This window comes from Bradyrhizobium glycinis, assembly GCF_016031655.1.
Classification (GTDB): domain Bacteria; phylum Pseudomonadota; class Alphaproteobacteria; order Rhizobiales; family Xanthobacteraceae; genus Bradyrhizobium; species Bradyrhizobium glycinis.
The window spans coordinates 54,459-275,103 of the sequence record NZ_JACCHQ010000003.1 but is presented as its reverse complement, the minus strand read 5'-3'; the positions used below and the strand labels follow the sequence as shown (position 1 = coordinate 275,103).

Below are 220,645 nucleotides of genomic sequence, written 5' to 3'. Positions count from 1 at the left end.
CTAGAGCCGCAACCTCGCTTCGGACGGTACGTGTTCCTGGCCGGCGGCATCGGCGTGACGCCGTTCTTGTCCATGGCTCGGCATCTGGAACGAACGAAGCAAGCTGACTTCACGCTGCATCTGATCGTTCGCGAGGAGGTGCCGCTTGCCGCGCACCTCGGCGTATTGGTCGAGGAGGGGCGCATCATTGTGCATCGGACGTCCCGCGCCGGGCGTCCCGATCTTGCCGCGCTCGTCGGAAAAGGCGGGCCCGGGACCCTGGTCGCCTGCTGCGGCCCGGAAAGCATGATCGAGGACTTCGAGCGGCTGACCGCAGTGTGGCCCGCGGCGAGTGTCCATATCGAGCGGTTCGTCGCGCCACCACCGGTCATCGATCCCGACGCCAAACCGTTCACATTGTCACTGGCGCGTTCGGGCGGCGAGATTCACGTGCGGGCCGGTCAGACCATGCTGGCCGCTTTGCAGGAGGGAGGCATCGACATTGCGACCTCTTGCTGCGGCGGCATCTGCGGCGCCTGCAAGGTCGGCTGGATCGAGGGCAAGCCGGTTCACCGCGACCGCATCCTGTCGTCCTATGAGCGCGAGCGCTATCTCATGGTGTGCGTGGCCGGCTCGGATTCCGACCGGCTGGTGCTGGACCTCTAATTACCAATGCACGCTCTGGCTCGGCACGATGAACGTCGTCGTGCTCGGCTGTGTCGCAAGGCTCCTCGCAAGATACCAGCCGGAGCCGAGGACGAGTGCGAGCAAAGCGATGATGGCGAGCAGGTCGATGGTTCTCGGATCGTGTGCCTTGTGATCCAGATGAGGACCAGGCTTGAAATGCGGGCTGATTTTCCAGCGCATTGTTGTTTCCTCCCGTGGGGAGCATCAAAACAACGCGGGCGGAAAGTCCAAGGTTCCGGTCAGGGCGGCGCTGCTCAGAGCACCGCGGCAAACGTCAGCATGCATTGACCCCACGCCAGCGGCCGTAGCGCCAGGGCAGATACCAACGTGCGCCTCGCGGAGCGGTGAGAGGCACGTTGTCGATGCCGGACGTGCCGAAGGGATTGCAGCGGAGCAGGCGCGCGAGCGTCATCCAGCCGCCGGCCCAGAGCCCGAATCGTTCGATCGCCTCATCGCCATAGACGGAGCAGGTCGGCAGGTGCCGGCAATTGTACCCGACCAGGGGCGACAGCGTGTGGCGATAGAGCCAGATCAGCCCACGGCCGAATCTGCGCGGCAGCCGGAGCACACCATCGACGGAACTGGAACAATGCTCGCAGGCTGAATGCTTCATGTGCGTTGTGCTGCGATGTTGAGCGAGGCTTTGCCTGGTTCCAGCGCAGGGAACCATAAGTTGTTGTTTCCGCGCCATATTTTGCGTGTTTTTTGGGAGCAGTGCAGCAAGTATCTGTGGACGATCTGTATTCGCCCGGATACCATTTTTATGACGGCCGTGTGTAGAAACATACGCCTGTATGATGGACTCAGATAGCGCTACCGGGGATTGTTTGGGGACCTTGGGGCTTTAGGGCTTGGGGAAGGAACCAGATTGAGACTTCTGAACTCCCTTAATCTTCGCGGCTGGTTGCTGGTGGGAACCGCCGTTTGTGGAGTCGCGCTGGCAGGTGCCGTCGCGACATTCGGATCGTCGGCCCGCGCCGGCGCTGTCCTCGAAGAGCGCAAGCTGCCGATGAAGTTCAGCTGGGTCGCCTGCGAGCCGAACTGCCGCGGCTGGATCAGCGCGGTCGGCATCATCACGGCCGATACGCCCAAAGACTTCGAAGAGTTTTCGCGCGGCCGGCAGCTCGGCGGCGCCACCGTGGTGCTCGATTCCAGCGGCGGTTCCGTCAATGACGCGATCACCCTCGGCCGGCGTTTTCGCAATCTCGGGCTTTTGACCACGGTCGGCGTAAGCCTCCGTGGCGGCCCATCGACGCGCCCGGCGGTCGCACCGGAAGCTTATTGCGAATCGATGTGCGTGTTCCTGCTGCTGGCCGGCAAGAAGCGCTACGTGCCGGAAGCCGCCCATGTCCGGGTTCACCAGATCTGGATGGGCGACCGCGCCGATGATGCCAAGGCGGCGAGCTACAGCGCGCAGGACCTGATGATCGTGGAGCGGGACATCGGCCGGCTCGCCAAGTACACCTTCGACATGGGTGGCGCCGGGGACCTGCTGTCGATCGCGCTCAGCGTCCCGCCCTGGGAGGACCTGCACGAGCTCGACGCCGGCGAACTCAAGCTCACCAATCTGGTCACGACGGATCTCGTGGCTGACGTGCTCCCGCATGTCGACATCTCGGGGCCGGCAATGGCGGAGCTTGCACCGAAGACGCAAGCCAGGTTTGGCGCGGAACCGGAGCAGGCGCAGTCTTCCAAGTCGACCAAGACGGCGGAAGCCGTGGTGCCGACCGGCAGCGTTGTCACGCCGGCTGTGACGGCGCAGCAGAAGTAAGATTCTCCACTGTCGTTCCGGGGCGCTGCAAAGCGACGGACCCGGAATTCAGATGTTAGAGCGCGAGATCCCCAGGTGCGCAATTGCGCACCCGAGGTGCGCGATTGCGCACTAAGGTTCGCGCTGCATCCGCGCCCGAATGACATCGAAAGGAAGGCTCAGCCTTGCGCTGCGGCCGGCTGCTTGGTTTTGGCCTCGATCTGGCCGATGGCATCAACCACGGCATCGAAGGTGAGAAGCGTCGAGGCATGGCGCGCTTTGTAGTCGCGGACCGGCTCGAGGAACTTGATCTCCTCCCATTTGCCTTGAGGAGGCGCACCATTCTCCTTCAGCATTTTGCGAACGGTTTCGCGTAACTCACGGAGTTCGCTCGCAGTCGAGCCGACCACGTGACTTGCCATGATGGATGAAGAAGCTTGGCCCAAGGCGCAGGCCTTCACGTCATGCGCGAAGTCGGTGACGGTGTCCCCGTTCATCTTGAGATCGACCTTCACGGTCGAGCCGCACAGCTTGGAATGGGCGGTGGCAGAGGCATCGGGGTCCGACAACCGTCCGAGGCGCGGAATATTCCCGGCCAGCTCGATGATCCGCTTGTTGTAAATGTCGTTCAGCATGTGATGGAGTCCAACACGTCCTACCCGCGTCCGGGCCGGATCGGCCTTGGCGGGCGCCGCCCACGGTCCTATATAGGGGCGGAACTGGTGGAAAAACAGTCCAGCGGTGCGGCGGCGGTGATCCAGATCTGCGCTGCCGGCGTTGTGACCTCGGGACTTTTGCACCGAAACTGTTCTGTTCAGGCGTCCGGCGGCTTGGCCGCCCCGTCTGCCGGTGACACTCCGGCCGTTAGGCCGTCGAACGGAGTCGATATGGACGCTGCAATCAAATCCATCCGCCCGGGCAAGCCCTCCGACCGGCAGCCCGAGAGCCGCCCGGCCGAGCTTGATCCTGCCGAATTCCTCGCGGCCGCCGTCCGCGCCGACCAGCCGCGCCCCGCGCGCGCCGAGGCGGAAGCGGCGGTGAAGACGCTGCTCGCCTATATCGGCGAGAACACCGAGCGCGAGGGCCTGCTCGACACGCCGCGCCGCGTCGTCGAGGCTTTTGACGAGCTCTATCAGGGCTACCACCAGTGCCCGGCCGAGGTGCTCGACCGCACCTTCGGCGAGACGGCGGGCTATGACGATTTCGTCCTGGTGCGCGACATCGAGTTCACCTCGCAATGCGAGCATCACATGATGCCGTTCTACGGCAAGGCGCACATCGCCTATACCCCGGTCGAGCGCGTCGTCGGCTTGTCCAAGCTTGCCCGTCTGACCGACATCTTCGCCCGCCGGCTCCAGACCCAGGAGCACCTGACCGCGCAGATCGCCGCCGCGATCGACGAGGTCCTCAAGCCTCGCGGTGTTGCCGTGCTGATCGAGGCCGAGCATACCTGCATGTCGGTGCGCGGCGTCGCCAAGCATGGCGCCTCCACCTTCACCAGCCGTTTCACCGGCATGTTCCGCGACAATCCGGCGGAGCAGGCCCGTTTCCTGTCCCTGGTGCGAGGCACGACGCGCTGACCTCGCGAAAACCGGCGAGAGTTATTGTGTCCGCTCATTCCCATGAGATCGAGGAAGGCCTCGCCTTCCTGCCCAAGTTCGATGCCGCTGGCCTCGTGACGGTCGTTGCCACCGACGTCGCTACCGGCGACGTGCTCATGGTCGCGCACATGAACGAAGAGGCGTTGCGCAAGACCATTGCGACCGGCGAAGCGTGGTACTTCAGCCGCTCGCGCAATGCCTTGTGGCGAAAAGGTGAGACGTCGGGTCAGACTCAGCGCGTCGTCGAGATACGCACCGATTGCGATCAGGATGCGGTCTGGATCCGCGTCGAGCAGATCGGTGCGGCCTGCCATACCGGCCGGCGGTCGTGCTTCTACCGCAAGGTCGAGGCCGAGGGCGGAGGAGCCAGGCTGGTCTTCACCGAGGCGGACCGGCTGTTCGATCCGAACGACGTTTACAAGAAGTAGCAACCTTGTCATTCCGGGGCGCGCGACAGCGCGAACCGGAATCTCAAGATTCCGGATTTGGCTGTTCGAGCCGCTCCGGAATGACCGGCAAACCTGAATTAACCCCGCCTTAACCATACCTGTCCCACGGTGAGACGACGGGCGCCGAATTGCCGGCGTCGTTCAGCGCCGCGCGGGGCGGGCACTCCATCATGTCGATCGACAATTTCAGTGCCACGCAGACGGCCGGCCTCGATCCGTCGCGGGCGCGTGTCGCCGGTGCGATCAAGCAGGCCTCGAACATCACGGGCGTCAGCTTCCAGTACATGCTGACCACCGCCAAGATGGAATCGGATTTCGATCCGACGGCGGGAGCCACCACCTCGTCGGCGCACGGGCTCTACCAGTTCATCGACCAGACCTGGCTCGGCACGGTGAAGGAGGCGGGCGCCCAGCTCGGCTATGGCAGCTACGCCGACGCCATCACCAGGACGTCATCGGGCACCTACACCGTCGACGATCCCGTCAAGAAGCGGTCGATCATGAAGTTACGCGACGACCCCGAAGCCGCTTCGGCCATGGCGGCGGCATTGACGCAGTCCAACGGCTTCAAGCTCACCGGTTTGCTCGGGCGCAGGCCGAGCGACAGCGAGCTCTACATGGCGCATTTCATGGGCGTCGGCGGCGCCGCAAAGCTCATCGCCAATGCCGAAGACAATCCGCAAGCCGTCGGCGCGCGGCTGTTTCCCAACGCGGCGGCCGCCAACCGCTCGATCTTCTATGCCAAGGACGGCCGCGCCCGCAGTGTCTCCGAGGTCTATTCGGTCCTGGACTCCCGCTATGCCAGCGCGGCGAATTCAAAGGTGACCCGCAGCGCGATGGCGATGTATGGCGGCACGCCCTCGACCACGCAGCTCGCGAGTGCCAACGCAGTGGTGCCCACGGCGCCCGTCGTGGACAACGCCGCCTATCTCCAGACCTTCCCGAATACCCGCACCGTGACGCCCGTCAGCGCGACGTCGACACATGTCGCGGACAATGCGCCGAGCACGCCGGTGTTTCGTTCAATCTATCAACCTGGCGATGCCACGCAGCCGGTCTCGACCACGGTGCAGAAACTATGGGGCAACAATGCCTCGCTCACCTCGGTCGCATCGGCAACGCCGGACGTGCGGCCGCCGCAACCGCTCGATCTCTTCAGTGATCGCAGCGGCACGTTCTCGAGCTAGCTTCACACTTGCCCCGGACGCCGCGTTACGTCCGTGTACAAGATCGAGATCGTGTGCGCAGCTGCGTCCACGGAGGGGCGGCGGGAGCTCTCGTCGTCGCGTGTGCCGCGCGCCGCGGCTTTGTTCCCTTAACAAATCGTCAATGAAACCAGCCAGTTATGGTGAACGCTTTGTTAAGCGTCGTGGTTTATTTTGTGTTGCAGGTGACGAGCCGTCATCGTTTTCGTTTGTTGTGTAAGCCGGAAGCAGCATGATTGTTCGGCAGTTCATTCATTGGATCAGGACGGCGCCCGCAGGCGAGCGGGCCGAGGCAACACGGGCGCTGGCCCGGGCTTGGCTGATCTCCGACCTTTCTGCAGACGACCGCATCGCCGCCGAAGGCGCGCTTCTGATGCTGCTCGACGATCCCTCGCCGCTGGTGCGCCAGGCGATGGCCGAAGCCTTTGCCCGCAGCCTTGACGCGCCGGCCTCAATCGTGCGGGCGCTGTCCGCCGATCAGCCGACGGTCGCGCTGCCGGTGCTCGAACATTCCCCGCTCTTGATCGACGCCGATCTCGTCGACATCGTCGCGACCGGCAGCGAGGAGGTGCAATGCGCGGTGGCCCGCCGCATCGCATTGCCGGTGTCGGTGTGCGCCGCGATCGCCGAAGTCGGCTGCGCCGCTGCCGCGCTGGAGCTGATCGAGAACCCCCACGCCGAGCTCGCCCCGTTCTCCTGGGACCGGATCGTCGAGCGTCACGGCCATCTCGCCGCGATCCGCGAGGCGATGCTGGTGCTGGAGGATCTGCCGGCCGCAACGCGTGCGGCGCTGGTGGCAAAGCTCTCCGAGACACTGGCGCAATTCGTCGTGGCGCGGAACTGGCTGAGCGCCGACCGCGCGGACCGCATCACCATCGAGGCGCGCGACCGCTCCACCATGAACATCGCGGCGCGCTCGCGTGGCGATGACATGCAGGGCCTGGTCCGGCATTTGCGCATCACCGGCCAGCTGACGGCGGGCCTGATCCTGCGCGCGCTGCTGTCGGGCAATCTCGACCTGTTCGACACGGCGCTCGCCGAGCTCGCCGATCTGCCGCTGGCGCGCGTCTCGGCGCTGCTGCACGAGCGCGGCGGCAACAGCATGCAGGCGCTGCTCCGTCGCGCTGGGCTTCCGGAGGCGACGTTTGCAGCGTTCCAGGTCGCGCTCGATGCCTGCCACGAGCAGGGCTTCGTCGACAGCGACGACGGCGCGGTGCGGCTGCGCCGGCGTATGGTCGAACGCGTGCTCACCCATTGCGAGTCCGATCGCGGCGCCACCGAGCCGCTGATGGTCCTGCTGCGCCGCTTCGCCACCGAATCCGCGCGCGAAGAGGCACGGCTGTTCTGTGACGAGCTGGTCGCGGATGATGCGGTCGATCCGGTCTATGACGATCTGATCGCGGCGTAGTTCGAATTTCGCGATAAGGCAGGCCGGAAGCGACAAACTCCGTCATTGCGAGCGCAGCGAAGCAATCCAGAATCCCTCCGCGGGGACAGTCTGGATTGCTTCGCTGCGCTCGCAATGACGAGAGGAGAGAGTGAAGCCTTATTCCGCCGGCGCGATGCTCGGCGCGAGGATCACCTCGAGATGCTCGGGGCGGTCGCGGTTGACATGGGCAAGATAATCGTCGGCGACCTTGCGCAGGCGGCGGCTGAGCTCGGCCGAGACGCTGATCCTGTCCAGCCTGGTGTTCTCGTGCACGATGGCGAGAATGGCGTTGATGTGGTGCGTGAACAGCTCGGCCGGCACCTTTTCCAGGTCAGGCGCGTGCTCGATGACGCGGCACAGGCTTTCGGCGATGCCTGCCGCTGAAGGAAATCCGAACGTCGCCGCATCGCCCTTGATGTCGTGCGCGGCGTGGAACAGCTCGTCGCGCAGTTTCTTCGTGAAGCCGTCCTTCTGCACGCCCGTCCAGGCAGCGGACAGTCGCTGGACCTCGATCGCCATCCAGTCCTTGAACTCGCCGGAGAGGCTCGCGAGCGCCTGCTCGGCGCGGCCGACCGGGTCGTCCAGGTCTTTTTCTTCGACACGGCGCAGGACCTTGCGCAGCGGATTGGGCTGCGTGATGACCTGGTGCGTGGCGAAGGCCTTGACCTCGATGTCCTTTGCGCTGTTCTTCGCCATGATGCCTGCCTCGTCTGAAGAGGTTGCGCTAGATGGAGGAACGGGCCTTGTCGAGCAGCGAGGGCTGCTGCAGCACCTCGTGCTTTTCGCCGACGCGGCGCTCCGGGCCCATATAGGCGGAGTTGGTGTTGCGGCGCCGGTCGGGGCCGAAATAGGTCTTGGTCTTGATGAAGGGGCGGGGATTGGCGACGACGTTGAGGATGCGCTGATAGAGCCCCTTGGCCGAGATCGGCTTGGCCAGAAATTCGGTAACGCCGGCATCGCGCGCGACCGTGACGCGACGTTTCTCCGAATGTCCGGTCAGCATGATGATCGGTGCGTAGGGATTGCCCTTGGATTCCGGCTGGCGGATCATCTGCGCGAGCTCGAGCCCGTCGAAGATCGGCATGGCCCAGTCGGTGATGACGATGTCGGGCACGTAATGGCTGTACATTTCGAGCGCCGTGGCGCCGTCCTCCGCCTCATAGACCTCGCGCGCGCCGAAGGAATGCAGCAGCGTCCGCAGGATACGGCGCATGTGCGGATTGTCGTCGCAGACGAGGAAGCGCAGCTTGTTGAAGTCGATACGGAACATGACGCCCGGGCCAAAAGCGGGTCAACCTTCGTTAACCATATCGTGTCGGGAGTTAACGAAGGGTTGCGGCCAGGCCCTGGGGCGGCGTCGCAGGACAGGCGGTTCAGTACCCGAACTGCTCGCGCAGGATGCGCTCTTCCAGGCTGTGGCCGGGGTCGAACAGCATCCGCATCGCGATGGTCTTGTCGGAGAGCACCTCGACGCGGCGGACGTCGCGCACCTCGTAGTGGTCGGCGACGGCGGCCACGGGCCGCTTCTCGCCCTCCAGCACCTCGATCACGACATAGGCCGTGTTGGGCAGCAGCGCGCCGCGCCAGCGGCGCGGACGGAAGGCGCTGATCGGGGTCAGCGCCAGCAGGGCGGCGTTGATCGGCAGGATCGGTCCCTGGGCGGAGAGATTATAGGCCGTTGAGCCGGCCGGCGTCGCCACCATGATGCCGTCCGCGATCAGCTCGGACATGCGCTCGCGCTCGTCGATCAAGATCCTCAAGCGGGCGGCCTGGTAGGTCTGCCGGAACAGGGCGACTTCGTTGATGGCGTGGTGCAGATGGACGTGGTCGTTGACGTCGGTCGCGCGCATCAGGAGGGGATTGATCTCGGATTCGTGGGCCGCCTCCAGCCGCGCGCGCAGATCGTGCGTCGAATATTCGTTCATCAGGAAGCCGACGGTGCCGCGATGCATGCCGTAGATCGGCTTTCCCGTGCGCATGTTCTGATGCAGCGTCTGCAACATCAGGCCGTCGCCGCCGAGTGCGACGACCACGTCGGCCTCGTCGGGATCGCAATTGCCATAGTCCCTGGTCAGCTGGCCAAAGGCAGCCTGCGCCTCGTTGCTCGGGCTGGCGACGAAGGCGATCTGGTCATATCGCGAAGGCTTGGTCATGGCGTCTCGGCAGGGCCGCTGGCTCGAGGAACGTTCCGCCGGGCTCGTCTATACGAGGTGAGCCCGTATTGTCGAGGAGGCCGCTCTGCAAAGCAAACGGGCGGCCGGTTGGGCGGCCGCCCGGTTCAATTCAGGGTAAAGATTGGATCGATTGCCGCGGATCAATATTTTGCGATGACGGCGCCCGGGGTGAAGCGATAGTTCACGCCGATCTTGACCTGGGACAGGCTGCCACTGTCGCGCATCGTGGTGACGCCATCGCTCATCAGCGACGTCCGGCTGCCGAGATCGATGTAATCGTACTCGGCCTTCGCCGACCAGTTCTTGCCGAGGTCGAACTCGGTGCCGTAGCCGATCAGCCAGCCGCTGCGATAGCCGCTGCTGCTGAAGCCGTTGGTGGCTCCACCGAACTGGTTGACGCAGGGACCGAGCGGGAAAATGCCGACTACGGTGCCATTGAGCGGGCCGAACACACAATTGACGTTGGTGCGGTCCTGGGCCCAGGCGCCGCCGGCCTTTGCGTAGATCAGGGTGCGGTTCCAGGAATAGCCGACGCGGCCGGAAAGGGTCGCGATCCAGTCCGACGAGTTCTGGCAATTGAGCAGCAGCGCGAGGTTCTGAACCGTGGTGCAGGTGCGCGATCCGCGCAAATTCGTCGCCGCGAAGTCGCCCTCGACGCCGAGCACCCAGTTGCTGGGCATCTGGTAATTATAGCCGACCTGGATGCCGCCGAGGCCACCGAACACGCGCGGATTGTTGCCGTCGATCGGATCGCCGACAAAGCGGATGTCCGTCTTGCCGTATTCGACACCGAGCGAGCCGCCGATATAGACGCCGGTCCAGTTGGTCGGCGCAATAACGGTGCCGGCGGCCTTGGCCGGCGCCTTCAGCGGCATGATCGAGGCGATCTGTTCCGGCGTGAACTGGTAGCGAAGACCGGCATTGGCGGTCCAGCCGTCGATGTTTTCGCCGTTGCGATAGTCACCGCGGACGAAGCCGAGCCAGCCGGTGTTGACGAGCTGGCCGGCAACACCGAGCGAGTACTGACCGTAGGTGCCGACCCGGCTCGTGCTGGTGTTCTGCGAGATCGCGATCGGGACGACGCCGAACACGCTGGCGTTCAGGCTATTGACCGACGAGGTCACGTCGCCGGCGAATTCGTGGAAGACGCTGACCGAGGCAAAGGGCTGCACGATCAGGTTGCCCGAGGTGATCGTCGTGCCGCCACGCACGGTGAAGCGCCCGATCTTGCTCTCGATCGGCGAGGTGGTCACGGTCGAGACGATGCCTTGCGAGACGGCGCCGCCGCTCAAGGTGTAGTCGTCGACATTGGTCCGCGACCAGGTGAAGCCCGCGGACGGCTCGATGAACCAATTGTTGGCCAAGGCGAAATTGTAGCCGACCGAGGCCGACACGGAGGTGCCGCGTGCGCCAATCTGCTGGTTGAACAGCCCGACGCCGACATTGGTCAGGTCGGCGCGGTAGAACTCTTCGCGCACCATGATGTCCGCGAAGAAGCGGCCGTAGGTTGCGACGACGTAGGCGCCGAGGAAGGGGACCTCGAAATTCGTGCTGCCACCCGCATTGTCGGTGGCCTTGGACGACAAATAGCCGGCGGTGGTGCCAACGTGAACGTTCCAGCCGCGCCAGTTCAGACGCGAGATGTCCTGCCCGACCTGAACACCCCCGAAGCTCTGATGAACCGAGTTGGCGCAATTGAAGTTCGATGCAGCACCAAGCACCGGATTGAGGACGCCGGCATTGACCGTGCCGGTCGAGGTCGAGGTGAACTTGTTGGTGACCTCGCCGCCGACGCCACGGATCCAGACGCCCCCACCGGGCTGCTCCGGCTTCGGATCGGCGGGCGCCGAGACGAATGCGCTGCCTTGCTGCGTGAGGAATGCGGTGTTGGTGGTGCCGAGAGCACCGGCGACTGACCCGGAGGCCGCGCCGGTCGACGCCGAGATCGCCGCCAATTGTGCGCCGAAGAATCCCGCGCCCGGTCCTGTGACGGCGCCGGTGCATTGCGCGAAGGCTGCGGACGAACTCAGCGAAAGCGCAACCACGGCAGCGGACAGGAGCTTCGTGCTGCTGATCCGCCCGGTCAGCCTGAGCACAAACTGCCTCATTCCCAGCCCCCAACAATCGAAAAATAAGGAATCAACAGACGCAGCAACACTCGGACACAAAGCTAAAGGAGCAACGCTTGCACCGGAAGCGTGGCGATGCGAGTTCGGTGTGATCCACGGCCGATTTCCAATCGGCTGTACCGGAGTCGCCACATGTGGCAGGATGTCGCATGCATGGCCCCACAGGCTGTGATGTGCATCACGCAGGGACCAGGATGCCCGGACTACCTTTTGTGAGCAGCCGCTCCGGCGCATTGATCGCGGCGGTCTGCGGCGATAAAACATGAATAGATTTAGCGAATTTCGGGCCAGCGCGTGAATGCCGAGTCCCTTGCAAGGGATCAGGATCGGCGCATTAGCGCACGCTCGGCATGGATTTTATGATGCTCCGGCGTCTGATCGCAGCGATGGCGATGATCGGCGGGACCCTCCTGGCCGTGGTCCTGTCGAGCGATTGCGCATTCGCCGAGCGGCGCGTGGCGCTGGTGGTCGGTAACTCGCTCTATCACTCCGTCCCGCAATTGCCCAATCCATCGCGCGACGCCACCTCGGTCGCGAAGATGTTCCGCGATGCCGGCTTTGACACCGTCGAGACGCTGAACGATGTCGGCAACCTCGAATTCAAGCGCGCGATCCGCAAGTTCGAGACCACGGCGGACCAGGCCGACATCGCGGTCGTTTATTATGCCGGACATGGGCTCGAGATCGGCGGCACCAATTATCTCATCCCGGTCGATGCGAGGCTGGCTTCCGACCGCGACGCCGACGACGAGGCCATCCCGCTTGAGCGGCTTGTCTCCTCGGCGGATGGCGCAAGGCGGCTTCGTCTGATCATTCTCGATGCTTGCCGCGACAATCCGTTCGTCGGCACGATGAAGCGCGAGCGGCGCAACCTTCCGACCCGCGCGGTCAGTGGCGGTCTCGGCAAGGTCGAGCCCACAATGACCGATACGCTGATCGCCTATGCGGCGAAGGCCGGCTCGACGGCGGATGATGGCGATGGCGATCACAGTCCGTTCACCACATCGATCCTCAAGAATCTTCCCGTCCCTGGTCTCGACATTCGCCTTGCCTTCGGCCGCGTCAGGGACGAAGTCTTGAAGGCGACGGCCAATCGCCAGGAGCCATATGTTTACGGTGCGCTCGGCGGCGGCACGATCTCGCTGGTGCCGGCGCCGGCCGTGCCGCGCGAGGCGCCCGTCAGTGACGTCAAGGCGGATTACGACCTGGTACAGAAGATCGGCACGCGGCGGGCATGGGAGGTCTTCCTCGCGACTCATCCGACCGGATTTTATGCCGAGCTGGCGCGGGCGCAGATCGAGGCACTGGCGAGCCAGCCGCAAGCGCCGTCGGCCAATATCCAGGTTGCCGCCTATCCACAATCGGCGCCGCCAAGCCGCGATGCGCCGCCCACCCGCGAACAGATCGAATGGGACAAGATCAAGGACAGCGTCGACATCCCCGTGCTGCAGCGTTTCATCAGGCGATTTCCCGACGCGCCGCTCGCGATCACCGCCCAGCAGCGCGTTGATCTTTTGAAACAGGCGATCCAGGAACGCGAGGACAAGGCGCGCGCCGAGCGCGAGGCGGCGCGCCAGGCTGCAGAGGAGGCCAAGCGCAAGGCGGACGCGGAGAAGGCCGAGCTTGCCGCACAGAAGAAGCGCGAGGACGACGAGCGCCGCGCCCGCGAAGCTGAGGCGGCCGAGAAGGCGAGGGCGGCTGCGGCCGCCGCTGCCGCAGAGAAGAAGCGCCAGGACGATGAACGCCGCGCCGCTGCAGCCGAAGCCGAGCGCCTTGCCAAAGCGGCCGAGGCGGAGCGCAAGGCGCAGGAAGCTAGGCAGAAGGCCGAGCAGGCCGAGCGCGACCGGATTGCGGCGGAGGCTGCTGCAGCAAAGGCCGCCGCGGAGAAGCAGGCACGCGATGCGGAGGATGCGCGCAAGAAGGCCGAGATCGCCGCCGCCAAGGAGGCCAGCGCAGCCGAGAAGAAGCGTCTGGAGGACGAACGCCGCGCCGCAGCCGCCGAAGCAGATCGCCTCGCCAAGGCGGCCGAGGCGGAGCGCAAGGCGCAGGAAGCCAGGCAGAAGGCCGAGCAGGCCGAGCGCGATCGTGCGGCAGCCGCGGCCGCTGCCGCGAAGGCGGCGGCCGAGAAGCAGGCGAAGGAGGCCGAGGAGGCGCGCAAGGCGGCCGAGCTCGCCGCGTCCAGGGAAGCCGCCTGCAAAGACCAGCAGGGCAAGCTCGACGCGATCGTCGCCAAGGGCAGCGAGGGCACGGGCATCGACGACCTCAAGGCATTCTCCAGAACGGTCACCTGCGACCGCCTCGGGCCGCTCGTCGTCGCCGCGATCGACCGTTTCAATGCAGAGGCCGCCAAGCGGGCTGCGACCCAGCCGAACTCGCCTCAGCTCGTCACTTCGGCGCAGACCGAACTGGTCCGACTGGGATGTCTGACCGGCAAGCCCGACGGCAAGCTGAGCGAGCCGACCAAAGCCGCGCTCGTCCGCTATCTGGCCATCGGCGGCCAGCCGGCAGAGGCCGACAAGATCAGCGTGACTCAGGATCTGGTCGGAGAGCTCGCCAAGCGCGCCACGCGCGTCTGCCCGATCCAGTGCAAGGGCGACGAAACGCTGAAGGGCGACCTCTGCGTCGCCAATGACAAACCGGCGCCGGCCGCAACCGCCTCGCGCAAGAACGAGGACGAGGACAAGCCGCGCCGCAAGCAGACGAGCCGCGAAGCTGACCGCGAGCCGGTCAGGCGTGCGAGGCCCGAGAATGATGCGCCGCGTGCCCGGCAGCAGGCTGTCGCACGTCCGAGCATCGTGAGTGGTGGCGGCGGTCATAGCACGATGATCGGCGTCGGGTTCTGAAACGATCGGCGGCCGGCGGCGTTAGCTGGCTGGTATCGGGGCGAGGGACGGAGCGGGACATGAATCGGTTTCATTCGCTAATGCTTGCTGCGGCCGCATCGGCGGCGGTCACGATTTCTGCGGCTGCGCCTGCTGCTGCCGAGCAAGGCGAGGGACGCATCGCGAGACCCTTCGCGTCGGGGCATCGGGCCTTGCATGCCGCCCGGTCGGCCATCGTGCGCGTCCGCCCGCCGACTCATGTTGCTTCGGTAACGACGGATACTTCCTGCCGCGGGTTCTGGTGTCGTCGCGATTTCGTGTTGATACTCGGCATCGGCTTTTAGGGCTCCGATTCCCAAAGCGTCGCAATTTCCGGCTAGGGTCTCCCGTGCGATCGGGGCCGCGGTCGAGCTCCGCCGAACACGGAGAGCTGTCATGGTCATGCGTCGATCGGCGCTGCGTCGCTTAGGTCTGGCACTCGCGTTGGTCGCGTTCGCTGGCTTTGCGCATGCGGATGAACCGCAGCCGCGCTCCGAGGCGGCCGCGCCGGCCGGACAGAAGGGGGGGCGCGGCGGTGGCGCGCAAGGCGCGCCGCAGACGTCGTCGTCCGCGGCCGAGCCGCACCGTCTGCCGCCGGATTCGACCACGAAGCAGACGCTCGATCTGCCCGGCCGGACCCTCAACTTCACAGCCACTGCCGGCTCGATCCGCGTGTTCGATGGCAAAGGCGAGCCGTTGGCCGACATCGCCTATACGTCCTACCAGCTCGACGGTGCCGAGCGCACCACGCGTCCGGTGACGTTCCTGTTCAACGGCGGGCCCGGCGCGTCCTCGGCCTGGCTTCAGTTCGGCGCCGCCGGGCCGTGGCGGTTGCCGCTCGATGGCGAGGCCCTGTCGCCGTCGGCCTCGCCCGAGGTGAAGCCCAACGCGGAGACCTGGCTCGACTTCACCGATCTCGTCTTCGTCGACCCCGTCAGCACCGGCTACAGCCGGTTCGTCGCAAGCGGCGAGGACGCGCGCAAATCGTTCTACTCCGTCGACGGCGACGCCAACTCGATCGCGCTCGTGATCCGACGTTGGCTCGAAAAGCACGAGCGGCTGACCTCGCCGAAATACGTCGCCGGCGAAAGCTATGGCGGCATTCGCGGCCCCAAGGTCGTGCGCCAGTTGCAGCTCCAGCACGGCGTCGGCGTCAGGGGATTGATCCTGGTCTCGCCGCTCTTGGATTTCCGCGAGTTCACCGGCACGAGCCTCCTGCAATATGTCGCGACGTTGCCGAGCTATGTGGCGGTGGCGCGCGAAGCCAAACGTCCGGTCAAGCGCACCGACCTCGCCGACGTCGAGGCTTACGCGCGCGGCGAATTCCTGACCGACCTCGTCAAGGGCGAGGCGGACAAGGAGGCAACGACGCGTCTGGCCGACAAGGTCGCCGAGCTCACCGGCATCGACCAGGCGGTGAGCCGCCGCCTCGCCGGCCGCTTCGACGTTGGTGAATTCCGTCGTGAATTCGACCGCAAGAACGGCAAGGTGACCGGACGCTACGATGCCTCGGTGCGCGGCTTCGATCCCTATCCCGATTCAAGCAGCTCGCGATTCGGCGATCCCTCCGGCGATGCGCTCCAGGCACCGCTGACGAGCGCCGCGGTCGACGTGCTCTCGCGCAAGCTCAACTGGCGGCCCGACGGCTCCTATGAAGTCCTGAACGGCGCCGTCGAAGGTCACTGGGATTTCGGCCGCGGCATCAACCCGCCGCAATCGGTCTCCGAGCTGCGCCAGATCCTCGCCACCGATGCGAAGCTGAACGTGCTGGTCACGCATGGCCTGTTCGACCTCGCCACGCCCTATTTCGGAACGAGGCGGGTGCTCGACCAGCTGCCGGCCTTCGTGACGCAGCGAGTGAAGTTCGTCGTCTATCCCGGCGGCCACATGTTCTATTCGCGCGACGGGTCGCGGCAGGCGTTCCGAAGCGAGGTCGAGGCGCTCATTCGGGAGTAGGCCGGCGCTTGCGCGGCGGATACCGGCGCGCGATCTCGCGTGCGACGACTTTTTCCGGCTTCACGTTCGCGCCGGCGATCCAGATGTCGCTGATCTTGCCGCGCTTGTCACGGATGCGGCGCACCGGCTCGCCGTGGCTGGAATAGCCGGCAGCCCAGGCGAGCTTGCCGGTGTCGCGGCCGGTCACTTCGATCTCGGCGGCATCCATGAACGGGTTGTTGAACTGCGGGTTGGCGACGAGCACGCGGTTGCCTGCGGGGACGAGATCGGTCGCGCCCCAGATCGTCCACCAGCGACCGGTCCAGTCGCGCACGCGCCGGTCGGGTGCGCCGCGGGTCTGGAAGACGCGCAGGATCTGCATCGCGCCGTCCATCCAGAACGGCGCCGCGCCGTCGATCGAGTTGCTGAGGATGCTGATTGCAAGCTCGCAAGCGGGAATGGAGCAGGTCCGCGAGATATAGCCCTGGAAACCGCCGCCATGGCCGAACCAGTCCCAGCCATCGGTCTTGCCGGCATTGACGCCCAAGCCATAATGGGCCTCGAAGCTCTGCGGGATGCGCCAATGGTTTCGCGTCATCTCGCGGCGGCTCGCGACTGACAGCACGCTCTTCTTCGCATTGGGCGCCAGCTGTGCGAAGAAGCGGGCGGTGTCGGCGGCGGTGGCGACGAAGCCTGCGGCAGATGCCATTGCGTGTGCGGGATTGTCACCCGGGATCACACAGCGCTCGCCAAACGGCACCTTTCGCGTGTGGCCGCGCGCGAACGCTGCGCCCTTGGGAAGCGGTGTGTCCGGCTCCGTCTCGCGCAGGCCGGCCGGTGCAATGATCTCGCGCTTGATCCAGACGGAGTAGGGCTCCTTCGCAACAGCCTCGATCACGAGGCCGAGCAGGCCAAAGCCGTGATTGGAATATTTGAAGCGTGTGCCGGGCTCGATCGCGGTCGGCAGCTTCAATTCCCCAAGCAGCTCCTTCGCGTCGAGATAGGGGCGGCTGTCGATGAACTGGCCGGAATCGGCGCCGTCGCGCGTCAGCCCCGCGCTGTGCGACAGCACTTGCGCGATGGTCGTCTCGGCCACGCGCCGATCGAGGCCGGCGACATATTGGCCGACACAGTCGTCGAGCCGGAGCTTGCCCTGCTCGCGCAGCTTCATGATGCCGGCCGAGGTAAAGCTCTTGGAGTGCGAGGCGATGCGGAAGCGATGACGCGGGGTGAGCTTCTCGCCGGTGTCGAGATTGGCGAGGCCGAACGCATGCTCGGCGACGACCTCGCCGCGATGGGCGAAAGCCACGATGACGCCCGGCTGCTGGATCGTCGTCAGTTGGTATTCGATCCAGGAGCCGATGTAGTCGATCGCGGATCGCAGCCACGTGTCCATTGCGCTACCGGTTTGCGAGGGAGGTCGGTGCGCGAGGCTAGCCGAGAAAGCAGAACGGGCACAACCTGAAAGGTCGTGCCCATTTCGCGTCGTTCGAAGATGCGATGCCTTCAGTAGACGAGCGCCGCACCGGTTGGCTTGTCGAGCGCTTCGGCCAGAGAGCGATATTCCGAGCTGCCGGTGCCGGCGAGCGAGGCGATCTTGTTCAGGTGATATTGCGCCTGCTCGCGGTTGCCCTGCTCGAGCTGCCAGAGGCCGTAATATTGCCAGGTGCGGATGTGGTTCGGATCATCCTTCAGCGCCAGCTCATAATAGACCTTCGACGATTGGTAGTCGCCGAGCTTGCGATAGGAGTAACCGATCAGGTTGGCGACGTCGGCGACGTCGTCGCGCTTGAGTGACTTCAGCTGGTCGATCGCGCCCGTGTAATCATGCTTGTCGTAGATCGCGGCATAGGCGGTGCGGTAGGCCGCGAGGAACTTGGGGTCGCTGACGGAAGAGCTCTTCTTCTTGCCCTTCTTGGTCGAGGTGTCCGATTTCGGCGGCGACGAAGGGTCGTCGCCGCCCGCGGCGTACGCGCTGGACAGCACCGGCGCGGCCGCCAGTGTCACGGCGACGAGTCCCGGCACAACGAGCATTGAGAGTTTGCGCATCTAAGTTCTCCGGTATGGAACGTGGCGATCCTACACGATTGCCCGAAGACCGGAACACCTCTCGGGCAAAAACATTCCGGCGCCGCACGACCTATTCGCCCAGCCGCGGATGACAAACTTGTCATCGAGATGAACGGAAGCCTGCAGAGGACTTCAGATTGGGTTCAGTGCCCCTCGCCTAGGCTCCTCCCCACGATCAACGGGTAGGCGAGAGGGCGCCGCCTAATGATCCTTCCAAGAGGAGACCACCATGTTGAAGACCATTTCTGCAGCCTTGCTCGCAACCTCCGTGATCGCAGCCCCGGCGTTGGCCGCCGAGGCCGGCAAGACCACCACGACCGCGCCGGTGATCAAGGCCGACCAGAGCCAGACCAAGGCGGCGACCACTCCCGCGAAACCGGAAGCCGGCGTCAAGGCCGACGCCAAGACCACGGACGTGAAGGCTCCCAACGTCAAGGCGGACGCCAAGGTGGATGGCAAGTCGAAGGCGATGGACGCGAACGCCGCGGTCAACACCGACCAGCACAAGACCGTGCGCAAGCATCGCCATCACGACAAGCAGGTCACGGCCAAGGAGTCGCAGAAGGCGCAGCCGGATGCGACCAAGCCCGCGACGTCTGATAAGCGCAACTGACGACTGATCCCGCGCGGCGGCATCCCTGGCATTGCCCCGCCGCCGCGCGCGGACGTCAGGCCTGGCCCGTTGCCGCGCCTCGTGCGGAAGCCCGAGGTGTCGGCGGCTGGCCGGTGCGCTGTTTTAAGCCTCTGCAAGCGAATTCCCTTCATCCAGGCTTGGGGCTACAACGTCTCCTGATCTGTTCGAGCGGAGAGCGGGGCCTGTGGGGCGATTGGTGAGATGTGCAATGATCCTGGCGGTGCCGCTGGTGCTTGCGGCATGTTTCGGCAGCGACAGTGACCGTCCGACTTTCATGGGCGGGACCCAGGCCGGCGGGCCGCAGCCGTTTCCCGACAACTTCCGAAGCGACACGCTGGCCTTGATGCGGGCCTATCTCAACAATCCGGTCGGCGTGCGCAATGCCGGCATGGCCGAGCCGGTGCAGCGCGAGGTCGGCGGCCGGCAGTTCTACGTCAGCTGCCTGCACTTCATCCCGCGCGAGACGGATGGGAGCTACAAGGGCATGCGCGAGCGGGCCGTCATCTTCGTCAACGGCCGGGCGGACCGCGTGGTCGATCAGACCAGCGATCTCTGCGCCGGTGCGGTTTACGCACCGTTTCCGGAACTGGAAAAGATGACGCGGTAGCGCAAAGGCAGCCTTCATCGCCCGGTGCTAGACAGAAGAGCCGGAGCCGCTGGATCACATTTCGGCGAGCTTTGAACGGGGTGGCTTCGACTTGCGACGAATCGTTACGGCGGGTCTTGCGCTCGCGACAAAGACGGTTGGGGCAGGGCGCGTGATGGAACAAAATCGCGTTGTTGCCACCCCGTCACAGTAACGAACGATCAACGTTCCGGCATCGCCGCGGAGCAACCCAATTCACGCCACGTTGTTTCCCGAGTGTCGTGATGAAAGAACGGGGATGATCATGAAGTCGATCTTGCTGGGTGCAGCAGCTCTGCTGGCGCTGGCCGCGCCGGCCGCAGCCGCCGACATGCAGCCGCGCACCTACACCAAGGCTCCGGCCACGCCGCCGCAGGTGATCTATAACTGGACCGGTTTCTATATCGGCGGCCATGTCGGCGGCGCGTTTGCCGGCGACAACAGCTTCCAGTCGAGCGACGCCCGTTTCCTCGGCGGCGTGCAAGGCGGCTTCGACTACCAGTTCGCGCCCAACTGGGTGGTGGGCATTGAGGCCCAGTATTCCTGGCTGCCGACCAACAACAACGGCGTCACCTTCCCGCTGGGTACGCAGGTGACCTCCAACACCGACCAGATCGGGTCGGTGACCGGTCGGATCGGCTACACCTGGGGACCGACGCTGCTTTACGCCAAGGGCGGTTATGCCTGGCGCAATAACGGCCTTGGCGTGAACATCGCCGGGGTGCCGCAGGCCTTCACCACCACCGGCAACAACAAGGACGGCTATACGGTCGGCGCCGGCCTCGAATACATGTTCGCGCCGAGCTGGTCGGCCAAGGCCGAGTACCAGTATTACAATTTCGGCAGCACCACCTTCACCTCCGGCCCGGCCGACATCGTCGGCGTTCGTGGCCGGGAGGACGACCATACCGTCAAGGTGGGGGTGAACTACCGCTTCGGCTGGGGCGGCCCGGCGGCCTCGCGGTACTGACGGTCAGCGCCGATCCAAGACCTGACAATCCAAGACCTGACAAAGGCCGGCTTCGCCGGCCTTTCGTCTGCCGGCTTCCCGCCTGCGGCGCTTTCTTCGCCTTCCGTGAACCATCTGGCGCGTCATTTGCTTGCAAACGATGCTGGCGCGCCTTCTCACGCGCGTCATGGGGCTGGCGTAAAGCAAAAATAATTTTTGCGGTTTACGGAACTCGCGCTCCGGAACGCGTTATATGACAATTACCGGGCAGGTGGGACGACGGACATGCGTATCTTGGTGTCGGCAGTGGTGCTCTCGTGCTTCGCCTGCCTGCCGTGCTCTGCACAGACAATCCTCAGATCCGAGCCTCTGATGTTGGCACCCTACGAGGTCGCCTTCGTCAAGGACGCCTCCTGTCCGTCGGGCAAGGTGCTGAAGGTCACCGGCGCCATCCGCGGGCTGCACCGCCGCAAGGCCTGCGTGGCAATGCCGGGCGAGCAGGCCTCGCTTGCGGCCGCCACCCCCTGAGCTTTCGGTTCCGGCTTTCGTGCCGGAACTCAGGAAATCAGCTCGAGCTCCATCCTCGACTGCCGATCGGCCTCCGCCTTGTTCTTGGCGGGGTCCTCGCCCTGGGCCGCCTGGCACGGCTCGATCTTGTAGTCGTTGTCGAGCACCCGGCGCGGTCCCGGTCGCTCGGCGTCCGTCGTGACGTCCACGACGAGACCACTTCGCTGGGCGAGCTTCCAGACGTCGGCCTCGCTCGGATAGGCCTTGCTGATCTGAGCGTCATTGCAGAAGAGGGCGTAGGGCATGTATCCCGACTCCAAGAATGCCCGTTAACGAGCTCACGGGGGGTAGGGTTCCGGCCACCGGGCCGATCACGGGGCCGTGATCGTGGCGATCGACCCTTGAGTCCTTAACGAGTCCTGAATCCCGAAAAAAAGAATCCCTGGGACTCTTCGGCCGGAATCAGCGGATGTTTTCCGCCATGACGAGCGACCTGAACACATCCTGCGGGCACATGCTCCTGCCGCTCACGCTGGCGCTGTTCGGCGCCTGCGCGGCCAATCTCTGGCTGGTCTGGTCCTGGCTGTAGGTCCCTGGCGGGACTTTATTTTTCGGCCGATGGGCCGGAGCCGTCGCGGATGGCGGCACGCAATTTGGTCAGGGTCGCCGCACAATATTCCTCACGTTCGCGCTCGAAGCGCTCCTGGTGCTTGCGGAAATTGGCGATGCGGGCCTGCATCTCGCTGCGGAAATCGCCGCTGGTCCGCGGCAGCAGAGGCGCGGGCCGCGGCGGAAGGGGGGCTTGCGGCGTTTCGATCTCGGCGGCGACCGCCTCCACGGTGTCGATCTCCATCTCGACGGCTGGGCCAAATGCGGGCGTCTCCGGCTGAAGGACGTCATCCTTCCTGCTGGTCACCGATTGGACGAAGGCCAGTGTCTGCGCGATCAGTTCGTCGCGCTCCCTGATCCATTTCATGATACACCTCAGCTGTGCGCATTCCAGCAAAGCGGCTGCTTCGAATCAAGGCTGTTTGCAAGGGATTGCATATTTTTCCCGGTGGTCCGACACTGGGCAGATGGATGCATCGAAAGAACGACCGAACGAGGCGGAGGGCCTGAGGCTCATCCGCGCGTTCCTGACGCTGCCGCCCGACAAGCGGGCGGAGGTGATCGCGTTGGTCGAGGAATTGGCGCGTGTGCACGGCCGGCCCGAAGAGGGCGCGAAGGCCTCGCCGAGGTGAGCGCTACCGCTCGCGCGGATTGACGTTGGGCTCGAACGGCGCGCCGACCACCCGAACCGGGATCTGAGCAGGCGTGCGCGGGGTGGGGTCGGCTCGATCCGCGACCAGCTTGTCGGGCGCCCGCCCCGGCGCCGGCTCGAGCAGCGCCAACGTGCCGGCCACTGCGCTACAGCACAGCGTCACCGTCGCCAGCAGAATCATGTTTCGATTTTCTTCCCGGATCCTCATGTGCCGACAACGGCTGACGGTAGGACCCGGTTCCGGACCGGCGATTGTGGATGCGAGAACAGGGCTTTGGATCGCGCCTAGAGCATGATCCGGAAAAGTGTGTAGCGGTTTTCCGAAAAGATCATGCTCAAACAACAACCTAAAGCGCGATGACGATTAATCCTAATCGCATCGCGCTTTAGTGCGACAGCACCAGGCCGAGCGCGAACACGAACAGCATGGCGGTCGTGACGACGGCCGTCACCGCGCCGGCGACGATCTTGGCCTTCTCTTTGGGCGTGGTGGAGCACATGGTCTCGACGAGACGAATGACGTACATAGGTTCGCTGCCAGACAATTTCGAACAGTTCGGCTGGGTTGTATAGTGTACCCGCGCCGGAAAGGCTCGTCCAATGAGCTCCGATCGTCCCCCGTGCTCGCGCACGAACGCTTCGTTGCCGACCGTGACAATCTTGTGGGCCTCGATCTCGCCGCGCGGTTCGCGCGGATCGAGCGCACCAACCTCTGGGGCGCGGCCACTTCGGTGTCCGGCCTCGGCTCCGAGGATGTCGCCACAGCCGCGATCCAGGAGGCGCTGCCTCCATTGCTGCAACGGCTCGGCGCGCGCTCGCTGCTCGATGCGCCCTGCGGCGACGCCGGATGGATCGGCCGGCTCAAGCTCGATATCCATTACACCGGCATCGACATCGTACCGTCGCTGATCGAGACAAACCGCCAGCGTGTCGCAGCCGACGGTTCGTCCGGTCGGTTTCTCGTCGCCGACATCACGCGCGATGCGTTGCCTCACGCCGACGTCATTCTCTGCCGGGACTGCCTGGTGCATCTCAGCCTTGCGAACATCTATCGCGCCCTCACGCAATTTCGGATCAGCGGCGCGCGCTTCCTGCTCGTCACGACTTTTCCGGAGTGGCAAGACAACCAAGATTGCGAGGATGGCGACTGGCGGGCGTTGAACATGGAGAAGGCGCCGTTCGGCTGGCCGGCACCGCAGGCGCTGATCGACGAGCGTTGCGCGGAAGGCGGTGGCGGCTGGCGCGACAAGAGCCTCGGGCTGTGGCGGCTGGATGATGTTCGATGATCAACGCCAGATGCAGTTGCGGTGCTGTTTCACTTTTGAGGCGCGATCATTGAGCCCCGGTGCGGTCGGTGTGTTCGGTCAGGGACGCTGCCTGGCATTAGACGGCGCCCCTGTCGTCGGTATCGGTTCACCGGGGGCACGGTCCAGCGGCGGGTGAGGCCTGGCGAGTCCTACCGTTCCGGGGGGTGCGTCGTTGCTGGCCGTACGGGTATTGACGCGCTCCAACGTGACCGTCGAAGCAACCACGATGGCGATCGCCAAGGCGACAGCGGATAGGGCTAAGGCTGCTCGATCATTCGGGTCCATCGCTAGGTCTCCGCGAGACAGCTCTGGGGTCCGATGATAACGCCGAACAGATGATTGCGTTCTTGCGGGTCGCCAATGGGAGCCGCTGCGAGCCGATTCCCAGTCAGCAAAAATAAAGACGATGTCGACGAGCTGACTGACCTCATGGTGCCGGCTGAGGGGATTGAACCCCCGACCTTCGGTTTACAAAACCGCTGCTCTACCGCTGAGCTAAGCCGGCGATGCCTAGGAGGAAGGGGCAGAGCTCGGCTCGCGCCGGGGCCGTCCACCCGTGCGCGCCGCAATACCAGACTTGATTGGAAAGTGCCAGAACCGAGAGGTCGCCTCGCAAGACGTGACTTGGGCGGCCGCGCGGGCCGCCCGATGTGTCGTGTTCAGTTCAAGCCGGCTTACTGGCAGAGGTGCCGGCGGCCGTCTGCGCCCTTGAACCAGGTGCCGGGCGTACACACGAAGCCGTTGCGCTGGGCATAGGTGCGAGTGTCCCAGCTACGATTGTCCCAGCCGCGATCGTAGGCGTAGGAATTGTCCCAGCCGCGGAACGGGGCGGTGGCAATCGCACCAGCCGTGCCGATCGCGGCGCCGGCGACACCGGCCGCGACGTCGGTCGGCCAGAAACCGGTGGGGCTCCTGTTCCGGTCGCTATTGGTCTGACGATAGGCCGCACGACGATGGCGGTAGCCGCTATCGGTGGAGGCGTTTGCCGGTCCGAAGGTCTGGCAGTTGGCGTCGGGGAATTGCGCCGAGCAGCGGCTCGGCTTGTTGACGACGGTCTGCGCCATGGCAGAGCCTGCCAGCATGGTCGCTGCGATCGCCGTGGCCCCGAGAAGCTTGATGGTCATGGTTCTTCGCTCCCATTTTGTTGACAGGTGCTAAACGTTGACGACGCAGGACGTTCCGATGCAACCGTGGGATTTTTCCGATGCGAACCGTCAAACCGATGTGAGCAGCGTACGCTGTTCCAGCCGCGCGGTTCCGCGCTGTTAACGCTTCGCTAGTCCGCCGTGCAGCATTTGAGCGGCGCGCAATCCTTGCACGTTAGGCTTACCGGAATTTGGTGAGCAGGCCTTAACCCTCTCTGCGTCGGGATCGGTTAGGTTGTCGCCCGGATAACCGGGGTCTCCTCATGCGTGCCGTGGCGCTCGCCGCCTTTCTGATCGGACTGCCTGCGACGGCGTTTGCAGCCGGCTTCGAGGTCGTCGTTCCCGGCCGTCCCGGCGTGCCGATCATCATCAACAACATCGACGCGTCCTACGCTGTCGTCGAGGGCACCTGGGGTCTTGGCAAGAACCAGCAGGTGCAGCCCACGATCTATGGCGGACGCTATATCGCCGAGCGGCAGCCCGACGACGTCGGCCATTATTATCCGACGCTGGGTCTGCGGCCCGGCTACGGCCGGCTCGAGGTCGAGCCGCCGGCGAACCGCAAATTGCCCAAGCCCGCCGAGAGCTACCACCAGAGCTGGGGCGCATCGTCCGCGCCGCTGCCGGCGCAGATGGATCCGCCCGTCGATCCGCCGCCGGTGATCTACGCGCCCGAGATCAATGAGCGTCCTCGGCCCCCTCGGCCACGACCGCGCACAGAGATACCCGGCAGGCCGCCGGGTTGAGGAACGTGAAAACCAAAAACGGAAATCAACAGGAGAAAGTAATGCGTCAAATGATTTCGGGACTGGTCGCGGCAACTGCCGTGATGTTCGCCGCCACCGCGCCGGCCGCGGCCTGCGGCTTCACCACGTGCGCGCCGGTGGCGCCAGTCTATACCGGCTGCAACACCGGCTGCGGCGGATACGGATATGGCTACGGCTACGCGGCCTATGAGCGTCTCGCCGAGCCGACCACGCAGTATTACTACGTCAACCAGGGTCCGACCTATACCGGTCCGGGCGCTTTCGCGCCGTATCCGACCTACCGCGAGGACGCCGTCGTCGCGCCCGCCAATTACGGCTATGGCTATCGTGCCGCCGCGGTCGCGCCGCCGGCCGCTTATCCCTATCGCCGCCCGTACTTCCGTCCCTATCGCTACGGCTACGGCCCCCGCTACGGCTATCTGCCCCGCGTGCACTATGGTCCGCGCTACGGCTACGCCCACCGCCGCGCGCCAGCGCCGTATTACTATGGCGGCCACCGCGTGCTGCGCCGCTATTACTGATCGCCGATCGGTCGAGATTTGCGAAGCGCCCGTTCGCGTGATGCGGACGGGCGTTTTGTTTTATGAGCGCTTCATCAACCCAAGCCGGCTCGCGCCGACATAGAGCGCGAGCACGGCCGCGTTCGAGACGTTGAGGCTCTTGATCTCGCCGGGCATATCGAGCCGCGCCACGACGCTGCAAGTTTCGCGGGTCAATTGCCTGAGGCCTTTGCCTTCGGCGCCGAGCACGAGAGCAAGCGGCTCGCGCAGCGCGACGTCGCCGATATCCTCACTGCCTTCGCTGTCGAGACCGACAGTCTGAAAGCCGCGCTCGTTCAGCGCCGTCAGCGCACGGGCGAGATTTTGCACGGTGACGACAGGCACCAGCTCGAGCGCGCCGGACGCGGCCTTCGCCAACACGCCGGTCGCTTCCGGGCTGTGGCGTGCCGTGGTGACGATCGCCTTCACCGCGAACGCGGCGGCCGAGCGCAGGATGGCGCCGACATTGTGCGGATCGGTGATCTGGTCGAGCACCAGCACCATGCCGTCCGGCGTTAAGGTCTCGATCTCGGACGAGGGCAGGGGATCGGCTTCGGCGAGAAGGCCCTGGTGCACGGCGTCGGGCGACAGCAGCCGGTCGATCTCCTGGGGCCGCACGATCTCGGGCGCCACCCGCGTCTCGATGTTTTCCTCAGCCAGCCGCCTTGCGGCGTTCTCCGTCAGCGTCAGCTTGCGGATCCGTCGTCGCGGGTTGGCGAGCGCCATGGTGACGGTGTGCCAGCCGTAGAGAATGACCGGGCCATCGCCTTGCGAATCGCGATCGCGCCAGGCCGGACGGCCGGCCGATTTTCCGGGTCTGTTGAAGGGCTTAGCCCCGCCGCGAGCCCCCTTGGGGCCGAATTTTCGATCCTTCATGGGCTCGCTTCTGTCATGGGTTCCGGAATATGGCAATTTCGGTGCCCGCGAGGGCGATTTTAGCTGCTTGCCTCGGTTGACTTTGCCCCACCGCTTCGCCCATAAACGCGCCCGGTCGCGCCCCGATCCGGGTTGTCGCGGCCTTCACGTTCCATGGCCGTCTTCGGTCCGCCGGCAAGGTCCGGCCCGATTGTGCTGCCGTCGAGCGGGGGAGTGTCCCGAGTGGCAAAGGGAGCTGACTGTAAATCAGCCGCCTCATGGCTTCGCAGGTTCGAGTCCTGCCTCCCCCACCATCCTGCTTCGCGCTGACGCGCTTCGCAGGATTGCAACCTTTCGCTGCGCGAAGCAGGATGCCCTCCGAAGCCTTGGGGAAGGAGGGCGGGCGTCGATGCTCTATGTCTATCTTCTGGAGAGCGAAGCCTTTGGAGGTCAGCGCTATATCGGCCTGACGACGAATCTCAAGCAACGCCTGGCAGACCACAACGCAGGCAAGTCACCCCACACGTCGAAATACGCTCCCTGGCGACTGGTGACTTACGTAGCCTTCTCTGACATCGCGAAGGCACGTGCGTTCGAGCGTTACTTGAAATCCGGTTCGGGCCACGCCTTCGCGAAGAAGAGACTCTGGTGAGCGAAGACGGACTGAGACTATCTCAAAAGCCCACTACCCCATCATCTCCCGCACCATCGGCACCACCTTGCGCCCGTAAAGCTCGATGCTCCGCATCAGCTTCTCGTGCGGCAATGGTCCCGCCGAATACTTCAACTGAAACCGCGAAAGCCCGAGCGCCTTGGCGGTCTTCGCGATCTTCCGCGCCACCGTTTCCGGCGCGCCGACATAGAGCGAGCCGTACTCGGCCTCGTGGACGAACTCGTCGCGTCCCATCGGCGGCCAGCCGCGCTCCTTGCCGATGCGGTGGCGCATCGCCTTGTAATCGGGCCACAGCTCCTCGCGTGCCTGCGCGTCCGTCTCGGCGACGTAGCCCGGCGAATGCACGCCGATCGGCTGGGCCGGGCGGCCGAACTCGCTGAAGGCGCGATGATAGAGCTCGACATAGGGCGCAAAGCGCGCGGGATCGCCGCCGATGATCGCGAGCATCAGGGGCAGATCGTAGTGCGCAGCGCGCACCACCGATTGCGGGCTGCCGCCGACGCCGATCCAGGTTTTCAGCGTGCCTTGCTCGACCGGCGGATAGACCAGCTGATCCCGCAGCGGCGGACGCAGCTTGCCTTGCCAGGTCACCGGCTGCTGCGACAGCAGGGCCGCGAACAGATCGAGCTTCTCCTCGAACAGCTCCTCATATTTGCGCAGGTCGAAGCCGAATAGCGGAAAGGACTCGGTGAACGAGCCGCGGCCGAGGATCACCTCCGCGCGCCCGTTCGAGACCGCATCCAGCGTGGCGAAGCGCTGGAACACGCGGATGGGATCGTCCGAAGACAACACCGTCACGGCCGAGCCGAGATGAATGCGTTTGGTGCGCGATGCGATGGCCGCGAGCACGGTTTCGGGCGAGGAGATCGCGAAATCCGCGCGGTGATGCTCGCCGAGCCCGATGAAATCGAGTCCGAGCTCGTCGGCCAGCACCGCTTCGTCGACGATATTGCGGATCACCTGCGCATGCGAAAGCATGGCGCCGGAGACGTCCTTGGTGACGTCGCCAAAGGTGTCCAGTCCGAATTCGAGCGGTGCGGTCATCGATCAAGGTCTCTATGGGAGGATGAACGACACTTAGTGGGCAGCCGCACCGTCACAAGGCAGCGTTTCGGAAATGCTCGGTTTCCGTTGGCTCCATCGCGGCAGCCCTACCGCCACATCCCGCGCATCCTTGCCCCGATGTCGATCTTCGGCCCCTGCGCCGCGTTGCGCGCGGCGCCCGCCGCCGCCTTCGGCCAAGCGGTGCGCTCGAACAGGTAGACCAATTGCTCCGGGATGAAGCGGGTGCGCGAGGCGTAGACGTGACGGTCGCCCCTGGCGGCCTGGCCGTGCACGAAGAAGCGCTGCGGCACGACGAGGTGGAGGTCGTCCTTGGCGCGGGTCATGGCGACATAGAGCAGGCGGCGCTCCTCCTCGAGTTCGGCGCTGGTGCCGGCGCCGAGATCGGAGGGCATGCAGCCGTCGACGACGTTGAGCACGAACACCGACTTCCACTCCTGTCCCTTGGCGGAGTGGATGGTGGAGAGGATCAGGTAATCCTCGTCGCGCAAGGGCGGGCCTGATTTGTCGCTGGTCGCATCCGGCGGATCGAGCGTGAGCTCGGTCAAAAATTTCTCGCGCGAGGCATAGCCGCTCGCGATCTGCTCGAGCTGCATCAGATCGGCGCGGCGCGTCTCGGCATCCTCGTGCATGCGATCGAGATGCGGCTCGTACCAGAGCCGCACCCGTTCGAGGTCGACGGGCCATTCCGAATAGCGCAAGTTTTCGACCGTGCGGACGAAACAGGTCCAGTCCTCACCGGTGCGCGCCGGCCCCGGCAGCCGGCCGAGCGCGGCAAGCGGGTCGGTGCTCTCCGCCATCTGGTCGAGCACGCGCTGCGCAGTCGCAGGCCCGATGCCCGGCAGCAGGTGCAGGATGCGAAAGCCGGCAACGCGGTCGCGCGGATTTTCGGCGAAGCGCAACAGGGCCAGCACGTCCTTGACATGCGCGGCATCGAGGAATTTCAGCCCGCCGAACTTGACGAAGGGGATGTTGCGGCGGGTCAGCTCGATCTCCAGCGGACCCGAATGCGAGGAGGTGCGGAACAGCACCGCCTGGTGCTTGAGCAGCGCGCCTTGCTCGCGGTTCGCCAGCACCGCCTCGACAATGTAGCGCGCCTGGTCGGCCTCGTCGTGCACGGTGACGAGCTGCGGTTTTTGCCCCGAGGTGCGGTCGGTCCAGAGGTTCTTGGTGAAGCGCTCGCGGGCGAGGCCGATCACGCCGTTCGCCGCCGACAGCACCGCCTGCGTCGAGCGGTAATTGCGGTCGAGCGTGATCATCTCCGCCCGCGGGAAGAAGCTCTGCGGAAAGTCCAGGATGTTGCGCACCGTGGCGGCGCGAAACGAATAGATCGACTGCGCGTCGTCGCCGACCACGGTGAGGCCGCGTCCGTCAGGCTTGAGCGCCAGCAGGATCGAGGATTGCAGGCGATTGGTGTCCTGATATTCGTCGACCAGCACGTGGTCGAAGCGGCCACCGATCTCCTCAGTGATCAGCGCATCGCTCATCATCTGCGACCAGTACAGCAGCAGGTCGTCGTAATCGAGCACGTGCTGGGCCTGCTTGGCCTCGACGTACGCGGCGAACAGACCCTTCAGCTCGGCGGCCCAGCCCGCGCACCAGGGATAATGCTGGGCGAGCACCTTCTCGATCTCCATCTCGGCATTGACGCAGCGGGAATAGATCGACAGGCAGGTGCCCTTGGCGGGAAAGCGGCTCTCGGTCTTCGACAGGCCGCGCTCGTGCCGGACCAGGTTCATCAGGTCGGCGGAATCCTCGCGGTCATGGATGGTGAAAGCGGGATCGACGCCGATCCGCTCGGCATATTCGCGCAGGAGCCGCGCGCCGATGCCATGGAAGGTGCCGGCCCAGGTCAGCGCATCGCGCATGATCGCGGCGTTGTTCTCGCCCAGCACCTTGCGCGCGATGCGCTCGACCCGGCCCGCCATCTCCGCGGCCGCGCGGCGGGAGAACGTCATCAGCAGGATGCGGCGGGGATCGCTGCCTGCGACGATCAGATGCGCGACGCGATGGGCCAGCGTGTTGGTCTTGCCGGAGCCGGCACCGGCGATGACGAGCAGGGGGGCGCCCATGGTCGAACCCTCGGTCACGCCATGCTCCACGGCGCGGCGCTGCTCCGCATTGAGCGTGTCCAGATATGAAGCCACGAATCGCCCCGGTGAAAGGGAGAGACTCGGCGATCCCGGCGCGAATCGCAATGCGTCTGGACGGAAATGGAATTAGGATTTAGGGGAAGACGGCCTTTTGGTTCCAGCACTCCACGGCGAAATGACCGAGCTCAAGCCCGACCAATTCGAGATGCGGCGTCTGGAGTCGCTCAGCAACACCATTTTCGGCGTCGCCATGACGCTGCTGGCCTACGATCTGCCGAGAGCGGCGGTGTTCACGAGCGCCCCTGGTTGGAGCGAGCTCGCCCAGGTCTATTCCGGCAAGCTGGCCGGGCTGGCGCTGAGCTTCATCATCGCCGGCGTGTTCTGGATCAGCCATCACCGGCGGCTGGCGCGCCAGCCGATCGGCAGCCGCGGCGACGTGATCCTCAACCTGTTCTTCCTGCTCTCGATCGTGCTGCTGCCAGTCACCAACGGCCTCTACACCAATTACGGCATGAGCAACGCCGTCGCCGTGCTCTACGGCTTGCATCTGACCGCGATCGCGGGCCTCAACGCCTGGCTGTGGTGGACGATCCTCGGCGGCTGGCGCACCGAAATCATGGCTTCGCTGTTTCCGCTGCTGGTTTTCATCCCGGGCACGATCGTTGCGGCGTTCGCGCCGCAGGTCGCACCCTTCCTCTGGTTCGTCGCTTTCGGCGGCATCGTGATCCGGCGCTTCCTTCCCAAGCGGACCGAGCCGGGCGCGTAGGACTTTAGCCGGATGTCGCGCCGAACCCATCGGCCGGCACGTAAAGCTTGACCGGGCGGATCTCGTACACCGCCGTCGGATTGACCGCCCGCAGCTTCCGCGCCGCTTCGATCGCCTCATCCTCGGTGGCGCATTGCATCAAATGGAAGCCGAGAAGCTGCTCCTTGGTCTCGGCAAACGGCCCGTCCAGCACCATTCCCGCGCCGGGGCCGCGCAAGGTGCGGGCCTTCCGGGTCTCATCCAGCCGGGCCGCCGGTCCAAACTGGCCGCTGGCCCGCAGCGGCGCCTGAACCTCGATGACTTTGGCGACGACGGCGGCGTCCTGCTCCGGCGTCCAGGACAAGACTTCGTCTTCCACGTGATAGGCCAGGATGGCGTACAGCATCGTCACCTCTCTCTTTTCTGCTTTCTTTTCTGCGCAAGTCCCAAGGACGCGGCACGGCACCCCCTGCCGACAATCCCGAAGCAAAATATTGCGTGGCCGGCAAGCGGCGAAACCGTCCGGAAACCCGATTGCGCCCTTGCCATATGAACGCCGCCGGAACACCTCGCGACTGATGAACCACGAACAACAAGCTTTTGCTGGAGGCGGCAATGTCGGGTCACACCACCAAGATCATCTGCGACGCGCGGCGGGCGGGACAGTCGGAGCCGGCCGATCTGCACGACCAGGCCGGCCATCATCGCTATTACGGCAGCTCGGCCGAGAACGGCGGCGAGCGGATCGTCGAGAGCCGGCGTGGCAAACGGCGGCGCGCGTTTAATATCTTCGGCTTCTGAAGCCGTGCCGCGAAACCGGCGTTCGAAATGGACGTCCTGCAGATATCGATCGCGGCGAGGCCGTTCCTGCTCGCGCTGATGAGCTGGACAGGCAAGGCCATTACGCCGTGCCTTCTGCCGAGCCTCAAAAAGCAAAGGCGCGGCGGGGAGTGCCCCGTCGCGCCCGATTTCTTGCTCGCTGGTCCAGGGCTGAGAGCGCCCCGATGCCAAGCTCTAATCAAAGCTCAGCGGGCGATCCCAGCGAGGTGACAGCGCTTGAGATAAGACACTGGATCACCTCCTTTCGTTGGTTTCGGGAAATTTCAATATAGGTTGCAATGCTGCCGCTGTTAAGGGCCGGTGGGTCCGGTGGGACCAGAGCCGGTTTCGCGAGAGTGGAAGACGCCGGAAAGCGACCTCCTGGGCAGTTGAGACCGCGGTCCGGCCGTGTTAGGGAGCCCGTAACGCGGGTGTAGCTCAATGGTAGAGCAGCAGCCTTCCAAGCTGAATACGAGGGTTCGATTCCCTTCACCCGCTCCAATTGGATGTATCCGCCCGAACAGTAAGTGCGGCCCTGTTCCATTTTCTTGAGGATCGGCCGCCGCTCGACGCCTTATGCTGCTGCGTCAGCATCGACGATCGGAACATTAAAAATGGCCGCCGTCCGGAACGTCCAGGGTACTCGTCGGTTGGTTATTCAGTGAGCGATCGATGAAATGGCGAAGCCAGAGCGAAAGCTGCGGATAAACCAGATCAAAGATTCGTTCACAAGCCCCGTCAGGTTACCTCGGTAACCGGCGGGGTCCTTGTTTGGGAGACCTTGAGGACGGGGCCATCCCACCCGAAGCCGGTGGCTCTCGGCAGGGGCTCACCGGCAACGTTCCAATCAGGCTGCAAGAGCGTCGAGATTGACTTCGCCCTTCGCGAGCGTCGTCAGCATAGCGTCGATCGCCTTCTCCTCCTCCAGGCTCTCGTGCAGCATATTCTGGTCCTCCCTGAGCTCGAGCTGCCCGGCAAGAGCGGCTGCGCTGCCATAAGCGGCAATCTCGTAATGTTCCAGCTTCTGGGCGGAGGCGATCATCGCGGCGTCGCGCAGGTCATCCTGCGTCACCATCTTCATCATCTTCGCGGTCTCTTCGATCAATGATTCCATGGCCTGATCGGTGTGCGCGCGAGCATCCGCGCCATGGCTGCGCAGGATTTGCTGAAGCCGTTGACCTTGTTGCACCGTTTCTTCCCGATGCTCGGCCAGGGCAATCTTCAGCGAGGGATGCACCGCCATCTCGGCCATTCGCTTGAGTGTGTCACTCAGCTGATCCTCCATGCTGACGAGTTCCTGCAGCTCGGCGATGTAAAGGTCTTTGAAGTTGTCGATCTTCATGATGTCCGTCCATGGCTTGGGTTTGGGATGACCCGAGTTCCGGATTTGGCGGTCAACCGCTGATCCGCGAGACTGTTCCTTGCCAGTCGGAGCGCAAAAGGCATTTGAGCTCGGAGCGGGGGAAACAGAGAAGGATTAGGAACAGGGAGACGGAGCCGTGCTTGCAGCATCAGGCAGGGCTCGCGAGCGATACCGCCATGAACCATCTCGAAAACGCTCCCTTCGACGAACACGTGCCCTTCGACAATGTCCAGGACCAACTCGGTGACCGTGGCTACTTCGTAGCCCCACTCGACGACCTCATCACATGGGCGCGATCGGGGTCTCTGATGTGGATGACCTTCGGCCTTGCGTGCTGTGCGATCGAGCAGATGCAGGTATCGATGCCGCGATACGACATCGAGCGGTTTGGCGCGGCTCCTCGCGCCTCGCCAAGACAGTCCGACGTCATGATTGTCTCGGGTACGCTCTGCAACAAAATGGCCCCAGCCCTGCGCAGGGTCTATGACCAGATGCCGGAGCCGCGCTACGTCATCTCGATGGGATCGTGCGCAAACGGGGGCGGCTACTATCACTATTCGTACTCGGTCGTGCGCGGCTGTGATCGCATCGTGCCCGTCGACATTTATGTGCCCGGCTGTCCTCCGACGGCTGAAGCCCTGCTTTACGGACTCGTGCTCCTTCAGAAGAAGATTCGACGAACCGGAACGATCGAGCGGTGACACGATGAATGTCCGCCCCGGGGCAGGCCTGATCGGGGTCAATCGCTGCGCAGAGGACCGTCTATACGTTGGTCTATGTGGGAAGGACGTGACCGAGACGTCGATCGACTGGAAGCCGATTGATGCCGCATCGTCGGCGAACGCAGACGGCCTGAGGAACCATCACCGCAAGTGCGAGTTGGCCGGTCGGGCGGGGCGAAAGCCACATGAGGCCAACCGTGCAAGACGACGCGCGCGTCCCTACCACCGCGCAGATCGCGGGTCATCCGATTCATCCCATGCTGGTGCCGATCCCGATCACGTGTTTTGTCGGGGCGCTGCTGACCGACATCGCCTATGTCGCCAGTGCCGAGATCATGTGGGCGGATTTTTCGGCCTGGCTGCTGCTCGCCGGAATCATCTTCGGCGTGCTGGCGGCGATCGCGGGCCTGACCGATTTCCTCGGCAATCGGCTGGTGCGGGCGCAGGCGCCGGCCTGGCCGCATCTGATCGGTAATGCCGTGGCGCTGATCGTCGCGATCATCAACACCATGATCCATATGCGCGATGCCTGGACCTCGGTGTGGCCGACCGGGCTGGTTCTGTCCGCGCTCACCGTGCTGATTCTGCCGATCACGGGGTGGCTCGGCTGGGCTCTGGTCTATCGCCATGGCGTGGGAGTTGCGCGATGACGTCTGCGATTGTCCGCGCGCTCTTGTGCGCATCGCTGCTGGGTCTGGCCGGCTGCAATGACGGCAGCGGCGATCCCAACGCGCAAGTCGGCGCCAACCCCGCGCTTCCCGAGATCCAGCAATATCTGCTGCCGCCCGTGCACATCGCGCGCATCGTCGGTTGGAAGAAGGACGAGACGCCGACGGTGGCTGATGGTCTGCAGGTCAAGGCCTTCGCGGCCGGCCTGCAGCATCCGCGTTTGCTCTACGTGCTGCCCAACGGTGACGTGCTGGTGGTGGAATCCAAGGCGCCGAAGGGGGCCGCGATCAAGCGGCCCAAGGAGATCGTCATGGGATATATCGAGTCCTGGGCGACATCAGGCGGCGACGACACCGGGCCGGGTAACCGCATCACGCTGCTGCGCGACAGCAATGGGGACGGCGTGCCGGAGACGCAAAGCGTCTTCCTCGACCACCTCAACTCGCCGTTCGGCGTCGCGCTGGTCGGCAACGATCTCTACGTCGCCAACACCGATGCGATCGTCAGATATCCCTACACGGAAGGGGACACGAAGATTACTGCGCCAGGCACGGTGCTGACGCCGCTGCCGGGCGGTCCGATCAACCATCACTGGACCAAGAGCCTGGTCGCCAGCCCCGACGGCGCGAAGCTCTATGCGGGCGTCGGCTCCAACAGCAACATCACCGAGAACGGCATGGAGGCCGAGCACAACCGCGCCGCGATCCTCGAGGTCGATCGCGCCAGCGGCCGCTGGCGCGTGTTCGCAAGCGGCCTGCGCAATCCCAACGGGCTCAGCTTCGAGCCGCAGACCGGCGCCTTGTGGACGGTGGTCAACGAGCGCGACGAGCTCGGTCCCGATCTCGTGCCCGACTACATGACCTCAGTGAAGGACGGCGGCTTCTACGGCTGGCCCTACAGCTATTTCGGCCAGCACGTCGATCCCCGCGTCAAGCCGGAGCGGCCGGATCTCGTCGCTAAGGCGATCGTGCCGGATTATGCGCTGAGCTCGCATGTCGCCCCGCTCGGGCTCGCCTTCAACACCGGCACCGGTCTGCCGGCCGCCTATCGCGGCGGCGCCTTCGTCGGCGAGCACGGCAGCTGGAACAGACAGGTGCTGAGCGGCTACAAGGTCGTGTTCGTGCCGTTCACGGACGGCAGACCGAGCGGCCCGCCGCAGGACGTCGTCACGGGGTTCCTCAACAGCGACAACCAGGCGCGCGGCCGCCCCGTCGGTGTCGCCATCGACAAGACCGGCGCGCTTCTGGTCGCGGACGACAGCGGCAACACGGTGTGGCGGGTGAGCGCGACCCATCCGCAGCTGACGCAACGTTAAGCCCGGTACCGCGTTGAGAGGTCGGACGATCTTTCGAACGCAAAGCCAGGAGTTGGACAATGGGTCTCGCGCAATACGCCATCGTGCCGGTGCAGGACGAATGGGGCGTGCTGCATGACGGCGACGTCAAGAGCCGGTACGCCACCAAGGAAGCCGCCTTCGAGTCCGCGGTCGCCGCGGCCTCCCTGGCGCTTCGCGAGGGACACGAAGTGCATGTCAGCGTGCCCGGCCGCGAACCCGGCGACAACGCGCTCGGTGTCTAAGACCGCGGAAGCAGCTTTCGAGAGAAGGAGGCCGCGATGACCAAGCCCCGTGAGCCCAACGGCATCGAGCCATCCCGCTCCGAGGACGACATCCAGCGCGAGCAGCTCGGCCCGCGCGGCGTGCCCGGCGCGCCTGATCCGGCCAAGATGACGCCGCAGCGCGAGAAGAAGACGCCGAAGCACATCGACCCTGGCCACACCGCGTGAGGCCGGCGTGGCGGTGGGCGTTACGGCCTGGTCGACCTAAGCGATTGCTGCGATATCGGTCTTTGCAAAGTCATCACCGACATAGAGCAGTGCGCAGCCATGCTCCCTGGCGATATCGTAGGCGAAACAGTCGCCAAAGTTGAGGCCGGCAGCATGATTGCCTTTGCCCCAAAGCGAGTAGATGTGCGCCACGCGTTCGGCGGATGCCTGGGTCACCGAGATCACGTTCAGGCCGAGATGCGCGATCAGACTCTTCATCTCTTCGTGCACGCCGCGCCGCGCAGCGACGATCAGGCTCTCTGCCGCGGTGGCGGCCGAGATCAGGATTTCGTCCGCGGTCTGAAGCGCAGCAATGCAGGCATCGGCTTGCGGCTCGTCGAGCACGATTGCCATGAGCGCGGACGTCTCGACTGCGATCATTCCGGCATTCCATCGTTGCCGAAGAGAAAGTCCTGACTGCGCGCCGCATCCGGGCCGGGAAGAGCTTTGGCCGCGCCGCTCTTGCGGGCGGCCTCAAGCACCGCGCGCCGGGTCGCAGCGTCGGCAGGACGCTTGATCGGAACGAGCCGCACCGCAGGATGTCCATGTCGCGTCAGGATCACCTCGTCGCCGGCTTCTGCACGACGGACAAGATCGGTCAATTGTCCCTTGGCCTCGGTGACGGAGACCCGCATCTCATTGTTCCTCTTCGCGTTTCCGTAAAATGGACCAGACAGTGGTCCATGTCAATCCGGACCCTGGCTTCCGCCGCTCTGCGAAGCGGGCTTCCATGGCATTCGGAACTGACATTCCTCGAGTCTGCGATCTCCCGCTAAGAGATGTGCGCCGGCGCAATCTGCGCCAGCCGGGCAGGCGACGTTTGGAATGCATTTCTTGAAATCTGACGGCAGGCTCATCGGGGTCCTGCTGGTGCTCGCGATCACGCAGCTGGTCGGATGGGGCACGATCGGGCTGCCCGCCATCGTCGGGCGCGATCTCGCCGCCGATCTCGGCATGAGCCTGCCGGCGGTGTTCGCCGGGACGTCCGTTCTCTACGTCTCGATGGGGCTGTGCGGTCCTCTGCTCGCCAAGTCGTTTGCGCGGCATGGCGCGCGGACGGTCATGATGATCGGCACGATCGTCACTGCGCCGGGCTTCGTGCTGCTGTCGCTGGCGCGCGGGCCGGTGTTGTATTTCGCCGCATGGATCGTCCTCGGCATCGCCGGCAGCGCCACGCTGTCGACCGGCGCCTATATCATGCTGAACGAGATCGCGGGGCGGCAGGCCAAGAACGCGATCGGCGCGCTGATGCTGGTGACGGGCCTGTCCAGCAGCATCTTCTGGCCGACGACCTCGTTCCTGAGTGGTCACCTCGGCTGGCGCGGGACGTGCCTGGTCTATGCGGCGATGATGCTTCTCGTCAGCTTCCCGCTCTATGCGTTCTGCGCGCCGCGCCGGAAGATCGCAAAGGACGTTGGCGCCGCGCCGGCCAAGCGGTCGCCGCCGCCCGCGATTGCACGGAGCACGTTCGGCCTCGTCGTCGCTGCAATTACGTTGAACGCCTTCGTTAATTTCGGCATCGGCGCGATCCTGATCGAGCTGTTGCGGGCGGAGGGGCTGGCGCCAGCTCAGGCGCTTTTGTTCGGCTCGATGCTGGGCGTGATTCAGGTCAGCGCCCGCGGGCTGGATTTTCTCGGCGGCGGCCGATGGGACGGCATCACCACCGGGCTCGTTGCGGGCAGCGCATTGCCGGTGGCCATGCTGCTGCTGATGACGAGCGAGGGCGCCACCTGGGCGGTCGCGGTCTTCATCCTGCTCTATGGCGCCGGCAGCGGCGCGATGGCGGTGGCGCGGGCAACCATCCCGCTCGTGTTCTACGACCAGGCCGAGTTCGCCAAGGCGATGTCGATGATCGCGCTGCCGCTCAATCTGGCCTCGGCGATCTCGCCGCCGCTCCTCGTCGGCCTGCTCACGGCCTTCGGCAGCCGCGGCGCGCTCGGCCTCACGCTGGTGTTCTCCTGCGCGACGGTGTTGATCCTGATGCTCCTGGCTCGGCGCCGGCCACGGATGCCGGCGGTTGCGACCTGAGCCCGGCAGAGGATAGCCGTATGCCGCCAGTGCAGTGCTCAGGGCCCGAGAATGGTGGTATCCGCAGGAAGCCCGGTCGCTTTCAGCCGCCGCGCCAACACCAGTTCCCCGGAGGAAATCGACATGTCGGCCCTGCCGCTCTCAGGCATCAAGATCCTTGACCTCACCCGCGTGCTGGCCGGGCCGCTGTCAGCCCAGATGCTGGGCGATCTCGGCGCGGAGGTGATCAAGATCGAGCGGCCGGGCACCGGCGACGACGCGCGCGCCTTCGGCCCGCCTTACCTGACCGACCCCGACGGCAAGGCCAACAACAACAATTCGTTCTATCTCTGCGCCAACCGCAACAAGAAGTCGGTCACCGTCAACATCGCCAAGCCCGAAGGGCAGGCGATCGTCCGCGAGCTCGCCAAGGACGCCGACGTCTTCATGGAGAATTACAAGGTCGGCGATCTCAAGCGCTATGGCCTCGACTACGAGACCATCAAGGCGATCAATCCCGGCATCATCTATTGCTCGGTGACCGGCTTCGGCCAGACCGGACCTTACGCGCCGCGCGCCGGCTATGATGCTATCCTGCAGGCGATGGGCGGCCTGATGAGCGTCACCGGCCATATCGACGGCGAGCCTGGCGAGGGCCCGATGAAGGTCGGCCCGTCGATCGTTGACTACATGACCGGCATGAACGCCTCGATCGGCATTCTCTCGGCGCTTTATCATCGCGACGCCAAGGGCGGGCAGGGACAGCACATCGACGTCTGCCTGTTCGACACTGTGATCGCATCCTTGTCGCATTGGCTGCAGATCTATCTCGTCAACGGCAAGATCCCGCCGCGTCGCGGCACCTGGGGCAATGGCGGCATGCCGGCCGGCGTGTTCCGCTGCACCGACGGCGAGCTGATGGTAGTGGTCGGCAATGACGGCCAGTTTCAGCGCACCTGCGCCGTGCTCGGCGCGCCCGAGCTCGCAAGCGATCCACGCTTCGTCAAGAACAACGACCGCGTCGTGCACGGCAAGGAGATCATGGCGATCTTCGCCGGCCTGTTCCTGAAGCAAAAGGTGTCCTACTGGCTGGAGAAGCTGGAGGAGGCCGGCGTGCCCTCGGGGCCGATCAACAATTTCGAGCAGGTGTTCTCCGACCCGCACGTCCAATCGCGCGGCATGCGGGTGAAGGTCAACCATCCCTTCGAGCCTGATCTGTCGCTGGTCCGCAACGCGCTCACCTTGTCGGAGACGCCGATCAAGGAGTACCGCGCCCCGCCGCTGCTCGGGGAGCACACAGAGGAGGTACTCGGCGGCAAGCTCGGCTATGATGGCGGCAAGATCGAGCAGCTGAAGGCGCAGGGCATCATCTGACGCAGTTACTCTCCCCTGGAGGAGGGCCCCCTCCAGGGGAGGGTGATTGGTCGCCCCTGCCGCAGTCTTTCTCAGGACTTCGCCGCGACTGTTGCGACTGAGGTGGACGCGCGCGCCATGCCGGGGCTGGCGTGAAACTTGCCCGCAATCCCCAAGTAATCCCGGTCCGTAGTCGCACAGGCTTCCGCTTTGCCTCCGACTCTGATTCGATCTCTCCACTTGAGTTCGGGGAGGGAAGTAAATGTCCTACACGATCGGGTTCCAGGCCAAGGACCAGAAGGCCATTCTGGCGACCGAGGCAGCCACCGCCAATCAGGCCGTCGCCATCATTGCCGCGCTGCGGCAGAGCGCTGACGAGATCAAGTTCATCCGCTCGCCGCAGGAAGGCGAGATGGGCATCGAGATGCTGCTGCTGCTCGCCAAGGAAGAGGCCGAGGAGATGCCGCAGCGGGCGTGATCCCGCCCAGCAATCGCTCTTCGATCAGATCGACTGCATCGCCTGATGTGAGGTGATCCTGCCTCTGCCTTAGCGCGCGTCGCGCGCCAATGCGCGCGCCGGTGCCTTCGGCTCCGTCCGCCCCGCCGTCAGCGCCATCGTCGCCACGCTGACGACCCGCGCGACCACGTCCTCGACGTCGTCGAGGTCGCATTTGCCCTCCGACAGCTTGGTCAGCCGTTCGCTCTCGCGGATGGTGTGATGCGCCATGGCGAGCGCGAAGTTGAGGCCCCAATAGATATCGACCTCGCTGCGGTCGGGCAGGGACCGGCGCATCGCGCCGACGAATTTGCGCAAGTGGTCGATCTCGCGGTTCTTGATGCGCCGGATCGGCGGCACGGATTCGATCGAGGCACGGATCATGAAGCGCGCGGCGGTCGAGCGCTGGTTCTCCGGCCCCAGGCAGCCGCGCAGCGTTGGCCCGACCAGCGCGCGCAGGATCACCTCGATCGGCGCGCGGCCGCCGCCTTCTTCCTCCGCCGCCTTCAATTCGCGCAGGCGCTCGCGGTTGGTCTGAACCGAGCGGGTGACGAATAATTCCGCGATCAGCTCGTCCTTCGAGCCGAAATGATAGTTCACCGCGGCGAGGTTGACGCCAGCCTCCGCGACGATGTCGCGCAGCGTCACGTCGCCGAAGCCGCGATCGGCATAGAGCCGTTCGGCGGCGGCGAGAATGGCAGACCTCGTATGATCGCTGGCCATGGATGCCCTCGGGGAGGGGAGTTGCAATTCAAACAGTTGTATGAAACTATCGTTTGAAGGCCCGGAAAAGTCAATCCGCAATCGGGACTCGTTCGCAAGTGCGGCCGGGTTCGACAGCTCCGCAAGGACGCGCATTCGCGCTTGCGGGCCGCGCACAGCGGGAGGACAGTCCGGCGCAAAAGGACCAGCGAGAGAGAGGAGCGTCCCATGGACTTCGATATGTCGCCCAAGCAGAAGGAATGGCTCGACCGCGTGCGGTCCTTCATGGCCAAGCACGTGCGCCCGGCGGTGCCGATCTACGATCAGCAGGACAAGAGCGGCGATCGCTGGAAGGTGATCCCGATCCTCGAGGACCTCAAGAAGAAGGCGAAGGCCGAAGGCCTCTGGAACATGTTCATGCCGCCGTCCGAACATGAAGACGACGAATTCCGCGGCGCGGGACTGACCAATCTCGAATACGCGCTGCTGTCGGAAGAGATGGGCCGCATCACCTGGGCCTCGGAAGTCTTCAACTGTTCCGCGCCCGACACCGGTAACATGGAAGTGTTCATCCGCTACGGCACCAAGGAGCAGAAGCGCAAATGGCTCCGCCCGCTGATGGACGGCGAGATCCGCTCCGCCTTCCTGATGACGGAACCGGCGGTTGCGTCCTCCGACGCCACCAACATCGAGACCCGCATCGAACGCGACGGTGACCATTACGTCATCAACGGCCGCAAATGGTGGTCGTCCGGCGTCGGCGATCCCCGCTGCAAGATCGCGATCCTGATGGGCAAGACCGACTTCAAGGCCGCCAAGCACCAGCAGCAGTCGCAGATTCTGGTTCCGCTCGACACGCCCGGCATCAAGGTCGAGAAGATGCTGCCGGTGTTCGGCTTCGACGATGCGCCGCACGGCCACGCCCAGGTGCTGCTCGAGAACGTGCGGGTGCCGAAGGAGAACATCCTGCTCGGCGAAGGCCGCGGCTTCGAGATCGCGCAGGGCCGTCTCGGTCCGGGCCGTATCCATCACTGCATGCGCACCATCGGCAAGGCCGAGGAGGCGCTGGAGAAGATGGTGAAGCGGCTCGCCTCGCGTACCGCGTTCGGCAAGAAGATCGTCGAGCACAGCGTGTGGGAGCAGCGCATCGGCGAGGCGCGCACCAACATCGAGATGACGCGTCTTTTGTGCCTCAAGGCGGCCGACATGATGGACAAGGTCGGTAACAAGACCGCGCAGGCCGAGATTGCCATGATCAAGGTCGCCGCGCCCAACATGGCGCTGAAGATCATCGACGAGGCGATCCAGGCCTTCGGCGGTGCCGGCGTGTCGGACGAAGCCGGCCTTGCCAAGGACTACGCCCACATCCGCACGCTCCGTCTCGCCGACGGCCCGGACGAGGTGCACAACCGCGCCATTGCCAGGCTCGAACTTCGGAAGTATGCAAACTCCCCAAGTCACTGAGAACGGGACGGAGCGCGTGCGCTCCAAACCGTCATTCCGGGGCGATGCGCAAGCATCGAACCCGGAATCTCGAGATTCCGGGTTCGCCTTTGGGCGCCCCGGAATGACGGGAAATGGAAAAAGAGGGAGCGTCATCGTGGCTGACGGCGTCAGAAAGGACGAAGAATTCTCGGGCACCAAGCCGGTCGAGGAGCGGCATCGTTTCGACGAGCTGCGGCTGGAAGCCTGGATGCGCGAGCACGTCGAAGGTTTCGAAGGACCGCTGGTCGTGCTGCAGTTCAAGGGCGGCCAGTCCAACCCGACCTATCGCCTCGACACGCCGAACCGTTCCTACGTGATGCGCCGCAAGCCGTTCGGCAAGCTGCTGCCCTCGGCGCATGCGGTCGACCGCGAATATCGCGTCATCGCGGCCCTTGGAAAGCAGGGCTTTCCGGTCGCGCGCGCTTATGCGCTGTGCCAGGACGACGGCGTCATCGGCGCGGCCTTCTACATCATGTCGATGGAAGAGGGCCGCGTGTTCTGGGATCCGACGCTGCCGAGCCAGGAGCCGGATGCGCGCCGAAAGATCTTCACCAGCAAGATCGAGACGCTGGCCAAGCTCCACATGTTCGATCCCGACGCCATCGGGCTCGGCGACTTCGGCAAGCCCGGCAACTATTTTGCCCGCCAGATCGATCGCTGGACCAAGCAATATCGCGCATCCGAGACCCAGCACATTCCGGAGTTCGAGAAGGTCGCCGAATGGCTGCCCAAGACGGTGCCGGAGCAGGCGCGCGTCTCCATCGTCCACGGCGACTATCGCCTCGACAACATGATTTTCCACGCGACGGAACCGCGCGTGCAGGCGGTGCTCGACTGGGAGCTGTCGACGCTCGGCGATCCCATGGCCGACTTCACTTATCTCTTGATGCAATGGATCATGCCGGGCCTCGAGGGTGCCGACCTCAAGGCGCTCAACATCCCGAGCCTCGAAGAGGCCGCGCAGATCTATTGCAACGTCACGCAGATGACGGTGCCCGATCTCAACTGGTACTTCGCCTACAATTTGTTCCGTCTCGCCGGCATCACCCAGGGCATCGCCGGCCGTGTCCGCGACGGCACCGCCGCCAACGCCAAGGCGCTGGAATCCGCCAAGCGCACCGTGCCGCTGTCGACGGCCTCATGGGAATACGCACAGAAGGCCGGCGCGGTGTAGGAATGACAAAGGCGCGGCTGGTGGCCGCGCCCTTTGCTTCACCGAAGCTCTTGTAGGGTGGGCAAAAGCATGCAGCGCTGTGCCCACCATTCTTCGGTGATCGCAGTGAAAGTGGTGGGCACGCTTCGCTTTGCCCACCCTACGGCAGCTACGCTCCTCGCAGGGACGGGGAGCGGGTCGCGAGCCCAGCATCTGTTCAGGTAGAGACGGACGCATGATCGACCAGACCACCCTCATCACCTACATCCTCATTGTCCTCGGCTTCGTCTTTATTCCCGGGCCAGCGACGCTGCTGACGATAGCGCGGGCGGCGAGCTCTGGCACAAAGATAGGCATCGCGACCGGAGCGGGAATTGCCGCGGGCGACATCATCCACACCTGCATGGCCATCGTCGGGCTGTCGGCGATCATCGCGACCTCGGCGCTGCTGTTCAGCATCGTCAAATATGCCGGCGCTGGCTTCCTGATTTATCTTGGCATTCGCGCCATGCTCGACAGGGCCCCGGTCGAGTTGAACGGCGCCGCGCCCGCGATCGGCGCGGGCCGTGCCTTCCGCCAGGCCGTGCTGACCGAAGTGCTCAATCCCAAGACCGCGCTGTTCTTCCTGGCGTTCCTGCCGCAATTCGTGAGGCCGGAGCACGGCGCGCCCGCACTTCAGCTTGCCATTCTCGGTGTCGTCTTTGTGCTGCTCGGTCTGCTCAGCACTGTCGTGTTCGCCGTCGGCGCCGGCCGTCTCGGCAACCTGCTGCGTCGCCGTCCGGCGGTGGTGAAGTGGCAGGGCAAAGTGGTCGGCGCCATCTACTGCTCTGTCGGCGTGCGGCTGGCCCTGCAGGAGCGGTGAGGCGGCCAGGCTGACTCTCGTAGGGTGGGCAAAGGCGCGCAGCGTCGTGCCCACCATCTCTCCGCGATCGGGGTAAAAGTGTGGTGGGCACGCTTCGCTTTGCCCACCCTACGGCAACGTCGCCTAAGACGCCGTCTTCGCACAATGCGCGATCAGCCTCTCCACGAACCCCGCGCATTTCTCAAGCTCGGCCATCTCCACGAATTCATCCGGCGTATGCGCCTGCGCGATCGCGCCGGGGCCGATCACCACCGAGGGGATATCGGCGATGCTGGCGAACAGGCTCGCCTCGGTGCCGAAGGCGACCTTGGCGTGGTCGTTGCGCCCTGCGAGGCTCTTGGCCAGCGTGACGATGGCGGCGTCGGCAGCGGTGTCGAGTGCAGGGTAGTCGAGGATCTCCTCGAAATCGATGCCGCAGTCCGGATGTCTCGTCTTCATCGCCGGCTCGATCTCGGCCTTGGCCCAAGCGACGATCGCATCGGTCACCTCCTTGGACTCGGTGATGCCGATGCCGCGGCATTCGAAGTCCACGGTGCAGGTATCAGGCACGATGTTCAGCGCCGCGCCGCCATGCACGATGCTGGTGAGCAGCGTGGAGTGCGGCACGTCGTAGAGGCTGTCCGTCGATCGCACCGCCGCGAGCGCCACGGCGCGGCGGCGGATCTCGACGATCAGCTCGGCGGCATATTCGATCGCATTGACGCCGTCGGGCGCGATCGAGGAATGACGCGCGAGCCCGTGGAACGTGGCGCGCACGCCGTGCTTGCCCTTGTGGCCGACGATGACCTGCATCTGGGTCGGCTCGCCGATGAAGGCGCCGAGCGGCCGGACTCTCTTCTTCGCGACCTCGCGCAGCATCGGCCGCACGCCGACGCAGCCGATCTCCTCGTCATAGGAGATCGCCAGATGAATCGGCGTCTTGAGTCTCGCCTCCACCATCTCCGGCACCATGGCGAGGCACACCGCCACATAGCCCTTCATGTCCGTGGTGCCGCGGCCGTACAGCTTGCCGTCGCGCTCCACCAGCTTGAACGGATCATGGCTCCAGTCCTGGCCCACGACAGGCACCACATCGGTATGACCCGACAGCACGAAGCCCGGCCGATCCTCCGGCCCGATCGTGACCCAGAGCGAAGCCTTCTCGCCGGTCTCGTCGAGGATGCGCTCGCCCTTGATCCCGAACGAAGCGAGATAGCTCTCGATATGGGCAATCAGGGGCAGGTTGGTGCGGTCGCTGACAGTGTCGAAGCTGACGAGGTCGGCGAGGAGCTTGCGGATGCGGTCGGGTCTTGTGCTCTGCATTGTCATGTTCTGTTGGGGAGAAGGCTGAGGCGCCTGCAGGAACCATACCAACATGGTCCCCGGTCGGGCAAATCAACATCGCAGCCGTCATTCCGGGGCGATGCGCAGCATCGAACCCGGAATCCATCGAGCCTCAGCACGCGCGGGACAATGGATTCCGGGTTCGCGCTTCGCGCGCCCGGAATGACGCAGAGGGTAGCCACGACATCTTGCGTGGCCAGTCGGGCAAAACACGCGATTCGTAGGTCAAGATCACCCGCGAAAATATTCCGCTTTACCGAAATTCGGAAATGACGTATGTGTCGCGCAACCCGGCCCAAGGAAGAGGGGCGTATCGCGATCGTCACGAACGCGGGCCGGACGGCGGTGGACGCGGACCACATCGGTGCGAAAAGCTTCGCAGGGCGGGTAACCGTGAGCGAAGACCTCGCGCCAACGACGGGTGTGGTTCGCGTACGGCAAAATCGTGTGGTCCTGGCGCCCGGGGTCTGTGCGCCAAGTCTTGCGGTGATGTGAGCGGCCCAACCGGGCCCACGCATCAGCCATCCGCAAGGCAACGGGGGCAATAGTGCATCGCTCCCCGGGGAGAGCACGACATAAGCCGTTCCAACCACTGCGCAGGGAAGGCCGGGATGTCTCCGGTTGCCCTGTTACCCGCTATGCGCAGCACACGCAGTCTGCTCTTGGCATAGCGGTCGATGGGAGCCAGCCGGCTCCCGGTCTTCCCTGCGCCTTCTTTCAATTGGGGGTGAGGCGACAAGCAAAGCTCGGGCGAGATGCGCCGCGAGGATGCGAAACTGTGTCTGCGATTGAGATGCGAGCAGAAGGAACGATGGTGCTAACCACACACTCAGTCATTGTGAGCGCAGCGAAGCAATCCAGGAATGCATCTGCGGAAAGATTCTGGATTGCTTCGCTGCGCTCGCAATGACGGTGTTGAGGCTCAGGCGCCAAAACTCCCTTCTCGTGCCCCGGACGCAGCGCAGCGTCTCCCGGCGATGCGAAGCATCGTCCGGTTCGGCGGTGCGCTGCAGAGCCGGGGCCCATGTCACAGCGAAGCGTGTGGCCTCCTGCGTCCCGGCTCTGCGCCGCACCGCTTACGCGCTGCGTCGCGTCCGGGACACGATTGCGAACTAAACCGGCTTGCCCGTATACGGCATCGATGCCGTCAAGCCGCCGTCGACCGGGAACGCCTGGCCGTTCACATACGAGGCCTCGTCGCTCGCCAGGAACAGTCCCATCGCCGCGAGCTCGTGCGGCTGTCCCGCCCGCTTGAGCGGGTTGAGCTGGCCGATCTTGTCGGCGGTGCCGCGCTCCTTAGCGCGGTCGAAGATCGGCTTGGTCATGCCGGTCTCAATCAGGCCAGGGCAGACCGCATTGATGCGCACACCGGTGCCGGTGAGCGAATAGGCAGTGGTCTGCACCAGGCTGATCACGCCGGCCTTGCTCGCGGCATAGGGATGCCCGCTCGCGCCGGCTTTGAGACCCGCGACGGAGGCGGTCAGCACGATCGCGCCGGACTGCTGCTTGACCATGTGCGGCATCGCGTATTTCACCGCGAGAAACGGCCCGATCAGGTTGACGCGCAAGATTTCCTGCCAATGCTCGACGGTCTGCTCGGCGAGCGGAACGAGTCCGCCGGAGAGGCCGGCGTTGGCCCAGATGACGTCGAGCCGGCCGTGCGTCTTCACCGCCTTGTCGATCATTGCGATGACGTCTTTTTCGGAGCCGGCATCGGCGACCATCGCTTGCGCGACACCGCCGGCCTTCTTGATCTCCTCGACCGTCTCCTTCACCGCCTCGGTGCGATCGACCGCAATCAGCTTGCCGCCCTCCTTGGTGAACAGCAGCGCAGCCGCGCGACCGATGCCGCTGCCGGCGCCGGTGATGATGACGGATTTGCCTTGCAGACGGCCCATGCGTTTCTCCCTTTTGCTCGCGCGCGACGCTTGCCGCGCGACGGAATTTCAAACAAGATTTCAAACGGTAAAGTGTCTTGAGACACGTTCGCTACTCACGTACAGCGACATCAGACGGGATGGAAGGGTTTCGATGGCAGGTGCAGACAAGCCGAACGTGGTCGTCACGCGGTGGTGGTGGGTCCGGCACGCGCCGGTGCGCAACGACGGCGGCAACATCTACGGGCAGAGCGACATCGCCTGTGACACCAGCGATACCTACGTGTTCAACGCTGTTGCCAAGGTGCTGCCACGCCAGGCGGTCTGGTATTCGAGCAATCTGACGCGCACCCATCAGACCGCCGAGGCGATCTGGGCCGCAGGTTTTCCAAGACCGGCATCGATGAAGCGGGAGGCGGATCTCGCCGAGCAGAACCTCGGCCGCTGGCAAGGCATGAACCGGGCCCAGTTCATTGCCAGCCGCCCCGTCGGCGCGAGCTGGTTCGCCGACATCAACGAGCCCGCGCCCGGCGGCGAAAGCTTCATGGATCTCTACAACCGCACGCGCCGCACCATCGAGCGGATCAACGCCGAGGCGGCCGGACAGGACATCATCGCAGTCGCACATGGCGGCACCATCAGGGCGGCGGTGGGGCTCGCGCTCGGTGGGCAGCCGGAGCGCGGCCTTTCGTTCGACATCGACAATTGCTCGGTGACGCGGCTGGATTATTTTGCGAGCCCCGATCGCACGGTCTGGCGGCTGCCGATGGTCAATCAGCAGCCGTGGATTGCGGATCCCGCGCACGCGGCGATGCATCAGCCGGCGGGACCGGAAGTCAAGAAGCTGGCCTGACACTGAATACGAAAATCAATCTGGGAGAGAAACATGACCTTGTTCGACATGAAGGGGAAAGTCGCCGTCATCACCGGCTCGACGCGCGGCATCGGGCTCGCAATCGCCGAGCGCATGGCCGAGCACGGCGCCAAGGTGGTGATCTCCTCGCGCAAGGCCGACGTCTGCGATCAGGTGGCGAAGAACATCAATGACAGGTTCGGCAAGGGCACCGCCGTTGCGATCGCCGCCAACATCTCGTCCAAAGAAAATCTTCAAAATCTCGTCGACGAGAGCAACCGTGCCTTCGGCAAGATCGACGTGCTGGTCTGCAATGCGGCCTCGAATCCGTATTACGGCCCGCTCGCCGGCATCTCCGACGATCAGTTCAGGAAGATCCTCGACAACAACATCGTCGCCAACAATTGGCTGATCTCGATGGTGGTGCCGCAGATGATCGAGCGCAAGGATGGCTCGATCATCATCGTCTCGTCGATCGGCGGCCTGAAGGGCTCGACCATCCTCGGCGCTTACGCGATCTCGAAAGCCGCCGACATGCAGCTCGCGCGCAATCTCGCCTGCGAGTACGGCAAGCACAACATTCGCGTGAACTGCATCGCGCCCGGCCTGATCAAGACTGATTTCGCCAAGGCACTGTGGGACAATCCGGAGAACCTGAAAGCCTCGACCTCGCGCTCGCCGCTCTTGCGCATCGGCATCCCCGACGAGATCGCCGGCGCGGCGGTGTTCTTGGGTTCGAAGGCCGGCGACTTCATGACCGGCCAGACCATGGTGATCGACGGCGGCGCGACGATCAGCTGACGCGATCTCATCCCGGGGCGCGCTTAGCGCGAACCCGGGATCTCGAGATTCTCAGGTGTGCAATTGCGCACCATAGTTCGCTCCTGCGGACCGCCCCGGAATGACCCTTCGGGTCACTCCACCGCCGCGTACACCAGATCCCGCACCAGGGTCCGCGTGTAGTCGCGCTGGCCGGGGCCCTGGCTCATGAACACTACGAACAGATCCTCCTTCGGATCGATCCAGAAGAACGTGCCGGCAATGCCGCTCCAGAAATACTGGCCGACGCTGCCGGGGAAGGGCGCGATGCCGGCCTCGCGGCGCACGGCAAAGCCGAGGCCGAAGCCATGGCCGGGCGACAGCAGCGTGCCGTTGGTGGGCACGCCCGGCCCGAGGTGATCTGAGGCCATCAGCTCCAGCGTCTTGCGGCCGATGATCCTGTTGCCGTCGAGCGTGCCGCCATTGCGCAGCATCAGGCAGAAGCGGGCATAGTCCATCGTGGTCGAGACCAGGCCGCCACCGCCGGACTCCATCACCGGCTGCTCGAGCATGTTGAACAGGGCGACCTTGTCGCCGGTCCACGGGTCGGCCGCGAACGGCTCGGCGAGGCGGCCGGCATTGGTCGCGGAGGTCGAGAAGCCGGTTTCGGCCATCTGCAGCGGCGCGAGCACGCGCTCAGTGAGGAACGTGCCGAGCGATTTGCCGCTCACCACTTCGATGATGCGGCCAAGGATGTCGGTGGAGCGGCTGTAGTTGAACTCCGCGCCGGGCTGGCAGACCAGCGGAAAGCTCGCCACCAGTGCGGCGTGCTCGGCATTGGTGATCTTGCGGCTGCGGACGCGGGACTCCTGGTAGAGCTTGTGCACGGGGCCGTCGCCTTGGTGCTCGTAGGTGAGGCCGGAGGTGTGGCGGAGCAGGTCCTGCACGGTCATGGGCCGCGTCGGCGGCACCAGCTCCAGCTTGCCGTCCTTGATGACGCCGACCTGCTGGCTCGCAAACTCCGGGATGAATTTTGCGACGGTATCGCTGAGCAGGAGTTGGCCATCCTCGACCAGCGCCATGATGCCTACCGAGACGATCGGCTTGGTCATCGAGAAGATGCGGAAGATCGAATCGCGCGCCATCGGCGCCGCGCCTGCCGGGCTCTGCTTGCCGAGCGCCTCGAACCAGCCGATTTGGCCGCCCCTCGCGACTAGCACCGTGACCCCGGGAACGGTTCCCTTGTCGATCTCGCGCTTGAAGGCGTCCGACATGGCCTGGAGCCGCGGCCGCGACAGCCCGAGCGTCTCCGGGCGCGCTTCCGGCAAAGCCGGGGTGTGGGGCGCGTTTGCGGCCTGTGGGGCGGCTGTGGCGGTCGCTGTAGCGGTCATGGGCACTCCCGATTGTTTTTCGTTATGGCCAATGGACTGTGGCCCAGAACCCCCGGCACAAACAAGCGAAGCCGGCGCGGTTCACCCTTGCAAACCGGCCGCTCTCTGTGCTTGAAAGCGCCCCTGATCCGCGGCGACGCGGGTTCGTAGGAGTGTAGCTCAATTGGTAGAGCACCGGTCTCCAAAACCGGGGGTCGCAGGTTCGAGCCCTGCCACTCCTGCCAGCAAATCAATCACTTAGACTAGATTTCGGCGGGAAGGCGTCCCGCGCCCGCCAGACTCTGCAGCCGCTGGCCTGGACGTCTCGTGGCGGGCCGGCGGCCTAGCGCGCGGGAGTGCGTTCCGCGTCGGCGGGAATCTGGCTGACGTTGCGGATGGGAACGCGGCGCAGCAGGGAAAGGATGGTCCCGCCGAGCTCGAGATAGGTGCGCAGCCGCAGCGCGCGCGACGAGCCCTTCAGCTCCGCGTTCAGGCTCACTGGAACCTGAACGTAGGTGAGGCCGAGCTGGAGCAGCGAGATCAGCGCACAGATCTGGTAGCCGTAGCCGTCGGCCTTGACCGCGATCTGGCGTAGCCATTTCACGGGATAGACGATCATGCTGTGATAGTCGGACAGCCAGAAGCCGAACAGGCAGTTCAGGATGAACCGCAGCGAATGCGACTGCAACGAGCGGTTGACCGAGCGGTCCGACTGGTTGTCGCGATAGGTAATGACGAGGTCGGCGGCGCCCACCGCCTTGAACATGCGGGCAATACCTTCGTTCTGGAAGGCGTGATCGCCGGGGATGAGCGTGATGGCATCGAATTTCGCGCGCGACAGCGCATATTCGAAGCCGGCACCGACACCCCGCCGTTCCGCATTGTGATGCACGATGACGCGCGGCTCGCCGGCTGCGAACTCATCCATGATCGCACCGGTGGCGTCGGTGCTGCCGTCGTCGATCAGGAAGATCTCAAAATCGTCGAGCAGATCGCGGGCGAGCGGCAGCACGCCGTCGATCGTGTCGGCGATCTTGTCCTGCTCGTTCAGAGCAGGAATGACGATCGTAAGCCTTTTTGCCGCCCTGGAAGGTGTCATTTGATGCCGCCGTTGCCGGCCACTCGTTACTGGTGGACCATCAGGGCGATTCTAGGTCATCTGCGCGGGGCGAACAATGCGGCTCGCCGATATGGTCCACACAACCGGCACGAAACCGACCATGTGTGTGTTCCGCGCAACTAGTTGGAAAAATCATAGAGGCTGGTGTCGCCGATGCCGAAGGCGCGGCGCAGTCGACCGACGCGGCCTGCCAGGTTCCGGCCCGCCGCGGTCGCTACGAAGCCTGAATTGGCCCGTTCGACCAGGCCGCGATCGACCAGAATGCTAATTCGTCCCTGGAACAAACCTGGAACCTGTCTTTCCATGATCTCGGAAAGCGGCGCCGTCCGACCGGTGCGCTCGACGATGCCGAGCAGGATCTCCAGGGACACAGATTTGTACACTGCTCCGAAGGCGAAAACGTACGCCATGACGCAAAATGCGAAAATCGATGCGGCGTCCCAATATCGAAATTGCGGTACCGAGACGATTCCGAGCGCCACGCCGAGACCATGCGAAACGAGCGCGGCGATCGCGAGCAGGGTGACGGGTCCGAGCGGCCATGCGCGAGCGCGGGCCATGATCTGCAAGGTGGGTGCGAGCAGGGCGAAAACGGCAACGGCGACGAGTCCGACGGCGAACGACATCGTGCCACTCACCCAAGGCCCGTCGACAAACGAATGAGCTTGGCGAGATGCGCGACCGCTACCCCCGTGGCCGTCGGGGCCAGCCTGCCGCCTGCCGTGATCACCATCCCGGTGCCGACCAGAAGCTTCAGGCGGTTGTGCGTGAACGTGCCGAGATCTCCGCCCTGCATGTACGCCTCGGCCCATTGCTCCAGGGTGAGGGGATGTTTGGCCTGCACCAGGGCCGTGAGCAGCGTCAGCGTAAAGCCCCAGGCCAGCAAGCTGAACAGGATGTAGCAAAACATCATCGCTGTCCCCAACAGCAGGAGACCGCCAAGCACGTCATCGAACTGCCGTTGTCCTGGAAGCGCGATACAGGCAACCGCGTAGAGCACGACGATGCTGATGCAGCCCAGCCGGAAGCGGCGGCCGGATCCGCCAGTGGCGGGGATGTGCGCGTAACACAGCAACAGCAATGGAAAGGCGATGCTGAGACCAATCGCAGCGGCTTGCGCTGGGCCCGGTAGCATGTTCATTGTGAAAAAGTCCCGGACGTTCTCAGGCCCAGCCAGAGTGGCAGTCTATAGGAGGTCGCATTTTTGCGGTCAAGGGAGCCCCGGCGCCCTGGCCTTGCGGTCGCCACGTGGGCGTGCGAATCCTCGCCGACGATGTCCTCTCTTTCCCCTCCGAGCTTGTCCCCGTCGCTGCGCGCCATAACCATCCTGATCGTCGTGCTGCTGTTTGCGCATGCGCCGATGCTCCTCAATGACGGCCTGTTCATGGACGACTGGCTGGTCCTCAAGCCGCGTCCGGACTATTTCGTCGACATCGATTTCCTGCTGAATGGCGCCGGCCATCCGATCTTCTACAGCTACGACACGTTCGCCAACTGGACCGGCGTCCCGGTCGTCGCGATGGTATCCCTGGCGCTGGCCGGAATCGTCTTCGGCGCAGTGTGTCTGATGTCGACGGCGACACGGCTTGATCTGCTCGACCGCGCCGAGGCGGTCGGCTTCGCCCTGATCGTCTGGACCTATCCCGGCTACCAGCTTTGGGCAGGCAAGGCCAACGCGGTTTACGTCTTCAGCTTCGGACTGTTGTTCGTCGGTGCATGGCTGTTGACGCTCGCCTTCAGCGCCGTCGGCCTGCGGCGCATGCTGCTTCGTGTGCTCGCGTCGCTGGTGTTCCTGCTGAGCTTCGCGCTCAACTCGACGATCGTGCTGTATGCCATCGTGATGTTCGGCCTGTTCGTTGCGATATGGCGGAGCGGAGACGCGGCGCATGGCTTCGTTCGCCGGACATGGTTCGCAGCCTGGCGCTGTGTCCTGCGCTATCCGGAATTGGTGGTGCTTCCGCTGGTCTATTGGGGCACGCTCAATATCGGGTTCAAGCGGATCGGTGTGTACGCACAGCACTATAACGCCCATTTCCCGACGCTCGGCGAGTTGGTACGGGGGTGGTCGGCGTTTTTCCTCACCGGCTACAGGGATGTCCTGGCCCACGCGATCCGCGCCGCGATTCAGGTCCCAGCGCTCTTCATCGCGGCCGCGGTCCTCGTCGGCATTGTATTGTTGCTGCTGCGTCCGGACACGAAGTCGACCGCGTCCAGAAGCGCGATCACCACGCCGCTCGCACTCGCCGTGGTCTTATTCCTCGCATTGTCGTCGCCCTATCTGATCGCCGGCCTGCGGCCGTCTTCCACGCATTTCTATGAAAGCCGTCACCTGCTGATGCTCGGCGTGCCGCTCGCGCTGACACTACTGGCCTTCAAGCGACTGGCCGAGCGCTGGACCCACCCCGGCGCCGCTTTTGCGGCGATATTCGGGGCAGGCCTGATCGTGTCGATCGGCATGCTGTGGAGCGACTACGTCTTCATGCAGGCGAGAACCCTGAAGCAGCAGGCGCTGGCACGGGACCTTGCCGGCCGGGTCCAGCCGGCGGCGACGGTTTACGCGCTCGATGACGGCTTTTTCGACTATCCGTCACGCCATGTACCGTTCGGTCTCGCCGAGGTCACCGGCGTGCTCCGCCTTGCCTGGGGCAATCAGCCATTCTTCGGATTTGCGCTGCGTGCCGAGCGGCCCGACGTCCTCCGAAGGATGGACGAGGCGCGGAGGGCTCCGGGAAGCGCGTTCCATCATTTCGATCCGACGGGGCCGCAGGCAACGATCTCGCTGCAGCCGGGGCCGGGGGCCGCGCCGAATCACGTTTTGGTGCGGAAGTACTACGCGTGTCGGTTGCTGGCGCGCTGCGATGTTGCCGAATTATTGGCCCAACTTGCAGAGGTCACGATCAAGCTCGGCCCGATCGCCGGCCTTCTGCCGCTGGACGGCGCAAGCAAGAGCGTCACGCCTGGCCGCTAGCCCGCCGCTTCCAGACCGCCTCTGCAAGCGCGATGTCGGTCATCGAGTCCTCGCCGGAGGCCAGGGGTGTGCGTCCGTCGGCGATATCGGAAACGAAGGCGTCGGCCTGGCGCCGAAATGCCCAGCTCTCTTCACCCGTCAGATGCGTGCTTTGACCATCGTGCTCGACGATGACCTCCGCCTCTTGCTCGGCAAAGGGCGGAGGCAATTTCAAGGTCACCGCCCCGCGCTCGAAATCGATCGTCAGTCCCTCGCGCCAGGCTCCGCCGGACCCGTTCACGAGATCCAGCGTACAAGCGATGCCATCGAAGTCGAGGGTGATGCGCGCGGCTCCCGAAGTTTCGACGGAGCTGTCGGCGACCGTTGGCGATGATCCGAGCAGGTAGCGCGCCAGGTTGATGATATGGCTGAAGACGTTCAGAAAGTTATCGTAGCCGGCCCGCATCGCGCTCGGCATCCAGTCGGGACCGTCGTGCCAGAGTTCGATCCCGTCCGGCCGTGGTTCGCCGGTCATGACGAAATTGTCGCGCGACCGGCCGGTGTCGCCGCCGAAGCACCAGGCCTTGGCGCGGACCACGCCTCCGAGCGATCGGTCGTTGCGCAAGCGCGTCAGCAGCTCGAGCGCGCGCGCCACACCGGCATCGTGACGCTTCATGTAGCCAATGCTGTAGACGAGGTTTCGCTGCCGCGCCGCTTCGACCAGAATCGTCGCCTGAGCCGTCGTGTAGGCCATCGGTTTCTCCGACAGCACGTGGCGACCGCTGTTCAGCGCGTCAAGGACGATCGGACCGGTGGCTCGCCGCTTCGTCACGACGACCACGGCGGAGACCGCAGCGTCCGCGAGCAGCTCCCGATGCGTGCTGTAGACCTGCGAGATGCCGAACTTCTGCGCTGCGGCGGCAGCGAGATCCGGCCGGAGATCGGCGATCGCGACGACGCGGCAGGCCGGATTGGCAGCGAAATTGGCGAGGTGGCACATCTGGCCGACCATGCCTGTCCCGATGATGCCAATGCCTGGCCTCACTGGCTATGATCCCTTGAAGCGCTTCCGGATGACGAGGAAATGCGCCGGCTGTCCCCAGGTGCTGATGAACGCCGGATCTGTCTGGGTCAGGGCCGTGACCGCGGACGCATCGCGTCGCCCGATCGCGCCAAAGATACGGTGGAAACTGTCGAGCGTCGCAACGATCGTTTCGATGTCGCAAGCATCGTCCGCGAGAATGTCCGTCGCTTGGATCGCCTCGCGTAAGGACGCAAGGCTCGCGATCACGCGCGGCAGGCTCTCGCCGTAGGGGGCGTCGATCATCGCGTCGACGTCGAGAACCAGCGTCTCGATCGATGCCGAAATCGCCGCCACGGCATCGGCCTTGCCGACCAGGTAGAGCTTGCGTCCGCCGAGGAAGCTGAGGCGGCTGCGGTCGAGATGGCGCGCCGCACGCCGCAGCTTCTCGTCGGCGGAGAGAACCTTCTTGTGCCAGTAGACGTCCAGGCTGTCGCGATAGGCTGGCCACGCCGAATGGATGTCGAATCCCTGTTCATGCGCTGCCGTGCACAATGCGGCTGCATCGAGGAAGTACCGATGCCGGACGAAGGGATTTTCGAGCACGTCCATCAGCCAGGATTCGAAGCTGCGGGTGTGCGGAATGCTGTTCCATTTTGCGTCGAAAAGCGTCTTCGCGGTTTCGAGTGCAGGACGGCCTGACAAGGCCTTGCCGGCTGCATGGATTGCCTTGAGCGCGAGCTCGAAGAAGCCGCCGTAGCGCTCGTAATAGGACACGACGGCGAAACCGTCCGGATTGAGCAGCCGGTGGAAGACGCCGAGCCAATTTTCAGTCGGCTGCACGGTGTAGATGAAACCTTCGGCATCAATGATGTCGTAGCGGCGATCGCTGCGAAATCCCTCCACATCGGCCAACGCGAGTTCGCGCAGGCGCTCGGTCAGGCTAAAATGAGCGAAATAGGCCTTAATTTTCGGATGCGCATGCCGGTTCGGTTCGGCGAGCGTCATATTGGCGCCCCAGCCGGCAAACACCAGCGCGTTTTCACCGGAATCAGGACCGAATTCGAGCACCTCCGCATCGCGGAATAGCCGCGGCGGCAGCACAAGCTTGTCTGAAAACAGCTCGCGCCGCTGGCTGGCATATGCATCGAGTTCGGCGGCCGATTTGAAATTCCCGAACGTTGGTAGGACGTCCTGACGTTCGTAGTAATTGAAGAGCTTCTCGTCAGCCATGCCACGTCCCTAACCCAAGGCCGCCTCGAGCCGGTCGAGCTCGCTCCAGATGTCGGAGGGCGCGAAAATCGAAACGATGTGCAGCGGCCGCTTCACGTTCTCGCGCAGCCGGATGCTGACCTTGACTTCGTTTTCCTGGTTCACGGCGAGAAGGCAGACGAGCGGCTCCGACTTGCCGGCGAGCTCGTCCGGCGAACGGATCGGTATGCCGGTGCCGGGCAGGAACAGCCCCTGACGCTCCTTCTGGTCGTCGACCGAAAGGTCGACGAGATCCGCCAGTTCATGCGCGTTGGTGAAGGTGCAGGCGCGGCAGCCCGCGCCGTAGATGGCGATCTCGGCGCCGCTCGCTCGGGCCTTGGCGAGGATCGGCCGCAGGCGCGCGCCGTACTCCCTTGCGCGCTGGCCGAATTTCTCACCGACGCCGGAGGGCGGAGGCGGCGGCGTCACGTCACGGGTTGCACGACGAGCGGCGATCGCGAGGCTGCCGCCGCTGAAATTGTATTTCTTCACCGAGACCGCCTCGAAGCCGTGGCGGGCCAAGAGCGCGAGCAGGGTCGGCTCGGTGAAGTAGCTGACGTGCTCCTCCCACAGCACGGAGAGGTCTCCGGCCGTCGAACCGGGATCAAAGTCGGGCACGTCGATGAACAGCAGCCCTTCGTCGCTGAGCGCGATCTTCACGCAGTCGAAGAAGTTCTCGAAATCCACGATGTGCTCCAGCACCTGACGCGAGACGACGAGGTCGAACTTGCCGGCCTGGGCGACGGCGTCGTGGCAGAGCGCCGGGCTGATCATGTCGGAATAGACCTTGATGCCGCGCTCGCGGGCGATCTTGCCCGACACGGGGTTGGGCTCCACGCCCACCAGGACCTTCGCGCCGCGCTCGCGCAGTCTGTCCATGAACAGGCCGTCGTTGCATCCGATCTCGAACACGGACTGATGCTTCGAGAATTTCGCGATGGTGTCGAGCTCGTCGACCTGGTGCGGCTCCGGCTTCCAGCTGCTGAAATTGTAGTTGAACTGGCGATACAGGATGTCTGGATCGATCGGCTTGACGATCTGCGGCAGGCCACATTCGCCGCACGCCAGCACCTCGAACGGATAGCGTTCCTCCTGCTCGTTTCGGCTGTGCCGAAGCCGATGCGCAATCGGCATCATCCCGAGGTCGATGACCGGTCGGAGGTTGGTCGAATGGCAAAGGCGGCAATGGTCGGTCACTGGTCTGGCTCTTTGCAGGACAACGTGGGGACACAGCCCCCGGATGAAAACTCAAGCTAGCTGAAGCCTATATAGTGGCTCAGCCCGCGCCACAATTCCTAAGTTGCCCTGTCCCAGTGCGACCAGCGGCCGGAACAACGTCGCGCCAAAGCGCGGTCGCCTTAGGTCAACGGCATCTGCCTCGTCCGGCTACCGCGGCAGTTCCGTACGGCGCACCTCATCCAGATTCGCGTAATGATGTTGATGGAGCGGTGCAGCAGCATCAGCCCTTTCGGCCCCGTAAGTCGCACGCTCGGGCGCAAGGAGCCACACAGCACCGCCGATGACGCCGACGACGAGATTGCCGAGTCCAAGCAAGATCGAGATCGCGAGCGCCTTGTCGGATGCGATGCCAACGAGCCCGAGCGCACCGACCATCGCTCCCTCGCGAATGCCCCATCCTCCGATGGAAAGCGGGACGGCGGCCGCCATAATCACCAGCGGCACGAGGACGAAGGCGTCAAGAGCGGACAACCCGGCTTCCAGCCCAAGCGCGAGGACGTAACAAGCCGTGACGGTGAGAAGATGAACGACAATAGCCGAACTGAACAATGCTTTACGTCCTGTTCGCGCGAGCAGAGGAGCCTCGAGAAGGGCCGCGAACTGCATGATCCTGACGGGAATAGCTGCAGTCATCCGGGCCGACAACCGATTCAACGTCACGAGGACAATTACGCCGAAATAAGCGGTAGCGACAATCGCTGCGACGGCGAACAGCAAGACATGGTCTTGGATACGCGAGACCAAGATCGGCATTCCCACCGAAATGAGGAAGCCTAGCGTCAGAAGGCCGATAAACCGATCTGCGACAATGCTGCTCAGGGTCTGCGACCACTTTATTCCCTGCCGCCGCAACATCCATATACGGACTGCTTCGCCGCCGGAGGGCAACACCTGGTTGAACCAGGCACTGGCAAGAACGATGCGCCACCCGGCCACCCAATCCAGACACACGCCGATTGCGCGGAGGATCAGAATCCAGCGGCTGCACAGGGCGAACGTCTGCGCGAATAGCAGCAACATCGCCAGTGCGAGCATGTGTAATTTGACGGCGAGCAGGTCGGCCTTGAGTGACGAAAGATCCAGGTCGCGTGCGATCAGAATGATGATGCCGGCGGAGACCATGAACTTGGTCAGGACAATGATCGTCTTCTTGCCAAGAAGCATCAGCCCGTTCCATGCGTCAGCAGCCAGTTCTCGCCGGCTCTGCGCATCGGCTGGATGCGGCTGGCCCGGTGAGGGCAATTGTGATCCGTGGCACCAGTTTTGGCGAGAATGGGCGGAATGGCTCGAATCCAATTGGTCCGTTTTCGGGGAAACCGGTGAGGACGATCAAGGGGGCCATAGTCTGAGCGACGCAATGGGCCTATCGCCCCCCTGAGGCCGAATCTTCGCAGGCTGGCGCGGGTAACGCCAGCAGCCAGGCGGCTCCACGTACTCCTGGCCGGCCGCAAGGTGGCCGGTATTCCGCTCTTGCCAAGGGAATCGGTAGATCGTCTTTCAGCTGCATCAGCTCGCCGCGACCTTGCGTGGCCGATGGCGCATCCTCAAGGACGGCCTTCATGAGTTCGAAGAATCTGAGGCGGTCGGGCGGCGGAATTCCTGGCGCAGCGCGATAGCGCCAGGTCTCTCGGCGCGGCGGGCAGGGAAAAAACTCGAGGTAGGACACCGTGCATTCGCCACGCTGGACAGCGCCAGAGCTGTCAAAATCTCCGCAGTAATCTGTGTACACGAAGGACCGCTGTCGACTTTCATCGCGTAGCGTCGTCTGAGCGACGTTCATGTCACTGGCGCCAAGGCAGCGGGAGCGATACGCGATCATGTGGCTGTTTTCTATCTGGAGCTTCACGACCTTTGGTTCCGGATCAGCAAGTAAAGCTGCCCGAACCTGCCGCTGAAGATCCGAGTTGATCAGCCCATCGTACAGAAGCCATTTGGAATCCTGAGCCATGGACAGCGCGAAGACGGTGAGCAGGCCGCCCGCCAAACCCGCGCGCAATCGCGCTCCCGGAATCGCCTGGATGACCGTTGCCATCAGCATCAAAATGCCGAACTGCGAGGGAAAGAGCAGTCTCGATTCCCCCCGCATCACGTCGCCATAAAGTCCGGCAACTGCGTAAGGCATTGCACCGAGGACGGCGATTGCGGTTCCCAAGACCAGCAGCAGCATCGCATTGATGGACGAGACAAAGCTCCTCAGCAGCCAGGGTGTCCACAATGCGCTCGTAGCGAGCAGAACGGAGCCGACCATGGCGGCCAATGTCAGTGCTGTGGAAATGGAACTTCCGAGAAGCGCGAAGCCGCGGGAATAGGCGTATGCGAGCCCGCTCCGGAAGGCCATGAAATGGGCTGCTAGCGCTTTGCGTATGACGATGAGGTCGGACACGAAACCATATTGTCCGGCATAATGACCGCTCTTTCCCAAAATCGTCAGCCGCAGCACGATGATGGTCGCGACGGCCAGCCAGAATGGAACGAGTCGCACGAGTGTCCGCGTCCAGCGTTCGCCGGGAGATCGGGCCAGCACCACCCGGAGTGGCTCGAGGGCGATCAAGGTCTCCAGCGACAACGAGAAGAGCAGGCAGAACGGCGCGGCCCACCGAAGCGCCCGGACTTTCGAGTAGGTCAATTCGTAAGACAACAAATAGAAAAGCAGAAGGACGTCATAGACGGCGTTCTGCGTGAGGCGAATGACATAGAACGGGCTGAGCAGGAAGAGAGCCGCGAAGAGTGCCGCGATCGGCTTCGTGTGTGGTGACCTGTTGAGGATGGAGTAGAGCAACACGCCGTTGGCGAGGTGGCATCCCAGACCTGCGAACCGCGCAGCGACGTCCGGCATGTCGGGCACGAGAACGACGAAAAGCGACATCGGCACGATGAAGCCGGCATGGGCCGCTTCCCACAGCACGCGGAAAAGTCCGGGGAGGCCTTCAGTCCAGTAGGTGTAGTAAACGCTCCAATCGTCGCCGAAGACCTCGCGTGCGAACAGTGCAGGCAAGCTCGCACCAAGGGCGAGAATCGCACCGACCCAGACATATCCGATACCCATTCGCTCGCGCATGTCAGAAAGCGCGGCGCGTGGGCTCGTCTTCCAACGGAAGCCGTTGGGACTGGCCGGCTCGATCATGGCCTCAGGCCCTCGCATCGCGGCCTTGATGTTCGATGGCGAGCCCGGCGATCTGCGTGACGTAGTCGCGCACTTCGGCGGCGTCGCTGCCGTCGGGTGCCCAGTCGGGAAAGACGGTGCGGGAGGGGTCGAACGGGCCGGCAGTGGTTTCGTGGAACACCAGCCATTCCGAGGTGATCAGGATTGAGTGGAAGACCTGTTCCGGCATGCGATAGTAGCAGCGCTTGCCCTGACCGTAGGGCGCCATCTCGAGCACCTCGCGAATGCGGCCGTCGTCCTCGAAGATCACGACCTGCGCGGTGCCCTCGATCACGTAGAACGATTCAGGCTTGCCGAGGTGCTTGTGCGGCCGCACGTAAGCTTCGCGATGATGCACGATCAGCATCTCGTGCAGTCCGGACGAGGGATCGGGATGCGTGCAAAGCCGGCTGCGCAGACGTGGGTTGCCGGCGGCGATGCGCTTCAGCTCCGCGATCGTGGCGTCATCGGCGGTGACGATGGCATCGTCCGAATAGTACACTTCCGGATTTTGCGCGCGCATCGAGGTCGTCCGGCGCAGGCCTGCCTCATTCGAAGAAGATGAACCCATGGTCGCCCCGATACCCGCATTTGTCGTAGATCCAGGCCCACGTTTGCGGGCCGTGGAAGCTCAGGCAGGTGAGCTGCCAGTAGAGCAGATTGGCCTTCTCGCGCTCGTTGCGGAAGGATTCGACCATCAGATATTTCGAGGTGCCGCGTCCGACCCGCTCGATCTCGGGCACCGCTCGGAACACGTCCTCGAGCGGAAGGTTGTGCAGCACGCCGAGCGAGACGACGAGATCGAAGCTGTGGTCGGGGTAGGGGAGCTCGACGGCGCTGCCGACCCTCAAATGCGGCCGCACCTCCTCCTTGGCGTTGGCGATGCCGTACTCGGAGATGTCGATGCCGGCGATCGTGAGATCGGGCACGAGCTGGGTGAACTCGTAGAGTAGGTAGCCCTTGCCGCAGCCGACGTCGAGCACGCTCATGCCCGGCTTGATGTCGTAGCGATCGATCAGGGTCTGGGCCAGCGGGCGCCACCGTCCGTCATAGCGATAGCCGCCGTAGCCGTAGCGCCGGTCGCCGTCCCAATAGTCGCGTCCCCATTGCCGCGCCACAGTGGCGGATTCCGCCTTGTCGTGCTCGACCACGCGCTGGACGTAATCCCGCTTCGTCGATGCGTGCATCGGCTGGAGCAGGTTGATCTCGGTCATGGGGGCCAACTGCTCCGCGGCATCGTCACAGGATGGTTGCGAACTTGTTGACGAGCAGGATGTCCTCGACGGCCTGGATATCCTTCTGCGACGCCAGCGTGATCTCCTCGACCGCGGCGTGGAGGTCGCAGCCCTCGCGCAGCACGCGGTCGTAGATCTGCCGCCGCCGAGCCTCGTCGGGCGGCAGCATGAAGATGCTGTAGAGAATTAGCCCACGCAGCTGCGGCAGCTCGTCCAGGATGTCTTCCAGCACCATGTAGCTGCCGGGCATGGTGTGCTCGGCGGCGCTCAATAGATAGTGCAGGTTCTTGCGCCGCGCATAGTCGCGGATCACGATGTTCTGGACGTGCTGGGGGGTGCGGCTGCCGTTCAGCGGCCGGGCGCCGATATAGCCGCGGTGGCCGGCTCGCTCAGCCATGGAAGCCTCCCGGCAGCTTGTACTGCATCCCGACCCGGGTTGCGGGGCGCAGCAGGATCGGCTCGAAGAACTCGCCGAAGCGCTTGTCCGCGTAGGGCGACATGATGCTCTTGAAGCGGCAATTCATGCTCCAGCGCGTGCCGGCTTCCTCGTTGACGCGATTGCCGTGCATCAGGGTCTGGTTGAACAGCATGACGTGACCGTAGGGGATCTCGATGAAGGTCGCGTGCGGCTTGATGGTCTTGTACAGCTCTTCGGCGCTGCGCAAGGCCGCCATGCGGTCCTGCATCTCGCCGTTCAGGGACGGCGGCAGCAGATACATCGATTTGGTGCGGTGGACGTCGACAAGGGGCACCCAAACCACGACCTCGAACGGCGAGTCGCCCGACCAGACGTCGGAATGGGTGGCGAGCAGCGAGGAGCTGTCGCCGGGAAGCTGGATGCTGAGATTGACGCGGCGCTGCATGCAGAGCTCGTTGCCGACGATGGTCTCGATCGTCGAGCGCGCCAGGCGGAAATAGGTCGGCCGGAACCAGGGCTCGGCGTTGAGGCCGTTGAAGACATGCAGCCGCAGGCCGTTGAGATCATCCACGCTCACCCGCGTGTGGATGGTGTCGAGCATCGCGTAGGGATCGTTGCCGTGCGGCAGCTTCAGGTAGTCGGCCGCGAGCTCGGCGGCACGGCGCTGGATCCGGTCGAGCCCGGCGCGATCGTCGGCCGGGGTGGTGACGAAGCCATCGTCGATGAAGCGTTGCGCCAGCGCCTGCTCGTCGGCGTGCAGGAAGTCCGTGTCCGTCATGCAAAATACTCCCGGGCGGTCGCGCAAATATAGCTGATGTCGGCGGCCGACAGGAACTGGTTGATGGGAAGCGTGAGGATCTGGTCCGCCTGCCGTTCCGTCACCGGGAACGCGCCGCGGCCGTGGCCGAGATGCGCCGCTGCCGGCTGCAGGTGGATCGGGACCGGATAGTGGATCGCGGTCTCGATGCCCTTCTCGGCAAGATATTTCTGGAAGTCGTTGCGACGTTCGGTCTGCACCACGAAGGTGTGGAAGGTGTTGAACTCGATGTTCCGGCAGGGCGGAATGAACAGGGGCAGGCCGGCGAGCTCGGCGCGGTATTGCGCGGCGTTGCGCCGCCGGCGTTCGATCACCGAGGGCAGATGACGCAGGCGAATGCGCAGCACCTCGGCCTGCAGCGTGTCGAGCCGCGACACGATCCCCCATTCCTGGACATCGCTGCGGTTGATCAGGCCGTGATTGCGCAGCCGTCGGATTCTTGCGGCAAGCTCGGCGTCGGCGGTGACGAGGAAGCCGGCATCGCCCGCGGCATTGAGATTCTTCAAGGGGTGGGCGGAGAAGCAGCCGAACGTGCCGATGGTGCCGCTCATGCGGCCGTCGTAGCTCGAGCCGACCGCCTGGGCGCTGTCCTCGATCACGGCGAGCGCGTGCTTGGCAGCGATTGCCATCAGCGGAGCCATGTCGGCCATGCGTCCGGTCAGATGCACCGGCATGATCGCCTTGGTCCGCGGCGTGACGGCGGCTTCGACCGCGGCGGGGTCGATGTTCTGGTCCGGCAGCACGTCGGCAAACACCGGCGTGGCGCCGACCGCGATGATCGCCGCGGTCGATGCCACGAACGAATTCGGCGGCGTGATCACCTCGTCGCCGGGACCGATGTCGAGCGCCCGCATGGCAAGGATCAGCGCGTCGGTGCCCGAGTTCAGCGTCACGACGTGCGGCGAGCCGAGATAGGCGGACAATTCCTCCTCGAGCTTGGCAACCGCCGCCCCGCCGATGAAATCGCCGCGCTGGAACACGCCCTCGACCGCCTGCATGATCTCGGCGCGCTCTTCCTCGAACTGCGCGGGAAGATTGACGTAACCGATGCGCCGGCGGCCGGTGTCAGCGTCCATGGCAGAACTTCCTGACGGTCTCGATGACGCGGTCTTGCTGGGCGCGCGTCAGATGCTGGTCGACGGGGAAGCTGATGACTTCCTTGGCATGGCGGTCGGTGACCGGGAACGTGCCGGGCGCGTAGCCGAGATGCTTCAAGCCTTCCTGCTGATACAGCGGGATCGGATAGTGGATCTTGGCCTCGATGCCGCTGTCCAGGCAATATTTGTAGAGCTCGTCGCGACGATCGGCGAACACCATGTAGAGATGATAGACGTGCTTCACGTTGGGACGGCGCGGCGGGATGCGCAGGCCGGGCACGCCGGCGAGACCCGCATCGTAATAGGCCGCATTTTCGATTCTGCGGCGCGTGATCTCGCTGGTCTGGCCGATCAGCCAGTTGCCGACCACGGCCTGCAAGGAATCGAGCCGCGAGTTGCAGCCGAGAATCGCGATCTCGTCGCGGTTCTTCATGCCGTGGTTGCGGATCAGGCGGAGCTTTTCGTTCATGTCGTCGTCATTGGTGACGACGACGCCGGCGTCGCCCCAGACGTTGAGGTTCTTGAGCGGATGCAGCGAGAAGCCGGCCGCGATACCGTGGGTACCGGAGCGTTTTCCCGCAAACTCCGACAGGATGCCCTGGCAGGCATCCTCGACCACAGGCAGGTTGTGGCGCTGCGCGATCGGCATCAGCTTGCCCATGTCGGTGACCTCGCCGGTCAGCTGGACCGGCATGATCGCCTTGGTCTTCTTGGTGATCGCAGCCTCGACCTGGTCCACGTTCATGCAGAAGGAATCGTCGCAATCGACCAGCACCGGCGTCGCGCCGGTTTCCGCGATCGCGCCGACCGTGGCGATGAAGGTGTTCGCGGCGGTGATGACCTCATCGCCATGCCCGATGCCGAGCGCCTTGAGCGGCAGCTTGAGCGCATCGGTGCCGGATCCGACGCCGATGGCGTGACGGACGCCGATCAATTCGGCAAAGCGTTTCTCGAATTCGGCAACGGGCTTGCCAAGGGTGAAGTCACCGGTCGCTACCAGCCGGCCGATCTCGGCGAGGATGGGTGCGGGATCCGCGAATTGCTCGAGCAGATAGGAATATCGAACGTCGTACATGTGACCCGTCAGGTGGAATGAAGTTGAGGAGAGGGGGGACGCGACGCCGCGAGAGCATGCTCGATCGAGGTCGCAATGGCGTTGGCGGAGAGCCCGTGTTTCTTCAGCAGCGAATCCTGCGAACCGTAATTGTGCATGAAGCGGTCCGGCAGCGACAGCCGCAGCATCGCAGGAAAACCGGAGCCGAGCTTGTCGATCAGCGCCTCCGCGACTGCGCTGCCGAGGCCGCCGGAGGGCACGTGCTCCTCCAGCGTCGCAACGAGCCTGGTGCCGCGGATCGCCTGCAGCAGCGCGGCGGTGTCGAGCGGTTTCACGGTGTGCATGTGCAGGATGCCGGCGCGAATGCCTTGCGCGGCCAGCAGGTCGGCTGCAGCCAGCGCCCGCTGCAGCATGATGCCGGTGGTCACCATGAGAACGTCGCCGGGCGGCCGCATCAGGATGGCTTTGCCGATCTCAAAGCCGTGCTCGGCCCTGGACACGATGGCATCGCCGCCCTTGCCGAGCCGGATGTAGATCGGACCCTTCCAATCCAGCGTCTGCTCCATCATGCGCGCGGCCTCGTCGGCGTCGCACGGGCAGATCACCGTCATGTTCGGCAGCGCCCGCATGATGGCGATATCTTCTATCGCCTGGTGCGTGGGACCGAGCGGCGCATAGACCAGGCCACCGCCATTGGCGATCAGCCGCACCGGCAGATTGTGCAGGCAGAGATCGACTGCCACTTGCTCGTAGCAGCGGCGGGTGAGGAAGGTCGCAATGGTGTTGACGTAGGGCACGAAGCCCTCCATCGCGAGACCGGCCGACATGCCGATGATATGCGCTTCCGAGATGCCCTCGATTAGATGGCGCTTGGGGAATTCCTCACTCATCGCGCGCAGCGTGCCGGCGCCGGGGTCGGAGCCGATGTAGAGCACACGCTCGTCGCGCGCGGCGAGCTTGTGGACCATATTCATCGCGGTGTTGCGCATGGGGAGCCGATCAAAAATCGCCGACGGCGACGCGAATGGCCTCGAGCTCGCTGTCGGTCAGCTTGTTCTTGTGATGCCAATCGGCATTGGATTCCGCAGCCGGAAGACCCTTGCCTTTGACGGTATGGCAGATGATGGCGGTGGGCTTGCCCGCAACGGCCGGAAGCTGCTTCAGGACCGTGCGCAGCGCGCCGACGTCGTGGCCGTTGACCTCCTGCACCGCGAAGCCGAAGCTGCGCCACTTGTCCGCGAGTGGCTCCAGCGGCAGCACGTAGTCGGTTGGGCCGTAGCTCTGCAGCTTGTTGTAATCGATCAGCGCGACGAGGTTGTCGAGGCCGTGCTTGGCCGCGCCCATCGCCGCTTCCCACACCGATCCCTCGTTGATCTCGCCGTCGCCGAGCAGCACGAAGGTGCGGTAGCTGCGCTCGCGCATGCGGGCGGCGAGCGCAAGGCCGACGCCGATCGAGAGGCCATGTCCGAGCGCGCCGGTCGAGGCCTCGACGCCGGGCACCATGCCGTATTCGGGATGTCCGCCCAGAATGCTGTCGGGACCGCAAAAGCCGTCCAGCTCCGACAGCGGGAAGAAGCCGCGGTCGGCCAATAGCGCATAGAGCGCCAGACATCCGTGTCCCTTGCTTAGGATGGCGCGGTCGCGATCGGGATCGCCCGGGTTCTTCGGGTCGATCCGCAACACGTCGTCGTAGAGCACGCGGACCATCTCGATCAGCGACAGGGCAGGCCCGACATGGCCGCGTCCTGCGGAGCGGACAGAACCGAGGACCAGGCGGCGCAAATAAAGGCTGCGCTCGTCCAGCGTGCAGGTGAGAGCAGCTTCAGCGTGGGGTGAGATCTGGATCACGTTGGCAAATCGTTTGGTGGAGCCGACGGGCTTTGTCGAGCTGGCCGGCAAGGCGGACCGTCAGATCGCCACCTTGCGCAGCCAGGGCACGCCGGGAGCGGCTTTCCGGCAGATAGGCATTCAGGACAATCAGGCACCAAATCGCCCCGAACACAGGATACAGTACGTCAAGGCGGACCGCAAACGCGTCATCCCCAGCCGCGAAGGCGCGCGAGAATCGCTCGATCAATCGGTTCGCATCGGCCTCGGGCAGACCGCTGCCGGGGTGAATCGCGGTGTCGGACACGAGCTTGACCGGGTCGTCCCAGCCGAAATACTCGAAGTCGACGAAGCGCAATTTGCCGTCGTCGGTACGCAATGCGTTGTGCAGTCCGAAATCCGACGGGCTCAACGCGCGTTGGGCGGGCGCGAGGTCCGCGGCGGGATCCAGGCCCCGTTCCGCATAACGTCGTCGGAGTTGCCGGATCGCGATGGCAGCGGTGGGAACCAGGCTGCCATCAATGAACGCGCGCAGATCCGGATGATCATCCGAAGCCCGCCTCAGTCCGTCGAGGCGTTGCTCGTACTGGGCGATGGCTGCCTCGGGCGAAAAGATGCTGGCTGACGCATTCCGCAGAGTCCGCGCGCCTTCAGCGTCGCGCAGCTTTTGCAGCTCGATCAGGAAATCGGCCAACCGGTCGGCGTCGTCGGGCTGCGGATGCAGGACCGCGGGGTCACCGTCGAACCATTGATACAGCGCACAGAACGCGGCCGGATCTTTTGCGATCGGCCGCGGCGTCGCATTGATGCCGTGGCGCGAGAGAAACGAAAGCGCGTCATATTCCTGTCCCAGGCGATCACGTCCGTCGGACGGATAGTGCTTGAGAGCGAGGGGCGGGCCTTCCGCCATCTCCAGCCGAAACACCCGGTTGTTGCCGCCGGCCCGCGCCGGTTGCGCCGCCGCGACCCGCGCCCCGGAGAGGCGGCCGCCGATCGAAACCGCATCCTGTACGCTGATGTCCGGCTGGCTCATGCGCCGAACACTCCGCGGTGGATATCGGCCCAGGTCGCGAGCGGCTCGCAATGCGCGGGATGCGGCGGTCGCGACTGCGTGAACAGGATCGATCGCGTCGCCCTCGGAAAATGCGGCTGCTCGAACACGTCGACGAGATCGTCAATGAAGACGTCGAGCTGCAGGCTCGCCAATCGCTCGACCTTGGCCGCCAGCGTGTCCTCGAAATAGACATTGCCCGCCGAGATCGCGGCGTCGGCGGTGTCGATGAGGCCCGCGCTCTTCAGCCAGCCACGCGCAGCCTCGCGCAAGTCGACCCGATCGGGATCCTGATGGCCGAACTGCGTCTTGTGGCTGACGATATGGACGCTCGCACCGGCCTTGCGGCACGCGGCAAGGAACTCGCGGACGCCAGGGTTGATCTCGGCGCCGCCGATTCCCTTGCCGTAGACGAAGCCCTGCAGCCCTTGCCAGGCAAGCTCGCCGCCGGCGCGGGATCGCAAGAAATCCCGCACGTCGGTCTTCAGCCCGTCCCAGCCTTCCGGCACCAGCCCGCGCTGGCGCGCGGCGGCGGCAAAGACCTTGTCGTAGCAGATGATCGTGTTGTCGAAATCGATGCCGATCCGCACGCCGCTCACTTCAGGCTGATGTTCTGCATCATCTTGATGTTGAAATACCTGGGATCGTTGAGCGAGTTCGGCAGGCGGCCCGCCTTGAAGGCGTCTACTAGGCCGGACACGGCCTGCTCGATCGTGTGCGTCGGCGCAAACCCGAGCTCGCGGCGGATCTTCTCCGACGACACGTGGTAGGAACGGAGATCGTCGGTCGGCTCGACGGCCACGTCGACATTGTTGCCGACCACCGATTTGACGATGTCGGCGATCTTCATCAGCGAGTGGTTTTCGTAGCCGATGTTGTAGGTCTTGCCGTCGATCTTCGCATCATCCTGCTGCAGCAGGAACAGATAGGCCGCCGTCATGTCCTGGATGTGCAGATTGGGCCGCTTCTGCGTTCCGCCGAACACGCGGATGCGGCCGGTGTTGACGGCGAGATTGGTCAGGATGTTGACGACGACGTCGAGCCGCTGCCGCGGAGCGTAGCCGCAGACGGTGGCGGGGCGAACGGTGCAGGTGACGAAGCCGGACGCGGCCTCGTCGGCAAGATCGGTCTCGCACATCGCCTTGAACTTGGAGTAGTCGGTGAGCGGCTCGCAGGACAGCTCCTCGGTCACCTCGGCCTCGTCCTTGATGCCGTAGACGCTCGACGAGGAGGCGTAGATGAAGCGCTCGACACCCGCCTTCTTCGCGGCGCGCACCATCGGACGGAAGCAATCGTAGTTGATGGACTTGCCGAGCGCCGGATCCAGCTCGAACGAGGGATCGTTGGAGATGCAGGCGAGGTGGATCACCGCGTTGTTGCCGCGCAGGGCCTCGTTGACGGCGGCCTCATCGCGGATGTCGCCCTTGATCAGGCGGAGGTTCGCATTGTCACGAACGGCGTCGAAGACGTCCTCGCCATACATGAACAAGTCGAGCACGGTGACCTTGTGGCCCGCGGCAAGCAATTGCGGAACCAGCACGCTGCCGACATAGCCGGCGCCACCGGTGACCATCACATTCCATTTCCGATCAATCACTGTCGTTCTCCGGATTCTTCGATCGCGCTACTTCAACAACGCGGTGACGAACTTGACCAGCGGCGGCTTCTCGACCGAGTTGCGGTGACCGACGATGCCGACCTTGATCGCGCCCGCCGCATTGCCGATGAAGGCGACGTCCTCGATGTTGCCGCCGGCCGCCACCAGCGGCGCCGTGATCGTCAGGAAGGCATCGCCCGCACCGACGGTGTCGACGACGGTCTTGGTGAAAGCGGGGACGCGCGCAACGCCGGTCTTCGACGAGAAGGGGTAGCAGCCGAAGGAGCCGTGCGTGATGATCATGTTGTCGCAATCGATCTTGCGATGCAGGCCGTCCTGGATCACCGATGCGATCTCGTTGAACTTGTCTGTGGCCGCCAGCCGCGCTTCCGGTGCGTCGATGCAGATGTAATCGGCCCGCGGATACTTCGTGATCAGGTTGTAGCCGTGGTTGCCGCTGTTGCTCTGGGCATTGACGGCCAGGAACTTGGAATTCGCGATCAGGGCGTCGATCGTGCTGGATGCGATCATGCCGTGACCGAAATCGGTGACGATGACGACGTCGGCCCCGCGGACGCGCTCGGCGGTGACGCGGTCGATCTCCGTGCGCGCGGCCTCGTCGAGCGGCGTGTCGTCCATCGTGTAGACTTCGAACAGCTTGTGCAGATAGCCCATCTCGACGTACCGCAGCTTGCGGGTGGTCGGACGGCCCTGAACGCGGATCGGCGTGAGCGTGACGTTCGGGCGGACATGCGCTCGAATGAACTCTTCGGGGTAGTCGTTGCCACCCAGCGTCGTGACGATCTCGACCGACTTGCAGAAGCTCGCGACGTGATTGGCCGCGGCAATGACCCCGCCGGCAAACTGCTCGCCATTCTTGAAAAGGGTCGCGACGATGTTCTCCTTGGAGGCCTTTCCGAGCGCCGTGACGTATTGGTATTCGTCGATGATGGTGTCGCCGACCAGCACGACGTGCATGTCCTGGATCTTGTCGATCAGTTTCAGCAGGCGTTCGGCGCCGCCGCCATCGCGCACCTTCTGGAGGTAGTCGCGCAAGGGGGGATCGTAGATGTCGAAATAGCGGTTCAGCAGCGACGACGAGCTGAACGTCACGTCGCGCGTGAAGACGATTCGCCCGCCGTGACGCTCGACCGCCTCGCGCTCCACCGCGATCTTGCCGGTAACGTCATCCTCGGGATTCTCGTAGTCCGAGCCCTTCACGTAGATGTCGGGGCGCACGGTATCGAGGACCGGCTCGGCGCTGGAGGTCTGATTGATGCCGACCCAGTCGACCGTGCCGAGTGCGGCCAGCATCTCGGCGCGCATGTTCTCCGGAAAGATCGGTCGTCCCGGGCCTTTGTTGACGTAACGGTCGGCGGTGATGGTCACCATGACGACGTCGGCCTCGTTGCGGGCTGCCAGGATGTGCCGGACGTGACCGAGATGCACCAGATCGAACACGCCGTGGCAGAGCGCAACGGTCAGGCCCTTAGCCTGTGCGGCGCGCGCAATCTCGCCGAGTTCCTCGATCGTCTTGATCTTCTCGTGCGGTGCCGGATGGCCGGCCGGCCTCTCTGTCGCAGCATTACCCATGTGAATGACCCAAGGCGCCGGTCGGTCTCAGTTGGCCGGCCCGGACGTGATCGGCTGGCGGCAAAATTTGGGGATGAACGAATCTGCTCAACGGCTTGCCTTCTGCGGGGTGACCCCGTTGTCACCGAGATATTTGAACCAGTCCTTGGTGGCGTCAGCGATCTTGTCCACCGTCCAGAGCGGAGCGTCCTTGTACTGGTCCATCGATTTCAACATCGTCGCGACGCCGTCCTCGAACTTCACCTTCGGCGCCCATTTCAGGATGCGCTTGATCTTGCTGATGTCGGCGTAGGTGCAATCGGGCTCGCCGGGACGCTTGGGAATGTGGACCTTGTCGCCGCCGAGGAGCTCGACCAGGCGGTTCACGCTGTAGGTGTTGTCCGAGCCGACATTGAAGATCTCGTGTGAGACATCGGAGCGCGCGGCGGTCACGAAGGCATCGGCGACGTCGCTGACGAAGGTGAAGTCGCGCGTCTGCTCGCCGTCGCCGACCACCGTGAAGGGCTTGCCCGCGAGCTTCTGTGCCATGAACACGCCGAACACGGCACCGTAGGTGCCGGTGGTGCGATGGCGCGGTCCGAACACGTTGAACAGGCGCAGCGCCACGGCGGGCAGCTTGTAGACCTGGCACCAGTGCATGACGCATTGCTCGCCGAGATTCTTGGTGAGCGCATAGGGATACATCGGCCGGATCTCGGCACTCTCCGGCGTGGGATAAACATCCGGAATGCCGTAACAGGAGGAGGAAGCCGCATAGATGAAGCGCTTGGCGCCCGCGTGCCGCGCCGCCTCGAGAACGTTGACCGTGCCGTCGACATTGGCGCGATGATAGGGAATCGGCGACTCGATCGAGGGAACGATGTCCGCCAGCGCGGCGAGATGGAACACCCAATCCACCCCGTGGAAATACGGTTTGATCGCGTCGAGATCGGTGACGTCCGCCCGCACGACCTTCAACTGGCTTGAACCGGCGCGCGCGGCGAGGTTTTCGGCGCGTCCGATTACGAAATCATCGAGCGCGGTGACCTCGTGGCCGTCATCGAGCAGGCGATCGACGAGGTGACTTCCAATGAAACCGGCGCCGCCAGTAACGATGCATTTCATGGGGAACATCCGTGACGCGAATGCCCAGCGAAATAGGCCCGCCAATGTTGAGTGAAACCCGAAAGCCGACTATCAGCCGCTCGCAAACTTTGCAAGTATTATACCTTTGCAATCCTTGGTAATAGCCGGTATCACCCCGTGATGTTGCAATCGAGCCGCCAGCCCATGCCTGCCGAATCCGTCGATCCCGAGCACAAAGCCTTCCTCGATGATTACGTGGGACGCCTGCATCGCGCGACGGCGGTCGACGACGGTATTTTTGCGAGGATCTCCGCGACGCGCGCGTCCTGGTTGCGCACGCGCGAGCAGGGCGGCCGCGTCATCTTCATTGGCAACGGCGGATCGGCCGGGATTGCCTCGCATCTGGCGATCGATCTGGCGAAGAATGCGTCGGTGCCTGCACTCTGTTTCAGCGATGCGAGCATGATGTCGTGCCTTGCCAACGATTACGGATTCGAGGACTGGATCGCCCACGCCGTGCGGCTGAATGCGCGCGCCGGCGATTGCCTCGTCGCGATCAGCTCGTCGGGGCGTTCGAAGAATATCCTCAACGCGGTCGCGCAGGCGCGCAAGATGAAGCTCGACGTGATCACGTTGTCGGGCATGAACGCCGACAATCCGCTGCGCAATCTCGGTGACGTCAATTTCTGGGTAGACAGCCGCAGCTACAACATTGTCGAGACCACGCACCAGTTCTGGATGATGGCCGCAATCGACCTCGTCATTGGTCGTGCGGAATATCCTGCGTCCTGAGGCGGGCATCCGATGCAGTCGCGATTCAAGCATGCGGCCCTGTTTTCGGTGAAGCTGCTGCTGTCGATCGCCGTGCTGGTCTACATTGCGCGCGGTCTCGACCTGCGCCAGTTGCGCGACCATCTCGTCTCGGTCGATCCGGTCCTGTTCGTCGTCGCGCTTGGGCTGATCTTCTTTCAGACCTTCCTGCTCAACGGCCGGTGGGAGCTGATCATGCGCGCGCTCGGCGTGTCGCTGGATTGGCTCGCGGGCTGGCGGATCCTCATGATCAGCCTCTGGTTCAATCAGGTGTTGCCGTCGTCGGTCGGCGGCGATGCGGTGCGGATGTGGCTGCTGCGCCAACGCGGCGTGCAGTGGCCGGAGGCGGTCAAGGGGGTGGCGGCTGACCGCTTCACGGCGTTGATCGGACTGATCGTGCTGATGGTGGCCGGATTGCCGTTTCTGCTGTCACGCGTGTCGAATCATGCCGCGATCCTGGCGATCGGCGGACTGACGGTGGCCGGCGTCGCCGGCACGCTGGTCCTGTTGACGCTCGACCGTCTGCCGAAGCGTTTCATCGCGCTTCCCGCGATCGCGAGCTTCGTGCGGTTTGGAACGCTGGTCAGGTTCTTGCTCCTGCAGTCCGATCATCGTGCGCTCCTGTTCGGATCGGCGCTCCTCATCCATCTCGTCACCGCCACGGCCTGCTACGCCTTGGCGCGCGGTGTCGGAGCGCAGCTCTCTGTCCTCGACGCCGCCATCCTGATTCCGCCGGTGGTGCTGTTGACGGCCGTCCCCATCTCGATCAGCGGCTGGGGCGTTCGCGAGGGAGCGATGGTCGCCTGCCTGGGTCTGGCGGGTGTGCCGTCCGAGGAGGCGCTGTCCGTATCGCTCCTGCTGGGCGCGATCAGCGTGATCATCGGGCTCGTCGGTGGCGTAATCTGGCTGGCAAGTCCGGAGCGCGGCTCGTATTCGGCCGACAAGGTGGCCAAGGCAGCGGACGACGCGCCCAGCTATGGGCTGGGCAACGAGGCCTCGAGCCACCCATGACCCGCTTGAGCCCGTTGCCGATCTGGTCTTCACAGAGTGGGATTATCTCACTCGCGCGCGTATCTCATTCTTCGGTTGCACGATGAAAAACCTGTTCTACGTCCGCAATACCTGCCGCCTCTGCCATTCCGACAAGCAAGAGCTGGTCGTCCCGATGGCGGGCATGCCGATCGGCACGCCGAACTTCCAGGTGCCGAACGCCAGCGTCGACGATCCCGTCTTCCGGGCTGCGGTACCGATGGCGCTGCACCTGTGCCGGGATTGCGGTCACCTCCAGATTCTCCATGTCGGCAATCCGGAGATTCAGTACCGAAACTACGTCTATACCACCTCGCTCTCGCTCGGCCTGCGCGAGCATTTCGCCGGTTATGCCGACGACGTCGTCAGCCGTTTCGGCATCGCGCCGGGTTCGCTGGTGGTCGAGCTCGGCAGCAATGACGGATCGCTGCTCGGCTTTTTCAAGGAGCGCGGCATGCGGGTGCTGGGCGTCGATCCCGCCGTCGACATCGCGCGGCGCGCCACGGAGGCGGGCATCGAGACCATCGGCGATTTCTTCACCGATGCCATCGGTCGCCGCATCCTGCAGAGCCATGGCGCGGCGAGCGTCGTGATCGCCAACAACATGATCGCCAATGTCGACAATCTCGATCCGCTGGTGATCGGGGTTCGCGACGTGCTCGGGCCGGACGGATTGTTCGTCTTCGAAACGCAATACGGCGTCGACGTCACCGAGAAGAACCTGCTCGATACGGTCTATCACGAGCATCTGTCGTATTTTAACATCAAGCCACTGATCCGTTTCTTCGCCCGGCTGGGCATGGAGCTGATCGACGTCCAGCACATCTGGACCAAGGGCGGCTCGATCCGCGTGACCGTGCAGCGCGCCGGCGGCGCCAAGAAACCGTCGGCCGAGGTCGCGCGTTTCGTTGCCGAAGAGGAACGGCTCGGTGTCGACCAGCCGGCCTATTATGCGCCCTATGTGAAGAGGATCGCCGCCATCCGTGACGAATTGGTCGCAATGGCCGATGCCGCCCATGCGCGCGGTCAGCTGGTCGCCGGCTATGGCGTCTCCGTGGGCACCACGACGTTGCTGCCGCAGTTCGGCCTGGAGAACAAGATCGACTTCCTGGTGGACGACGATCCCAACAAGGGGAAGGTGATGGCCGGTCCCGGCTATGACATCCCCATCCTGCCGCCTGCCGCCCTCTACGAGCGCAAGCCCGCTTTCGTCGTGGTCTTCGCCTGGCGTTATGTCGACCCGATCCGGGCCAAGCACGCCCGCTATTTCGCCGAAGGCGGGAAGTTCGTGGTGCCGCTGCCGGGGATTTCCATGGTCGACCGGGCCGACTGACGGTGCCGGGCTCCCGATGGCCTTCCCTGGGATGGCGCGTTCCGGGCGGTCGACAAGTCCTTGATCCACATGGCTTCTGCACGGGCGTCCGGGGAAGGGCGGCCTGCCGGCGCGACCTCTCTATACCTTGACCTTTGGTCCCATCCGCAGTAGATACCCCGCACTCGCAGCCGGCCCGTTAGACGCGGATTTCCGGCGCGGCCTTGAAATCCCCGAACAATCGAGCCCGGTTTCCGGCTCATCCTTCGAGACAGAGGGCTGGGCCAACGGCGGCTGTTCGGATCCCTGAAATTCATTTGCGTCTGTCGACGGACGCTGGACCTCAAACGATGGCAGTCAGCCCGTTCAAGTTCTTGCAGGAAGTGCGCTCGGAGACTGCCAAGGTCACCTGGCCGACCCGCCGCGAGACCACGATCACCACCATCATGGTGTTCGTCATGGTCGCGGTGGCCTCGATCTTCTTCTTCGCCGCCGACCAGATCATCCGCTACCTCATCACCTTCCTCCTGGGCATTCACTGATGGCAACAGCAACCGCTCAAGTGTCCGACAAGCGCTGGTACATCGTCCACGCCTATTCGAACTTCGAGAAGAAGGTCGCCGAATCGATCCGCGAGCAGGCCAAGCAGCGCGGGCTCGAGGAGCTGTTCGAACTGGTGCTGGTTCCGACCGAGAAGGTCACGGAAGTGCGCCGCGGCCGCAAGATCGACGCCGAGCGCAAGTTCTTCCCCGGCTACGTGCTGGTGAAGATGAAGCTGACCGACGAGGCGTTCCATCTGATCAAGAACACGCCGAAGGTCACGGGCTTCCTCGGCGCGGAAAACAAGCCGATGCCGATCTCGGAAGCCGAGGCCATGCGCATCCTGCACCAGGTCCAGGAGGGCGTGGAGCGGCCGAAGGCGTCGGTGTCGTTCGAGATCGGCGAGAACGTGCGCGTGGCCGACGGCCCGTTCGCCTCGTTCTCGGGTGTGGTCGAGGAGATCGATGAGGCGCGCTCGCGCGTGAAGGTCGCCGTGTCGATCTTCGGCCGCGCCACGCCGGTCGAACTGGAATTCGGTCAGGTCGAGAAGGTCTGACCCGAGTCGTCATTGCCGGGCTTGACCCGGCAATCCATCTGCTTCGCAAGAATGCTTTGCGAAGAGTGATGGATGCCCGGATCAAGTCCGGGCATGACGAGAGGAGTGGAGGCGGGAACGTCTCCAGGAGAGGCCGTGGGAGGGAGGGGCGGTTGCCAGCCGCATCCGACCCAGACCACGAACCTGAAACCGCCGGCGACATGCCGGCACAACAGGAGTGATACATGGCAAAGAAAGTGACCGGATACCTGAAGCTTCAGGTCCCGGCCGGTGCGGCGAATCCTTCGCCCCCGATCGGTCCCGCGCTCGGTCAGCGCGGTCTCAACATCATGGAGTTCTGCAAGGCGTTCAACGCCCAGACCCAGAAGGAAGAGAAGAACACCCCGATCCCGGTGATCATCACCATCTATGCGGACCGTTCCTTCACCTTCGAGATGAAGACGCCGCCGATGTCCTACTTCCTCAAGCAGGCCGCCAAGATCCAGTCCGGCTCGAAGGCGCCAGGCCGTGACAAGGCCGGCAAGGTGACCAAGGCGCAGGTGCGCGAGATCGCCGAGAAGAAGATGAAGGACTTGAATTGCGACACCATCGAATCGGCCATGAAGATGGTCGAGGGCTCGGCCCGTTCGATGGGTCTGGAAGTTGCGGGGTAAGCGGCCATGGCAATCGGAAAGCGTTTGAACAAAGCCCGCGAAGGCATTGACCGTGAAAAGCTTTACCCGCTCGCGGACGCCATCAAGATGGTCAAGGAACGCGCGAAAGCGAAGTTTGACGAGACCATCGAGGTCGCGATCAATCTCGGCGTCGACCCGCGTCACGCCGACCAGATGGTCCGCGGCGTGGTGACCCTGCCGAACGGCACCGGCCGTACGCTGCGCGTCGGCGTGTTCGCCCGCGGTGCCAAGGCCGATGAAGCCAGGGCCGCCGGTGCCGACGTCGTCGGCGCCGAGGACCTGGTCGAGAAGGTGCAGAACGGCACGATCGATTTCGACCGCTGTATCGCCACCCCCGACATGATGCCGCTGGTCGGCCGCCTCGGTAAGGTGCTCGGCCCGCGCGGCCTGATGCCGAACCCGAAGATCGGTACCGTGACCATGGACGTCACCGGTGCGGTGAAGGGCGCCAAGGGCGGCTCGGTCGAGTTCCGCGTCGAGAAGGCCGGCATCCTGCAGGCCGGCGTCGGCAAGGCCTCGTTCTCCGAGGAAAAACTGGTCGAGAACATCAAGGCTCTGGCTGACGCGGTCTCCAAGGCGAAGCCGGCTGGCTCGAAGGGCACCTACATCCAGCGCGTTGCGGTGTCCTCGACGATGGGCCCGGGCGTGAAGGTCGAGCCGGGCACCATTCTCGGCTGAGGTTTGGAAATTGCATGAGGCGGGGGGCGGAATCGGGCGACCGATTCCGCCCCTCGTCGTTTGTGGCGGCGCTCTCCGGCAACAAAGACAAAAACAATGACTGACAAGGTCCTGATTTACTCGCGCTTTCCCAAGTCGATGATGGCCCGCTTCGCCGAGCGGTTCGAGCTGCTCGATACCGGCGGCAAGCCCGCGCGCGAGGTGTTTCCGGCCGAGGAGCTCAACGGCATCCGCGCACTGCTCACCGCGGGCGGTTCGCCACTCGGTGCGGAGGCGATGGACCTGTTTCCGAAGCTCGGCGCTATCGTCTGCTACGGCACCGGTTATGACGGCGTCGACATAAAGGCGGCGGCCAGCCGGAACATCGCGGTCGGCCACAGTCCGGGTGCCAATGCGGCTTCCGTCGCAGACATCGCGATGACCCTGATGCTGGCGACGACGCGGCGGATTTTGGTGGCCGACCAATATGTCCGCAGCGGCGATTGGGCGGCCTCGAAACAATCGCCGATGATGCGGCCCCAGGCCGGCATGCCCGGCCGCCGTATCGGCATCTACGGCATGGGCGAGATCGGCCGCAAGATCGCCGCGCGCTGCGCCGCCTTCGAGAGCGAGGTCGGCTATTTCAGCCGCACCAAATACGATCTGCCTTATGAATATTTCCCCTCGCTGGCGGCGCTCGCCGACTGGTGCAGCGTGCTGATGATCGCGGTGCGGGCAGGGGCTGAGACCCAACATGTTGTCAACGCCGATATCCTCAAGCGCCTCGGTGCGGACGGCTATGTCGTCAACATCTCCCGCGGCTCGGTTATCGACCAGAATGCCCTGGTCGCGGCGCTCGCCGACAAGACCATCGCGGGCGCGGGCCTAGACGTCTTCGAGAAGGAACCGCACGCCCCGGACGCGCTAACGGCACTTCCCAACGTCGTGCTCGCCCCGCATATCGGCGGCCACACCCTGGATTCGCATGTCGCCATGCAGAGCTGCGTGCTGGCCAACCTGACGGCGTTCTTCGAGGGCAAGCCGCTGCCTTACGCCGTCAAATCGGCCTGAATCGGTCCTTGGTGGGCCATCTCAAGCCCGGCGGGCAATCGACTGGAACTGGTGTGAATTTTGCTCTTGGCAAGCAGGCTCCGAGCGGTTAAAGAACCGCCTCCGGACGTACCGGCCTCGGCTGGCGCGTTCGTGCACGCATTCCGAAAACCCGATACGACAGGAGATCATTCCTTTTCAGGACGTCCGCGAGGATTTGCCCGAAAAGGAAGGAAAGCCCGTCGTTTTGGCAGGGATGCGGGCAGAGGTCGGGCGGTTCGCCGGCTGGCCTCGTCCTGTCCAAGACTGCAGGCGCCCGCGGGGAATTTCGATTCCTCAATGGCTTAATCGCATGGCCTGCATAGACGGGTGAAGACCGGATTTTCACTTCGCATCCAGTTTTAAGGGCTGGGCTTTGCGAAACGGGTCTGGTTCGGACCTCGACACGCCGTGGGCCCCTCAAGGGCTCCCGGAGGGCAGGCTTTGAATTGTCGTCTTGCCCGGCGTGTCCGATGGGTTTTTGGCCCGGAGGTTCAGGTTTGGGCGGGACGATGGGTGCAACCCGGCGGTCCCGCTTCTCGCGATGACCGCCAACCGGAGAGAGCTTGCTGTGGAACGAGCGGCAAAAAAAGAAGCGGTCGAACAGCTCAACGAGGTCTTCAAGACCACGAGCGTCGCGATCGTTGCTCAATATTCCGGCCTGACCGTTGCCCAGATGCAGACCCTGCGCAAGCAGATGAAGCAGGCTGGCGCCTCGGTGAAGGTCTCGAAGAACCGTCTCGCCAAAATTGCTCTTGAAGGCACTGACGTCGTTGCCATTGGCCCCATGCTGAAGGGGCCGACCGTGATCGCGACTTCGAGCGATCCGGTAGCGGCGCCAAAGGTCGCCATCGAATTCGCCAAGGCGAACGAAAAGTTCGTCATCGTCGGCGGCTCGATGGGCAAGACCGTCCTGAATGTCGACGGCGTGAAGGCGCTTGCCTCGTTGCCGTCGCTTGACGAACTGCGCGGCAAGATCGTCGGCCTCATCGTGGCCCCGGCGACCAAGCTGGCCCAGCTCGCCAACGCGCCCGCGGGCAAGCTCGCGCGCGTCATCCAGGCTCATGCCTCAAAGGGCGAAGCGGCCTGACGCCCTTCGCAAAACTCAAACCCGAACCAGACTTACACTCAAGGAAACTGAACAATGGCTGACCTGCAAAAGATCGTTGATGACCTCTCGAGCCTGACCGTGCTCGAAGCTGCCGAACTCGCGAAACTCCTCGAAGAGAAGTGGGGCGTTTCGGCTGCCGCGGCTGTCGCCGTGGCCGGCCCGGCCGCTGGTGGTGGCGGTGCTGCCGCTCCGGCGGAAGAGAAGACCGAGTTCACGGTCGTTCTCGCCAGCGCCGGCGACAAGAAGATCGAGGTCATCAAGGAAGTCCGCGCCATCACCGGTCTCGGCCTGAAGGAAGCAAAGGACCTCGTCGAGGGTGCTCCGAAGCCGCTGAAGGAAGGCGTGAACAAGGAAGAAGCCGACAAGATCAAGGCCCAGCTCGAGAAGGCTGGCGCCAAGGTCGAGCTCAAGTAAGCGCGGCTTACTGGCGAGGTCCCGGGCGGGCAACGGCTCTGCCCGGGATCCTGGTCCCCTTCGAGATGGCGGACCGGATGCAAAAGGCGTGCGACGGAACGATCCGACGCAGGCCAAACACGAAAAAGTGTGGGGATTTGAGGGTTTGACCCTCGAATCTGCACTATTGTCGCCCCATATCGGGTCGGCAGCACGAAAGCGCGGTGGGCAGGGATGCCGGATTTCCCTGTAAGCCGTTGGGAGAGCAGGCTATTTCGGGCTTTTGCAGTCCGTGAAGATGATCGTTGTGACGGGCGGGCGCGCATCTGCGCCCCGCGCGTCGTTTTGCGTTTTGAAGGTCTGAAGAACAGATTCAGGACATCGGCACCTGAAATTGCGTCTCCGGTCCCCAAGACGGGTTCAAAAATTCAACCCGGAAAGCGGTGGCAGCCGCGTTCCGGACGGTTCGCCCAGGGCGGGCGACGAAAATGAGAGGCCACGATGGCGCAGCAGACATTCACCGGTCGCAAACGCGTTCGCAAGTTCTTCGGACACATCAAGGAAGTCGCCGAGATGCCGAACCTCATCGAGGTTCAGAAGGCGTCCTATGACCAGTTCCTGATGGTGGACGAACCCCAGGGCGGACGTCTCGACGAGGGTCTGCAGGCGGTGTTCCGCTCGGTGTTTCCGATCTCCGACTTCTCGGGCACCTCGATGCTGGAATTCGTCCGCTACGAGTTCGAGCAGCCGAAATACGACGTCGACGAGTGCCGCCAGCGCGGCATGACGTTCGCTGCGCCCCTCAAGGTGACGCTGCGCCTCATCGTGTTCGATATCGACGAGGAAACCGGCGCGAAGTCGGTGAAGGACATCAAGGAGCAGGACGTCTACATGGGCGACATCCCGCTCATGACGATGAACGGCACCTTCATCGTCAACGGCACCGAGCGCGTCATCGTCTCGCAGATGCACCGTTCGCCCGGCGTGTTCTTCGACCACGACAAGGGCAAGACCCATTCCTCGGGCAAGCTGCTGTTCGCCGCTCGCGTCATCCCGTATCGCGGCTCCTGGCTCGACATCGAGTTCGACGCGAAGGACATCGTCTATGCGCGTATCGACCGTCGCCGCAAGATTCCGGTGACGTCGCTGATGTTCGCCCTCGGCCTCGACGGCGAGGCGATCCTGTCCACGTTCTACAAGAAGATTCTCTACAAGCGGACCAAGGAAGGCTGGCGCGTTCCGTTCGACGCCAACCGCTTCCGCGGCTACTCCACGGTCAACGACCTGATCGATGCCGACACCGGCAAGGTCGTGCTCGAGGCGGGCAAGAAGCTCACCGTCCGCGCCGCCCGCCAGCTCCAGGAGAAGGGGCTGAAGGCGCTGCGCATGGCCGACGAGGAGCTGGTCGGCAATTACGTCGCCGAGGACCTCGTCAATCCGAAGACCGGTGAGATCCACGCCGAGGCCGGTGAGGAGATCACCGACAAGCTGATGAAGGCGCTCAACGAGCAGGGCTACAAGGAGCTGCCGCTGCTCGACATCGACCACGTCAATGTCGGCCCCTACATCCGCAACACGCTCTCGGCCGACAAGAACATGACGCGCGAGGACGCGCTGTTCGACATCTACCGCGTGATGCGGCCGGGCGAGCCGCCGACGCTGGAATCGGCGCAGGCCATGTTCCAGTCGCTGTTCTTCGACGCCGAGCGCTACGACCTCTCTGCGGTCGGCCGCGTCAAGATGAACATGCGCCTCGACCTCGACGCGCCCGATACCCAGCGCACGCTGCGCAAGGAGGACATCCTCGCCGTCATCAAGACGCTGGTGGATCTGCGCGACGGCAAGGGCGAGATCGACGACATCGACCATCTCGGCAACCGCCGTGTGCGTTCGGTCGGCGAGCTCATGGAAAACCAGTACCGCATCGGCCTGTTGCGCATGGAGCGCGCGATCAAGGAGCGCATGTCCTCGGTCGACATCGACACGGTCATGCCGCAGGACCTGATCAACGCCAAGCCGGCGGCCGCCGCGGTGCGCGAGTTCTTCGGCTCCTCGCAGCTCTCGCAGTTCATGGACCAGACCAACCCGCTCAGCGAGATCACCCACAAGCGCCGCCTCTCGGCGCTCGGACCGGGCGGTCTGACCCGCGAGCGCGCCGGCTTCGAGGTGCGCGACGTGCATCCGACGCATTACGGCCGCATCTGCCCCATCGAGACGCCGGAAGGTCCGAACATCGGCCTGATCAACTCGCTCGCGACCTTCGCGCGCGTGAACAAGTACGGCTTCGTCGAGACACCGTATCGCAAGGTCAAGGATGGTCGTGTCACCGACGAGGTCGTGTACCTGTCGGCGATGGAGGAAGGGCGCTATTCCGTGGCCCAGGCCAACGTGCCGGTCGACGCCAAGGGACGCTTCACCGAAGACCTCGTGGTCTGCCGTTCGAGCGGGACCCGCGACGTCGTGCCGATGACGCCCGACAAGGTCGACTACATGGACGTGTCGCCGAAGCAGCTCGTTTCGGTCGCCGCGGCGCTGATCCCGTTCCTCGAGAACGACGACGCCAACCGCGCGCTGATGGGCTCGAACATGCAGCGCCAGGCGGTGCCGCTGGTTCGCGCCGAGGCGCCGTTCGTCGGCACCGGCATGGAGGGCGTGGTTGCCCGTGACTCGGGCGCTGCGATCGCGGCGCGCCGTTCGGGCGTGATCGACCAGATCGACGCGACCCGCGTCGTCATCCGCGCCACGGAAGATCTCGATCCGACCAAGTCGGGCGTCGATATCTACCGCCTCATGAAGTACCAGCGCTCCAACCAGTCGACCTGCATCAATCAGCGTCCGCTGGTGAAGGTCGGCGACATCGTCAAGAAGGGCGACATCATCGCCGACGGTCCCTCGACCGATCTCGGCGAGCTCGCGCTCGGCCGCAACGTGCTGGTCGCGTTCATGCCGTGGAACGGCTACAACTTCGAAGACTCGATCCTGCTCTCCGAGCGGATCGTGAAGGAGGACGTCTTCACCTCGATCCATATCGAGGAGTTCGAGGTGATGGCCCGCGACACCAAGCTCGGACCTGAGGAAATCACCCGCGACATTCCGAACGTCTCGGAAGAAGCGCTGAAGAACCTCGACGAAGCCGGTATCGTCTATATCGGCGCGGAAGTGCGCGCCGGCGACATCCTGGTCGGCAAGATCACGCCGAAGGGCGAAAGCCCGATGACGCCGGAGGAGAAGCTGCTGCGCGCCATCTTCGGCGAGAAGGCCTCCGACGTCCGCGACACCTCGCTGCGCGTTCCCCCGGGCGTGCAGGGCACGATCGTCGAAGTACGCGTGTTCAACCGCCACGGCGTCGACAAGGACGAGCGTGCGCTGGCGATCGAGCGGGAGGAGATCGAGCGCCTCGCCAAGGACCGCGACGACGAGCAGGCGATCCTGGACCGCAACGTGTACAACCGTCTTGCCGAGCTGCTCGAGGGGCGACAGGGCATTGCAGGTCCCAAAGGCTTCAAGAAGGACACCAAGATCACCCGTGCGGTGCTCGAGGAGTACCCGAAGTCGCAATGGTGGCTGTTCGCTTCGCCGAACGACAAGCTGATGGCCGAGATCGAGGCCATGCGGAAGCAGTACGACGAGTCGAAGAAGGGGCTGGAACAGCGCTTCCTCGACAAGGTCGAGAAGCTCCAGCGCGGTGACGAATTGCCGCCCGGCGTGATGAAGATGGTCAAGGTCTTCGTCGCGGTGAAGCGCAAGATCCAGCCCGGCGACAAGATGGCCGGCCGCCACGGCAACAAGGGCGTGGTGTCGAAGATCGTGCCGATCGAGGACATGCCGTTCCTCGAAGACGGCACGCATGCCGACATCGTGCTCAATCCGCTCGGCGTGCCCTCGCGCATGAACGTCGGACAGATCCTCGAAACCCATCTCGGCTGGGCCTGCGCCGGCCTCGGCAAGCGTATCGGCCAGACGGTCGATGCCTATTTGTCGAGGCAGGATATCAAGCCGCTGAAGGAGACCTTGAAGAAGGTCTACGGCGAGGACGAGACGATCAAGTCGCTCAACGACAACGAGCTGCTCGAGCTCGGTCATAACCTCAGCCGCGGCGTGCCGATCGCGACGCCGGTGTTCGACGGCGCCAAGGAAGCCGACATCGAAGAGATGCTGAAGCTTGCCGGTCTCGACGCTTCGGGTCAGTCGACCGTCTATGACGGCCGCACCGGCGATCCGTTCGATCGCAAGGTGACGGTGGGCTACATCTACATGCTCAAGCTGCACCATCTGGTCGACGACAAGATCCATGCTCGTTCGATCGGTCCGTACTCACTCGTCACCCAGCAGCCGCTGGGCGGCAAGGCGCAGTTCGGCGGCCAGCGCTTCGGCGAAATGGAGGTGTGGGCGCTCGAGGCTTACGGCGCGGCGTACACGCTCCAGGAGATGCTGACGGTGAAGTCGGACGACGTCGCCGGCCGTACCAAGGTGTACGAGGCGATCGTGCGCGGCGATGACACGTTCGAGGCCGGTATTCCGGAATCGTTCAACGTGCTGGTCAAGGAAATGCGCTCGCTCGGCCTCAACGTCGACCTGCACAACTCCAAGATGGGACCGGCGCCGACGTCGGAAGCGGCCGAGTAATTCGACCTGTCATGCCCGGCCTTCGCGGCCGGGCATCGGCGGCCCGCCCGAGGCCTTGAGGGCAGGGCGCCATGCAGAAGTGATTTTCGAATTTGCGGCCGGAGGCGACCGGCACGCGAGGAGAAGACGATGAACCAAGAAATTATGAATCTCTTCAACCCGACGACGCCGGCTCAGGTCTTCGACCAGATCCGGATCTCGATCGCGTCTCCAGAGAAGATTCTGTCCTGGTCCTACGGCGAGATCAAGAAGCCGGAGACCATCAACTATCGTACCTTCAAGCCCGAGCGCGACGGCCTGTTCTGCGCCCGCATCTTCGGGCCGATCAAGGACTACGAGTGCTTGTGCGGCAAGTACAAGCGCATGAAGTACAAAGGCATCATCTGCGAGAAGTGCTCGGTCGAGGTCACGCTGTCGCGCGTCCGGCGCGAGCGCATGGGCCATATCGAGCTCGCAGCCCCCGTCGCCCACATCTGGTTCCTGAAGTCGCTGCCCTCGCGCATCGGCCTCCTGCTCGACATGACGCTGAAGGATCTCGAGCGGATCCTCTACTTCGAATATTACGTCGTGCTCGAGCCGGGGCTCACCGCGCTGAAGGACCGTCAGCTGCTGTCGGAAGACGAGTATCTGAAGGCGCAGGACGAGTACGGCCAGGACAGCTTCACCGCCATGATCGGCGCCGAGGCGATCCGCGAGCTGCTCAAGGGTATGGACCTTGAGAAGCTCGAGGCCTCGCTGCGTGCCGAGATGCAGGAGACCGACTCCGACATCAAGCACAAGAAGCTCGCCAAGCGCCTGAAGATCGTGGAGGCGTTCCGCCACTCCGGCAACAAGCCGGAATGGATGATCATGACCGTGATCCCGGTGATTCCGCCGGACCTGCGCCCGCTGGTGCCGCTGGACGGCGGCCGCTTCGCGACCTCTGATCTCAACGACCTCTATCGCCGCGTCATCAACCGCAACAACCGCTTGAAGCGGCTGATGGAGCTGCGCGCGCCCGACATCATCATCCGCAACGAGAAGCGCATGCTTCAGGAAGCGGTCGATGCGCTGTTCGACAACGGCCGCCGCGGCCGCGTCATCACCGGCGCCAACAAGCGTCCGCTGAAGTCGCTCGCCGACATGCTCAAGGGCAAGCAGGGTCGCTTCCGCCAGAACCTGCTCGGCAAGCGCGTCGACTATTCGGGCCGTTCGGTGATCGTGGTCGGTCCCGAACTGCGCCTGCATCAGTGCGGCCTGCCGAAGAAGATGGCGCTCGAGCTGTTCAAGCCGTTCATCTATTCGCGGCTCGACGCCAAAGGCCTGTCCACCACCGTGAAGCAGGCCAAGAAGCTGGTCGAGAAGGAACGGCCCGAGGTCTGGGACATCCTGGACGAGGTGATCCGCGAGCATCCGGTGCTGCTCAACCGCGCACCGACGCTGCATCGCCTCGGCATTCAGGCGTTCGAGCCCGTGCTGATCGAGGGCAAGGCGATCCAGCTGCACCCGCTGGTCTGCTCCGCGTTCAACGCCGACTTCGACGGCGACCAGATGGCCGTGCACGTTCCGCTGTCGCTCGAAGCGCAGTTGGAAGCGCGCGTCCTGATGATGTCGACCAACAACATCCTGCATCCGGCCAACGGCCAGCCGATCATCGTGCCGTCGCAGGACATCGTGCTCGGTCTGTACTACGTCTCGATCATGCGCGAAGGCCTGCCCGGCGAGGGCAAGGTGTTCGGCGACATGGCCGAGCTCGAGCACGCGCTGCACGCGAAGGTCATCCACCTCCACACCAAGATCAAGTATCGGTGGGAAGGCGTGGACGAGACCGGCAAGGTCTCCAAGCGCTGGATTGAGACCACCGCCGGCCGCGTCATGCTCGGCAATCTGCTGCCGAAGAACCCGCGCATCTCCTACGAGATCATCAACAAGCTGATGACCAAGCGCGAGATCTCCGGCGTCATCGACCAGGTCTATCGCCACTGCGGCCAGAAGGAGACGGTGATCTTCTGCGACCGCATCATGGCGCTTGGCTTCTACAACGCGTTCAAGGCCGGCATCTCGTTCGGCAAGGACGACATGGTCGTGCCGCACGGCAAGTGGAAGATCGTCGACACCACCCGTACGCTGGCGAAGGATTTCGAGCAGCAGTACAACGACGGTCTGATCACGCATGGCGAGAAGTACAACAAGGTCGTCGACGCCTGGTCGAAGGCCACGGAAGAAATCGCCAAGGCGATGATGAAGGAGATCTCCGCCACCAAGAAGACGGCGAGCGGGGCCGACGCCGACATCAACTCGATCTACATGATGGCTCACTCCGGTGCCCGCGGTTCGCCGGCCCAGATGCGCCAGCTCGCCGGCATGCGCGGCCTGATGGCCAAGCCGTCGGGCGAGATCATCGAGACGCCGATCATCTCGAACTTCAAGGAAGGCCTCTCGGTGCTCGAGTACTTCAACTCGACCCACGGCGCCCGCAAGGGCCTCGCGGACACCGCGTTGAAGACCGCGAACTCCGGCTACCTGACCCGTCGTCTCGTCGACGTGGCGCAGGACTGCATCATCACGCAGAGCGACTGCGGCACCAAGCTCGGCATCAAGATGCGCGCCATCGTCGACGCCGGCACCGTGGTCGCCTCGCTCGGCTCGCGCATCCTCGGACGCACGGCCTGCGAAGACGTGCGTGACAGCTCGGGCCAGGTGATCGTCAAGCGCGATACGCTGATGGAAGAGAGCCACGTGGATGCCATCCATCAGGCCGGCATCCAGGAGGTGAAGATCCGCTCGGCACTGACCTGCGAGCTCGTCAACGGCATCTGCGGCAAGTGCTACGGCCGCGACCTCGCCCGCGGCACGCCGGTCAACCACGGCGAAGCGGTCGGCGTCATCGCGGCGCAGTCGATCGGCGAGCCGGGCACCCAGCTCACCATGCGCACCTTCCACATCGGCGGTGCGGCGCAGCTCAACGAGCAGTCCTTCGTCGAAGCCAACTTCGACGGCAAGATCGTGATCAGGAACAAGGCCATCGCCCGCAACAGCGAAGGTCACCTGATCGCGATGGTGCGCAACATGGTTGTCGCAATCGTCGATGCCGACGGCACCGAGCGTGCGACGCACCGTATCCAGTACGGTTCGCGTCTGCACGTCGACGAGGGCGACATGGTCAAGCGCGGTCAGCGCATCGTCGAGTGGGATCCTTACACCCGTCCGCTGCTCACCGAGGTCGAAGGAACCATCGGCTTCGAGGATCTGGTCGAGGGGCAATCGATCTCGGAAACGCTCGACGAGGCCACCGGTATCGCCAAGCGCGTCGTCATCGACTGGCGCTCGACGCGCGGCGGCTCGGACCTGCGTCCGGCCATCGTGGTCAAGGGCAAGGACGGCAAGGTGCTCAAGCTCGCCCGTGGCGGCGATGCCCGGTACATGCTGTCGGTCGACGCCATTCTCTCGGTCGACATCGGAGCCAAGGTCCAGCCGGGCGACATCCTCGCTCGTGTCTCGACCGAAAGCGCCAAGACGCGTGACATCACCGGCGGTCTGCCGCGGGTGGCGGAACTGTTCGAGGCGCGGCGCCCGAAGGATGCGGCGATCATCGCCGAGATCGCGGGCACCATCCGGTTCGGGCGCGACTACAAGAACAAGCGTCGCATCTCGATCGAGCCGATGGACAAGACCGACGAGCCGCGCGAGTACCTGATCCCGAAGGGCAAGCACATCCACCTTCAGGACGGCGACGTCGTCGAAAAGGGCGACTTCATCGTGGAAGGCAACCCGGCGCCGCACGACATCCTTGCGGTCAAGGGCATCGAGGAGCTCGCGGCCTATCTGGTCAACGAAATCCAGGAGGTCTACCGGCTGCAGGGCGTGCTCATCAACGACAAGCACATCGAGGTGATTGTCCGTCAGATGCTCCAGAAGGTGGAAATCACCGACCAGGGCGACACGGACATGATCTCGGGCGAGCAGGTCGACAAGATCGAGTTCGACGCGCTGAACGCGAAGGCCAAGGAAGAGGGCAAGAAGCCCGCCACGGGAACGCCGGTTCTGCTCGGCATCACCAAGGCGAGCCTCCAGACCCGCTCCTTCTTCTCGGCGGCATCGTTCCAGGAGACCACCCGCGTCCTCACCGAGGCGGCGGTCAACGGCAAGATCGATCCGCTCGAAGGCCTCAAGGAGAACGTCATCGTTGGCCGGCTGATCCCGGCTGGCACCGGCGCCTCCATGGCCAAGATCCGCGAAGTCGCCATGAAGCGCGACAAGCTGATCCTGGACGAGCGCGAGAAGCAGGCCGCCGTCGTGTCGCCGGCGCCGGAAGCCGAGCTTCCTGCACTGCCGCCTGCGGAATGATCGTTCATCCGTAGGAATACCGAGGACAACGAAAAGGCCGGCTTTTGCCGGCCTTTTTGCTGCTTTCTTCGCTTGTTGCGATGCGGGATCAACCTTTGTTCATCTTTCCTTCAGCCGTAAAAGCGCTTCTGCTAAGGCGACTTAGACCGGTGGTCCCGCGAAGGGGGCAGGGCCGGAAGACCACGGAACTCTCATGCTTGATCTCGCAATCGTAGGCGGCGGCCCCGGTGGGCTGATGAGCGCCTGGTACCTGAAGCGCAAGCTCGGCGATCTCTGCCGCGTCACCATCTACGAGGCCTCCGACCGGCTCGGCGGCAAGATCGTCACGCGCAAGTTCGATTCGGCGCCCGCGATGTACGAGGCCGGCGTTGCCGAGATCTACGACTACTCGATGACGGGCCCGGACCCGCTGCGCGAGCTGATCCAGCATTTCGGCCTGCAGACCATTCCGATGGATGCCGAGCAGGTCCAACTCGGCGGTGAGCTGCTCAACGACGTTCCCGGCATGCGCCGCAAATACGGCGCCAAGACTGCGGCTGCGATCGAAGCCTTCCGCAAGCGCTGCGCCGAGGTGATGTCGCCGGTGGAATATTACGAGGGCGTCGGCGCGCACGATAACGAGCATCCCTGGGCCTACAAGACCGCCGAGCAGGTGCTCGACGAGGAGGTCGAGGACGCCACTGCAAAGCGCTTCTTCAAGGTGATGGCGCGTTCCGACATCGCGACCGAGAGCCACAACACCAACGGGCTCAACGCGCTCAAGAACTATCTGATGGATGTCGACGGCTATATCGGCCTCTATTCCATCCAGAACGGCAACGAGCAGCTGATCGATTGCCTGCAGTCGGAGGTCAATGCCGACATCCAGCTCAACCACCGCGTGCTTACCGTCGGCAAGGCGTCGACCGGCCGGTATCAGCTGAAGATGATGAACGGCAAGGGGCCGGAGACCCGTGACTTCGATCTCGTGCTGGTCTGCCTGCCGCATTCCTGGCTCGCCACTCTCGGCTGGGAGGGCGAGCAGCTGCGCAAGTCGATGGTCAAGCACGTGGCCTATTTCGACCGTCCCGCGCACTACCTGCGCGTTTCGATCCTGTTCGACGAGCCGTTCTGGGGCGACAAGATTCCGGGCGCCTGGTTCATGTCGGAAGCCTTCGGCGGCTGCTGCGTCTACAACGAGGGCGCACGTCACGACGTCGGCAAGCATGGTGTTCTGAACTGGCTCATTCCCGGCTCCGACGCGCTGGCTTTTGCCAATCTGTCTGACCAGGAGCTGATCGACGCCGCCCTGAAATCGCTGCCGGCTTCTCTCGGCGATGCGCGTCTGCACTTCATGGAAGGCAAGATCCACCGCTGGCTGTCGTCGGTGAACGCGCTGCCTGGTGGTTTGCCGGTGCGCGACGTCATGACCAATCACCGGCCCGAGCCGAAGGAGCACCCCGGCATCGTGGTGGTCGGCGACTATCTGTTCGATTCGACGCTGAACGGCCTGCTCGATTCCTCGGACGCGGCGACCGACATCATCCTGACCGAGATGATGCGCCTGCGCCGCGAACGCGCGCAGGGCGAGAAGCCGCTGTCGGACAGGATCGATCGCGATTATTTCGAGAATTATCGCGGCCTCGGCCCCTATCACCAGGCGTGGCGGCACTTCACCGATCCCGACTACCTCACGAAGCTGATCGGAATCGTCTGGGGCAGGGCGGCGGGGACCAAGCTGCTGGTCGCGGGCTCCGCCAGCGGCGAACTGGTCGGCGCGCTGCGCGATCGCGGCATCGATGCGTGGGGAATCGAGAACAACCGCGCCATCCACGCCAGGACGCCGAAAGCGCTGAAGAAGTACAACAAGCTCGGATCGATCACCGACATGCCGTTCAAGGACGGCACGTTCGACTTCGTGTTCGAGACCAGCCTCTGCCACGTGTCCCCGAAGCAGGTGGTCCGCGCGATTCGCGAGCTCAACCGCGTGGTCAAGACCGGCCTCGTGTTCGGCTCCATCACCTCGGACATGGCGCCGGCATTGATCGACCGTTACGACCTGCTGCGCGGAGTCAAGAAGCTCGGCACCTGGTGGGAATGGTCCGAGCTCTTCTTCGGCAACGGCTTCGACCTGTCGATGCACCGCAAGGATTGCACCGATGCGCTCTGGGAGGCGACGCTTGCCGCCAATAAGGGACCGGGGCAGTGGTACGCCGACGCGGACAGCTTGCGCTATTCCTTCTTCGACAAGGTCGAGGACGAGGACTAGCCCAGGGACGGGAATCGAATTCGCCAATTGTTTTGCCGAATTCATCCTGATCGCTTAGAATCGGTGCGATAGCGGTTGCCGCTATTTCCTGCGTTCTCTGCGGTCATGCCGGCCGTCAGCATCGGTTGGTTTCATGGCATCCAAGCCCCTCCCGCCCGACAAACAGAAGGCCGCCGCGGAAGAGGCGGCCGAGTTCGAGGACAAGCTTGCTCTCGCCAAGCCGGACCCCGAACCCGACCAGGACGAGGAAGACGAAGAGCACGACGGGCTGGAACTCGACGACGAGGAGGAGGACGAGGACCTCGTCGTCTTTACCGCGCGCGAAGCCGCCGGCGCGCTCGCGACCATCGTCGGCTTCGTCAGGCCCTATCTCTCGAATTACAAGCGAATGCTGTCGTTCGTGGCATTCGGCGTCGTGGTCGAGACGTTGTTCAACGTCATCATGCCGCTCAGCCTCAAATTCCTGATCGACGATGCGCTCGGCGAGGAGGATTTTCAGGCGCTCTACAAGATCCTCGGCGTGCTCGCGGCCGCCGGCATCTTCACCTCGATCGTCGCCGTCTGGTACGAGCGCTGGGACGCACGGCTTGCTGCGTGCATCATCTCCGATGTCCGCAAGCGCCTGTTCGAGCACGTCCAGGACCTGCCGGCCGCCTATTTCGGCCGCACCAAGCGCGGCGAGATCTTGTCGCGCTTTTCGGTCGATCTCTCGGCCTTCGAAGGCTCGGTCAAGACGTTTGCCAACAGTGCCGCGCTGCCGTTCCTGGAGCTGATCGCCGGCATCATCCTGATGCTGTTCCTCAACTGGCAGCTCGCCGTCGTCGCGCTGCTGGTGTTCCCGATCACGCTGATCGGCCCCCGGATCCTGACGCCGAAGGCGGTGCAGGCCAATTACGAGCAGAAGCTCAACGAATCGGCGCTGCTGGGCCAAGTGCAGGAGAACGTGGCGGCCCAGGCGGTGATCAAGGCGTTCAGCCTGCAACGCAAGATGTTCGGCTTCTTCACCTTGCGCAACGACGAGACCCGCAACAAGATGGCCTCGGCCACATTCCTCTCGACCATGGTGGAGCGGACGGTCACCATCTCGGTGCTCCTCCTGCACCTCGTGGTGCTCGCGATCGGCGCGTATCTGGCGACCAAGGGCCATATCACGATCGGCACCTTTGTCACTTTCGAGAGCGCGTTCTGGGAGGTCTCCTACAACATCGCCCATGTGATGCATTTCATCCCGGTGTCGATCTCCTCGGCCGCCGCGATCCGTCACATCCAGGAACTGCTCGACGAGCCGACCCGCGGCGCCGATCGTCCCGGCGCGCCCGATCTGCCCCGCATCACCAACGACATTACCTTTGATCACGTCACCTTCCAGTACGAGGGCAGTCAGACGCCGGTGCTGGACAATCTCAGCCTCAAGCTCGATGCCGGCAAGCGCATCGCGATCGTCGGTCCGAGCGGCTCCGGCAAGAGCACGCTGCTCAATCTGATCCTGCGGCTCTACGTGCCCGACGAAGGCCGCGTCACCATCGACGGCGTCGACGTCCGCAAGGTGACGCTGGACTCGCTGCGCCGGAGCATGGCGGTGGTGTTCCAGGAGAACATGCTGTTCAACATGTCGATCCGCGAGAACATCCGGCTCGGCAAGGAGGGCGCAACCGACGAGGAGGTGGAGGAGGCGGCCAAGAAGGCCGAGATCCACCGCTACATTATGAGCCTGCCGCAGCGCTACGACACGCAGGTCGGCGAGCGCGGCGACACGCTGTCGGGCGGCCAGCGCCAGCGCATCGCGATCGCGCGCGCGATCATCCGCAACCCCTCCGTGCTGCTGCTGGACGAAGCCACCTCGGCGCTGGACCAGACCACCGAGGCCGCGATCAACCGCACCCTGCTCAGGGTCGCCAAGGGTCGCACCATGATCTGGTCGACCCACCGCCTGACCTCGGTGGTCGAGATGGACGAGATCATCGTGATATCAGGGGGCAGGGCGATCGAGCGCGGTTCCCATGCCGAGTTGCTCGCCAAGAACGGCACCTATCGCAAGCTGTGGAACGACCAGATCCACCAGCCGCATGGCGCGGCAGCTCACGCCGCCGACGACCGCGACGATGACGACGAGGACGAAGACCTCGAGGACGATGAGGACGAGTAACCGCGGGCGTTCAGCTCCGAGCGGCCGCGTTTGATCGTCTCGCCTGGCAGGCAACGCACGGTTCAGCGCCGATTCGTCGATTCTCTGATGCAAGGTGTTCGGCCGCCGCGACGCCGTTTTTTTTGCGCGCATGGCTTGGGGTAAGAGCCATCCGCGGATCGACCAGTCCGGGCTGAAGCCCCGTCACAACGGGCATCGCGGGGCCGAGAAAGCTGGTAGGCCGCGCCACAGCCAGCAAACTGGGCGCAAGCAGGAAAAAAGCCCTCAGCTTGGTAATAAAACTACATTAAACCCGGGTATAATTTCTTTCAGATCTGGCGGGCCACGCGCTGCGATCCTATATCAGGCAGGCGCGGAGAGGCGGCCAAGAGGCTATTTTTTGCAGGCGCATGAAGCGCTTTGTGACTGTCGTTTCACCTTGACTTGACCGATTCTCACTTATAGAAAGCGCCTCACTTAACGACAGGCGGTGAGCATCGCCAGCGTCGGAACGGGCCACCCGTTGATCCCCAAAGACTAGATCTGCAAGGGGTCGCAAAGACGGGCACCAACCTCGACGAATGCCGCTCAAACGCTGTCGATCATAGCTAGGCAATGCCAGTGCGACTTTAGTTCTCTTGAGCACGTTCTCTTGAGATTGAATTCGGATGCATGACCTCGGTGCGCGGGCCGCGGCGTTACGCTGAGCGGTCTCGAGACTGCGGTCCTCTGTGGCGTCGAAGCGCTTTCCGCTCGTTGATGGAGCGGTTGGCGCAATTTCGCTTTGCGCGGGTTTTTTCGCGCAAGGCGGCCCCTTCGGGTGGGTAACTCGAGCAGAATTTGCGGACCCGGTGACGGGCCGCGGCAAGACAGCGGACCCGCGAGGGGCCGCGGCAGAAAAAGGGTGAAGGCCAGAATGCCGACGATCAACCAGCTGATCGCTCAACCGCGGGAAGTGCAGAAGTCGCGCAAGAAGGTGCCGGCGCTGCAGCAGTCGCCGCAGAAGCGTGGTGTTTGCACGCGCGTCTACACCACGACCCCGAAGAAGCCGAACTCGGCGCTTCGTAAGGTTGCCAAGGTGCGCCTGACCAACGGCTTCGAGGTGATCGGCTACATCCCCGGTGAGGGCCATAACCTCCAGGAGCACTCGGTGGTCATGATCCGCGGCGGCCGCGTCAAGGACTTGCCGGGCGTGCGCTATCACATCCTCCGCGGCGTTCTGGACACCCAGGGCGTCAAGAACCGTAAGCAGCGTCGTTCGAAGTACGGCGCCAAGCGTCCGAAGTAAGCGGGAACCAAGCCTATGTCTCGTCGCCACTCTGCGGAAAAGCGCGAAGTTCTTCCGGACCCGAAGTTCGGGAACATCATCGTCACGAAGTTCATGAACTCGGTGATGTACGCCGGCAAGAAGTCGGTTGCGGAAGGCATCGTCTATGGTGCGTTCGGCATCATCGAATCCAAGACCAAGCAGAACCCGCTCGGCGTGTTCGAGCAGGCGCTCGAGAACGTCATGCCGACCATCGAGGTCCGCTCCCGCCGCGTCGGCGGCGCGACCTACCAGGTTCCGGTCGAGGTCCGCTCGACCCGCCGGCAGGCCCTCGGCATTCGCTGGCTGATCGCGGCTGCGCGCGAGCGCAACGAGAAGACGATGACCGAGCGGCTCTCGGCGGAGCTCTTGGACGCATCGAACAACCGGGGGAACGCCGTCAAGAAGCGCGAAGACGTGCACCGCATGGCCGAAGCCAACCGCGCCTTCTCGCACTATCGCTGGTAACGGCGACACACTCGGACTCGCAAGGAACGACCCATGCCCCGCCAACATGCCATCGAAGACTACCGTAACTTCGGTATCATGGCGCATATCGACGCCGGCAAGACCACGACCACCGAGCGCATCCTCTATTACACCGGCAAGAGCCACAAGATCGGCGAAGTGCACGAAGGTGCCGCGACGATGGACTGGATGGAGCAGGAGCAGGAGCGTGGCATCACGATCACCTCGGCTGCGACCACCGCGTTCTGGAACGGTAAGCGCCTGAACATCATCGACACGCCCGGTCACGTCGACTTCACCATTGAGGTCGAGCGTTCGCTCCGCGTGCTCGACGGCGCCGTCTGCGTGCTCGACTCGAACCAGGGCGTCGAGCCCCAGACCGAGACCGTCTGGCGCCAGGGCGACAAGTACAAGGTTCCTCGCATCGTCTTCGCCAACAAGATGGACAAGATCGGCGCCGACTTCTTCAAGTGTCTGTCGGACATCGTCGACCGTCTGGGCGCCAAGCCCGTCGCGATCCAGCTTCCGATCGGTGCCGAGAACAACTTCAAAGGTCTCGTCGATCTCGTGAAGATGAAGGGCGTCATCTGGAACGATGAATCGCTCGGTGCCAAGTTCGACTATGTCGATATTCCGGAAGACCTCGTCGACCAGGCAAAGGAATACCGCGAGAAGATGGTGGAAGCCGCCGTCGAGCTCGACGATGACGCCATGGCCGCCTATCTCGATGGTAAGGAGCCGGACGAGGCGACCCTGAAGCGCCTGATCCGTAAGGCGGTGCTGACCGGCGCATTCTATCCCGTGCTGTGCGGCTCGGCCTTCAAGAACAAGGGCGTGCAGCCACTGCTCGACGCCGTCGTCGACTATCTGCCGTCGCCGCTCGACGTGCCCGCGATCAAGGGCACCGACGACAAGGGCAACGAAGTCGTGCGCAAGGCGGACGACAAGGAGCCGCTGGCGCTGCTCGCGTTCAAGATCATGGACGACCCGTTCGTCGGCACCATCACCTTCTGCCGCATCTACTCTGGCGTTCTGCAGAGCGGCACCGGCGTCGTGAACTCGACCCGCGAGAAGAAGGAGCGGATCGGGCGCATGCTGTTGATGCATGCGAACAACCGCGAGGACATCAAGGAGGCCTATGCCGGCGACATCGTCGCGCTGGCGGGTCTGAAGGAAGCGCGCACCGGTGACACGCTGTGCGATCCCGACCACCAGGTCATCCTGGAGAAGATGGAATTCCCCGAGCCGGTCATCGAGATCGCGATCGAGCCGAAGTCCAAGGCCGACCAGGAGAAGCTGGGCGTGGCGCTGGCCAAGCTCGCCGCGGAGGACCCGTCCTTCCGCGTGTCGACCGACCACGAGTCCGGCCAGACCATCCTCAAGGGCATGGGCGAGCTCCATCTCGACATCAAGGTCGACATCCTCAAGCGCACCTACAAGGTCGACGCCAACATCGGTGCGCCCCAGGTGGCGTTCCGTGAGCGCATCACCAAGCGGGTGGAGCACAGCTACACCCACAAGAAGCAGACCGGCGGTACCGGCCAGTTCGCGGCCGTGTCGTTCATCGTCGAGCCGAACGAGCCCGGCAAGGGCTTCGAGTTCGAATCGAAGATCGTCGGCGGCGCGGTGCCGAAAGAATACATCCCCGGCGTCGAGAAGGGCCTGGAGAGCGTGCTGTCGTCCGGCGTGGTCGCGGGCTTCCCCGTGGTCGACGTCAAGGTGCAGCTCGTCGACGGCAAGTATCACGACGTCGACTCGTCGGCGCTCGCCTTCGAAATCGCCTCGCGCGCCTGCTTCCGCGAAGCGCTGCAGATGGGTAAGTCGGTCCTGCTCGAGCCGATCATGAAGGTCGAGGTGGTGACTCCGGAGGACTACACCGGCTCGGTCATCGGCGACCTGAATTCCCGGCGCGGTCAGATCCAGGGGCAGGACATGCGCGGCAACGCCAACGTCATCAACGCGATGGTGCCGCTCATGAACATGTTCGGTTACGTGAACAATCTGCGCTCGATGAGCCAGGGTCGCGCGACCTTCACCATGCAGTTCGATCACTACGCAGAAGCGCCGGCCAATGTGTCGGCAGAAGTCCAGAAGAAGTTTGCCTGATTGTCGTCGGTCTCAAGCCGACGATTGAACGGAGAGTCAAATGGCCAAAGCAAAGTTTGAACGTACCAAGCCGCACTGCAACATCGGCACCATCGGTCACGTCGACCATGGTAAGACGTCGCTGACTGCGGCGATCACCAAGATCCTCGCCGAGACCGGCGGTGCGACGTTCACCGCGTACGATCAGATCGACAAGGCGCCGGAAGAGAAGGCGCGTGGCATCACCATCTCGACCGCGCACGTCGAGTACGAGACCAAGAACCGCCACTACGCTCACGTCGACTGCCCCGGCCACGCCGACTACGTGAAGAACATGATTACCGGCGCCGCCCAGATGGACGGTGCGATCCTGGTCGTGTCGGCCGCTGACGGCCCGATGCCGCAGACCCGCGAGCACATCCTGCTCGCCCGCCAGGTCGGCGTGCCTGCGCTGGTTGTGTTCCTCAACAAGTGCGACATGGTCGACGATCCGGAGCTGCTCGAGCTCGTCGAGCTCGAAGTCCGCGAGCTGCTCTCCAAGTACGAATTCCCCGGCGACAAGATCCCGATCATCAAGGGTTCGGCGCTCGCCGCTCTCGAAGATTCCGACAAGAAGCTCGGCCACGACGCCATCCTCGAGCTGATGCGCAACGTCGACGAGTACATCCCGCAGCCGGAGCGTCCGATCGACCAGCCGTTCCTGATGCCGGTTGAAGACGTGTTCTCGATCTCGGGCCGCGGCACCGTCGTGACCGGCCGTGTCGAGCGCGGCGTCGTCAAGGTCGGCGAGGAAATCGAGATCGTCGGTCTCCGCGCCACCCAGAAGACCACCGTCACCGGCGTCGAAATGTTCCGCAAGCTGCTCGATCAGGGCCAGGCCGGCGACAACATCGGCGCGCTGCTCCGCGGCACCAAGCGCGAGGACGTCGAGCGCGGCCAGGTTCTGGCCAAGCCGGGTTCGGTCAAGCCGCACACCAAGTTCAAGGCTGAGGCCTACATCCTCACCAAGGAAGAGGGCGGTCGCCACACCCCGTTCTTCACCAACTACCGTCCGCAGTTCTACTTCCGCACCACCGACGTGACCGGTGTCGTGCACCTGCCGGAAGGCACCGAGATGGTGATGCCGGGCGACAACATCGCGATGGAAGTGCACCTGATCGTGCCGATCGCGATGGAAGAGAAGCTCCGCTTCGCGATCCGCGAAGGCGGCCGCACCGTCGGCGCCGGCGTCGTCGCCTCGATCATCGAGTAATTACGAGAAAAGGGACGGCGAGTAGCGAATGGTGACATTCGCTATTCGCTATTCGCCACCCACTGAAGAGAGACACGGCAATGAACGGCCAAAACATTCGTATCCGTCTCAAGGCGTTCGACCATCGTATCCTCGATACGTCGACCCGTGAGATCGTGAACACGGCGAAGCGCACCGGCGCGCAGGTCCGCGGACCCATTCCGCTGCCCACCCGCATCGAGAAGTTCACCGTCAACCGTTCGCCCCACGTCGACAAGAAGAGCCGCGAACAGTTCGAGATGCGCACTCACAAGCGCCTGCTCGACATCGTCGATCCGACCCCGCAGACCGTCGATGCTTTGATGAAGCTCGACCTGGCCGCCGGTGTCGACGTCGAGATCAAGCTCTAAGATTTTGGATCCCGTTCGCCAAAAGCGGACAAAGAGAACAGGAAGCAAGCCGATGCGCTCCGGAGTGATCGCACAAAAGGTCGGGATGACGCGGGTCTTCACGGAGGCCGGCGAACATATCCCCGTGACCGTGCTGAAGCTCGGCAATTGCCAGGTCGTAGGCCACCGCACCGAAGAGAAGAACGGTTACGTCGCGCTCCAGCTCGGTTCTGGCACCCGCAAGACCGTTTACATGCCGAAGGCCGAGCGCGGCCAGTTCGCGGTCGCCAAGGTCGAGCCGAAGCGCCGGGTCGAGGAGTTCCGCGTCACCGCGGACGCCATGATCCCGGTCGGCGCCGAGATCCAGGCCGACCACTTCGTCGTTGGCCAGTTCGTCGACGTCACCGGCACCTCGGTCGGTAAGGGCTTTGCCGGCGGCATGAAGCGCTGGAACTTCGGCGGTCTGCGCGCCACGCACGGTGTGTCGATCTCGCACCGCTCGATCGGTTCGACCGGTGGCCGTCAGGACCCCGGCAAGACCTGGAAGAACAAGAAGATGCCCGGCCACATGGGTGTCGACCGCATCACCACGCTCAACCTTCGCGTCGTTCAGACCGATGTCGAGCGCGGCCTGATCCTCGTCGAAGGCGCCGTTCCCGGCTCCAAGGGCGGCTGGATCCGCGTGCGCGACGCCGTCAAGAAGCCGCTACCGAAGGAAGCTCCGAAGCCCGGCAAGTTCAAGGTTGCTGGCGACGCGGAAGCCGCTCCGGCTGCGCAGGAGGCGTGAGATGGAATTGAAGGTCACCACCCTCGAAGGTAAGGAAGCCGGCTCCGTCCAGCTGTCCGACGCCATTTTCGGCCTCGAGCCGCGCGAGGACATCATCGCGCGCTGCGTGCAGTGGCAGCTCAACAAGCGCCAGGCCGGCACGCACAAGGCCAAGGGCCGCGCCGAGATCTGGCGCACCGGCAAGAAAATGTACAAGCAGAAGGGCACCGGCGGTGCTCGTCACGGCTCGGCCCGCGTGCCGCAGTTCCGCGGCGGCGGTCGTGCCTTCGGTCCGGTGGTGCGTTCGCACGCCACCGACCTGCCGAAGAAGGTCCGTGCGCTCGCTCTGAAGCATGCGCTCTCGGCCAAGGCCAAGGACGGCGATCTCGTCGTGATCGAGAAGGCCGCGCTCGAGACCGCCAAGACCAAGGCGCTGCTCGGCCACTTCTCGGGCCTCGGCCTCACCAACGCGCTGATCATCGACGGTGCCGAGCTCAACAACGGCTTCGCCGCTGCGGCCCGCAACATCCCGAATATGGACGTGCTGCCGATCCAGGGCATCAACGTCTATGACATCCTGCGCCGTCAGAAGCTCGTTCTGACCAAGGCCGCCATCGATGCGCTGGAGGCGCGCTTCAAATGAGCAAGAACATCGAGCCTCGCCACTACGACGTGATCCTGTCGCCGGTCGTGACCGAAAAGGCGACGATCGCCTCGGAGCACAACAAGGTGCTGTTCAAGGTGGCCGCCAAGGCGACAAAGCCGCAGATCAAGGAAGCGATCGAGAAGCTGTTCGACGTCAAGGTCAAGAGCGTCAACACGCTGGTCCGCAAGGGCAAGGTCAAGGCCTTCCGCGGCACCATCGGTTCGCAGTCGAACAGCAAACGCGCGATCGTGACCCTCGAAGAGGGTCACCGGATCGACGTCACCACCGGTCTGTAAGGTCGTACGACGATGGCACTGAAGACATTCAATCCCACGACGCCGGGCCAGCGCCAGCTGGTCATGGTCGATCGTTCGGCCCTCTACAAGGGCAAGCCGGTCAAGGCGCTCACGGAGGGCAAGAAGTCCTCGGGCGGTCGCAACAACACCGGCCGCATCACCGTGCGCTTCCGCGGCGGCGGTCATAAGCAGACGCTGCGTACCGTCGACTTCAAGCGTGAGAAGGTCGACGTGCCCGCGACCATCGAGCGGCTGGAATATGATCCGAACCGCACCGGCTTCATCGCCCTGATCAAGTATCAGGACGGCGAGCAGGCCTACATCTTGGCGCCGCAGCGCCTGGCCGTGGGCGACACGATCATCGCCGGCAATTACGTCGACGTGAAGCCGGGCAACGTCATGCCGCTCGGCAACATGCCGGTCGGCACGATCATCCACAACATCGAGGTCAAGATCGGCAAGGGCGGCCAGCTCGCGCGTTCCGCGGGCACCTACGCCCAGCTCGTCGGCCGCGACCAGGACTACGTCATCATCCGCCTGAACTCGGGCGAGCAGCGCCTGGTGCACGGCCGTTGCCGCGGCACGATCGGCGCGGTCTCGAACCCGGATCACATGAACACCTCGATCGGCAAGGCCGGTCGCAAGCGTTGGATGGGGCGCAGGCCGCACAACCGCGGTGTCGCGATGAACCCGATCGACCATCCGCACGGCGGTGGTGAAGGTCGTACCTCGGGCGGCCGTCACCCGGTCACCCCGTGGGGCAAGCCGACCAAGGGCAAGAAGACCCGCACCAACAAGTCGACCAACAAATTCATTCTCCTAAGCCGCCACAAGCGGAAGAAGTAAGGAACGCCGGACATGGTTCGTTCAGTCTGGAAAGGCCCGTTCGTCGAGGGTTCTCTGCTCAAGAAGGCAGATGCCGCGCGCGCGTCCGGCCGTCACGACGTCATCAAGATCTGGAGCCGTCGCTCGACCATCCTGCCGCAATTCGTCGGCCTGACCTTCGGCGTCTACAATGGTCAGAAGCACGTGCCGGTGGCCGTGAACGAGGAAATGGTTGGTCACAAGTTCGGCGAGTTCTCGCCGACCCGGACCTTCCATGGCCACTCCGGCGACAAGAAAGCCAAGAAGGCTTGAGGATTAAACGATGAGCAAACCTAAGCGCGAACGGAGCCTCGCCGACAACGAGGCCAAGGCGGTCGCCCGGATGCTGCGGGTAAGCCCGCAGAAGCTCAACCTGGTCGCCCAGCTCATTCGCGGCCGGAAGGCGTCTGCCGCGCTCGCCGACCTGCAGTTTTCGCGCAAGCGGATCGCGGTCGACGTGAAGAAGTGCCTGGAATCGGCGATCGCCAACGCCGAGAACAACCACGACCTCGACGTGGACGATCTCGTCGTGGCGCAGGCCTTCGTCGGCAACGGCCTCGTGATGAAGCGCTTTGCCGCCCGCGGCCGCGGCCGCTCGGGCCGTGTCTACAAACCGTTTTCGCAGCTGACGATCATCGTTCGTCAGGTCGAAGCTGAAGCCGCCGCGTAAGGGCGCAGGAGAACACGATGGGTCAAAAGATCAATCCGATCGGTCTGCGTCTCGGCATCAACCGGACCTGGGATTCCCGCTGGTTCGCCGGCAAGCAGGAATACGGCAAGCTGCTGCACGAGGACGTCAAGATCCGCGAGATCCTGCACAAGGAGCTCAAGCAGGCGGCCGTCGCCCGCATCGTGATAGAGCGTCCGCACAAGAAGTGCCGCGTCACCATCCACTCGGCCCGTCCGGGCGTGGTGATCGGCAAGAAGGGCGCCGACATCGACAAGCTGCGCAAGAAGGTCGCGGACATCACCTCGTCGGACGTCGTCATCAACATCGTCGAGATCCGCAAGCCGGAGCTCGATGCGACGCTGGTGGCCGAGTCGATCGCGCAGCAGCTCGAGCGCCGCGTGGCGTTCCGCCGTGCCATGAAGCGCGCCGTGCAGTCGGCGATGCGTCTCGGTGCGGAGGGCATCCGCATCAACTGCTCGGGACGTCTCGGCGGTGCGGAAATCGCGCGTATGGAGTGGTATCGCGAAGGCCGCGTGCCGCTGCACACGCTGCGGGCCGACATCGACTACGGCGTTGCGACCGCGTTCACGACCTTCGGCACCTGCGGCGTCAAGGTCTGGATCTTCAAGGGCGAGATCCTCGAGCACGATCCGATGGCCCAGGACAAGAGAATGGCCGAAGGCGAGACCGGCGGCAGTGGCGATCGCGGTGGCCGTCAGCGCCGCGAGACGGCCGCTGCCTAAGGCCAGACAGGAATTTGAGGGCTTAAAGCCATGATGCAACCTAAGAAAACGAAGTTCCGGAAGGCGCATAAGGGCCGCATCCACGGCGTTGCGTCTTCGGGCGCGACGTTGGCGTTCGGCCAGTTCGGCCTGAAGGCGACCGAGCCTGAGCGCGTCACCGCGCGCCAGATCGAAGCCGCCCGCCGCGCGCTGACCCGCCACATGAAGCGCGCCGGCCGCGTCTGGATCCGCGTGTTCCCCGACGTTCCGGTGTCGAAGAAGCCGGCCGAAGTCCGCATGGGCTCCGGCAAGGGTTCGCCGGAATTGTGGGTCGCGCGCGTCAAGCCGGGCCGGGTGCTGTTCGAGATCGATGGCGTCAACACCCAGACGGCGCGTGAGGCGCTGACCCTGGCGGCCGCCAAGCTGCCGATCAAGACGCGCTTCGTCGAGCGCATTGCGGAGTAATGGCCATGGCCCAGATGAAGATCGAAGACATCCGCGCGATGAGCCCCGACCAGCAGGATGAGGCCATCCTGAACCTGAAGAAGGAGCGCTTCAACCTGCGCTTCCAGCGCGCCACCGGGCAGCTCGAGAACACCTCGCGCCTGCGCGAGGCCCGCCGTGACATCGCCCGGATCAAGACCATCGCCGCGCAGACGCGCGCGAAGAAGAAGTAAGAGGCTTACGAAGATGCCGAAACGTACTTTGCAGGGCGTGGTCGTCAGCGACAAGCAAGCCAAGACCATCGTGGTGCGCGTCGACCGCCGCTTCACGCACCCGATCTACAAGAAGACGATCCGCCGTTCGAAGAACTACCACGCGCACGACGAGAGCAACCAGTTCAAGCCGGGCGACATGGTGTGGATCGAGGAAACGAAGCCGATTTCGAAGTTGAAGCGCTGGGTCGTGATCCGGGGCGAACACAAGAAAAGCGCCTGATCTGTTGGCTTTAGCCGACTGACTTCAGGGAAATGTTGAGCGCCGGCTGGGCTGGCGCAAAGAGAAAGAGGACGAGGTGCATCAATGATTCAGATGCAGACCAACCTCGACGTGGCCGACAATTCTGGCGCACGCCGTGTCATGTGTATCAAGGTGCTCGGGGGCTCCAAGCGCCGCTACGCCACGATCGGCGACATCATCGTCGTGTCGATCAAGGAAGCCATTCCGCGTGGCAAGGTGAAGAAGGGCGACGTGATGAAGGCCGTCGTGGTGCGCGTCCGCAAGGACATCCGCCGCGCCGACGGCTCGGTCATCCGCTTCGACCGCAACGCCGCCGTGCTGATCAACAACCAGTCCGAGCCGGTTGGCACCCGTATTTTCGGGCCCGTGCCGCGCGAGCTGCGCGCCAAGAACCACATGAAGATCATCTCGCTCGCGCCGGAGGTGCTGTGATGGCTGCGAAGATCCGCAAGGGCGACAAGGTCGTCGTGCTGACCGGCCGCGACAAGGGCCGCACCGGCGAAGTGTTCGAGGTTCGCCCCGACGCCGGGACCGCGCTGGTGCGCGGCATCAACATGGTCAAGCGTCACCAGAAGCAGACGCAGGCCCAGGAGGGCGGCATCATCTCGAAAGAGGCGCCGATCCACCTGTCCAACATCGCGTATGTCGGCAAGGACGGAAAGCCGACCCGCGTCGGATTCAAGATTCTGGCGGACGGCAAGAAGGTCCGCATCGCCAAGAGCTCGGGAGCTGAGATCGATGGCTGAGGCCGCTTACACGCCGCGCCTGCGCGCGGAATATGACGCGAAGATCCGCACGGCTCTGACCGAGAAGTTCGGTTACGAGAACGTCATGCAGGTTCCGCGCCTGGACAAGGTCGTGCTGAACATGGGCGTTGGCGATTCCGTCAACGACCGCAAGAAGGCCGAGACCGCCGCTGCCGAATTGACCCAGATCGCCGGCCAGAAGGCGATCGTCACCTATTCGCGTATCGCGATCGCGACCTTTAAGCTGCGTGAGAACCAGCCGATCGGCTGCAAGGTCACGCTGCGCAAGGCCCGCATGTACGAGTTCATCGATCGGCTGGTGAACGTCGCGCTGCCGCGCGTGCGCGACTTCCGCGGCCTGAACCCGAAGAGCTTCGACGGCCGCGGCAACTACTCGCTCGGCATCAAGGAGCACATCATTTTCCCCGAGATCGACTTCGACAAGGTCACGGAAGCCCGCGGTATGGACATCACCGTCTGCACCACGGCCAAGACCGACGAAGAGGCGAGGGCCTTGTTGACCGCTTTCAATTTCCCGTTCCGGCAGTGAGACGCTGACTTAGAGCCTCTCAAACGCGGATACCCAGGAGCCAAGCATGGCAAAGAAGAGTTCAGTCGAGAAGAACAACCGGCGCAAGCGGATGGTGAAGAACGCCGCCGCCAAGCGCGAGCGGTTGAAGGCGATCATCGCCGACAAGACGCTGCCGATGGAGGAGCGGTTCGCCGCGACCCTGAAGCTGGCGGAAATGCCGCGCAACTCGTCGGCGACCCGCATCCGTATGCGCTGCGAGCTGTCGGGCCGTCCGCGCTCGAACTATCGCAAGAACAAGCTGTCCCGTATCGCGCTGCGCGAGCTTGGCTCCAAGGGCATGGTCCCTGGCCTCGTGAAGTCCAGCTGGTAAGGAGGGTCGTTTAGATGTCTACGCACGATCCAATCAGCGATCTGATCACCCGTATCCGCAACGCGCAGATGCGTTCGAAGACCAAGGTCTCCACGCCCGGCTCGAAGATGCGCGAGAACGTGCTCGAGGTTCTGAAGGCCGAGGGCTACATCCGCGGTTACGCCACGCTCGAGCACTCCTCGGGCCGCAGCGAGATCGAGATCGAGCTGAAGTATTTCGACGGCGAGCCCGTCATTCGCGAGATTGAGCGCGTTTCCAAGCCCGGGCGCAGAGTCTATGCCTCGGTGAAGAACCTGCCGCGGGTGAATAACGGTCTCGGCATTTCGGTGTTGTCGACGCCGAAGGGGATCATGGCCGACCACAGCGCGCGCGACGCGAATGTGGGCGGTGAAGTCCTCTTCACGGTGTTCTGAGAAGGATTTTCGATCCATGTCACGTGTTGGCAAAAAGCCTGTGACGGTGCCGTCGGGCGTTACCGCGACCATCGACGGCCAGACCGTCAAGATGAAGGGGCCGAAGGGCCAGCTTCAGTTCGTCGTCCACGACGACGTCGAGGTGAAGCTCGAGAACGGCCAGGTCAAGGTCAAGCCGCGGACCGAGACCAACCGCGCGCGGGCGCTGTACGGCACCGCTCGCGCCCAGGTCGCGAATCTGGTCGAAGGCGTCACCAAGGGTTTCGAGAAGAAGCTCGAGATCACCGGCGTCGGCTATCGCGCCGCGATGCAGGGCAAGAACCTGCAGCTCGCGCTCGGCTACAGCCATGACGTGATCTATCCGATCCCCGAGGGGATCACGATCACCGTGCCGAAGCCGACCGAGATCACGGTGGCGGGCAGCGACGTCCAGCGCGTCGGCCAGGTCGCCGCCGAGATCCGCTCCTATCGTCCGCCGGAGCCCTACAAGGGCAAGGGCGTGAAGTATGTGGGCGAATTCATCTTCCGCAAGGAAGGCAAGAAGAAGTAACGGAGCCGGTCATGTCGAAAGCCAAGGTTACGAATGCCCGGCGCAAGCGGAGTGTGCGGCTGAAGCTGCGCCGCTCCGCCGGCGGCCGTCCGCGCCTGTCGGTATTCCGCTCGTCCAAGCACATCTACGCCCAGGTCATCGATGACCTGAAGGGCGAAACGCTGGCCTCTGCCTCGTCGCTCGAGAAGTCGATGCGCGACGGCGGCAAGACCGGTGCCGATATCGATGCGGCGAAGGCGGTCGGCAAGTTGCTGGCCGAGCGCGCCGCCGAGAAGGGCGTCAAGGAAGTCGTGTTCGATCGCGGCAGCTATCTCTATCACGGGCGCGTCAAGGCTCTGGCCGACGCGGCGCGTGAGAGTGGGCTGAGCTTCTAACAGAATTTGAGGATTGGGGCGTAAGCCTCTGAAGGATTGGAAAAACCATGGCAGCTGAACGCGAACAACGTGGTGGACGCGATCAACGCGGCGGCGGACGTGAACGCAGGGAGCGCGAGGAGCGCGACAGCGAGTTCGTCGACAAGCTCGTCCACATCAACCGCGTGGCCAAGGTCGTCAAGGGCGGCAAACGCTTCGGTTTCGCAGCGCTGGTCGTGATCGGCGACCAGAAGGGCCGCGCCGGCTTCGGTCACGGCAAGGCGCGCGAAGTGCCCGAGGCGATCCGCAAGGCGACCGAGTCCGCCAAGCGCAACCTGACGCGGGTGTCGCTGCGCGAGGGCCGCACGCTCCATCACGACATCGCCGGCCGTCATGGCGCGGGCCGCGTCTATCTGCGTGCAGCTCCGGCCGGTACCGGCATCATCGCCGGCGGCCCGATGCGCGCCGTGTTCGAGACGCTCGGCGTCCAGGACGTGGTGGCGAAGTCGATCGGCTCGTCGAACCCGTACAACATGGTGCGCGCGACCTTCGACGCGCTGAAGCACCAGGATTCGCCGCGTTCGGTCGCAGCCCGCCGCAACATCAAGGTGTCCACCCTCCAGTCCCGTCGTATCGGCGGCGATGCCGAGGCGGCCGCCGACTAACGGAAGCTTTTCGGAGTAGACTCCCATGGCCAAGGCCGCAAAGACGATCAAGGTCGAGCAGACCGGCAGCGCGATCCGCCGCCATCACTCGCAGCGCTCGACCCTGATCGGGCTCAAGCTCAACAAGATCGGCCGCACCAGCGAACTGCCGGATACCCCGGCGGTCCGCGGCATGATCGAGAAGGTTCACCATCTCGTCCGCATCATCGACGAGAAGTAAGCAAAGGCGCACGGTCCCGGAAAGCGGGAAGCGGTTTTCGGTGAAGATCGTGCGCAAGACACAAGGAGAAGGGCGATGAAGCTCAGCGATATCGCCGACAACGCCGGCTCGCGCAAGAAGCGTATGCGCGTCGGCCGCGGCATCGGTTCCGGCAAGGGCAAGCAGTCCGGTCGCGGCGGCAAGGGCCAGACCGCGCGCTCGGGCGTGCGCATCAAGGGTTTCGAAGGCGGCCAGATGCCGATGCATCGCCGTCTGCCCAAGCGCGGCTTCAACAACATCTTCCGCGTCGAGTTCGCCGAGATCAATCTCGACCGGCTCCAGGAAGCGGTCGACGCCAAAAAGATCGACGCCGGCAGCGTCGTCAACGTCGAGGCCCTGGTGAAGGGCGGCGTGCTGCGCCGCGCCAAGGCCGGCCTGCGGCTGCTCGGCCGAGGCGAGCTCAAGTCCAAGCTCAACATCGAAGTGCACGGCGCCAGCAAGACCGCGATCGCGGCGGTCGAGAAGGCCGGCGGCTCGGTGAAGATCCTCGCCCAGCCCAAGGAAGAAGGCGAGGCGGCGTAACAACTGCGTCATTTGGCCCGCGGCGCGCGGGCCTTTACGCATGCGGGACGTGGACTTATCGAAGCCGAGCCCCAGATAATGTCCGGCGTCCGCTAAACTAGCCCGGCCGCGGGCATGACGGCGCAACAGGCGGCGGGAGAAAGTCCAAGATGGTCTCTGCAGCGGAACAACTGGCAGCCAATCTCAATTTCGGCGCGTTTGCCAAGGCCGACGAACTGAAGAAGCGCATCTGGTTCACCCTGGGTGCGCTGCTCGTTTATCGGCTCGGGACCTACATCCCGCTGCCGGGCATCGATCCCAACATCTGGGAGCAGGTGTTCCGCTCGCAGGCGGGCGGCATCCTCGGCATGTTCAACATGTTCGCCGGCGGCGGCATCCACCGTATGGCGATCTTCGCGCTGAACATCATGCCGTACATCTCGGCCTCGATCATCATCCAGCTCCTCACCACCGTCTCGCCGCAGCTCGAGGCCTTGAAGAAGGAAGGTGAGGCCGGCCGCAAGACGCTGAACCAGTACACCCGCTATCTGACCGTCATCCTGGCCGCATTCCAGTCCTACGGCATCGCCGTGGGCCTCGAAGGCGCCGGCAACGTCGTCAGCGAACCCGGCATGTTCTTCCGCCTGTCCACGGCGATCACGCTGACCGGCGGCACCATGTTCCTGATGTGGCTCGGCGAGCAGATCACCTCGCGCGGCATCGGCAACGGCATTTCGCTGATCATTCTCGCCGGCATCGTCGCTGAGTTGCCCGCGGCGCTCGCCGGCATGCTCGAGCTCGGCCGTCAGGGCGCGATGTCGACCGGCCTGATCCTGGTCGTCATCATCATGGCCGTCGTCGTGATCGCCTTCATCGTCTTCATGGAGCGCGCGCAGCGCCGGCTTCTGATCCAGTATCCGAAGCGCCAGGTCGGCAACAAGATGTTCGAGGGTCAGTCTTCGCATCTGCCGCTCAAGCTCAACACCTCAGGCGTGATCCCGCCGATCTTCGCATCCTCGCTGCTCCTCTTGCCGACGACGGTTGCGAACTTCAACACGGGCAGCGGGCCGGAATGGTTCCAGTGGATCACCACCCAGCTCGGCCATGGCCGTCCGCTGTTTCTGATCATGTATCTGGCGCTGATCGTGTTCTTCGCCTTCTTCTACACCGCGATCGTGTTCAACCCGACCGAGACCGCGGACAATCTGAAGAAGCACGGCGGCTTTATTCCGGGCATTCGCCCGGGCGAACGCACAGCGGAATACATCGACTACGTGCTGTCGCGCATCACTGTGCTGGGTGCGATCTACCTCGCCATCGTCTGCTTGATCCCGGAAATCCTGATCTCCTACGCCTCGGTGCCGTTCTATTTCGGCGGCACCTCGCTGCTGATCGTCGTCAGCGTCACCATGGACACGGTGGCGCAGGTGCAGGGCTATCTGCTGGCGCACCAGTATGAAGGTCTGATCCGCAAGTCCAAGCTGCGCGGCCGCCGCCGCTAGCGTGTCCGCGGAGGGCGCCAATGCCCCGCCGAATCGCGGTGCGAGCAGAGTGCGGCGACCGTCACCGCTGTCGGCGGGGCGGTCGGCAGCATCCGCAGAGCGGCTCTCGGTGCGCGCAATCCCTGATTTCAAAGCCTTCTTGGCGTCCGCCCGTTCGCTCTCCTATGATATGGGTGGTGGTGCGGCGCTGATTGTGGTTTGCACTATTCTCGATCTTCAAACACAGGTGCGCGACGTATCGCTCACCAAGCCGGGGGGCGTACGCCGATGAGAATTATACTTCTGGGACCGCCTGGGTCGGGCAAGGGGACTCAGGCCCAGCTCCTGGTGCAGCGCTATGGCATCGTCCAGCTCTCGACCGGCGAGATGCTGCGTGCCGCGGTTGCGGCCGGCACCCCGGTCGGGCTGAAGGCCAAGGAGATCATGGCCAGCGGCGGCCTCGTGCCCGATGACGTCGTGGTGGGAATCATTTCCGACCGCATCGACCAGCCTGACGCCAAGAACGGTTTCATCCTCGACGGTTTCCCCCGCACCGTGCCGCAGGCCGAGGCGCTGGACGAGCTGCTCAAGCGCAAGCATCTCAAGCTCGACGCCGTGATCGAGCTCCGGGTCAATGAGAGCGCGCTCTTGAGCCGCGTCGAGACCCGCGTTGCCCAGATGCGGGAGCGCGGCGAGGAGGTCCGGCTCGACGACACCCCGGAGGTCCTGACCAAGCGGCTGGCCAGCTATCGCAGCCAGACGGAACCGCTGATTCACTACTATTCCGAGCGGCGGAAGCTCTCGACCATCGATGGCATGATGGCCATCGACGAGGTCACCCGCGCCATCCACCGCCAGCTCCTGGCTCTGGGGGCGGTCGAGCCCAAGACGCATGCCCGGAGCGCCGCCAAGGCGGTGCCGGCCAAAAAGGCCAAGGCAGGGAAGAAGGCGGCCGCAAAGCCGGCGAAGACGGCCAAAAAGGGGGCGAAATCGGCCAAAACCGCCAAAAAGGCCAAGAAAGCCACCAAGAAAGGCACCAAGAAAGGCACCAAGAAAACCGTCAAAAAAGCAGCCAAGAAGACCGCCAAGAAGACCCTCAAAAAGGGGGCCAAAAAGGCAGCAAAAAAGGTCACGAAAAAGCGAGCCAAACGCTAGCAGCGGTTGACGAAAGCCCCCGGAATCCCCTAATAAGCCCCGCATCCAAGTCGGATAGTTTCAGACGATGCCGGGCCCCAGGAAGACCGGGGGTGGGCGTCGTGTTCGCGTTTGTGAACACCTGCCCGAGAAAGCAAGCACTTAAAGCCCGATTCCTGACGAGGGATCGGCAACAGGAGAGAAGGCCGTGGCCCGTATTGCCGGCGTGAACATTCCCACCAACAAGCGCGTGCTGATCGCGCTCCAGTACATCCATGGCATCGGCCCGAAGATCGCCGGTGACATTATGGAGAAGGTGAAGATCCCCGAGGACCGTCGCGTCAATCAGCTCAGCGACGCCGAAGTGCTCCAGATCCGCGAAGTCATCGACCGCGACTATCTCGTCGAGGGCGACCTGCGTCGTGAGGTCGGCATCAACATCAAGCGTCTGATGGACCTCGGCTGCTATCGCGGCCTGCGTCATCGTCGTGGTCTGCCGGTGCGCGGTCAGCGGACCCACACCAATGCGCGCACGCGCAAGGGTCCGGCCAAGGCCATCGCCGGCAAGAAGAAGTAAGTTTTCGAATCCAATCGCGGCGTGTGGCGATGCGGGGAGGCCCGTTCGCCACGCGCTTTTCGTTCCACAGGTGTAGCCGCTGGCATTACGGCGGTGTTTGAGATCTTCAGGAAAGGGACTCAATGGGCAAGGAAGCCACCCGCGTTCGTCGTCGTGAGCGCAAGAACATCGCCTCCGGCGTCGCGCATGTGAACTCGTCGTTCAACAACACGACCATCACCATCACCGACGCACAGGGCAACACGATCGCCTGGTCTTCGGCCGGCACGATGGGCTTCAAGGGCTCGCGCAAGTCGACCCCGTACGCCGCGCAGGTTGCGGCCGAGGACGTGTCGAAGAAGGCGCAGGAGCACGGCATGCGCACGCTGGAAGTCGAGGTCGCCGGTCCCGGTTCGGGCCGCGAATCGGCGCTCCGCGCGCTCCAGGCCGCCGGCTTCACCGTCACCTCAATCCGTGACGTGACCACGATCCCGCACAACGGTTGCCGTCCCCGCAAGCGTCGGCGCGTTTGATTTTGACAAGCTGCGGGCGCGTCGGCGCCCGCGGCGACTTTGCAAGAAGCCGCGGGGATGATCTGCGGCCTTTCTCCAACGCCAGTATTTGATGCGTCAAATTGACTGGCCTGTATGGGTGAAACAGTGACGATCCAGAAAAATTGGCAAGAACTGATTCGGCCGAACAAGCTCCAGGTCACGCCCGGCAGCGATCCATCGCGTTTCGCGACCATCGTCGCCGAGCCGCTCGAGCGTGGCTTCGGCCAGACCCTCGGCAATGCGCTGCGCCGCATCCTGCTCTCCTCGCTCCAGGGCGCGGCGGTGCAGTCGGTGCACATCGACGGCGTGCTGCACGAGTTCTCATCGATCGCGGGCGTCCGTGAGGACGTCACCGACATCGTGCTCAACATCAAGGACATCTCGATCAAGATGCAGGGCGAAGGCCCCAAGCGCATGGTCGTGAAGAAGCAAGGTCCGGGCGTCGTCACCGCCGGCGACATCCAGACCGTCGGCGATGTGGTCGTGCTCAACCCCGATCTGCAGATCTGCACGCTCGACGAGGGCGCCGAGATCCGCATGGAGTTCACGGTCTCGACCGGCAAGGGCTACGTGCCTGCCGAGCGCAACCGTCCCGAGGACGCGCCGATCGGCCTGATCCCGGTCGACAGCCTGTACTCGCCGGTCCGCAAGGTCTCCTACAAGGTCGAGAACACCCGCGAGGGCCAGATCCTCGACTACGACAAGCTGACCATGACGATCGAGACCAACGGCGCGATCACGCCGGATGACTCGGTGGCCTACGCCGCCCGCATCCTGCAGGATCAGCTCAACGTGTTCGTCAACTTCGAAGAGCCGCGCAAGGAAGTCGCCCAGGAGATCATTCCGGACCTCGCCTTCAACCCGGCTTTCCTCAAGAAGGTGGACGAGCTCGAGCTGTCGGTGCGTTCGGCCAACTGCCTGAAGAACGACAACATCGTCTACATCGGCGACCTCGTGCAGAAGAGCGAGGCGGAAATGCTCCGCACTCCGAACTTCGGCCGCAAGTCGCTGAACGAGATCAAGGAAGTGCTGGCTCAGATGGGTCTGCACCTCGGCATGGAAGTGCCGGGCTGGCCGCCGGAGAACATCGACGAGCTCGCCAAGCGCTTCGAGGATCACTACTGAGCTTTCGTCGTTCCGGGGCGGCTCGCAGAGCCGAACCCGGAACCTCGAGATTCCGGATCGCCGCTTCGCGCCGTCCGGAATGACACCACTGGGCGAACGCAGGCAGCCCACCTGAGCAACATGTCCGACGAACCGTCGCGGCAGTTTTAAAACGTAAGGACTACACACATGCGTCACGGCAAGGTTCATCGGAAGCTCAACCGCACGGCCGAGCACCGCAAGGCGATGTTCGCCAACATGGCGGCCGCGCTGATCAAGCACGAGCAGATCGTCACCACGCTGCCCAAGGCCAAGGAGCTTCGCCCGATCGTCGAGAAGCTCGTCACTCTCGGCAAGAAGGGCGGCCTGTCGCTGCGCCGTCAGGCCATCTCCGAGCTGCGCGACGTCGACATGGTCAAGAAGCTGTTCGATACGCTGGCGACCCGCTACAAGGACCGCCAGGGCGGCTACACCCGCATCATCAAGGCGGGCTTCCGCTACGGCGACAACGCCGCGATGGCCGTGATCGAGTTCGTCGATCGCGATGTCGATGCCAAGGGCCAGGATTCCGGTCCGGTGCAGGAAAAGGAAGCCGAGGCGGCGTAAGCCGGACCGGCATGACGTTTCAAAAGCGGCGCCTTCGGCGCCGCTTTTTTGTTGCGTAGGCCGCGGATTGCACGAAGCGCAAACCGCTCAGCATAACCCACATGCGTCTGCCATCGCGAGACGGTGTGCTGGGCCACCCCTTCGGCCGATCCGCGGGCACCTTGCCACTCACGCGTGAGTGAGCGCCGATTGCCCTCCACCGAGCGCGCCCGATATCTCCATGCACATCCATGGAGATATCGCATGAAGATCGACCTTTCCGGAAAGACCGCCCTCGTGACCGGCTCGACCGCCGGCATCGGCCACGCCATCGCCAAGGGCCTCGCCGCCTCCGGCGCCAGCGTCGTCATCAACGGCCGCGGCCAGGACAAGGTCGATGCGGCGGTACGCAAGCTGGAAGGGGCGGGCGCCAAGGTCCGCGGGATCGCGGCCGACGTCTCGACCGCGACTGGCTGCAAGGCACTCGTTGCGGCGCTGCCCGAGGTCGACATCCTCGTCAACAATGCCGGTATCTTCGAGCCCAAGGATTTCTTCGACATCGCGGATGAGGACTGGAGCCGCTTCTTCGAGGTCAACGTGATGAGCGGCGTGCGCCTGTCGCGGGCCTACATGAAAGGCATGCTCAAGCGCAATTGGGGCCGCATCGTCTTCATCTCCTCGGAGTCTGGGCTCAACATTCCCGTCGAGATGATCCATTACGGCATGACCAAGACGGCCCAGCTTTCCGTGGCGCGCGGCCTGGCGCAGCTCACCGCTGGCACCGGCGTCACCGTCAATTCCGTGCTGCCGGGCCCGACCATGTCCGAAGGCGTCGAGACGTTCGTCAAGGATCTCGCTAGGCAGAACGGCCAGTCGGTGGACGAGGCCGCTGCCAACTTCGTCAGGCAGCATCGCCCCAGCTCGCTGCTGCAGCGCTTCGCGAGCGTCGACGAGATCGCCAACATGGTGGTCTATGTCGCCTCGAAGCAGGCATCCGCCACCAACGGCGCGGCGCTGCGCGCGGAAGGCGGCATCGTCAACACGATCGCCTGAGGCGATGCGCATGGCCGCCTATGTGATCTCCGAGGTCGAGGCGCGCGATCCCGCTGCGTTCGAGGCCTATCGCGCCTTGGCCGCCAAGTCAATCGCGCAGTACGGCGGCCGTTATCTCGTCCGCGGCGGCGAGGCCGAGCTGCTGGAGGGCGGTCCAGCACCGAAGGCCATCGTCATCGTGGAGTTCCCGACGATGGCGCGGCTCAAGGAGTGGTACGCCTCGGCCGAGTATGCTGAGGCCCTGGAGCTGCGCGCGAGCGCGCTGCAGCGCAGGCTGCTGTTTGTCGAAGGCGTATTGACGCCGTAGACGGCCGGCTACTCGTCTTTGATTCCTGCTTTCTGCGCGATGTCCTTCATCTCGGCCGTCTCTTTGGTCACCGCACCGGCCCAGTCGTCGAAGCGTGCGAAGCCGGGCTCGAAGCCGACCTTGACGAAGCGCTCCGCGACGGAGGGGTTGTTGATGATCTCCTCCAGCGTCGCCGTGAGCTTGTCGCGAACTGGTGGCGGCAGCCCCCTGGGCGCGACCACCGCGCCCCATGACGAGAAGTCGATGGCGGGATAGCCGAGCTCTGCCAATGTCGGTACGTCGGGCAGGAATGGTGTGCGCTGGCTCGAGAACACCGCCATCACCTTGACGGCGCCGGCCTCGATCTGCGGCTTCACGGCGATCACGGTGTCGACATGATACTGGATGTGCTTGCCGATGAGATCGTTCATCGCCGGCGCGCTGCCCTTGTAGGGCAGGTGGACCATCTTGATTCCGGCGTTCGACTTGAACAACTCGCCGGCGAAATGCGACACCGTCGCGACGCCGAAGGAGGCCAGCGACAGCTTGTCCGGACTAGCCTTTGCCTCCGCGACGAGCGCAGGCAGATCCTTGACCGCATTGTCCTTATAGGTGACCAGCGCAAGGGTGATCTTGCCGACCCGGCCGAGCGGCTCGAAATCCTTGGCCGCATCGTACGGAACGTTCTCCTTCACGGCGGCCGGCAAGGTGAAGCTCGAATTCGAGCTGAAGAACAGGGTGTACCCGTCGGGGGCCGCGCGCGCGACCTCCTTGGCCGCGATCGTGGTGCCACCGCCGGGACGGTTCATGATGATCACGGGCTTGCCGAGCCGGGCTTCGAGCTCGCCGCCGATGATGCGGGCCACCACGTCCGAGGCTCCGCCCGGCGGGAACGGGACGATCAATTGCAGGGATTTCTCGGGATAGGTCGATTGCGCGGTGGCGAGCGAGTTGACGCTGATCGAGCCGATCGCGGCGAGCGCTAGCGTCAGGAACGTTGTTTTCATCGTGTCGTTGTTCCGCGGTTGACGTTTCAATCGAAGGCTAGAAATCCCGGCTTGTCCGCAATCGGCGGCTGCCTGGCAAGCCACGCAATGTCGGGAACGGGGCGGGCGGTATCCGGATTGGCGGCGAGCACCGCTTCGATTTCGCGCGCGACCGCGAGCGTGGCGAGATCGCCGCCGCGCGGACCGATCACCTGGATGCCGATCGGCAGTCCGGCGTCGTCGCGCCCGGCGGGGATTGCAACGGTGGGATGGCCGACATTCGTGACGGCATAGGCGAGCGCGAGCCAGTGGAAGTAGCTCTTGGTCGGCCGGCCGTCGATCTCGGCTGGATAGAGCTCCGACCACGGCCGTGGACTGATGGTGACCGCAGGCGCGAGAATAAACTCGTGATCCGCGAAGAAGGTCTGCCAGCGCCGGTAAAGGTCGGTCTGCATCGAAAGCGCACGCGCTACGTCGGCAGCCGAATAGCCGAGCCCCTCCGCCACGTTGTCGCGAACGTTGGGCCCGACCTTGTCCGGAAGCTTCTCCACGAGCTCGCGGTGGCGGCCGAGGAATGCGACGGCGCGGAGAATGCTGAACACCTCGTCTGCGCCGGTGCAATCAGGATGAGCCCATTCGACTTTGCGAAACACCGTTTCGAACGAATTGAGCTTCTGTTTGAAGGCGCGGGCGACCGCCCCCTCGGTTGGCGCAAAGCCGAAATCGCTGGTTGCAGCAATGCGGAGCGCGGAGAGATCGATGCGCGGTGGATTGCGATAGAGCGCCGGCGAAGGCGCATCGCCGGCATGAAGGATCGCCGACAACGGATCGCGGGCGTCACGATCCAGCATGCAGGACAGCATCAGGCAAACGTCCGACACGGTTCTCGCCATCGGCCCGAGCTGCGAGATCTGCAGCCAGGCCATGTTGCGGCTGTTGCTGGCGATCAGTCCGGGCGAGGGCCGGAAGCCGACCACGCCGCAAAAGGATGCCGGATTCCGCACCGAGCCGCCGGTATCGGATCCGGTCGCGAGCGGCACCATGCCAGTGGCGAGTGCGACCGCCGATCCCCCAGACGAACCGGCGGCGGATCGATTGGGATCGAAGGGATTGCCGGTCGCGCCATATACGGCGTTGCGCGTATTGCCGCCGGCACCCCATTCCGGCACATTCGTCTTGCCGATGACGATCGCGCCCTCGCGCTTGAGCATCGCGACGATGGCCTCGTCCTGCCTGGCGACGTTGTCCGCGAACAGCACGCTGCCGAAGCTGGTCGGCAATCCTTCCGCGTCGATCAGGTCTTTGACACCGAGCGGCAGCCCATGCACGGCGCCGAGGGTTTCACCGCGCATCACGGCGACCTCGCGCTCGCGCGCTGTCTTGCGCGCGGTTTCGAACGAGCGCGCAACGACGGCGTTGACCGCCGGATCGACCGCTTCGATGCGGCGGATGCAGCTATCCGTCAGCTCGACGGGGGAGAGCTTGCGTTGGCCAATCAGCGCGCGTGCCGCGACCGCCGACAGGTCGCATGGTTCGGTCATCATCAATCTGCTTGTTGCTGGTCCCGGCGGGCGGGGTTCGGCCCTCTTTTCCGGGACCGCAGACGCATGATGCCTCAATCCAGGCGGAGTGCCAAGCCTACCACCCCTCCAGCACGATCTTGCCGCGCGACTTGCCGCTCTCCAGCAGCGCGTGCGCGCGCTTGAGGTTGGCGGCGTTGATCGTGCCGAAGGTCTGGTCGAGCGTGGTGCGCAACACGCCCTTGTCGATGAGGTCGGCCACATCATTGAGCAGATGATGCTGCGCGATCATGTCCGCCGTCTGGAACGAGGAGCGCGTGAACATCGATTCCCAATGCACCGAGATCGCCTTGCCCTTGAATGCGGCAATCGTGAACTCCGGGGGATCGTCGATCAGGCCGAACTTGCCCTGCGGTGCCATGAATTCCGCAATCGCCTTGTAGTGCTGGTCGGTGAAGGTCAGGCTTGCGACCAGCGCGACCGGCGGCAGCTTTAGTTTCTCGATCTGCTCCTTCATCGGCTTGCCATGGTCGATCACCGCATGCGCGCCGAGATCGAGGCACCATTTCTGCGACTCCGGCCGCGTCGCGGTGGCGAGCACCGTGAGGCCGGTGAGGCGGCGGGCAAGCTGGATCAGGATCGAGCCGACGCCGCCGGCGCCGCCTGTGATCAAGAGAGTACGCGGATCGACGCTCTTGCCCGGCACTGCGCCGAGCCGGTCGAACAGCAGCTCCCAGGCGGTGATGGAGGTGAGGGGAAGAGCGGCGGCTTGCGCGAACGACAGGCTCTTCGGTTTGTTGCCGACGATGCGCTCGTCGACCAGATGGAAATCGGCATTGGTGCCCTGACGCAAGATCGAGCCGGCGTAGAAAACCTCGTCTCCTGGCTTGAAGAGCGTCACTTCGGGGCCGACGGCATCGACCACGCCGGCCGCGTCATAGCCAAGGATTTTCGTCTCGCCCTCGGGCGGGGCGGCGCGCTTGCGCACCTTGTAGTCGACCGGATTGGCCGAGATCGCCTTCACGGCGACACGGATGTCGCGCCCTTTGGGTTCGGGTTTAGCGGTCTCGAAATCGATCAGCGATTCCGCGTCCTCGATCGGAAGCGATTTCTTGTAGCCGACGGCTTTCATGGCGTGTCTCCATCAGATGGCTTTGTTCGCCCGCTGCCCTAACTGTCGCCCTGGCCACGTTTTGGCAAGTACTGTAAATTCGGGGATATAGTCCCTGTTTGGATACTATTGGGAAAAACACGCATGAAACGGCGCAATTTTGCCCGTCGTCCCGGTTGTTCGGTCGAGGCGACGCTGGACCTGATCGACGGCAAGTGGAAGGGCGTGATCCTCTACCACCTGCAGAGCGGCACCCAGCGGTTCGGCGAATTGCGCCGCCGGATGCCCGGCATCACCCAGCGCATGCTGACGAAACAGCTGCGCGCGCTGGAGGAAGACAAGCTCGTCATCCGCAAGGTCTATGCCGAGGTGCCGCCGCGGGTGGAGTATTGCCTGTCCGAGCTGGGCGAGAGCCTGAAGCCCGTGATCGACATCCTGAAGGCCTGGGGCGAGAGCCACCAGGAGCGGCTGTCCTGTGCGCCGCCGCCGGTGGTCGTGAAGAAGAAACGTGCGGCGTGATCGTTGGGGGAGCGGACGCTGCCGCTCCCCAACGAGCGCGTTCTTAGAACGCGAATTGCGTCCGCATCGCGACGGCATCGAACTTCGAGCCGACGTCTGCGGTCGAGATCGGCGACGCCTGTCGCGACACCGTGCCGTGCAGGTAATCTAGCATGAAGCGGACGTTGCCGTTGACGTACCAGTTCAGCGCGAGCGTATAGACCGTCTGCCGACCGCCGGCGATGCCGGTTGTCGTTCCCAGCTGATTGTTGAGGTCGATCGTCGAGAAGCGGCCCGCAATTTCCCAAGCGCCCCAGCCACCGCCGTCGAGCGAGAACGGATGCGCCGGCTTGACGCCGCTGTAAGCCGCGTTCGCCGCATTGTAGGAGCGGCCTTCGCCGGTCAGCACATAGCCGGCCTGCGCGTAGCCGCCCTGGAATTTCAGGCTCGGCGCGCCCGTCAGCGGCACGGCGGTGTTGGCGGTACGATCGACATTGTACCAGAAATACTCGCCCTGGACGATGAACGGACCGTAGGTCGCCGCCGCCTCGACGCTATAGACCTGTGCGCCCGCGGCATTGGCGATCGCGCCGGTCGAGATCAGTGTGGTCGGGTCGAGCCGCAGTTCCGGACGATCGCTGAGGGTGACCGTCTGGGTGTTGGCGATCAGATTGCGCGGCGGCTGGATCAGCCATTGCGCATTGGCGCCGATATGCACCGAGTAGTCCTTGGTGCTGATCGGATTGCCGGCCACGCGCGCCACGGCACCATATTGCTCGCTGGTGCCGGGCGGCGCCGCGCTCGAGGCGGAATGGATCGCACCGGTCGACGGTCCCGTGACATAGCCGCCGATCCAGAGCTGGTCGTTGAACCACCGCGCACCGGCTGCGGAACGGAAATCGCCGGCGGCGATGTTGGTCGCGATCACGCCGGGCGAGGCGCGCTCCATGAACATGATGTCGTTGGAGCTCGTGGCTTCATCCAGGGTGTATGGCAGATCCATGATGCCGGCCTCGATCGCCATCTTGCCGCCGAACGGTTTCAGGCCGGTGTAGCTGATATAGGCGTTCTCGACCCCGGAGACGCCGCCGCCCGGAAGCGATCCCGGTGCTGTGCCGCCAAATCCGTCGGACGAGCCGCCGAAATCGTAGACCAGTGCAAAATTCCAGTCGTTGAAGAACTTGCCGGTGACGCCGATGCGCGCGCGGCGGACGTTCTGGCCGCTATCGAGCTTTTGCGGCACGGTGGCCGCGGTGTTGGGACGATAGTCATAGCCGCCGACGTCCCAATGCAGGCGGCTGGTGATGGCGACGCAGTTGGCCTGGTCGGCGGTGCAGATCGTCGGCCGGTTGTTCGGCATCGTCACGACGACGCCGGACGCCGGCGCGGGCCCCTTGACGGGGATTGCCGCGTTGGCATTGGCAACTGCGGCCTTTGCCTCCGCGCGTGCCTCGGCCTTGGCCTCAGCCTTGGCTTCGACTTTCACCTTCGCCGCGGCTGCCGTGTTCGCCGCGGTCTGGCTCTGGAGCTTGTCGAGCTTCTGCTCGAGCATCTTCAACTGCTGCTTCAACAGCGCGATTTCCTGCTCGCTGCTGCTTGCCGACTGGGCCTGGGCCGGCGAGGCCGCTAGCGCGCCGGCGAGACCCATCGCTGCGGCCGCAATTCTTTTTTTGCTCACGTGACGCCTCCATCGTTTGACTGTTTTCCCCAAGTCGCGAACGGAGAGCCTAGGTGTGATCGATGACTGCCCCGCGACGCTGCGATCGGTTGCGTGGGTTCCCACTGATGCAAATTCGCCGCAACCGAATCCGCTTCACACCACCATGCAAGATGATGCACATCATGCCAATCCGCCGGCCGGGCAAATTGCCGTTTCGCACGGCACCCTTGCATGCCGGACACGGCTGGGAAGGGGCCGAATATTGCCCCCCGGCGGCCTTCTATTGGGGAGCGAACGCGCCTATATTCCGGCGTCTTTTCCAAGAGGTAGGAATGCTTCGAGCGACCTGGACTGCCGCCCTCACGGCGCTGTGCGTAGCCTTTTCGGCCACCTTCAATCCGGCTGCGGCGCAGGACCGTCGGGTCCCATCGTCTCCGGCCGAGCTGCGGATGTCCTATGCGCCGATCGTGCAGCGGGTGCAGCCGGCGGTCGTCAACGTCTATGCCGCAAAGGTGGTGCAGAACCGCAATCCGCTGCTGGACGATCCGATCTTCCGCCGCTTCTTTGGCGTGCCGGGCCAGCAGCCCGAGCAGATGCAGCGCTCGCTCGGCTCCGGCGTCATCGTCGATGCCTCCGGCCTCGTCGTCACCAACGTCCACGTCATCGAGGGCGCCGACCAGGTGAAGGTGTCGCTGTCGGACAAGCGCGAGTTCGAAGCCGAGATCCTGCTCAAGGATTCCAGGACCGATCTCGCCGTGCTGCGCCTGAAGGACAGCAGGGAGAAGTTCCCAACGCTCGACTTCACCAATTCCGATGAACTCTTGGTCGGCGACGTCGTTCTTGCCATCGGCAATCCCTTTGGCGTCGGCCAGACCGTGACCCACGGCATCATCTCGGCGCTGGCGCGCACGCAAGTGGGCATCACCGACTATCAGTTCTTCATTCAGACCGATGCGGCGATCAATCCCGGCAATTCCGGCGGCGCGCTGGTCGACATGAGCGGCCGACTCGCCGGCATCAACACCGCGATCTATTCGCGCTCCGGCGGCTCGCAAGGAATCGGCTTTGCGATTCCCGCCAACATGGTGCGCGTCGTCGTCGCCTCCGCCAAGAGCGGCGGCAAGGCGGTGAAGCGGCCCTGGCTCGGTGCGAAATTGCAGGCGGTGACGCCCGAGATCGCCGAGAGCCTCGGCCTGCGCTCGCCGACAGGTGCGCTGGTCGCGAGCGTGGTGTCGAACGGTCCGGCGGCGAAAGCCGGCCTGAAATCCTCCGACCTCATCACCGGAATCGACGGCCAGGCCGTGGATGATCCCAACGCCTTCGACTATCGCTTCGCAACCCGTCCGCTCGGCGGCACCGCGCAGCTCGACGTGCAGCGTGGCGGCAAGTCGGTGAAGCTCACGGTGGCGCTGGAGACGGCGCCCGACACCGGACGCAACGAGATCGTCGTCACCGCGCGCTCGCCGTTCCAGGGCGCGAAGGTTTCGACCATCACGCCGGCCGTCGCCGATGAGCTGCGTCTGGATGCCGACACCGAAGGTGTCGTGATCACCGATATCGGCGGCGATACCGCTGCCGCGAGTGTCGGCTTCCAGAAGGGCGACATCATCCTGGCCGTCAACAACCAGAAGATCAGCAAGACCGGCGACCTCGAGAAGGCCGCAGGTGAACGGGCGCGGATCTGGCGCATCACGCTGGTGCGCGGCGGCCAGCAGATCAACGTCACGCTGGGCGGATGAGTCCGAAGCGACCAACGGAGACGCCGACTCTCTTTGCCGCGGCGGGGCTCGACCACGATGCTCCGCATCCGCTGCCGGATCGGCTGCGCCCGCGCACGCTGTCGGAGGTCGTCGGCCAGGACCACATCCTCGGCCCGGACGGTGCGCTGACGCGCATGCTGGAGACGCGCACGCTCGGCTCACTGGTGTTCTGGGGCCCGCCCGGCACCGGCAAGACCACGGTGGCGCGGCTCTTGGCTGACGCGACGGATCTGCATTTCGAGCAGATCTCCGCGGTGTTCTCCGGCGTCGCCGACCTCAAGAAAGCGTTCGATGCCGCGCGCGCCCGCCGCGAGATGGGCAAGGGCACGTTGCTGTTCGTCGATGAGGTGCACAGATTCAACCGCGCCCAGCAGGACTCCTTTCTGCCCGTGATGGAAGACGGCACGGTCGTCCTGGTCGGCGCCACTACCGAGAACCCGTCGTTCGAGCTCAACGCGGCGTTGCTCTCGCGTGCGCGCGTGCTGGTATTTCGCTCGCTCGATGCCGCCGCGATCGAAAAGCTGTTCGTGCATGCCGAAGCCGTCGAGGGCAGGAAGCTGCCGCTCGATGCGGAGGCGCGCGCGGTGCTGGTGCGGATGGCCGACGGCGATGGCCGTGCGGCGTTGACGCTGGCCGAAGAGGTCTGGCGTTCGGCGCGGGCGGACGAGATTTTCAATGCCGCGCAGCTGCAGGAGATCCTGCAGCGCCGCGCGCCGATTTACGACAAGTCGGCCGATGGCCATTACAATCTGATCTCGGCGCTGCACAAGTCGGTGCGCGGCTCCGATCCCGATGCGGCGCTGTATTACCTCGCGCGCATGCTGGACGCCGGCGAGGACCCGCTGTTCCTGGCCCGCCGCGTCGTGCGCATGGCGGTCGAGGACATCGGCCTGGCCGATCCGCAGGCGCTCGTCATCGCCAATGCGGCGAAGGATGCGTTCGACTTCCTCGGCCATCCCGAAGGCGAGCTCGCCATCGCGCAGGCCGTGGTCTATCTCGCCACCGCGCCGAAATCGAACGCGGTCTACACCGCCTTCGGCACCGCGATGCAGGTAGCGAAGCAGGCCGGCTCGCTGCTGCCGCCAAAGCACATCCTCAATTCCCCGACCAAGCTGATGAAGTCGGAAGGGTACGGCTCGGGTTACGAATACGACCACGACGCGCCGGACGCCTTCTCCGGCCAGGACTACTTCCCGGAGGCCCTGGGACGTCAGACCTTCTACGACCCGCCCGAGCGGGGTTTCGAGCGCGAGATCAGGAAGCGGCTGGATTACTGGGCCAAGCTGCGCAAGGAACGGGGCGACTCGCGCTAGAAGCGGCCATTTCGTCGTGACGGAAGGCCGCTTTTAGGGTACGCAGGCAACCATGAGCCGCCGTATCAAGAGAATGAACCCAAAGCCGCGTTCGCGTGACGAGCGCGACGATTCGCGGCCGCATCAGGTGCGCAGCGCGAAGAAGGCCGGGCCGCGTCCGGGCGGCAAGCCCGGCGGTAAGCCGCCGCGCTTTGTCGGCGAGCGCGCCGAGCGGCGTCCGCCCAAGGCGGTTCAGGAACGGCCGGCACCTGAAAAATCCGTCGAGGCGCTGCTGCCGACCAAGGTGCAGACCGTCACGGTCGCGGCCGACGAGAATAACATGCGCGTTGACCGTTTCCTGGAAGCGCGCTTTCCGGGCCTGTCGTTCTCTCACATCCAGCGTGTCGTCCGCAAAGGCGAGCTGCGTGTCGACGGCAAGCGCGTCGACAGCAAGGACCGGCTGGAGGAGGGACAGAGCGTCCGTATTCCGCCGCTGAAGCTCGACGCGCCGAAGGCGGCAGGCCCGCTCTCGGAGGCTGCGCAGAAGACGCTCAAGGCACTGAAGGAGATGACGATCTGGGAGGACGACGACGTCCTCGTCCTGAACAAGCCCGCCGGCCTTGCCGTGCAGGGCGGCTCGGGCATGACGCGGCACATCGATCAGATGCTGGAGGTGATGCGCGATGCCAAGGGCCAGAAGCCGCGTCTCGTCCACCGTATCGATCGCGAGACCTCGGGGTGTCTGCTGATCGCCAAGACGCGCTTTGCCGCCTCGCATCTGACCGGTGCGTTCCGCTCGCGCTCGGCGCGAAAGGTCTATTGGGCCCTGGTGCCGGGCCTGCCGAAGCCGAAGCAGGGCCGTATCTCGACCTTCCTTGCAAAGGAGGAGGGCGAGGACGACACCATCATGCGCATCGCCCAGCATGGCGATGAGGGCGCCAGCCACGCGGTGACGTACTACGCCGTGGTCGAGACCGCCGGCAACAAGCTGACCTGGGTGTCGCTGAAGCCGGTGACGGGCCGCACGCACCAGCTACGCGCCCACATGGCCCATATCGGCCATCCCATCGTTGGCGATCCCAAATATTTCAACATCGAGAACTGGCAGCTGCCGGGCGGCCTGCAGAACCGGCTGCATCTGCTCGCACGCCGCATCGTCATCCCGCATCCGCGCGGCGGCGTGATCGACGCCACCGCGCCGTTGCCGCCGCATATGCAGCAGTCGTGGAACCTGCTGGGCCTGGACGCGACCAGATTTGATCCGATCGAGAACGCGCCGGAAGAATAGTGAGGTTGAACAGGGGCGGCAGGCGCACGACATGCCCCCCATGGGACGAGTGTCGATCTGCTTTGTGCTTTTGGCCGCGCTGTTCGTAGGGCAGCCTGCCCACACACAATATCTGTTGCCGGACGCCGCGCGGCTTGCTCCACCGCTGCCTGCGCCGTCAGCGCCGCCGAAGATCGAGGTGCCAAAGGTTCCGCAATTCGACGCGCGGCCGCGCTATGATTACCAGCCGCTCCCGCGCAACTCCTTCAGCGATCGCGTCACGAAGTGCCTCGATGACGCTGCAGCCGCAGGACTGGGTCCGGCCGATCGCGGCACTTATGCGCGCAGCTGCGCGAACTAACCGCACGTCTCGTCGTGCTGGCGGGGTCAGGACGATGCAGGTAATTTTGTCTGACGATAGGATCGGAAAAATCGACATGCGCGAATTGTTCGAAGAAGCAGCAAGGCAGCCCGCGCCGGATCCCCAGGAATCGGCGCGGGCGTCCGCGCGCACGCCGCTGCGCAAGCGCTTCTACAAGGACGCCGGCGTCGCCGATGCGGTGGGCGGCTTTGCCATCACCCTCGACGGCAAGGCGATCCGCACGCCGTCCGGGCGCCAGGTGGTGATCCCTACACGCGCGCTCGCAGATAGCGTCGCCGCGGAATGGGCTGCCCAGGGTGACACGATCGATCCCGTGACCATGCCTTTGACGCGCATCGCCAACAGCGTGGTCGAGGGCGTCGTCGACCGCGTCGACCTCGTCAGCGAGGACCTCGCCAAATATTTCGAGTCTGACCTGCTGTTCTATCGTGCCGGCCATCCCGAGGGCCTGGTCGCCCGCGAGGCTGCGCATTGGGATCCCGTGCTGTTCTGGGCCGCGCAGACGCTGGGTGCGCATTTCATCCTGTCCGAAGGCGTCATGCACGTGAAGCAGCCGGACGAGGCGGTGAAGGCCGCACGGGCCGCGCTGCCCGGCGATCCCTGGTCGGTCGCCGCGCTCCACATGGTGACCACCCTGACCGGCTCGGCGCTGCTGGCGCTGGCGCTGGACCAGGGCGTGCGCGATGCCGACCAGGTCTGGGCCGCCGCCCACGTCGATGAGGACTGGAACGTGGAGCAATGGGGCGTGGACGAGGAGGCGGCTGCCCGCCGCGCCGCCCGCCTGAAGGATTTCCAGGCCGCTGTGACGGTTCTGGCGGCGGTGAAGCAACCGGCCATCCCTTAACGAGAGGTTTACGAGGCGGCGGTTACGGTCGCCGGCATTCCCCCAGGGCTTGCCGAGATGCCGACGCCGGTCACCTCCATCGCTCCCGTCAACGCCGCCAGCCGCCCGGCTGATGCGGCGACGCCGGATCTCGTGCTTCAAGCCGGCAGTGTCGTCGATGCCAGGGTGGTCAGCGTGCTCGCCGACAATCTGGTGCGGATCGCGATTGCCAACCTGTCGATGGACGTGATGTCGGAGGTGGCACTGACGCCGGGGCAGAATCTCCAGCTCGCGGTCTCGCAGAGCAACGGCACCATTCGCCTCGCAGTCATGAGCGGGGCAGGCGAGGCGGCGGGCGACCAGGTCACGCTGACGCCGCGCGCGGCCTCGCTGGTGGACAGCCCGCCGCTGGCCCCGTCGGTGGCCGCGGCACGGAACAGCCTGACGCCGTCCCAGCAGGTCGCCGTCGCAACGGCCTCCGCCGAGGCCGCGACCAAACAGGGCAGCCAGGCGCCGCTGTTCGCTAACCTCGCCTCCGTCGTGACGAGCAGCAATCTGCCCGCAGGGCTGAAGCATGCCATGCTCGACGTGCTGGCGCAGCAGACGCCGCTCAATACCGCCCTCGACGGCGGCGATATCGAATCCGCGTTCCAGAAATCCGGACTGTTTCTCGAGGCATCATTGGCCGCAGGCACGACTTCGTCCGCCGGCGCGATCCCGGACTTGAAGGCCGCACTGCTGGTGTTGCGCCAGACCCTGGCATCGACCTCCGGTGCGATTGCGACGGGAGTGGCGCAGGCAACTGCGCAAGGTGCGTCGCTGCCGGCGAGTACTGCGGCCAAGACGCAGATCGCAGCCTCCACGCTGGCGGGCGAAACGGCGCAAGCGGCGTTGCCGGAAGTCGCGCAAGGGCCGCGCGGCGCGCTCGCTGCCGCCGTGCTGTCCGATGTGGCGGGCAACCATCCGCAAGCCCTGCTGTCGCGAACCATGTCTGCCGGCCTTGCCGCGAGCCTGCTGCAGGAGGTCACGCAAAACCTGCCGCGCCTGACCGGCAACGTGCCGGGCTCCAACAAGGCCGTGCCGGATGCCCATTTCTTCGAGGCTGCCGCACACCCGACACCTCCGCCAGTCCGCGGTGCGCTGCCGGCGCTTCAGTCCATCGCCGCGCCGTCGCTCGCGCCGGACACGCCGCTGGCTGCGACCGTGCATCGTCTGCTCGACGACACCGATGCCGCGATCGCACGGCAGACGTTGTTGCAGATTGCCTCGCTCCCCGATCGCACCGACGCCAGCGGCCACCGCATCGATCCGGCCGTGCCGCAGTGGAATTTCGAAATTCCGTTCGCGACCCCGCAAGGGACCGCGATGGCGCAGTTCGAGATCTCGCGCGATGGCGGCAATGAGTCGGACGACCTTGCCAAGCGCGCCTGGCGCGCGCGCTTCTCGCTCAATGTCGAGCCGGCCGGGCCCGTGCATGCGCTGATCACGCTGAACGGCGACAAGACCTTCGTACGGATGTGGGCGGAGCGGCCTGATACGGCGCAGCAGCTCCGCGCCGGCATCGGTGAGCTCAGCCAGGCCTTGACGAAGGCCGAGCTCAAGCCCGGCGATATCGTCGTCCGCGACGGTACGCCGCCGCAACCGGCGCCGGCCCGCGCCGGCCACTTCCTGGATCGCGCCACATGAGCGATCCGTCCAAGCTCGCGATCGCGCTGCATTATGAGAAGGGATCTGGCGCGCCCGTCGTCGTCGCCAAGGGCAAGGGGACGATCGGCGAAAAGATCGTCGAGATCGCCAAGGCGCACGACATTCCGATCGAGGAGAACGAGGTTCTGGCCGGCGCGCTGTCGAAGGTCGAGCTCGGCGACGAGATCCCGCCGGATCTCTACAAGGCCGTCGCCGAGGTGCTGGTGTTCGTGCTGCGGCTGTCGGGCCGGGGGCGGTAAGAACAACCTGTCATCGTTTCACCATGGAGCGGCTGCATGGTCGCACCGGTTCTTCGCTGCTTCAAACGGACACCGCCCTTGCTCACCCGCCGTTCCACGCTCGGCCTCCTCGCCGCAACCGCGATCCTGCCGCGACACGCGTGCGCCCATGTCGCGCCGCCCCGCAATGAGATCCGCGATAGTCTTGCAAAGCGCTTCACCGACCTCGGCACGTCGGGCACCTTCGTCGGCTACAAGGTCGAGGACTATCTGATCGTCGCCAGCGACAAGGAGCGTTCGGGTGAGGGCAAGTTGCCGGCCTCGACCTTCAAGATTCCGAACTCGCTGATTGCGCTCGAGAGCGGTGTCGTCGCTGACCCCGACAAGGACGTGTTTGCCTGGGACGGTGTCAAGCGCCCGATCGAGGCCTGGAACAAGGACCATACGCTGCGCAGTGCGATCGCGGTAAGCGCGGTGCCGGTCTATCAGGAGATCGCGCGCCGCATCGGCGAGGAGCGCATGCAAAGATATGTCGATGCGTTCGACTACGGCAATCGCGACATCGGCGGCGGTATCGACCAGTTCTGGCTCACCGGGGCCTTGCGCATCGATCCGGTCGAGCAAGTCGATTTCGTCGACCGGCTGCGCCGGCGCGCGCTGCCGATCTCAAAGCGCAGCCAGGATCTCGTCGCCGATATCCTGCCGACGACCAAGGTCGGCGACGCCGTCATTCGCGCCAAGTCCGGTCTCCTGGGAGCCGAACGCGGCGAGCCGTCGCTCGGCTGGATGGTGGGTTGGGCCGAGAAGGGCGAGGCACATACCGTGTTCGCGCTCAACATGGATTGCAAGGAGCCGCGCCACATCGAGGCCCGCATGACGCTGACGCAGGCCTGCCTTTCCGAGATCAGCGCGATCTAGCGCGACCGGGCGGCTTATGGAGAAGCAACCCGATCGCACACGGTCAATTTGATGCGCGCGGTTGCACGTCAATCCGGCACCTGAACTTCGGTCGTGGCAATCAGACGCCAATCGGCGAGCGCGGCCAAGCGATGGGGCTCGGCCTCACGCCGGTAATCGGAGCTCAAGACGATGGCTCGAAAGGTCGCGAAGTCCGGGTAGCGAACGATTGCGGCGTCGTGCCAGGCTTCGCCCTGCGCTGCCACCAGCAGGGCTCCGACAGATCCAAGCCAAGTCGGCGTGACCCCTAGCGGAATCGCGACCTTGCGAAAGGCGGGGACATAGCGCGTGTAATAGGCTTCGCGGCCGCTACAGGCCGGAAGCTCGGATTCGTCTGAGTACAGGGCCTCATCCCGATAGCGCAGCAGATTGATCATGAAGATGGGTTGATCTCCGGGCACGTTCGAGCCTGCCATTTCGAGTGATGCATGATCGATATCGACGAACATTGTTCTCTCCGGTCGTGGGTTCTTGCTGCGTGCTGATATCGCTTCGAACGTGCGGCCTTGTAGTGGCTTCGATGTCACTGCTATGATGACGTCATGGCAACACCACGCAGCCATCAGCAACTGCTCAATCTGCTCCAGTTCGTTCGCGTCGTCGAAGCGGGCTCCTTTGCCGAGGCCGCCCGCCGCGCCGGAACGTCGACCTCGGCGATGTCGAAGGCGATCGCTCGGTTCGAGCAAATGCGTGGAGTGAAGCTGCTCCATCGGACCACCCATGCGATCTCGTTGACCCATGACGGCGAACGTCTGCTGGAGAGTGCCAGGGAGTTGCTGCGGCAGGCCGAACAACTCGACGTCATGCTGGACGAAGCCAGCGGCGGCGAAGCGGGGCGCGTGCGCCTCGCGGCGCCGGGCGCTTTCCTCAGGGCCTGCATCGCTCCGAAGTTGCCGGCAATTCTGAAGGCCAACCCGGCGCTCGAGCTCGAGTTGAAAGTCGACGATTTCGGTCTTGATCTCGGGTCCGAAGGTATCGATGTCGCCATCCGCTTCGGCTCGCTCGATGACTACCCGGGCGTCACCGCGAAGCGGTTGGCATCATTTCCGTGGGTGCTGGCCGCGACTCGCCGGTATGTCGAATTTATGGGAGAGCCCCGGTCGGTCCGAGAACTCGACGCGCATCATCAGATTGGTTTTCGCGATCCGGCGACGGGACAGCTCATGCCGTGGCAGTTTCAGGATCCGTCGGACGGTGCGCTGGTCAGGATGCTGCCGCGAAAGCGCATCGTCGTCGAGGACATGTCGGTTGCATGGGCGATGGTCTCGCGAGGCCTCGGCATAGCCTGGCTTCCGGCATGGTGCGGCCTGAAGGATCTCGAAGGCGGCCGCATCGTCGAGCTGTTGCGCGGCTGGCGGGTGCCGAATACGTCGATCCACGCCGTTCAGGTCAGCCGCAAACAGATGCCGACACGGATCCGCAGTCTCTTGCGGGTCCTTTCAGAAAGTGCGTCCACATGGGACTATCGGGGCTAAACCGCGACAGCACCTTCTTCGGTCGCCGGGCTGAGTTCAGGCAGGGTCAGGCTTCGCCGTCATTCCGCGGTCAGGAGTCCTTCTGCCGCCCGATCCGCCCCAAATGGGTGAAGCCGAACCCGGCGGAATATTTCAGGCCGAAGCCGAGCGCCCGGTCGATGCCGATATGGGCAAGCCAGATCAAGGCGATGGAGAGGGTGAGAGGCGAGGCGAGGCCGAAGCCCAGCGTCAGCAGCGCCACCGGTGCCATGTAGCTGTGGGCAGCGTTGTAGACCATCGCGCCGAACCTGGCGTCGGACAGGTAGGCCAGGAAGCTCAGATCGGGCACGAAGAACAGCACGGCAAACACCAGCCACGACCCGTCCCAGGCCGCATAGAGCGTCACCATCCCGGCAAACAGGGTCAGGCCCTCCAGCCGCAGCAGGATGTTGACGCCGCCTGTCGCAGCGCCCGTCTCGGCCGTTCCTTCCGTCACGCTCGTCTCCTGGGGAAAACTTTGTAATTCCTTGCGCTTTCCCGCTGCGGCAGGGCAGCCCTGCGACGGCGAAAGCGGCTTTCCGGGCCGCAAAATGCCGTGTTAGAACCCGCCCATCACTTAAGAACTGGCGGGAGCAAATGAAACACATCCTGGACGCCCTTGAAGATCGTCGTGCCGGCGCAAAGCTCGGCGGCGGGGAGAAGCGCATCGAGGCGCAGCACGCCCGCGGCAAGCTGACGGCGCGCGAGCGCATCGAGCTGTTGCTCGACAGGGGGTCGTTCGAGGAGTTCGACATGTTCGTCGAGCACCGCTCCACCGAGTTCGGCATGGAGAAGAGCAAGGTGCCGGGCGACGGCGTCGTCACGGGATGGGGCACCGTCAACGGCCGCAAGACTTTTGTCTTTGCCAAAGACTTTACGGTGTTCGGCGGCTCGCTGTCCGAGACCCACGCGCTCAAGATCACCAAGCTTCAGGACATGGCGATGAAGGCGCGGGCGCCCATCATCGGCCTCTATGACGCCGGTGGCGCCCGCATCCAGGAAGGCGTCGCCGCGCTCGCCGGCTATTCCTACGTGTTTCGCCGCAACGTGCTCGCCTCGGGCGTGATCCCGCAGATCTCCGTCATCATGGGCCCCTGCGCCGGCGGCGACGTCTATTCGCCGGCGATGACCGACTTCATCTTCATGGTGAAGAACACCAGCTACATGTTCGTCACCGGCCCCGACGTGGTGAAGACCGTGACCAACGAGGTCGTGACGGCCGAGGAACTGGGCGGCGCCTCGGTGCACGCGACGCGCTCCTCGATCGCAGACGGCGCCTTCGAGAACGACGTCGAGACGCTGTTGCAGATGCGTCGCCTGATCGACTTCCTGCCCTCCAACAACACCGACGGCGTGCCGGAATGGCCGAGCTTCGATGACATCGAGCGGGTCGACATGTCGCTCGACACGCTGATCCCCGACAATCCGAACAAGCCCTACGACATGAAGGAGCTGATCCTGAAGGTCGTGGACGAGGGCGACTTCTTCGAGATCGCGGAAGCCTTCGCCAAGAACATCGTTACCGGCTTTGGTCGCATTGCGGGCCGCACCGTCGGCTTCGTCGCCAACCAACCGATGGTGCTAGCCGGCGTGCTCGACAGCGATGCATCGCGCAAGGCGGCACGCTTCGTCCGCTTTTGCGACGCCTTCAACATCCCGATCGTCACCTTCGTCGACGTGCCGGGCTTCCTGCCCGGCACCGCGCAGGAATATGGCGGCCTGATCAAGCACGGCGCGAAGCTCCTGTTCGCCTATTCGCAGTGCACCGTGCCGCTCGTCACCATCATCACCCGCAAGGCCTATGGCGGCGCCTTCGACGTCATGGCCTCCAAGGAGATCGGCGCCGACATGAACTACGCCTGGCCGACCGCTCAGATCGCGGTGATGGGTGCCAAGGGCGCGGTCGAGATCATCTTCCGGTCAGACCTCGGCGACCCAGACAAGATCGCAGCACGAACGAAGGAATACGAAGACCGCTTCCTCTCGCCCTTCATCGCCGCCGAGCGCGGCTACATCGACGACGTCATCATGCCGCATTCGACCCGCAAGCGCATCGCCCGCGCGCTGGCGATGCTGAAGGATAAGAAGACGGAAATGCCGGCGAAGAAGCACGACAATTTGCCGTTGTAGAGGGGGGCGTAGCCCGGATGAGCGCATCGACATCCGGGTTCTTGCTCAGGGTCCCCGTGTCTCGTCGCTCATGCGGGCTACTGAGCAAGATACATGGAAAGCGGTAGTCGAAGGCCAGTCTCCTATGCCGAATGTTTTCGACTTGCCTGAGGACCACCCGCTACGTGCTGCTCACAAAAAATGCATCAACAATCGTGCAGAGATCGAACGCAGCCAGCTTTGCGGTTGTTTCTATTGCAAGCAGACGTTTGGTCCAGATCGGGTTGTCGAATGGGTTGATGAGGATTCCACCGCCCTGTGCCCCGAGTGTGGAGTCGACAGTGTTCTTGGGGATGCCTCGGGAGTGCAGATCAACAAGTCTTTTCTGAAGGCAATGCACTCAGCCTGGTTTGCTGTGAGCTAGGCGCAATGATCCAACGTGAACTTTGGAGGACACCAAGTGGGCGACCTTCATCGAAGTGTTTTCCTGAAGGAGTTAAAAAACACCTTTCCGGATTTGAGGTTGGAAATCAACGCGCAGTACGGCTTGCTGCATCTGGAGGTGGGCGCATTTGCCGGCTTCGCGCAACGAGCTATCACACTCGGAAATGCGAAAGACGTCGCATTGTGCTTCAAGCTCGCCGAGAAGTACTACAGGGATGGAAACTATCAATCGCGCAATGCGATCGCCGTTTCCTTTATCGAACACCTTAATCTAGGCAATGCAGAGTGGGCGTGGGAGTTGTTGGGGCCGATCCTGAAAGAAATATACTTGCAGCTAGCCGATGCTGGCATGGCCAAGCCATTGCCCTATCTTCGCTAGCCACCGCTGGTTGAATGCCAATGACCGAAGACGACCCGACCGATGAAATCTCTGACATCGAAGATCGCATCGAGGCCTTGGCCGAGATCGCCGAGCGCTGCCGGAAATATATCCTGGCGTCCAAGATCGCGATCGGTGGTGGGGCGGCGCTGCTGCTGGTGACGATCCTCGGTCTGTTCGGCTTCGGTCAGACCGCAGCGCTCGGATCGATCGCGTTGATCCTCGGCGGGATCGTCTCGCTCGGCTCGAACGTCTCGACGTTGCGGCAGACGGAGGAGGCCATCAGCGCTGCGGAGGCGCGGCGTTCAGCGTTGATCGGCAGCATCGATCTTCGCGTCGTTGCCGATGCGCCGCTAAAGCTGGTGTGACGCGCAGGGTGGATTAGCGACAGCGTAATCCACCAAGGTATGTGTCACCGGATGGAGAAGTGGCGGATTACGCTATCGCTAATCCGCCCTACGTATGTGACGCATCCAGCACCAGCACGCCTCACGCGGCGTTCTTGAGCGTCAGCTCCGACAATTCGGCGCGGCATTCGGCGGCGTAGGCCTGGAGCCGGTCGGCGGTCTGCCGATCGAGGATGGCCTTGGCCAGCCGCTCGGCGCGGGCGATCTGTCGCTTGAGATATTCGATGCGGACCATGGGTCACCTGTCGAATTGAGTCGTTTTGGTGTCGGCGACTGTATGCCAAGCACAAGACCGATTATGTGAGGCGCATCACGCCCCGCGCGCCTTATCCGCCGCAGCAAAATGGGCGATCTGGTCGGCGTGCGCCTTGGCGAACGCCGGGCGGGCCGTGGCGCGCGCGACGTAGGCGCGGCAGGCAGGGCTGTCCGCCAGCCCTCCGAATCGATCGACGACGCGCAGCACGTCCGCCATCAGGATGTCGGCGACGGAGAAGGAGCCGGCCAGCCATTCGCGACTGCCGAGCACCGGCTCGAGACGCCCCAGCCGGAGCTTGAGGAAGTCGTCGACGAATTTCCACGCCGCCGTGTCGGTCGGATGTCCCATGAACTTCGACATGGTCCAGGGCAGGCTGGCCATCTCCACCGAATTGAGTGCTGCGAACACCCATTTCGTCGCTTCAGTGCGGCCGCGCGGATTTGTCGGCATCAGCTTGTTGCTGCGCTCGCCGAGATGCAGCAGGATCGCGCCGGTCTCGAAGATCGAGATGTCGCCGTCGGTCAGCCACGGCACCTGACCGAACGGCTGGTGCGCCAGATGCGCAGGCCCGCGATCGTCGAACGGGGTGCTGGCGACGCGATAGGGCAGGGCGGCCTCTTCGAGGGCCCAGCGCACGCGGAGGTCGCGCACGAGGCCACGCGGCGGTTCGGGAACCCAATTGAAGGTGGTCAGCGTGAGGTCGGCCATTTGCTGTCTCCGTGTCCTGGTTCGCCGCAAAGGACGAACGAAGGGCGTCCATTCCGACACCAAGCCCAAGGAAGGCCAAGGACTTTTTGTCGCTGGCGCCGGAAAGCGGTTAGTCTCGGTTCAAACAACAGGAGGAAACCCGATGCCAGCAGCCTTCTTCGTCGTTCGCGCCATCATCTCCGATGCCGGCAAGCGCGCTGCTTTCGACCGGTGGTACGAGACCGAACATCTGCCCGATGCGGTGAAGGCCTTCGGTGTGAGCAAGGCGTGGCGGTTCTGGAGCCTCGATGATCCCTCGCTGCACCAGGCGATGTATCAGTTCGAGGACGAGGCCAGGCTGAACGCGATGCTGAGAGGTGACGCGCTAAAAAGACTGGTCGCCGATTTCAACCGCGACTGGCCCGACGTGAAGCGCTCGCGCGAAACGCTGCTGCTGGCGCAGGAGTTTTCCCGGTAAGCACATCGGATGTCCGCTCCGCAACGAATCTGAACGCGCGATTCAGCTTTGGTTCATGGCCCCGCCGCGACACTTCCTCTGCATCACTTGCCAGGTAGCCTAGAGGAATTGCCATGGAGCGCCGGAACTTTTTGAAACTTGCTTTGGGATTGACGGCGGGCGCAGCCGCCTTCGCCGCGACTGCCGCGCAGGCCGCGCCGCTGTCACCGCAGCCGCCCGCTGATCCCGCTCGCACGCCGCAAGGCAATCCCGACGCTCATCCCGCCGTCACCACCAGCGAGGAAGCCGCCAAGCTGAGGCCTGAGCAGGTTCACTGGCGTGGGCGTGGCCGCCACTGGGGCTGGCACCGCCGTCATTGGCGCCGGCATCACCGGCGCTGGCACCGCCGCCATTATTGGTAAGCTCGCACCATTCGCGGACTCGACGGGGATCGCCGCTGGCAGTCCCCGTTTCGATTCTGGAGGTATTCCGGTTCCGCGGCGGACAGATCGTCAGCAACAAAAATGGCCGCGCAGGCTGTCGCCGCGCGGCCATTTTGCAACGGAATGGAGAAGATCAGAACGGGCGGCAGCGGCCGGCGTACCAGCGGAAGCCGTAGGGACACACGCGCGCACGCGGCACGACGACGACCGGCGCAGGTGCGACTACCACGGGGGCAGGGCGAACGACGACGGCGCCGCGCATCGGACGGCAGTTGCCATAGGGGCCGCGATACCAGCCCGGGCCGCAACCGCCGGCGGCGCTGGCCGCCTCGCTGAAACCGACGACCGCACTGGCGAGCATGACGGCGGCTAACAGGTATTTCATCTTTGATCTTCCTTCTTGTTCTTGGGGCAGGCTTCGGGGAATGGCGCTTGTGGCGCACAATGAATCAAGAGACACGATTCGACACGTTAAATGTGGGACATGCCGACACGTCGCGATCCAAACCTGCCAATCATGACCTGAATGCGGTATGAACGTTCCCCACACCTGGCTTTGGGCGACACGCTGGTGTCGCTAGCGGCCGAGAAAGCCCAGCACCAGTTCCTTGTACGTCTCCGGCGCCTCCAGGAAGACGAGATGGCCGGTGTCGGGGATCACCTCGGCCCGCGCGTTCGGCATCTTCGCGGCGAGCTGCTTCGCAAGCTCTGCGTTCTGCCCCATCTTGGCCCGCAGCGCCTCCGGCGCGAGCGGCCGGCCCGGCGCGTTGTGGTCGTCCGCGCCCATGATGAACAGAGTCGGTGTCGCGATCAGCGGGATCTCGTGCGCCACCGGCTCACGATAGATCATCTGGCCGGAAGAGACGAAGGCGCGCAGCCAGCGCGGATAGTCCGGGCTGCCCTTGATGTTGAAGCGGGCATCGATGAACGGCGTGATCGCCTCGGCCGGCAGCTTGATTGCGTAATTGGTCTGGAGCTGCTTGCGATAGCCGTCGGCGGTGAGCTTGTCCTCGGTCTCGATCATCTTCTCGGTCGGCGTCGGCGGCACGTAGAGGCGGTAGTCCTCGAGCCCGATCGGCGCGGTCAGTACAAGATGGGCGAGGCGGTCCGGATAGGCGCGGGCGATGCGCACCCCGAGCATGCCGCCGAGCGAATGCGCGACGATCTCGGCCTTGTCGATTTTGAGATGATCGAGCAGCGAAATGGTGTTGCGCGCCAGATTGTCGAAATGTAGCTCGCCCTGCGGCTTGGAGGATTTGCCGAAACCGACCTGGTCCGGCACCACGACGCGAAAGCCGGCCTCGCTCAGCATCTTGATCACGGGTGCCCAATAGCTCGACGGAAAATTGCGCCCGTGCAGCAGCACGACGGTGCGGCCGTTCGGCCGCGCCGCGGCGACATCCATATAGGCCATGCTGAGCTGCTCGCCGTCGTTGATAATTGGCAAGAGGTGCACGGGATAGGGATAGGCAAAGCCTTCGAGCGCGATGCCGTAGGGCTCGCGGGGCGCAGTGTCGGCGGCGTGGGTGGATGTGAGTTGGGAAGTAAGAAGGGCGGCGGCGAGCGCGGCGGAGAGGAGGCGGTTCATTCAGGGTCTCGCAATTGAAGCCGTCATCCCGGGGGCGCGCGCAGCGCGAACCCGGAATCTCGGGATTCCGTCTGGTCCTTCGGACCATCCCGGAATGACAGTGGCCATAAACGCGTGGATGGCCGGGTCAAGCCCGGCCATGAAGGCAGCGGTCGTTCACACGTGATTGTGTGCTGTCACGCGATTGTCGTGACTAATCCTTCCCGCTGCTGAACAGCGCAGCGAACTGCTTCTCGCCGGTGCGGGTGAAATTCACGACGCGGCTGCCGGGCGCGGGATCGCGCGAGGCCCATTTGAGCTCGGCAAAGCGCTGCATCATGGCGGCCCCCAGCGTGCCGGCGAGGTGATGCCGCCGCTCGCTCCAGTCGAGGCAGGCCTTGCAGACCGGACGGCGCGGATGGCTGAGCATGTCGGACGAGATCTGCAAGTGCTTGGCGAGAAAGCGCTCGCCCTCGGCGGTCAGCTCGATCTCCTGCTTCCTCTGCCTGACCAGATGCCGCTCGCGCAAGGAGTCGAGCATCTGCACGCCAAGGTCGCCGGCGAGATGGTCGTAGCAGATCCGCGCGCGCCGCAGCGCAGGGTCCTTCGGCCCAGTGCGCACGCGCATATGGCCGGTCCGCGCGGCAAGGCCGGCGAGCCCCTCGAGCACGCCGGCGACGTCGTCGTCGGTGAGGCGGTAATAGCGATGGCGGCCCTGCTTCTCCGGCTCGATCAGGCCGCCGGCCTCGAGCTTCGACAGATGCGAGCTCGCGGTCTGCGGTGTGATGCCGGCCTCCTGCGCCAGCTCGCTCGCGGTGAGCGCGCGGCCGTTCATCAGCGCCGTAAGCATGTTGGCGCGGGCGGGGTCGCCGACCAGGGAGGCGACCATGGCGATGTCGGGTCCTGATTTCATGCTTCGATGGTAGCCGAAGCATTATGGTCGGGCAAGCCGGTAATCTTTCAACACGTCGTCATTGCGAGGAGCGTAGCGACGAAGCAATCCAGACTGTCCCCGCGGAGGGATTCCTGGATTGCTTCGCTGCGCTCGCAATGACGGAAGAAACAGGAGAGGCTCCATCATGTCCGTTACCGTCTTCATCCGCTACCAGCTCGACCCGTTCAAGCGGGCGCAGTTCGAGGAATATTCGAAGCGCTGGCTCACCATCATCCCGAGATGTGGCGGCGAGTTGATCGGCTACTTCATGCCACATGAGGGCACCAACAACATCGCGTCCGCCCTGATCTCGTTTGAGAGCCTGGCCGCCTATGAAGCCTATCGCAAACGGCTGCGCGCCGATCTCGACGGTATGGCAAACTTCAACTTTGCGGAGGCGGAGAAATTCATCCTCGCCGAAGAACGCACCTTCCTGCGCAAGGTGGTATTGTAGGTCCACGCCAGCATGATCCGGAAAAGTGCAACGCGGTTTTCCGAGGAGATCATGCTCGAATAAGAGGAGACGCCCATGATTGCCGTGATCTTCGAGGTCTGGCCCAAGCCGGAACATCGCCCGGACTATTTCGACCTCGCGGCCGATCTGAAGCCGCTGCTGCAGACCATCGACGGCTTCATCTCGGTCGAGCGCTTCGAGAGCCTGACCGAGAAGGGCAAGATCCTGTCGGTGTCGTTCTGGCGCGATGAGGCGGCAGTCGCCGCCTGGCGCAACACCATGGAGCATCGCCGCACCCAGGCCAAGGGCCGCGCAAAAATCTTCGCGGATTATCATCTGCGCATCGCCAGCGTGATCCGGGATTACAGCATGACCGACCGCGAGCAGGCCCCGAAGGACAGCCGCGCGGTCCACGACGCGCACTAGCGAACTTGAAAACGCGCGCCTATCTCTGCGCGGCCAACAAGGGAGAGAAACATGCACGTGACGACTGCTGACAAGCGCGCGACGTTCAGGAAGATGCACGAGAGCGGCTGCTTCATCCTGCCCAATCCGGTCGATGTCGGCAGCGCGAAAGCCTTGCAGCATCTCGGTTTCAAGGCGATTGCGTCATCGAGCGCGGGCTTTGCCTGGACCATCGGCAAGGCCGACAACCACGTCACCGTCGAGGACGTCTGTCAGCATCTGGCAGCATTGAGCTCGGCCGTCGACATCCCCGTGAACGCCGATTTCGAGGGCGGCTTTGCGGTCGAGCCCGACAAGGTCGCCGACAATGTCGAGCGCGGGGTGCGCACCGGTGTCGCGGGCCTGTCCATCGAGGATTCCACCGGCGACAAGGACAAGCCGCTCTACGACCGCGCCCTCGCCGTCGAGCGCATCAAGGCCTCGCGCAAGGCGATCGGCGACAGCGGCACGCTGTTGGTCGGCCGATGCGAAGCTTATCTCTGGGGCGTGACAGATCTCAAGCTCGTCATCGACCGGCTCACCGCCTATGCCGATGCCGGCGCCGACTGCCTCTATGCGCCGGGTCTGAAGAGCCGCGAGGACATCGCCGCGGTGGTGAAGGCTGTCGCACCGAAGCCGTTCAATCTTCTGATCGGCGCGTCCGGCCTGTCGCTGCAGGAAGCCCAGGATCTCGGCGTGCGCCGCATCAGCGTCGGCGGCTCGCTCGCCCGCGCCGCCTGGGGCGGCTTCATGCGCGCGGCCAAGGAGATGGCGGAGAAGGGCACGTTCACCGAGCTCGGCGGCGGCTATCCCGGCGGCGAGCTCAACAAGATGTTCGGGTAGGCAAACGAAAAGCGGCGGGATTTTGCATCCCGCCGCTCTCTCATCGTCTCGGTGTCATGCGCAGCCGGGCGATGACAGCTGCGTGTTGCGTGATCGGTTGCGCTCTTACTTCGCGCCGTCAGACGGAGCTGGCGTAGTCGGCGCTGGCCTGCTCGGCGCTGCACCCGTGGTCACGCCCGACTCGGTGTTGCTGCGCGGCGTCACGTCACGCATGCCGGGAGGTGCAGCCGGATTGGTCGGCTGCGTCTGTGCGGTCTGCGAGGCCGGCGGGTTGCTTGCCTGGTTGGTGGTGCTGGAATTATTCAGGCCGTAGAATACTGCGCCCAGCACCAGGGCGACGGCCACCGCGAACAGTGCGATCTTGCCGCTGGAGGCGGGGCCTTCCCCGAGCTCGGGATCGGCCTGCAGGTCGGCATCCCGGCGCGCCGCGCGAGAGTACTCATCGTCGGCGAGGTTCGGGCGGTACGGATCGTTGGGAAAACGGTCGTCTGCCATCGATTGGTCTCCTCGGTTATGACCCCGGGACAACCCTCAGGTGCGAGGTTCTGTTCCGCGCCACCTGATGCTTTCGTCGCATATTGCCCCAATCCGGGGAATCGGGAACCTGTTCTGTCGAATTCCCGGCGCTTCGAGTTCCATGGCGGGGAGAAGGAACACGGCGATGTGGAGCCTGCCGCCTACGGATAGCGTGCTGCATTTCCTGTCCTTGGTCGCGGTGGCCGCGCAGGGCATGACGGCTGCGCTCGCCGCCGGACGCCGCAGCATGGATTGGCTGGGCGTCTGCTTCCTCGGCTGCATCACCGCGCTCGGCGGCGGCACGTTGCGCGATCTCTTCCTCGGACATTATCCGCTAGCCTGGGTACAGAACCCGATCTATCTCGCGCTCGCCGGCGGTGCCGCCTTCCTCACCATCCTGTTTGCGCGTCTGGTGCACCGGCTGAAGGTCGCCTTCATCGTGCTCGATGCCATCGGTCTCGTCGTCTTCACCATGACCGGCTGTGACGTGGCCTGGCAGATGGATGCTTCGCTGCCGATCGTCATCGTCTCGGGCATGGTCACGGGCTGCGCCGGCGGTGTGCTGCGCGACGTGCTCTGCAACGACGTGCCGTTGCTGTTTCGCTCCGAGCTCTATGCGAGCGTCTCGGTGGTGACGGGGTTGTTCTATGCGACCGCGTTCGGTCTCAAGCTCAATGCGGAGCTCTGGACCATCCTGACCTTCGTCCTCGGCATCAGCTTCCGCCTGTTTGCGGTGCGCTACAAATGGGAGATGCCGAAATTTGTGTTTACGGGGGATGAGGAGCGATAGTGGTTACGTCGCCTCACTTCATCCACATCGTCATTGCGAGCGAAGCGAAGCAATCCAGAATCTTTCCTCGGAGGGACTCTGGATTGCTTCGCTGCGCTCGCAATGACGAGGAGGCAGCGGTGAGCTACGGCTGCTCCTTCCTCGCCTTCGCCACCTGTGCCGGCGTCACCAGCGGGCCTGCATTGCCCCAGGAATTGCGGATGTAGTTCGTCACCGCGGCGATCTCGCCGTCGGACAGCTGCTTGGCGTAAGCTGGCATCTCGCCGGTGTTCGGCGCGCGCGGCGTCGTCACGGTGTGAGCACCGTCGAGGATGATGCGCAAGGTCGAGGACGGATTGACCGATTGCAGCAGCGCATTGCCCGGCAGCGGCGGGTAGATGCGCGGGCTGCCTGTGCCGTCGGCCTCGTGGCAGGCGACGCAGAGTCTTGCGTAGACCGCCTGGCCGGCCTTCATCTCGGCTGCGTCCGGCGGCGTTACGATGGTCTCGCGACGGGCCGGCGGCAGGCTCTTCAGATAGGTCGCGATCGCGCGCCCGTCGGCATCGCTCATCTTCGAGGTCGAGTTGACGACGACCTCCGCCATCGGCCCGCCGGCGTGGCTTTTGGCGTTGCGCCCGCTTTGCAGGTACTCCGTGATATCAGCCTCGCTCCACGATTTCAGCCCGGTGCGCGCGGCGCCATCGAGCCGCGGTGCGAACCAGCCGCCGACCTCGTTGCCGGACAGCGCCTGCGCCTCGCGGTCGGCGCCGAAATAATTCTTCGGGGTGTGGCAGGCGCCGCAATGACCGAGCCCGGTGACCAGGTAGCCGCCTCTGTTCCAGGCCGCGCTCTTGGTCTGGTCCGGCTCGAACAGGCCGGGCTTGAAGTACATCGCGTTCCAGAGCCGCATCAGGCCGCGATAGCCGAACGGCCAGCGCAGCTCCGGCGGCTTGTTGCGGCTGGCGACGGGCGCCAGCGTGCCGAGATAGGCGCGGATCGCCAGCGTGTCGTCCTTCGTCATCTTCGTGAAGTAGGGGTAGGGAAACGCCGGGTAATAGTTCGAGCCGTCGGGCGCGATGCCGGTGCGCAAGGCGCGGGTGAAATCGGCATCCGTCCAGCCGCCGATGCCGGTGTCGCGGTCCGGCGTCAGGTTCGGCGCATAGATCGCGCCAAAGGGCGTGTCGATGCGCTTGCCGCCCGCGAACGGTTTTGCCGGATCGGCGGTGTGGCAGCCCGCGCAGTCGCCGGCCTCGACCAGCGCCTTGCCATAGGCGATCAGCTCGGGCGATGGTCCGGCGGCGCCGGCCGCGCTTCCATCCGCACTGCACAACGCCAGGCCTACCAGCGCGAGGCCGGTCAGAATCGTCCGCATCGAAAGCCTCTCCTGCGACCCATCGACCCCACCCGCGTCAGGGAAGCGTCGATTCATTTCGCAACGACCCGGGTATGGTGACACAAACTGAAAACGCCATGCGTGTTTCAGGCCACGAAATTGCGATTTTTGCCCGGCGTGTCCTTTGGTCCAGATTTCTGATGCGGATCATGAAATATCCGACATAGAGTGGCGGAGGTGGTCGGCGCGCCCTAGCTAAAAACAACGGGCAGGCAACGACTTAAGTCAGCAAGACCTGAACAGGGCGCAAGCGAGGACAAGATGGGCATCAACCAGGGTCCGATCAGTCTCGATCAAAAGTACACCCAGCAGACCGGACACGTCTTCACCACGGGCATCCAGGCCCTGGTCCGCTTGCCGATGGCCCAGATCCGGCGCGACCGCGCCAACGGCCTCAACACCGCGGGCTTCATCTCCGGCTATCGCGGCTCGCCGCTCGGCGGCTACGACCAGCAGCTGCTCGCCGCCCGCAAGCATCTCGAGCAGTACAACATCAAGTTCCAGCCGGGCGTGAACGAGGACCTCGCCGCGACCGCGGTGTGGGGCTCGCAGCAGCTCAACCTCTCGCCGGGCGCCAAATACGACGGCGTGGTCGGCATCTGGTACGGCAAGGGCCCGGGCGTTGACCGCTGCGGCGACGTCTTCCGCCACGGCAATGCCGCGGGCTCGGCCAAGAACGGCGGCGTGCTCTGCCTTGCCGGCGACGACCACGGCGCAAAATCCTCCACCGTCCCGCATCAGTCCGACCATGCCTTCATCTCGGCGCTGATGCCGTATCTCTATCCCTCGAGCATCCACGAGATGATCGAGATGGGTCTGCTCGGCATCGCGATGTCGCGCTATTCCGGCTGCTGGGTCGGCATGAAGGTGATCACGGAGACGGTGGAGACCACCGCCGAGATCGACCTCACCGACGAGATGAAGCCGTTCATCATCCCCACCGATTTCGAGCTGCCGCCCGGCGGGCTCAACCTGCGCTGGCCCGACGACCGCTTCGAGCAGGACCGCCGCCTGCAGGACTACAAGGGCTTTGCCGCCATCGCCTTTGCGCGTGCCAACAAGGTCAACCGCGTCACCATGGATTCGCCGAACGCGCGCTACGGCATCATGGCCTCCGGCAAGAGCTACGAGGACGTGCGCCAGGCGCTGCGCGAGCTAGGGATCACCGAGGAGGTCGCCGCCAAGATCGGCTTGCGCCTCTACAAGATCGGCATGCCCTGGCCGCTGGAGCCGGAGGGCGTGCGCAACTTCGCGGTCGGCCTCGAAGAGATCTTCATCGTCGAGGAACGCCGCGAGATCGTCGAGAACCAGGTCAAGCAGGAGCTGTTCAACTGGCGCGACGATGTGCGCCCGCGCATCGTCGGCAAGATGGACGAACACGACAAGCGCTTTTTAACCTTCGCCGCAGAGCTCAGCGTCGCCTCGCTCGCGACCTCGCTCACCGAGCGGCTGCTTCGACTTGATCTCAACCCTGAAATCGCTTCGATGCTCCGCGCCAAGGCCGACTGGTTCAACGGCCGCCAAGCGACCCAGATGCAGGCGGTCGCCCCTGTCTCCCGAACTCCGTATTTCTGCTCCGGCTGTCCCCACAATACCTCGACGAAAGTCCCTGAAGGCAGCCGTGCCATGGCCGGCATTGGCTGCCATTTCATGGCGCTGTGGATGGACCGCTCGACCGAGACCTTCACGCATATGGGCGGCGAGGGCGTGCCCTGGGTCGGCATCGCGCCCTTCACCAACGAGAACCACATCTTCGCCAATCTCGGCGACGGCACCTACTTCCACTCCGGCATTCTCGCCATCCGCCAGGCGATCGCCTCCAAAGCCAACATCACCTACAAGATCCTCTACAACGACGCCGTGGCGATGACCGGTGGCCAGCGTCACGACGGCGATCTCTCGCCGCAGCAGATCACCCAGCAGCTTTACGCCGAAGGCATCCGCGAGCTCTATCTGGTCTCGGAAAACCCGGACGCTTACCCGGCCGATACCATCGCGCCCGGCGTGAAGAAGTATCACCGCGACGAGCTCGACAGCGTCATGAAGATGTGCCGCGAATACAAGGGCACCTCGGCGATCGTGTTCGTGCAGACCTGCGCCGCCGAGAAGCGCCGCCGCCGCAAGCGCGGCCTGATGGAGGATCCGCCGCGCCGCGTCATGATCAATCCGGCCGTCTGCGAAGGCTGCGGCGATTGCTCGGTGCAGTCGAACTGCATCTCGGTCGAGCCACTGGAGACCGAGTTCGGCCGCAAGCGCGCCATCAACCAGTCATCCTGCAACAAGGACTATTCCTGCCTGAAGGGATTCTGTCCGTCCTTCGTCACCATCGACGGCGGCTCGCCGCGCCACCGTGCGCCAGCCGAGCTTGCCGAGATCGGCGAGCTGCCCGAGCCGGCTTCACGCCCGACGCTCGACAGGCCCTATAACATCGCCGTCGGCGGCGTCGGCGGCACCGGTGTGCTGACCATCGGCGCGCTGCTTGGCATGGCCGCCCATATCGAGGGCAAGGCCTCGATGATCCTGGACATGTCGGGCCTTGCGCAAAAGGGCGGGGCGGTGCTCAGCCACGTCCGCCTGTCCGATCATCCCGCCGAGGTGACCTGCTCGCGCATCGTCACCGGCACGGCCGATCTCGTGCTCGCCGCCGACGAGGTCGTCGCAGTCGCCAAGGACACCATCACCCTTTGCGATACCAGCCGCACCCGGGGCATCATCAACAGCCACGTCATTCCGACCGCCGACTTCATCCTCAACCGCGATTTCAATTTCCAGACCCGCAAGCTGAACGGGCTCCTGGAAACCGCGCTGCACAAGGATTCGGTGTTCTTCGACTTCACGGGGCCGGCCGAGCAGCTGCTCGGCGATGCCATCGCCACCAACATGATGATGATGGGCTATGCCTATCAGAAGGGTCTGTTGCCGCTCTCCGCGGAAGCGATTGAGCAGGCGATCGAGGTCAATGGCGTCTCGATCAAGATGAACAAGGAAGCCTTCCGCCTCGGCCGTCTCGCAGTCGCCGACCCCAAGCGCCTGGCCGACATGCTGAAGGGCGGGGGCGAGGTGGTCGCGCCGAAGCCGCTGGAGGCGATGACGCTGGACGAGGTCATCGAGCATCGCGCCAAGCATCTGACCGCCTATCAGAACGCTCGTCTCGCCAAGCGCTATCGCAAGCTGGTCGACCAGGTGCGCGATGCCGCCGCGAAGGGCGGCTATGGCGATGCGCTGCCGCGCGCGGTCGCGGTGAACTATGCCAAGCTCCTGGCCTACAAGGACGAATACGAGGTCGCACGCCTCTACACCGACGGCGCCTTCGAGCAGCAGCTCCGCGACCAGTTCGAGGGCGACTTCAAGTTCAATTTCAATCTCGCGCCGCCGATCCTGGCAAGCGGCGTCGACGCGCTCGGGCGCCCAAAGAAACGCGCCTTCGGCCCGTGGATGCTGAAGGTCTTCCGCGTGCTGGCCAAGTTCAAATTCCTGCGCGGCACACCGTTCGACATCTTCGGCCGCAGCGCCGACCGCAAGCTCGAGCGCGACCTGATCGCCGGCTACGAGAAGGACGTCGCCACTGTGCTCGGCCTGTTGTCGCCGCTCACAATCGACACCGCGGTCGAGCTGCTGTCGCTGCCCGACCGCATCCGCGGCTACGGCCCGGTGAAGGAGAAGGCCGTACACGACGCCAAGGCCCGCTACGCCCAGCTCGCCGCGGAATTGGCGAACCCGCCGCCCGCGCCACGGCAGATCGCGGCGGAGTAGGGCGCTTTCGTAGGGTGGGCAAAGGCGCAAAGCGCCGTGCCCACCATCTCAACGGATGGCACCTAAAGACGTGGGCACGCTCCGCTTTGCCCACCCTACAACACTATCCCTTGTGCTGCCCGTCAGGCAAAACACCCACGCCGTGGGTCAATCCTCATCCGCAAAAACATTCCGCTTTACCGAAATTCGGAATTATCGTATCCATCCGCCACCTCATCCCACTCAAAGGGGCGTATCGCGATCGTCACGAACGCGGGGTGAGCGGCGGTGGACGCAGGCTGCGTCGCGCGAGTCTCTCGCGCGCACGACGGGCGCGGTCTCGCGTACGGCAAAATCGTGTGGTCCTGACGCCCGGGGTCTGTGCGTCAAGTCTTGCGGGTCTCTCGCAAGGCGACGGGGGCAATAGTGCATCGCTCCCCGGGGAGAGCGCGACATAAGCCGTAAAGCCACTGCGCAGGGAAGGCCGGATGTTTGGCTTCACCTGTATGCCGCTGTGCATCTGTTCTTCGCGCAATTTGCGCACAGCGGACCGTGGGTGCCAGTCGGCACCCGGTCTTCCCTGCGCCCTTTGTTTTTGGAGGGAGCGAGACGGAAGCAAAACTCGGGCGAACCCGCCGCGAGCATGCGGGCGTGTGCCCGCACGCAGGTGTTGAGTGAAACAGCACCGTCAGCGCCACGAACTCCGTCGTTGCGAGCGCAGCGAAGCAATCCAGAATCTTTCCGCGGATGGATTCTGGATTGCTTCGTCGCAAGGGCTCCTCGCAATGACGACGCGGCAGGCGGTTCGCTTCCTATCCGGGGCCGGGATTTCACAAGTGCTCCCCTTGCGCCGACCCGTCACCCTCTCGCGGGGCGGAATATTTCCGCGCTTGCCAATCAGCCCGGTGCGGTTCAGAAAAAAGAGACAAGACGAGACGCGAGCGGAGACTGAAGTTTGACCATCAAGGGCAAGGCCTACATTGCCGGGATCTACGAACACCCGACCCGGCATGCGCCGGACAAATCCACCGCCCAGCTCCATGCCGAGGTCGCCAAGGGTGCGATCGAGGATGCCGGGATCAGCAAGGACGACATCGACGGCTATTTCTGCGCGGGCGATGCGCCCGGCGGCGCCTGGCCGATGGTCGATTATCTCGGCCTGAACACCAAGAAGCTTCGTCACGTCGATTCCACCGAGACCGGCGGCTGTTCCTACATCATCCATCTCGGCCATGCCGCCGAGGCGATCGCCGCCGGCAAATGCTCGATCGCGCTCGTGACGCTGGCCGGCAAGCCGCGCACCGGCGCGATGCCGCCGCGCGCGGCCGGCGCCGAGGTCGATTTCGAATCCGCCTACGGGGCGACCACGCACAATGCCTATGGCATGTGTGCCATGCGCCACATGCACGACTATGGCACCACCTCCGAGCAGCTGGCCTGGATCAAGGTCGCGGCCTCGCATCATGCGCAGTACAATCCGCATGCGATGCTCAAGGACGTCGTCACCGTCGAGGACGTCCTGAACTCGCCGATGATCTCCGATCCCCTGCATCGCATGGATTGCTGCGTCGTCTCCGACGGCGGCGGCGCACTGATCGTGACGACGCCGGAGATTGCCAAGAGCCTGAAGAAGCCGCTGGTACGCCTGATCGGCCATGGCGAGGCCATGAAGGGCCCGCGCGGCGGCAAGGATCTCGATCTCACGTACTCCGCTGGCGTCTGGTCCGGCCCACGCGCGTTCGAGGAAGCCGGCATCACGCCGAAGGACATCAAATACGCCTCGATCTATGACAGCTTCACCATCACGGTGCTGATGCAGCTGGAAGACCTCGGCTTCTGCAAGAAGGGCGAGGGCGGCAAGTTCGTCGCCGACGGCAACCTGATCTCGGGCGTCGGCAAGCTGCCGTTCAACACCGACGGCGGCGGCCTCTGCAGCAACCATCCCGTCAACCGCGGCGGCATGACCAAGATCCTCGAGGCCGTGCGCCAGCTGCGCGGCGAGGCGCATCCGAAGGTGCAGGTCAAGAATTGCGATCTCGCCATCGCCCACGGCACCGGCGGCCTCTTGGGTGTTCGCCACGCCGCCTCGACCGCCATTCTGGAGCGCGTGTGATGAGCGAAATGAAAAAGTATCCGGCACCGGTCACGAACCCCGAGACCGCCGCGTTCTGGGACGCGGCGAAAGAGGGCAAGTTCATGATCAAGCGCTGCACCGCCTGCGGCGAAGCGCACTACTTCCCGCGTTCGATCTGCCCGTTCTGCTACTCCGACGAGACGGTGTGGGAGCAGGCCTCGGGCGAGGGCACGATCTACACCTACAGCCTGATGCGGAAGTCGCCGACCGGCCCTTACGCCATCGGCTACGTCACGCTGAAGGAGGGGCCGTCGGTGCAGACCAATTTCGTCGACTGCGATCTCGAGAAGCTCAAGATCGGCCAGAAGGTGAAGGTGGTGTTCAAGCCGACCGACGGCGCCCCGCTGCCGTTCTTCACGCCGGCTTGAGGCGAAGCACAACGTAACCCTCTCCCCTTGTGGGAGAGGGTGGCAGCCGAAGGCTGCCGGGTGAGGGGTCTCTCTCCACACGAAAAGTGTTACTGCGGAGCCAACCCCTCACCCGAGTGAGTTCCTTGCAAGGGCGGTGCTGCCCTCTCCCACAAGGGGAGAGGGCATATCAACGGGCGCCGCTGCTCGCGGAGAGACTGGGAGGAAGACAAAGCAACATGTCCGCCAGATACGAAGAGCTCAAAGGCCTCAAAAACCTCGGCCAGAAATATGCCTACACTGACCGCGAAGTCATGCTCTATGCCTATGGCATCGGGCTCGGCGCTGACCCGATGGACGAGAACGAGCTCGCCTTCGTCAACGAGGGCACGTTCACGCCGCGGCCGCTGAAGGTGGTGCCAACGTTCGCCTCTGTCGCGGCCTGGGGCTCGGGTCCGGGCGAGATGAATCTCAACCGCGTCATGGTGGTCGACGGCGAGCGCGACATCACCTTTCACCAGCCGCTGCCGGTCGCCGCGCACATCACTGCCGACTCCTCGGTGCTCGAAGTCTACGACAAGGGCAAGGACAAGGGCGTCGTCATCGTTCACCAAACCGTGCTGAAGAACGAGAAGGGCGAGAAGTTGGCGACGCTGGTCGCTTCGCGCTTTGCCCGCGGCGATGGTGGCTTCGGCGGGCCGAACCTGACCCAGCCGGATCCGCACAAGATCCCGTCGCGCAGCCCCGACAAGACCATCGACATCACCACGCGCCCCGACCAGGCATTGGTCTATCGCCTCTGCGGCGACCGCAACCCGCTGCACTCCGATCCGGAGTTCGCCAGGAAGGCCGGCTTCCCGCGGCCGATCCTGCACGGCATGTGCACCTACGGCATCACCTGCCGCGGTGTGCTTCAGACCTATGCCGACTATGATGCGAGCGCTTTCCGCCAGCACGTCGCGCGATTCTCCTCGCCGGTCTATCCCGGCGAGACCGTGACCATGGACCTCTGGAAGGACGGCAACGTCATCTCGTTCGAAGCCAAGGTGAAGTCGCGCGGCGTCACCGTGATCAAGAACGGCAAGACGGTGCTGGGTTAGCAACAAGGTACGGCCGTCGTCTCCCTCGCCCCGCTCTTGCGGGGAGAGGGCGGGGTGAGGGGCTCTCACCACGAATCGGGACGGTGTTGAGACCTGTACCCCCTCACCCGGATCGCAAGAGCGATCCGACCTCTCCCCGCAGGCGGGGAGAGGCTAGAAAGAAACAAAAACAGGGAGACGCCACCATGGGACTACTCGACGGCAAGGTTGCGCTGATCACCGGGGCGGGCGGTGGGCTCGGCGAGGCCTACGCAAAGCTGTTCGCGCGGGAAGGCGCCGCGGTCGTCGTCAACGATCTCGGCGGTCCCCGCGACGGCTCCGGCGCCGACAAGTCCATGGCGCAGCAGGTCGTGGACGCGATCAAGGCCGAGGGCGGCAAGGCGGTCGCAAACGGCGCCGACATCTCCACTATGGAAGGCGGCCAGTCGGTGTTCGACGACGCAATCAAGCACTTTGGCCGCGCCGACATCCTGGTCAACAATGCCGGCATTTTGCGCGACCAGACCTTCGCAAAAGCCTCGGAAGCCGATTGGGACAAGGTCATCAAGGTCCATCTGAAGGGCACCTTTTGTTGCACCCTGCCGGTGTTTCGTTGGATGCGGGAGAACGGCGGCGGCGTCATCGTCAACACCTCCTCGACATCGGGGCTGATCGGCAATTTCGGCCAGACCAATTACGGCGCCGCCAAGGGCGGCATCTGGGGCCTGTCCAACGTGCTCGCGATCGAGGGTCGCAAGTACAACATCCGGATATGGACGCTCGCCCCGGGCGCCTTGACCCGCATGACCGCAGACCTGCCCCGCTATAAGGAGAACCCCGGCGCCGCGCTCGGGCCGGACGGCATCGCGCCAGCCGTGCTATACATGGTCAGCGACTTGTCGGGCGACCAGACCGGCAAGGTGCTGGGCGTGTCCGGGCCCCGCGGCGTGCGCGAGATGCGGATGATGGAAATGGAAGGCTGGAAGCCGCCGCACTCGGGCTGGAAGGCCCAGGATATCGTCGATCACGCCAAGGAGATCTTCTTCTCCGAGGAGGATGTGAAGCGTTGGTCGGCGCGGCGGTTTTAGCCAAAACTGTCATTCCGGGGCGCGACGAAGTCGCGAGCCCGGAATCCATAACCCCGGCTTGTGGTTATGGATTCTTGGCCTGGCCCTGCGGGCCATCCCGGAATGACGACAAATGATAGGATAGAGAGACCCGATGAAACTCACCGCCGACGCCAAGGGCACCTTTGCAATCGCGCCGACGCCGTTCCACGACGACGGCCGGATTGACGAGCGCTCGATCGACCGCCTGACCGATTTCTACGAGGAGGTCGGCTGCGACGGCGTCACGGTGCTGGGCATCCTCGGCGAGGCGCCCAAGCTCGACGCCGCCGAGGCCAAGCAGGTGGCGGTTCGCTACGTCAAGCGTGCCAAGAAGATGCAGGTGATCGTCGGCGTCTCCGCGCCGGGTTTTGCCACCATGCGTTCGCTGGCCAAGGCCTCGATGGATGCGGGCGCGGCCGGCGTCATGATCGCGCCGCCGCCCTCGCTTCGCACCGATGACCAGATCATCGGCTATTTCAAGCAGGCGGCGGAGGCCATCGGCCCTGATGTGCCCTGGGTGCTCCAGGACTATCCGCTGACCTTGCAGGTCGTGTTCACCCCCGCCGTGATCCGCAAGATTGTCATGGACAATCCGAATTGCGTGATGCTCAAGCACGAGGACTGGCCGGGCCTGGAGAAGATCTCGACGCTGCGTGGCTTCCAGAAGGATGGTTCGCTCCGGCCGCTCTCGATCCTCTGCGGCAATGGCGGCACGTTCCTGGACTTCGAAATGGAGCGCGGCGCCGACGGCGCCATGACCGGCTATGCCTTCCCGGAGCTCCTGATCGACGTTGTGAACCTCTCCAAGGCCGGCAAGCGCGACGCCGCGCATGACATCTTCGACGCGCATCTGCCGCTGATCCGCTACGAGCAACAGCCCGGCGTCGGCCTCACCGTGCGCAAATACGTGCTGCAGAAGCGCGGCATCATCGCCTCCAGCGCGCAGCGCAAGCCCGGTGCGACCATGACGGCGACAGCGAAGGCCGAGGTCGACTATCTCTTGTCGCGGGTCGCCCGTTTCGACAAGCGCGCCAATCTCGGCCCGCAATCCAGCGCCGCAGGCTAGTTGCATGGCCGAGACATCAGCATCACGCCCGGCCTCGACGATCCTCCTGCTGCGCGACGGCGCGAGGGCCGACGGCAAGGGCCGCGGCGAAATCGAGGTCTTCATGATGGTTCGCCATCATCAGATCGAGTTCAACTCGGGCGCGCTGGTGTTTCCCGGCGGCAGCGTCGATGCCGGCGACAAGGAGATCGTTGCCCGCGCTGATCTGTATTCGGGCAGCGAGGGCTTGCGCGACGCGGACCGCGGCTTTCGGATCGCCGCGATCCGCGAGACCTTCGAGGAAAGCGGCATCCTGCTGGCCCGGTCCAAGGACACAGGCGCGCCAATCGACGCCAAACGCGCCGGCGAGATCGCCGACGCGCATCGCGTTGCGCTCAACGAGCACAAGATCAGCTTCCTCGACATTCTCGCGGGCAACGATCTCCAGCTCGCGCTCGACACGCTCGTGCCTTACGCGCACTGGATCACGCCGGAAGGCATGCCGAAGCGCTTCGACACCTGGTTCTTCCTGGCCGCCGCACCGCCCGACCAGCTCGGTGCCCATGACGGACGCGAATCCACCGATTCGATCTGGGTGTCGCCGCGCGAGGCGGTGGAGGGCGGAGAGAGCGGCCGCTTCAAGCTGCCGTTCCCGACCACGCGCAACCTGATCCGGCTCGCCAAGCAGCCGAGCGTGAGTGCGGCGCTGGAGCACGCCCGCAACCTGTCGATCGTCACGGTGATGCCCGTGATGACCAAGACCGAAACCGGCCGTCAGCTCCGCATCCCTCGCGAGGCCGGCTATGACGGCGAGGTGTTCGAGGTCGGCGCCGTCGGCTGACACACTTCGATGTGTAGCGAAGTATCGACGAACACGGATGCGCTAGGTTCCGTCCACTGCGGGACGGACGGAACAGGCGATGGACAATCGGCAGGACACCAATGTTGCGGTCGAGCTGGCCCTGTTGGTCGGGCTCGCGACGCTCTGGGGCGGTTCCTACACCTTCATCAAGCTCGGCGTCGCCACCATCCCGCCGATCACACTGATCGCGGCGCGCACGGCCATTGCCGGCCTGCTGCTGCTCGCGATCATGTGGATGCGGGGCATCGCAATGCCGACCGATGTCGCGAGCTGGAAGCGGTTCGCGTTCCAGGCCGTGCTCAACAGCGTCATCCCCTGGACGTTGATCGCCTGGGGCGAGCGCCATGTCGATGCCGCGCTCGCCACCATCCTCAACTCGGCCGGGCCGATCTTCACCTTCCTGCTCACCGCAATCGTGACCCGTCACGAGGAGACGACCCCGCGAAAATTGTTCGGCGTGGTCGCAGGCATGGCCGGCATCCTGCTGATCGTCGGTGTCGATGTGTTCGATGATATCGGCAGCGGCCTCATCGCCGAGGCCGCCATCGTCGCTGCCACCATCTGCTATGCCTGCGCCGCGATCTTCGGCCGCAGCTTCAAGGGCCTCGATCCCATGGCGCCCGCAGCCGGCTCGCTGCTGGCGGGGGCAGCGGTCCTGATCCCCGCCTCCCTGATCGTTGAGCAGCCCTGGACGCTGTCGCCTTCGCTGAGCTCGGTGCTGGCACTGTCGGCGCTCGCGGTGTTTTCGACCGCGGCAGCGTTCGTGATCTATTTCCGCCTGATCCAGACCCTCGGCTCGGTCGGCACCACCGCGCAGGCCTATTTGCGGGTGCCGATCGGGGTCGCCATCAGCGCCGCCTTCCTCGGCGAGACCTTGAGCCGGACCGCCTGGATCGGCCTGGCCTGTGTCGTCCTCGGCGTCGCCGCCATGACCATCCCGGCCCACAGGGCAGCCAGCGTCAAACTGTCGTAAAGCTGAAGCGGGCGGCAGGTCCCGATATTAACGATATTCCGCGTCCCGAGGCATGTTCCCCCCGGGCAGCAATACGTCGTATATTGGACCTCCAGCAGTCCGGTCCTCAAATCACCAATGTCCGCCGAATTGACGCCGCCCCCTGAGAAAAGGCGAACCTTCTCGCTCTCCATCGGCCAGCTCACCTTCGGCAGCTTCCTGTTGGTGCTGGCGGTAATCATCGTCACCTCGACTGCGAGCGTGATCGCGATCCGGCACATCGATACGACCTTCGCCGAGCTGCAGCGGCTGCAGAGCGTCGGCGACCTCGCCGAGGACATCGATCGTCGCATGAACGAACTGCGTCTTGCCGCGCGCGACTTCGTCACGGATCCCGGTGCCGGCGTCCAGTTCCAGCAGGTAGGCGAGGCGGCCTCGACGCTCAGCGACATCCTGAAGAAGACCCGCATCGAGCTCGCGCCCGAGCAGCAGGACATGATCGACGGGGTCAGCGAGCGGCTTGCGACCTATCGCACCGGCCTCGAGCGGATCTCCACCCTGATCGATCGCCGCGCCCAGCTGCTCGCCGGACTGCCGCCGCTGCGCGACCAATTCGATGCAGCGGTCGCAGGCGCCGCGGACCGCGAGCTGGCCTCCCGCCTGGCCGAGGCTCAGAGCCGGATTGCGCTCGGCCTGCTCGCGCGCAACCCGTCCGCGGCGGAGCAGGCCGCACAGGGAATGCGGGCGTTCGATATTGACGATGCCAAGCTGAAGTCGGCGGTGAACGACTATGCCGAGGCCATCATGGCCGTCGCCGTCCGGGAGCGGCAGATCGCCGACATCGATCGCGAGGTGCTGGGAACGGAAGGCCGGCTGATCGGCCGCGTCACCGAATTGCTGCGTGAGGTCAGCTCCCGACGCGGCCACGTGCTGTCGCGCGACTTCGCCCGGACGCTGACCGAGGCGCGATGGCAAAGCATCGTGCTCGGCACGGTCGGCGTGCTCATCGGCATCGCCGCTGCCTGGTTCGTGGTGCGCAGGACGGTGCGTCCGCTCGCTCAGATCGCGCGATCCATTCGCGCGCTTGCCGCCGGCCGGAAAGATACCTCGATTCCGTCCGCCGACCTCGACAACGAGATCGGCGATATTGCGCGGGCGGCCGAAGTGTTTCGCCGCGCGCTGGAGGAGGCCGACACCGCGCGCGAGGCGGCGGTGCGCGCGCTCAACGAGCAGCGCCTCGCCGAGGAGAGCTATCGAAAACTGTTCGAAGGCTCCATCGACGGCATCTACGTGACGACGCCGGCCGGTGACCTCCTCAACGCCAACCCGGCGCTGGCGCGCATGATGGGCTATGACAGCCCGCAGCAGCTGATCGACAGCATCAGCGACATCGCCCACACGATCTACGTCCATCCCGAGGCGCGCGCCGAATACCAGCGGCTGATGGCGCGCGACGGCATGGTGCGCGAGTTCGAGTATCAGGTGCGCCAGCGCAGCGGCGACATCCTCTGGCTCTCGGACAGCGCCACGGGCGTGCGCGACGAGCATGGCAACATCGTCCGCTACGAGGGAACGCTGCGCGACATCACCGATCAGAAGCGGGCGGAGGAAGCCATCGCCGAAGGCCGGCGCCTGCTGCAGCAGGTCATCGACACCGTGCCCGCGGTGATCAACGTCAAGGACCGGAACCTGCGCTACGTGCTGATGAACCGCTACATGGCCGGCATCTTCGGCATCGAGCCCGGCGAGGCGCTCGGCCGCACCACGGCCGACCTGATGTCGCGCTACGGCGCATCCAAGTCCGACGAGAGCGACAAGCGGGTGCTCAAGCTTCGAAAAGGTCTCGGTTTCTACGAGGAGGAGTATCAGGACGCCTCCGGCAACATGCGGCAATGGCTGGTCAACAAGTTGCCGCTGCTCGACGCCGAGGGTGAGATCGAGCGGATCGTGACCGTCGCGCTCGATATCGGCGAGCGCAAGCGCGGCGAGCAGGAGATGCGCAAGGCCAAGGAAGCCGCCGAAACCGCGCTGCGCAATCTCCGCGAGACCCAGGCCTCGCTGATCGAGGCGGAGAAGCTGGCCGCGCTCGGGCGCCTGGTCGCCGGCGTCGCCCATGAGGTCAACAATCCCGTCGGCATCAGCCTCACGGTCGCCTCCGCGCTGGAGCGCAAGACCGCGATGTTCACCGCCGAAGTCGAGCGCGGCGAGCTGCGCCGCTCCACGCTTAACGACTTCCTCAGCACCAGCCGCGATGCGTCCTCGCAGCTCGTCTCCAATCTCAACCGCGCCGCCGAGCTGATCCAGTCGTTCAAGCAGGTCGCCGCCGACCGCAACTATTCGGATCAGCGTACTTTCGATCTCGGCGACCTCACCGAGCAGGTGGTGATGAGCCTGCGGCCGGGACTGCGCAAGCACAATCTGACGCTCAACGTCGAGTGTCAGCCGGACCTGACCATGAACAGCTATCCAGGCCCGTACGGCCAGGTGCTGACCAATCTGTTTCTGAATTCGGTGGCGCACGCCTTCCCGGACGGCCGGCCCGGGACGATCGAGATCCAGGTGCGCGCGTCCGGCAAGGACAACGTCGAGATCATCTTCTCCGACAATGGCTGCGGCATGTCGCTCGACGTCCGTCGCCGCGCCTTCGATCCGTTCTTCACCACGCGGCGCGACCAAGGCGGCACCGGCCTCGGGCTGCACATCGTCTACAGCATCGTCACCAACCGGCTCGGTGGCCGGCTCGATCTGGATTCCGAGCCGGGCGGCGGCACGCGCATCCAGATGATCCTGCCGCGTGTGGCGCCGCTCGAACAGGCTGCGGAATAGCTAATCGATGTCTGCAAGCTTGTGCAGCGTCGCGCCGAAGATCTGGCTGGCCTTGCCGACCAGCGCAGTGCCGGTCATCTGCCCGCGCGTGTCCGTGAACGTGCCGGTGACGCCGATGCCGACCGGGGCAGGGCCGCCGAACAGCGGATTGTCATCGCCCCGAGGCGAGGTGTGCCGTTGCACCAGCACCTCGCCTTTGAAGGTGTTGTTGTCCTTCACCGTGTAGCTGCCGGTGTAATAGAGGTACGCATCGCCGCCGAGAATCTTGCCGTCGCGGAAGAGAATCACGCCGCTGCCCTTGCCGACTCGACCATCGAGCAGGGTGACGTGAATTGAATAGAGGCCGTTCTTCATAACGTCCCGTAGGCCGGCCGCCATCGCCCAATGGCGTAACCGGTCCGGCTTTTATGCCAAAGCCCATCTCCGCGCGCAACGCGGCAGTTTGCCGGCCGGTCGCGGCGGTCTGCGAGCCGTAGTTGTCCCGGCTTGTCCGTGACACCGTCATGACGCTCTGATGGTGAGGCGAGGCCTAACGTTGCGAATCAGAGTTGGCCCGCGAAATGCATAACCATTGTTGCACTGGCCGCGGGGTGCTGGAGCAAGACGAACGTGACCAACTGGATCGATTCCGGCGGCAATGAGCCGCGTCTGTACAGTGCGCGTCCCACGAATTGCAAAAGCGAACAACGGCGGATTGGCGATGCGATACGCCGGGGAAACCTGACGAGGCTGGCGCCCGCCTTGGCTTTGATCGCGCTTGCAGCCTCCTCGGGGCACGCGCGCGACCGCGGGCAGTTCGCCAACACCAATCCCGAATTGAAGGCCTGGTTCGACAGTCTGCGCAGCGGTAAGGGGCCTTGCTGCTCCGATGCCGACGGTTCGGCGCTCTCGGACTCCGACTGGGACAGCAAGGACGGGCATTATCGCGTTCGCGTCCCGCGCTATGGCTATGCACTCGATGGCCAGCAGCAGGAGCTCGTCTGGGTCGACGTGCCCCAGGAGGCCGTGATCTCGGAGCCGAACCGGGTGGGACGCACCATGGTCTGGCCGATCTACGGCTACATGGGTGTCACCATCCGCTGCTTTATGCCCGGTAGCATGACTTAGCCCTCGGGCGTGACGTCGTCGCCTGCTCGGATGCCCGGACGGCGGGCCCCCCGTCGCGTCAGGTGTATTTCTTGTCGCGCTCGAGCAGCTCGATCGAGATGCCTTCGGGCCCGCGGATGAAGCAGATGCGTACGCCGGGACGAATGGTCGTCGGCTCGCGCGTGAACGTGACACCCTTGGCCTTGATCTCGGCGGCGACCGCGTCGATGTCCTTCACCGTCAGGCCGAAATGGTCGAGGCCCTGATGCGGGTGCGGAGGTGGCGGGCTGACGGCGCTGTCGCCCTCGAGCGGCGCGATGAAGATCCGGGCCCCGCCGAGGTTCACGTCGATCCGTCCTGGCGCGCGCACGATCTCGCCACCAAGGACGTCCCGCAGCCAGGCCGCGGTGGCTTCCGGATCGGGGCTACGCAGATGGACGTGATCCCAAGCGACGGCGAACGGCATTCATAGTCTCCCAACGGGTCTTTTCGATGCGACGGCGCATGTTAACGACATCGGTGGGTGGCACACCACCGCCGTTGCCGACTCGCATGACATTGGGGAACCTTAGTTCGTCGCTCGAATTAAGGTAAGCTGTGACAGGATCCATCTTCGATGGTGCTGCGGCCGCAATCGGTGTGCAACCATGAATGCGAGGCTCGACCGACTCGGATTGGGACGCTTCGCCGGCACCGGCGAACGACTGGCGCGGGCGGTGACGATTGCGAGCGTCTCATTTGGCCGAAGCCTTCTGTGGTTGCTGGCAGCAATCATCGTCGGCTGCGGCATTTGGATGCTGCTACCTCTCTCCAAGGGCAACAGTGCTGAGCCAGTGAGAGCGGAGCTGGCGGCTGTTGAAGCGCCTTCCTCCGGCGATGCGTCCAAAGTAGCCTCGCCAGCGTCCGAGGCTCAGGTGCCGGCGACAGCAGAACTGGGTCGTCTCAGGATTTCATCACAGACCTGGCGTCGCGGCGGCCTCGGCTCCAAAGCCCTGGTGACGTTCACGCTGCGAAACGACAATGACTATGCCGTAAAAGATGTCGAGATCGTCTGCGCCTTCACGCGGCGCGACGGAAGTCATCTCACCGACCGCAGCCGGGTGCTGGCGGATCCGGTCAGCATGAAGAGCCGCAAGACCTTTGTGCGTATCCCAATTGGCTTCGTCAACGTGAATGCCGATCAGGCAAAATGTTCCCTGGCTGGAGCACGCCGCGCTTAAAGGCGGCCTGTCCCGGTAGCTGAAAAGTTACCCTCTGCGGTCCTTGGCCGAAACCATGCATCACCATTTGAACCGAACGGCGGGGCCAGGAACCAATTGGAAGATCGCCTGTTGAGGCGAGCAGAGCCCACGCGGGAATGCGGGGGGCGGAGCGCGGCTAATGCCCATCTTTAGGTATTTCATCTTTGTCGGTGGAGCTTTGCTCACACTGCTGTTCGCGGCGAACGTGGTTTTCCCGGCGCCGTCGCCCGAAGCACACGTGGTCGCAACTGCAGCCAACGACCAGCCGCTGATCCGAATCCGGTCCGATCGTCATCTGCCTGAGCGGGTGGTCCTCGACACGAGCCAGCCGACGATTGTCGCACCCGCGGTTCAGACCGCCGCAGTTGCGGCTCCCCAGCCACCCGTACAGGAGAGCCTGTCGCCGGCTTTGGCCGAGATGTCGGCCAAGACGCGGGTGCGCGAGACCTTCGCCCAGTTCACGCCAGCGCCGAAGGCCGGGACCGCCGCAGCCAGGAAGTCTGAGGCTGTTCAGCCGCAGACGTCCCAGGCTCAAGCTCCGGTCCAGGCTCAAGCTTCTCCGGTTCAGGCTCAGCCCAAGCGTAAGATCGTCAGGACCCATCCGGCGCCGCAGCCGGGCCGTCCCATGATGCTGGTCGCGCAGCAGCCGCATTTCGGCTTTTTCAACACGACCTGGTAACGGCGCCTTCGGCAGCCTCGATCGAGGTGTGAAGGGCTTTTTATTGGCCGGCCTCTCTGCTAATTCGAACCGATCCGAACGCCGTCGGATGTGCTGGTTCCTCGCCAGCGCCGACCAGCGGATTTCGGCGGCCCACTGGCCCGGGCCGGGGCGCTCGTAGCTCAGCTGGATAGAGCATCGGATTTCGATTCCGAGGGTCGGAGGTTCGAATCCTTCCGAGCGCGCCAATCGTCTCTGTTCCATATATGTTCTGTAGCGGCGCGGACGCCGGGTCACCGCCGCGAGGGGCCGGCGTCCGTCAGCCTGCCGGGACACCGCTTTGCCGGCCGCGTGCCAGCGTGTCGGAGGGCGCCTCGTGGAAGATTGCGCGGTAGGCTGCGGCAAATTCGCCGAGATGATGGAAGCCCTGGGCGCGTGCGCAGGTGGCCACGGTGACGCCGCCGCCCTTGAGGAGGCGGGCGCGGGTCGCCCACAGCCTCTTCAGGCGAATGTACTGGTGCAGGCTCATGCCTCGCACCTTGCTGACAGCGCCGCCGAGCGTACGGATCGAGACGTCGAACTCGCGGGCGAGATCGGCTGTATAGATCGGCGCCGTCGGATAGGTGGCGACGTAGTCGTCGATGCGCTGCACAAGCTTGATCGCCCGCTCGCTGTGGACCGAGGTGCTTCGATCCGACATCGAATCTGTTCGAAACAGATCGTCGAGCGCGAGCAGCAGGCCTTCCTGGAGATGGGCCGCAACCTCGGTCGTCTCGAACAGGCCTGGCTGCACTGACGCGGTGCGCAGGATATCGAGCAGGAGTTGTCGGGTGTGGAGCAGGGCGGGCCGGTTCGCCACATGGGCGCGCAAATGGTCGGCGCGGTCGAACCAACCCCGGTCTCTCAGCTCGTGGGAGAAGATAATCATGGCGTGATGATTGGTCCGGGGCTCGACGAAATGGCACTCATCGTTGCCGTGGAGGGCAGCGAAGAAGCGAGCGTCGAGATCCACACCTTTGAAGTTGACCCGAAGATCGTCGGTCATCGACAGGATCACCATCCCGCCCGGCATGCGATAGGCGGTGTCGAGGATCCGCGCGAACGATCTCATTACGATGATGCGGCACGCGGGCAGGGAGACGATGGCTCGGGCCGCCGCGAAGTTCGGGATGTCGAGCGGAATGCTCCTCGCATCCTCCATCGTCTCGATTGGCCGAAACGCATCGACATCGGAGAAGCCGATCAGTTGAAGCGCAGAGGAGGGAGCGAGGTCGTCGAACAACATGATTCTGGCCGGCCGCTGAAATGAGACAATCAAATGAACGTCGATGCATCGCCATCAATGGCGAAACATCGGGTTTCAGTAAACCGAATTTCAGGCCGTAGTATTGCGGACATCATGCCATGAAGTCCGTCGGATCATCGCCGCTTCTCGAGGTTCTGCACGTTCATGTTGACGGCACCGAAACACGATCGGTTAAGTCGTCATAAGTGACCTTTTCGGCTGATCTGATCTTTGATGTAGATCAGACATGAATGGCTTCGGGCCAGCGATCCACGACGCACGACATGATCTCGCAAAAGCGAAGGGGCCCGAGGGCCCCTTCAAAGGTCACCAGCGGCGATAGCCGTAGTACCCATAATAGCGCGGACCGTAATAGCGCGGCCCATAATACCGCGGGCCGTAATAATATGGCCGCGGCCTGTAGTAGCCATAGTAGTTCGGCCGCCACCAGCACTGTCCCCAGGCGTCGCAGACCATGCGGACCTGCTCGACGCTGGAGCGCTGCGGTGTCGCAGGTGCAGGCGCGATGGGCATGGCGGATGCCGTCGACGATGCAACGAGGGCGCCGAACAGGAACGCGGCCAATCGGCCAGTCTTGAGGTTCATGATGTCTTCCTCCGCTTACGCGATGCAGGATATCGAGGTTGTTCTCTCAAATTGTGGCCGAACCGAAATGTAATACAGATGAACAAACCTTCGGCGAGCGGACCCTTGCGTCACGGCTCGGCAGAGGCCGCTAGGCCATGCCGTGACTTGACCTTGATCCTGCGCAATTCGCAACTTTGCCTTGGCTCTTACTGTCGCCGTCACGGCAGCGGCGTCGTGCCTGCGGCCAGGCAAGGTGAGCTCAATGCGAGTCATTCCAGATCTGTCGATCTCACCGGAGAAGGTTTTCTTCGTCATCTCGAAATCGCGTCGGTCCGACAGCGAAGCAGGCGGGGGTGGCGTCGTCCTGGACTTCGGCGACGACGACATGAGCTACGGCCGCGGTGGGCGCGGCGAAACCACCGACCGTGCCGAGCTCGCGGGCTTCATCCGCGCTCTCAATGTTGACGAGCAGATCGATCTCGTGGCGCTGACCTGGCTTGGCTGCGGCGATGGTGATCTCTCCGATTGGCGTCAACTGCGCGCTCAGCCCGCGCAGGCGCACAACCAGCGCACCGCCTCCTATCTGATCGGCACGCCACTGCTCGCCGACTATCTGGAAGAGGCAATGACGCAATTCGGCAAGTCCTTCGAGGAATTCGAAGAACAGCTCTGATGCCGGATGCGGCGTCTGCAAGTGTCAAGGAGAAGTTGAATGGACAAAATGAGAATTGACAAGGGTGACTGGCTGGTCGTGTGCGACGGGCGCAAGGCGCTCATTCTGGAAAACCTCGGCGACGAGATGTTTCCGAACCTCCACACCAGGGAGGTGCACGAGCAGCCTAATCCCTCGACCGCCGCTCAAGGGTCCGCCGCGCCGGGCCGGTTACATGGCGCAGCCGGCGGTGCACGCAGCTCGGTCGACCAGACCGATTGGCACAACGAGGCCGAGCGCGCCTTTCTGCGGAGCCTGGCCGGCCGGCTCGATGCCGCCGTCAGCTCCGGTGAGACCACGGCCCTGACCATGGTGGCCTCGCCGCGTGCGCTCGGCATGATCCGCGCCGACTATTCGGACGGGGTGCGCAAGGCGCTTCAGGGGGAGGTCGGCAAGGACCTCGTCAAGCTACCGGTCTACGAGATCGAGAAGCAATTGCTGCGTTCGGGCGCCGCCAAATAGAGGACCCGGAGAGCCGCGGCTCTCAGTAGCAGGGGTGCCGCCGGCCGTCCTGACCGATATAAGCGGCCGCGCTGCGGTAGCAGTGGTTGGTCGCCGGGCCGTCATAGTAGGCGAAGGTGCCGGGGGTGATACCTGGGCCGTAATTGTGAAGGTAGCTGATCGGGTAGGGCAGCGGGTTGGCGTGGGAGCGGTGGTAGCGGTGGCGGCCGTGCGCCTCCGCAAGGGCAGGGGCCAAGACTGCAGCCGTCAGGGCCGCAACCGCGGCTACACGCGTCAACTTGCTCATCTCGATTCTCCGGATCCCGCTCAAATCGGTCAGCCGTTTATAGCAATTTCGGGCGGTCAGCATCGCTCCGGCGGCCCGAAATCATGGCCAGTCCCTCAGATTTCCGGGTGGGTGTGACAGAATTGCCGGACATGCGGCCAAAGCTGCCCATTTTTGGCCTTTTCGGGATGCTTAACGAATTCCCCACACAAGTATGACCAAAGACTATTCGGTTCAGAATTCTGCCGCCGGCCTCCGGGGATCACTTTCCGGCCCCTCGAGTCCGGTGCATTCCTGAAGGCCTTCGCCGTCATCTCGCCATGCGCATCACGCTTCCGAGTCTGCTGCTGCTCTGCCTCGCCCCCGCCACGCCCGCTCGCGCCGAGCTGCACATCACCCGCGACCACGGCGGCTATGTCGAGGAGTACAAGGCCAAGTACAAGCGGGTGCGCGAGAAGGGCGAGCGGGTCATCATCGACGGCATCTGCAATTCGGCCTGCACGCTCGTGCTCGGCATCGTGCCAATGAACAAGATCTGCGTGACGCCGCGCGCGAGCCTCGGCTTCCACCAGGCCTATTACGACAAGGCGTTCACCTTCGGCATCAAGGTCACCAGCGCCGAGGGCACCTCTGATCTCATGTCCTACTACCCCGACACGGTGAAGGACTGGATTCGCCGCAATGGCGGGCTCACCACCGACATGAAGAAGATCAAGAACGGCGTCGAGCTCTGGAAGATCGTCAATCCCTGCCCGGAAGAATGGTGAGCGGCTGAGACGGACCACGATCGTCCGTCGCAGCGCAGCATCGTCACGACGAAATTCGCATTGCCGCATGGCCAAGGGTCGGGCAATGAGGGCGGCAATGAACCATAATCAAGAAACCCTGGCCGCCCGCGCCGCGCCGATCCTGTTCGTGCTGCTTTGGAGCACCGGGTTCATCGGCACCAAATACGTCGTCAACAATGCCGATCCCTTGACCTATCTCGCCATCCGCATGGCGATCGTGGTCGGGCTGATGGCAATCATCGCAGGCATCGCGCGGCCGAAATGGCCGGACCGCGCCGGCATCGTGCACAGCGCGGTCGCAGGCATCCTCGTTCACGGCTTCTATCTGGGCGGCACCGCGATTGCGATCGCGCATTCGATTCCGGCCGGCCTTTCCGCGCTGATTCCGGGCTTGCAGCCGATCCTGACCTCGACCATCGCCAACCGCTGGCTCGGCGAACGGGTCACGCCGCTGCAATGGGCTGGACTCGTGCTCGGCCTCGGTGGGGTGGTGCTGATCCTGCACAACCGCCCGATGACCGGCGAAGCCGGGCTCGGCTGGCTCGCCTCGGTGGTGTCGCTGGTCAGCATCACGCTCGGCACGCTCTATCAGCGCCGCTACTGCAATCACATCGACTGGCGTGCCGGCAATCTCGTTCAGTACGTGGCGGTCTCCATCTTCTTCGCGGTCGGCGCCTTCCTGTTCGAGGATCGCGTGGTGCACTGGACGCGGGAATTCGTCCTCGCGCTCGCCTGGCTTGCGGTTGCGCTCTCGATCGGATCGATCGGGCTGTTGTATTGGCTGATCCGCCACGCCGCGGCGACCTCGGTCGCCAGTTTGTTTTACTTGGTTCCCGCCGTCACTGCTCTGTTGGCCTATCTCCTGTTCGGAGAAACGCTGGACGCGATTGCGATTGCGGGCATGGCGCTCTGCGCCGCGGCGGTGTTTGTGGTCAATCGGCGGTCCTGACGGCGCGCACAGCCGCGATCCCGAGGCAAGCATCATCCGGGCAGGCGTGCAGCCAAACGGCGAGGATAGGCGTGCGCTGTCTCCGGGCGCGCCCGCACCCGGAGACGTCTTCCGGTGCGATCAGCGCTTGGCTTTCTTGGCCTTCTTCTTCGACTTGCCGGCTTTCCTGGCCACCTTTTTCGCAGACTTTTTCGCGGCCTTCTTCGTCGTCTTCTTCGCAGCCTTCTTGGTTTTCTTCTTGGCGGCCTTCTTCGGCGCTACTTTCTTCGCGACCTTCTTGGCGGCTTTCTTCACCTGCTTGACTGCGGTGACTGCCGCGTCCTTGGTCGTTTCCACGGCAGTGGTGATCGTCTCCATCGCTTGTTCGGTGATCGGCTTCTCGTCGTCCATATCGTCCCCCACGATTTGCATGGAGCGATGACGATAGCGGGTTTCGAAATTGTGTCAAAGCGACGCTCAACCTTTGGGGATCTTTGCGTAGGCGGCGAGTGCGCGTTCGCGTGCCCTGGCATGATCGACGATCGGCTGCGGATAGGTCTTGCCGATCGTGATCCCCGCGCTCGCAAGCTCGATCGGCGTTGCCTGAACCAGGTCTCCCCCTCGCGCCAGGCGATCAGGAGGCGGACTGAGCGGGGTCAGGGATGGCGTCGTTTACCAGTTGGAAACCATACCGCGCGCGGCGGTGGGAACCGTCGTTAATGCGACCGTAAGTCAATTGCACGATTATGCAGGAATTACGGGGGTCATTCCATCCATGTCCAATCTTCTAACGGCGAAGTTCCTGCCGCGGTTCAAGCTCGGCACCAAGGCCGTCCTGTGCGCGGTGCTGTTGATCGCAATGAACACGGCGCTGGTGGTCGGCGCCGGCTATTGGTCGCTGACATCCGCCTTCAATGACCGCGCCTTGCGCGACATCGAGATCAATCTGCGCACGCTGGCGCTGGCCTTTGCCGAGACCGTTCCCGAAGCCAAGATCACGATCCGGGACGGCGCGGTGGTCCGCGCCGAGATCCCGAAAATGCCCGACTTCAAGGATCACGCCATCGTGGACCGGGCGGTGTCCTATTTCGGCGGCAACGCGACCCTGTTCGTGTTCGACGCGGCGAGCGGACAGTTCATCCGCCGCTCGACCAACGTGAAAAAAGAAAACGGCGACCGCGCGGTCGGGACCCAGCTTGCCGCCGATCATCCGGGGCAGGCCCCGCTGCGACGTGGCGAGGCCTATAAGGGGCCGGCGACGCTGTTCGGCAAGACGTTCATGACCGCCTATTTCCCGATCGCCGATGGGACCGGCAAGGTCGCCGGCATTCTCTATGTCGGCATTCCCATGGCGCAGTTCGAGGGCATGCTGTCCCAGGCGATGGAGAGTATGGCTGCCGCCGCCGGGCTTGCCGCGCTTCTGGTGCTGCTCCTGACCCTGCTGGTCGTCCGCCGCATCACCCGGCCGCTGACCTCGGTGACGCACTCGCTCACCGCGCTTGCCAACGGTCAGAGCGACGTCACGATCGAATGCGAGGACCGTGCCGACGAGATCGGCGAGATCGCCCGCACGGTCGCGGTGTTCAAGAGCAACTCGCAGGAGCGGGCGCGCCTGCGCACTGAACAGGCGGCGGCAACCGCTGCCGCAGCCGAGCAGCGCAAGGCCGAGCTGCGCAGCTTCGTCGAGGAGTTCCGCGGCAGCGTCGGCGGCATTCTCGACAAGGTGCTCGCATCGTCCGGGGAGTTCGAGCGCGCCGCGCGACAACTCACCGACGCCGCGCGCGCCACGGCAGACCTGTCGGCGCAGTCGGCGGGAGCTTCCGAAAGCGCCTCCGAGCATGTGCGTTCGGCAGCGTCCGCTTCCGACGAACTGTCTCAATCCATCTCCGAGATCACCCGCCGGGTGCAGGAATCGAACGAGATCTCCGCCGAAGCGGTGCGGCAGGCCGAAGCGACCGACCAGCGCATCGCGCAGCTCTCGGAAGCCGGCTCGCGCATCGGCGACGTCGTCAAGCTGATCACTTCGATCGCCGAGCAGACCAATCTGCTGGCCCTGAATGCGACCATCGAGGCTGCACGCGCGGGCGATGCCGGCCGCGGCTTTGCGGTGGTGGCTCAGGAGGTCAAGACGCTCGCCGGCCAGACCGCGAAGGCGACCGACGAGATCTCGAACCAGATCGAGAGCATGCAGCTTGCGACCGAGGAATCGGTCGCCGCCATCAAGGCGATCAGCCAGACCATCGAGCGCATCAGCGGCATCGCAGGCTCGATCTCGGCGGCGGTCGAGCAACAGAAAAGCGCGACGCACAACATCGTCGCCAGCGTGCGCGCCGCGGTGTCAGGCACGGCCGATGTCGCGGTCAATGTCCGTCACGCCGCCAAGGGCGCCAGCGAGACCGGCGAGACGTCGAGCCGGATGTTTGCTTCCGCCCAGGCGCTGTCAGGCGAGAGCCTGCATCTGAAGGCCGAGGTCGAGAGCTTCCTCGACCGCGTGCACGCGGCGTAATTCTGGGTCGTCATCCCGGGATGGTCCGAAGGACCAGCCCCGGGATCTCTGAGATTCCGGGTTCGGTGCTTCGCACCGCCCCGGAATGACAGTGGGGTTATCTGGGCTGCGGGACGATGCGGATGTAGGGCTTCGGCTCCTTCCAGCCCTGCGGATAGATCGTCTTGGCCTCGTCGTTGGAGACCGAGCCCGCGATGATGACGTCCTCGCCCTGCGACCAGTCGGCCGGCGTGGCGACGCGATGCTTGGCGGTGAGCTGGAGCGAGTCGATGACGCGCAGGATCTCCTGGAAGTTGCGGCCCGTGGTCATCGGATAGACCAGCACCAGCTTGATCTTCTTGTCCGGGCCGATGATGAAGACGTTGCGGACGGTCTGGTTGTCGGCCGGCGTGCGGGTGAGGGGATCGCCCGAGGTCGAGGCCGGCAGCATCTCATAGAGCTTGGAGACGTTGAAATCGGTATCGCCGATCATCGGATAGTTCGGGGCGGCGCCTTGCGTCTCCTTAATGTCCTCCGACCATTTGGCATGGCGGTCGACCGGATCGACCGAGAGGCCCATCAGCTTGACCCCGCGCTTGTCGAATTCCGGTTTCAGCTTGGCGAGCGCGCCGAGCTCGGTTGTACAAACCGGCGTGAAGTCCTTCGGGTGCGAGAACAGCAGTGCCCAGCTGTTGCCGATCCAGTCGTGGAACTTGATCTTCCCTTCAGTGGTCTCGGCTTCGAAGTCAGGGGCGGTGGCGCCTATCGGAAGTGTCATGGTTCTACCTCATCGCTTTGAATTTACTTATGAATTCATCTTGGGCCGTCGCCGCCAGTATAGAGCTTTGGAAAGGCCAAGTGAACCGGTTCAAGTAAAATGTGAATTCCTTGCCTGAAGAGCCGACTTCCTAGCACCTTTCTGTTACAGCGGCGCCTGCGGCGAAACATCTCCACCGGAGCTGCACGGGCTCGATTGCCCCGATAATGCCTTTTATGACTTTCATCACGCTCGCCCAGCGCGTTCGAGAACCAGATTGGTCCTGATAGCGACCAATTGGCAACCATCTAGAAAAGTCGCGATCCCCGTATCGAATCGTTAACCACCCCTTTACGCCGGCATGAAAATGCTGGCCGATCAGAAGAAGTCTGGAAGTGAACTATGTCTGCCGCTGCGCCTAAGCCTACCGAGTCGTCGTCCCTCGTGCCGTCCTGCCGCGATACCGCAGCTCATGCCCTTTCCGTCGTGCGCGACGGCGTGATCACCGGCGAAGGCCCGACCACCAAGGGACGGGTGCATTTCTCCCGCTCGCTCGACGCCGATGACACCGCCTGGTGCATGCGCATCCTCACCTCCACCGCCGTCAACGACCAGCCGGTCAGCCGCACTGAAGCCGAAGTGCTGTTCGAGATCAACGAGGCCGCGACCGAACGCACCGACGGCGGCCGGTTCGACGACCTGCTTGCCAAGGCGGTCGCCCATCATGCTGCCAGCGCCTCGGGCCTGAAGGTGCCGCCGCGCAGCGTCGCGCTCTCCGCCGACACCGAGATCGAGAGCTGGGCGCCGTCCTATGCCTCCAAGGTCAACAGCGAGATGCTGGAGTGGATCGCTGGCCAGATGCGCGGCAAGCGCCAGAATAACCGTCGCCTGATGGCGATGGTGGCGACCTTCCTGGGCGCCACCGCACTGCCTCTGGCGGGCCAATTGCCGAACGTGTTCGACATCGGAATGTAAGATTTTGCGCCTCACGTGAGGACGCCAGGGAACGGCGGGGTTATTTCCCCGCCGTTTTTTGTTTGCCGGTGTCCGGCTCGAGACCCAGCGTGCGGCCGGGGAAGCCGGCGGCATCGAAATAACGCTGACTGCCGACGCGCTGGAAGTTCAGCACGGTGACCAGGCCGCCCTCGGCGGGCTTCGACTTCACCGTGCCGACATAGGCCTTCGGCACGACGCCATTGGGCATGGCCTCGGACATCACGCGGCCGATCAGGCCGCCATTGTGCGAGCTGCGCAGGCCCATGAGCTGCGCGGCCGTCATGCCGACGTCGGCATTGCTGACCGGAATCTCGTCGACATAGCCGGCTTTGAAGTCCGGACCGATGGCGGCCATGAAGTTCATGGTGTCGCCGCGGCTGAAGCTGCCATGCATGCCCTGGCCCTGGCGCAGCACGGTGTCGGCGACCTGGACCGAGCAATTGGTCGGCGCCTCGCCGCAATCGCTGGCATAGGAGCGGAAGTTGACGACGATCGACGGCGTCGGGGTCGCCGACTTGCCGCGCAGATTGATGCTCGACAGCGGCAGCGTCCCGGGGAAGCGGCCGAGCGAATCCTCGACGAACAGGCCGGAGACGTAGTCCTGCTCGAACAGCGCCTTGATGGTCTTCGCGGCGAGCTTCTTGTCCTTGTTCGGCAGATAGATCAGGTCCGAGCCGCCATTGGTGGCGACGACGAGGTCGGGTTTGATGGGATCCTTGCCGAGCACACCATTGCCGGCCTTGGGATGCTTGTTGCCCTCGATCTTCGCGTTGTTGTCGTTGGGATCGAACAAGGGCAGGTCGAGCGCTTTCGCAAGGTCGAGCGCCAAGAAGCCCATCGGCAGGAAGTCCTTGGGCGTGTCGTCATAGCTGACCTTGGCCGACGGGCTGGTCTGGCTCTCCTTGGAGATGGTCGAGAAGCCGTGGTCGGCCGAGACGATGATGTTGGTGGAGGCGGCGAGCCCGAGCTCGTCGAGCGCCTTGCGAAGCTGGGCGAGGTTGGCGTCGGCGTTCTTGATGCCGGCCATCGAGGTCGGGCCGTTGATGCCGGGCATGATCTGGTTGAGGCTGTCGCCGGTGTTGTGCTGGCTGCCGTCGGGGTCGCGCGACCAGAACACCAGCACGAACGGCTTGTTGCGCGCCTTGAACATCGGCAGCACCACTTTGGTGGCGACGTCGGCGAAATAGGCCTGCTGCGCGACGTTGGCAACCGTGGTGCCCGGCGTCTTGGCATCGCCCGCCTTGGAATTGTCGCCGCGCGGCGGCGTGGCGAGGGGCAGGCCGGCCTTGGCCAGCGCGTCCTTCACCTCGTCCGACAGCGCCACGCCGTTCTTGCCGCCGGTGGAATCGTCGAACACGATCGAGTGCAGACCGGGCTTTTCAGGCTTGTCAGTGTGGTCGAACTGGTAGGTCGGACCGACCTTGCCGATCGCCGCGGTGCTCAGCCCCTTGTCGCGAGCCAGCTTCAGAATCGTGTCCTCGTTGAGATAATCGCCCTTGAAGTGCTCGTCGATGTCGCCAAGCACGGCGTCGTTCTCGATGAAGGGGACCACCGTCCCGCCGGCCGGCACCGAGGTGTAGTTGGTCCAGATCGTGTTGGAGAACACGCCGGTGTCGCCGAGATAATGGCCGGTCGACATCGCCGAGCCGTTGGCCATGGTGAAGGTGGGGAAGAGCGAGTGCGGATTCTTGAAGTTCACGCCCTTGTCGCGAACCTCGGCCATCGCAGGCGTCGTCTCCGGGGTGACCTTCAGCGCGCGCAGACCGTCCGGAATGAACAGGATCAGGTTGCGGGGCGTGTTGTTCTGGGCAGAGGCAAGTCCGGTGAAAAGCCCGGTGGACAGCACGGTCAGACCGGCGGACAGCAACACCAGTGAACGGCGCATCAAAGTCTCTCCTGCACTGAGGCAAATGGCCGCGGCAGCGGCTCACAGCTTCGTTTAGTTTCGCTGCATGACGGTTTCGTTACAAGAGTCCTGGACGTTGCAAGAGGCTGGGGAGGGGGAGCGCTACGCTCGTGTCCCGGACGAGAAGCAGCGCTGCGTCCGGGGCACGAGACCTGACCTTGCGGCACACAGCTGCCTCAACACCGTCATTGCGAGCGCAGCGAAGCAATCCAGGACTGCATCCGCGGAAAGACTCTGGATTGCTTCGCTGCGCTCGCAATGACGGAGTGTGGCAGGACAATCGCCCTGCAAATGCGACTGTCATTCCCCGCGAAAGCGGGGAATCCAGTACGCAGCGGCCTTTCGACTGAACCACAACCGTCTCGAAGTACTGGATCGCCCGGTTAAACCGGGCGATGACGGCGGGCGTCTCGTTGCAGACGTGCATACGCATCCTCGCTGCGCATTCGCCCGAGCTTTGCATGACCACACCTCACCCTCTGGGAAAAGGGCGCAGGGAAGACCGGGTGCCGGCCGGGCACCCACGGTCCACTGTGCGAAAGGTGGCAACGAAGAATTTGCACAGCGGCATACAGGTGGAGCCAAACATCCGGCCTTCCCTGCGCAGTGGTTGGAACGGCTTATGTCGTGCTCTCCCCGGGGAGCGATGCACTATTGCCCCCGTCGCCTTCTCGGATAGCTGATGCGTATCGCCCGGTTGGGCAGCACACATCACCGCAAGACTTGGCGCACAGACCCCGGGCGCCAGGACCACACGATTTTGCCGTACGCGAACCGCACCCGTCGTTGGCACGAGGTCTTTGCTCACGGTTGCCCGCCCTGCAAACCCTTTCGCGCCGATGTGGTCCGCGTCCACCGCCGCCCGGCCCGCGTTCGTGACGATCGCGATACGCCCCTCTTCCTTGGGCCGGGTTGCGCGTCACATACGTCATTTCCGAATTTCGGTAAAGCGGAATATTTTGCGCGACCCGGGTTGACCGGCATTTTGGGTGTTTTGCCCGTCGGGCTACGCAAGGGATTGTGGCCGCAACCATTCAATCAAGCAGCAGGGGGCGCTGACGCACGAAGTAATTGAAGAGAGAGGGGAATTCCGGGCGTTCTGCCGCGCCCTGTTCCCGGTTATTCGCGTGCCTTAACCAATAATTAATTATACGTTTGCGGGTGGACGACAGCCCGGCCTAGCCTCCCTGCGGGGAGCCGCTATCGCGAAGCCAAACGAGTGTGGTGCGTATCATGATTGCCAGATCATATGGGGCGTTGTTCGCCTCGCTCAGCGCAGCTGCGCTGCTGCTTAGCTCCAGTGACAGTCCTGCCAGACCTGCTGGCGCCGCCGCGCCCGGCGTCGCAACTGCTGCTGCTCCGTCCGCTGCGGCACGTCCGCCGATCGGGCCGGGTGCCCGGTTCCACCGCCGCAGCGCTCCCTGGGTCTATTGGCCGGGCGGCGGCGGCTACTTCTACGACGGCGCCGGCTACAGCGAGCCTTTCGCCGATGTGAACCAGTCGCTTTCCGCCGATGTGCGCTACACCTACACCTATGATGTGCCCTGGGACTGGACGCATCGCTATCCGCCGAACGTCGTGCCGTCCGATCGGCCCTATGTGCCGAGCTGCCCGACCGAGCAGGTGACGGTGCCTGGCCGCGGCGGCAGCGAGCACACCGTCAACATCATGCGCTGCTACTGAGCTAACCCAGCTCGAAGCTGGTGACGCCGAAGACGCGATCGAGCCGCAGCGGCGGGATCGGCGCCGTATACATCCGCGCCGTCTCGAACACCGGCTCGAGGCCGAGCTCCTCGGCGAGCGCGATTGCGGCGGGATTGACGGCGGGGACATCGAGGAAGACCTTGCCGGAGCCCGCGCTTCCGAGCAGGGCCTGCACGACGTCAAGTGCGGCGGCACGATCGTCGGCGACGAGCGGGCCGATCTTGTAGCCGGTCCGGCACGGACGGATGACGCCCCATGCAGCGAGCCTGCCGCCGCGCAGCAACGCGCGGCCGACGTGGCCTTGTGTGTTGATCCAGGCGCGCAGGAAGGCGCTGCGCGCGGCGGGGAAGACGGTGGCGTCATCGGCTTGCACGAGCGCAAACGGGACCTTGTCGAGCGCAACGACATCGGTCGCTGGCTTCACGGATCCCGCAACAGTGCCGCCATAGCGGATGTTGGCGTAGGCGAGCTGGAATCCCGACTTCCTGTAATTGTCCTGCTGCGCCACCACGCCGTCGAGGCCGATCACGCGCGCACCCGCATGCTCGATCGCGGCGTTCCAGATGCGCAGGCCATGGCCCGCGCCGCGAAAGCGCTCGCGCACGATGTAGAACCCCAGGAAGGCGACGCGGTCGTCGTAATTGACGCAGGAGACGGTCGCGACCGGCTCGCCGTCGATCTCGCCGACGAAGAAGCCTTGGCGATCGGGGATCGCGAAGCAGGCGGCATCCGCCAGCCCCGGATTCCATCCCTCCGCCGCGGCCCAGTCGACGGCGAGGGCGATTTCGTCGGGGCGCAAATTGCGGATCTGCAGATCACTCATTTCAAGCCGCTCACGATGGATGCTGGATGATGGATGCCTTGGGCCATGGACCTGCCGACGGGTCCGGCTGTAGAAGGCCTCATGATAGGCCGAGCCTGCGGCTGGCCTCAACTGAAGGGATCATCAGTCATGGCAGCAGAGAAGGTTGCGCTCGTTACCGCGGGCGGCAGCGGCATGGGGGCGGGGGCTGCGCGGCGGCTGGCGGCGGACGGGTTTCGCGTCGCCATCCTGTCGTCCTCGGGCAAGGGCGCGGCGCTGGCGGCCGAACTCGGCGGGCTCGGCATCACCGGCTCGAACCAGTCGAACGATGATCTGAAGCGCCTTGTCGAGGCTGCGATGGCGAAGTGGGGGCGGATCGACGTGCTCGTCAACAGCGCCGGGCACGGGCCGCGTGCCCCCATCACCGAGATCACCGATGAGCAGTGGCACACCGGCCTCGACACTTATCTCCTGAACGTGATCCGTCCGACCCGTTTGGTCACGCCGCTGATGCTGGCGCAGAAGGGCGGCGCCATCATCAACATCTCGACCGCCTGGGCGTTCGAGCCCAGCGCGATGTTCCCGACCTCGGCGGTGTTTCGCGCCGGCCTCGCCGCCTTCACCAAGATCTTCACCGACACTTACGCGGCCGACAATGTTCGCATGAACAACGTGCTGCCGGGCTGGATCGACAGCCTGCCGCAGCAGGACGCGCGACGCGACAGCGTGCCGATGAAGCGCTACGGCAAGGTCGAGGAGATCGCGGCGACGATATCGTTCCTGGCCTCCGACGGCGCGGCCTACATCACCGGCCAGAACATCCGCGTCGACGGCGGGCTGACGCGCTCGGTCTGAGGCGGCCGCCTCAATGTGAGGCGATAAGCCGCGCCAGCTCCGGCAGGATCTTGTAGCGGGCGATCTCGTGCGGATACTCGCCGCGATTGGCCAGCAGGACGATGCCGATCCGCCGCGCCGGCACCAGGCCGATATAGCCGGAGGCGTTGTTGAGCCCGCCGGGCTTGTCGACGATGGTCACGCCTGGAAGACGCACGGTCTCCCAGGCCATGCCCTGTCCGAATGTTTCGTCGACGCGGAAGGCCTCACGCTGCGTCATCCGCAGGGCTTCGCGCAGATGTGGATCGATCGCGCGGCCATCGACGCAGGCGGCCGCGAAGATGGCAAGGTCCCGAGCAGAGGCGAACATCTGGCCCGTGTCGGGAAGATCAAAGTAGCTCTGCTGATTGCCGATCGGTCCGATCGCCATGCCCTGGTCGGAATAGCCCTGGACCACGCGCTGCATCGCCGCCGCGTCCATGACGGCGCGATTGTCCGGGCCGCGCTCGGGGACGAAAGTGGAGCTCATGGCGAGGGGACGGAGAATGCGGTGCTGGATCAGCGCATGGATCGACCTGCCGTAGCAACGCTCGAGCACGAGTTGAAGCAGCACATAGCCGGCATGGGTGTAGACGCGTTGCCGGCCGGGTGCGATGCCGGGCGCCGGCGTGAAGGCGTTGAGCAGGGCGATGAACTGCTCGCGCGTATATTCTTCGTTCGGCCAGGGCGGATGGTCGGTCGGGAGCAGCAGGCCCGAGGTGTGCGTCGCCAACTGGGCAACAGTGACGTTGCGGATGTAGTTGCCGCTCAGCTCGGGCAGGTATTTCGGCAGGCGATCGTCGAGCCGCAGCTCGCCGCGCAACACGCCGAGCGCCACGAGCGTGGCCTCGAACGGCTTTCGCAAGGAGGCGAGGTTGAACAGCGTGTCGGGCGTCACCGGCCGCCTGGTGGCATCATCGGCGAACCCATAGCTGAAGAATTCGACATGGCGGCCGGCATAGAGCGCGGCCGCGAGGCCGCCCGCATGGTCCGGCGTCGCGGTCGGCGCCAGCGCGCCGGCGACCATGTCGCGCATCTGCGCAATCATGTCGGAATCGGCCGAGGCGCGGCGCGGGCAAAGCGCCATCGCCATCGAAATGGATGCGGCCCGGGCGAAGACTCGCCGGGTGATCGGGGATGAGATGAAAACGGGCGGCACGTGCTCTGATCGATCATGCTGATGCGCCCCCCGATATGGTTTAGCGGGCAGGGCGCAAGGTCCCAATTCACGATTGCGCGTTGTGGGTTCCGACCGACCGAAGGTGAAGAATCCCCGGATTGCGCAACGCTTCATCCGGGCGAAAAAACTGAGCCATCCGGCTAACAATTATTGACGCCCGTTATCGGGCGTGTATAGTTAGCTTCATGGCTAACCAATTATCCAACCTCGACCAGATCTTCGCCGCGCTTTCCGATCCGACGCGGCGGGCGATCGTGATGCGGCTGTGCGCGGGCGAGGCGTCGGTCGGCGAGCTCGCCGGTCCCTTCGACATGGCGCTGCCGAGCTTCATGAAGCACATCCATGTGCTGGAGACGAGCGGGCTCGTTCAGTCCGAGAAATCGGGACGCGTGCGCACCTGCCGCCTCAGCGCGGATGCGCTTGTCGGCGCGGAGGATTGGTTCCAGCAGCAGCGCGCGGTCTGGGAGGCGCGGCTCGACCGGTTCGAGGCCTATGTGATGAAGCTCAAGAAAGAGAAGGAAAGGGCGGCCGCCAAGCGGCCGTCCCGAACAACCAAACGGAAAGGTTCCTGATGATGACGAGTTCCGCCAACCCCGCTCTGTCGCAATGGTCGCTCGACCGCGAGATCGTGATGTCGCGCGTGATCGACGCGCCGCGCGATCTGGTGTTCGAGGCATGGTCCGACCCCAAGCATCTGCCGCAATGGTTCGGCCCGAAGGGATTCAAGGTCGAGACCTTCGAGATCGACGTCCGTGTCGGCGGCGTCTGGCGCTTCAACATGATCGGGCCCGACGGCACGGTCTATCCGAACCGGATGCGCTTCCGCCGCATCGAGCGGCCGTCGCTGATGGAGATGGATCATGGCCTCGACCAGGATGACGATCCCGGCATGTTCCGCTTCACCGTCACCTTTGCCGAGCAGAGCAACGGCAAGACCGTGCTGATGATGCGGCAGCTGGCCTCCAGCACCGAGCAGCGCGATGGCATGATCGGCTTCGGGGCCGTCGAGTACGGCTACCAGACGCTCGACAAGCTGGCGGCCTATGTGGCGGGGGTGAAGCGATAATACGACGTGACCGTTCGAGAGTCGATGTATCGCATCGTCCCGAACGGCGGATGGGAGCTAAACGCGCTCTGGATTCATTCTTCAGCGGCTGAACATGTGATACGGCTCCAGCGGGCAATTCGCCGGGGCCGCATTCACGCACGGCACTGCCGGTTCCCTCGCAGGCGCGAGCCATAGGAACGATCGCTGCTACCAGGCTTTGGCAGTGATGACGCACATCATCTTCAGCGACTACCGCAATCCCGCGGCGGAGCAGGCCTACGAGATCGCCTGGGACTTTCTGGTGCGGACGGGCGCCATCCGCGACGAGTTCGAAGCCTGCGTGTTCCTGGCGCAGCGTATCACCGTGATGGTCGAGGAGGGACACACCAATCGGATCCGCATGGCCAACCGCGCGATCTCCGAATACCAGCACCATGCCGAGGAACGCGACGATCTCATCCGCAGCGGCGGCCGTTATGCCGAGGGGCGCTAGGCGCCGGCCAGCGGGCGCTCGCCGTCTCACGCCAGTGGGAGAAGCAGCGCCGGCTTCCTATTCGCCCTTGAGACCGGCATCGCGGATCAACTTGGTCCACTTCTGCGTCTCGGCGTCGATGAACTGGCCGAACTCGGCCGCGGTGCCGGCACGCACCTCGAGACCCTGGGCGGTCAGCTTGTCCTTGATCGCAGGCTCGGCGAGCGCGCGCAGCACCTCGGCCTGGAACTTGTCAACGACGGCGCGCGGCGTCGTGGACGGCACCATGAAGCCGTACCAGCCGGCGGCAGCGACGTTGGGAAAACCCTGTTCGCGCAGCGTCGGCGCCTGCGGATAGAGCGCGCTGCGCTCGGCCGAGGCGACGCCCAGCACGGTGAACTTGCCGCTCTGGATGTAGGGCAGGGCGGTCGGCAGCGCGGTCAGTGTGGCATCGACGCGTCCGGCGAGCAGCTCGGTGTAGGAGGCCGCATCGCCCCGGAACGGGATGTTGAGACCCTTGACGCCGGCATCGCGGAACAGGAGCTCTCCGGCAAGATGCGGCTGCGAGCCGGCGCCGGGGGAGGCGAAGGTCAGTCCATCCGGCTTTGACTTGCCGTAGGCGATCAAGGCGAGAAGCGTCTTGAACGGCGCGTCCGCACTGATGATGAGGAACAGCGGTGCGATCACGGCCATCGCGACCGGCTGCAGATCCTTGCGCTCATAGGTCAGTTGTCCGAACAGCGCCTCGGCGGTGGCGTAGGGCGCCGCGACATAGAGGACGGTATAGCCGTCGCCCGGCGCATGCGCGACCATGTCGTTGGCGATGCGCGTGCCGGCGCCGGGCTTGTTCTCCACGATGAACTGCTGGCGCAGGCTGCGGCCGAACTCCTCGGCCAACAAGCGCAGCGAGATGTCGTTTGAGCCGCCGGGCCCGTAAGGCGAGATCAGCCGGACCATGCGCGACGGCCAAACGTCCTCAGCGCGTAAGGAAAATGGTGAGACCGAGACGGCGACGGCGCCCAGCAGTGCTCGGCGTGTGATGGTCATGATGGCCTCCCGGGGATGGGGCGCCAGCTTGTTTGTTCATGTCCTGGCGCTCTTCTTGTTTTGCTTGCGCGTCTCGGCCGCCGGAATCGCCGTGTCGGCCATGGCCCGGATGCTGTCGGCGAGCGCCGCGATGCGCGGACCGATTTCGCCCTCGAGCTGCCCAGGCTGGAGCCGGAAGGCGGGGATGCCGCAATTGATCGAGAACGATTGTTTCGATTCGCTGATATGAAACAGCGGCGCGGCGACGGCATGGATCGAGGCGATGTACTCGCCCCAGCAGGTGCAGAAGCCGCGACTTTTGCATTGCGCGATCCCAGCGCGGTATTTGTCGCGGACCGCCGACCACAGGGCGGCATCTTCGCCGGCGAGATTGCGTTCCAGCCGGTCTGCATCGGCGGACGGCAAGGTCGCCGCCGCGGCGCGGCCCATGGCGGTCATCGCGACGGGAATGGGCATGCCGATATCGGGCACGTGCGGGCCGACATCGCCGGAGCGCGCGGTCTCGACATAGATCATCGACGTCGCATCGAGCAGGCCGATCGAGACCGTGCCGCGGACGCTGTGCGCCAGCTCCTGCATCATCGGCCGCGCCACCTGGCGGAATTGCATTCCGGCGAGCAGGGGATGGGCCATCCGCAGCGCCCGCGGACCCACGCGGTACTTCGATCGCTCGGCGTCGTAGCGGAGATAGCCGAGCTCGGCCAAGGTATGGGTCAGCCGCGCCACCGTCGGGCGCGGGAGGCCGGTCAGCGTCGACAGCTCCATGTTGCCCAGCAGCGTGCTCCCGGCCTTGAACGCCTCGAGCACGACGAGCCCCTTTGCCAGCGTGGTGGCGAAAGCGGCGTCATCGGCGCTCTCGGCCAGCACGGCTGCGGCAGAGGAGAGCGGGCGCCGCGGCTTGGATGAGTCAGTCGGAGCCATCCCGGAATATCAGACAATGGAGGCTGAATGTCCAATATATTCGCTGACCCCGCGAAAATTGCCCGATATGTGGACACCTCATGGACCGCGCTTTTGCACGTTGCGCACTGCTGGAATGAGCGGGCACACAGATTTTTGTCGTGATTGCATGCCGTTCTGTGACAGGATTATTACGACGACATGTCAGATCGATAATTTTGCGGAGCGGTTCATGTTGCAGTGGCAGGCGCGGTCAAATCCCCTGGCGTGGTGGTGGGGATCTCTCACGCTTGTGAGCAGCGCCAATATCCTCGTCTGGTTCATGCTCTATCGCGAGTTCTATCCGACGCCTGCGGCCAGCCTCAGTGGCGGCTCAGACATCGGACTGATGTTCCTGCTGTGCGCCGGCTACGTGTTCGGCTGCGCTTTCCGTTCGGTGCTGCCGCGCGCCGACGTGCAGCGCATCTGCCTGTTCGATACCTGGCTCTCCAGCGTCTTCGTCGGACGCTCGGTCGCGACCGTGGCCGAGATCTGCTTCGCCGCGCAATGGGCGATCATCCTGCATCAGCTCGGCACCATGACCGGGGCCGAGACGGCGGTGAATATCGCCTGGGTGATTGTCCCGGTGATCATCATCGCCGAGTGCTTCTCCTGGTACGCGGTGGTCACCACCAACTATCTCTACAACGCGATCGAGAATTCGCTGTGGGCGGTGACCTTCTTTCTTGCCGGCATCGCGCTGTGCCGCCTGATGCCGGAATTCCAGGGCGTGGTGCGCTGGGCGCTGATCGCTGGCATCGTCGGCATCGCCTGCTTCCTCGCCTTCCTCGTCACCGTCGACGTGCCGATGTATCTCAGCCGCTGGCGGGCGGGGCACGTCGAGGGCAACAAGTTCCTCGGCCTGCTCGAAGGCCTGCACGACGTCGCGACGCGCTGGGTGGTGACCCACGACATCGCGCATTGGAAGGGCGAGCTGACCTGGATGTTCCTGTATTTCACCGCGGCGGTGTGGTCGAGCCTCGCCCTCTGCGCGCTCTACGCGATGGAAGGCTATCTGGCGCGCTATCTCGCCTGACGGTCAGATTCCAGCTTGACGCATTCTCTTGAAGCGAACCGCCATCAAGCTTCGCTTCAGAGGCTCTACTTGCCGACCAGGCTGCATTTGCTGCGATCGAGCGGACGGAAGGCCTGGTCTGGCGGGATCGTCGCGACCAGCTTGACGAAGTCCCACGGACCCCTGGATTCCTCCGGTGTCTTGACCTGCACCAGATAGAGATCGTGCACCATGCGTTGGTCCTCGCGAATACGTCCGTTGGTGGTGTAGGCGTCCGACACCGGGGTCGCCTTCATTTTGGCCATCACGACGGCGCCCTCGTCGGAATCGGTGTCCTTCACGGCCTGCAGATAATGGCGCACGGCGGAATAGACGCCGGCCTGGATCTGCGAGGGCATCGCCTTGCGGCGAGCATGGAACGTATCCGAGAATTTCCGGGCTGCCGGCGAGACATCCTCGAAGAAGGAGGTGACGATGAGATCACCGCGCGTCGCTTTGAGCCCAACCGCCTCAATGTCGACGTTCTGGAACGACATCGGAACGATCTTCATGCCTTGGCTGGCGAGGCCGAATTCCTCGGCCTGCTTGATGGCGGTCGCGTTGTCGCCGGCAACGTTGATGGCCAGGATCTTGGCGCCCGAAGACTGCGCCTGGAGCAGGAATGAGCTGTAGTCAGGCGTGCCGAGCTGCGCCTTGACGCTACCGGCGACCTTGCCGCCGAGTGCGGCGATGCGCTCGCGCGCGGTCACCTCGATCGAATGGCCAAAGGCGTAGTCGCCGGTGATGAAGAACCAGGGCTCCTTGCTGGTCTGCATGATGCCGGAGACCACGGCGGTCGCGGTGGAATAGGCGTCCTGGGTCCATTGCACGCTGGTGGGGGCGCACGCTTCATCGGTCAGCTGGTTCGCGCCGGCGCCGGAGATAAGGAATATCTTGCCGTTGCCGCGCACCAGCTCCTGCACCGCCAGCGCCGCGCCGGAGCTGCCGCCATCGGCGATTGCCTGGACGCCGTCGCTGAACCATTTTCGCGCGAGGGACGCGGCGAGATCCGGCTTGTTCTGGTGATCGGCCTGCAAGATCTCGATCGGCTTGCCGTTGATCTTGCCGCCGAACTCCTCGGCGGCCATCCGCGCCGCTTCGACCGAGCCCGGACCCATGGCGGTCGCGAACACGCCGTTCATGTCGGTGAGGACGCCGATGCGGATGGCCTCACCCTTGATCTCAGCCCGCGCGGCGGAGCCGGCGAGCGCAAGTGCGATCAGGAGAGTGGCGGCGGAGGTGGTAGCGGTCGTGCCCATGGCGTTTCCTTGATTTTATCGTTGATTGATCGATGTCTACGGTCAGGCCGGTTCGGCGATCACCGTGTTGCGCAAGGTGCCGATGCCGGAAATCTCGACCTCGACGGTGTCGCCGGGGCGCATCCACAGCGGCGGCGCGCGCTTGGCGCCGACACCGCCCGGCGTGCCCGTGACAATGACGTCGCCGGGCGCGAGCGGGCAGATCGCGGAAATGTAGGCGATCAGCTCGGGGATGGCGGTGATCAGGAGATCCGTCGTGGTGTCCTGCACGACCTTGCCGTTCAGCCGGGTCTGCAAGGTGAGCCTCGACGGATCCGGAATCTCGTCGGTCGTCACCAGCCACGGACCGAAACTGCCGCTCTCGGCAAAGGTCTTGCCGGCGAGGAATTGGCTGGTGTGGCGCTGCCAGTCGCGGATGCTGCCTTCGTTGTAGCAGGAATAGCCGGCGACGTGGTCGAGCGCGCGGCTGGCCGGGATGTGACGGCCCGCCTTGCCGATGACGAGCGCGAGCTCGCCTTCATAGTCGAAGTCGTCGCTCACCCGTGGTTTGACGATGGGCTGGAGATGGCCGACCTGGCTACAGGCGAAGCGCGCGAAGAGCGCCGGCTTTTCGGTGACGGTGCGGCCGGTCTCGGCCACGTGATCGCGATAGTTGAGGCCGACGCAGATGATCTTGCCGGGATCGGGGATCACGGGCGCGAAGCTGATCTTGTCGAGCGGATGATCGGGAGCCGCGGAGGCGACCAGCCTTGCCGCATCGGTGAGGCGACCGGCCTCGAGCAGCTGCCGAAGCGTGGTGCACCCCGCCATCCGCGCGCCGAGATCGACGACACCGTTGTCCTTGACGGCGCCGAAGGAGGGGCGTCCGTCCACACTGAATGAGAGCAGCTTCATGAAATGTCCTTGAGAAGGTGCGGTCAGGCCGCGGAGGGCACGTGGGCTGAAGGAATTTGGGTTGGAGGCGCGATGGCGGCGATGAGGCGGTCGAGCTCGGCCTCGTTGCGGGCGGAGCCGCGCACATAGCGGTCCGGGCGAACGAGTGCGGCGATGATGCCGTGCTCGCGCAGCCAGGGCCCAAGGCCGTTGGCATCGTCGCTGGTCAGGATCTTGAGCCCTGCCTGTGACAGCGCGAGGCGCGATGACAGTGCGGCCGCCGTCTTGATGAGCAGGACATGGTGATAGCCGGTCCGGTCGTCGCTTCGGCTGTCGTCGGTCAAGGTGAACTGCGGCGCCAGGTGTCCGGCGAGCGGCAGGTCGCCGAACGCGAGCCCGGGGCCGAGCAGGGGCTTCTTCACGTCCAGCTTGACCGGCGCGTTCTCGCGCGCTTCGCCGGCGGCAAGACCGGCCTCGATCGCCTTGGTGTTGATGACACCGCCGAGGCGAATGGCGAGTTCGATGAACTCGCGCACATGCGGCAGGCGTTCGCTCTGATAGGTGTCGAGCAGATCGGGCGCGGCGCCGTCGCGGATCACGCTCGCCAGCTTCCAGGCGAGGTTCGCGGCATCGCGAATGCCGGCGCACATGCCCTGGCCGAGGAAGGGCGGGGTCTGGTGCGCGGAATCGCCCGCGAGCAGCAATCGTCCGTTCCGCCAGTGCTGCGCGATGACCGAGTGGAAGGTGTAGACCGCAGCGCGCTCGATCTCGGCATCGTCGGGCGTGATCCAGCGCGACAGCAGCTCCCAGACCTTCGCGGGTTGCGCGACGTCCTGCGAATCCTCGTCCGGAAGAACCGTGATCTCCCATCGCCGCCGCGCGCCGGTGCCGCGCACGTAAGTTGCGGGCCGCCTGGGATCGCAATGCTGGAGGCTGTAGTCACCGAGGTCGTCGCGCGCGCGCTTGAGCAGCACGTCGGTCACGAGCCAGCGCTCGTGGAAGCCGAGATCGTCCATCCCCGAGCCGATGAAGCGGCGCACCAGGGAGCGGGCGCCATCGCAGCCGATCACGTAGCCGGCGCGGACCTCGCTGAGCCTCCCGTTGGAGAGGTCTTCGTAGCGGACCCGCACGCCATGCTCGTCCTGGTCGAGCGCGAACACGTCGCAGCGGTTGCGCAAGGTGACGTGCGGCCAGCGGGCGAGGCCGCCGATCAACACGTCCTCCAGATCCGGCTGGTGGAAGCGGTAGCTGAGATGCCAGCCCATCGGTGTCAACGTCTGCGGACGGGACCAATCCAGCAGCATGCGGCCGGCTGCATCGAGAAAGAGCATGCCGGGGCTGAGAATGACATGCGGCAGGATCGCATCGGCAAGCCCGATGGTCTGGAACACGCGCATGCATTCATCGTCGAAATGCACCGCGCGCGGCAGATGATAGGTTCGCGCCTCGCGCTCCAGCACCAGCGTCCGCACGCCGCACATTCCGAGCAGGTTAGCGAGCGTGGCGCCTACCGGCCCGCGGCCGACGATCACGACGTCAAACTCTTCAGGGGTGGATTTATCTTGCATGAGGTATCTCTTCCCCAAGCAAGGCCGGCGCTTCAACGCCGGCGTGGCAAGTGTCCGCCCAGCGGACGGCTTTCCGCCGCTCGTCATGGGCGGGACAAGCCCGGGCATGACGGCGTGCGGACGTGAGCGCGTTACACCTCGACCGGGATGGCTGAGGCGGTCTCCTGGAGCCGCACTGCAAACTGCGCAATCGCCTCGTCGATCCCCAGTGCCGAGCGAATCCAGATGATGGATATGCAGCCAAACACGATCCCGTTGCGAACAATGGGCACGGCAATTGAAGCCGTCTTGGGATTGTATTCGCCCTCGCTTCGTATGGCATAGCCTCGCGCAGCGGTCTCGGCGATCATGCGGTCGAGCCGGCCCTGGTCGAGGAAGGGGCGGTCGTCGACCTCATCGATGCGACGGAGATGATTGATGATGAGATCGCGTTCGCGCGCAGGGCAGGCGGCGAGGTAGGCGCGGCCCGCAGACGTGCGCAGCATCGGCAGGCGCTTGCCGATCATGCCGCGGTCAATCGAGAGCGGGCTGCGAGAGTGCGTGGTCTCCTGCACCACCATCGCCGCGTTCTCGTACGTCGAGAGATCGACCGGCCAGACCAGTTTCTTGCTGAGATCGGCGAGATAAGGCGCCGCCGCCTGGCAGATCACCACGCCGGGATCATAGCCGTCGCCGAGGCTCAGGGCGCGCCGGGTGACCCGAAATCGGTCGTCGCTGGCGCTGCGGGCGATATAGCCGAGCTCCTCCAGGGTTTCGAGGAGGCGATACACGGTGGGTCGGGGCAGGTCGAGCGCGCGGGCGACGTCGCCGGCGCGGATGCCGCCGGAGCGATTGACCTCGTGCAGCACGTCGAGCCCGCGCTTGAAGGCGCGGACGCCCTCAGACTGCCGCGGCTGGCCGTTCCGCGTCCGCTCCTTGGACACTTGGTATTTCCTCTCTTGTGGCACATCCCGGCGCGCTTATTGTCGTTGCGAACGCGAGGCGATTGCGGAACGCCACCGTAGGATCGCGCGCGGCCGGTATCAAGCTCGCCGCGATACGGTGACCGCGATGCCTTCGGGAGGAATTCGATGGAAATCGCAGCGCTCGGCTATATCGGAATCAGTTCATCCCAGCTCGACCAATGGAGTCGGATGGCGACCCGGCTGCTCGGCATGCAGCAGGTCGATCGCGGCGGCAAGATGCGGGCCTTCCGCATGGACGACCGCAAGCAGCGGCTGATCGTCGACGGCGGCAGCGATGCCGGCCTTGCGGTGATGGGATGGGAAGTTCCTTCGACCGCCGAACTGGACAAGTTGGCAGGACGGCTCGAAAGCCATGGCATCAAGGTGGCGAGGGGCTCGCGCGCACTCGCTGACGAGCGGCATGTCGGCGAGCTGGTCGCGTTTGCCGATCCCGCCGGCAACCGGCTGGAGGCTTTTTGCAAGCCGGAGCGTGCGAGCGAGCCGTTCAAGCCGGGCCGCCCGATCTCGGGCTTCCGCACTGGGCCGCTCGGCATGGGGCATGTCGTGCTCAATGTGGAGAATGTCGAGGTGCTGTTGCCGTTCTATCGCGACGTGCTCGGCTTTCACGTCTCCGATTTCGGGCTGAAGCCTTACGGGCTTTATTTTTTCCACGTCAACGGCCGCCACCACTCCTTTGCGATGGTCGGCTCGGGGCGGAAGGCGATGCATCACTTCATGGTCGAGCTCGGCTGCCTCGATGATGTCGGGCAGGGCTACGACCTCGCGCAGCTGGACGAGGGACGCATCGCCTACACGCTGGGCCGGCACACCAATGACCACATGACCTCGTTCTACGTGAATACGCCGTCCGGCTTCTTCATCGAATACGGCTGGGGCGGACGCGTCATCGATCCCGAAACCTGGCAGCCGCACGAGACCTTTGATGGGCCCTCCCTGTGGGGTCACGAACGGCTGCATATGCCGGAAGAGCAGCGCAAGCGCCTGCGCGACATGCGGCTCGACGCGGCTGCCCGCGGCGTGCGCGTCGCCGATCCGCGCGTGCCGCCGCTCAATTGCGCGTGGCTGGACTCGGTGGTCGCGCGCGAATGATCTGCGGCGACGCCGCGATCAGGCTTCGCCGAGATCGACCTCGGTCAGGATGCCCTGGCGCAGCGCCAGTCGGACCAGCTCGATGTCGGAGGCGACGCCAAGCTTGTCCTTGATCAGGGAATGCAGGTTCGCCACCGTCTTCGGGCTGACATGCAGCGTCTCGGCGATCTCCTCCGTCGTGTTCTCGGCGAGCAGCAGCCGCAGCACCTCGAACTCGCGCGGCGTCAGCACGTCGGCGGCCGAGGTCTCGCCGCTGATGCGGCTCAGCGCGAGCTCGTGGTCGATGTCGGGGCTGATGGCGATCTTGCCGGCGAGCACATCCTTGACCGCGCGCACCAGGGTCTCCGGCGGGCTGGTCTTGGTGACGTAGCCCCTTGCACCGGCGCGGATCGCCTGCACGGCAAAGCCGGCATTCTCGTGCATGGTGAAAACGAGGATTCGCGCCGCCTTGTCCCACTGCCTGATCCGCCTGACGGCTTCGATGCCGCCGATGCCGGGCATGCTGAGGTCTATGATGACGAGGTCGGGCGTCTCGGATTTGTACAGGCGATAGGCTTCCGCTCCATCGGCCGCCTCAGCGACGACGCGCAGGCCCGGCTGCTTCTGCAGCACCGAGCGATAGCCCTCGCGGACGACGGAATGATCGTCGACCAGCAGGATGGTCGCATCCGCCGCACTCATGCCGCATGCTCCAGGGCCTCAGAGGCGGCAGCCGCGAGCGGAATGAATACGCGCAGCGCGGAGCCGTGAGGGCCGGTCTCAAAGCTGAGCCGGCCACGAAGCGCTGCAACGCGCTCGCGCATGCCGAGCAGGCCCATGCCGGACTTGGCGGCGGCCTCGTTCGGCCGGCCATCGTCCTCGATCGCGAGCGCGATTTCGCTGTCGGCCATCGTCAGATGCAGGCTGACCTTCGTTGCGCCGGCGTGCTTGGCCGCATTGGTGAGTGCCTCCTGCACGATCCGATAGAGATTGGCACTGACGGAGGCGGGCACGCTGTCGAAAGCGCCGTCGAACCGGATCTCGAAGCGGGTCTGGCCGCGACTGCGGCCGTTCCACCCTGAGACCAGGCCTTCGAGGCTGGCGACCAGGCCGAGCTCGTCCACATCGGGCGGCCGCAGCCGGAACAGCGCACCGCGCAGCGTCTCCATCATGCCGGTCGCGGTGCGGGCAATGCTGTCGCATTCGCCCAATAGGCCGGGACAGTCCTGCGCCGCAGTCTGGCGAGCGGATGCGGCCAGCGCACGGATTGCCGCGAGCGACTGGCCGAACTCGTCATGCAGCTCGCGGGCGAGATGGCGGCGCTCTTCGTCCTGGAGCGCGATCAGCTTCCGCGTCAGCTCGTTGCGCTCGGCAAGCGCCGTGTCGAGGCTTTCGGCGAGATGGTTGAAGACATCGCGGATGGCGGAGAGCTCGGCGAGGTCGAACGGCGGCAGCCGGGTGGTGAGGTCGCCGGCGGCGATGCGTTCGAGGCCGCTGCCGATCATGCGGGTGGGGCGCAGGGCGCGGGCCAGCGCGGCATAGACCAGCGCGCAGAGCAGCGGCAGCGCGATCGCAAGCGCGATCATCAGGCGGCCGGCCTCGTGCCAGGCCTCCGCCGTCTGCACCGCCGGGTCGATCGAGACCACGGTCTCGCCGAGCTTGGTTCCACGCACGGTGACGGGCCGCGCCGCCTCGCGGCCGGGGTCGAACAGGCTGCGATAGAAAGCGGCAAACGCTTGTGGCGGCGGGCTGGCCGGGGCAGGCGCGCCGCTACAGAAACGCTGCAGCATCTCGCCGCTCGCGCTGCGGAAGCCGAGGCAGAGACCGGGCGTCATCACATGGGCCGACACCGGGTCGAGGTCCGGAAAGTCCGAGCGGGGACTAGGCACCCACTGCATCTTGCCTTGCTGCAGCTCCAGCGTCTTCGCCACGATGGCGGCGATCCCGTCGATGCGTGCATGCGCGGCGCTATCGGCGGTGACGAGGAAATAGGTGGAGATCGCGGCGAAGCAGGCGGCCGAAATCGCGGCCACGCGCAGCGTCAGACGGACCTTGAGATCGAACCTCGGGCGATTCCACATCGGCTTGCACCTGGTGCGAACGGGCTTGTCGCACCTCATTAAAGGGCAGAACGCCAGCGGCGGGAAGCGTTCCCAACTTGCCGCACTGCAACGTCGTGAAATTTTCCCGGTGTTGGTCGGGACAGCCGCAGCCACACGGCCTCGGGCGGCCGTTCAAACTTGCCGTTCCTACGAGGCCTCCCCGCGACCTGACGGCATCGCTCAGAACGTCAGCTGCACCTTCATCGATTGCGAACGATCGCTGGCGAGCTCGAAGGCGGCGATGGCGTTCTCGAACGGCATGGTGGCCGTGATCAGCGGCTTGACGTCGATCAGGCCGTCGCCCATCAGGCGCACCGCGAGCTCCAATTCGGGATCGAAGCGGAACGTGCCGCGCAGCTGCAATTCCTTGGCGACGATCGAGTTGATCGGCAGCGTCATCTCGCCGCCGAGGCCGAGCTGCACCAGCATTGCGCCGGGCCTGAGCACGTCGAGCGCGGTGCGAAGCGCTGCCTGGTTGCCGGAGGCCTCGAACAGCGTGTCGAACACGCCCTTGCCGGCGCGCCAGGGATCGAGCGCGATGGCATTGGTCGCGACGTTGATGGCGTGCGTGGCGCCGAGCTTCTTGGCGACCGCGAGTGGCGCCTCGGCCACATCCGTCACCACGATCTCGGATGCGCCGCCGAAGCGCGAGACCAAGATCATGAGCGCGCCGATCGGACCGCAGCCGGTGATCAGCACGCGTTTGCCGAGCAGGGGACCGGCCTGCTTGCCGGCATGCAGGCACACCGCCAGCGGTTCGGCGACCGCAGCTTCCGCCAGCGAAAGCCTATCCGAGATCGGCACGGCCTGCGTGGCATCGACCGTGATGAACTCGCGAAAGCCGCCCTGCACATGGGGAAAGCGCATCGCACTGCCGAGGAAGCGTATGTCGAGACACTGGTTGCGCATGCCCTCCTGGCAATGCAGGCACGCCCCGCACGGCTTGCTCGGGTTGACCGCGACGCGCGTGCCCGGCTTGACGCTGGTGACGCCATCACCGACATCGGCGACGACGCCGGCGATCTCGTGACCCAGCGCCATCGGCTGCTGGATCCGCACCACGCCGAAGCCGCCGTGATGATAATAGTGCAGATCGGAGCCGCAGATGCCGCCATTGGCGATCTTGACGCGAACTTCGCCAGGAGCGGGGGCCGGATCGGCATAATTATCGATCCGCAGGTCCTTCGGGGCGTGGATGACGACGGCGCGCATGGGCTTGCTCCTTCGTAGTCTTTGCGGTCACATCGCGGCGATCATGCCGCCATCGACATAGATGATCTGCCCGTTGACGTAGGTTGACGCATCGGATGCGAGGAAGATCGCGGCGCCCACCAGCTCGTCCGGCTTGCCCCAGCGCTTGGAGGGGATGCGGCCCATCAGCCAGGTGTTGAAATCGGCGTTGTTGACCAGCGCCTCGTTCATGTCCGTCAGCATGTAACCGGGGCCGATCGCATTGGCCTGGATGCCGTGCTGGGCCCATTCCACCGCCATCGAACGGGTCAGGTTCTTGATGCCGCCCTTGGCCGCTGTGTAGGGCGCGATGGTGGGGCGGGCGAGCTCGCTGCCGAGCGAGCCGATATTGATGATCTTGCCGTGCTTGCGCGGGATCATCCGCTTGGCCGCCTCGCGGCCGATGACGAAGGCGCTGGTGAGGTTGGTCTCGATCACCTTGCGCCATTCGTCGGTGGTGAACTCGACGAGCGGCTTGCGATGCTGGATGCCGGCATTGTTGACGAGGATGTCGACCGCGAGGCCTTCGCGATCGAAGCGCTCGAAGGCGGCGACGATCGCCGGCTCGTCGGTCACGTTGAACGCGGCACCCTCGGCCGGATGCCCGGCGGCGCGAAACTCGGCGACAGCCTGCTCGACGCGCTTGGGATCGACGCCGTTGACGATGATCTTCGCGCCCGCCTTGGCCATGCCTTCGGCGATGGCGCGGCCGAGGCCGCGGGACGAGCCGGTCACGAGCGCGGTGCGGCCGGAGAGATCGAAGAGGGAAGTGCTCATCTCAAGAATTCCTCAGACGTTGGAGCGGCGCACGGTGAGATCGGTGCGCTCGAAGACGGCAGGCAGGAGGTCGACGCCGAGGCCCGGGCCTTCCATCGGAAAGACGTAGCCGTCCTTGATGGTGGGCATCGTGGTGACGAGCTCATTGTACCAGCCCTTGTAGAAGGCGCGCACGGATTCCTGGATCAGGGTGTTGGGCTGGCTGAACGACATGTGGATGGCCGCGATGAAGCCGATCGGGCCAATACAATCATGAGGAGCAAAAGGCCGGTGATATGTCTCGGCCATTGCCGCGATCTTGCGGCCTTCGGTGAGACCGCCGGTCCAGCACAGATCGGCCATCACCACATGCATGGCGTCACGGTCGAGCATGTCCTTGTAGGGGAAGCGCGAGCCCAGTGTCTCGCTGGCGCAGACCCAGACGTCGGTCGAGCGGGCATATTCGGCCAGCGCCTGCGGCGAGTTCATCCGGATCGGGTCCTCGTACCAGGTCGGCTTGTAGGGCTCGAGCGCACGGGCGATCTGCTTGGCGGTCGGCAGATTCCAGAGCGAGTGGAGCTCGACCATGATCTCCATCTTGTCGCCGACGGCTTTCCGAATCTTCTCGAACGGCTCGATCGCCTGCTTCATCTGTGCGGCGGTGATGTAGAGGCCCTTGTTCTCCTGCGCCGCCGGATCGAAGGGCCAGATCTTCATCGCGGAGATGCCGCTTTCGAGCAGGCTTTCGGCGAGCGCATCGGCATGGTTCATGAAGCCGTCGAGATCTTCATAGGGTCCCTTGGAGGCGCCGAGATTCCAATTGGCCACCGGGCTGATATTGGTCGAGCGGACATATTGCGTGCCGGCACAGGTGTTGTAGATGCGCTGCTTGTCACGGCAGAGGCCGCCGAGCATCTGGTGCACCGGCTGGCCGCAGACCTTGCCGAACAGATCCCACAGCGCGATGTCGATTGCTGACGCCGCGCGGTATTCGACCCCGGTGGAGGACTGCGCCATCGGCAGGTTCAGCATGTCGCGATGGATCGCCTCAATGTGCAGGGGATTGCGGCCGAGCAGGCGGCCGGCAAAGGTGTCGTGGATCTGCGCTTCGACGGCGCCAGCGCCATAGAAGGTTTCGCCGAGACCGATCAGACCAGTGTCGGTGTGGATGCGGGCCCAGATGACGTTGGAAAATTCCTCGGTGCGCAGTGTCTCGATCGACGTGATCTTCACGGCGAGTATCCTCCCATCGAAAGGCGCTTTGCGCCCCACGTCTCATTTTGCGCTGCAACATATTGCAGGTCGTGCCGACGTCTTACGCCTGCTTGTAATATATCACAACATGTTTTAAGGGTGCCACAACGAGGCGCGCCATCCTGCAACGAGAGCGCGGGTTGACGGGAGGACGACATGGCACGACGCAAGCGCGCGCTCGAGGTGGTGAAAGACGAGGATGATGGCGGAGGCCGGCGTTCTCGCAGCAACCGACTCAACTTCTTCGAGTTGGCCTATCAAAGGATCGAAGAGCTCCTGGTTCATTGCGAGCTCAAGCCCGGCCAGTTCATGACCATGCTGGAATTGCAGCAAATCACCGGTTTCGGCCGCACACCGGTGCATCACGCCGTCAATCGTCTCTCCGCCGACACCCTCATCATCATCCGCCCGCGTCATGGCCTGCAGATCGCGCCGATCGATCTGGCGCGCGAACGCATGCTGCTCGGCCTGCGCCGCGACATGGAGCGCTTCGTGATCCGCCTTGCGGCCGATCGCGCCAGCCTCTCGCATCGCAATCAGGCGCTGCACATCGAGCGCCTGTTGCGCGAACGCCGCGCCGGCCTGACCCTCGACGAATTCAATCAGCTCGACCGCCGCATCGACGCGCTGGTGCTGGAGGCCGCCGGCGAGCCGTTCCTGGTGCACACGCTGCGGCCGCTGCACACGCTGTATCGCCGCATCGGCTACATTCACCATCGCTTCATGCCGGGGCAGGCGGATCTGTCAGGCACGATCGATCACCATCTCGCCATTCTTGCAGCCGTGGCCAACCGCCGCGTCGAGGACGCGGTGAAGGCGAGCGATGCACTGATCGACTACATGGGCGAGATATTCACGGGCATGGAGGCGGGGATTGATCCCCGCCTGCTCGACTGCAGCATCGAGCCGCTGCTCGGCGCGTAGAGCACGATCCGGAAGATTGTGCAGCGGTTTTCCGAAGAGATCATGCTCGAAACAACAAGCTGAAGCGCGATGATGATTCACCTTGTTCTCATCGCGCCCTAGAGAGTTCTGAAGAAAGGAAGAAGAATGTCAACGATGGCGATGCCAAAAGCGACCGCGAGCGAAGCTGCGGTCCGCTACCTCATCACGAACTACAGTCCAAAGGGCAACAAGGTCGGCTGGCTGATGATGGCCTCCATCCTGGTCGAGGCCTGGGACCTCTATTCGATCGCCTTCGTGCTGATCTTCATCAAGGAGCAGTACAATCCCGATCCGCTGATGCTCGGCCTTGCTGCCGCCGGCACGCAAGGTGGCGCGTTGATCGGTGCGCTGCTCGGCGGCTGGCTGTCCGACAAGATCGGCCGCCGCGTGATGTTCCTGGTGACGATGGTGCTGTTCATCGTGCTGGCGCTGGCGCAGGCCTTCGTGCCCAGCGTCGGTTGGCTCGTTGTGATCCGCTTCCTGCTCGGCATTCCGCTCGGCTCCGACATCTCGACCGGCTACACCTACATCATGGAATCCATGGCCAAGGGCGAGCGCGAGGTCATGGGCAACCGCTGGCAGTTCATGTTCGCCGTCGGCGAAGTGCTCACCATCGGCGTCATCGTGATCTTCCTGCTGATCGACATGAACCACGAGATGCTGTGGCGCGTGACACTCGGTCTCGGCGCGGTGCCGGCTCTCATCATCCTGATCATGCGTCACGATGTGCCGGAGACGGCGGTATGGCTGGTGCAGAAGGGCCGCTACCGCGAGGCCAAGCAGGTCGCGCGCGAGATGTTCAACGACAACCTCGACATGCTGCCGGATCGCGACGTGGAGGTGCCGAAGACCAGCACCCGCGCATTCCTCGCCGACCTCAGGAAGGATCCGATTCGCTGGCGCGCCACCCTCTATGGCTGGATCGCCTGTTTCGCCCAGGCGAGCGAGTTCTCGACCTTCGCGTTCTATCTGCCGGTGCTGTTCGTGATGGTCGGCGTCTCGAGCGTGCTCGGCATCAATGTGGTGACGATGGCGCTGTTCTCATTCGCCGCGCTGTCGGGCTGGGTGGGACCGTTGCTGACGCCGAAGATCGGCCATCGCGGCATCGCGATCGCGGGCTTCTCGATCGTGCTGGTGTCGCTTCTGGTCGCGGCCTTCGCGCTCTACACCGACAACAAGATCCTGCTGCCGTTCGCCGCCGCCGGCATGCTCTGGGGCCATTATTGGGATGCGTCGAACTGCATGACGATCCCGACCATGGTTGCCCGTCCGCGATATCGGGGCACCGCAAGCGGCTTCGCCTACATGTTCGTGAAGCTGCCGTCGTTTCTGGCAATCTTCCTGTTTCCGACGGTGTTCGCGGCGATCGGGCAGGCGAATGCCACGCTGATGGTCGCGATCTTCCCGCTGATAGGCGTGCTCGCCGCGATCTTCATCCTGCCGGAAGTCTACGGCTACGAGAACGACTGAACCCGCACACTATCTGATCGCGGCGGCTAACGCCGCGATCAGAGCTGGCGGCGTCACCAGCAGGCCGAGCTTGAGGAATGGCCAGGCGCCGACCTCGATCTTCTCCCGCCGGAGCGCGACCAGCCAGAGAATGGTGGCGAGCGAGCCGGTGACCGACAGATTGGGGCCGAGATCGACGCCGATCAGGATGGCACTGACGACCGGCGCGGGCAGATGATCGCTGGCGGCGACCGAGCCCGCGACGAGGCCGACCGGGAGGTTGTTGGCGATGTTGTCGGCGAGCGCGGTGGCGATGCCGACACTCCAGGCGGCGTTCATCACGGACTGCGCCACCGCCTGGTGCAATAGCGCGCTCAGCTGCGCGATCACGCCGGTCTTCACCAGCGCTTCGACCATGACAAAGAGCCCGCCGACGAGCGGCAGCACGCTCCAGGAGACACCGTGCAGCACGGGCAAAGGCGATTGCCTGTTGATCAGCAGCACGATCGCTGCGGTCGTCACGCCGCAGATGAAGGTCGGCAGACCCAATTGTAAATCGAGGGCCGAGGCCCAGATCAGCACGATGCCGATGGCACCGATGCTATAGGCCGTCAACAGGCCGCCGCGGCTGAGTTTGGGATGAGGCACCCGCGTTTCGATGGTTTCGTCCTTCAACTCGCGGTGCAAGGCAAGGCGTAGTGCGATATAGGTGAGGACAATCGAGGCAAGCGACGGCAGAGCGAACTGGCGCAGCCAAGTCCCCAGATGCGGCATATTCTTGCCGAACACGACGAGGTTGGCCGGATTGGAGATCGGCAGCACGAAGCTCGCGGCATTGGCGATGAAAGCGCAGACGAAGAGATAGGGCAGCGGTTTTGCGCCGGCCGCGCGCGTCGCGGCATAGACGGCCGGCGTCAGCACGATCGCGGTGGCATCGTTCGAGAGCAGCACGGTCACGAGCGTGCCGACGAGATAGATCAGCAGGAACAGCCGCTGCGGCGAGCCGCGGGCATGCTCGACCGCAAACGCGGCCAGGTAGTCGAACAGGCCTTCGAGCCGCGCCAGCTCGGCGATCAGCATCATGCCGATCAGGAAGAGATAAACGTCGACCCCTTTCTCCATGCCGACAAGCGCGTCCTGCCACGACAGCAAGCCAAGCAGCACCAGCGTTACTGCGCCGATCGCGGCCCAGATCGCCTCGGGCAGTCGAAACGGCCGGATGATGACGCCACCGGTCGCGGCAACGATGATGCTCCAGGCGAAGATGGCGTCAGACGGCACGGTCAGTCCTTGAGGTTCGGTCAGTCATTCGGCATCGATAACCGATGCGAGAACGGCTGTCTTCCCCTGGAGTCTTGCCGCGGAAGCAGTCTGGATTGGTTCGCTGCGCTCGCAATGGCGGAATTCGTGGCTGCTGCTCGCGAATTTCACGCTCACCTTGCCACCGATAGCTTCTCCGTGATCGCCTTGCGCAGGATGCGCGAGAGCGATTCCACCGAATACGGCTTCTGGATCAGCTCGAGGCCGCGGTGGGCGTTTTCGGCGAGCACGTTGCTGTAGCCGGAAGTGAGCACCACGGGCAGGCCCGGATAGCGCTCGCGGATGATGCCGGCGAGCTCGACCCCGTTCATGCCGGGCATGATGACGTCGGAGAACACGAGATCGACGGCAAACTCGTTCTCGCCCAGGATCGCCAGCGCCGCGTTGGCGTTGGCGACGCGGCGGACGACATAGCCGAGATCCTCCAGGAGTTCGGTGGAGAAGCGGCCGACCTCGTCGTCGTCCTCGACCACGAGCACGCGATAGCCACGCCCGGTCGTGGCCGCCTCGTGGCTCAGCGCCGCGATTTCCTTTTCCGTGGTGGGGCTTTGCGCTAGCGGCAGGTAGAAGGTGAAGGTGGCACCTTCACCTTGCGTGCTCGTCACCGCAATGTCGCCCTCGGACTGCTTTGCGAAGCCGAAAGCCTGGCTGAGCCCGAGGCCGGTGCCCTTGCCGACCTCCTTGGTGGTGAAGAACGGCTCGAAGATCGAGTCAAGATGTTCCGGCGCGATGCCGCTGCCGGTGTCGGTGACGGAGATCGCGACATAGTCGCCGCCGCGCGCCGATTGTGCGCGCAGGCTCGGTATTCCCGAGACCTTGCGCACGGCGATGGTGAGGCGGCCTTCGCCGTCCATGGCATCGCGGGCGTTGATAGCGAGATTGATCAGCGCGGTCTCGAACTGGGCGATGTCGGCCACCGTGAAGCAATCGGCATCCCGAACCTCCACGGCGATCTCGATGCGGGCGCCGACCAGCGGCCGCACCAGCTGCGCCACGCCCTCGACCTGGCTGCCGACGTTGAAGATCTGCGGCTTGAGGGGCTGCCGGCGCGCGAAGGCCAGAAGCTGCGCGGTCAGCTTGGAGGCGCGCTCGACCGTGTCGGAGATGGCATCGACGTAGCGGCGGCGGCGCTCCTCCGGCAGCTCGCGCCGGCGCAAGAAATCGGTTGCGGAGCGGATGATGGTGAGAAGATTGTTGAAGTCGTGCGCGACACCGCCGGTGAGCTGGCCGATCGCCTCCATCTTCTGCGACTGCCGCAGCGCTTCCTCGCCGCGGCGTCGCTCGGTGATGTCCACCGCTTCGGGCACGGCGCCGGTGATGTTGCCCTGGCGGTCGAGCACGGGGCGCATGCCGAAGTCGAAATCGCGCTCGCCGACGGGCAGGCGTAGGCGCATCTCCAGCCGCACAGGTTCGCCTTTAAGCACCGTCTCGAAGGCCTCGCGCACGGCGGCACTCATGCCGTCCGTGCCGGTGAACCAGGGCGTGTCCCAGAACGGCTTTCCGATCACGTCCGCGGAATTCGCCTTGATGCCGGCGAGCGCGGTCTTGTTGGCGTAGACCAGCTGGCCCTCGAGATTGACCAGGCCCTGATACTGATTGCTGGTCTCCAGGATCGCGCGCAGCCGCGCCTCGTTGGCTTCGAGCTCGGCGGTGCGCTCGGCGATCCGTTCTTCCAGCGTCTCGTTCAGCCGCCGGAGCTCGATCTCGGCCTGCTTGGCCACGGTGACATCGTGGGCGACGCCGATGAAGCCGATATGCTTGCCGGTCGCATCCCAGCGCGGCTGCGATTCCGAGCGCAGCCAGCGCCATTCGCCGCTGGCGTTCTTGTAGCGCGCTTCCAGCACGAAGGGCTTGAGGGACGCTTCACCCTCGACGGATTGCTGCAGCACGTGCGGCAGGTCGTCGGGGTGCAGCACCTTGCGCCAGTCGAAGTCGATGGCCTGATCGTAGGGCAGGCCGACGAAATCGACATAGGCCTGGTTGGCGAAGGACCGCTTGCGGTCGAGCTTGGTGACCCAGATCGGCACCGGCGCGCTGTCGGCGATCAGCCGGAAGCGCTCCTCGCTTTCGCGCAGCGTCTCGCGCGCCAGCGCCTGATCGGTAATGTCGATATGAGCGCCGACGAGCCGGATCGCGCGGCCGTCTTTGCCGCGCTCGATCTTGGCGACCACGCGGATCCAGCGGGTCTCGCCGTCGCTGGGGCGGATGATGCGGTATTCGGCGCTATAGTCTTCGCTAGCTCCGGCGAGCGCCTCGAAGAAAAGCTTGACGGTGGCGTCGCGGTCGTCGGGATGGATACGGTTGACCCAATCCTCGTGCGACTCTTCGGCAGCTTCCGGCGGAAGGCCGTGGATCATCAGATATTCGGGCGAACGGCGGTTCTTAAAACCTTCGCGGAAATCGACCTCGACGCCGCCGACCTTGCCGATGCGCTGGATGCGCGCCAGCTCGGCCTCGCGCTCCTGCAGCGCGCGATAGGCGTTGTCGCGCTCGCGCGCGACGTCTTCGAGGTGCTGGCGCAGCCTTTCGGCGGCGATGGTCTCGGGCAAGGGATCGTTCAAGGCATCGGCCGTTGTCATGCAGGTGCGCACGTGCCGGACCGATATTCACACAGACGGAGCGCGATGGCCATTGTTTAGAGGCAGGTGGTGTCGGGAAACAGGGGCGCGCGCCTGGACGCGGGGGAATACGCGATGGCAACGTCCGGTCTGGCAATTTGTTCCGGATACTGGAACGATCGGCTGATTGAGGCGTCGTCGCGAGGCGCCAGTTCTCTCATCATTTTCCTTTCCCAAGAGGCTAAGTCTTGAAGCTGTTTGTCTGCCAGGCCTGCGGCAACGTCCTCTATTTCGAGAACCGCGCCTGCGAACGCTGCGGCCATCGGGTCGCCTTCCTGCCGGAGAAGGAGACGATGGCAGCGATCGAGCCCGAGGGAGAGGCGTGGAGCATCCTCGCCGACAAGGGCGAGAGCCGGATGCTGTGCCGGAATGCCGAGTACGACGCCTGCAACTGGCTGACCGACACAGGCGATAGCACTGGCTATTGCCGCGCCTGCCGCCACAACGGAACGGTGCCGAACCTCTCCGATCCGGCGCAGCTCGCCGGCTGGCGCGAGCTGGAGGTGGCCAAGCACCGTCTGTTCTATTCCCTGATCCGCTGGAAGCTGCCGCTCCAGACCCGCCACGACAATCCCGAGCATGGCCTGATCTTCAACTTCCTCGCCGACGATCCGCACAGCGGCGAGAAGGTCATGACCGGCCATGACAACGGCCTGATCACGATCGCCCTGACCGAGGCCGACGACATCGAGCGCGAGCGGCGCCGGCTCGAGATGGGCGAGCCGTACCGGACGCTGCTCGGGCATTTCCGCCACGAGGTCGGACATTACTTCTGGGATGTGCTGGTGCGCGATGGCGGCAAGCTCGACCAGTGCCGCGCCGTCTTCGGCGACGATAGCGCCGATTATGGCCGGGCCCTGCAGCGCCATTATGCGGAAGGACCGCTGCTCGACTGGCAGCAGAACTACGTCTCGGCCTATGCCACGACGCATCCCTGGGAGGATTTTGCCGAGACCTGGGCGCATTACCTCCACATCGTCGATGCCCTGGAAATGGCCGCCGAGTTCGGCATGGAGGTGCGCCCCAAAGTCGATCGCGACGGGGAGCTGACGGCGCGCATCCGCTTCAATCCGTACGAGGCCAGGGATGTCGAGGCGCTGGTCAACGCATGGCTGCCTTTCACCTTCGCCATGAACAGCGTCAACCGCGCCATGGGCCTGCGCGACCTTTATCCCTTCATCCTGTCGCCCGCGGTGGTCGGCAAACTGGGCTTCATTCATGACCTGGTCCGGGACGTGGCCAAGGCCGGAAAGTCCTAGGGATGCCGCAAGGCGGGCGCGCCAAGCCGATTTCGGTCTTGCGCTGGTACGCCAAAGGCGGCCCGATTTAGACCGTTGCCTCCGGCCCATTTTGATGTACCACGGGAGCCACACGGCCCCTCCTAAAGGCCCCAACGGCTCGGGAAGGGTCCCGCCCAAGGTCGAGACTCAAGAAAAGCATGTTCAAACGCATTCTGATCGCCAATCGCGGCGAAATCGCCTGCCGGGTCATCAAGACTGCCCGCAAGATGGGAATTCAGACGGTCGCGGTCTATTCCGAGGCCGACCGCGATGCCCTCCATGTCGAGATGGCCGATGAAGCGGTGCTGATCGGCCCGCCGGCCGCGGCCGAGAGCTATCTGGTGATCGAGAAGATCGTGGAGGCCTGCCGCAAGACGGGCGCCCAGGCCGTTCATCCCGGCTACGGCTTCCTGTCCGAGCGCGAGGCGTTTCCGCGGGCGCTGGAGGCGGCCGGCATCGTCTTCATCGGCCCCAATCCGGCCGCCATTGCGGCGATGGGCGACAAGATCGAGTCCAAGAAGGCCGCCGCAAAAGCAAAGGTCTCGACAGTGCCGGGCTATCTCGGCGTCATCGAGGACGACAAGCACGCGGTGCGGATCGCCGACGAGATCGGCTACCCCGTTATGATCAAGGCCTCCGCCGGCGGCGGCGGCAAGGGCATGCGCATCGCCCATTCCAAGGCCGAGGTCGCCGAGGGCTTCAACCTCGCCAAGGCGGAGGCGAAGGCCTCGTTCGGCGACGACCGCGTCTTCGTCGAGAAGTTCATCGTCGATCCCCGCCACATCGAGATCCAGGTGCTGGGCGACAAGCACGGCAACGTGATCTATCTCGGCGAGCGCGAATGCTCGATCCAGCGCCGCAACCAGAAGGTCATCGAGGAAGCGCCGTCGCCGCTGCTGGACGAGGCGACCCGCCGCAAGATGGGCGAACAGGCGGTCGCGCTGGCCAAGGCCGTGAACTACGATTCCGCCGGCACAGTCGAGTTCGTCGCAGGCCAGGACAAGAGCTTCTACTTCCTGGAGATGAATACGCGCCTCCAGGTCGAGCATCCCGTCACCGAGCTCGTCACCGGCGTCGACCTCGTCGAGCAGATGATCCGCGTCGCGAGCGGCGAGAAGCTCGCCATCGCGCAGAAGGACGTCACGCTGACGGGCTGGGCGGTGGAATCGCGCCTCTATGCGGAAGATCCGTTCCGCAACTTCCTGCCCTCGATCGGGCGCTTGGTGAAATATCGCCCGCCGGCGGAGGCCAGCAAGGACGGCATCACCATCCGCAACGATACCGGCGTGCAGGAGGGCGGCGAGATCTCGATCCATTACGATCCGATGATCGCCAAGCTCGTCACCCATGCGCCCTCGCGCGCGGCGGCGATCGAGGCGCAGGCGACTGCACTCGACTCGTTCTATGTCGACGGCATCAGGCACAACATCCCGTTCCTGTCGGCGCTGATGCATCATCCGCGCTGGCGCGAGGGACGGCTCTCGACCGGCTTCATCGCCGAGGAATTCCCCAAGGGTTTTGCGGTGCGCGTGCCCGAAGGCGAGGTCGCGCGTCGCATCGCCGCGGTTGGTGCCGCGATCGATCACGTGCTCGGGGCGCGCAAGCGGCAGATCTCCGGCCAGATGGGCGGCCGCGTCGTGCAGCGCGAGCGGCGTCGCGCGGTCTGGCTCGACCGCCAGGAGATCCTGCTCGAGGTCGCGCGCGAAGGCGAGGCGATCGCGATCCGCTTCATCGACGCGGACGGCAAGGCCGGCAATACGCACCTGTTGCATTCGCCGTGGAAGCCGGGCGATCCGGTCTGGCAGGGCACCATCGATGGTCAGTTCGTCGCCGTGCAGGCCCGCCCGATCGCCAACGGTATCCGCCTCGCGCATCAGGGCGTCGAGGTGCCGGTCTATGTCTGGACCGAGGCCGAGGCGGCCTCCGCGCGGCTGATGCCGGTGACGACGGCCTCCGACAGCGGCAAGAAGCTGCTCTGTCCGATGCCTGGTCTCGTCGTTTCGATCGCAGTGAGCGAAGGTCAGGAGGTCAAGGCCGGCGAGACGCTTGCGGTGGTCGAAGCCATGAAGATGCAGAACGTGCTGCGCGCCGAGCAGGACGGAACCGTGAAGAAGATCCACGCCAACGCCGGGGCGACACTCGCGGTGGACGCGCTGATCCTGGAGTTTGCGTGAGACGTGTGAGTGGGGCAGATGATCTGCCCACAAGCGCCGTCATTGCGAGGAGCCCTTAGCGACGAAGCAATCCAGCCTGTCTCCGCGGATGCATTTCTGGATTGCTTCGCTGCGCTCGCAATGACGGAGATTGGGGCCACTGCGTCGGCCCCGATGGAGAGACAGCACCATGGCCTTTCGTTCCCGCCGCGAGAAACTGCGATCGATCCTGTCGGGCGGGACGTGCGTCCATCCCGGCTCGGTCTATGACGCGATCTCGGTCCGCATTGCCGAGGACCTCGGCTTTCCACTCGGCATGTTCGGCGGATCGGTGGCCTCGCTCGCCGTGCTCGGCGATCCCGATGTCACGCTGATCACGCTCACCGAACTGGCCGAGCAGATGCGGCGGATGTCGCGGGCCTCGGCGCTGCCGGTGTTGGTCGATGCCGATCACGGCTATGGCAATGCGCTGAACGTGCGCCGCACGGTGCAGGAGCTGGAGACGTCGGGCGCGGCCGGCCTCACCATCGAGGACACGCTGTTGCCGGCCGCATTCGGTGAGACGAAGTCGCAACTGATCTCGCTGGAGGAAGGCGTCGGCAAGATGAAGGCGGCGCTTGGCGGCCGCAGCGATCCCTCGCTGGTCATCATGGGCCGCACGGGCGCAGCCGCGATCACCTCGATCGATGATGCGGTTCGCCGCGCCCAGGCTTATGAGGCCGCTGGTGTCGATGCGCTGTTTTTCACCGGCATCAAGTCGCGCGCCGAGCTCGAGGCCATCGTCTCCGCCACGCGCCTACCGATCGTGCTCGGCGGCGCGTCGGAGGAATTGAGCGGGCTCGATTATCTTGCGGGTCAGCGCGTGCGCATCGCGATGCAGGGCCATGCGCCGATCGCGGCCGCGACGCAAGCCGTGTACGAGACACAGAAGGCGTTGCGCGAGGGCATGGCGCCAAAAAGCCTCAAGGGCCTGGCATCGTCGGAGCTGATGGCCCGCGTTACGCGCGAGGTCGCGGTCAAGACGCGCAGCGCCGATTTGCTCGGATCGAAGACATGAGCCGGGCGATTCTCCAGGTCATGATCCGCGGCCGCGTGCAGGGCGTCGGTTATCGAGCCTGGGTGGAGTCGCAGGCCACCGCGTATGGCCTCGAAGGCTGGGTCCGCAACCGCCGCGACGGCAGCGTAGAAGCGCTGTTCGCTGGCACGCCGACGCATGTTGCCGACATGATTGCGCTGTGCCGCCACGGCCCGCCGTCCTCGCGCGTCGACAGTGTCACCAGTGAGACGGCAAGCGTGGATGAGCTGAGTTTGCGCAGGGCGGGGGAAGCGTTTTCGGTGCTGCCGACGCTGTGATGTGTACCGACTCCGTCGCCCCGCGCGCGGGGAGAGGCGAAGAAAAGCCGTCACCTCGGCAATTTCGCGATCGCCTCGCTCAGCTCGTGGATCTCGTAGGGCTTGCGCAGGATCGGGAAATCGCCGCGCACGCCTGCGGCGACCTCGCTGTAGCCGGTGGCAAGCAGGATCGGCAGGCCGGGACGGATCTGGCGGAGGCGATGGGCGAGGCTGAGGCCGTCCATCTTGCCGGGCATGACGATATCCGAGAACACGAAGTCAACGCCGTCGCTCTCGATCTCGCGCAATGCCGCTTCGGCATCGGCGACACGGCGCACCTGGTAGCCGAGCTGCTCCAGAAGACCGATGCTGACCAGCGCGACGTCGGGATTGTCCTCGACCAGCAGCACCGTGCCGCTGCCGCGGAACGCCACTCCCGGCGTCTCCCGCGACGGCATATCTGTGCCGCGCGGCAGGACGATAGTGAATGTCGTGCCCTTGCCGAGTTCGCTGGCGACCTTCACCGTGCCGCCGGCTTGGTGGGCGAAGCCGTGGACCTGCGAAAGGCCGAGGCCCGTCCCCTTTCCGATCGGCTTCGTCGTGAAGAACGGCTCGAAGATCTTGTCGAGAACGTCGGAAGGAATTCCGAGCCCGGTATCGCGGACATCGATTGCGACGAAATCGCCGACGAGGGGCGCCTCGTTCAGCACGAGGTTGCGCGCACCGATCGTCACCGTGCCGCCGTCCGGCATCGCGTCGCGGGCATTGATGACGAGGTTGAGCAGCGCGGTCTCGAGCTCGGAGACGTCGGCCTTGATCGGCCAGGTGTCGGAGGGGATGTCGAAAGCGAGACGCACGGAGCTGCCGACGCCCGCGTCGAGCACCTCGCGGATGTCCGCGACGCGTTCGGTAAAATCGATTGCCTGCGGGTTGACGCTTTGCCGCCGCGCGAAGGTGAGAAGCTGGTTGGTCAGCGCTGCGCCGCGCTTGGTCGCGGTCTCGATCGCCGAGATGGCGCGCTCGAGCTTGGGGTCGTCGGCGGCGCCCTTCTTCAGGATGTGAAGGCTGCCGCTGATGATCATCAGAAGATTGTTGAAGTCGTGGGCGACGCCGCCGGTGAGCTGCCCGAGCGCATCGAATTTCTGCGACTCGGCCAGCTGCTTCTGCATCGCCTCGAGCTTGAGCTGGGCATTGCGGCGCTCTGTGATGTCGCGCGTGATCTTGGCGAAGCCGATCAGCCTGCCGTCCTCGTAGATCGGGTCGATCACGACGCTCGCCCAGAAGAACGTGCCGTCCTTTCGCACGCGCCAGCCTTCCTCCTCGTATCGGCCCTTTTCCCGAGCGATGGCGAGCGCCCGCGCCGGCTTGCCATTGGCCCGGTCGGTCTCGGTGTAGAAACGGGAAAAATGCTGGCCGAGGATCTCCTCGGGGGAGTAACCCTTGATGCGTTCGCCGCCGATGTTCCAGCTGGTGATGATCCCGTTAGGATCAAGCATGTAGAGGGCGTAGTCGGCAACCCCCTCAACCAACAGCCGGAAACTGCGCTCGCTCTCGAACAGGTCTCTCTGTTGACTGAACTTTTCGGCCATTCCCGGACCCCGCCTCGACGGGAACAAACGCGGCATGCGCGAGATGGTTCCCGGATGTTGCGACATTTTTGGACAGATGTTCCCGCCCGGTATGCAGGCCAAGGCCGCTGAAGCCCACGCGTGATCGTCAAGCAGCTGCGCTCCGGAATGTTGCCGCCACGGCACGCAAGGCCGCCAGCTTGACGGGATCGCTGATCTTCGAATGCAGCATGACTTTCGAGCTGCCGAGCTTCGGCAGCCTCTGCGCGGGTCCGATGTCGACCAGGCCGGGCGGCGCGATCCGCCGGGCCAGCGGCGCGATCGCAAGGCCGGCAAGCGCGGCCGCGACCACCGCGGTGACGCCGCCTCCCACGAAGCGCTCGCGCCAGGCGATCCCGGCCTTGTCGAGCGCGCGCACGGCGACGGCGCGCACACCGCAGGGCGGGGCGAGGGTTGCGAGCGGCAACGGCTCCCCCTTCGGCAGAGTGAAGCGGCGTGCGGCGAACCAGCCGAACTCGTCCTCAGTCAGCTTCTCGCCGCCGCGGCGGCTGCCTTCCTGGCGCACGATCACCGCATCCAGCTCGCCCAAATCATAAGCATCCTGCATCTCGCGCGAGAAGCCGATGGTGACGGCGAGGGTGAGATTGGACGATATGGCGTGCAGGCGCTCAAGTAGCGGCACCAATTCGGGGCCAGCGGCGTGATCGGAGATGCCGAGCGAAAGCGACTGCGCGGCTGAAGTCTCGCCCGACAGCGCGCGATCATGCGCCTCCATCAGCGCGCGGGCGCGGTCGAGGAACGCGGCGCCATCGGCCGTGAGGCGGACTGCGCGCGGCGAGCGCTCGACGAGGCGCTTGTCCAGCAAGGCTTCCAGGCGCTGCAGCTTGAGACTGACGGCGGCCTGCGTCGCGCCGAGCGCTTCGGCGGCGCGGGTGAAGCTCTGGAGGTCAGCGACCAGCAGGAAGGCCTGGACGGTGGCGATGTCGAGTGTGGCGGCCATTACAAATCGTTATCATTGATATAAGAAGAGATAAGATACCAAAATGATGACCGCAGGTCTAGGTTCTCACCAACGCCGCGCGCATTGCGCGGCACATCGAGGAGAACGACAATGCCCCTGATCACCGTGTCCTACACCACGTCCCGCCAGTCCCCCTCGCTGAAGGCCGATATCGCGAGCGCGGTGTCCGAGCTTACCGCAAAAATCCTGCACAAGGACCCCAAGGTCACCGCCATCATCGTGAAGTCGGTCGAGGCGGGCGACTGGTTCGCTGGCGGCAAGTCGCTCGCCGAGCAGAAGCTCGCCAGCTACTGGATCGACATCCACGTCACCGAGGGCACCAACACCAAGGACGAGAAAGCGGCCTATCTCGCCGCCATGTTCAAGCGCATGGCCGAGATCCTGGGCCCGCTGCATCCCGAGACCTACCTGCATGTCGACGAGGTCAAGGGCGACGCCTACGGCTTTGGCGGCCTGTCTCAGGAGCGGCGCTACATCGCCGGCAAACTCGAGGTTGCGCTGCAGGCGGCGTGACGTTGTAGGCCGCGGGTGAACGAGTCACCCGCGGCCCGAAGCTATCAGCTCGCGACGCGGAACCGCACTTCGGCGTTGTTGAGGAAGCACGTCTTGTCGAACAGCTTCAGGTCCAGCGGGTTCGGCAAGCGGACATCGCCGAGATCGGGGCAGGGCTTGACCGCGGGATCGTAAGACCGGTCGATCTGCGCGATGAAAACGACGATCAGCCCCATGTCGCGCGCAAACGATTTCAGCGCGCGGCACCTGAACGGTCAGATCGGGATTTTCCCGCCTTTGGTCGAGCAGTTGCAGATAGTCGATCACGACAAGCGTGCCGCGCGGCGTCGAAGCCATTTGTTTCACGACGTAGTCGGCGCTGATGACGTCCGAGCAATCGACCTCGAACAGCTCGTCGAACTGCGCCGGCTCCACGCCGATTGCCCGCAGACGCTCCAGCACATCCTTCGCGGTGTATTCGAGCGAGAAGAACGCGGCGCGATGGCCGGACTTCATGGCTTCCACGGCAAGTTCGAGGCTCATTAGTGTCTTGCCCTGACCGGGACGAGCCCCAACCAGCACCAAATCGCCGGGACGCAATTGCGGGAACAACTTGTGAGCCGGTGTCAGCGCAGCTGCCCTCGCCGCCAGCATGCTCCAGGCGGAAAACCCTTCCGTCGTAGTGACACGGTCAAGTGCGTCGTGGAGCGGAATGCCGGCCTCGCGGGACAGGCGCCTAGCCTTGCGCTTCAGATGGTAGATGGGTGCAGACAGTTTCATCGTCAAAACCTCCCATTGCGAGCATGGATCGCAACCCCTCCTTATGCCTGGCGCTCGAACAGTCGGCCGATGATCAACTCGCCCGGCATGAGGTCTGCTTTCCCGGCGGAGGGGGGAGGCGTGGGCGGCACCGGAATGAAGCCTAGCTGATTCCGCGACGGGCGGAGAGCGGGCGCGGTCGGCTCAAACAGAAAAAGTATTAGACAGCCGCTTCCGGCAGCAGCGCGCGGGTCGGCCCGAACAGCTCTTCGAACGCCTGTCGAAGCGCGATATCGACATCAGCCATGGTCACGAGCTGGCCGAGATCGACCAGCGAGGTGACGCCATAACGCGGATCGACGACACCACAGGGCACGATGCCGGCGAAATGCGACAGCTCCGGCTCGACATTGATGGCGATGCCGTGAAACGAGACCCAGCGCTTCAGGCGGACGCCGATCGCCGCGATCTTGTCCTCGTGATCGGCTCCCTTGTCGGGCCGCTTCACCCAGACGCCGACCCGGTCCTCGCGTCGCTCGCCGCGGACGTTGAAGGCGGCCAGCGTGCGCAGGATCAATTCCTCCAGGCTCGCGACATAGGCCCGCACGTCCGGCCGGCGGCGCTTGAGGTCCAGCATGATGTAGGCCACGCGCTGGCCGGGCCCGTGATAGGTGAGCTGCCCGCCGCGCCCGGTTGCAAAGGTCGGAAATCGGGCATCGAGCAGGTCGCTTTCCTTGCCCGAGGTGCCGGAGGTGTAGAGCGGGGGATGCTCGAGCAGCCAGACCAATTCCGGCGCCTCGCCCGCGGCAATCGCCGCAACGCGCCTCTCCATGGTGGCCACCGCGTCCGGATAGGGCACCGGAGCGTCCGAAATCCGCCACTCGACGCGGTCGCCGCCTGCGGCGGAAAACGACGTCAGATCGAGGTCCTGGCGCTGGTTTTGGCGGGGGTCTGGGAGCGAATTAACCATTGGCTAACCATAACGTGGTGATGATCTCTGGAGCAAACGAAGAGTCCCAAGTCCTAAGTCTCAAGTTGCGGCGGTCCTGACAGTGCCCACTCTCGACAAAGTCACCGTGGATCTCATGGTCGTCCTCGGGACGACCACCATGCCGATCCATCAGGTATTACGTCTTTCCCGCGGCGCCATCATCGAGCTGGACGCGACCGAGGCCGACGAGGTCAAGGTGCTCGCCAACAATCTGCCAGTCGCCTCCGGCGTGGTGCTGGTCGACCGCAACCGGATCGCGGTCGAGGTCAAGCAGATGCTGCCGCGCTCGCCGGGTACGCGCTAGCGGTCCGGGCAAGGGTTGGCTCCCGATAGGACCGATCCGAGGCGGGTGTGATTTCCTCCCAACCTTGTTGAATTTCGGGGCCTTTGTAGGCTTGTATCCCCCTGATGGATTTGTTAGATCGGCGGCCGCTGATCCGGCCAGCCTAACGACCTCAGGCCGGCATCTCCTAGCGCTCGTGGCGGAACTGGTAGACGCGCTGCCTTGAGGTGGCAGTGGGTAACACCGTGGGGGTTCGAGTCCCTCCGAGCGCACCAAGGACATAAGCTGTTGATGCGGAACGGATTTATTGATCCATCCGTTCCCGCATTGTTGCCCCAAGGGAATGCCCGCCAAATCACCTGGTTTGATCACGTGAGTCGCTCTTTTCGCTCGTCCTTTCTTGCGAGCCTGAGCTCACGAGCGTCATCGCCATGCCCGCATCAGCGCTGAAGGCGACGACGACAAGCGGAGGGGCGCGCCAGGCGACCAGCAGGACGAAGCAAATTCCGGGTAGGAAGATGCCGATGAGGCGTGGCTGGCCACAGCGACGACGCTGATCGCGGGCAATGAGGTCGCACTATCGAGACACTAGCGCCTATCGCACGCCGTACCGCGAGAAGTCCTCGACGATGGTGGGGCGAATGGCTTTTGCGGCTGCAATGTCCGCGTCGCCGCCGGTCGCGTCGCCCTTCTTCAGTCTGGCCAAGCCCCTTCCGTAGAGGGAACTTGCAAGCTTTGGGTCAAGTGTCAGCGCCGAGCTGTAGTCTTCGACAGCCGCGTCGAGCGCGCCCATCTTCAGATGAACCAGCCCGCGCGAGTCATACGTGGCCGCCTTGTTCAGCTGGGATCGAAGCGATCTGTTGCAATCCTCCAGCGCTGCCTGCAAGGCGCCAAGCACGGCTCTGGTCCAGCAGCGGCCGCTCCATACCTGGTCAAGATCCGATGCGAGACGGATGGCCTCGTCGTGGTCGGACGACGCGGCTTCGTATTCATTTTTCTTCAGGCGCGCTTGCGCACGATTGGCGAAGGCTTTGGCGTAGCCGGGGTCCAGCCTGATGGCCTGGTCGAGCGTCTGGATCGCGAGATCGTATTCGCCTTTCAGCAAGTAGGCCACACCCCGATTATTGTAGGGCTTGGCGAATTCAGGTGCCAGCTTGATCGATTCATTGAAGTCTTGGATTGCGCGGTCGTAGTCGCTCTTCGCAACGTAGGCATTCCCACGATTATTGTAGGAAATCGCCAGGCCTGCTGCCGTGCTCTGGTGCGAATCGATCAGCGCCGAGCAGCCGGAAATCCGTGACTCGATCGAACTGCGCTCCGAGCCATTGCACAGTTCAAGATCCCGGAGGCTGTTGGCCGTCGGGTTCTGCGCGGCAGCCAACGACGGCAGGAGCAGCGAGGCCAGGGCGGGTATGACGACTATGCCTCTCGATCGGCGGGTTTGCGCGGCCGCAGCGCGGCGGGCGTGCGCCGAACCTGGTGGGCATTTGCTGAACAACGGTTGCGCGTATGGCAATGATCCTAGCAGCCTCGACAGATGTTGAAATCGAACTTGCGGGTGGCGTTCTGACGGGGTTCTCGCGTCGCGGGTGCTTCCGTCTTCTTCTTGTCCTCCTCGATAAGCGTAGAGAATTTGACTGAGCCATCATCCGAGATTGCGACGTGCGGTGTGGTCCCTCGAATTCCCATGGTCGCGACGGGAGTGTCGACTTTCATATCGCCTGTTTTGGCAACCTTTCCGGCGACAAAGGTAAACGTCCCCCTGGTTAGACTAAACAAGGTCGAATTCGAGCTTCCTCCAGGGTCATACACGAACTCGTCCAGGACCATCCGGGCGTTGATCGATAGATTGAAAGTTGTGCCATCCGTAAAATTGATGCCGACCCGGCCGTCAGCCCCGGTCCGGATGACATCGCCTACATAGACGGGGTCTCCAACCTTGGTCGGGCCAGACGCTTTGGCCTCGATGACGACTGCGTTCGCATGTTCGATGGTCACCGCGCCGGTGGCGCTGACGACCTTTCCGATGAGCTTCGCTGCATCCTGGATCGCGGGCGGCGCTGCATTGACTTGCGCTTCAGCTGGCCCGGCGAACGAGCCTTGCAGAGCCAAAAGGAAATAGGTCGCCAGCGCGGTAATCGGGCGAACGAACATAATCTCCCCCTTCCGAGAAGACCGCCAATTATAACACAAGGAACGAGCCCTTCGATTCCGAATATCGCGGACCGACTAGACCTTACGGGCTAGACTGAGCGACCTAGGTTCCCGATGCCCGTGCCGGCGTTGCGCCGCGCATAGACGGTTACATCTTGGTGGAGTACATTGATCGAACAAATTTCCGAGAAGTGCTGAGCTCTGTGCAAGTCACATGGCACCAGATGTTTTTTCACGCGCGTGAGGTCATTTTCGACGGGAGATGTCGGTTGCGGCGCAGGGCGTCTGTTCAAGGCGCAGGCGATATAACAAGCATATCCGGCAATCACGAGCGGCGCGCGGATTTTGACGGCCGAGGCTGAGGCAATGTCAATTTGCCACCATGCTGAGTTGGAGAGCGCAGGTGAAGCAATTGCGGTCCCGCGTTGTCAACTTCTCGACAATCCCCGGACTACGACTTTTCTTAATCGTGCGCGCGCCTCGTTCGCGAGTTGGATAACAAGAGGGCTCGCGTTCGTTGGGACGTTTCGGGGAAGCCGGGCCCCATCCGGGGTCACTGGCATGCTGTGGTTCACAGCCCTGATCTTGGCTGAGTCAAAGCAAGCTCGTGCGGCCGACCCCGAAGCCACATTCCTGGATGATGGTATCATTACCTACAAGGACCTCGCGCATGGCGAGTTCGAACTCGTAACCAAAGAGGCGATCCCGCGACATATTCTGGTTGACGATCCCGGGCAGACGATTGTTCTGCACGAAAGAGGATCCTCGGTCGCCGTAAACAAGGTCAACAATACTGCCGCTCAGATGGAGGAGCTCCGCGCCGCACAACAGGACGTACTCGCCAATCTTTCGAGGGAGACAGGAGCAAAGGGATCAAGCACACCTCCGTCCGCCACCCCCCTGACGCCTCAACGCATCGATTTTATCAGGCCTGATGTCCTGCTTCCGCAGATTACGCCGGCGATACAAGCAATCTTTGTCGGTCCCGCTGTCGTCGATCCCCCCGTGCGGTCGTTGACCGCCACGGCTTTGCCGATTGTTACCGACACGTCTGCCTTTGACCATTTCCCCCCGACTGCCGGTGCTCTGAAGGCGATCAACTTTGATACCGGCGCTTCGCTGAGCTACAGCATAAGCGGCGGTGTCACTGGGGCCGCGGAACTGGGCGGTGTGACGTATGATGTTTCCAAAGCCGGTCAATATGGCACGCTTTACGTCAACAGCTCGACCGGCGCCTACGCGTTCGTTCCGGATAATCACGCGATCAATGCGCTGACTGCGACCACAATCGAAAGTTTCGTTGTCACCGTCTCGGACGGTGCATCCAGGGTCGATCAGACCTTCACGGTCACCATCAACGGTGTCAATGACGCAGCGATTATCGCCGGCGACGTGACGGGCGCGGTGAACGCGGCAGGTGACGCCGCCAATGCTGCTGCCGGCACGGCGAGGGCAACAGGCACGCTTACCGATACGGACGTCGATAACCCGCCCAACACCTTTAAGCCGGTCAGTGCGCCTCAGCCGAGCGATGGTGGGTACGGAGTCTTCACCATGACGGTGGATGGCGTGTGGACTTACGTGCTCACCGATACCGGGGGTGCGGTAAAGGCGCTTGATCTCGGTGACACCCTTACCGACAGCTTCACGGTGGCGACAATCGACGGCACGCGAAAAGTCGTGACAATCATCATCCGCGGCGCCAATGACGAGCCGATCGCACACGCCGATGTGCTGCCGTTGCTTCCTCCGAACGCGGCGAATGTGAGCCAGGGCGGCTCGCTGACGATCGCCGCAAGCACTCTGCTTGCGAATGACATCGACCCCGATACCGGCGATCATCTGACGGTCGTTTCCGTCAGCGGACTCAGTGCGAGCGGTGCTGTGGTGTCGCTCTCCGGCACTGACATCAACTACGAATCGACGAGCGCCGTTGCCCTTCGCGCCCTCGGGGCCGGGCAGACCGTCACCGATTCTTTCGCTTATACGATAGCTGATACTCATGGTGAGACTTCGACGGCGACCGTGACGCTGGTCGTAGCTGGCGTCAACGATCCACCGACAATTCTCAGCGGGACCGATCCACCGGTGCAGGCCGTCGTGGTCAATCCGATCGCGCTCGCCGAGGGGGTAAACACAAACTCGCTGGGCCTGGCGACAGAGTCGTTCGATGACCTGCCAAGCGGATCCGACGCGTTCCACGGCAACTTCTACAGTGCTTCGCTGGATGCCACATTTTCGGGATCGGGAAATGTCCGAGTCATCAATGGATCGATCCCCGGCGTCGCGGTGGCTCTGTTCCTCGGACCATCACCAGGCGGCGCGGATACGACCGACTATTTGAGCCTCAGCGCCGGCAGCACCGAGACAATCACCTTTGGTTCGGAGAGAAACACGTTCGGCCTGTATTGGGGTACGATTGACCCAATGAACAAGGTCAGCTTCTACAACGGCGTGAATCTTGTTGTATCCTACACCGGTGCCGAAGTTGCGGCGCTCCTGAGCGCACATCAGGGTGTGTTCGCTTCGAATGGCTATTTGGAATTTGTCGGAATCAACCCCTTCGACCGGGTGATTCTAGAAACGGCCAACTTCAATGCATTTGAGCTCGAAAACATTTCTGCGGGAGTTGTCCCCGATCGCCACACCGGCCTCGCGGGACCGGTCTCGGGAACGCTGACCGTGAGCGACGTCGATATCGGCGACACGCTCACGGCGTCAGTGATCGGAAACGCCAGCGTCGAATTCAGCGGCTCGAACGGCTCAACGACGCTGCCCTTTGGCGCCGATGTCGCAACACTGGTCGATGCCAGCTACATCGCGTTCGACATCGTCCAGACAAATGGTGCGACGCAGACGTTGAATTGGACCTACAGTCCGACTGATGCCGATCTCGATTTTCTCAAAGCCGGCGATGAATTGACCATTAGATATACGGCGCAGGTCAATGACGGGCACGGCAATGTGGGAAATCAGGCGCTGACGATTACGATACTCGGCACCTATCCGTCACAAGACATGTCGCAACTAAGCGTTGTCAATGGTACCAGTGCGGACGAGACATTTCAGAATGTCGGCAATGGCGTCACGATCTTCGGCGCAGGAGGAAGCGACAATTTCGTGTTCAATGACAATTTTGGCACGGCAACAATCGGCGATTTCGATGTCGATAATGACACGATAGCGATCAGTCGTAACGTGTTCAGCAGTGTTGCCGAGATCTTGGCTGCAGCAACCGACGCCGGCCCGGATACGATCATTACATCGTCCGCCACTCACGATGCTATCGTGCTGAAGGGGGTATCACCAGCGCAACTGCATGGCTTGGAGTTTCAACTGCTCTGACCGTCGAGGGCTTTGGGTGAGGCGAGCCGAGAATCCTCCTGGCCGGACACGGATCCGCTCTTCACCGCCGTCACGGGAAAGCGATACCGTCTGGTGCTGAACAACGACCGGGTGATCAAGCACACGATCAGCATGCCCAGATACTCGATGGCCGAGGTCGATTTCGGCGCCGACGACCTGGACCGACCTTGTTCCACTGCCATCATCAAGATCACATGGGAAGGCGTCGCCCGGCTGATCACATATGGATGATCGCTACTTCTTGAGGGCCTCGCCGGTGAACTCGAGGACCCGCGCCTTGGCCAATGCGTGGCCGCGCTTGCCGAGCGGCGTCGCCCGATAGAGGCTGCGTGCCGTTCGCCCGGGATGCTCTTTGCGCGACCGCAGATAGCCTTTCCGCTCCATGCCATGAAGCAGCGGGTAAAGCGTCTCGGGGCTGAGCTTGTAGCCGTGGCGAGCAAGTTCTTCGATCATCCACTGGCCGTAGATTTCATGTTCCGCGGCCTGGTGCAGAATGTGCAGCCTGATGAATCCCGCGAGCAAATCCTTGTACTTCATATCCTCTTTATCGGATTTCGTAATTGGAACGACGCTCGCAACGGTTGGTTAACTCGCCGTCCCGCCGGACGCTCCTGTGTCCGGCGGATGCATATTAGGAGAGCGAGGAGACAGGTCATGGCAAGTGCGGCAGATCGCGATCCCCGGCATCATACGCAGAAGATGCAGAAGGCGCTTGCGGATATTCGGAATCATCTGCGCGAGGACATCCAGAAGGTTGACGAACCGCAGTTGAAGGCGATGTTCGAGACCTCCGCGGAGGTCCTGGGTGGGCTCGAGAAGGCCTTCAAGGACTACGAACAGAAAAACGAGAAGGCTTGGCGATGATTGGCGGGCCCCGGTGTCGTCTCGGGAGCGGCGTGAAGGCGGCACCAGCATCCCGGTGGGGGCAGATGCGGTCACGATGAGTGATGAGGGAACGGCGATCGCCCGAAGGCATTGCAGTCGGTGAGCCCGCCCTGGTTGACGGCGCGCGGCCCAAGCGGCGGACGGGTGGAGGACCATGAGGGACGGTCGCGCGGAAATTGCCGAGATCGGGAATGCGGTTCACCTCTGCATCGACATGCAGAACATTTTTGCTCCCGGCGGACTCTGGGCGACGCCCTGGATGGAGTGGGTGCTGCCGACGATCGTCTCGATCGTGTCCCGGCATCCGGCCAGAACGATCTTCACCCGCTTCATCACGCCGCAGGATCCGGAAGACCGTCCCGGCCAATGGCGGAGCTATTTTGAGCGCTGGCGCCAGACGACCCGCAGGCAGCTTGCGCCAGCCGCACTCGAACTGGTGCCGGCCCTGAACAAGTTCGTTCCACCGGCGGCTGTCATCGACAAGCCGGCCTATTCCGCGTTCAGCAATCCCCGTCTTGCGAGCCTGCTGGTCGAGAAGAACGTCGGCACCGTCGTGATATCGGGCGCGGAGACGGACGTCTGCGTGCTCTCGACGGTCCTGAGCGCCGTCGATCTCGGCTTCAGGATCGTCATCATCGAGGACGCGCTGTGCAGCTCCTCCGACGTCGGCCACGATGCGCTCATGACGATGTACCGCACCCGCTTCCACGGCCAGATCGACTTGGTGACGGCAGAGGAGCTGGCCGAGATCTGGCGGGAGTAGGGTGCTGCGATCCGACGTCGTCGAGCCGCGTAGGCGCCCCGCACCGTGGAGCCAGATCAAGCGACCGCGACGTCGGCCGCCACCGGTCTCGCATGCGGCGGCCGAGCATCGTCCGCGCCGGACCGCATGCTCAGGTAGGTCGGGTCGAAGCCGGCGAGCCGGACCAGGCCTAGCCAGTCCATGATGGTCAAGGTCTTGCCCTGCCATTGCAGCAGATGGCAGCGGCGCAGCTCCTGGATGGTGCGGTTGGCATGGACCGGGGAGATGCTGCAAGCCGCGGCGAGGTCGGACTGGGTGAAGGGCGAGGACAATCTGAAATCCCTGGCGAGCCCGACGGTTTGCAGCCGAACGGTGATCTCGCAGAGCAGATGCGCCACGCGCGTCAATGCATCCCGGCTGCCGAGGTTCACCGTCCAGTTGCGCTGGATGGCGTGATCGGCAAGCAGCATCAACAGCAGGGCGTGCGACATCGCCGGAGACCGCACCGCGAGCTCGCGAAAGAAGCGGTGCGGCACGAGCGCGACGATGGCAGGCCCGAGTGCGGTCAGATTGCCTTCGATGCGCGGGCGATGCAGGCTTTGCAGGTTGGCGATGTCGCCGGGGACGCAGATCGCGGTGATCTGGCCATCAGCGCTTTCGTGATTCTGCCAGGACAGATATCCCTGGAGCACCAGGCAGCATTGCGTTGCCTCATCGCCGTGCCGCAGGATGGTCTGATGCGCGCCGAAATGCGCGATGCTGCTCGGCATGTCCGCCAGCAGATCGAGATCGTCCGGGGTCAGTTCGACCAGGCTCGTCAGGCGGTCGGCCAGCTTCGAGAAAGCAAATCCTGCCTGCATTTGATCTCCGATGGCCCCCATCGGCTCCAAGTGTGGCCGATAACCACGGCAGGAGGCATTAACGTTTGATACGTTCGCTCCGGGTATCGGTGCGGCAGCAAGCAGCTCAACTTGCCGTGTTTTCCTGTCGATCTGAGTGATCGGAGCGCGACGCCGCCGAGCAGGGAACAGCCGGGGTTCGCTTCCGTTACCGGATAGCGGGTTCGGTGGAGGACGCGGAAAACGGATGCGCGGGCGGTTCTGGCTGGTGTCGGCACTCCTGGTGGCAAGCGCGGCTGCTGCGGGGGTATGGTTCATCACCGCGCCGGACCGCGTCGGCTCGCGCGAGGCGAAGACATTATCCGATGCAGGCGGCGACGCCGAGCGCGGCAAGCTCGTGTTTGCGGCCGGCAATTGTGCGTCCTGCCATGCCTCGCCTGGCCAATCCGATCGTTTGCACCTTGGCGGTGGCCTCGCGCTCGCGTCCCCTTACGGAACCTTTCGAGCGCCCAACATTTCAACGGACCGGAACGACGGCATCGGGAACTGGACCACCAGGGACCTCGCCAATGCGCTGCTGCGCGGCGTGTCGCCGAACGGAAGCCACTATTATCCGGTGTTTCCGTATGCGAGCTTCACGTATATGCGCGCTGAAGACGTGGGGGGTCTGATGGCCTATTTGCGTACGCTGCCCGCGGTGAAGGGGCGTCCGCCGGATCATGAGCTCAATCCGCTGTTCGGGGTTCGCCGCTTGGTCGGGATCTGGAAGTTGCTGTATTTCAAAACCGATCCGATCGCGCCCGATCTGGGTCACGATGAAAAATGGAATCGCGGCCGCTATCTCAGTGAAGCGGTGGCCCATTGCGCCGAATGCCATTCCTCGCGCGACATGTTCGGCGGCATCAAGACGAGCACGCGCTATGCCGGCGGGAAGGACCCTGTGGGCACCGGTTTCTATCCCAACATCACGGCCGCGCGGCTCGGCGACTGGTCGGAGGGGCAATTGGCGGACATGCTGAAGACCGGGGTCACGCCGAAACATGGCCGGGTCGGCTCGTCGATGGCCGATGTGGTCACCAATCTGGCAATGCTGCCTGAAAGCGACCGTGAGGCCATCGCCGCTTTCGTGAAATCGCTGCCCGCGCGGCCAACGCCGAATCCCTGAGAGCCTCTCACTGCGCATAAAGATAGGCCGCGACGTCGCGCGCCTCGGCTTCGGTGATGCCGGTTGCGGGCATGGCCGTCAGCGGCGAGAACGCCTGCGGCGTCACGATCCACCGGACCAGATTGTCCGCCGTGTTGGCCGCAAGGCCCGCGATGTAGACGCGCGACCTGAGATCAGCGAGAGACGCGCCGACCTGGCCGTCGCCGCCGGGAATGCCTGGAATCCTGTGGCATCCAGCGCAGCCGTAGCGACGGATCAGGGCGGGCGCCCGGGCCGGATCGCCGCCGGTCATGGCGCGGGCGATGCGTTGATTTTGGACACGCTCTCTGCGGGCGAAGCCTGCCGCAGCCGCGGCGGCGATGAGAACTGCCAGGACGATCAAGAGCGCCATCCATCTAGAGCGCGTGAAGCGCATCGGTTCGCTCCCTGCCTTGCCCGGCCCGCCGGATCCAGAGCGCGATCAGCGCGAGCGCCGCGCCGGCATAGATCGTTCCTGCCGGCACCCACATGATGATGCCGGCGAGTTGCTGGTCCTCGAGCGGCGTCAAGTCCCAGGCCACCGCGACGTCGGCTTGCTGCCGGTAGAGCAGGCGCGGGGCAAGTGCCATCAGCGCACCGAGGATGCTCGTGTGCAGCATGGTGACGAAGACATGCCAGGCAGCACTGCCGGTCTGGCTGCGCCGGAACACCGACCACCAGAACAGGATCGCGGTCAGGAAGAAGCTCAGATGCTGCATCCGGTGCAGGAGGACATTCGCCGCCGCTGCATCGAACAGCACCGGCACATGCCAGGCCCAGATCGCGATCCCATGCAGCAGCGTGGCGTTGCCGCCAGCGCTCAGCAGGCTCCAGAGCCGCGTGGCGAGCGGATGCCGCATCGCCCGGCCGATTGCCAGCCGCGCAGGGCGCGGCAGCGACCACAGCAAGGGGCCGACCGGACGTGAAATCACGAGCAGTGGAGCCGCCACCGCCATCAGGATCTCGTGCTCGATCATGTGGAATGAGAGCAGGCGCTCACCGAGCCAGTGCAGTGGCGACACCAGTGCGGTAGTCAGCGCAAGCCAGCCTGCGCCGCATATGACATCCTGCGCGATGTCCTTGCGGCCCTTCCGTGCCAGCATGAGCCTGCCGATGCCATACATCAGGCCGAAAAGCACCAGCGGTGTGACAATCCACGGGTCGATCGTCCAGCCCGGTGCCGCAGCCTGCGGCGCCGAACCATGGGCATAGCCCGCCTGCGGTATCGAACAGGCGACCGCGGCGATGATTATCTTTCGCATCCGGTCAACACCATTGCAGCGATGCCCTGCATCAGCAGGGCGAATGTGAAGAGGCACGCGGAGAGCGCACTGACGGCGCCGCCGAAATCGGCATTGGCCCGGTGCTCCTCGCTATCGGCGATCACCTTCGCTGGAGTGAGCCATGATACGAGGCTAGACGCGATCGTGAGCGCAGCACCGACGAACGAGGTGATGGCCGAGGCGTGCAGTTGCGAGCGGCAATCGGCATAGGGCAAGATCTGCCCGAACTGCATGTTCGCGGCCCACACCAGCGGCGCGAGCCAGAGGCCCGCCCAGACCGAGAGATGGGTGAGGAGCTTCGAGGCGTTCATAGCCGTGCCAGCCAATAGATGCAGCCATAGATCGGAAGCCAGGTCGCGACGACAAAGTTCCAATACATGACGTTGTCCTGGACGTCGCCGAACCTCCTTGGGTTCCCGCCGTGCCGCGTGAACATCAGCGCCGCCAGCACCAGCGTGTCGACGAGGTCGGTGATGATGTGGGTGGTGTGGAGGCCTAGCAGGGTCCACACCACCGAGCCGTAGGCGTTGCTGTCCCAGCTCACCTTGAGAGCGGGAAATTCGAAGATGCGCACGATCAGCGGAGCGATGCCAACCATCGACATGATCACCATCCCGAGCCGCACCATGCGCAGGTTCTGCTGCTCGGCCCAGCGCGAGACCAGGACGTTGGGGACGAGGCTGGCCAGCAGGACCAGCGTCACCAGCGTGCCCGGGAGCAGATCGGGCGGCGGTGCATTGATCGGCCAGGCCGTCGCCAGGTTCATCAGGTAGAGGTAGACGGCGATTGCGAGTGCGAAGCCGGTGCCTTCGATCAGCATGAAGGCAAGCGTGCCCCACCAGGTGACGCTCGCCGTGCCCATCCCGTACAGGGGTAATTTTCCGAGATCGAGCACAATCTTCTCTCTCATGACTCGTCCTCCGGCGTGCCCTTGGGCCAGAACCAGCCCATCAGTGCGACCGCGACGGGGACGGAGCCCCAGACCACGGCCCAGGGCGAGAACATCGACCAGATCAGCATGATCGTGGTCGCAATCGCCGCCCACAGCGGCCAGATCGAATTTCGCGGCGAAGCTTCGCGCGCCTGCGGTTCGGCTGCCGCCAGCGTGGTCACGACCAGCTCGCGGCGATCGGTGCGAAGGCCGTTGGCGACGGCGAGGCTGTCTCGATCGTCCCACAGGGGGTGC

231 protein-coding genes, 6 tRNA genes and 2 pseudogenes (2 of these 239 only partly in view) are annotated in these 220,645 nt (G+C 64.3%); 142 read left to right on the top strand and 97 right to left on the bottom strand.

Features of this window, described 5'->3' with window-relative positions; translation table 11 throughout:
• Window positions 1-645, top strand: partial view of a PDR/VanB family oxidoreductase gene (locus HZZ16_RS08190; protein WP_197947971.1) — the 3' portion only. The gene continues 312 nt to the left of window position 1, outside the view; 645 of the gene's 957 nt are visible here — the last part of the coding sequence; its start codon lies off the left edge, out of view; it ends in the stop codon at window positions 643-645.
• Here HZZ16_RS08190 and HZZ16_RS08185 read toward each other — a convergent pair whose 3' ends face one another.
• Window positions 646-846, bottom strand: coding sequence for a hypothetical protein (locus tag HZZ16_RS08185; protein WP_197947970.1), 201 nt, complete (start codon window positions 844-846; stop codon window positions 646-648).
• A gap of 94 nt (window positions 847-940) precedes the next feature.
• A complete protein-coding gene (gene yidD, locus HZZ16_RS08180; protein ID WP_197947969.1) occupies window positions 941-1,279 on the bottom strand; it encodes a membrane protein insertion efficiency factor YidD in 339 nt (112 codons plus the stop codon).
• Window positions 1,280-1,534: 255 nt separating this feature from the next.
• Here yidD and HZZ16_RS08175 point away from each other — a divergent pair, with 255 nt between their 5' ends.
• Window positions 1,535-2,437 carry a COG3904 family protein gene (locus HZZ16_RS08175; RefSeq protein ID WP_197947968.1) on the top strand — a complete coding sequence of 301 codons (903 nt, stop codon included), beginning with the start codon at window positions 1,535-1,537 and terminating at the stop codon, window positions 2,435-2,437.
• Window positions 2,438-2,595: 158 nt separating this feature from the next.
• Here HZZ16_RS08175 and HZZ16_RS08170 read toward each other — a convergent pair whose 3' ends face one another.
• A complete protein-coding gene (locus tag HZZ16_RS08170; RefSeq protein WP_197947967.1) occupies window positions 2,596-3,051 on the bottom strand; it encodes an iron-sulfur cluster assembly scaffold protein in 456 nt (151 codons plus the stop codon).
• Window positions 3,052-3,303: 252 nt separating this feature from the next.
• Between HZZ16_RS08170 and folE the strand changes: the two genes are divergently transcribed.
• The 4 genes from folE to HZZ16_RS08150 all read left to right on the top strand — a co-directional run bounded on the left by folE (window position 3,304) and on the right by HZZ16_RS08150 (window position 7,079).
• Window positions 3,304-3,996 (top strand): GTP cyclohydrolase I FolE, encoded by a 693-nt coding sequence (gene folE / locus HZZ16_RS08165; protein WP_036010520.1) that lies wholly within the window; start codon window positions 3,304-3,306, stop codon window positions 3,994-3,996.
• A gap of 26 nt (window positions 3,997-4,022) precedes the next feature.
• Window positions 4,023-4,445 (top strand): phosphoribosyl-AMP cyclohydrolase, encoded by a 423-nt coding sequence (gene hisI / locus HZZ16_RS08160; RefSeq protein WP_197947966.1) that lies wholly within the window; start codon window positions 4,023-4,025, stop codon window positions 4,443-4,445.
• A 191-nt stretch (window positions 4,446-4,636) separates the two neighbouring features.
• A complete protein-coding gene (locus HZZ16_RS08155; RefSeq protein WP_246510008.1) occupies window positions 4,637-5,653 on the top strand; it encodes a lytic transglycosylase domain-containing protein in 1,017 nt (338 codons plus the stop codon).
• A gap of 250 nt (window positions 5,654-5,903) precedes the next feature.
• Window positions 5,904-7,079: a DUF2336 domain-containing protein gene (locus HZZ16_RS08150; RefSeq protein WP_197947964.1), complete on the top strand. Its 1,176-nt coding sequence runs from the start codon at window positions 5,904-5,906 to the stop codon at window positions 7,077-7,079.
• 138 nt (window positions 7,080-7,217) lie between these two features.
• Here HZZ16_RS08150 and HZZ16_RS08145 read toward each other — a convergent pair whose 3' ends face one another.
• From HZZ16_RS08145 to HZZ16_RS08130, 4 genes are all read right to left on the bottom strand, one after another.
• Window positions 7,218-7,796 carry an Hpt domain-containing protein gene (locus tag HZZ16_RS08145; protein ID WP_197947963.1) on the bottom strand — a complete coding sequence of 193 codons (579 nt, stop codon included), beginning with the start codon at window positions 7,794-7,796 and terminating at the stop codon, window positions 7,218-7,220.
• Between the two features lie 28 nt (window positions 7,797-7,824).
• Window positions 7,825-8,370 carry a response regulator gene (locus HZZ16_RS08140; protein ID WP_008549760.1) on the bottom strand — a complete coding sequence of 182 codons (546 nt, stop codon included), beginning with the start codon at window positions 8,368-8,370 and terminating at the stop codon, window positions 7,825-7,827.
• A 103-nt stretch (window positions 8,371-8,473) separates the two neighbouring features.
• On the bottom strand, window positions 8,474-9,253 hold the full coding sequence (locus HZZ16_RS08135) for an NAD kinase (RefSeq protein ID WP_197947962.1): 780 nt from the start codon (window positions 9,251-9,253) through the stop codon (window positions 8,474-8,476).
• Between the two features lie 161 nt (window positions 9,254-9,414).
• Window positions 9,415-11,382, bottom strand: coding sequence for an autotransporter domain-containing protein (locus HZZ16_RS08130; protein WP_197947961.1), 1,968 nt, complete (start codon window positions 11,380-11,382; stop codon window positions 9,415-9,417).
• 383 nt (window positions 11,383-11,765) lie between these two features.
• Between HZZ16_RS08130 and HZZ16_RS08125 the strand changes: the two genes are divergently transcribed.
• Window positions 11,766-14,246: a caspase family protein gene (locus HZZ16_RS08125; protein ID WP_246510006.1), complete on the top strand. Its 2,481-nt coding sequence runs from the start codon at window positions 11,766-11,768 to the stop codon at window positions 14,244-14,246.
• A 420-nt stretch (window positions 14,247-14,666) separates the two neighbouring features.
• Complete coding sequence (locus HZZ16_RS08120) at window positions 14,667-16,220, top strand: S10 family peptidase (RefSeq protein ID WP_376707557.1); 1,554 nt, start codon at window positions 14,667-14,669, stop codon at window positions 16,218-16,220.
• Here HZZ16_RS08120 and HZZ16_RS08115 read toward each other — a convergent pair.
• A complete protein-coding gene (locus HZZ16_RS08115; protein ID WP_197947958.1) occupies window positions 16,207-17,595 on the bottom strand; it encodes a serine hydrolase domain-containing protein in 1,389 nt (462 codons plus the stop codon). The two genes, HZZ16_RS08120 and HZZ16_RS08115, sit on opposite strands and share 14 nt — an antisense overlap.
• A gap of 110 nt (window positions 17,596-17,705) precedes the next feature.
• Window positions 17,706-18,248: a tetratricopeptide repeat protein gene (locus HZZ16_RS08110; RefSeq protein WP_197947957.1), complete on the bottom strand. Its 543-nt coding sequence runs from the start codon at window positions 18,246-18,248 to the stop codon at window positions 17,706-17,708.
• Between the two features lie 250 nt (window positions 18,249-18,498).
• Here HZZ16_RS08110 and HZZ16_RS08105 point away from each other — a divergent pair, with 250 nt between their 5' ends.
• The 4 genes from HZZ16_RS08105 to HZZ16_RS38100 all read left to right on the top strand — a co-directional run bounded on the left by HZZ16_RS08105 (window position 18,499) and on the right by HZZ16_RS38100 (window position 21,005).
• A complete protein-coding gene (locus HZZ16_RS08105) occupies window positions 18,499-18,882 on the top strand; it encodes a His-rich protein BRANT (RefSeq protein WP_197947956.1) in 384 nt (127 codons plus the stop codon).
• A 229-nt stretch (window positions 18,883-19,111) separates the two neighbouring features.
• Window positions 19,112-19,510, top strand: a complete 399-nt coding sequence (locus HZZ16_RS08100; protein WP_197947955.1) for a hypothetical protein — start codon at window positions 19,112-19,114, stop codon at window positions 19,508-19,510.
• 283 nt (window positions 19,511-19,793) lie between these two features.
• On the top strand, window positions 19,794-20,498 hold the full coding sequence (locus HZZ16_RS08095) for an outer membrane protein (RefSeq protein ID WP_197947953.1): 705 nt from the start codon (window positions 19,794-19,796) through the stop codon (window positions 20,496-20,498).
• 264 nt (window positions 20,499-20,762) lie between these two features.
• Entirely contained in the window at window positions 20,763-21,005 is a 243-nt protein-coding gene (locus HZZ16_RS38100) for a DUF6719 family protein (protein WP_197947952.1), read from the top strand.
• 29 nt (window positions 21,006-21,034) lie between these two features.
• Here the strand turns inward: HZZ16_RS38100 and HZZ16_RS08085 are convergent, their stop codons facing one another.
• Together HZZ16_RS08085 and HZZ16_RS08080 are read right to left on the bottom strand one after the other, a co-directional pair.
• Window positions 21,035-21,289, bottom strand: a complete 255-nt coding sequence (locus HZZ16_RS08085; protein ID WP_197947951.1) for a hypothetical protein — start codon at window positions 21,287-21,289, stop codon at window positions 21,035-21,037.
• A 299-nt stretch (window positions 21,290-21,588) separates the two neighbouring features.
• On the bottom strand, window positions 21,589-21,960 hold the full coding sequence (locus HZZ16_RS08080) for a hypothetical protein (RefSeq protein WP_197947950.1): 372 nt from the start codon (window positions 21,958-21,960) through the stop codon (window positions 21,589-21,591).
• Between the two features lie 100 nt (window positions 21,961-22,060).
• On the opposite strand from HZZ16_RS08080, the gene HZZ16_RS08075 reads away from it, so the two are divergent.
• Entirely contained in the window at window positions 22,061-22,225 is a 165-nt protein-coding gene (locus HZZ16_RS08075; RefSeq protein ID WP_197947949.1) for a hypothetical protein, read from the top strand.
• A 3-nt stretch (window positions 22,226-22,228) separates the two neighbouring features.
• Here the strand turns inward: HZZ16_RS08075 and HZZ16_RS08070 are convergent, their stop codons facing one another.
• Both HZZ16_RS08070 and HZZ16_RS08065 read right to left on the bottom strand, forming a co-directional pair.
• The gene (locus HZZ16_RS08070; RefSeq protein WP_197947948.1) at window positions 22,229-22,426 is read right to left on the bottom strand and encodes a hypothetical protein; all 198 of its coding nucleotides are present in this window, start codon (window positions 22,424-22,426) and stop codon (window positions 22,229-22,231) included.
• A gap of 205 nt (window positions 22,427-22,631) precedes the next feature.
• Window positions 22,632-22,772 (bottom strand): hypothetical protein, encoded by a 141-nt coding sequence (locus tag HZZ16_RS08065; protein ID WP_197947947.1) that lies wholly within the window; start codon window positions 22,770-22,772, stop codon window positions 22,632-22,634.
• A 93-nt stretch (window positions 22,773-22,865) separates the two neighbouring features.
• Between HZZ16_RS08065 and HZZ16_RS08060 the strand changes: the two genes are divergently transcribed.
• Complete coding sequence (locus tag HZZ16_RS08060) at window positions 22,866-23,531, top strand: class I SAM-dependent methyltransferase (RefSeq protein ID WP_197947946.1); 666 nt, start codon at window positions 22,866-22,868, stop codon at window positions 23,529-23,531.
• A gap of 451 nt (window positions 23,532-23,982) precedes the next feature.
• On the opposite strand, the gene HZZ16_RS08055 is transcribed toward HZZ16_RS08060, so the two are convergent.
• Window positions 23,983-24,057, bottom strand: a tRNA-Thr gene (locus HZZ16_RS08055).
• A gap of 169 nt (window positions 24,058-24,226) precedes the next feature.
• A complete protein-coding gene (locus tag HZZ16_RS08050) occupies window positions 24,227-24,676 on the bottom strand; it encodes a hypothetical protein (RefSeq protein ID WP_197947945.1) in 450 nt (149 codons plus the stop codon).
• A gap of 284 nt (window positions 24,677-24,960) precedes the next feature.
• Between HZZ16_RS08050 and HZZ16_RS08045 the strand changes: the two genes are divergently transcribed.
• Both HZZ16_RS08045 and HZZ16_RS08040 read left to right on the top strand, forming a co-directional pair.
• Window positions 24,961-25,443 carry a hypothetical protein gene (locus tag HZZ16_RS08045; protein ID WP_197947943.1) on the top strand — a complete coding sequence of 161 codons (483 nt, stop codon included), beginning with the start codon at window positions 24,961-24,963 and terminating at the stop codon, window positions 25,441-25,443.
• Between the two features lie 41 nt (window positions 25,444-25,484).
• On the top strand, window positions 25,485-25,985 hold the full coding sequence (locus HZZ16_RS08040) for a hypothetical protein (RefSeq protein WP_197947941.1): 501 nt from the start codon (window positions 25,485-25,487) through the stop codon (window positions 25,983-25,985).
• A 60-nt stretch (window positions 25,986-26,045) separates the two neighbouring features.
• On the opposite strand, the gene rlmB is transcribed toward HZZ16_RS08040, so the two are convergent.
• On the bottom strand, window positions 26,046-26,879 hold the full coding sequence (rlmB, locus tag HZZ16_RS08035; protein WP_197947940.1) for a 23S rRNA (guanosine(2251)-2'-O)-methyltransferase RlmB: 834 nt from the start codon (window positions 26,877-26,879) through the stop codon (window positions 26,046-26,048).
• 207 nt (window positions 26,880-27,086) lie between these two features.
• On the opposite strand from rlmB, the gene HZZ16_RS08030 reads away from it, so the two are divergent.
• Window positions 27,087-27,172, top strand: a tRNA-Tyr gene (locus HZZ16_RS08030).
• Between the two features lie 95 nt (window positions 27,173-27,267).
• Window positions 27,268-27,510: a GIY-YIG nuclease family protein gene (locus tag HZZ16_RS08025; protein WP_197947939.1), complete on the top strand. Its 243-nt coding sequence runs from the start codon at window positions 27,268-27,270 to the stop codon at window positions 27,508-27,510.
• Window positions 27,511-27,543: 33 nt separating this feature from the next.
• Here HZZ16_RS08025 and HZZ16_RS08020 read toward each other — a convergent pair whose 3' ends face one another.
• Window positions 27,544-28,575, bottom strand: a complete 1,032-nt coding sequence (locus tag HZZ16_RS08020) for an LLM class flavin-dependent oxidoreductase (RefSeq protein ID WP_197947938.1) — start codon at window positions 28,573-28,575, stop codon at window positions 27,544-27,546.
• A gap of 107 nt (window positions 28,576-28,682) precedes the next feature.
• Window positions 28,683-30,740 carry an ATP-dependent helicase gene (locus HZZ16_RS08015; protein ID WP_197947937.1) on the bottom strand — a complete coding sequence of 686 codons (2,058 nt, stop codon included), beginning with the start codon at window positions 30,738-30,740 and terminating at the stop codon, window positions 28,683-28,685.
• A gap of 121 nt (window positions 30,741-30,861) precedes the next feature.
• Here HZZ16_RS08015 and HZZ16_RS08010 point away from each other — a divergent pair, with 121 nt between their 5' ends.
• Entirely contained in the window at window positions 30,862-31,452 is a 591-nt protein-coding gene (locus tag HZZ16_RS08010; RefSeq protein ID WP_197947936.1) for a TMEM175 family protein, read from the top strand.
• A gap of 4 nt (window positions 31,453-31,456) precedes the next feature.
• Here HZZ16_RS08010 and HZZ16_RS08005 read toward each other — a convergent pair whose 3' ends face one another.
• Window positions 31,457-31,837, bottom strand: coding sequence for a YciI family protein (locus tag HZZ16_RS08005; RefSeq protein ID WP_197947935.1), 381 nt, complete (start codon window positions 31,835-31,837; stop codon window positions 31,457-31,459).
• 209 nt (window positions 31,838-32,046) lie between these two features.
• Here HZZ16_RS08005 and HZZ16_RS08000 point away from each other — a divergent pair, with 209 nt between their 5' ends.
• The gene (locus tag HZZ16_RS08000) at window positions 32,047-32,232 is read left to right on the top strand and encodes a hypothetical protein (RefSeq protein ID WP_197947934.1); all 186 of its coding nucleotides are present in this window, start codon (window positions 32,047-32,049) and stop codon (window positions 32,230-32,232) included.
• 445 nt (window positions 32,233-32,677) lie between these two features.
• Window positions 32,678-32,751, top strand: a tRNA-Gly gene (locus HZZ16_RS07995).
• A 346-nt stretch (window positions 32,752-33,097) separates the two neighbouring features.
• Here HZZ16_RS07995 and HZZ16_RS07990 read toward each other — a convergent pair.
• Window positions 33,098-33,592 carry a YciE/YciF ferroxidase family protein gene (locus tag HZZ16_RS07990; RefSeq protein WP_197947933.1) on the bottom strand — a complete coding sequence of 165 codons (495 nt, stop codon included), beginning with the start codon at window positions 33,590-33,592 and terminating at the stop codon, window positions 33,098-33,100.
• A 197-nt stretch (window positions 33,593-33,789) separates the two neighbouring features.
• Here HZZ16_RS07990 and HZZ16_RS07985 point away from each other — a divergent pair, with 197 nt between their 5' ends.
• The 5 genes from HZZ16_RS07985 to HZZ16_RS07965 all read left to right on the top strand — a co-directional run bounded on the left by HZZ16_RS07985 (window position 33,790) and on the right by HZZ16_RS07965 (window position 36,789).
• The gene (locus HZZ16_RS07985; RefSeq protein WP_197947932.1) at window positions 33,790-34,314 is read left to right on the top strand and encodes a NuoB/complex I 20 kDa subunit family protein; all 525 of its coding nucleotides are present in this window, start codon (window positions 33,790-33,792) and stop codon (window positions 34,312-34,314) included.
• 206 nt (window positions 34,315-34,520) lie between these two features.
• Window positions 34,521-34,985, top strand: a complete 465-nt coding sequence (locus HZZ16_RS07980; RefSeq protein ID WP_197947931.1) for a DUF2231 domain-containing protein — start codon at window positions 34,521-34,523, stop codon at window positions 34,983-34,985.
• Window positions 34,982-36,319 (top strand): PQQ-dependent sugar dehydrogenase, encoded by a 1,338-nt coding sequence (locus tag HZZ16_RS07975; RefSeq protein WP_197947930.1) that lies wholly within the window; start codon window positions 34,982-34,984, stop codon window positions 36,317-36,319. Before HZZ16_RS07980 ends, HZZ16_RS07975 begins: the two co-directional genes overlap by 4 nt.
• 59 nt (window positions 36,320-36,378) lie before the next feature.
• The gene (locus HZZ16_RS07970) at window positions 36,379-36,582 is read left to right on the top strand and encodes a hypothetical protein (protein ID WP_197947929.1); all 204 of its coding nucleotides are present in this window, start codon (window positions 36,379-36,381) and stop codon (window positions 36,580-36,582) included.
• A gap of 36 nt (window positions 36,583-36,618) precedes the next feature.
• Window positions 36,619-36,789, top strand: a complete 171-nt coding sequence (locus HZZ16_RS07965) for a hypothetical protein (protein ID WP_197947928.1) — start codon at window positions 36,619-36,621, stop codon at window positions 36,787-36,789.
• A gap of 36 nt (window positions 36,790-36,825) precedes the next feature.
• Here HZZ16_RS07965 and HZZ16_RS07960 read toward each other — a convergent pair whose 3' ends face one another.
• Complete coding sequence (locus tag HZZ16_RS07960) at window positions 36,826-37,209, bottom strand: type II toxin-antitoxin system VapC family toxin (RefSeq protein ID WP_197947927.1); 384 nt, start codon at window positions 37,207-37,209, stop codon at window positions 36,826-36,828.
• Window positions 37,206-37,463 (bottom strand): type II toxin-antitoxin system Phd/YefM family antitoxin, encoded by a 258-nt coding sequence (locus tag HZZ16_RS07955; RefSeq protein WP_197947926.1) that lies wholly within the window; start codon window positions 37,461-37,463, stop codon window positions 37,206-37,208. The genes HZZ16_RS07960 and HZZ16_RS07955 overlap by 4 nt, the downstream gene beginning before the upstream one ends.
• A gap of 190 nt (window positions 37,464-37,653) precedes the next feature.
• Here HZZ16_RS07955 and HZZ16_RS07950 point away from each other — a divergent pair, with 190 nt between their 5' ends.
• From HZZ16_RS07950 to HZZ16_RS07940, 3 genes are all read left to right on the top strand, one after another.
• Window positions 37,654-38,856: an MFS transporter gene (locus HZZ16_RS07950; RefSeq protein ID WP_197947925.1), complete on the top strand. Its 1,203-nt coding sequence runs from the start codon at window positions 37,654-37,656 to the stop codon at window positions 38,854-38,856.
• A 123-nt stretch (window positions 38,857-38,979) separates the two neighbouring features.
• Window positions 38,980-40,209 carry a CaiB/BaiF CoA transferase family protein gene (locus HZZ16_RS07945; protein WP_197947924.1) on the top strand — a complete coding sequence of 410 codons (1,230 nt, stop codon included), beginning with the start codon at window positions 38,980-38,982 and terminating at the stop codon, window positions 40,207-40,209.
• Window positions 40,210-40,450: 241 nt separating this feature from the next.
• A complete protein-coding gene (locus HZZ16_RS07940) occupies window positions 40,451-40,666 on the top strand; it encodes a hypothetical protein (protein ID WP_036010888.1) in 216 nt (71 codons plus the stop codon).
• Between the two features lie 69 nt (window positions 40,667-40,735).
• On the opposite strand, the gene HZZ16_RS07935 is transcribed toward HZZ16_RS07940, so the two are convergent.
• Window positions 40,736-41,407: a TetR/AcrR family transcriptional regulator gene (locus HZZ16_RS07935; protein ID WP_197947923.1), complete on the bottom strand. Its 672-nt coding sequence runs from the start codon at window positions 41,405-41,407 to the stop codon at window positions 40,736-40,738.
• A gap of 207 nt (window positions 41,408-41,614) precedes the next feature.
• On the opposite strand from HZZ16_RS07935, the gene HZZ16_RS07930 reads away from it, so the two are divergent.
• From HZZ16_RS07930 to HZZ16_RS07920, 3 genes are all read left to right on the top strand, one after another.
• Window positions 41,615-42,850, top strand: coding sequence for an acyl-CoA dehydrogenase family protein (locus HZZ16_RS07930; RefSeq protein ID WP_197947922.1), 1,236 nt, complete (start codon window positions 41,615-41,617; stop codon window positions 42,848-42,850).
• A gap of 136 nt (window positions 42,851-42,986) precedes the next feature.
• The gene (locus tag HZZ16_RS07925) at window positions 42,987-44,045 is read left to right on the top strand and encodes a phosphotransferase family protein (protein ID WP_197947921.1); all 1,059 of its coding nucleotides are present in this window, start codon (window positions 42,987-42,989) and stop codon (window positions 44,043-44,045) included.
• Window positions 44,046-44,259: 214 nt separating this feature from the next.
• Window positions 44,260-44,886 carry a LysE family translocator gene (locus tag HZZ16_RS07920; RefSeq protein WP_197947920.1) on the top strand — a complete coding sequence of 209 codons (627 nt, stop codon included), beginning with the start codon at window positions 44,260-44,262 and terminating at the stop codon, window positions 44,884-44,886.
• 123 nt (window positions 44,887-45,009) lie between these two features.
• Here HZZ16_RS07920 and argE read toward each other — a convergent pair whose 3' ends face one another.
• Both argE and HZZ16_RS07910 read right to left on the bottom strand, forming a co-directional pair.
• A complete protein-coding gene (gene argE, locus HZZ16_RS07915) occupies window positions 45,010-46,188 on the bottom strand; it encodes an acetylornithine deacetylase (RefSeq protein WP_197947919.1) in 1,179 nt (392 codons plus the stop codon).
• Window positions 46,189-47,321: 1,133 nt separating this feature from the next.
• Window positions 47,322-48,107, bottom strand: a complete 786-nt coding sequence (locus HZZ16_RS07910; RefSeq protein ID WP_197947918.1) for an SDR family NAD(P)-dependent oxidoreductase — start codon at window positions 48,105-48,107, stop codon at window positions 47,322-47,324.
• A gap of 133 nt (window positions 48,108-48,240) precedes the next feature.
• Between HZZ16_RS07910 and HZZ16_RS07905 the strand changes: the two genes are divergently transcribed.
• Both HZZ16_RS07905 and HZZ16_RS07900 read left to right on the top strand, forming a co-directional pair.
• Window positions 48,241-48,939, top strand: a complete 699-nt coding sequence (locus HZZ16_RS07905; RefSeq protein ID WP_197947917.1) for a histidine phosphatase family protein — start codon at window positions 48,241-48,243, stop codon at window positions 48,937-48,939.
• Between the two features lie 33 nt (window positions 48,940-48,972).
• Entirely contained in the window at window positions 48,973-49,740 is a 768-nt protein-coding gene (locus tag HZZ16_RS07900; RefSeq protein ID WP_197947916.1) for an SDR family NAD(P)-dependent oxidoreductase, read from the top strand.
• A gap of 113 nt (window positions 49,741-49,853) precedes the next feature.
• Here HZZ16_RS07900 and HZZ16_RS07895 read toward each other — a convergent pair whose 3' ends face one another.
• On the bottom strand, window positions 49,854-51,089 hold the full coding sequence (locus tag HZZ16_RS07895; protein ID WP_197947915.1) for a serine hydrolase domain-containing protein: 1,236 nt from the start codon (window positions 51,087-51,089) through the stop codon (window positions 49,854-49,856).
• Between the two features lie 148 nt (window positions 51,090-51,237).
• Here HZZ16_RS07895 and HZZ16_RS07890 point away from each other — a divergent pair.
• Window positions 51,238-51,313: transfer RNA gene (locus tag HZZ16_RS07890), tRNA-Trp, on the top strand.
• A gap of 98 nt (window positions 51,314-51,411) precedes the next feature.
• Here the strand turns inward: HZZ16_RS07890 and HZZ16_RS07885 are convergent.
• The 3 genes from HZZ16_RS07885 to HZZ16_RS07875 form a co-directional block, all read right to left on the bottom strand.
• A complete protein-coding gene (locus HZZ16_RS07885) occupies window positions 51,412-52,167 on the bottom strand; it encodes a glycosyltransferase family 2 protein (RefSeq protein WP_197947914.1) in 756 nt (251 codons plus the stop codon).
• Window positions 52,168-52,307: 140 nt separating this feature from the next.
• Window positions 52,308-52,814 (bottom strand): hypothetical protein, encoded by a 507-nt coding sequence (locus HZZ16_RS07880; RefSeq protein ID WP_197947913.1) that lies wholly within the window; start codon window positions 52,812-52,814, stop codon window positions 52,308-52,310.
• Between the two features lie 8 nt (window positions 52,815-52,822).
• Window positions 52,823-53,329, bottom strand: coding sequence for a hypothetical protein (locus HZZ16_RS07875; protein WP_197947912.1), 507 nt, complete (start codon window positions 53,327-53,329; stop codon window positions 52,823-52,825).
• Between the two features lie 132 nt (window positions 53,330-53,461).
• Here HZZ16_RS07875 and HZZ16_RS07870 point away from each other — a divergent pair, with 132 nt between their 5' ends.
• Entirely contained in the window at window positions 53,462-55,156 is a 1,695-nt protein-coding gene (locus tag HZZ16_RS07870; RefSeq protein ID WP_197947911.1) for a hypothetical protein, read from the top strand.
• On the opposite strand, the gene HZZ16_RS07865 is transcribed toward HZZ16_RS07870, so the two are convergent.
• The 18 genes from HZZ16_RS07865 to HZZ16_RS07780 form a co-directional block, all read right to left on the bottom strand.
• Window positions 55,140-56,180: a Gfo/Idh/MocA family protein gene (locus HZZ16_RS07865; RefSeq protein WP_197947910.1), complete on the bottom strand. Its 1,041-nt coding sequence runs from the start codon at window positions 56,178-56,180 to the stop codon at window positions 55,140-55,142. The two genes, HZZ16_RS07870 and HZZ16_RS07865, sit on opposite strands and share 17 nt — an antisense overlap.
• A gap of 3 nt (window positions 56,181-56,183) precedes the next feature.
• Complete coding sequence (locus tag HZZ16_RS07860) at window positions 56,184-57,389, bottom strand: class I SAM-dependent methyltransferase (RefSeq protein WP_197947909.1); 1,206 nt, start codon at window positions 57,387-57,389, stop codon at window positions 56,184-56,186.
• Between the two features lie 9 nt (window positions 57,390-57,398).
• The gene (locus HZZ16_RS07855) at window positions 57,399-58,604 is read right to left on the bottom strand and encodes a class I SAM-dependent methyltransferase (protein WP_197947908.1); all 1,206 of its coding nucleotides are present in this window, start codon (window positions 58,602-58,604) and stop codon (window positions 57,399-57,401) included.
• Window positions 58,605-58,793: 189 nt separating this feature from the next.
• On the bottom strand, window positions 58,794-59,888 hold the full coding sequence (locus HZZ16_RS07850) for a lysylphosphatidylglycerol synthase transmembrane domain-containing protein (RefSeq protein ID WP_246510004.1): 1,095 nt from the start codon (window positions 59,886-59,888) through the stop codon (window positions 58,794-58,796).
• 121 nt (window positions 59,889-60,009) lie between these two features.
• Window positions 60,010-61,770, bottom strand: coding sequence for a hypothetical protein (locus HZZ16_RS07845; protein WP_197947907.1), 1,761 nt, complete (start codon window positions 61,768-61,770; stop codon window positions 60,010-60,012).
• Between the two features lie 4 nt (window positions 61,771-61,774).
• A complete protein-coding gene (locus HZZ16_RS07840; protein WP_246510001.1) occupies window positions 61,775-62,311 on the bottom strand; it encodes a WbuC family cupin fold metalloprotein in 537 nt (178 codons plus the stop codon).
• 25 nt (window positions 62,312-62,336) lie between these two features.
• On the bottom strand, window positions 62,337-63,002 hold the full coding sequence (locus HZZ16_RS07835; protein ID WP_197947905.1) for a class I SAM-dependent methyltransferase: 666 nt from the start codon (window positions 63,000-63,002) through the stop codon (window positions 62,337-62,339).
• A gap of 25 nt (window positions 63,003-63,027) precedes the next feature.
• Window positions 63,028-63,420: an LIC12192 family sporadic carbohydrate cluster protein gene (locus HZZ16_RS07830; protein WP_036027635.1), complete on the bottom strand. Its 393-nt coding sequence runs from the start codon at window positions 63,418-63,420 to the stop codon at window positions 63,028-63,030.
• A complete protein-coding gene (locus tag HZZ16_RS07825) occupies window positions 63,413-64,219 on the bottom strand; it encodes a sporadic carbohydrate cluster 2OG-Fe(II) oxygenase (RefSeq protein WP_197947904.1) in 807 nt (268 codons plus the stop codon). The genes HZZ16_RS07830 and HZZ16_RS07825 overlap by 8 nt, the downstream gene beginning before the upstream one ends.
• The gene (locus HZZ16_RS07820; protein ID WP_197947903.1) at window positions 64,216-65,334 is read right to left on the bottom strand and encodes a DegT/DnrJ/EryC1/StrS family aminotransferase; all 1,119 of its coding nucleotides are present in this window, start codon (window positions 65,332-65,334) and stop codon (window positions 64,216-64,218) included. The genes HZZ16_RS07825 and HZZ16_RS07820 overlap by 4 nt, the downstream gene beginning before the upstream one ends.
• The gene (locus HZZ16_RS07815) at window positions 65,324-66,430 is read right to left on the bottom strand and encodes a DegT/DnrJ/EryC1/StrS family aminotransferase (protein WP_197947902.1); all 1,107 of its coding nucleotides are present in this window, start codon (window positions 66,428-66,430) and stop codon (window positions 65,324-65,326) included. Before HZZ16_RS07815 ends, HZZ16_RS07820 begins: the two co-directional genes overlap by 11 nt.
• An 8-nt stretch (window positions 66,431-66,438) precedes the next feature.
• Window positions 66,439-67,398, bottom strand: coding sequence for a transketolase family protein (locus HZZ16_RS07810; RefSeq protein WP_197947901.1), 960 nt, complete (start codon window positions 67,396-67,398; stop codon window positions 66,439-66,441).
• 10 nt (window positions 67,399-67,408) lie between these two features.
• Window positions 67,409-68,257 (bottom strand): transketolase, encoded by an 849-nt coding sequence (locus HZZ16_RS07805; protein ID WP_197947900.1) that lies wholly within the window; start codon window positions 68,255-68,257, stop codon window positions 67,409-67,411.
• A complete protein-coding gene (locus HZZ16_RS07800) occupies window positions 68,232-69,269 on the bottom strand; it encodes a phosphotransferase (protein WP_197947899.1) in 1,038 nt (345 codons plus the stop codon). Before HZZ16_RS07800 ends, HZZ16_RS07805 begins: the two co-directional genes overlap by 26 nt.
• Window positions 69,266-69,877 (bottom strand): HAD family hydrolase, encoded by a 612-nt coding sequence (locus HZZ16_RS07795; protein WP_246509999.1) that lies wholly within the window; start codon window positions 69,875-69,877, stop codon window positions 69,266-69,268. The genes HZZ16_RS07800 and HZZ16_RS07795 overlap by 4 nt, the downstream gene beginning before the upstream one ends.
• Window positions 69,878-69,882: 5 nt before the next feature.
• Window positions 69,883-70,884 carry an NAD-dependent epimerase/dehydratase family protein gene (locus HZZ16_RS07790; protein ID WP_197947897.1) on the bottom strand — a complete coding sequence of 334 codons (1,002 nt, stop codon included), beginning with the start codon at window positions 70,882-70,884 and terminating at the stop codon, window positions 69,883-69,885.
• Between the two features lie 27 nt (window positions 70,885-70,911).
• Window positions 70,912-72,477, bottom strand: a complete 1,566-nt coding sequence (locus HZZ16_RS07785; RefSeq protein WP_197947896.1) for a PfkB family carbohydrate kinase — start codon at window positions 72,475-72,477, stop codon at window positions 70,912-70,914.
• An 87-nt stretch (window positions 72,478-72,564) separates the two neighbouring features.
• A complete protein-coding gene (locus HZZ16_RS07780) occupies window positions 72,565-73,581 on the bottom strand; it encodes an SDR family oxidoreductase (protein WP_197947895.1) in 1,017 nt (338 codons plus the stop codon).
• Window positions 73,582-73,746: 165 nt separating this feature from the next.
• Here HZZ16_RS07780 and HZZ16_RS07775 point away from each other — a divergent pair, with 165 nt between their 5' ends.
• The 47 genes from HZZ16_RS07775 to HZZ16_RS07545 all read left to right on the top strand — a co-directional run bounded on the left by HZZ16_RS07775 (window position 73,747) and on the right by HZZ16_RS07545 (window position 116,604).
• Window positions 73,747-74,334: an SIS domain-containing protein gene (locus HZZ16_RS07775; RefSeq protein WP_246509997.1), complete on the top strand. Its 588-nt coding sequence runs from the start codon at window positions 73,747-73,749 to the stop codon at window positions 74,332-74,334.
• 48 nt (window positions 74,335-74,382) lie between these two features.
• Entirely contained in the window at window positions 74,383-75,363 is a 981-nt protein-coding gene (locus tag HZZ16_RS07770; protein ID WP_311973903.1) for a lysylphosphatidylglycerol synthase transmembrane domain-containing protein, read from the top strand.
• A gap of 82 nt (window positions 75,364-75,445) precedes the next feature.
• The gene (locus HZZ16_RS07765; protein WP_197947893.1) at window positions 75,446-76,714 is read left to right on the top strand and encodes a class I SAM-dependent methyltransferase; all 1,269 of its coding nucleotides are present in this window, start codon (window positions 75,446-75,448) and stop codon (window positions 76,712-76,714) included.
• Between the two features lie 329 nt (window positions 76,715-77,043).
• A complete protein-coding gene (gene secE / locus HZZ16_RS07760) occupies window positions 77,044-77,235 on the top strand; it encodes a preprotein translocase subunit SecE (RefSeq protein WP_007611620.1) in 192 nt (63 codons plus the stop codon).
• Window positions 77,235-77,789 carry a transcription termination/antitermination protein NusG gene (gene nusG, locus HZZ16_RS07755; protein ID WP_018647229.1) on the top strand — a complete coding sequence of 185 codons (555 nt, stop codon included), beginning with the start codon at window positions 77,235-77,237 and terminating at the stop codon, window positions 77,787-77,789. Before secE ends, nusG begins: the two co-directional genes overlap by 1 nt.
• A gap of 224 nt (window positions 77,790-78,013) precedes the next feature.
• Complete coding sequence (rplK, locus tag HZZ16_RS07750) at window positions 78,014-78,442, top strand: 50S ribosomal protein L11 (protein ID WP_011088164.1); 429 nt, start codon at window positions 78,014-78,016, stop codon at window positions 78,440-78,442.
• A 6-nt stretch (window positions 78,443-78,448) separates the two neighbouring features.
• Window positions 78,449-79,141 carry a 50S ribosomal protein L1 gene (gene rplA, locus HZZ16_RS07745; protein ID WP_197947892.1) on the top strand — a complete coding sequence of 231 codons (693 nt, stop codon included), beginning with the start codon at window positions 78,449-78,451 and terminating at the stop codon, window positions 79,139-79,141.
• Window positions 79,142-79,237: 96 nt separating this feature from the next.
• Window positions 79,238-80,191, top strand: coding sequence for a 2-hydroxyacid dehydrogenase (locus HZZ16_RS07740; RefSeq protein ID WP_197947891.1), 954 nt, complete (start codon window positions 79,238-79,240; stop codon window positions 80,189-80,191).
• A gap of 589 nt (window positions 80,192-80,780) precedes the next feature.
• On the top strand, window positions 80,781-81,299 hold the full coding sequence (gene rplJ / locus HZZ16_RS07735) for a 50S ribosomal protein L10 (protein ID WP_197947890.1): 519 nt from the start codon (window positions 80,781-80,783) through the stop codon (window positions 81,297-81,299).
• 54 nt (window positions 81,300-81,353) lie between these two features.
• Window positions 81,354-81,734 carry a 50S ribosomal protein L7/L12 gene (rplL, locus tag HZZ16_RS07730; protein ID WP_197947889.1) on the top strand — a complete coding sequence of 127 codons (381 nt, stop codon included), beginning with the start codon at window positions 81,354-81,356 and terminating at the stop codon, window positions 81,732-81,734.
• A gap of 480 nt (window positions 81,735-82,214) precedes the next feature.
• Window positions 82,215-86,339 carry a DNA-directed RNA polymerase subunit beta gene (gene rpoB, locus HZZ16_RS07725; protein WP_197947888.1) on the top strand — a complete coding sequence of 1,375 codons (4,125 nt, stop codon included), beginning with the start codon at window positions 82,215-82,217 and terminating at the stop codon, window positions 86,337-86,339.
• Between the two features lie 129 nt (window positions 86,340-86,468).
• On the top strand, window positions 86,469-90,665 hold the full coding sequence (rpoC, locus tag HZZ16_RS07720; RefSeq protein WP_197947887.1) for a DNA-directed RNA polymerase subunit beta': 4,197 nt from the start codon (window positions 86,469-86,471) through the stop codon (window positions 90,663-90,665).
• A gap of 193 nt (window positions 90,666-90,858) precedes the next feature.
• Window positions 90,859-92,913, top strand: coding sequence for an FAD-dependent oxidoreductase (locus HZZ16_RS07715; protein WP_197947886.1), 2,055 nt, complete (start codon window positions 90,859-90,861; stop codon window positions 92,911-92,913).
• A 133-nt stretch (window positions 92,914-93,046) separates the two neighbouring features.
• Window positions 93,047-95,059, top strand: a complete 2,013-nt coding sequence (locus HZZ16_RS07710; RefSeq protein WP_197947885.1) for an ABC transporter ATP-binding protein — start codon at window positions 93,047-93,049, stop codon at window positions 95,057-95,059.
• Between the two features lie 895 nt (window positions 95,060-95,954).
• Window positions 95,955-96,326, top strand: coding sequence for a 30S ribosomal protein S12 (gene rpsL, locus HZZ16_RS07705; RefSeq protein WP_007603006.1), 372 nt, complete (start codon window positions 95,955-95,957; stop codon window positions 96,324-96,326).
• Between the two features lie 15 nt (window positions 96,327-96,341).
• On the top strand, window positions 96,342-96,812 hold the full coding sequence (rpsG, locus tag HZZ16_RS07700) for a 30S ribosomal protein S7 (RefSeq protein ID WP_018647239.1): 471 nt from the start codon (window positions 96,342-96,344) through the stop codon (window positions 96,810-96,812).
• Between the two features lie 33 nt (window positions 96,813-96,845).
• The gene (gene fusA / locus HZZ16_RS07695; protein WP_197947884.1) at window positions 96,846-98,918 is read left to right on the top strand and encodes an elongation factor G; all 2,073 of its coding nucleotides are present in this window, start codon (window positions 96,846-96,848) and stop codon (window positions 98,916-98,918) included.
• Window positions 98,919-98,958: 40 nt separating this feature from the next.
• Window positions 98,959-100,149: an elongation factor Tu gene (tuf, locus tag HZZ16_RS07690; RefSeq protein WP_100234749.1), complete on the top strand. Its 1,191-nt coding sequence runs from the start codon at window positions 98,959-98,961 to the stop codon at window positions 100,147-100,149.
• Window positions 100,150-100,229: 80 nt separating this feature from the next.
• Window positions 100,230-100,538, top strand: a complete 309-nt coding sequence (rpsJ, locus tag HZZ16_RS07685) for a 30S ribosomal protein S10 (RefSeq protein WP_002712302.1) — start codon at window positions 100,230-100,232, stop codon at window positions 100,536-100,538.
• 52 nt (window positions 100,539-100,590) lie between these two features.
• Window positions 100,591-101,304 carry a 50S ribosomal protein L3 gene (gene rplC / locus HZZ16_RS07680; RefSeq protein WP_027574054.1) on the top strand — a complete coding sequence of 238 codons (714 nt, stop codon included), beginning with the start codon at window positions 100,591-100,593 and terminating at the stop codon, window positions 101,302-101,304.
• A 1-nt stretch (window position 101,305) separates the two neighbouring features.
• Window positions 101,306-101,926 carry a 50S ribosomal protein L4 gene (rplD, locus tag HZZ16_RS07675; protein WP_091894751.1) on the top strand — a complete coding sequence of 207 codons (621 nt, stop codon included), beginning with the start codon at window positions 101,306-101,308 and terminating at the stop codon, window positions 101,924-101,926.
• Window positions 101,923-102,225 carry a 50S ribosomal protein L23 gene (locus HZZ16_RS07670; protein ID WP_025036992.1) on the top strand — a complete coding sequence of 101 codons (303 nt, stop codon included), beginning with the start codon at window positions 101,923-101,925 and terminating at the stop codon, window positions 102,223-102,225. The genes rplD and HZZ16_RS07670 overlap by 4 nt, the downstream gene beginning before the upstream one ends.
• Before the next feature lie 12 nt (window positions 102,226-102,237).
• Window positions 102,238-103,071, top strand: a complete 834-nt coding sequence (gene rplB, locus HZZ16_RS07665; RefSeq protein ID WP_197947883.1) for a 50S ribosomal protein L2 — start codon at window positions 102,238-102,240, stop codon at window positions 103,069-103,071.
• Between the two features lie 12 nt (window positions 103,072-103,083).
• The gene (rpsS, locus tag HZZ16_RS07660; protein ID WP_008136357.1) at window positions 103,084-103,362 is read left to right on the top strand and encodes a 30S ribosomal protein S19; all 279 of its coding nucleotides are present in this window, start codon (window positions 103,084-103,086) and stop codon (window positions 103,360-103,362) included.
• Between the two features lie 10 nt (window positions 103,363-103,372).
• A complete protein-coding gene (rplV, locus tag HZZ16_RS07655) occupies window positions 103,373-103,759 on the top strand; it encodes a 50S ribosomal protein L22 (protein ID WP_008549264.1) in 387 nt (128 codons plus the stop codon).
• A gap of 17 nt (window positions 103,760-103,776) precedes the next feature.
• Complete coding sequence (rpsC, locus tag HZZ16_RS07650; RefSeq protein ID WP_061876881.1) at window positions 103,777-104,502, top strand: 30S ribosomal protein S3; 726 nt, start codon at window positions 103,777-103,779, stop codon at window positions 104,500-104,502.
• Between the two features lie 30 nt (window positions 104,503-104,532).
• Window positions 104,533-104,946, top strand: coding sequence for a 50S ribosomal protein L16 (gene rplP, locus HZZ16_RS07645; RefSeq protein ID WP_008136349.1), 414 nt, complete (start codon window positions 104,533-104,535; stop codon window positions 104,944-104,946).
• A 5-nt stretch (window positions 104,947-104,951) separates the two neighbouring features.
• Window positions 104,952-105,158 carry a 50S ribosomal protein L29 gene (gene rpmC, locus HZZ16_RS07640; RefSeq protein WP_025036989.1) on the top strand — a complete coding sequence of 69 codons (207 nt, stop codon included), beginning with the start codon at window positions 104,952-104,954 and terminating at the stop codon, window positions 105,156-105,158.
• A gap of 13 nt (window positions 105,159-105,171) precedes the next feature.
• Window positions 105,172-105,420 (top strand): 30S ribosomal protein S17, encoded by a 249-nt coding sequence (gene rpsQ, locus HZZ16_RS07635; RefSeq protein ID WP_024342452.1) that lies wholly within the window; start codon window positions 105,172-105,174, stop codon window positions 105,418-105,420.
• Window positions 105,421-105,504: 84 nt separating this feature from the next.
• The gene (gene rplN / locus HZZ16_RS07630) at window positions 105,505-105,873 is read left to right on the top strand and encodes a 50S ribosomal protein L14 (protein WP_007603030.1); all 369 of its coding nucleotides are present in this window, start codon (window positions 105,505-105,507) and stop codon (window positions 105,871-105,873) included.
• Window positions 105,873-106,187, top strand: a complete 315-nt coding sequence (gene rplX / locus HZZ16_RS07625; RefSeq protein WP_197947882.1) for a 50S ribosomal protein L24 — start codon at window positions 105,873-105,875, stop codon at window positions 106,185-106,187. The genes rplN and rplX overlap by 1 nt, the downstream gene beginning before the upstream one ends.
• Window positions 106,180-106,737, top strand: coding sequence for a 50S ribosomal protein L5 (rplE, locus tag HZZ16_RS07620; protein WP_025036988.1), 558 nt, complete (start codon window positions 106,180-106,182; stop codon window positions 106,735-106,737). The genes rplX and rplE overlap by 8 nt, the downstream gene beginning before the upstream one ends.
• Window positions 106,738-106,783: 46 nt before the next feature.
• A complete protein-coding gene (gene rpsN, locus HZZ16_RS07615) occupies window positions 106,784-107,089 on the top strand; it encodes a 30S ribosomal protein S14 (RefSeq protein WP_100234744.1) in 306 nt (101 codons plus the stop codon).
• A 14-nt stretch (window positions 107,090-107,103) separates the two neighbouring features.
• Window positions 107,104-107,502, top strand: a complete 399-nt coding sequence (gene rpsH, locus HZZ16_RS07610) for a 30S ribosomal protein S8 (RefSeq protein WP_024342456.1) — start codon at window positions 107,104-107,106, stop codon at window positions 107,500-107,502.
• Window positions 107,503-107,518: 16 nt separating this feature from the next.
• On the top strand, window positions 107,519-108,052 hold the full coding sequence (rplF, locus tag HZZ16_RS07605) for a 50S ribosomal protein L6 (protein ID WP_197947881.1): 534 nt from the start codon (window positions 107,519-107,521) through the stop codon (window positions 108,050-108,052).
• Between the two features lie 11 nt (window positions 108,053-108,063).
• Window positions 108,064-108,426 carry a 50S ribosomal protein L18 gene (gene rplR, locus HZZ16_RS07600; RefSeq protein WP_024342458.1) on the top strand — a complete coding sequence of 121 codons (363 nt, stop codon included), beginning with the start codon at window positions 108,064-108,066 and terminating at the stop codon, window positions 108,424-108,426.
• A 47-nt stretch (window positions 108,427-108,473) separates the two neighbouring features.
• Window positions 108,474-109,070, top strand: coding sequence for a 30S ribosomal protein S5 (gene rpsE / locus HZZ16_RS07595; protein WP_014494507.1), 597 nt, complete (start codon window positions 108,474-108,476; stop codon window positions 109,068-109,070).
• A 25-nt stretch (window positions 109,071-109,095) separates the two neighbouring features.
• Window positions 109,096-109,290, top strand: coding sequence for a 50S ribosomal protein L30 (rpmD, locus tag HZZ16_RS07590; RefSeq protein ID WP_025036984.1), 195 nt, complete (start codon window positions 109,096-109,098; stop codon window positions 109,288-109,290).
• Window positions 109,291-109,365: 75 nt separating this feature from the next.
• Window positions 109,366-109,851: a 50S ribosomal protein L15 gene (gene rplO, locus HZZ16_RS07585; RefSeq protein WP_025036983.1), complete on the top strand. Its 486-nt coding sequence runs from the start codon at window positions 109,366-109,368 to the stop codon at window positions 109,849-109,851.
• Window positions 109,852-110,000: 149 nt separating this feature from the next.
• Complete coding sequence (gene secY / locus HZZ16_RS07580) at window positions 110,001-111,332, top strand: preprotein translocase subunit SecY (protein ID WP_157280554.1); 1,332 nt, start codon at window positions 110,001-110,003, stop codon at window positions 111,330-111,332.
• 267 nt (window positions 111,333-111,599) lie between these two features.
• Entirely contained in the window at window positions 111,600-112,466 is an 867-nt protein-coding gene (locus HZZ16_RS07575; RefSeq protein WP_197947880.1) for an adenylate kinase, read from the top strand.
• Between the two features lie 187 nt (window positions 112,467-112,653).
• Window positions 112,654-113,022 carry a 30S ribosomal protein S13 gene (gene rpsM, locus HZZ16_RS07570; RefSeq protein WP_027574068.1) on the top strand — a complete coding sequence of 123 codons (369 nt, stop codon included), beginning with the start codon at window positions 112,654-112,656 and terminating at the stop codon, window positions 113,020-113,022.
• 122 nt (window positions 113,023-113,144) lie between these two features.
• Window positions 113,145-113,534 carry a 30S ribosomal protein S11 gene (gene rpsK, locus HZZ16_RS07565; protein WP_007603045.1) on the top strand — a complete coding sequence of 130 codons (390 nt, stop codon included), beginning with the start codon at window positions 113,145-113,147 and terminating at the stop codon, window positions 113,532-113,534.
• Window positions 113,535-113,648: 114 nt separating this feature from the next.
• Window positions 113,649-114,680 (top strand): DNA-directed RNA polymerase subunit alpha, encoded by a 1,032-nt coding sequence (locus HZZ16_RS07560; protein WP_029674561.1) that lies wholly within the window; start codon window positions 113,649-113,651, stop codon window positions 114,678-114,680.
• 168 nt (window positions 114,681-114,848) lie between these two features.
• Window positions 114,849-115,265 (top strand): 50S ribosomal protein L17, encoded by a 417-nt coding sequence (gene rplQ, locus HZZ16_RS07555; RefSeq protein WP_025036979.1) that lies wholly within the window; start codon window positions 114,849-114,851, stop codon window positions 115,263-115,265.
• A gap of 243 nt (window positions 115,266-115,508) precedes the next feature.
• A complete protein-coding gene (locus HZZ16_RS07550) occupies window positions 115,509-116,297 on the top strand; it encodes an SDR family NAD(P)-dependent oxidoreductase (protein WP_197947879.1) in 789 nt (262 codons plus the stop codon).
• 10 nt (window positions 116,298-116,307) lie between these two features.
• On the top strand, window positions 116,308-116,604 hold the full coding sequence (locus HZZ16_RS07545) for a DUF1330 domain-containing protein (RefSeq protein WP_197947878.1): 297 nt from the start codon (window positions 116,308-116,310) through the stop codon (window positions 116,602-116,604).
• An 8-nt stretch (window positions 116,605-116,612) separates the two neighbouring features.
• Here HZZ16_RS07545 and HZZ16_RS07540 read toward each other — a convergent pair whose 3' ends face one another.
• The 3 genes from HZZ16_RS07540 to HZZ16_RS07530 all read right to left on the bottom strand — a co-directional run bounded on the left by HZZ16_RS07540 (window position 116,613) and on the right by HZZ16_RS07530 (window position 120,221).
• Window positions 116,613-117,590 carry a Bug family tripartite tricarboxylate transporter substrate binding protein gene (locus HZZ16_RS07540; RefSeq protein ID WP_197947877.1) on the bottom strand — a complete coding sequence of 326 codons (978 nt, stop codon included), beginning with the start codon at window positions 117,588-117,590 and terminating at the stop codon, window positions 116,613-116,615.
• A 26-nt stretch (window positions 117,591-117,616) separates the two neighbouring features.
• Window positions 117,617-119,110: an amidase gene (locus tag HZZ16_RS07535; protein ID WP_197947876.1), complete on the bottom strand. Its 1,494-nt coding sequence runs from the start codon at window positions 119,108-119,110 to the stop codon at window positions 117,617-117,619.
• Window positions 119,111-119,207: 97 nt separating this feature from the next.
• Window positions 119,208-120,221, bottom strand: coding sequence for a zinc-binding alcohol dehydrogenase family protein (locus tag HZZ16_RS07530; RefSeq protein ID WP_197947875.1), 1,014 nt, complete (start codon window positions 120,219-120,221; stop codon window positions 119,208-119,210).
• A 123-nt stretch (window positions 120,222-120,344) separates the two neighbouring features.
• Here HZZ16_RS07530 and HZZ16_RS07525 point away from each other — a divergent pair, with 123 nt between their 5' ends.
• Window positions 120,345-120,719, top strand: coding sequence for a winged helix-turn-helix transcriptional regulator (locus HZZ16_RS07525; protein ID WP_035709603.1), 375 nt, complete (start codon window positions 120,345-120,347; stop codon window positions 120,717-120,719).
• A 43-nt stretch (window positions 120,720-120,762) separates the two neighbouring features.
• Here the strand turns inward: HZZ16_RS07525 and HZZ16_RS07520 are convergent, their stop codons facing one another.
• Entirely contained in the window at window positions 120,763-122,376 is a 1,614-nt protein-coding gene (locus HZZ16_RS07520; protein ID WP_197947874.1) for an OprO/OprP family phosphate-selective porin, read from the bottom strand.
• A 314-nt stretch (window positions 122,377-122,690) separates the two neighbouring features.
• On the opposite strand from HZZ16_RS07520, the gene HZZ16_RS07515 reads away from it, so the two are divergent.
• From HZZ16_RS07515 to blaOXA, 8 genes are all read left to right on the top strand, one after another.
• Window positions 122,691-124,097 (top strand): DegQ family serine endoprotease, encoded by a 1,407-nt coding sequence (locus HZZ16_RS07515; RefSeq protein WP_197947873.1) that lies wholly within the window; start codon window positions 122,691-122,693, stop codon window positions 124,095-124,097.
• Window positions 124,094-125,431: a replication-associated recombination protein A gene (locus tag HZZ16_RS07510; protein WP_197947872.1), complete on the top strand. Its 1,338-nt coding sequence runs from the start codon at window positions 124,094-124,096 to the stop codon at window positions 125,429-125,431. Before HZZ16_RS07515 ends, HZZ16_RS07510 begins: the two co-directional genes overlap by 4 nt.
• Window positions 125,432-125,483: 52 nt before the next feature.
• Window positions 125,484-126,698 (top strand): RluA family pseudouridine synthase, encoded by a 1,215-nt coding sequence (locus HZZ16_RS07505; RefSeq protein ID WP_197947871.1) that lies wholly within the window; start codon window positions 125,484-125,486, stop codon window positions 126,696-126,698.
• A gap of 40 nt (window positions 126,699-126,738) precedes the next feature.
• Window positions 126,739-127,038, top strand: coding sequence for a hypothetical protein (locus tag HZZ16_RS07500; protein WP_197947870.1), 300 nt, complete (start codon window positions 126,739-126,741; stop codon window positions 127,036-127,038).
• A gap of 76 nt (window positions 127,039-127,114) precedes the next feature.
• Entirely contained in the window at window positions 127,115-127,903 is a 789-nt protein-coding gene (locus HZZ16_RS07495; RefSeq protein WP_197947869.1) for an ATP12 family chaperone protein, read from the top strand.
• A 57-nt stretch (window positions 127,904-127,960) separates the two neighbouring features.
• The gene (fliK, locus tag HZZ16_RS07490) at window positions 127,961-129,568 is read left to right on the top strand and encodes a flagellar hook-length control protein FliK (protein WP_197947868.1); all 1,608 of its coding nucleotides are present in this window, start codon (window positions 127,961-127,963) and stop codon (window positions 129,566-129,568) included.
• Window positions 129,565-129,828, top strand: coding sequence for an EscU/YscU/HrcU family type III secretion system export apparatus switch protein (locus tag HZZ16_RS07485; protein ID WP_025036968.1), 264 nt, complete (start codon window positions 129,565-129,567; stop codon window positions 129,826-129,828). Before fliK ends, HZZ16_RS07485 begins: the two co-directional genes overlap by 4 nt.
• A 36-nt stretch (window positions 129,829-129,864) precedes the next feature.
• Complete coding sequence (blaOXA, locus tag HZZ16_RS07480) at window positions 129,865-130,725, top strand: class D beta-lactamase (RefSeq protein ID WP_376707555.1); 861 nt, start codon at window positions 129,865-129,867, stop codon at window positions 130,723-130,725.
• Between the two features lie 68 nt (window positions 130,726-130,793).
• Here blaOXA and HZZ16_RS07475 read toward each other — a convergent pair whose 3' ends face one another.
• Window positions 130,794-131,213 (bottom strand): DUF1330 domain-containing protein, encoded by a 420-nt coding sequence (locus HZZ16_RS07475; RefSeq protein ID WP_197947867.1) that lies wholly within the window; start codon window positions 131,211-131,213, stop codon window positions 130,794-130,796.
• 93 nt (window positions 131,214-131,306) lie between these two features.
• Here HZZ16_RS07475 and HZZ16_RS07470 point away from each other — a divergent pair, with 93 nt between their 5' ends.
• Complete coding sequence (locus tag HZZ16_RS07470; RefSeq protein ID WP_197947866.1) at window positions 131,307-132,239, top strand: LysR family transcriptional regulator; 933 nt, start codon at window positions 131,307-131,309, stop codon at window positions 132,237-132,239.
• Between the two features lie 70 nt (window positions 132,240-132,309).
• Here HZZ16_RS07470 and HZZ16_RS07465 read toward each other — a convergent pair whose 3' ends face one another.
• Entirely contained in the window at window positions 132,310-132,714 is a 405-nt protein-coding gene (locus HZZ16_RS07465; RefSeq protein WP_197947865.1) for a DUF4260 domain-containing protein, read from the bottom strand.
• A 140-nt stretch (window positions 132,715-132,854) separates the two neighbouring features.
• On the opposite strand from HZZ16_RS07465, the gene HZZ16_RS07460 reads away from it, so the two are divergent.
• From HZZ16_RS07460 to HZZ16_RS07450, 3 genes are all read left to right on the top strand, one after another.
• Window positions 132,855-134,387, top strand: a complete 1,533-nt coding sequence (locus HZZ16_RS07460) for an acyl-CoA carboxylase subunit beta (protein ID WP_197947864.1) — start codon at window positions 132,855-132,857, stop codon at window positions 134,385-134,387.
• Window positions 134,388-134,826: 439 nt separating this feature from the next.
• Window positions 134,827-135,189 carry a DUF7674 family protein gene (locus HZZ16_RS07455; RefSeq protein WP_197947863.1) on the top strand — a complete coding sequence of 121 codons (363 nt, stop codon included), beginning with the start codon at window positions 134,827-134,829 and terminating at the stop codon, window positions 135,187-135,189.
• Window positions 135,190-135,209: 20 nt separating this feature from the next.
• Complete coding sequence (locus HZZ16_RS07450) at window positions 135,210-135,557, top strand: hypothetical protein (RefSeq protein ID WP_197947862.1); 348 nt, start codon at window positions 135,210-135,212, stop codon at window positions 135,555-135,557.
• Window positions 135,558-135,678: 121 nt separating this feature from the next.
• On the opposite strand, the gene HZZ16_RS07445 is transcribed toward HZZ16_RS07450, so the two are convergent.
• Both HZZ16_RS07445 and HZZ16_RS07440 read right to left on the bottom strand, forming a co-directional pair.
• Window positions 135,679-135,831, bottom strand: a complete 153-nt coding sequence (locus HZZ16_RS07445) for a hypothetical protein (RefSeq protein ID WP_197947861.1) — start codon at window positions 135,829-135,831, stop codon at window positions 135,679-135,681.
• A gap of 75 nt (window positions 135,832-135,906) precedes the next feature.
• A complete protein-coding gene (locus tag HZZ16_RS07440; RefSeq protein ID WP_197947860.1) occupies window positions 135,907-136,560 on the bottom strand; it encodes a glutathione S-transferase family protein in 654 nt (217 codons plus the stop codon).
• 142 nt (window positions 136,561-136,702) lie between these two features.
• On the opposite strand from HZZ16_RS07440, the gene HZZ16_RS07435 reads away from it, so the two are divergent.
• Both HZZ16_RS07435 and HZZ16_RS07430 read left to right on the top strand, forming a co-directional pair.
• Window positions 136,703-137,017, top strand: a complete 315-nt coding sequence (locus HZZ16_RS07435; RefSeq protein WP_197947859.1) for a hypothetical protein — start codon at window positions 136,703-136,705, stop codon at window positions 137,015-137,017.
• A 113-nt stretch (window positions 137,018-137,130) separates the two neighbouring features.
• A complete protein-coding gene (locus tag HZZ16_RS07430; RefSeq protein WP_197947858.1) occupies window positions 137,131-137,418 on the top strand; it encodes a twin-arginine translocation signal domain-containing protein in 288 nt (95 codons plus the stop codon).
• Window positions 137,419-137,572: 154 nt separating this feature from the next.
• Here HZZ16_RS07430 and HZZ16_RS07425 read toward each other — a convergent pair whose 3' ends face one another.
• From HZZ16_RS07425 to HZZ16_RS07415, 3 genes are all read right to left on the bottom strand, one after another.
• The gene (locus tag HZZ16_RS07425; RefSeq protein WP_197947857.1) at window positions 137,573-137,824 is read right to left on the bottom strand and encodes a GCG_CRPN prefix-to-repeats domain-containing protein; all 252 of its coding nucleotides are present in this window, start codon (window positions 137,822-137,824) and stop codon (window positions 137,573-137,575) included.
• A 192-nt stretch (window positions 137,825-138,016) separates the two neighbouring features.
• On the bottom strand, window positions 138,017-139,027 hold the full coding sequence (locus HZZ16_RS07420; RefSeq protein WP_197947856.1) for an alpha/beta fold hydrolase: 1,011 nt from the start codon (window positions 139,025-139,027) through the stop codon (window positions 138,017-138,019).
• Between the two features lie 193 nt (window positions 139,028-139,220).
• The gene (locus HZZ16_RS07415) at window positions 139,221-139,919 is read right to left on the bottom strand and encodes an ArsR/SmtB family transcription factor (RefSeq protein ID WP_197947855.1); all 699 of its coding nucleotides are present in this window, start codon (window positions 139,917-139,919) and stop codon (window positions 139,221-139,223) included.
• 166 nt (window positions 139,920-140,085) lie between these two features.
• Between HZZ16_RS07415 and HZZ16_RS07410 the strand changes: the two genes are divergently transcribed.
• From HZZ16_RS07410 to HZZ16_RS07400, 3 genes are all read left to right on the top strand, one after another.
• A complete protein-coding gene (locus HZZ16_RS07410; protein ID WP_036011128.1) occupies window positions 140,086-140,394 on the top strand; it encodes an NIPSNAP family protein in 309 nt (102 codons plus the stop codon).
• Between the two features lie 75 nt (window positions 140,395-140,469).
• Window positions 140,470-140,820 (top strand): antibiotic biosynthesis monooxygenase family protein, encoded by a 351-nt coding sequence (locus HZZ16_RS07405; protein WP_197947854.1) that lies wholly within the window; start codon window positions 140,470-140,472, stop codon window positions 140,818-140,820.
• A 51-nt stretch (window positions 140,821-140,871) separates the two neighbouring features.
• The gene (locus HZZ16_RS07400; protein WP_172783228.1) at window positions 140,872-141,681 is read left to right on the top strand and encodes an isocitrate lyase/PEP mutase family protein; all 810 of its coding nucleotides are present in this window, start codon (window positions 140,872-140,874) and stop codon (window positions 141,679-141,681) included.
• A gap of 105 nt (window positions 141,682-141,786) precedes the next feature.
• Here HZZ16_RS07400 and HZZ16_RS07395 read toward each other — a convergent pair whose 3' ends face one another.
• On the bottom strand, window positions 141,787-142,176 hold the full coding sequence (locus HZZ16_RS07395) for a hypothetical protein (protein ID WP_197947853.1): 390 nt from the start codon (window positions 142,174-142,176) through the stop codon (window positions 141,787-141,789).
• 166 nt (window positions 142,177-142,342) lie between these two features.
• Here HZZ16_RS07395 and HZZ16_RS07390 point away from each other — a divergent pair, with 166 nt between their 5' ends.
• Window positions 142,343-142,987, top strand: a complete 645-nt coding sequence (locus HZZ16_RS07390; RefSeq protein ID WP_197947852.1) for a trimeric intracellular cation channel family protein — start codon at window positions 142,343-142,345, stop codon at window positions 142,985-142,987.
• A 124-nt stretch (window positions 142,988-143,111) separates the two neighbouring features.
• On the opposite strand, the gene HZZ16_RS07385 is transcribed toward HZZ16_RS07390, so the two are convergent.
• Window positions 143,112-144,338, bottom strand: coding sequence for a c-type cytochrome (locus HZZ16_RS07385; protein ID WP_197947851.1), 1,227 nt, complete (start codon window positions 144,336-144,338; stop codon window positions 143,112-143,114).
• 282 nt (window positions 144,339-144,620) lie between these two features.
• Here HZZ16_RS07385 and HZZ16_RS07380 point away from each other — a divergent pair, with 282 nt between their 5' ends.
• The 9 genes from HZZ16_RS07380 (at window position 144,621) to HZZ16_RS07340 (ending at window position 158,445) form a co-directional block, all read left to right on the top strand.
• A complete protein-coding gene (locus HZZ16_RS07380; protein ID WP_197947850.1) occupies window positions 144,621-148,112 on the top strand; it encodes an indolepyruvate ferredoxin oxidoreductase family protein in 3,492 nt (1,163 codons plus the stop codon).
• Between the two features lie 934 nt (window positions 148,113-149,046).
• Entirely contained in the window at window positions 149,047-150,204 is a 1,158-nt protein-coding gene (locus tag HZZ16_RS07375; RefSeq protein WP_197947849.1) for a thiolase family protein, read from the top strand.
• Window positions 150,204-150,593 carry a Zn-ribbon domain-containing OB-fold protein gene (locus tag HZZ16_RS07370; protein ID WP_197947848.1) on the top strand — a complete coding sequence of 130 codons (390 nt, stop codon included), beginning with the start codon at window positions 150,204-150,206 and terminating at the stop codon, window positions 150,591-150,593. Before HZZ16_RS07375 ends, HZZ16_RS07370 begins: the two co-directional genes overlap by 1 nt.
• Before the next feature lie 218 nt (window positions 150,594-150,811).
• Entirely contained in the window at window positions 150,812-151,672 is an 861-nt protein-coding gene (locus HZZ16_RS07365) for a MaoC family dehydratase (protein WP_197947847.1), read from the top strand.
• 185 nt (window positions 151,673-151,857) lie between these two features.
• Window positions 151,858-152,739: an SDR family oxidoreductase gene (locus tag HZZ16_RS07360; protein ID WP_197947846.1), complete on the top strand. Its 882-nt coding sequence runs from the start codon at window positions 151,858-151,860 to the stop codon at window positions 152,737-152,739.
• Window positions 152,740-152,872: 133 nt separating this feature from the next.
• Window positions 152,873-153,826: a dihydrodipicolinate synthase family protein gene (locus HZZ16_RS07355; protein ID WP_197947845.1), complete on the top strand. Its 954-nt coding sequence runs from the start codon at window positions 152,873-152,875 to the stop codon at window positions 153,824-153,826.
• Between the two features lie 4 nt (window positions 153,827-153,830).
• Entirely contained in the window at window positions 153,831-154,646 is an 816-nt protein-coding gene (locus HZZ16_RS07350) for an NUDIX hydrolase (protein WP_197947844.1), read from the top strand.
• Window positions 154,647-154,725: 79 nt separating this feature from the next.
• A complete protein-coding gene (locus HZZ16_RS07345; RefSeq protein ID WP_197947843.1) occupies window positions 154,726-155,640 on the top strand; it encodes a DMT family transporter in 915 nt (304 codons plus the stop codon).
• Window positions 155,641-155,757: 117 nt separating this feature from the next.
• The gene (locus tag HZZ16_RS07340; RefSeq protein ID WP_197947842.1) at window positions 155,758-158,445 is read left to right on the top strand and encodes a PAS domain S-box protein; all 2,688 of its coding nucleotides are present in this window, start codon (window positions 155,758-155,760) and stop codon (window positions 158,443-158,445) included.
• Here the strand turns inward: HZZ16_RS07340 and HZZ16_RS07335 are convergent, their stop codons facing one another.
• The gene (locus HZZ16_RS07335) at window positions 158,446-158,799 is read right to left on the bottom strand and encodes a GrlR family regulatory protein (RefSeq protein WP_197947841.1); all 354 of its coding nucleotides are present in this window, start codon (window positions 158,797-158,799) and stop codon (window positions 158,446-158,448) included.
• Between the two features lie 255 nt (window positions 158,800-159,054).
• Here HZZ16_RS07335 and HZZ16_RS07330 point away from each other — a divergent pair, with 255 nt between their 5' ends.
• Complete coding sequence (locus HZZ16_RS07330) at window positions 159,055-159,552, top strand: hypothetical protein (protein WP_197947840.1); 498 nt, start codon at window positions 159,055-159,057, stop codon at window positions 159,550-159,552.
• A gap of 58 nt (window positions 159,553-159,610) precedes the next feature.
• Here the strand turns inward: HZZ16_RS07330 and HZZ16_RS07325 are convergent, their stop codons facing one another.
• Window positions 159,611-159,997, bottom strand: a complete 387-nt coding sequence (locus HZZ16_RS07325) for a VOC family protein (RefSeq protein ID WP_197947839.1) — start codon at window positions 159,995-159,997, stop codon at window positions 159,611-159,613.
• A gap of 181 nt (window positions 159,998-160,178) precedes the next feature.
• Between HZZ16_RS07325 and HZZ16_RS07320 the strand changes: the two genes are divergently transcribed.
• From HZZ16_RS07320 to HZZ16_RS07310, 3 genes are all read left to right on the top strand, one after another.
• The gene (locus HZZ16_RS07320) at window positions 160,179-160,751 is read left to right on the top strand and encodes a hypothetical protein (protein WP_197947838.1); all 573 of its coding nucleotides are present in this window, start codon (window positions 160,179-160,181) and stop codon (window positions 160,749-160,751) included.
• 160 nt (window positions 160,752-160,911) lie between these two features.
• On the top strand, window positions 160,912-161,451 hold the full coding sequence (locus tag HZZ16_RS07315; RefSeq protein WP_197947837.1) for a hypothetical protein: 540 nt from the start codon (window positions 160,912-160,914) through the stop codon (window positions 161,449-161,451).
• A 150-nt stretch (window positions 161,452-161,601) separates the two neighbouring features.
• Window positions 161,602-161,678, top strand: a tRNA-Arg gene (locus HZZ16_RS07310).
• A gap of 71 nt (window positions 161,679-161,749) precedes the next feature.
• On the opposite strand, the gene HZZ16_RS07305 is transcribed toward HZZ16_RS07310, so the two are convergent.
• A complete protein-coding gene (locus tag HZZ16_RS07305) occupies window positions 161,750-162,715 on the bottom strand; it encodes an AraC family transcriptional regulator (protein WP_197947836.1) in 966 nt (321 codons plus the stop codon).
• A 327-nt stretch (window positions 162,716-163,042) separates the two neighbouring features.
• Complete coding sequence (locus tag HZZ16_RS07300) at window positions 163,043-163,321, bottom strand: hypothetical protein (protein WP_197947835.1); 279 nt, start codon at window positions 163,319-163,321, stop codon at window positions 163,043-163,045.
• Window positions 163,322-163,565: 244 nt separating this feature from the next.
• On the opposite strand from HZZ16_RS07300, the gene HZZ16_RS07295 reads away from it, so the two are divergent.
• Window positions 163,566-163,976: a DUF3775 domain-containing protein gene (locus HZZ16_RS07295; RefSeq protein WP_197947834.1), complete on the top strand. Its 411-nt coding sequence runs from the start codon at window positions 163,566-163,568 to the stop codon at window positions 163,974-163,976.
• 39 nt (window positions 163,977-164,015) lie between these two features.
• Window positions 164,016-164,477, top strand: a complete 462-nt coding sequence (locus tag HZZ16_RS07290) for a host attachment protein (protein ID WP_197947833.1) — start codon at window positions 164,016-164,018, stop codon at window positions 164,475-164,477.
• A 22-nt stretch (window positions 164,478-164,499) separates the two neighbouring features.
• On the opposite strand, the gene HZZ16_RS07285 is transcribed toward HZZ16_RS07290, so the two are convergent.
• A complete protein-coding gene (locus HZZ16_RS07285; RefSeq protein ID WP_197947832.1) occupies window positions 164,500-164,763 on the bottom strand; it encodes a hypothetical protein in 264 nt (87 codons plus the stop codon).
• A 299-nt stretch (window positions 164,764-165,062) separates the two neighbouring features.
• On the opposite strand from HZZ16_RS07285, the gene HZZ16_RS07280 reads away from it, so the two are divergent.
• The gene (locus HZZ16_RS07280; protein WP_197947831.1) at window positions 165,063-165,509 is read left to right on the top strand and encodes a hypothetical protein; all 447 of its coding nucleotides are present in this window, start codon (window positions 165,063-165,065) and stop codon (window positions 165,507-165,509) included.
• Between the two features lie 97 nt (window positions 165,510-165,606).
• Complete coding sequence (locus HZZ16_RS07275; RefSeq protein ID WP_197947830.1) at window positions 165,607-166,479, top strand: DMT family transporter; 873 nt, start codon at window positions 165,607-165,609, stop codon at window positions 166,477-166,479.
• A gap of 120 nt (window positions 166,480-166,599) precedes the next feature.
• On the opposite strand, the gene HZZ16_RS07270 is transcribed toward HZZ16_RS07275, so the two are convergent.
• Both HZZ16_RS07270 and HZZ16_RS38265 read right to left on the bottom strand, forming a co-directional pair.
• On the bottom strand, window positions 166,600-166,869 hold the full coding sequence (locus tag HZZ16_RS07270) for a histone (protein ID WP_197947829.1): 270 nt from the start codon (window positions 166,867-166,869) through the stop codon (window positions 166,600-166,602).
• 66 nt (window positions 166,870-166,935) lie between these two features.
• Window positions 166,936-167,064, bottom strand: a pseudogene (locus HZZ16_RS38265) (FAD-binding domain-containing protein); the annotation flags it as partial.
• Between the two features lie 169 nt (window positions 167,065-167,233).
• Between HZZ16_RS38265 and HZZ16_RS07260 the strand changes: the two are divergent.
• Complete coding sequence (locus HZZ16_RS07260; protein WP_197947828.1) at window positions 167,234-168,964, top strand: methyl-accepting chemotaxis protein; 1,731 nt, start codon at window positions 167,234-167,236, stop codon at window positions 168,962-168,964.
• 97 nt (window positions 168,965-169,061) lie between these two features.
• Here the strand turns inward: HZZ16_RS07260 and HZZ16_RS07255 are convergent, their stop codons facing one another.
• Entirely contained in the window at window positions 169,062-169,721 is a 660-nt protein-coding gene (locus HZZ16_RS07255; protein ID WP_197947827.1) for a peroxiredoxin, read from the bottom strand.
• Window positions 169,722-170,102: 381 nt separating this feature from the next.
• Here HZZ16_RS07255 and HZZ16_RS07250 point away from each other — a divergent pair, with 381 nt between their 5' ends.
• Complete coding sequence (locus tag HZZ16_RS07250; RefSeq protein WP_197947826.1) at window positions 170,103-170,675, top strand: hypothetical protein; 573 nt, start codon at window positions 170,103-170,105, stop codon at window positions 170,673-170,675.
• Between the two features lie 40 nt (window positions 170,676-170,715).
• Here the strand turns inward: HZZ16_RS07250 and HZZ16_RS07245 are convergent, their stop codons facing one another.
• A complete protein-coding gene (locus HZZ16_RS07245; protein WP_197947825.1) occupies window positions 170,716-172,581 on the bottom strand; it encodes an alkaline phosphatase family protein in 1,866 nt (621 codons plus the stop codon).
• A 1,254-nt stretch (window positions 172,582-173,835) separates the two neighbouring features.
• Here HZZ16_RS07245 and HZZ16_RS07240 point away from each other — a divergent pair.
• Window positions 173,836-174,285 (top strand): hypothetical protein, encoded by a 450-nt coding sequence (locus HZZ16_RS07240; RefSeq protein ID WP_197947824.1) that lies wholly within the window; start codon window positions 173,836-173,838, stop codon window positions 174,283-174,285.
• A 1-nt stretch (window position 174,286) separates the two neighbouring features.
• On the opposite strand, the gene HZZ16_RS07235 is transcribed toward HZZ16_RS07240, so the two are convergent.
• A complete protein-coding gene (locus tag HZZ16_RS07235) occupies window positions 174,287-175,129 on the bottom strand; it encodes a GNAT family N-acetyltransferase (RefSeq protein WP_197947823.1) in 843 nt (280 codons plus the stop codon).
• Window positions 175,130-175,258: 129 nt separating this feature from the next.
• Between HZZ16_RS07235 and HZZ16_RS07230 the strand changes: the two genes are divergently transcribed.
• Window positions 175,259-175,963, top strand: coding sequence for an SDR family oxidoreductase (locus tag HZZ16_RS07230; protein ID WP_197947822.1), 705 nt, complete (start codon window positions 175,259-175,261; stop codon window positions 175,961-175,963).
• Window positions 175,964-175,973: 10 nt separating this feature from the next.
• Here the strand turns inward: HZZ16_RS07230 and HZZ16_RS07225 are convergent, their stop codons facing one another.
• Complete coding sequence (locus HZZ16_RS07225; RefSeq protein WP_446479842.1) at window positions 175,974-177,074, bottom strand: serine hydrolase; 1,101 nt, start codon at window positions 177,072-177,074, stop codon at window positions 175,974-175,976.
• A gap of 272 nt (window positions 177,075-177,346) precedes the next feature.
• On the opposite strand from HZZ16_RS07225, the gene HZZ16_RS07220 reads away from it, so the two are divergent.
• From HZZ16_RS07220 to HZZ16_RS07210, 3 genes are all read left to right on the top strand, one after another.
• Window positions 177,347-177,733, top strand: a complete 387-nt coding sequence (locus tag HZZ16_RS07220) for an ArsR/SmtB family transcription factor (protein ID WP_197947821.1) — start codon at window positions 177,347-177,349, stop codon at window positions 177,731-177,733.
• Between the two features lie 2 nt (window positions 177,734-177,735).
• The gene (locus HZZ16_RS07215) at window positions 177,736-178,227 is read left to right on the top strand and encodes an SRPBCC family protein (protein WP_197948055.1); all 492 of its coding nucleotides are present in this window, start codon (window positions 177,736-177,738) and stop codon (window positions 178,225-178,227) included.
• 208 nt (window positions 178,228-178,435) lie between these two features.
• A complete protein-coding gene (locus HZZ16_RS07210; protein WP_197947820.1) occupies window positions 178,436-178,702 on the top strand; it encodes a hypothetical protein in 267 nt (88 codons plus the stop codon).
• A gap of 57 nt (window positions 178,703-178,759) precedes the next feature.
• On the opposite strand, the gene HZZ16_RS07205 is transcribed toward HZZ16_RS07210, so the two are convergent.
• Window positions 178,760-179,728, bottom strand: a complete 969-nt coding sequence (locus HZZ16_RS07205) for a Bug family tripartite tricarboxylate transporter substrate binding protein (RefSeq protein WP_197947819.1) — start codon at window positions 179,726-179,728, stop codon at window positions 178,760-178,762.
• Between the two features lie 36 nt (window positions 179,729-179,764).
• The gene (locus HZZ16_RS07200) at window positions 179,765-180,649 is read right to left on the bottom strand and encodes an IclR family transcriptional regulator (protein ID WP_197947818.1); all 885 of its coding nucleotides are present in this window, start codon (window positions 180,647-180,649) and stop codon (window positions 179,765-179,767) included.
• A gap of 211 nt (window positions 180,650-180,860) precedes the next feature.
• On the opposite strand from HZZ16_RS07200, the gene HZZ16_RS07195 reads away from it, so the two are divergent.
• Complete coding sequence (locus HZZ16_RS07195) at window positions 180,861-181,703, top strand: hypothetical protein (protein WP_197947817.1); 843 nt, start codon at window positions 180,861-180,863, stop codon at window positions 181,701-181,703.
• 65 nt (window positions 181,704-181,768) lie between these two features.
• Here HZZ16_RS07195 and HZZ16_RS07190 read toward each other — a convergent pair whose 3' ends face one another.
• The 4 genes from HZZ16_RS07190 to HZZ16_RS07175 all read right to left on the bottom strand — a co-directional run bounded on the left by HZZ16_RS07190 (window position 181,769) and on the right by HZZ16_RS07175 (window position 186,344).
• A complete protein-coding gene (locus HZZ16_RS07190; protein ID WP_197947816.1) occupies window positions 181,769-182,980 on the bottom strand; it encodes an ABC transporter substrate-binding protein in 1,212 nt (403 codons plus the stop codon).
• 42 nt (window positions 182,981-183,022) lie between these two features.
• Window positions 183,023-183,874 (bottom strand): fumarylacetoacetate hydrolase family protein, encoded by an 852-nt coding sequence (locus HZZ16_RS07185; protein WP_197947815.1) that lies wholly within the window; start codon window positions 183,872-183,874, stop codon window positions 183,023-183,025.
• Window positions 183,875-183,897: 23 nt separating this feature from the next.
• Window positions 183,898-185,421, bottom strand: coding sequence for a bifunctional 3-(3-hydroxy-phenyl)propionate/3-hydroxycinnamic acid hydroxylase MhpA (gene mhpA / locus HZZ16_RS07180; RefSeq protein ID WP_197947814.1), 1,524 nt, complete (start codon window positions 185,419-185,421; stop codon window positions 183,898-183,900).
• 131 nt (window positions 185,422-185,552) lie between these two features.
• Entirely contained in the window at window positions 185,553-186,344 is a 792-nt protein-coding gene (locus tag HZZ16_RS07175; RefSeq protein ID WP_197947813.1) for a DNA-binding transcriptional regulator, read from the bottom strand.
• A 147-nt stretch (window positions 186,345-186,491) separates the two neighbouring features.
• On the opposite strand from HZZ16_RS07175, the gene HZZ16_RS07170 reads away from it, so the two are divergent.
• Entirely contained in the window at window positions 186,492-187,475 is a 984-nt protein-coding gene (locus HZZ16_RS07170) for a VOC family protein (protein ID WP_197947812.1), read from the top strand.
• A gap of 18 nt (window positions 187,476-187,493) precedes the next feature.
• Here HZZ16_RS07170 and HZZ16_RS07165 read toward each other — a convergent pair whose 3' ends face one another.
• The 5 genes from HZZ16_RS07165 to HZZ16_RS07145 form a co-directional block, all read right to left on the bottom strand.
• The gene (locus HZZ16_RS07165; protein WP_197947811.1) at window positions 187,494-188,156 is read right to left on the bottom strand and encodes a response regulator; all 663 of its coding nucleotides are present in this window, start codon (window positions 188,154-188,156) and stop codon (window positions 187,494-187,496) included.
• Window positions 188,153-189,535 carry a sensor histidine kinase gene (locus tag HZZ16_RS07160; RefSeq protein WP_197947810.1) on the bottom strand — a complete coding sequence of 461 codons (1,383 nt, stop codon included), beginning with the start codon at window positions 189,533-189,535 and terminating at the stop codon, window positions 188,153-188,155. The genes HZZ16_RS07165 and HZZ16_RS07160 overlap by 4 nt, the downstream gene beginning before the upstream one ends.
• A 201-nt stretch (window positions 189,536-189,736) precedes the next feature.
• Window positions 189,737-190,768, bottom strand: a complete 1,032-nt coding sequence (locus HZZ16_RS07155; protein ID WP_197947809.1) for an L-idonate 5-dehydrogenase — start codon at window positions 190,766-190,768, stop codon at window positions 189,737-189,739.
• Between the two features lie 27 nt (window positions 190,769-190,795).
• Window positions 190,796-191,563: an SDR family oxidoreductase gene (locus HZZ16_RS07150; protein WP_197947808.1), complete on the bottom strand. Its 768-nt coding sequence runs from the start codon at window positions 191,561-191,563 to the stop codon at window positions 190,796-190,798.
• Window positions 191,564-191,575: 12 nt separating this feature from the next.
• Entirely contained in the window at window positions 191,576-192,775 is a 1,200-nt protein-coding gene (locus tag HZZ16_RS07145; RefSeq protein WP_197947807.1) for a mandelate racemase/muconate lactonizing enzyme family protein, read from the bottom strand.
• A gap of 177 nt (window positions 192,776-192,952) precedes the next feature.
• Between HZZ16_RS07145 and HZZ16_RS07140 the strand changes: the two genes are divergently transcribed.
• Both HZZ16_RS07140 and HZZ16_RS07135 read left to right on the top strand, forming a co-directional pair.
• Complete coding sequence (locus tag HZZ16_RS07140) at window positions 192,953-193,720, top strand: GntR family transcriptional regulator (protein ID WP_197947806.1); 768 nt, start codon at window positions 192,953-192,955, stop codon at window positions 193,718-193,720.
• Between the two features lie 126 nt (window positions 193,721-193,846).
• Window positions 193,847-195,211 (top strand): MFS transporter, encoded by a 1,365-nt coding sequence (locus HZZ16_RS07135; protein ID WP_197947805.1) that lies wholly within the window; start codon window positions 193,847-193,849, stop codon window positions 195,209-195,211.
• Between the two features lie 9 nt (window positions 195,212-195,220).
• Here HZZ16_RS07135 and HZZ16_RS07130 read toward each other — a convergent pair whose 3' ends face one another.
• Window positions 195,221-196,471, bottom strand: a complete 1,251-nt coding sequence (locus tag HZZ16_RS07130) for an arsenic transporter (RefSeq protein WP_197947804.1) — start codon at window positions 196,469-196,471, stop codon at window positions 195,221-195,223.
• Window positions 196,472-196,623: 152 nt separating this feature from the next.
• Window positions 196,624-199,101, bottom strand: a complete 2,478-nt coding sequence (locus HZZ16_RS07125; protein ID WP_197947803.1) for a hybrid sensor histidine kinase/response regulator — start codon at window positions 199,099-199,101, stop codon at window positions 196,624-196,626.
• A gap of 215 nt (window positions 199,102-199,316) precedes the next feature.
• Here HZZ16_RS07125 and HZZ16_RS07120 point away from each other — a divergent pair, with 215 nt between their 5' ends.
• The 4 genes from HZZ16_RS07120 to HZZ16_RS07105 all read left to right on the top strand — a co-directional run bounded on the left by HZZ16_RS07120 (window position 199,317) and on the right by HZZ16_RS07105 (window position 203,914).
• Window positions 199,317-200,387: a zinc-binding metallopeptidase family protein gene (locus HZZ16_RS07120; RefSeq protein ID WP_197947802.1), complete on the top strand. Its 1,071-nt coding sequence runs from the start codon at window positions 199,317-199,319 to the stop codon at window positions 200,385-200,387.
• Window positions 200,388-200,566: 179 nt separating this feature from the next.
• Complete coding sequence (locus tag HZZ16_RS07115) at window positions 200,567-202,582, top strand: acetyl-CoA carboxylase biotin carboxylase subunit (protein WP_197947801.1); 2,016 nt, start codon at window positions 200,567-200,569, stop codon at window positions 202,580-202,582.
• Between the two features lie 169 nt (window positions 202,583-202,751).
• Window positions 202,752-203,618, top strand: a complete 867-nt coding sequence (locus HZZ16_RS07110) for an isocitrate lyase/PEP mutase family protein (protein WP_197947800.1) — start codon at window positions 202,752-202,754, stop codon at window positions 203,616-203,618.
• The gene (locus HZZ16_RS07105; RefSeq protein WP_197947799.1) at window positions 203,615-203,914 is read left to right on the top strand and encodes an acylphosphatase; all 300 of its coding nucleotides are present in this window, start codon (window positions 203,615-203,617) and stop codon (window positions 203,912-203,914) included. The genes HZZ16_RS07110 and HZZ16_RS07105 overlap by 4 nt, the downstream gene beginning before the upstream one ends.
• A gap of 50 nt (window positions 203,915-203,964) precedes the next feature.
• Here the strand turns inward: HZZ16_RS07105 and HZZ16_RS07100 are convergent, their stop codons facing one another.
• Window positions 203,965-205,482, bottom strand: a complete 1,518-nt coding sequence (locus tag HZZ16_RS07100) for a PAS domain-containing hybrid sensor histidine kinase/response regulator family protein (RefSeq protein WP_197947798.1) — start codon at window positions 205,480-205,482, stop codon at window positions 203,965-203,967.
• Between the two features lie 127 nt (window positions 205,483-205,609).
• Window positions 205,610-206,461 (bottom strand): LysR family transcriptional regulator, encoded by an 852-nt coding sequence (locus tag HZZ16_RS07095; RefSeq protein WP_197947797.1) that lies wholly within the window; start codon window positions 206,459-206,461, stop codon window positions 205,610-205,612.
• 111 nt (window positions 206,462-206,572) lie between these two features.
• On the opposite strand from HZZ16_RS07095, the gene HZZ16_RS07090 reads away from it, so the two are divergent.
• Window positions 206,573-206,995: a tautomerase family protein gene (locus HZZ16_RS07090; protein WP_197947796.1), complete on the top strand. Its 423-nt coding sequence runs from the start codon at window positions 206,573-206,575 to the stop codon at window positions 206,993-206,995.
• A 44-nt stretch (window positions 206,996-207,039) separates the two neighbouring features.
• Here HZZ16_RS07090 and HZZ16_RS07085 read toward each other — a convergent pair.
• A pseudogene (locus HZZ16_RS07085) lies at window positions 207,040-207,754 on the bottom strand (DNA helicase).
• Between the two features lie 199 nt (window positions 207,755-207,953).
• A complete protein-coding gene (lipB, locus tag HZZ16_RS07080) occupies window positions 207,954-208,703 on the bottom strand; it encodes a lipoyl(octanoyl) transferase LipB (RefSeq protein WP_197947795.1) in 750 nt (249 codons plus the stop codon).
• Window positions 208,704-208,785: 82 nt separating this feature from the next.
• On the opposite strand from lipB, the gene HZZ16_RS07075 reads away from it, so the two are divergent.
• The gene (locus HZZ16_RS07075; protein WP_018647371.1) at window positions 208,786-209,028 is read left to right on the top strand and encodes a FliM/FliN family flagellar motor switch protein; all 243 of its coding nucleotides are present in this window, start codon (window positions 208,786-208,788) and stop codon (window positions 209,026-209,028) included.
• A 169-nt stretch (window positions 209,029-209,197) separates the two neighbouring features.
• Window positions 209,198-209,282, top strand: a tRNA-Leu gene (locus tag HZZ16_RS07070).
• A gap of 320 nt (window positions 209,283-209,602) precedes the next feature.
• Here the strand turns inward: HZZ16_RS07070 and HZZ16_RS07065 are convergent.
• Both HZZ16_RS07065 and HZZ16_RS07060 read right to left on the bottom strand, forming a co-directional pair.
• The gene (locus tag HZZ16_RS07065; RefSeq protein ID WP_210342382.1) at window positions 209,603-210,505 is read right to left on the bottom strand and encodes a tetratricopeptide repeat protein; all 903 of its coding nucleotides are present in this window, start codon (window positions 210,503-210,505) and stop codon (window positions 209,603-209,605) included.
• A gap of 23 nt (window positions 210,506-210,528) precedes the next feature.
• Window positions 210,529-211,161 carry a FecR family protein gene (locus tag HZZ16_RS07060; protein ID WP_197947794.1) on the bottom strand — a complete coding sequence of 211 codons (633 nt, stop codon included), beginning with the start codon at window positions 211,159-211,161 and terminating at the stop codon, window positions 210,529-210,531.
• 561 nt (window positions 211,162-211,722) lie between these two features.
• On the opposite strand from HZZ16_RS07060, the gene HZZ16_RS07055 reads away from it, so the two are divergent.
• Complete coding sequence (locus HZZ16_RS07055; protein WP_197947793.1) at window positions 211,723-214,506, top strand: VCBS domain-containing protein; 2,784 nt, start codon at window positions 211,723-211,725, stop codon at window positions 214,504-214,506.
• 93 nt (window positions 214,507-214,599) lie between these two features.
• On the top strand, window positions 214,600-214,758 hold the full coding sequence (locus HZZ16_RS07050; RefSeq protein ID WP_197947792.1) for a hypothetical protein: 159 nt from the start codon (window positions 214,600-214,602) through the stop codon (window positions 214,756-214,758).
• Window positions 214,759-214,761: 3 nt separating this feature from the next.
• Here the strand turns inward: HZZ16_RS07050 and HZZ16_RS07045 are convergent, their stop codons facing one another.
• Complete coding sequence (locus HZZ16_RS07045; protein WP_197947791.1) at window positions 214,762-215,064, bottom strand: PadR family transcriptional regulator; 303 nt, start codon at window positions 215,062-215,064, stop codon at window positions 214,762-214,764.
• A gap of 117 nt (window positions 215,065-215,181) precedes the next feature.
• Here HZZ16_RS07045 and HZZ16_RS07040 point away from each other — a divergent pair, with 117 nt between their 5' ends.
• Window positions 215,182-215,391 carry a hypothetical protein gene (locus HZZ16_RS07040; protein ID WP_197947790.1) on the top strand — a complete coding sequence of 70 codons (210 nt, stop codon included), beginning with the start codon at window positions 215,182-215,184 and terminating at the stop codon, window positions 215,389-215,391.
• Window positions 215,392-215,566: 175 nt separating this feature from the next.
• Complete coding sequence (locus HZZ16_RS07035; protein ID WP_197947789.1) at window positions 215,567-216,175, top strand: cysteine hydrolase family protein; 609 nt, start codon at window positions 215,567-215,569, stop codon at window positions 216,173-216,175.
• A 56-nt stretch (window positions 216,176-216,231) separates the two neighbouring features.
• On the opposite strand, the gene HZZ16_RS38095 is transcribed toward HZZ16_RS07035, so the two are convergent.
• On the bottom strand, window positions 216,232-217,407 hold the full coding sequence (locus HZZ16_RS38095; protein ID WP_311973852.1) for a Crp/Fnr family transcriptional regulator: 1,176 nt from the start codon (window positions 217,405-217,407) through the stop codon (window positions 216,232-216,234).
• On the opposite strand from HZZ16_RS38095, the gene HZZ16_RS07025 reads away from it, so the two are divergent.
• Window positions 217,391-218,158, top strand: coding sequence for a c-type cytochrome (locus HZZ16_RS07025; RefSeq protein WP_376707554.1), 768 nt, complete (start codon window positions 217,391-217,393; stop codon window positions 218,156-218,158). The two genes, HZZ16_RS38095 and HZZ16_RS07025, sit on opposite strands and share 17 nt — an antisense overlap.
• A gap of 7 nt (window positions 218,159-218,165) precedes the next feature.
• On the opposite strand, the gene HZZ16_RS07020 is transcribed toward HZZ16_RS07025, so the two are convergent.
• The 5 genes in view from HZZ16_RS07020 to ctaD are tightly spaced (each overlapping or abutting the next) and all read right to left on the bottom strand, a layout consistent with a single transcriptional unit that may run on beyond the window.
• On the bottom strand, window positions 218,166-218,573 hold the full coding sequence (locus HZZ16_RS07020) for a c-type cytochrome (protein WP_197947786.1): 408 nt from the start codon (window positions 218,571-218,573) through the stop codon (window positions 218,166-218,168).
• A complete protein-coding gene (locus HZZ16_RS07015) occupies window positions 218,554-219,438 on the bottom strand; it encodes a cytochrome c oxidase assembly protein (protein WP_197947785.1) in 885 nt (294 codons plus the stop codon). The genes HZZ16_RS07020 and HZZ16_RS07015 overlap by 20 nt, the downstream gene beginning before the upstream one ends.
• On the bottom strand, window positions 219,426-219,770 hold the full coding sequence (locus HZZ16_RS07010; protein ID WP_197947784.1) for a hypothetical protein: 345 nt from the start codon (window positions 219,768-219,770) through the stop codon (window positions 219,426-219,428). Before HZZ16_RS07010 ends, HZZ16_RS07015 begins: the two co-directional genes overlap by 13 nt.
• Window positions 219,767-220,369, bottom strand: a complete 603-nt coding sequence (locus tag HZZ16_RS07005; RefSeq protein WP_197947783.1) for a cytochrome c oxidase subunit 3 — start codon at window positions 220,367-220,369, stop codon at window positions 219,767-219,769. Before HZZ16_RS07005 ends, HZZ16_RS07010 begins: the two co-directional genes overlap by 4 nt.
• Window positions 220,366-220,645 carry the final stretch of a cytochrome c oxidase subunit I gene (gene ctaD, locus HZZ16_RS07000; RefSeq protein WP_197947782.1) on the bottom strand. Its footprint extends 1,634 nt past the window's final position, so only the last 280 of its 1,914 coding nucleotides appear in the window; its start codon lies off the right edge, out of view — the gene reads right to left on this strand; its stop codon occupies window positions 220,366-220,368. Before ctaD ends, HZZ16_RS07005 begins: the two co-directional genes overlap by 4 nt.

Coding starts and splice junctions, on each gene's coding strand:
- rplP (WP_008136349.1), top strand. CDS start 104,533: ATGATGCAACCTAAGAAAACGAAGTTCCGGAAGGCGCATAAGGGCCGC.
- HZZ16_RS07950 (WP_197947925.1), top strand. CDS start 37,654: ATGCATTTCTTGAAATCTGACGGCAGGCTCATCGGGGTCCTGCTGGTG.
- HZZ16_RS07825 (WP_197947904.1), bottom strand. CDS start 64,219: ATGACGGACACGGACTTCCTGCACGCCGACGAGCAGGCGCTGGCGCAA.
- HZZ16_RS07815 (WP_197947902.1), bottom strand. CDS start 66,430: ATGTACGACGTTCGATATTCCTATCTGCTCGAGCAATTCGCGGATCCC.
- HZZ16_RS07885 (WP_197947914.1), bottom strand. CDS start 52,167: ATGACACCTTCCAGGGCGGCAAAAAGGCTTACGATCGTCATTCCTGCT.
- HZZ16_RS07765 (WP_197947893.1), top strand. CDS start 75,446: ATGAAAAACCTGTTCTACGTCCGCAATACCTGCCGCCTCTGCCATTCC.
- HZZ16_RS07840 (WP_246510001.1), bottom strand. CDS start 62,311: ATGCGCGCGCAAAATCCGGAAGTGTACTATTCGGACGATGCCATCGTC.
- blaOXA (WP_376707555.1), top strand. CDS start 129,865: ATGGTCGCACCGGTTCTTCGCTGCTTCAAACGGACACCGCCCTTGCTC.
- mhpA (WP_197947814.1), bottom strand. CDS start 185,421: ATGCAAGATAAATCCACCCCTGAAGAGTTTGACGTCGTGATCGTCGGC.
- HZZ16_RS08050 (WP_197947945.1), bottom strand. CDS start 24,676: ATGACCATCAAGCTTCTCGGGGCCACGGCGATCGCAGCGACCATGCTG.
- rpsG (WP_018647239.1), top strand. CDS start 96,342: ATGTCTCGTCGCCACTCTGCGGAAAAGCGCGAAGTTCTTCCGGACCCG.
- HZZ16_RS07670 (WP_025036992.1), top strand. CDS start 101,923: ATGAGCAAGAACATCGAGCCTCGCCACTACGACGTGATCCTGTCGCCG.
- HZZ16_RS07235 (WP_197947823.1), bottom strand. CDS start 175,129: ATGAGTGATCTGCAGATCCGCAATTTGCGCCCCGACGAAATCGCCCTC.
- rplA (WP_197947892.1), top strand. CDS start 78,449: ATGGCAATCGGAAAGCGTTTGAACAAAGCCCGCGAAGGCATTGACCGT.
- HZZ16_RS07875 (WP_197947912.1), bottom strand. CDS start 53,329: ATGAACATGCTACCGGGCCCAGCGCAAGCCGCTGCGATTGGTCTCAGC.
- HZZ16_RS08065 (WP_197947947.1), bottom strand. CDS start 22,772: ATGTACGTCATTCGTCTCGTCGAGACCATGTGCTCCACCACGCCCAAA.
- HZZ16_RS07955 (WP_197947926.1), bottom strand. CDS start 37,463: ATGCGGGTCTCCGTCACCGAGGCCAAGGGACAATTGACCGATCTTGTC.
- fusA (WP_197947884.1), top strand. CDS start 96,846: ATGCCCCGCCAACATGCCATCGAAGACTACCGTAACTTCGGTATCATG.
- HZZ16_RS08020 (WP_197947938.1), bottom strand. CDS start 28,575: ATGACCGCACCGCTCGAATTCGGACTGGACACCTTTGGCGACGTCACC.
- HZZ16_RS07930 (WP_197947922.1), top strand. CDS start 41,615: ATGGACTTCGATATGTCGCCCAAGCAGAAGGAATGGCTCGACCGCGTG.
- HZZ16_RS07975 (WP_197947930.1), top strand. CDS start 34,982: ATGACGTCTGCGATTGTCCGCGCGCTCTTGTGCGCATCGCTGCTGGGT.
- HZZ16_RS07105 (WP_197947799.1), top strand. CDS start 203,615: ATGAGCCGGGCGATTCTCCAGGTCATGATCCGCGGCCGCGTGCAGGGC.
- HZZ16_RS07460 (WP_197947864.1), top strand. CDS start 132,855: ATGAAACACATCCTGGACGCCCTTGAAGATCGTCGTGCCGGCGCAAAG.
- HZZ16_RS07960 (WP_197947927.1), bottom strand. CDS start 37,209: ATGATCGCAGTCGAGACGTCCGCGCTCATGGCAATCGTGCTCGACGAG.
- HZZ16_RS07530 (WP_197947875.1), bottom strand. CDS start 120,221: ATGAAAGCCGTCGGCTACAAGAAATCGCTTCCGATCGAGGACGCGGAA.
- HZZ16_RS07860 (WP_197947909.1), bottom strand. CDS start 57,389: ATGGCTGACGAGAAGCTCTTCAATTACTACGAACGTCAGGACGTCCTA.
- rpsH (WP_024342456.1), top strand. CDS start 107,104: ATGTCTACGCACGATCCAATCAGCGATCTGATCACCCGTATCCGCAAC.
- HZZ16_RS07035 (WP_197947789.1), top strand. CDS start 215,567: ATGAGGGACGGTCGCGCGGAAATTGCCGAGATCGGGAATGCGGTTCAC.
- rplV (WP_008549264.1), top strand. CDS start 103,373: ATGAGCAAACCTAAGCGCGAACGGAGCCTCGCCGACAACGAGGCCAAG.
- HZZ16_RS08115 (WP_197947958.1), bottom strand. CDS start 17,595: ATGGACACGTGGCTGCGATCCGCGATCGACTACATCGGCTCCTGGATC.
- rplF (WP_197947881.1), top strand. CDS start 107,519: ATGTCACGTGTTGGCAAAAAGCCTGTGACGGTGCCGTCGGGCGTTACC.
- HZZ16_RS07225 (WP_446479842.1), bottom strand. CDS start 177,074: ATGGCGATGGCGCTTTGCCCGCGCCGCGCCTCGGCCGATTCCGACATG.
- HZZ16_RS07525 (WP_035709603.1), top strand. CDS start 120,345: ATGAAACGGCGCAATTTTGCCCGTCGTCCCGGTTGTTCGGTCGAGGCG.
- HZZ16_RS38100 (WP_197947952.1), top strand. CDS start 20,763: ATGCGTATCTTGGTGTCGGCAGTGGTGCTCTCGTGCTTCGCCTGCCTG.
- HZZ16_RS07980 (WP_197947931.1), top strand. CDS start 34,521: ATGAGGCCAACCGTGCAAGACGACGCGCGCGTCCCTACCACCGCGCAG.
- HZZ16_RS07360 (WP_197947846.1), top strand. CDS start 151,858: ATGGGACTACTCGACGGCAAGGTTGCGCTGATCACCGGGGCGGGCGGT.
- rplR (WP_024342458.1), top strand. CDS start 108,064: ATGTCGAAAGCCAAGGTTACGAATGCCCGGCGCAAGCGGAGTGTGCGG.
- rpsN (WP_100234744.1), top strand. CDS start 106,784: ATGGCAAAGAAGAGTTCAGTCGAGAAGAACAACCGGCGCAAGCGGATG.
- HZZ16_RS07710 (WP_197947885.1), top strand. CDS start 93,047: ATGGCATCCAAGCCCCTCCCGCCCGACAAACAGAAGGCCGCCGCGGAA.
- HZZ16_RS07800 (WP_197947899.1), bottom strand. CDS start 69,269: ATGAGCCAGCCGGACATCAGCGTACAGGATGCGGTTTCGATCGGCGGC.
- HZZ16_RS07095 (WP_197947797.1), bottom strand. CDS start 206,461: ATGGCCGCCACACTCGACATCGCCACCGTCCAGGCCTTCCTGCTGGTC.
- HZZ16_RS07420 (WP_197947856.1), bottom strand. CDS start 139,027: ATGAACCGCCTCCTCTCCGCCGCGCTCGCCGCCGCCCTTCTTACTTCC.
- HZZ16_RS07195 (WP_197947817.1), top strand. CDS start 180,861: ATGTTGCAGTGGCAGGCGCGGTCAAATCCCCTGGCGTGGTGGTGGGGA.
- HZZ16_RS07545 (WP_197947878.1), top strand. CDS start 116,308: ATGGCCGCCTATGTGATCTCCGAGGTCGAGGCGCGCGATCCCGCTGCG.
- HZZ16_RS07010 (WP_197947784.1), bottom strand. CDS start 219,770: ATGAACGCCTCGAAGCTCCTCACCCATCTCTCGGTCTGGGCGGGCCTC.
- HZZ16_RS07430 (WP_197947858.1), top strand. CDS start 137,131: ATGGAGCGCCGGAACTTTTTGAAACTTGCTTTGGGATTGACGGCGGGC.
- HZZ16_RS07550 (WP_197947879.1), top strand. CDS start 115,509: ATGAAGATCGACCTTTCCGGAAAGACCGCCCTCGTGACCGGCTCGACC.
- HZZ16_RS07535 (WP_197947876.1), bottom strand. CDS start 119,110: ATGACCGAACCATGCGACCTGTCGGCGGTCGCGGCACGCGCGCTGATT.
- rplE (WP_025036988.1), top strand. CDS start 106,180: ATGGCTGAGGCCGCTTACACGCCGCGCCTGCGCGCGGAATATGACGCG.
- rpsE (WP_014494507.1), top strand. CDS start 108,474: ATGGCAGCTGAACGCGAACAACGTGGTGGACGCGATCAACGCGGCGGC.
- HZZ16_RS07040 (WP_197947790.1), top strand. CDS start 215,182: ATGGCAAGTGCGGCAGATCGCGATCCCCGGCATCATACGCAGAAGATG.
- HZZ16_RS07835 (WP_197947905.1), bottom strand. CDS start 63,002: ATGACCGAGATCAACCTGCTCCAGCCGATGCACGCATCGACGAAGCGG.
- HZZ16_RS08170 (WP_197947967.1), bottom strand. CDS start 3,051: ATGCTGAACGACATTTACAACAAGCGGATCATCGAGCTGGCCGGGAAT.
- HZZ16_RS07920 (WP_197947920.1), top strand. CDS start 44,260: ATGATCGACCAGACCACCCTCATCACCTACATCCTCATTGTCCTCGGC.
- HZZ16_RS08040 (WP_197947941.1), top strand. CDS start 25,485: ATGCGTCAAATGATTTCGGGACTGGTCGCGGCAACTGCCGTGATGTTC.
- HZZ16_RS07505 (WP_197947871.1), top strand. CDS start 125,484: ATGAGCCGCCGTATCAAGAGAATGAACCCAAAGCCGCGTTCGCGTGAC.
- rplX (WP_197947882.1), top strand. CDS start 105,873: ATGGCTGCGAAGATCCGCAAGGGCGACAAGGTCGTCGTGCTGACCGGC.
- rplK (WP_011088164.1), top strand. CDS start 78,014: ATGGCAAAGAAAGTGACCGGATACCTGAAGCTTCAGGTCCCGGCCGGT.
- HZZ16_RS07560 (WP_029674561.1), top strand. CDS start 113,649: ATGGGTGAAACAGTGACGATCCAGAAAAATTGGCAAGAACTGATTCGG.
- HZZ16_RS07345 (WP_197947843.1), top strand. CDS start 154,726: ATGGACAATCGGCAGGACACCAATGTTGCGGTCGAGCTGGCCCTGTTG.
- HZZ16_RS07245 (WP_197947825.1), bottom strand. CDS start 172,581: ATGCGCCGTTCACTGGTGTTGCTGTCCGCCGGTCTGACCGTGCTGTCC.
- HZZ16_RS07115 (WP_197947801.1), top strand. CDS start 200,567: ATGTTCAAACGCATTCTGATCGCCAATCGCGGCGAAATCGCCTGCCGG.
- rpsJ (WP_002712302.1), top strand. CDS start 100,230: ATGAACGGCCAAAACATTCGTATCCGTCTCAAGGCGTTCGACCATCGT.
- HZZ16_RS07895 (WP_197947915.1), bottom strand. CDS start 51,089: ATGACCGCTACAGCGACCGCCACAGCCGCCCCACAGGCCGCAAACGCG.
- HZZ16_RS07380 (WP_197947850.1), top strand. CDS start 144,621: ATGGGCATCAACCAGGGTCCGATCAGTCTCGATCAAAAGTACACCCAG.
- HZZ16_RS07220 (WP_197947821.1), top strand. CDS start 177,347: ATGGCTAACCAATTATCCAACCTCGACCAGATCTTCGCCGCGCTTTCC.
- HZZ16_RS07255 (WP_197947827.1), bottom strand. CDS start 169,721: ATGACACTTCCGATAGGCGCCACCGCCCCTGACTTCGAAGCCGAGACC.
- HZZ16_RS07965 (WP_197947928.1), top strand. CDS start 36,619: ATGACCAAGCCCCGTGAGCCCAACGGCATCGAGCCATCCCGCTCCGAG.
- HZZ16_RS07275 (WP_197947830.1), top strand. CDS start 165,607: ATGAACCATAATCAAGAAACCCTGGCCGCCCGCGCCGCGCCGATCCTG.
- HZZ16_RS07880 (WP_197947913.1), bottom strand. CDS start 52,814: ATGTCGTTCGCCGTCGGACTCGTCGCCGTTGCCGTTTTCGCCCTGCTC.
- HZZ16_RS08140 (WP_008549760.1), bottom strand. CDS start 8,370: ATGTTCCGTATCGACTTCAACAAGCTGCGCTTCCTCGTCTGCGACGAC.
- rpsC (WP_061876881.1), top strand. CDS start 103,777: ATGGGTCAAAAGATCAATCCGATCGGTCTGCGTCTCGGCATCAACCGG.
- HZZ16_RS08080 (WP_197947950.1), bottom strand. CDS start 21,960: ATGAAATGGATCAGGGAGCGCGACGAACTGATCGCGCAGACACTGGCC.
- HZZ16_RS08110 (WP_197947957.1), bottom strand. CDS start 18,248: ATGCGCAAACTCTCAATGCTCGTTGTGCCGGGACTCGTCGCCGTGACA.
- rplD (WP_091894751.1), top strand. CDS start 101,306: ATGGAATTGAAGGTCACCACCCTCGAAGGTAAGGAAGCCGGCTCCGTC.
- HZZ16_RS07775 (WP_246509997.1), top strand. CDS start 73,747: ATGCCTGCCGAATCCGTCGATCCCGAGCACAAAGCCTTCCTCGATGAT.
- rplN (WP_007603030.1), top strand. CDS start 105,505: ATGATTCAGATGCAGACCAACCTCGACGTGGCCGACAATTCTGGCGCA.
- HZZ16_RS07435 (WP_197947859.1), top strand. CDS start 136,703: ATGCCAGCAGCCTTCTTCGTCGTTCGCGCCATCATCTCCGATGCCGGC.
- HZZ16_RS08130 (WP_197947961.1), bottom strand. CDS start 11,382: ATGAGGCAGTTTGTGCTCAGGCTGACCGGGCGGATCAGCAGCACGAAG.
- HZZ16_RS07270 (WP_197947829.1), bottom strand. CDS start 166,869: ATGGACGACGAGAAGCCGATCACCGAACAAGCGATGGAGACGATCACC.
- HZZ16_RS08155 (WP_246510008.1), top strand. CDS start 4,637: ATGTCGATCGACAATTTCAGTGCCACGCAGACGGCCGGCCTCGATCCG.
- HZZ16_RS07140 (WP_197947806.1), top strand. CDS start 192,953: ATGGCACGACGCAAGCGCGCGCTCGAGGTGGTGAAAGACGAGGATGAT.
- secE (WP_007611620.1), top strand. CDS start 77,044: ATGGCAGTCAGCCCGTTCAAGTTCTTGCAGGAAGTGCGCTCGGAGACT.
- HZZ16_RS07215 (WP_197948055.1), top strand. CDS start 177,736: ATGACGAGTTCCGCCAACCCCGCTCTGTCGCAATGGTCGCTCGACCGC.
- HZZ16_RS07205 (WP_197947819.1), bottom strand. CDS start 179,728: ATGACCATCACACGCCGAGCACTGCTGGGCGCCGTCGCCGTCTCGGTC.
- HZZ16_RS07470 (WP_197947866.1), top strand. CDS start 131,307: ATGGCAACACCACGCAGCCATCAGCAACTGCTCAATCTGCTCCAGTTC.
- folE (WP_036010520.1), top strand. CDS start 3,304: ATGGACGCTGCAATCAAATCCATCCGCCCGGGCAAGCCCTCCGACCGG.
- HZZ16_RS07100 (WP_197947798.1), bottom strand. CDS start 205,482: ATGGCCGAAAAGTTCAGTCAACAGAGAGACCTGTTCGAGAGCGAGCGC.
- HZZ16_RS07285 (WP_197947832.1), bottom strand. CDS start 164,763: ATGAGCAAGTTGACGCGTGTAGCCGCGGTTGCGGCCCTGACGGCTGCA.
- HZZ16_RS07240 (WP_197947824.1), top strand. CDS start 173,836: ATGATTGCCAGATCATATGGGGCGTTGTTCGCCTCGCTCAGCGCAGCT.
- HZZ16_RS07810 (WP_197947901.1), bottom strand. CDS start 67,398: ATGCGCAACACCGCGATGAATATGGTCCACAAGCTCGCCGCGCGCGAC.
- HZZ16_RS07315 (WP_197947837.1), top strand. CDS start 160,912: ATGCCCATCTTTAGGTATTTCATCTTTGTCGGTGGAGCTTTGCTCACA.
- HZZ16_RS07390 (WP_197947852.1), top strand. CDS start 142,343: ATGTGGAGCCTGCCGCCTACGGATAGCGTGCTGCATTTCCTGTCCTTG.
- rpoC (WP_197947887.1), top strand. CDS start 86,469: ATGAACCAAGAAATTATGAATCTCTTCAACCCGACGACGCCGGCTCAG.
- HZZ16_RS07160 (WP_197947810.1), bottom strand. CDS start 189,535: ATGTGGAATCGCCCGAGGTTCGATCTCAAGGTCCGTCTGACGCTGCGC.
- yidD (WP_197947969.1), bottom strand. CDS start 1,279: ATGAAGCATTCAGCCTGCGAGCATTGTTCCAGTTCCGTCGATGGTGTG.
- HZZ16_RS08145 (WP_197947963.1), bottom strand. CDS start 7,796: ATGGCGAAGAACAGCGCAAAGGACATCGAGGTCAAGGCCTTCGCCACG.
- HZZ16_RS07090 (WP_197947796.1), top strand. CDS start 206,573: ATGCCCCTGATCACCGTGTCCTACACCACGTCCCGCCAGTCCCCCTCG.
- HZZ16_RS07365 (WP_197947847.1), top strand. CDS start 150,812: ATGTCCGCCAGATACGAAGAGCTCAAAGGCCTCAAAAACCTCGGCCAG.
- HZZ16_RS08105 (WP_197947956.1), top strand. CDS start 18,499: ATGTTGAAGACCATTTCTGCAGCCTTGCTCGCAACCTCCGTGATCGCA.
- HZZ16_RS07250 (WP_197947826.1), top strand. CDS start 170,103: ATGTCTGCCGCTGCGCCTAAGCCTACCGAGTCGTCGTCCCTCGTGCCG.
- HZZ16_RS07325 (WP_197947839.1), bottom strand. CDS start 159,997: ATGCCGTTCGCCGTCGCTTGGGATCACGTCCATCTGCGTAGCCCCGAT.
- HZZ16_RS08005 (WP_197947935.1), bottom strand. CDS start 31,837: ATGCTGTACGCCATCCTGGCCTATCACGTGGAAGACGAAGTCTTGTCC.
- rlmB (WP_197947940.1), bottom strand. CDS start 26,879: ATGAAGGATCGAAAATTCGGCCCCAAGGGGGCTCGCGGCGGGGCTAAG.
- HZZ16_RS07945 (WP_197947924.1), top strand. CDS start 38,980: ATGTCGGCCCTGCCGCTCTCAGGCATCAAGATCCTTGACCTCACCCGC.
- rpoB (WP_197947888.1), top strand. CDS start 82,215: ATGGCGCAGCAGACATTCACCGGTCGCAAACGCGTTCGCAAGTTCTTC.
- HZZ16_RS07820 (WP_197947903.1), bottom strand. CDS start 65,334: ATGGACGCTGACACCGGCCGCCGGCGCATCGGTTACGTCAATCTTCCC.
- HZZ16_RS07210 (WP_197947820.1), top strand. CDS start 178,436: ATGACGCACATCATCTTCAGCGACTACCGCAATCCCGCGGCGGAGCAG.
- rplL (WP_197947889.1), top strand. CDS start 81,354: ATGGCTGACCTGCAAAAGATCGTTGATGACCTCTCGAGCCTGACCGTG.
- HZZ16_RS08000 (WP_197947934.1), top strand. CDS start 32,047: ATGTCGGGTCACACCACCAAGATCATCTGCGACGCGCGGCGGGCGGGA.
- HZZ16_RS07495 (WP_197947869.1), top strand. CDS start 127,115: ATGCGCGAATTGTTCGAAGAAGCAGCAAGGCAGCCCGCGCCGGATCCC.
- HZZ16_RS07830 (WP_036027635.1), bottom strand. CDS start 63,420: ATGGCTGAGCGAGCCGGCCACCGCGGCTATATCGGCGCCCGGCCGCTG.
- HZZ16_RS07055 (WP_197947793.1), top strand. CDS start 211,723: ATGCTGTGGTTCACAGCCCTGATCTTGGCTGAGTCAAAGCAAGCTCGT.
- HZZ16_RS07290 (WP_197947833.1), top strand. CDS start 164,016: ATGGACAAAATGAGAATTGACAAGGGTGACTGGCTGGTCGTGTGCGAC.
- HZZ16_RS07370 (WP_197947848.1), top strand. CDS start 150,204: ATGAGCGAAATGAAAAAGTATCCGGCACCGGTCACGAACCCCGAGACC.
- HZZ16_RS07400 (WP_172783228.1), top strand. CDS start 140,872: ATGCACGTGACGACTGCTGACAAGCGCGCGACGTTCAGGAAGATGCAC.
- HZZ16_RS07845 (WP_197947907.1), bottom strand. CDS start 61,770: ATGATCGAGCCGGCCAGTCCCAACGGCTTCCGTTGGAAGACGAGCCCA.
- rpmD (WP_025036984.1), top strand. CDS start 109,096: ATGGCCAAGGCCGCAAAGACGATCAAGGTCGAGCAGACCGGCAGCGCG.
- HZZ16_RS07165 (WP_197947811.1), bottom strand. CDS start 188,156: ATGAGTGCGGCGGATGCGACCATCCTGCTGGTCGACGATCATTCCGTC.
- rpmC (WP_025036989.1), top strand. CDS start 104,952: ATGGCCCAGATGAAGATCGAAGACATCCGCGCGATGAGCCCCGACCAG.
- HZZ16_RS07385 (WP_197947851.1), bottom strand. CDS start 144,338: ATGCGGACGATTCTGACCGGCCTCGCGCTGGTAGGCCTGGCGTTGTGC.
- HZZ16_RS07450 (WP_197947862.1), top strand. CDS start 135,210: ATGACCGAAGACGACCCGACCGATGAAATCTCTGACATCGAAGATCGC.
- HZZ16_RS07575 (WP_197947880.1), top strand. CDS start 111,600: ATGAGAATTATACTTCTGGGACCGCCTGGGTCGGGCAAGGGGACTCAG.
- HZZ16_RS07410 (WP_036011128.1), top strand. CDS start 140,086: ATGTCCGTTACCGTCTTCATCCGCTACCAGCTCGACCCGTTCAAGCGG.
- HZZ16_RS08095 (WP_197947953.1), top strand. CDS start 19,794: ATGAAGTCGATCTTGCTGGGTGCAGCAGCTCTGCTGGCGCTGGCCGCG.
- HZZ16_RS08070 (WP_197947948.1), bottom strand. CDS start 22,426: ATGATTCTGCTGGCGACGGTGACGCTGTGCTGTAGCGCAGTGGCCGGC.
- HZZ16_RS08135 (WP_197947962.1), bottom strand. CDS start 9,253: ATGACCAAGCCTTCGCGATATGACCAGATCGCCTTCGTCGCCAGCCCG.
- HZZ16_RS08185 (WP_197947970.1), bottom strand. CDS start 846: ATGCGCTGGAAAATCAGCCCGCATTTCAAGCCTGGTCCTCATCTGGAT.
- secY (WP_157280554.1), top strand. CDS start 110,001: ATGGTCTCTGCAGCGGAACAACTGGCAGCCAATCTCAATTTCGGCGCG.
- HZZ16_RS08120 (WP_376707557.1), top strand. CDS start 14,667: ATGCGTCGATCGGCGCTGCGTCGCTTAGGTCTGGCACTCGCGTTGGTC.
- HZZ16_RS07910 (WP_197947918.1), bottom strand. CDS start 48,107: ATGGGCCGTCTGCAAGGCAAATCCGTCATCATCACCGGCGCCGGCAGC.
- HZZ16_RS07510 (WP_197947872.1), top strand. CDS start 124,094: ATGAGTCCGAAGCGACCAACGGAGACGCCGACTCTCTTTGCCGCGGCG.
- HZZ16_RS07780 (WP_197947895.1), bottom strand. CDS start 73,581: ATGAAATGCATCGTTACTGGCGGCGCCGGTTTCATTGGAAGTCACCTC.
- HZZ16_RS07415 (WP_197947855.1), bottom strand. CDS start 139,919: ATGAAATCAGGACCCGACATCGCCATGGTCGCCTCCCTGGTCGGCGAC.
- HZZ16_RS07395 (WP_197947853.1), bottom strand. CDS start 142,176: ATGGCAGACGACCGTTTTCCCAACGATCCGTACCGCCCGAACCTCGCC.
- HZZ16_RS08010 (WP_197947936.1), top strand. CDS start 30,862: ATGACCGAGCTCAAGCCCGACCAATTCGAGATGCGGCGTCTGGAGTCG.
- HZZ16_RS08085 (WP_197947951.1), bottom strand. CDS start 21,289: ATGCCCTACGCCCTCTTCTGCAATGACGCTCAGATCAGCAAGGCCTAT.
- HZZ16_RS07870 (WP_197947911.1), top strand. CDS start 53,462: ATGTCCTCTCTTTCCCCTCCGAGCTTGTCCCCGTCGCTGCGCGCCATA.
- HZZ16_RS07740 (WP_197947891.1), top strand. CDS start 79,238: ATGACTGACAAGGTCCTGATTTACTCGCGCTTTCCCAAGTCGATGATG.
- lipB (WP_197947795.1), bottom strand. CDS start 208,703: ATGGTTAATTCGCTCCCAGACCCCCGCCAAAACCAGCGCCAGGACCTC.
- HZZ16_RS07405 (WP_197947854.1), top strand. CDS start 140,470: ATGATTGCCGTGATCTTCGAGGTCTGGCCCAAGCCGGAACATCGCCCG.
- rplC (WP_027574054.1), top strand. CDS start 100,591: ATGCGCTCCGGAGTGATCGCACAAAAGGTCGGGATGACGCGGGTCTTC.
- HZZ16_RS07540 (WP_197947877.1), bottom strand. CDS start 117,590: ATGAAAACAACGTTCCTGACGCTAGCGCTCGCCGCGATCGGCTCGATC.
- HZZ16_RS07500 (WP_197947870.1), top strand. CDS start 126,739: ATGGGACGAGTGTCGATCTGCTTTGTGCTTTTGGCCGCGCTGTTCGTA.
- rpsQ (WP_024342452.1), top strand. CDS start 105,172: ATGCCGAAACGTACTTTGCAGGGCGTGGTCGTCAGCGACAAGCAAGCC.
- rplQ (WP_025036979.1), top strand. CDS start 114,849: ATGCGTCACGGCAAGGTTCATCGGAAGCTCAACCGCACGGCCGAGCAC.
- HZZ16_RS07155 (WP_197947809.1), bottom strand. CDS start 190,768: ATGCGCGCCGTCGTCATCCACGCCCCGAAGGACCTGCGGATCGATAAT.
- HZZ16_RS07335 (WP_197947841.1), bottom strand. CDS start 158,799: ATGAAGAACGGCCTCTATTCAATTCACGTCACCCTGCTCGATGGTCGA.
- HZZ16_RS07135 (WP_197947805.1), top strand. CDS start 193,847: ATGTCAACGATGGCGATGCCAAAAGCGACCGCGAGCGAAGCTGCGGTC.
- HZZ16_RS07280 (WP_197947831.1), top strand. CDS start 165,063: ATGCGCATCACGCTTCCGAGTCTGCTGCTGCTCTGCCTCGCCCCCGCC.
- HZZ16_RS07785 (WP_197947896.1), bottom strand. CDS start 72,477: ATGGGTAATGCTGCGACAGAGAGGCCGGCCGGCCATCCGGCACCGCAC.
- HZZ16_RS07970 (WP_197947929.1), top strand. CDS start 36,379: ATGGGTCTCGCGCAATACGCCATCGTGCCGGTGCAGGACGAATGGGGC.
- HZZ16_RS07990 (WP_197947933.1), bottom strand. CDS start 33,592: ATGAAGATCGACAACTTCAAAGACCTTTACATCGCCGAGCTGCAGGAA.
- tuf (WP_100234749.1), top strand. CDS start 98,959: ATGGCCAAAGCAAAGTTTGAACGTACCAAGCCGCACTGCAACATCGGC.
- HZZ16_RS07045 (WP_197947791.1), bottom strand. CDS start 215,064: ATGAAGTACAAGGATTTGCTCGCGGGATTCATCAGGCTGCACATTCTG.
- HZZ16_RS07905 (WP_197947917.1), top strand. CDS start 48,241: ATGGCAGGTGCAGACAAGCCGAACGTGGTCGTCACGCGGTGGTGGTGG.
- HZZ16_RS07305 (WP_197947836.1), bottom strand. CDS start 162,715: ATGTTGTTCGACGACCTCGCTCCCTCCTCTGCGCTTCAACTGATCGGC.
- HZZ16_RS07475 (WP_197947867.1), bottom strand. CDS start 131,213: ATGTTCGTCGATATCGATCATGCATCACTCGAAATGGCAGGCTCGAAC.
- HZZ16_RS07350 (WP_197947844.1), top strand. CDS start 153,831: ATGGCCGAGACATCAGCATCACGCCCGGCCTCGACGATCCTCCTGCTG.
- HZZ16_RS07015 (WP_197947785.1), bottom strand. CDS start 219,438: ATGCGAAAGATAATCATCGCCGCGGTCGCCTGTTCGATACCGCAGGCG.
- HZZ16_RS07060 (WP_197947794.1), bottom strand. CDS start 211,161: ATGTTCGTTCGCCCGATTACCGCGCTGGCGACCTATTTCCTTTTGGCT.
- HZZ16_RS08125 (WP_246510006.1), top strand. CDS start 11,766: ATGCTCCGGCGTCTGATCGCAGCGATGGCGATGATCGGCGGGACCCTC.
- HZZ16_RS07300 (WP_197947835.1), bottom strand. CDS start 163,321: ATGAACCTCAAGACTGGCCGATTGGCCGCGTTCCTGTTCGGCGCCCTC.
- HZZ16_RS07440 (WP_197947860.1), bottom strand. CDS start 136,560: ATGGCCGACCTCACGCTGACCACCTTCAATTGGGTTCCCGAACCGCCG.
- HZZ16_RS07170 (WP_197947812.1), top strand. CDS start 186,492: ATGGAAATCGCAGCGCTCGGCTATATCGGAATCAGTTCATCCCAGCTC.
- HZZ16_RS08100 (WP_197947955.1), top strand. CDS start 19,112: ATGATCCTGGCGGTGCCGCTGGTGCTTGCGGCATGTTTCGGCAGCGAC.
- rpsK (WP_007603045.1), top strand. CDS start 113,145: ATGGGCAAGGAAGCCACCCGCGTTCGTCGTCGTGAGCGCAAGAACATC.
- HZZ16_RS07185 (WP_197947815.1), bottom strand. CDS start 183,874: ATGAAGCTGCTCTCATTCAGTGTGGACGGACGCCCCTCCTTCGGCGCC.
- rplB (WP_197947883.1), top strand. CDS start 102,238: ATGGCACTGAAGACATTCAATCCCACGACGCCGGGCCAGCGCCAGCTG.
- HZZ16_RS07005 (WP_197947783.1), bottom strand. CDS start 220,369: ATGAGAGAGAAGATTGTGCTCGATCTCGGAAAATTACCCCTGTACGGG.
- HZZ16_RS07900 (WP_197947916.1), top strand. CDS start 48,973: ATGACCTTGTTCGACATGAAGGGGAAAGTCGCCGTCATCACCGGCTCG.
- HZZ16_RS07320 (WP_197947838.1), top strand. CDS start 160,179: ATGAATGCGAGGCTCGACCGACTCGGATTGGGACGCTTCGCCGGCACC.
- HZZ16_RS07200 (WP_197947818.1), bottom strand. CDS start 180,649: ATGGCTCCGACTGACTCATCCAAGCCGCGGCGCCCGCTCTCCTCTGCC.
- rpsS (WP_008136357.1), top strand. CDS start 103,084: ATGGTTCGTTCAGTCTGGAAAGGCCCGTTCGTCGAGGGTTCTCTGCTC.
- HZZ16_RS07715 (WP_197947886.1), top strand. CDS start 90,859: ATGCTTGATCTCGCAATCGTAGGCGGCGGCCCCGGTGGGCTGATGAGC.
- argE (WP_197947919.1), bottom strand. CDS start 46,188: ATGCAGAGCACAAGACCCGACCGCATCCGCAAGCTCCTCGCCGACCTC.
- HZZ16_RS07425 (WP_197947857.1), bottom strand. CDS start 137,824: ATGAAATACCTGTTAGCCGCCGTCATGCTCGCCAGTGCGGTCGTCGGT.
- HZZ16_RS07340 (WP_197947842.1), top strand. CDS start 155,758: ATGTCCGCCGAATTGACGCCGCCCCCTGAGAAAAGGCGAACCTTCTCG.
- HZZ16_RS07985 (WP_197947932.1), top strand. CDS start 33,790: ATGAACCATCTCGAAAACGCTCCCTTCGACGAACACGTGCCCTTCGAC.
- HZZ16_RS07515 (WP_197947873.1), top strand. CDS start 122,691: ATGCTTCGAGCGACCTGGACTGCCGCCCTCACGGCGCTGTGCGTAGCC.
- HZZ16_RS07260 (WP_197947828.1), top strand. CDS start 167,234: ATGTCCAATCTTCTAACGGCGAAGTTCCTGCCGCGGTTCAAGCTCGGC.
- HZZ16_RS07020 (WP_197947786.1), bottom strand. CDS start 218,573: ATGCGCTTCACGCGCTCTAGATGGATGGCGCTCTTGATCGTCCTGGCA.
- HZZ16_RS07445 (WP_197947861.1), bottom strand. CDS start 135,831: ATGGTCCGCATCGAATATCTCAAGCGACAGATCGCCCGCGCCGAGCGG.
- HZZ16_RS08075 (WP_197947949.1), top strand. CDS start 22,061: ATGGATGCATCGAAAGAACGACCGAACGAGGCGGAGGGCCTGAGGCTC.
- HZZ16_RS08045 (WP_197947943.1), top strand. CDS start 24,961: ATGCGTGCCGTGGCGCTCGCCGCCTTTCTGATCGGACTGCCTGCGACG.
- HZZ16_RS07355 (WP_197947845.1), top strand. CDS start 152,873: ATGAAACTCACCGCCGACGCCAAGGGCACCTTTGCAATCGCGCCGACG.
- HZZ16_RS07935 (WP_197947923.1), bottom strand. CDS start 41,407: ATGGCCAGCGATCATACGAGGTCTGCCATTCTCGCCGCCGCCGAACGG.
- fliK (WP_197947868.1), top strand. CDS start 127,961: ATGCCGACGCCGGTCACCTCCATCGCTCCCGTCAACGCCGCCAGCCGC.
- HZZ16_RS07230 (WP_197947822.1), top strand. CDS start 175,259: ATGGCAGCAGAGAAGGTTGCGCTCGTTACCGCGGGCGGCAGCGGCATG.
- nusG (WP_018647229.1), top strand. CDS start 77,235: ATGGCAACAGCAACCGCTCAAGTGTCCGACAAGCGCTGGTACATCGTC.
- HZZ16_RS07190 (WP_197947816.1), bottom strand. CDS start 182,980: ATGGGCACGACCGCTACCACCTCCGCCGCCACTCTCCTGATCGCACTT.
- HZZ16_RS07150 (WP_197947808.1), bottom strand. CDS start 191,563: ATGAGCACTTCCCTCTTCGATCTCTCCGGCCGCACCGCGCTCGTGACC.
- rpsL (WP_007603006.1), top strand. CDS start 95,955: ATGCCGACGATCAACCAGCTGATCGCTCAACCGCGGGAAGTGCAGAAG.
- HZZ16_RS07110 (WP_197947800.1), top strand. CDS start 202,752: ATGGCCTTTCGTTCCCGCCGCGAGAAACTGCGATCGATCCTGTCGGGC.
- HZZ16_RS07940 (WP_036010888.1), top strand. CDS start 40,451: ATGTCCTACACGATCGGGTTCCAGGCCAAGGACCAGAAGGCCATTCTG.
- HZZ16_RS08025 (WP_197947939.1), top strand. CDS start 27,268: ATGCTCTATGTCTATCTTCTGGAGAGCGAAGCCTTTGGAGGTCAGCGC.
- HZZ16_RS08150 (WP_197947964.1), top strand. CDS start 5,904: ATGATTGTTCGGCAGTTCATTCATTGGATCAGGACGGCGCCCGCAGGC.
- HZZ16_RS07295 (WP_197947834.1), top strand. CDS start 163,566: ATGCGAGTCATTCCAGATCTGTCGATCTCACCGGAGAAGGTTTTCTTC.
- rplO (WP_025036983.1), top strand. CDS start 109,366: ATGAAGCTCAGCGATATCGCCGACAACGCCGGCTCGCGCAAGAAGCGT.
- HZZ16_RS07485 (WP_025036968.1), top strand. CDS start 129,565: ATGAGCGATCCGTCCAAGCTCGCGATCGCGCTGCATTATGAGAAGGGA.